188 protein-coding genes (2 of these 188 cut by a window edge) are annotated in these 230,686 nt (G+C 59.3%); 104 read left to right on the top strand and 84 right to left on the bottom strand.

Annotation, left to right across the window (positions count from 1 at the left end; genetic code table 11):
- Together RBB49_RS06015 and RBB49_RS06010 are read left to right on the top strand one after the other, a co-directional pair.
- Nucleotides 1-973, top strand: partial view of a D-alanyl-D-alanine carboxypeptidase/D-alanyl-D-alanine-endopeptidase gene (locus tag RBB49_RS06015; protein WP_306141795.1) — the 3' portion only. It extends 215 nt beyond the left edge of the window; the window shows 973 of its 1,188 coding nt (coding positions 216-1,188); its start codon lies off the left edge, out of view; the stop codon is at nt 971-973.
- Between the two features lie 227 nt (nt 974-1,200).
- Entirely contained in the window at nt 1,201-2,118 is a 918-nt protein-coding gene (locus tag RBB49_RS06010; protein ID WP_306141794.1) for a DMT family transporter, read from the top strand.
- Nucleotides 2,119-2,153: 35 nt separating this feature from the next.
- Here the strand turns inward: RBB49_RS06010 and RBB49_RS06005 are convergent, their stop codons facing one another.
- Together RBB49_RS06005 and RBB49_RS06000 are read right to left on the bottom strand one after the other, a co-directional pair.
- Nucleotides 2,154-2,966, bottom strand: a complete 813-nt coding sequence (locus RBB49_RS06005; protein ID WP_306141793.1) for a 2-keto-4-pentenoate hydratase — start codon at nt 2,964-2,966, stop codon at nt 2,154-2,156.
- A gap of 110 nt (nt 2,967-3,076) precedes the next feature.
- A complete protein-coding gene (locus tag RBB49_RS06000) occupies nt 3,077-4,273 on the bottom strand; it encodes a hydantoinase/carbamoylase family amidase (protein ID WP_306141792.1) in 1,197 nt (398 codons plus the stop codon).
- A gap of 745 nt (nt 4,274-5,018) precedes the next feature.
- Between RBB49_RS06000 and RBB49_RS05995 the strand changes: the two genes are divergently transcribed.
- The gene (locus RBB49_RS05995) at nt 5,019-6,347 is read left to right on the top strand and encodes a serine hydrolase (RefSeq protein WP_306141791.1); all 1,329 of its coding nucleotides are present in this window, start codon (nt 5,019-5,021) and stop codon (nt 6,345-6,347) included.
- A 79-nt stretch (nt 6,348-6,426) separates the two neighbouring features.
- Here RBB49_RS05995 and RBB49_RS05990 read toward each other — a convergent pair whose 3' ends face one another.
- The 8 genes from RBB49_RS05990 to RBB49_RS05955 all read right to left on the bottom strand — a co-directional run bounded on the left by RBB49_RS05990 (nt 6,427) and on the right by RBB49_RS05955 (nt 16,208).
- Nucleotides 6,427-7,128 carry a hypothetical protein gene (locus RBB49_RS05990; protein WP_306141790.1) on the bottom strand — a complete coding sequence of 234 codons (702 nt, stop codon included), beginning with the start codon at nt 7,126-7,128 and terminating at the stop codon, nt 6,427-6,429.
- Nucleotides 7,129-7,598: 470 nt separating this feature from the next.
- The gene (locus tag RBB49_RS05985) at nt 7,599-8,897 is read right to left on the bottom strand and encodes an FAD-binding oxidoreductase (protein WP_306141789.1); all 1,299 of its coding nucleotides are present in this window, start codon (nt 8,895-8,897) and stop codon (nt 7,599-7,601) included.
- Nucleotides 8,898-8,906: 9 nt separating this feature from the next.
- Nucleotides 8,907-10,529: a GMC family oxidoreductase gene (locus RBB49_RS05980; protein WP_306141788.1), complete on the bottom strand. Its 1,623-nt coding sequence runs from the start codon at nt 10,527-10,529 to the stop codon at nt 8,907-8,909.
- Between the two features lie 18 nt (nt 10,530-10,547).
- A complete protein-coding gene (locus tag RBB49_RS05975) occupies nt 10,548-11,408 on the bottom strand; it encodes an ABC transporter permease (protein ID WP_306141787.1) in 861 nt (286 codons plus the stop codon).
- Nucleotides 11,409-11,419: 11 nt separating this feature from the next.
- The gene (locus RBB49_RS05970) at nt 11,420-12,289 is read right to left on the bottom strand and encodes an ABC transporter permease (RefSeq protein ID WP_306141786.1); all 870 of its coding nucleotides are present in this window, start codon (nt 12,287-12,289) and stop codon (nt 11,420-11,422) included.
- Nucleotides 12,289-13,410 carry an ABC transporter ATP-binding protein gene (locus tag RBB49_RS05965; protein ID WP_306141785.1) on the bottom strand — a complete coding sequence of 374 codons (1,122 nt, stop codon included), beginning with the start codon at nt 13,408-13,410 and terminating at the stop codon, nt 12,289-12,291. The genes RBB49_RS05970 and RBB49_RS05965 overlap by 1 nt, the downstream gene beginning before the upstream one ends.
- Before the next feature lie 117 nt (nt 13,411-13,527).
- Nucleotides 13,528-14,604 (bottom strand): extracellular solute-binding protein, encoded by a 1,077-nt coding sequence (locus tag RBB49_RS05960; RefSeq protein WP_306141784.1) that lies wholly within the window; start codon nt 14,602-14,604, stop codon nt 13,528-13,530.
- 104 nt (nt 14,605-14,708) lie between these two features.
- On the bottom strand, nt 14,709-16,208 hold the full coding sequence (locus tag RBB49_RS05955) for a PLP-dependent aminotransferase family protein (protein WP_306141783.1): 1,500 nt from the start codon (nt 16,206-16,208) through the stop codon (nt 14,709-14,711).
- Between the two features lie 130 nt (nt 16,209-16,338).
- Here RBB49_RS05955 and RBB49_RS05950 point away from each other — a divergent pair, with 130 nt between their 5' ends.
- Together RBB49_RS05950 and RBB49_RS05945 are read left to right on the top strand one after the other, a co-directional pair.
- Complete coding sequence (locus tag RBB49_RS05950) at nt 16,339-17,445, top strand: mandelate racemase/muconate lactonizing enzyme family protein (RefSeq protein WP_306141782.1); 1,107 nt, start codon at nt 16,339-16,341, stop codon at nt 17,443-17,445.
- Between the two features lies 1 nt (nt 17,446).
- Nucleotides 17,447-18,940: an aldehyde dehydrogenase family protein gene (locus RBB49_RS05945; RefSeq protein WP_306141781.1), complete on the top strand. Its 1,494-nt coding sequence runs from the start codon at nt 17,447-17,449 to the stop codon at nt 18,938-18,940.
- A gap of 290 nt (nt 18,941-19,230) precedes the next feature.
- On the opposite strand, the gene RBB49_RS05940 is transcribed toward RBB49_RS05945, so the two are convergent.
- Nucleotides 19,231-19,698 (bottom strand): Lrp/AsnC family transcriptional regulator, encoded by a 468-nt coding sequence (locus RBB49_RS05940; RefSeq protein ID WP_306141780.1) that lies wholly within the window; start codon nt 19,696-19,698, stop codon nt 19,231-19,233.
- Between the two features lie 125 nt (nt 19,699-19,823).
- Between RBB49_RS05940 and RBB49_RS05935 the strand changes: the two genes are divergently transcribed.
- Nucleotides 19,824-22,181, top strand: coding sequence for a 1-deoxy-D-xylulose-5-phosphate synthase N-terminal domain-containing protein (locus tag RBB49_RS05935; RefSeq protein WP_306141779.1), 2,358 nt, complete (start codon nt 19,824-19,826; stop codon nt 22,179-22,181).
- Between the two features lie 72 nt (nt 22,182-22,253).
- Here the strand turns inward: RBB49_RS05935 and RBB49_RS05930 are convergent, their stop codons facing one another.
- Nucleotides 22,254-23,150, bottom strand: coding sequence for a class I SAM-dependent methyltransferase (locus RBB49_RS05930; RefSeq protein ID WP_306141778.1), 897 nt, complete (start codon nt 23,148-23,150; stop codon nt 22,254-22,256).
- An 84-nt stretch (nt 23,151-23,234) separates the two neighbouring features.
- Nucleotides 23,235-23,987, bottom strand: a complete 753-nt coding sequence (gene mddA, locus RBB49_RS05925) for a methanethiol S-methyltransferase (RefSeq protein ID WP_306141777.1) — start codon at nt 23,985-23,987, stop codon at nt 23,235-23,237.
- A gap of 177 nt (nt 23,988-24,164) precedes the next feature.
- Here mddA and RBB49_RS05920 point away from each other — a divergent pair, with 177 nt between their 5' ends.
- The gene (locus RBB49_RS05920) at nt 24,165-24,860 is read left to right on the top strand and encodes a helix-turn-helix domain-containing protein (protein ID WP_306141776.1); all 696 of its coding nucleotides are present in this window, start codon (nt 24,165-24,167) and stop codon (nt 24,858-24,860) included.
- Between the two features lie 18 nt (nt 24,861-24,878).
- Here RBB49_RS05920 and RBB49_RS05915 read toward each other — a convergent pair whose 3' ends face one another.
- Both RBB49_RS05915 and RBB49_RS05910 read right to left on the bottom strand, forming a co-directional pair.
- Nucleotides 24,879-25,919 carry an aldo/keto reductase gene (locus tag RBB49_RS05915; RefSeq protein ID WP_306141775.1) on the bottom strand — a complete coding sequence of 347 codons (1,041 nt, stop codon included), beginning with the start codon at nt 25,917-25,919 and terminating at the stop codon, nt 24,879-24,881.
- Nucleotides 25,920-25,933: 14 nt separating this feature from the next.
- Nucleotides 25,934-26,644, bottom strand: coding sequence for a GntR family transcriptional regulator (locus RBB49_RS05910; RefSeq protein ID WP_306141774.1), 711 nt, complete (start codon nt 26,642-26,644; stop codon nt 25,934-25,936).
- Nucleotides 26,645-26,756: 112 nt separating this feature from the next.
- Between RBB49_RS05910 and RBB49_RS05905 the strand changes: the two genes are divergently transcribed.
- From RBB49_RS05905 to RBB49_RS05895, 3 genes are all read left to right on the top strand, one after another.
- On the top strand, nt 26,757-28,280 hold the full coding sequence (locus tag RBB49_RS05905) for a UxaA family hydrolase (RefSeq protein WP_306141773.1): 1,524 nt from the start codon (nt 26,757-26,759) through the stop codon (nt 28,278-28,280).
- Nucleotides 28,277-29,017, top strand: a complete 741-nt coding sequence (locus RBB49_RS05900; RefSeq protein WP_306141772.1) for an SDR family oxidoreductase — start codon at nt 28,277-28,279, stop codon at nt 29,015-29,017. The genes RBB49_RS05905 and RBB49_RS05900 overlap by 4 nt, the downstream gene beginning before the upstream one ends.
- Before the next feature lie 166 nt (nt 29,018-29,183).
- Nucleotides 29,184-30,038, top strand: coding sequence for a fumarylacetoacetate hydrolase family protein (locus RBB49_RS05895; protein ID WP_306141771.1), 855 nt, complete (start codon nt 29,184-29,186; stop codon nt 30,036-30,038).
- A gap of 13 nt (nt 30,039-30,051) precedes the next feature.
- Here RBB49_RS05895 and RBB49_RS05890 read toward each other — a convergent pair whose 3' ends face one another.
- Nucleotides 30,052-32,268, bottom strand: coding sequence for a CHASE2 domain-containing protein (locus RBB49_RS05890; RefSeq protein ID WP_306141770.1), 2,217 nt, complete (start codon nt 32,266-32,268; stop codon nt 30,052-30,054).
- Nucleotides 32,269-32,319: 51 nt separating this feature from the next.
- Nucleotides 32,320-36,198, bottom strand: a complete 3,879-nt coding sequence (locus RBB49_RS05885) for a M10 family metallopeptidase C-terminal domain-containing protein (protein WP_306141769.1) — start codon at nt 36,196-36,198, stop codon at nt 32,320-32,322.
- 399 nt (nt 36,199-36,597) lie between these two features.
- Here RBB49_RS05885 and RBB49_RS05880 point away from each other — a divergent pair, with 399 nt between their 5' ends.
- Genes RBB49_RS05880 through RBB49_RS05865 form a run of 4 tightly spaced genes read left to right on the top strand, consistent with a single transcriptional unit; the run spans nt 36,598 to nt 42,283 of the window.
- A complete protein-coding gene (locus RBB49_RS05880; protein ID WP_306141768.1) occupies nt 36,598-37,992 on the top strand; it encodes a TolC family outer membrane protein in 1,395 nt (464 codons plus the stop codon).
- 10 nt (nt 37,993-38,002) lie between these two features.
- Nucleotides 38,003-40,222, top strand: a complete 2,220-nt coding sequence (locus tag RBB49_RS05875) for a type I secretion system permease/ATPase (RefSeq protein WP_306141767.1) — start codon at nt 38,003-38,005, stop codon at nt 40,220-40,222.
- Nucleotides 40,209-41,516, top strand: a complete 1,308-nt coding sequence (locus RBB49_RS05870) for an HlyD family type I secretion periplasmic adaptor subunit (RefSeq protein ID WP_306141766.1) — start codon at nt 40,209-40,211, stop codon at nt 41,514-41,516. The genes RBB49_RS05875 and RBB49_RS05870 overlap by 14 nt, the downstream gene beginning before the upstream one ends.
- A gap of 35 nt (nt 41,517-41,551) precedes the next feature.
- The gene (locus RBB49_RS05865; protein ID WP_306141765.1) at nt 41,552-42,283 is read left to right on the top strand and encodes a transglutaminase-like cysteine peptidase; all 732 of its coding nucleotides are present in this window, start codon (nt 41,552-41,554) and stop codon (nt 42,281-42,283) included.
- Between the two features lie 10 nt (nt 42,284-42,293).
- Here the strand turns inward: RBB49_RS05865 and RBB49_RS05860 are convergent, their stop codons facing one another.
- Nucleotides 42,294-43,352 (bottom strand): alpha/beta hydrolase, encoded by a 1,059-nt coding sequence (locus RBB49_RS05860; protein WP_306141764.1) that lies wholly within the window; start codon nt 43,350-43,352, stop codon nt 42,294-42,296.
- Nucleotides 43,353-43,624: 272 nt separating this feature from the next.
- Here RBB49_RS05860 and RBB49_RS05855 point away from each other — a divergent pair, with 272 nt between their 5' ends.
- Entirely contained in the window at nt 43,625-44,506 is an 882-nt protein-coding gene (locus RBB49_RS05855) for a LysR family transcriptional regulator (RefSeq protein WP_306141763.1), read from the top strand.
- 6 nt (nt 44,507-44,512) lie between these two features.
- On the opposite strand, the gene RBB49_RS05850 is transcribed toward RBB49_RS05855, so the two are convergent.
- The 5 genes from RBB49_RS05850 to RBB49_RS05830 form a co-directional block, all read right to left on the bottom strand.
- Entirely contained in the window at nt 44,513-47,569 is a 3,057-nt protein-coding gene (locus tag RBB49_RS05850) for an efflux RND transporter permease subunit (protein WP_306141762.1), read from the bottom strand.
- A complete protein-coding gene (locus RBB49_RS05845) occupies nt 47,570-48,685 on the bottom strand; it encodes an efflux RND transporter periplasmic adaptor subunit (protein ID WP_306141761.1) in 1,116 nt (371 codons plus the stop codon). It abuts the gene before it with no gap.
- A 182-nt stretch (nt 48,686-48,867) separates the two neighbouring features.
- Nucleotides 48,868-50,172 carry a TRAP transporter large permease gene (locus RBB49_RS05840; protein WP_306141760.1) on the bottom strand — a complete coding sequence of 435 codons (1,305 nt, stop codon included), beginning with the start codon at nt 50,170-50,172 and terminating at the stop codon, nt 48,868-48,870.
- A complete protein-coding gene (locus tag RBB49_RS05835) occupies nt 50,169-50,663 on the bottom strand; it encodes a TRAP transporter small permease (RefSeq protein ID WP_306141759.1) in 495 nt (164 codons plus the stop codon). The genes RBB49_RS05840 and RBB49_RS05835 overlap by 4 nt, the downstream gene beginning before the upstream one ends.
- A 3-nt stretch (nt 50,664-50,666) precedes the next feature.
- Nucleotides 50,667-51,683 (bottom strand): TRAP transporter substrate-binding protein, encoded by a 1,017-nt coding sequence (locus RBB49_RS05830; RefSeq protein ID WP_306141758.1) that lies wholly within the window; start codon nt 51,681-51,683, stop codon nt 50,667-50,669.
- Between the two features lie 115 nt (nt 51,684-51,798).
- Between RBB49_RS05830 and RBB49_RS05825 the strand changes: the two genes are divergently transcribed.
- Both RBB49_RS05825 and RBB49_RS05820 read left to right on the top strand, forming a co-directional pair.
- Nucleotides 51,799-52,248 (top strand): MarR family winged helix-turn-helix transcriptional regulator, encoded by a 450-nt coding sequence (locus tag RBB49_RS05825; protein WP_306141757.1) that lies wholly within the window; start codon nt 51,799-51,801, stop codon nt 52,246-52,248.
- Between the two features lie 22 nt (nt 52,249-52,270).
- Nucleotides 52,271-55,483 (top strand): 2Fe-2S iron-sulfur cluster-binding protein, encoded by a 3,213-nt coding sequence (locus RBB49_RS05820; protein ID WP_306141756.1) that lies wholly within the window; start codon nt 52,271-52,273, stop codon nt 55,481-55,483.
- Between the two features lie 173 nt (nt 55,484-55,656).
- Here the strand turns inward: RBB49_RS05820 and RBB49_RS05815 are convergent, their stop codons facing one another.
- Nucleotides 55,657-56,424, bottom strand: coding sequence for a PEP-CTERM sorting domain-containing protein (locus RBB49_RS05815; protein WP_306141755.1), 768 nt, complete (start codon nt 56,422-56,424; stop codon nt 55,657-55,659).
- Between the two features lie 263 nt (nt 56,425-56,687).
- Here RBB49_RS05815 and RBB49_RS05810 point away from each other — a divergent pair, with 263 nt between their 5' ends.
- The 10 genes from RBB49_RS05810 (at nt 56,688) to RBB49_RS05765 (ending at nt 67,190) form a co-directional block, all read left to right on the top strand.
- Nucleotides 56,688-57,674 carry a GlxA family transcriptional regulator gene (locus RBB49_RS05810; protein WP_306141754.1) on the top strand — a complete coding sequence of 329 codons (987 nt, stop codon included), beginning with the start codon at nt 56,688-56,690 and terminating at the stop codon, nt 57,672-57,674.
- Nucleotides 57,675-57,992: 318 nt separating this feature from the next.
- Entirely contained in the window at nt 57,993-58,460 is a 468-nt protein-coding gene (locus RBB49_RS05805; protein WP_306141753.1) for an NUDIX hydrolase, read from the top strand.
- Between the two features lie 118 nt (nt 58,461-58,578).
- Complete coding sequence (locus RBB49_RS05800; RefSeq protein WP_306141843.1) at nt 58,579-59,544, top strand: ABC transporter substrate-binding protein; 966 nt, start codon at nt 58,579-58,581, stop codon at nt 59,542-59,544.
- Nucleotides 59,545-59,550: 6 nt separating this feature from the next.
- A complete protein-coding gene (locus tag RBB49_RS05795; protein WP_306141752.1) occupies nt 59,551-61,761 on the top strand; it encodes an iron ABC transporter permease in 2,211 nt (736 codons plus the stop codon).
- On the top strand, nt 61,758-62,837 hold the full coding sequence (locus RBB49_RS05790; protein ID WP_306141751.1) for an ABC transporter ATP-binding protein: 1,080 nt from the start codon (nt 61,758-61,760) through the stop codon (nt 62,835-62,837). The genes RBB49_RS05795 and RBB49_RS05790 overlap by 4 nt, the downstream gene beginning before the upstream one ends.
- 118 nt (nt 62,838-62,955) lie before the next feature.
- Nucleotides 62,956-63,489, top strand: coding sequence for a histidine phosphatase family protein (locus RBB49_RS05785; RefSeq protein ID WP_306141750.1), 534 nt, complete (start codon nt 62,956-62,958; stop codon nt 63,487-63,489).
- A 98-nt stretch (nt 63,490-63,587) separates the two neighbouring features.
- Entirely contained in the window at nt 63,588-64,808 is a 1,221-nt protein-coding gene (locus RBB49_RS05780; RefSeq protein WP_306141749.1) for an FAD-dependent oxidoreductase, read from the top strand.
- 294 nt (nt 64,809-65,102) lie between these two features.
- On the top strand, nt 65,103-65,312 hold the full coding sequence (locus RBB49_RS05775; RefSeq protein WP_306141748.1) for a cold-shock protein: 210 nt from the start codon (nt 65,103-65,105) through the stop codon (nt 65,310-65,312).
- Nucleotides 65,313-65,418: 106 nt separating this feature from the next.
- Complete coding sequence (locus RBB49_RS05770; RefSeq protein ID WP_306141747.1) at nt 65,419-65,574, top strand: hypothetical protein; 156 nt, start codon at nt 65,419-65,421, stop codon at nt 65,572-65,574.
- Between the two features lie 182 nt (nt 65,575-65,756).
- Nucleotides 65,757-67,190: a glyceraldehyde-3-phosphate dehydrogenase gene (locus RBB49_RS05765; protein WP_306141746.1), complete on the top strand. Its 1,434-nt coding sequence runs from the start codon at nt 65,757-65,759 to the stop codon at nt 67,188-67,190.
- Nucleotides 67,191-67,369: 179 nt separating this feature from the next.
- Here the strand turns inward: RBB49_RS05765 and RBB49_RS05760 are convergent, their stop codons facing one another.
- Complete coding sequence (locus RBB49_RS05760) at nt 67,370-68,290, bottom strand: LysR family transcriptional regulator (protein ID WP_306141745.1); 921 nt, start codon at nt 68,288-68,290, stop codon at nt 67,370-67,372.
- A 111-nt stretch (nt 68,291-68,401) separates the two neighbouring features.
- Between RBB49_RS05760 and RBB49_RS05755 the strand changes: the two genes are divergently transcribed.
- The gene (locus tag RBB49_RS05755; protein ID WP_306141743.1) at nt 68,402-69,328 is read left to right on the top strand and encodes an SDR family NAD(P)-dependent oxidoreductase; all 927 of its coding nucleotides are present in this window, start codon (nt 68,402-68,404) and stop codon (nt 69,326-69,328) included.
- 34 nt (nt 69,329-69,362) lie between these two features.
- Nucleotides 69,363-69,737, top strand: coding sequence for a DUF4345 family protein (locus RBB49_RS05750; protein ID WP_306141742.1), 375 nt, complete (start codon nt 69,363-69,365; stop codon nt 69,735-69,737).
- Between the two features lie 316 nt (nt 69,738-70,053).
- Here RBB49_RS05750 and RBB49_RS05745 read toward each other — a convergent pair whose 3' ends face one another.
- The gene (locus RBB49_RS05745) at nt 70,054-70,275 is read right to left on the bottom strand and encodes a hexameric tyrosine-coordinated heme protein (RefSeq protein WP_306141741.1); all 222 of its coding nucleotides are present in this window, start codon (nt 70,273-70,275) and stop codon (nt 70,054-70,056) included.
- A gap of 62 nt (nt 70,276-70,337) precedes the next feature.
- Nucleotides 70,338-71,306, bottom strand: coding sequence for a catalase (locus tag RBB49_RS05740; protein WP_306141740.1), 969 nt, complete (start codon nt 71,304-71,306; stop codon nt 70,338-70,340).
- Nucleotides 71,307-71,384: 78 nt separating this feature from the next.
- Here RBB49_RS05740 and RBB49_RS05735 point away from each other — a divergent pair, with 78 nt between their 5' ends.
- Nucleotides 71,385-71,867, top strand: coding sequence for a MarR family winged helix-turn-helix transcriptional regulator (locus RBB49_RS05735; RefSeq protein ID WP_306141739.1), 483 nt, complete (start codon nt 71,385-71,387; stop codon nt 71,865-71,867).
- 171 nt (nt 71,868-72,038) lie between these two features.
- On the opposite strand, the gene RBB49_RS05730 is transcribed toward RBB49_RS05735, so the two are convergent.
- Nucleotides 72,039-72,923 carry a hypothetical protein gene (locus RBB49_RS05730; protein ID WP_306141738.1) on the bottom strand — a complete coding sequence of 295 codons (885 nt, stop codon included), beginning with the start codon at nt 72,921-72,923 and terminating at the stop codon, nt 72,039-72,041.
- 276 nt (nt 72,924-73,199) lie between these two features.
- Nucleotides 73,200-73,916 (bottom strand): VPLPA-CTERM sorting domain-containing protein, encoded by a 717-nt coding sequence (locus RBB49_RS05725; RefSeq protein ID WP_306141737.1) that lies wholly within the window; start codon nt 73,914-73,916, stop codon nt 73,200-73,202.
- A gap of 274 nt (nt 73,917-74,190) precedes the next feature.
- On the opposite strand from RBB49_RS05725, the gene RBB49_RS05720 reads away from it, so the two are divergent.
- The 4 genes from RBB49_RS05720 (at nt 74,191) to RBB49_RS05705 (ending at nt 78,258) form a co-directional block, all read left to right on the top strand.
- Nucleotides 74,191-74,934: a helix-turn-helix transcriptional regulator gene (locus tag RBB49_RS05720; protein WP_306141736.1), complete on the top strand. Its 744-nt coding sequence runs from the start codon at nt 74,191-74,193 to the stop codon at nt 74,932-74,934.
- Nucleotides 74,935-75,540: 606 nt separating this feature from the next.
- A complete protein-coding gene (locus tag RBB49_RS05715) occupies nt 75,541-76,194 on the top strand; it encodes a hypothetical protein (RefSeq protein WP_306141735.1) in 654 nt (217 codons plus the stop codon).
- A 13-nt stretch (nt 76,195-76,207) separates the two neighbouring features.
- Nucleotides 76,208-76,645 (top strand): DUF805 domain-containing protein, encoded by a 438-nt coding sequence (locus tag RBB49_RS05710; RefSeq protein WP_306141733.1) that lies wholly within the window; start codon nt 76,208-76,210, stop codon nt 76,643-76,645.
- A gap of 506 nt (nt 76,646-77,151) precedes the next feature.
- Nucleotides 77,152-78,258: a metal-dependent hydrolase gene (locus RBB49_RS05705; RefSeq protein ID WP_306141732.1), complete on the top strand. Its 1,107-nt coding sequence runs from the start codon at nt 77,152-77,154 to the stop codon at nt 78,256-78,258.
- Here the strand turns inward: RBB49_RS05705 and RBB49_RS05700 are convergent.
- Together RBB49_RS05700 and RBB49_RS05695 are read right to left on the bottom strand one after the other, a co-directional pair.
- Nucleotides 78,220-79,254: a zinc-dependent alcohol dehydrogenase family protein gene (locus RBB49_RS05700; protein ID WP_306141731.1), complete on the bottom strand. Its 1,035-nt coding sequence runs from the start codon at nt 79,252-79,254 to the stop codon at nt 78,220-78,222. The genes RBB49_RS05705 and RBB49_RS05700 overlap by 39 nt on opposite strands.
- 53 nt (nt 79,255-79,307) lie before the next feature.
- Complete coding sequence (locus RBB49_RS05695; RefSeq protein WP_306141730.1) at nt 79,308-80,156, bottom strand: TauD/TfdA family dioxygenase; 849 nt, start codon at nt 80,154-80,156, stop codon at nt 79,308-79,310.
- 144 nt (nt 80,157-80,300) lie between these two features.
- On the opposite strand from RBB49_RS05695, the gene RBB49_RS05690 reads away from it, so the two are divergent.
- Nucleotides 80,301-81,200, top strand: a complete 900-nt coding sequence (locus RBB49_RS05690) for a LysR family transcriptional regulator (protein WP_306141729.1) — start codon at nt 80,301-80,303, stop codon at nt 81,198-81,200.
- A gap of 1,399 nt (nt 81,201-82,599) precedes the next feature.
- On the opposite strand, the gene RBB49_RS05685 is transcribed toward RBB49_RS05690, so the two are convergent.
- The gene (locus tag RBB49_RS05685) at nt 82,600-83,493 is read right to left on the bottom strand and encodes an alpha/beta fold hydrolase (RefSeq protein WP_306141728.1); all 894 of its coding nucleotides are present in this window, start codon (nt 83,491-83,493) and stop codon (nt 82,600-82,602) included.
- Nucleotides 83,494-84,573 (bottom strand): tartrate dehydrogenase, encoded by a 1,080-nt coding sequence (locus RBB49_RS05680; RefSeq protein ID WP_306141726.1) that lies wholly within the window; start codon nt 84,571-84,573, stop codon nt 83,494-83,496. It abuts the gene before it with no gap.
- 385 nt (nt 84,574-84,958) lie between these two features.
- Here RBB49_RS05680 and RBB49_RS05675 point away from each other — a divergent pair, with 385 nt between their 5' ends.
- The gene (locus RBB49_RS05675; RefSeq protein ID WP_306141725.1) at nt 84,959-85,780 is read left to right on the top strand and encodes a spondin domain-containing protein; all 822 of its coding nucleotides are present in this window, start codon (nt 84,959-84,961) and stop codon (nt 85,778-85,780) included.
- 76 nt (nt 85,781-85,856) lie between these two features.
- Here RBB49_RS05675 and RBB49_RS05670 read toward each other — a convergent pair whose 3' ends face one another.
- Entirely contained in the window at nt 85,857-86,312 is a 456-nt protein-coding gene (locus RBB49_RS05670) for a hypothetical protein (RefSeq protein ID WP_306141724.1), read from the bottom strand.
- A gap of 104 nt (nt 86,313-86,416) precedes the next feature.
- On the opposite strand from RBB49_RS05670, the gene RBB49_RS05665 reads away from it, so the two are divergent.
- A complete protein-coding gene (locus RBB49_RS05665) occupies nt 86,417-86,845 on the top strand; it encodes a MarR family winged helix-turn-helix transcriptional regulator (protein ID WP_306141723.1) in 429 nt (142 codons plus the stop codon).
- Nucleotides 86,846-87,300: 455 nt separating this feature from the next.
- Nucleotides 87,301-89,430 carry a bifunctional diguanylate cyclase/phosphodiesterase gene (locus RBB49_RS05660; protein ID WP_306141722.1) on the top strand — a complete coding sequence of 710 codons (2,130 nt, stop codon included), beginning with the start codon at nt 87,301-87,303 and terminating at the stop codon, nt 89,428-89,430.
- Nucleotides 89,431-89,516: 86 nt separating this feature from the next.
- On the opposite strand, the gene RBB49_RS05655 is transcribed toward RBB49_RS05660, so the two are convergent.
- From RBB49_RS05655 to pdxA, 7 genes are all read right to left on the bottom strand, one after another.
- A complete protein-coding gene (locus RBB49_RS05655; RefSeq protein WP_306141721.1) occupies nt 89,517-90,449 on the bottom strand; it encodes a hypothetical protein in 933 nt (310 codons plus the stop codon).
- Nucleotides 90,450-90,809: 360 nt separating this feature from the next.
- Nucleotides 90,810-91,682 (bottom strand): sulfurtransferase, encoded by an 873-nt coding sequence (locus RBB49_RS05650; protein WP_306141720.1) that lies wholly within the window; start codon nt 91,680-91,682, stop codon nt 90,810-90,812.
- Between the two features lie 23 nt (nt 91,683-91,705).
- Nucleotides 91,706-92,365, bottom strand: coding sequence for a peroxiredoxin (locus RBB49_RS05645; RefSeq protein ID WP_306141719.1), 660 nt, complete (start codon nt 92,363-92,365; stop codon nt 91,706-91,708).
- Nucleotides 92,366-92,477: 112 nt separating this feature from the next.
- Entirely contained in the window at nt 92,478-93,689 is a 1,212-nt protein-coding gene (locus tag RBB49_RS05640; RefSeq protein WP_306141718.1) for a winged helix-turn-helix domain-containing protein, read from the bottom strand.
- Between the two features lie 175 nt (nt 93,690-93,864).
- Entirely contained in the window at nt 93,865-94,098 is a 234-nt protein-coding gene (locus RBB49_RS05635; protein ID WP_306141717.1) for a hypothetical protein, read from the bottom strand.
- A gap of 73 nt (nt 94,099-94,171) precedes the next feature.
- Nucleotides 94,172-95,230: a cupin domain-containing protein gene (locus RBB49_RS28365; RefSeq protein WP_336623396.1), complete on the bottom strand. Its 1,059-nt coding sequence runs from the start codon at nt 95,228-95,230 to the stop codon at nt 94,172-94,174.
- Nucleotides 95,230-96,231 (bottom strand): 4-hydroxythreonine-4-phosphate dehydrogenase PdxA, encoded by a 1,002-nt coding sequence (gene pdxA, locus RBB49_RS05620; protein WP_306141841.1) that lies wholly within the window; start codon nt 96,229-96,231, stop codon nt 95,230-95,232. Before pdxA ends, RBB49_RS28365 begins: the two co-directional genes overlap by 1 nt.
- A gap of 138 nt (nt 96,232-96,369) precedes the next feature.
- Here pdxA and RBB49_RS05615 point away from each other — a divergent pair, with 138 nt between their 5' ends.
- Entirely contained in the window at nt 96,370-97,251 is an 882-nt protein-coding gene (locus RBB49_RS05615; RefSeq protein ID WP_306141716.1) for a LysR family transcriptional regulator, read from the top strand.
- A gap of 20 nt (nt 97,252-97,271) precedes the next feature.
- On the opposite strand, the gene RBB49_RS05610 is transcribed toward RBB49_RS05615, so the two are convergent.
- The 5 genes from RBB49_RS05610 to RBB49_RS05590 all read right to left on the bottom strand — a co-directional run bounded on the left by RBB49_RS05610 (nt 97,272) and on the right by RBB49_RS05590 (nt 102,095).
- Nucleotides 97,272-98,360, bottom strand: coding sequence for a DUF389 domain-containing protein (locus RBB49_RS05610; RefSeq protein WP_306141715.1), 1,089 nt, complete (start codon nt 98,358-98,360; stop codon nt 97,272-97,274).
- Nucleotides 98,357-99,577, bottom strand: coding sequence for a carbohydrate porin (locus tag RBB49_RS05605; RefSeq protein ID WP_306141714.1), 1,221 nt, complete (start codon nt 99,575-99,577; stop codon nt 98,357-98,359). The genes RBB49_RS05610 and RBB49_RS05605 overlap by 4 nt, the downstream gene beginning before the upstream one ends.
- Nucleotides 99,574-100,227, bottom strand: coding sequence for a DUF3299 domain-containing protein (locus RBB49_RS05600; RefSeq protein ID WP_306141713.1), 654 nt, complete (start codon nt 100,225-100,227; stop codon nt 99,574-99,576). The genes RBB49_RS05605 and RBB49_RS05600 overlap by 4 nt, the downstream gene beginning before the upstream one ends.
- Nucleotides 100,228-100,362: 135 nt before the next feature.
- The gene (locus tag RBB49_RS05595) at nt 100,363-101,766 is read right to left on the bottom strand and encodes an amidohydrolase family protein (RefSeq protein WP_306141712.1); all 1,404 of its coding nucleotides are present in this window, start codon (nt 101,764-101,766) and stop codon (nt 100,363-100,365) included.
- Nucleotides 101,767-101,957: 191 nt separating this feature from the next.
- On the bottom strand, nt 101,958-102,095 hold the full coding sequence (locus RBB49_RS05590) for a hypothetical protein (RefSeq protein WP_306141711.1): 138 nt from the start codon (nt 102,093-102,095) through the stop codon (nt 101,958-101,960).
- 104 nt (nt 102,096-102,199) lie between these two features.
- Here RBB49_RS05590 and RBB49_RS05585 point away from each other — a divergent pair, with 104 nt between their 5' ends.
- The 4 genes from RBB49_RS05585 (at nt 102,200) to RBB49_RS05570 (ending at nt 107,529) form a co-directional block, all read left to right on the top strand.
- Complete coding sequence (locus tag RBB49_RS05585; RefSeq protein WP_306141710.1) at nt 102,200-102,586, top strand: hypothetical protein; 387 nt, start codon at nt 102,200-102,202, stop codon at nt 102,584-102,586.
- A gap of 223 nt (nt 102,587-102,809) precedes the next feature.
- On the top strand, nt 102,810-104,603 hold the full coding sequence (locus RBB49_RS05580; RefSeq protein WP_306141709.1) for an FAD-dependent oxidoreductase: 1,794 nt from the start codon (nt 102,810-102,812) through the stop codon (nt 104,601-104,603).
- Nucleotides 104,600-106,480: a 2-oxoacid:acceptor oxidoreductase subunit alpha gene (locus tag RBB49_RS05575; RefSeq protein WP_306141708.1), complete on the top strand. Its 1,881-nt coding sequence runs from the start codon at nt 104,600-104,602 to the stop codon at nt 106,478-106,480. The genes RBB49_RS05580 and RBB49_RS05575 overlap by 4 nt, the downstream gene beginning before the upstream one ends.
- Nucleotides 106,480-107,529 (top strand): 2-oxoacid:ferredoxin oxidoreductase subunit beta, encoded by a 1,050-nt coding sequence (locus RBB49_RS05570; RefSeq protein WP_306141707.1) that lies wholly within the window; start codon nt 106,480-106,482, stop codon nt 107,527-107,529. Before RBB49_RS05575 ends, RBB49_RS05570 begins: the two co-directional genes overlap by 1 nt.
- 42 nt (nt 107,530-107,571) lie before the next feature.
- Here the strand turns inward: RBB49_RS05570 and RBB49_RS05565 are convergent, their stop codons facing one another.
- On the bottom strand, nt 107,572-108,408 hold the full coding sequence (locus tag RBB49_RS05565) for a metallophosphoesterase (protein WP_306141706.1): 837 nt from the start codon (nt 108,406-108,408) through the stop codon (nt 107,572-107,574).
- Nucleotides 108,409-108,630: 222 nt separating this feature from the next.
- On the opposite strand from RBB49_RS05565, the gene RBB49_RS05560 reads away from it, so the two are divergent.
- The 10 genes from RBB49_RS05560 to RBB49_RS05515 all read left to right on the top strand — a co-directional run bounded on the left by RBB49_RS05560 (nt 108,631) and on the right by RBB49_RS05515 (nt 118,252).
- Nucleotides 108,631-109,506, top strand: coding sequence for a PaaX family transcriptional regulator C-terminal domain-containing protein (locus RBB49_RS05560; protein ID WP_306141705.1), 876 nt, complete (start codon nt 108,631-108,633; stop codon nt 109,504-109,506).
- Between the two features lie 144 nt (nt 109,507-109,650).
- Nucleotides 109,651-110,856, top strand: a complete 1,206-nt coding sequence (gene pcaF / locus RBB49_RS05555) for a 3-oxoadipyl-CoA thiolase (RefSeq protein WP_306141704.1) — start codon at nt 109,651-109,653, stop codon at nt 110,854-110,856.
- A gap of 46 nt (nt 110,857-110,902) precedes the next feature.
- Nucleotides 110,903-111,901: a 1,2-phenylacetyl-CoA epoxidase subunit PaaA gene (paaA, locus tag RBB49_RS05550; protein ID WP_306141703.1), complete on the top strand. Its 999-nt coding sequence runs from the start codon at nt 110,903-110,905 to the stop codon at nt 111,899-111,901.
- Between the two features lie 27 nt (nt 111,902-111,928).
- On the top strand, nt 111,929-112,216 hold the full coding sequence (gene paaB, locus RBB49_RS05545) for a 1,2-phenylacetyl-CoA epoxidase subunit PaaB (protein ID WP_296589966.1): 288 nt from the start codon (nt 111,929-111,931) through the stop codon (nt 112,214-112,216).
- A 47-nt stretch (nt 112,217-112,263) separates the two neighbouring features.
- Complete coding sequence (gene paaC, locus RBB49_RS05540) at nt 112,264-113,037, top strand: 1,2-phenylacetyl-CoA epoxidase subunit PaaC (protein ID WP_306141840.1); 774 nt, start codon at nt 112,264-112,266, stop codon at nt 113,035-113,037.
- Nucleotides 113,038-113,048: 11 nt separating this feature from the next.
- Complete coding sequence (gene paaD, locus RBB49_RS05535; protein ID WP_306141702.1) at nt 113,049-113,570, top strand: 1,2-phenylacetyl-CoA epoxidase subunit PaaD; 522 nt, start codon at nt 113,049-113,051, stop codon at nt 113,568-113,570.
- 22 nt (nt 113,571-113,592) lie between these two features.
- Nucleotides 113,593-114,669, top strand: coding sequence for a 1,2-phenylacetyl-CoA epoxidase subunit PaaE (gene paaE, locus RBB49_RS05530; protein ID WP_306141701.1), 1,077 nt, complete (start codon nt 113,593-113,595; stop codon nt 114,667-114,669).
- Nucleotides 114,659-115,438, top strand: coding sequence for a Phenylacetic acid catabolic protein (locus RBB49_RS05525; RefSeq protein WP_306141700.1), 780 nt, complete (start codon nt 114,659-114,661; stop codon nt 115,436-115,438). The genes paaE and RBB49_RS05525 overlap by 11 nt, the downstream gene beginning before the upstream one ends.
- Nucleotides 115,439-115,725: 287 nt before the next feature.
- The gene (gene paaZ, locus RBB49_RS05520; protein WP_306141698.1) at nt 115,726-117,789 is read left to right on the top strand and encodes a phenylacetic acid degradation bifunctional protein PaaZ; all 2,064 of its coding nucleotides are present in this window, start codon (nt 115,726-115,728) and stop codon (nt 117,787-117,789) included.
- Nucleotides 117,790-117,883: 94 nt separating this feature from the next.
- The gene (locus tag RBB49_RS05515; RefSeq protein ID WP_306141696.1) at nt 117,884-118,252 is read left to right on the top strand and encodes a VOC family protein; all 369 of its coding nucleotides are present in this window, start codon (nt 117,884-117,886) and stop codon (nt 118,250-118,252) included.
- Between the two features lie 112 nt (nt 118,253-118,364).
- Here RBB49_RS05515 and RBB49_RS05510 read toward each other — a convergent pair whose 3' ends face one another.
- Nucleotides 118,365-120,263 (bottom strand): PhoX family phosphatase, encoded by a 1,899-nt coding sequence (locus RBB49_RS05510; protein WP_306141694.1) that lies wholly within the window; start codon nt 120,261-120,263, stop codon nt 118,365-118,367.
- A 475-nt stretch (nt 120,264-120,738) separates the two neighbouring features.
- Here RBB49_RS05510 and RBB49_RS05505 point away from each other — a divergent pair, with 475 nt between their 5' ends.
- The gene (locus RBB49_RS05505) at nt 120,739-121,497 is read left to right on the top strand and encodes a helix-turn-helix domain-containing protein (RefSeq protein ID WP_306141693.1); all 759 of its coding nucleotides are present in this window, start codon (nt 120,739-120,741) and stop codon (nt 121,495-121,497) included.
- Between the two features lie 61 nt (nt 121,498-121,558).
- Here the strand turns inward: RBB49_RS05505 and RBB49_RS05500 are convergent, their stop codons facing one another.
- From RBB49_RS05500 to RBB49_RS05490, 3 genes are all read right to left on the bottom strand, one after another.
- Complete coding sequence (locus RBB49_RS05500; protein WP_306141692.1) at nt 121,559-122,065, bottom strand: nuclear transport factor 2 family protein; 507 nt, start codon at nt 122,063-122,065, stop codon at nt 121,559-121,561.
- Nucleotides 122,066-122,116: 51 nt separating this feature from the next.
- The gene (locus RBB49_RS05495) at nt 122,117-123,001 is read right to left on the bottom strand and encodes an SDR family NAD(P)-dependent oxidoreductase (protein ID WP_306141691.1); all 885 of its coding nucleotides are present in this window, start codon (nt 122,999-123,001) and stop codon (nt 122,117-122,119) included.
- 70 nt (nt 123,002-123,071) lie between these two features.
- Nucleotides 123,072-124,025 (bottom strand): alpha/beta hydrolase, encoded by a 954-nt coding sequence (locus RBB49_RS05490; RefSeq protein ID WP_306141690.1) that lies wholly within the window; start codon nt 124,023-124,025, stop codon nt 123,072-123,074.
- 239 nt (nt 124,026-124,264) lie between these two features.
- Here RBB49_RS05490 and RBB49_RS05485 point away from each other — a divergent pair, with 239 nt between their 5' ends.
- On the top strand, nt 124,265-124,822 hold the full coding sequence (locus RBB49_RS05485) for a hypothetical protein (protein WP_306141689.1): 558 nt from the start codon (nt 124,265-124,267) through the stop codon (nt 124,820-124,822).
- A 59-nt stretch (nt 124,823-124,881) separates the two neighbouring features.
- Here RBB49_RS05485 and RBB49_RS05480 read toward each other — a convergent pair whose 3' ends face one another.
- The 3 genes from RBB49_RS05480 to RBB49_RS05470 form a co-directional block, all read right to left on the bottom strand.
- Nucleotides 124,882-126,393 carry a TIGR01777 family oxidoreductase gene (locus tag RBB49_RS05480; RefSeq protein WP_306141688.1) on the bottom strand — a complete coding sequence of 504 codons (1,512 nt, stop codon included), beginning with the start codon at nt 126,391-126,393 and terminating at the stop codon, nt 124,882-124,884.
- Complete coding sequence (locus RBB49_RS05475) at nt 126,390-127,043, bottom strand: DUF4166 domain-containing protein (protein WP_306141687.1); 654 nt, start codon at nt 127,041-127,043, stop codon at nt 126,390-126,392. The genes RBB49_RS05480 and RBB49_RS05475 overlap by 4 nt, the downstream gene beginning before the upstream one ends.
- A 68-nt stretch (nt 127,044-127,111) precedes the next feature.
- A complete protein-coding gene (locus RBB49_RS05470) occupies nt 127,112-127,672 on the bottom strand; it encodes a GbsR/MarR family transcriptional regulator (protein WP_306141686.1) in 561 nt (186 codons plus the stop codon).
- A gap of 167 nt (nt 127,673-127,839) precedes the next feature.
- On the opposite strand from RBB49_RS05470, the gene RBB49_RS05465 reads away from it, so the two are divergent.
- Nucleotides 127,840-128,295, top strand: a complete 456-nt coding sequence (locus RBB49_RS05465) for a hypothetical protein (RefSeq protein ID WP_306141685.1) — start codon at nt 127,840-127,842, stop codon at nt 128,293-128,295.
- A gap of 12 nt (nt 128,296-128,307) precedes the next feature.
- Here the strand turns inward: RBB49_RS05465 and RBB49_RS05460 are convergent, their stop codons facing one another.
- Nucleotides 128,308-129,459, bottom strand: a complete 1,152-nt coding sequence (locus RBB49_RS05460; protein ID WP_306141684.1) for an adenylate/guanylate cyclase domain-containing protein — start codon at nt 129,457-129,459, stop codon at nt 128,308-128,310.
- Nucleotides 129,460-129,714: 255 nt separating this feature from the next.
- On the opposite strand from RBB49_RS05460, the gene RBB49_RS05455 reads away from it, so the two are divergent.
- From RBB49_RS05455 to RBB49_RS05440, 4 genes are all read left to right on the top strand, one after another.
- Nucleotides 129,715-130,764 (top strand): TRAP transporter substrate-binding protein, encoded by a 1,050-nt coding sequence (locus RBB49_RS05455; RefSeq protein WP_306141683.1) that lies wholly within the window; start codon nt 129,715-129,717, stop codon nt 130,762-130,764.
- Between the two features lie 119 nt (nt 130,765-130,883).
- The gene (locus RBB49_RS05450; RefSeq protein WP_306141682.1) at nt 130,884-131,699 is read left to right on the top strand and encodes a TRAP transporter small permease subunit; all 816 of its coding nucleotides are present in this window, start codon (nt 130,884-130,886) and stop codon (nt 131,697-131,699) included.
- A gap of 9 nt (nt 131,700-131,708) precedes the next feature.
- The gene (locus tag RBB49_RS05445; RefSeq protein WP_306141681.1) at nt 131,709-133,151 is read left to right on the top strand and encodes a TRAP transporter large permease subunit; all 1,443 of its coding nucleotides are present in this window, start codon (nt 131,709-131,711) and stop codon (nt 133,149-133,151) included.
- Nucleotides 133,152-133,292: 141 nt separating this feature from the next.
- On the top strand, nt 133,293-134,588 hold the full coding sequence (locus tag RBB49_RS05440; RefSeq protein WP_306141680.1) for an amidase: 1,296 nt from the start codon (nt 133,293-133,295) through the stop codon (nt 134,586-134,588).
- A gap of 86 nt (nt 134,589-134,674) precedes the next feature.
- Here the strand turns inward: RBB49_RS05440 and RBB49_RS05435 are convergent, their stop codons facing one another.
- Nucleotides 134,675-136,522 (bottom strand): dihydroxy-acid dehydratase, encoded by a 1,848-nt coding sequence (locus RBB49_RS05435; protein WP_306141679.1) that lies wholly within the window; start codon nt 136,520-136,522, stop codon nt 134,675-134,677.
- Nucleotides 136,523-136,959: 437 nt separating this feature from the next.
- Here RBB49_RS05435 and RBB49_RS05430 point away from each other — a divergent pair, with 437 nt between their 5' ends.
- Entirely contained in the window at nt 136,960-138,522 is a 1,563-nt protein-coding gene (locus RBB49_RS05430; protein ID WP_306141677.1) for a cation:proton antiporter family protein, read from the top strand.
- Between the two features lie 19 nt (nt 138,523-138,541).
- On the opposite strand, the gene RBB49_RS05425 is transcribed toward RBB49_RS05430, so the two are convergent.
- From RBB49_RS05425 to paaG, 4 genes are all read right to left on the bottom strand, one after another.
- Complete coding sequence (locus tag RBB49_RS05425; protein WP_306141676.1) at nt 138,542-139,141, bottom strand: TetR/AcrR family transcriptional regulator; 600 nt, start codon at nt 139,139-139,141, stop codon at nt 138,542-138,544.
- Between the two features lie 174 nt (nt 139,142-139,315).
- Nucleotides 139,316-140,626, bottom strand: a complete 1,311-nt coding sequence (paaK, locus tag RBB49_RS05420; RefSeq protein WP_306141675.1) for a phenylacetate--CoA ligase PaaK — start codon at nt 140,624-140,626, stop codon at nt 139,316-139,318.
- Between the two features lie 38 nt (nt 140,627-140,664).
- Entirely contained in the window at nt 140,665-141,108 is a 444-nt protein-coding gene (gene paaI / locus RBB49_RS05415; protein ID WP_306141674.1) for a hydroxyphenylacetyl-CoA thioesterase PaaI, read from the bottom strand.
- Between the two features lies 1 nt (nt 141,109).
- On the bottom strand, nt 141,110-141,904 hold the full coding sequence (gene paaG, locus RBB49_RS05410) for a 2-(1,2-epoxy-1,2-dihydrophenyl)acetyl-CoA isomerase PaaG (protein WP_306141673.1): 795 nt from the start codon (nt 141,902-141,904) through the stop codon (nt 141,110-141,112).
- A gap of 415 nt (nt 141,905-142,319) precedes the next feature.
- On the opposite strand from paaG, the gene RBB49_RS05405 reads away from it, so the two are divergent.
- Nucleotides 142,320-143,291: a helix-turn-helix domain-containing protein gene (locus RBB49_RS05405; protein ID WP_306141672.1), complete on the top strand. Its 972-nt coding sequence runs from the start codon at nt 142,320-142,322 to the stop codon at nt 143,289-143,291.
- Nucleotides 143,292-143,475: 184 nt separating this feature from the next.
- Entirely contained in the window at nt 143,476-145,452 is a 1,977-nt protein-coding gene (locus tag RBB49_RS05400; protein WP_306141671.1) for a tyramine oxidase, read from the top strand.
- Nucleotides 145,453-145,507: 55 nt separating this feature from the next.
- Here the strand turns inward: RBB49_RS05400 and RBB49_RS05395 are convergent, their stop codons facing one another.
- Nucleotides 145,508-146,092 (bottom strand): TetR/AcrR family transcriptional regulator, encoded by a 585-nt coding sequence (locus tag RBB49_RS05395; RefSeq protein WP_306141670.1) that lies wholly within the window; start codon nt 146,090-146,092, stop codon nt 145,508-145,510.
- Between the two features lie 90 nt (nt 146,093-146,182).
- Here RBB49_RS05395 and RBB49_RS05390 point away from each other — a divergent pair, with 90 nt between their 5' ends.
- On the top strand, nt 146,183-147,319 hold the full coding sequence (locus tag RBB49_RS05390) for an aromatic ring-hydroxylating dioxygenase subunit alpha (protein WP_306141669.1): 1,137 nt from the start codon (nt 146,183-146,185) through the stop codon (nt 147,317-147,319).
- Nucleotides 147,320-147,649: 330 nt separating this feature from the next.
- A complete protein-coding gene (locus tag RBB49_RS05385) occupies nt 147,650-149,128 on the top strand; it encodes a PAS domain-containing methyl-accepting chemotaxis protein (protein WP_306141668.1) in 1,479 nt (492 codons plus the stop codon).
- Between the two features lie 64 nt (nt 149,129-149,192).
- On the opposite strand, the gene RBB49_RS05380 is transcribed toward RBB49_RS05385, so the two are convergent.
- Nucleotides 149,193-150,452 (bottom strand): glycosyltransferase, encoded by a 1,260-nt coding sequence (locus tag RBB49_RS05380; protein WP_306141667.1) that lies wholly within the window; start codon nt 150,450-150,452, stop codon nt 149,193-149,195.
- A gap of 15 nt (nt 150,453-150,467) precedes the next feature.
- Nucleotides 150,468-150,956: a MarR family winged helix-turn-helix transcriptional regulator gene (locus RBB49_RS05375; RefSeq protein WP_306141666.1), complete on the bottom strand. Its 489-nt coding sequence runs from the start codon at nt 150,954-150,956 to the stop codon at nt 150,468-150,470.
- Between the two features lie 387 nt (nt 150,957-151,343).
- Here RBB49_RS05375 and RBB49_RS05370 point away from each other — a divergent pair, with 387 nt between their 5' ends.
- From RBB49_RS05370 to RBB49_RS05310, 13 genes are all read left to right on the top strand, one after another.
- Nucleotides 151,344-153,092 carry a type I secretion system permease/ATPase gene (locus RBB49_RS05370; RefSeq protein ID WP_306141665.1) on the top strand — a complete coding sequence of 583 codons (1,749 nt, stop codon included), beginning with the start codon at nt 151,344-151,346 and terminating at the stop codon, nt 153,090-153,092.
- The gene (locus tag RBB49_RS05365) at nt 153,089-154,474 is read left to right on the top strand and encodes an HlyD family type I secretion periplasmic adaptor subunit (RefSeq protein WP_306141664.1); all 1,386 of its coding nucleotides are present in this window, start codon (nt 153,089-153,091) and stop codon (nt 154,472-154,474) included. The genes RBB49_RS05370 and RBB49_RS05365 overlap by 4 nt, the downstream gene beginning before the upstream one ends.
- 484 nt (nt 154,475-154,958) lie before the next feature.
- Nucleotides 154,959-155,561, top strand: a complete 603-nt coding sequence (locus RBB49_RS05360) for a calcium-binding protein (protein WP_306141663.1) — start codon at nt 154,959-154,961, stop codon at nt 155,559-155,561.
- 93 nt (nt 155,562-155,654) lie between these two features.
- Nucleotides 155,655-157,865, top strand: a complete 2,211-nt coding sequence (locus RBB49_RS05355; protein WP_306141662.1) for a glycosyltransferase family 2 protein — start codon at nt 155,655-155,657, stop codon at nt 157,863-157,865.
- Nucleotides 157,862-158,713: a class I SAM-dependent methyltransferase gene (locus RBB49_RS05350; RefSeq protein ID WP_306141661.1), complete on the top strand. Its 852-nt coding sequence runs from the start codon at nt 157,862-157,864 to the stop codon at nt 158,711-158,713. The genes RBB49_RS05355 and RBB49_RS05350 overlap by 4 nt, the downstream gene beginning before the upstream one ends.
- Complete coding sequence (locus tag RBB49_RS05345; RefSeq protein WP_306141660.1) at nt 158,710-159,966, top strand: glycosyltransferase family 4 protein; 1,257 nt, start codon at nt 158,710-158,712, stop codon at nt 159,964-159,966. The genes RBB49_RS05350 and RBB49_RS05345 overlap by 4 nt, the downstream gene beginning before the upstream one ends.
- 10 nt (nt 159,967-159,976) lie before the next feature.
- Nucleotides 159,977-160,741: a hypothetical protein gene (locus tag RBB49_RS05340; RefSeq protein WP_306141659.1), complete on the top strand. Its 765-nt coding sequence runs from the start codon at nt 159,977-159,979 to the stop codon at nt 160,739-160,741.
- 5 nt (nt 160,742-160,746) lie between these two features.
- On the top strand, nt 160,747-163,011 hold the full coding sequence (locus RBB49_RS05335; protein WP_306141658.1) for a hypothetical protein: 2,265 nt from the start codon (nt 160,747-160,749) through the stop codon (nt 163,009-163,011).
- Nucleotides 163,008-164,360 (top strand): glycosyltransferase family 4 protein, encoded by a 1,353-nt coding sequence (locus RBB49_RS05330; protein WP_306141657.1) that lies wholly within the window; start codon nt 163,008-163,010, stop codon nt 164,358-164,360. The genes RBB49_RS05335 and RBB49_RS05330 overlap by 4 nt, the downstream gene beginning before the upstream one ends.
- Before the next feature lie 449 nt (nt 164,361-164,809).
- Nucleotides 164,810-166,339 (top strand): DUF6212 domain-containing protein, encoded by a 1,530-nt coding sequence (locus tag RBB49_RS05325; protein ID WP_306141656.1) that lies wholly within the window; start codon nt 164,810-164,812, stop codon nt 166,337-166,339.
- A gap of 4 nt (nt 166,340-166,343) precedes the next feature.
- Nucleotides 166,344-169,142, top strand: coding sequence for a glycosyltransferase (locus RBB49_RS05320; RefSeq protein ID WP_306141655.1), 2,799 nt, complete (start codon nt 166,344-166,346; stop codon nt 169,140-169,142).
- Between the two features lie 43 nt (nt 169,143-169,185).
- On the top strand, nt 169,186-170,529 hold the full coding sequence (locus RBB49_RS05315; RefSeq protein ID WP_306141654.1) for a polysaccharide pyruvyl transferase family protein: 1,344 nt from the start codon (nt 169,186-169,188) through the stop codon (nt 170,527-170,529).
- 17 nt (nt 170,530-170,546) lie between these two features.
- Nucleotides 170,547-171,350 carry a glycoside hydrolase family 16 protein gene (locus RBB49_RS05310; protein WP_306141653.1) on the top strand — a complete coding sequence of 268 codons (804 nt, stop codon included), beginning with the start codon at nt 170,547-170,549 and terminating at the stop codon, nt 171,348-171,350.
- A 130-nt stretch (nt 171,351-171,480) separates the two neighbouring features.
- On the opposite strand, the gene RBB49_RS05305 is transcribed toward RBB49_RS05310, so the two are convergent.
- The 3 genes from RBB49_RS05305 to RBB49_RS05295 all read right to left on the bottom strand — a co-directional run bounded on the left by RBB49_RS05305 (nt 171,481) and on the right by RBB49_RS05295 (nt 175,071).
- On the bottom strand, nt 171,481-172,596 hold the full coding sequence (locus tag RBB49_RS05305; protein WP_306141652.1) for a right-handed parallel beta-helix repeat-containing protein: 1,116 nt from the start codon (nt 172,594-172,596) through the stop codon (nt 171,481-171,483).
- A 166-nt stretch (nt 172,597-172,762) separates the two neighbouring features.
- Nucleotides 172,763-173,794, bottom strand: a complete 1,032-nt coding sequence (gene galE, locus RBB49_RS05300; protein WP_306141650.1) for a UDP-glucose 4-epimerase GalE — start codon at nt 173,792-173,794, stop codon at nt 172,763-172,765.
- A 371-nt stretch (nt 173,795-174,165) separates the two neighbouring features.
- The gene (locus RBB49_RS05295) at nt 174,166-175,071 is read right to left on the bottom strand and encodes a LysR family transcriptional regulator (RefSeq protein WP_306141648.1); all 906 of its coding nucleotides are present in this window, start codon (nt 175,069-175,071) and stop codon (nt 174,166-174,168) included.
- A 96-nt stretch (nt 175,072-175,167) separates the two neighbouring features.
- On the opposite strand from RBB49_RS05295, the gene RBB49_RS05290 reads away from it, so the two are divergent.
- Nucleotides 175,168-176,034: a hypothetical protein gene (locus RBB49_RS05290; protein ID WP_306141647.1), complete on the top strand. Its 867-nt coding sequence runs from the start codon at nt 175,168-175,170 to the stop codon at nt 176,032-176,034.
- 90 nt (nt 176,035-176,124) lie between these two features.
- On the opposite strand, the gene RBB49_RS05285 is transcribed toward RBB49_RS05290, so the two are convergent.
- From RBB49_RS05285 to RBB49_RS05270, 4 genes are all read right to left on the bottom strand, one after another.
- Nucleotides 176,125-176,424: a hypothetical protein gene (locus tag RBB49_RS05285; protein ID WP_306141646.1), complete on the bottom strand. Its 300-nt coding sequence runs from the start codon at nt 176,422-176,424 to the stop codon at nt 176,125-176,127.
- Between the two features lie 94 nt (nt 176,425-176,518).
- Nucleotides 176,519-176,740, bottom strand: a complete 222-nt coding sequence (locus RBB49_RS05280; protein WP_306141645.1) for a hypothetical protein — start codon at nt 176,738-176,740, stop codon at nt 176,519-176,521.
- 335 nt (nt 176,741-177,075) lie between these two features.
- Nucleotides 177,076-178,290: an HlyD family secretion protein gene (locus RBB49_RS05275; protein WP_306141644.1), complete on the bottom strand. Its 1,215-nt coding sequence runs from the start codon at nt 178,288-178,290 to the stop codon at nt 177,076-177,078.
- Nucleotides 178,287-178,679 carry a hypothetical protein gene (locus RBB49_RS05270; RefSeq protein WP_306141643.1) on the bottom strand — a complete coding sequence of 131 codons (393 nt, stop codon included), beginning with the start codon at nt 178,677-178,679 and terminating at the stop codon, nt 178,287-178,289. Before RBB49_RS05270 ends, RBB49_RS05275 begins: the two co-directional genes overlap by 4 nt.
- 194 nt (nt 178,680-178,873) lie before the next feature.
- On the opposite strand from RBB49_RS05270, the gene RBB49_RS05265 reads away from it, so the two are divergent.
- Nucleotides 178,874-179,881 carry an AraC family transcriptional regulator gene (locus RBB49_RS05265; RefSeq protein WP_306141642.1) on the top strand — a complete coding sequence of 336 codons (1,008 nt, stop codon included), beginning with the start codon at nt 178,874-178,876 and terminating at the stop codon, nt 179,879-179,881.
- Here RBB49_RS05265 and RBB49_RS05260 read toward each other — a convergent pair whose 3' ends face one another.
- Entirely contained in the window at nt 179,882-180,640 is a 759-nt protein-coding gene (locus RBB49_RS05260; RefSeq protein ID WP_306141641.1) for a hypothetical protein, read from the bottom strand.
- A gap of 35 nt (nt 180,641-180,675) precedes the next feature.
- Nucleotides 180,676-181,164 (bottom strand): RNA polymerase sigma factor, encoded by a 489-nt coding sequence (locus RBB49_RS05255; protein WP_306141640.1) that lies wholly within the window; start codon nt 181,162-181,164, stop codon nt 180,676-180,678.
- Nucleotides 181,165-181,288: 124 nt separating this feature from the next.
- Here RBB49_RS05255 and RBB49_RS05250 point away from each other — a divergent pair, with 124 nt between their 5' ends.
- Nucleotides 181,289-182,710 (top strand): S8 family serine peptidase, encoded by a 1,422-nt coding sequence (locus tag RBB49_RS05250; RefSeq protein WP_306141639.1) that lies wholly within the window; start codon nt 181,289-181,291, stop codon nt 182,708-182,710.
- A 70-nt stretch (nt 182,711-182,780) separates the two neighbouring features.
- On the opposite strand, the gene RBB49_RS05245 is transcribed toward RBB49_RS05250, so the two are convergent.
- Together RBB49_RS05245 and RBB49_RS05240 are read right to left on the bottom strand one after the other, a co-directional pair.
- Entirely contained in the window at nt 182,781-184,319 is a 1,539-nt protein-coding gene (locus tag RBB49_RS05245; RefSeq protein WP_306141638.1) for a hypothetical protein, read from the bottom strand.
- A 1-nt stretch (nt 184,320) separates the two neighbouring features.
- Nucleotides 184,321-185,376 (bottom strand): hypothetical protein, encoded by a 1,056-nt coding sequence (locus RBB49_RS05240; RefSeq protein WP_306141637.1) that lies wholly within the window; start codon nt 185,374-185,376, stop codon nt 184,321-184,323.
- 357 nt (nt 185,377-185,733) lie between these two features.
- On the opposite strand from RBB49_RS05240, the gene RBB49_RS05235 reads away from it, so the two are divergent.
- The 17 genes from RBB49_RS05235 (at nt 185,734) to RBB49_RS05155 (ending at nt 212,556) form a co-directional block, all read left to right on the top strand.
- On the top strand, nt 185,734-188,109 hold the full coding sequence (locus RBB49_RS05235) for a glycogen/starch/alpha-glucan phosphorylase (protein WP_306141636.1): 2,376 nt from the start codon (nt 185,734-185,736) through the stop codon (nt 188,107-188,109).
- An 8-nt stretch (nt 188,110-188,117) separates the two neighbouring features.
- The gene (glgB, locus tag RBB49_RS05230; protein ID WP_306141635.1) at nt 188,118-190,316 is read left to right on the top strand and encodes a 1,4-alpha-glucan branching protein GlgB; all 2,199 of its coding nucleotides are present in this window, start codon (nt 188,118-188,120) and stop codon (nt 190,314-190,316) included.
- 28 nt (nt 190,317-190,344) lie between these two features.
- Nucleotides 190,345-191,607, top strand: a complete 1,263-nt coding sequence (gene glgC, locus RBB49_RS05225; RefSeq protein ID WP_306141634.1) for a glucose-1-phosphate adenylyltransferase — start codon at nt 190,345-190,347, stop codon at nt 191,605-191,607.
- A 2-nt stretch (nt 191,608-191,609) separates the two neighbouring features.
- Nucleotides 191,610-193,064 carry a glycogen synthase GlgA gene (gene glgA, locus RBB49_RS05220; RefSeq protein ID WP_306141633.1) on the top strand — a complete coding sequence of 485 codons (1,455 nt, stop codon included), beginning with the start codon at nt 191,610-191,612 and terminating at the stop codon, nt 193,062-193,064.
- Entirely contained in the window at nt 193,061-195,160 is a 2,100-nt protein-coding gene (gene glgX, locus RBB49_RS05215; protein ID WP_306141632.1) for a glycogen debranching protein GlgX, read from the top strand. Before glgA ends, glgX begins: the two co-directional genes overlap by 4 nt.
- Nucleotides 195,157-197,163: a 4-alpha-glucanotransferase gene (gene malQ, locus RBB49_RS05210; protein WP_306141631.1), complete on the top strand. Its 2,007-nt coding sequence runs from the start codon at nt 195,157-195,159 to the stop codon at nt 197,161-197,163. Before glgX ends, malQ begins: the two co-directional genes overlap by 4 nt.
- A gap of 1 nt (nt 197,164) precedes the next feature.
- Nucleotides 197,165-198,793 (top strand): alpha-D-glucose phosphate-specific phosphoglucomutase, encoded by a 1,629-nt coding sequence (locus RBB49_RS05205; protein ID WP_306141630.1) that lies wholly within the window; start codon nt 197,165-197,167, stop codon nt 198,791-198,793.
- Nucleotides 198,794-198,989: 196 nt separating this feature from the next.
- On the top strand, nt 198,990-199,577 hold the full coding sequence (locus RBB49_RS05200; RefSeq protein WP_306141629.1) for an ANTAR domain-containing response regulator: 588 nt from the start codon (nt 198,990-198,992) through the stop codon (nt 199,575-199,577).
- Between the two features lie 61 nt (nt 199,578-199,638).
- On the top strand, nt 199,639-200,745 hold the full coding sequence (locus RBB49_RS05195; RefSeq protein WP_306141628.1) for a CmpA/NrtA family ABC transporter substrate-binding protein: 1,107 nt from the start codon (nt 199,639-199,641) through the stop codon (nt 200,743-200,745).
- Between the two features lie 387 nt (nt 200,746-201,132).
- On the top strand, nt 201,133-202,515 hold the full coding sequence (locus tag RBB49_RS05190) for a CmpA/NrtA family ABC transporter substrate-binding protein (protein ID WP_306141839.1): 1,383 nt from the start codon (nt 201,133-201,135) through the stop codon (nt 202,513-202,515).
- A gap of 78 nt (nt 202,516-202,593) precedes the next feature.
- Nucleotides 202,594-203,676: an ABC transporter permease gene (locus RBB49_RS05185; RefSeq protein ID WP_306141627.1), complete on the top strand. Its 1,083-nt coding sequence runs from the start codon at nt 202,594-202,596 to the stop codon at nt 203,674-203,676.
- A 10-nt stretch (nt 203,677-203,686) separates the two neighbouring features.
- Nucleotides 203,687-205,447 (top strand): ABC transporter ATP-binding protein, encoded by a 1,761-nt coding sequence (locus RBB49_RS05180; RefSeq protein ID WP_306141626.1) that lies wholly within the window; start codon nt 203,687-203,689, stop codon nt 205,445-205,447.
- Between the two features lie 20 nt (nt 205,448-205,467).
- Complete coding sequence (locus RBB49_RS05175) at nt 205,468-205,893, top strand: globin family protein (protein ID WP_306141625.1); 426 nt, start codon at nt 205,468-205,470, stop codon at nt 205,891-205,893.
- 4 nt (nt 205,894-205,897) lie between these two features.
- Nucleotides 205,898-208,351, top strand: coding sequence for a nitrite reductase large subunit NirB (gene nirB, locus RBB49_RS05170; protein WP_306141624.1), 2,454 nt, complete (start codon nt 205,898-205,900; stop codon nt 208,349-208,351).
- On the top strand, nt 208,348-208,692 hold the full coding sequence (gene nirD / locus RBB49_RS05165) for a nitrite reductase small subunit NirD (protein ID WP_306141623.1): 345 nt from the start codon (nt 208,348-208,350) through the stop codon (nt 208,690-208,692). The genes nirB and nirD overlap by 4 nt, the downstream gene beginning before the upstream one ends.
- A 77-nt stretch (nt 208,693-208,769) precedes the next feature.
- The gene (locus RBB49_RS05160; protein ID WP_306141622.1) at nt 208,770-211,457 is read left to right on the top strand and encodes a nitrate reductase; all 2,688 of its coding nucleotides are present in this window, start codon (nt 208,770-208,772) and stop codon (nt 211,455-211,457) included.
- Nucleotides 211,429-212,556, top strand: a complete 1,128-nt coding sequence (locus RBB49_RS05155; protein ID WP_306141621.1) for a siroheme synthase — start codon at nt 211,429-211,431, stop codon at nt 212,554-212,556. The genes RBB49_RS05160 and RBB49_RS05155 overlap by 29 nt, the downstream gene beginning before the upstream one ends.
- A 12-nt stretch (nt 212,557-212,568) precedes the next feature.
- Here RBB49_RS05155 and RBB49_RS05150 read toward each other — a convergent pair whose 3' ends face one another.
- From RBB49_RS05150 to RBB49_RS05140, 3 genes are all read right to left on the bottom strand, one after another.
- Nucleotides 212,569-213,351, bottom strand: coding sequence for a DUF3750 domain-containing protein (locus RBB49_RS05150; RefSeq protein ID WP_306141620.1), 783 nt, complete (start codon nt 213,349-213,351; stop codon nt 212,569-212,571).
- A 141-nt stretch (nt 213,352-213,492) separates the two neighbouring features.
- Nucleotides 213,493-214,227, bottom strand: a complete 735-nt coding sequence (locus RBB49_RS05145; protein WP_306141619.1) for a FadR/GntR family transcriptional regulator — start codon at nt 214,225-214,227, stop codon at nt 213,493-213,495.
- Nucleotides 214,203-214,919, bottom strand: a complete 717-nt coding sequence (locus RBB49_RS05140; protein WP_306141618.1) for a ribonuclease activity regulator RraA — start codon at nt 214,917-214,919, stop codon at nt 214,203-214,205. Before RBB49_RS05140 ends, RBB49_RS05145 begins: the two co-directional genes overlap by 25 nt.
- Nucleotides 214,920-215,668: 749 nt before the next feature.
- Between RBB49_RS05140 and RBB49_RS05135 the strand changes: the two genes are divergently transcribed.
- The 4 genes from RBB49_RS05135 (at nt 215,669) to RBB49_RS05120 (ending at nt 219,500) form a co-directional block, all read left to right on the top strand.
- Nucleotides 215,669-216,415, top strand: a complete 747-nt coding sequence (locus tag RBB49_RS05135) for an SDR family NAD(P)-dependent oxidoreductase (protein ID WP_306141617.1) — start codon at nt 215,669-215,671, stop codon at nt 216,413-216,415.
- 215 nt (nt 216,416-216,630) lie between these two features.
- Nucleotides 216,631-217,629, top strand: a complete 999-nt coding sequence (locus RBB49_RS05130) for a TRAP transporter substrate-binding protein (RefSeq protein ID WP_306141616.1) — start codon at nt 216,631-216,633, stop codon at nt 217,627-217,629.
- Nucleotides 217,630-217,687: 58 nt separating this feature from the next.
- On the top strand, nt 217,688-218,218 hold the full coding sequence (locus RBB49_RS05125) for a TRAP transporter small permease (protein WP_306141615.1): 531 nt from the start codon (nt 217,688-217,690) through the stop codon (nt 218,216-218,218).
- A gap of 1 nt (nt 218,219) precedes the next feature.
- Nucleotides 218,220-219,500, top strand: a complete 1,281-nt coding sequence (locus tag RBB49_RS05120) for a TRAP transporter large permease (protein ID WP_306141614.1) — start codon at nt 218,220-218,222, stop codon at nt 219,498-219,500.
- A gap of 333 nt (nt 219,501-219,833) precedes the next feature.
- Here RBB49_RS05120 and RBB49_RS05115 read toward each other — a convergent pair whose 3' ends face one another.
- The 7 genes from RBB49_RS05115 to RBB49_RS05085 all read right to left on the bottom strand — a co-directional run bounded on the left by RBB49_RS05115 (nt 219,834) and on the right by RBB49_RS05085 (nt 227,780).
- Nucleotides 219,834-220,829 carry an ABC transporter ATP-binding protein gene (locus RBB49_RS05115; RefSeq protein ID WP_306141613.1) on the bottom strand — a complete coding sequence of 332 codons (996 nt, stop codon included), beginning with the start codon at nt 220,827-220,829 and terminating at the stop codon, nt 219,834-219,836.
- Nucleotides 220,826-221,836 carry an ABC transporter ATP-binding protein gene (locus RBB49_RS05110; RefSeq protein ID WP_306141612.1) on the bottom strand — a complete coding sequence of 337 codons (1,011 nt, stop codon included), beginning with the start codon at nt 221,834-221,836 and terminating at the stop codon, nt 220,826-220,828. The genes RBB49_RS05115 and RBB49_RS05110 overlap by 4 nt, the downstream gene beginning before the upstream one ends.
- 4 nt (nt 221,837-221,840) lie before the next feature.
- Nucleotides 221,841-222,815 (bottom strand): ABC transporter permease, encoded by a 975-nt coding sequence (locus RBB49_RS05105; RefSeq protein WP_306141611.1) that lies wholly within the window; start codon nt 222,813-222,815, stop codon nt 221,841-221,843.
- A gap of 13 nt (nt 222,816-222,828) precedes the next feature.
- The gene (locus tag RBB49_RS05100; protein ID WP_306141610.1) at nt 222,829-223,800 is read right to left on the bottom strand and encodes an ABC transporter permease; all 972 of its coding nucleotides are present in this window, start codon (nt 223,798-223,800) and stop codon (nt 222,829-222,831) included.
- A gap of 245 nt (nt 223,801-224,045) precedes the next feature.
- Nucleotides 224,046-225,632: an ABC transporter substrate-binding protein gene (locus RBB49_RS05095; protein ID WP_306141609.1), complete on the bottom strand. Its 1,587-nt coding sequence runs from the start codon at nt 225,630-225,632 to the stop codon at nt 224,046-224,048.
- Between the two features lie 513 nt (nt 225,633-226,145).
- Entirely contained in the window at nt 226,146-226,688 is a 543-nt protein-coding gene (locus RBB49_RS05090) for an arsinothricin resistance N-acetyltransferase ArsN1 family B (protein WP_306141608.1), read from the bottom strand.
- Nucleotides 226,689-226,781: 93 nt separating this feature from the next.
- Complete coding sequence (locus RBB49_RS05085) at nt 226,782-227,780, bottom strand: LacI family DNA-binding transcriptional regulator (protein WP_306141607.1); 999 nt, start codon at nt 227,778-227,780, stop codon at nt 226,782-226,784.
- A 184-nt stretch (nt 227,781-227,964) separates the two neighbouring features.
- Here RBB49_RS05085 and RBB49_RS05080 point away from each other — a divergent pair, with 184 nt between their 5' ends.
- Together RBB49_RS05080 and RBB49_RS05075 are read left to right on the top strand one after the other, a co-directional pair.
- A complete protein-coding gene (locus RBB49_RS05080; protein WP_306141606.1) occupies nt 227,965-230,286 on the top strand; it encodes a DUF1989 domain-containing protein in 2,322 nt (773 codons plus the stop codon).
- Nucleotides 230,283-230,686: the beginning of a glycine betaine/L-proline ABC transporter ATP-binding protein gene (locus RBB49_RS05075; RefSeq protein WP_306141605.1), read on the top strand. It continues 658 nt past the right edge of the window; the window shows 404 of its 1,062 coding nt (coding positions 1-404); it begins with the start codon at nt 230,283-230,285; its stop codon lies off the right edge, out of view. The genes RBB49_RS05080 and RBB49_RS05075 overlap by 4 nt, the downstream gene beginning before the upstream one ends.

Below are 230,686 nucleotides of genomic sequence, written 5' to 3'. Positions count from 1 at the left end.
GAGTGACCACCGGTTCCAGACCCGGTTTTACCTGGACAGCGACAGGGTGCTTTATGTGCGCGGCGGCGGTGATCCCTTCCTTGTCTCCGAGGAGCTTGCGCTGCTCGCGCCTAAGCTTGTCGCAGCAACCGGCAAGGAGCCGTTCGCGGGCATGGTTCTTGACGCAAGTTACTATCCTCAAGAGCTGCGCATCCCCGGCATTGAGGACACCGGCAGGGCGTATGACGCCCTCAATTCGGCGCTTGCGGTTAACTTCAACACGATCCATGCCGTCAAAAAGGGAAAATCCGTCCGCTCCGCAGAAAAGCAAACGCCGATCACGCCCCTGGCGGTGAGCCAGTTCCTCAAACGCGGCCCAAAGGGACGCGGCCGCATCAGCCTTGCCCAGGAAGACCCTTCCGTCGGCGTGCGCTACGCCGGCGAGCTTCTTGCCGTCTTTATCGGAAAGGCCGGTGGCAGCGTTGAAGGCGAGATATCGACCGGATCCATCCCCAAGGGACTTGAGCCCGTCCACGTACACCGGCAATCCCGCACCCTGCCGGAGATCTTGACCCAGATGCTGCTGGGGTCGAACAACTATGTCGCCAACCAGATCTTCCTGGAAGTTGGCGCGCACCGTCTCGGCGGACCGGTCAGCCTTGCAAAGTCGCAAAAAGTCGCGGAGGCGATCCTTGCCGAACATGGCATCACCGAAGGCATCGACCTCAAGGAGGGCTCGGGCATCAGCACCAAGAACCGCTTCTCCACCCAGGGCCTTGCCAGAGTGCTGGCCGAGTTTGCGCCGCACGCCGAGTTGCTCCCCAGGACCAAGGCCGGATCGCGCTACAAGACAGGCACGATCCCCGGTGTGAAAGCCCTGGCGGGATATGTGAACACCAGCAAAGACGGCCTGGTGCCCTTCGTGATTTCGCTTGGCGGCAAGACGGGAAAGACCCGGTTCCGCCTGCTCAGGGCCCTTGAGCTCGGTCTTTAGGGTCTGGCGCCTTACTTCATGCACATCATCCTGAAAACAAAATCATGTCGTGCCCGGTGCGTTGATGGTATCCGGGTTCATGCTGTCGGCCCGGGCCTGTTGAAGAGGCACCGCCAGGCACACCCGAGCAACGCGGTCACCCCAAGGCCGATCGGTGCGGTCCCGGAAACCGGCGTCCTGTTCAGACCGGCAGAGTTCGGTCAGGTGCAGGACGAGAGTAGGCGACCGTGAACCCTTTCCATCCTGGAAGCTTTGCGGGGCTCGGCGCCTCCTGGAAGAGCCAGTCGCCGGTCATTCGGGGAGTGGTGATGATGTGTGCCTCGACCGTCGCCTTTGCGGTCATGCACTTTTCTGTCCGGGTTGCGTCCAGCGAGCTCCATCCCTTTCAGATCGCCTTCTTTCGCAACCTGTTCGGACTCGCCTTTCTTGTGCCCTTGCTGATCGGGCCGGGATTTGTGCAGATGCGGACAAGCCGGTTCGGCCTTCATGCGCTGCGCGGGGTCGTGAACATAGCGGCGATGTTCCTTTTCTTCACGGCATTGGCCATAACGCCGCTCGCAAAGGTCACCGCGCTCGGTTTCACGGCCCCGATCTTTACCTCGGTCCTGAGCGTCCTGATCTTCAAGGAAAAGATCCGGCTGAGAAGATGGACCGCGATCGGCCTCGGCTTCGTCGGCATGCTGATCATCCTGCGGCCGGGCCTCGCCGTCGTGGAGACCGGCGCCCTGCTGGTCATCGCCGCAGCGCTTCTGTGGTCGCTTGCACTGATCATCGTCAAGGGCCTGTCGCGCACGGAGAGCAGCGTTGCCATCGTCGCCTGGATGGGGATCTTCCTGTCGGTGTTTTCGATCGGCCCGGCCCTCTGGGTCTGGAAGGACCCGACCCTTTGGGCCTGGGGCTGGCTGCTGTTCATCGGTTTTGCCGGATCGGTTGCCCAGGTCAGTCTGAGCCAGGCCCTGAAGGAAACGGAGCCAACCGCCGTCATGCCCTTCGACTTCCTGAAGCTGATCTGGGCGGCGTTGCTGGCGTTCTGGTTCCTGGGAGAAATCCCCGACGAGATGACCTTTATCGGAGCAGCGGTGATTTTCGGCTCGGGCCTTTATGTTGCGCAGCGGGAACGGGCTGCCGCCAGGGCCGGCAAATAGCCGGGCGGCCCGCCGGGTGAACCACTTTCCGTCACCTAGATAAAGTTGATCGCTGCCCCCGGCAGATCGATGCCGTCGAGCCGGGTGGTCCAGCGACCACCAGGCATGATCGGCACGGCATCGGTCAGGGTTCCGGTGGTAACGATCTCTCCCGCGCTCAGCTGCGGCGCATCGCCGTCGGCTGCCAGAGTGTCGAGGAGATGCCCGAGCGCCGTGAGCGGACCGTCGAGCACGTCCGCGCCGCAGCCGTCAAGCCGCTTGCCGCGCGGCCCCTCAAGCACCACACGAAAGCGCGGCAACTGTTCGACAACGGATTGCGTCAGGGGCTGTCTCGGGCCGAGATAGAGCGCGCCGTGCAAGCCGAATGCGGCGGCGCAGTCAGCGTCGGAAAAGCGCCAGCCGGGGAAAGGTGAAAATACGACCTCAAACCCGTGTGACACCCAGTCGATGCATCCGGCAAGCTCGGTCTCGCTCATCCCCGCCCGGGGTGCGGATTTCAGGCTGAATACAATCTCGGGCTCAAGCCGCGGCTCGGGCAATTTCGGCAGTCTGTGCGATCCTTCGCCGATATCATGCAGGGTCGTATCCCAGACCGGCCCCCACATCGGGCCCGTGACGTCGTAGAGCGGCCAGATTGAACGGTTCGTGAACCCGATCTTGCGGCCCACCCTCCGCTCGCCCCGGGCCTCACGCAGTGCGGTGACCCTGTGGGCGATGGAATACGCCGTTTCGGCGTCAAAAGCCGGATTGCGATCGGCAAGTGACGCAACCTGGCGGCCCTTGTCATAGGCCTCAAGCAGTTCGGCGGCACAGGCCTCGATCATGGTATCTTCCATCGTAGCCGACATCCAGGTAACTCCTTCCAGCGCCCGTGCGAGACAGTCGCCGCTCTGACCGTCCTGCACAACTCCGACGCGGCCAGGCAATTGCCGCTTGGGGCTCTGGTCAGACAATCGTTTCAGTTTAGCCGGCTGACGGCGTCCGCCATCACACGCAGGCCGGTTATCAGGTCGTCCTCACGCGTGTCTTCGGCAAAATCGTGGCTGATCCCGTCTATCGAGGGAACAAACAACATCGCTGACGGCATCAACCGGGCCATGTTTGACGCGTCGTGCAAGGCACCCGACGGCATCTCGCGCCATTCACCCGGGGCCTGCGTCTCAGCTGCGGCGCTCAAGGCCGCGCGCAAGCGGGCGTCCATTGGAACCGGCTGCAGCGCCTTGATCGGCACGATTTCAGCCTGCATTTCATGGTCACCGGCGATTTCGGCAACAAGATCGCGAACAAGAGTTTCCATCCGGGCCAGCCGATCGTCATCAACATCGCGCCATTGCACGTCGAACACCACTTCACCGGGCACAATGGAGGGGGCATTGGGCCGCAGCTGTACCCGGCCAATCGTCCAGACTGTGCGGGGTGTGACAATGTTTCGAAGGCGGTCGTTTAGCGCGGCGTTGAATGCCGACAGCGCCTGGAACGCATCTTTTCGCTGGTGCATCAGCGTTGTGCCAGCGTGATTTTGCTGACCTGTCAGGGTGACTTGGAGTTGGCGCGATCCGACAATATCTGTGACAACGCCAATTGCCTCGCCCGCGTCGTGCAGCGTGCTGCCCTGTTCAATATGTAACTCAATGAAACCCAGGAACCGGTTCTGTGGCACGAATTCCCCCGCAAGATCCGCCATTGAAGACCTGGCATCGCGGAAAGAGACGCCGGTCATGTCGGTGAATGCGTCGGCCTCGGCAAGTGTTGTCATGCCTGAATAAATGCTGGATCCGGTCAGCGAGCCAAACCGCCCTTCTTCATCCTGAAAGTTCACGACTGACACCGGTGGACCACCTGCCTCTTTCGCAGCACGTGCGATCTCCAGTGCGACGATGACACCCAGGGCGCCATCCAGCCAGCCTCCCTCGGGTTGGGTATCGGAGTGAGACCCCAAGAGCATGGATGGAGCATCGGTCAGGCCAAAGACGTTGCCCGCAGGATCCACATGCGGGGACAGACCCGCCGCCTCCAACTGTTTGATCAGCCACTTTCTGGCAGCCACGTCCGGTTCGGAAAATGCCGGACGCACCACTCCCTTGCCCACTCCACTCGCACCGAAGGAACGGAGCGTGAGAAGATCTCTCAAAAACCTCTCTGGCAGAACGTTCATCTTGACCTTTCCAAACTGACATCACCCAGAATTCGCCGCCATTCCACAATTGGAATGTTCTCTTGTGATGCTGCAGCCGATTTGCTCACCTTTCAAGCCGAGTATCCAAAAGCGCGTCAAACAGCCAGAGCGCCAAACGGACCAAGGCACCCACGGTTTCGCAATCCCTGCCGCGCTCTTCTTGGAACCGTCCCGGTTGCGTTTGGCTGGCGCAGGTGGTTCGTCTCGGGGGAAATTCCGGATCGTGGGACGAAACGGTCGGCCAACGCCCTTATGCCAGTGCCCGCTTTGTTTGTCTGACAGACCCAAGCCCGCTCACCCCCTCACGGACGCATACTTGATGGACCTGTCTTGGTTATAAGCGGCAAGTCCGGTTAGCGGCCGCAAGTCGGACGTCTGACGGTATTTGGTCTGATCCGGAGAGCTGACCATCGCTGCGCGAGGCTTCAATGACCAATTCGGGCGATGAGCGGACGTTCGCCTCATCAAGCGCCAAAATCCGCAATGCGGACAAAGCCTCCTTAGATTCGTCGGTTTCTGATGACCGGCCTCCGCCCGAGACGGACCTTCATTACGAGCTTTACATCCTCCGAGATGCGTACGAAGCGGGCATTGCTCGAGGCGACTAACGCACAGTATCTGCAATCCGTCGCTTGCAACTACTAAGCTGTCCTACCCGAGACTAGTTCGCTGTCGTCTGACAGTGCCGGCCCAAGCACGAGGGGCTAGACACCAGAGCTGAAGCATGGCTGGATTGCTTAGAAATCTTATAGCTGGGCGGAGATCCCTGAAAATGAAAAGAAATGCAAACAACCTGTTAGTGACTTCCGCTATTGCTATCGCTCTTTTGGCCTTCGGTGCGGTATTTACTGCTTCTACACAACTAGCAAGCGCTGAGGCTGGTTATTTCTGGGATGAAACCGTTGAGTCTGTAGATAGAAGCCCTTGGATATTTGAAGGCACAAATGTTTTTGGCGAATTGGCACGAGTTCCACCGTCAGATTGGGTGCGTACTTTGGAAAAAGCCCCATACCCAACTGAGCTTGAGAATTTTGTTTTTTTGGCTAGCAACAATGAAGAACAGAATATCAGCAATTGGTTGCATCAAACGCATACCGATAGTTTTTTGATTTATCACGACGGCAAATTGGTTGCTGAACAGTATTTCAATGGAATGAGAGCCGACACGTCTCACCGCATTCACTCGATCACTAAGACAGTGTTGGGTATGGCAGCTGGACTAGCAGTTGAGGCAGGAAAATTAGATCCTAAAAAGTTGATCATCGAATACCTGCCTGAGTTAGAAGGTCCAGCATTCAAAAATACAACGGTTAGACATCTACTTGATATGACTGCTGCTGTTGATTGGAAAGATGCCTCTAGCGGTTACTTAGACGATGCTGGTGATCTGTTCTGTGCCTTTGGTCAGGACCTCTCAGAAAAAGTCGAAATTTGTGATACTGAGTCTGGCGTTAAAGAGTACATGATCTCCCTTAGTGATCGCGAGACTTTGGTAGAAGACGGTGAGGTATATAGTTACCGTTCAGTTCTATCTGCACTACTTGGTATGGTTATCGAGTCGGCAACTGGCGAGAGCTATTTGGATGTGCTGGCCGAATTGTGGCAGGACATCGGTGCTCAGGACCCTGCATACAGCGAACTAGGGCCCAAAAGGATTGTGCAAACCAGTGGTGGGTTGTTCACCAGCTCTCGTGACCTATTGCGATTTGGCGTAATGATGCTGGACAACGGTAAAGTTAACGACACTCAAGTTATTCCTCCAGATTGGATAGCTGACACGATTCAAGCAAATGACGATGTGATCGCAGCTTATGAGAAAAGTGCATACGCAGAGGTGTTTGAAGGCTTCCACTACCGGAATCAAGTCTGGGTGAAAGATAGAGAAAACGGTGCGTTCTACGGTATTGGTGTCTATGGGCAGCTATTATATGCGAACCAGAAAGCCAATGTGGTTATAGTGAAGCTTTCAAGCCAGCCAGATGTTCAGAACACGCCTATGTACCTAGACTCTATGGTTGCGATGAAAGGAATTGCAGAGACTTTGAGCAAATGAAATTCAAAGCGCCTTAGTCTCTAAGGCACAGCCAAATGGCACGGCTTAACCTAATGATGGGCCCAATAGTGTCCTCGGATCAGTACCGGGTTACAACGACTGCGAACGCAGCGAATACCACACCAATCAAAAGGGCCTTTGTATTCATTGACGAGCGGTTGGGCAGTTTAACCCGAAGAGACAGGGCTATAATCACGCCTCCTGTCAACCCAGTCGCGATTGAATAGATCATGCTACTTTTGTCTGCATTAAGACCGATCAATATGCCGACTGCAAGCGACGCGACAAAGTAAACGCGTAGCCACCCGGACATGTGCCCGGGGTGGGTTTTATAGAGATAAATATTCACGCCGAATAAGTGCAGCGAATAGGCCAAAGTTCCAATGACGTACAGCTCGGGCGATGTTGCTGTCGCTTGCATGACTGTAACGGCAAGCAAGCAGTTATAGGTTCCGAGGGCCGCTGTGTCCAAGCCGAGCGACAATCTGTTGTCGGCCCCCATGTCGCGGTTGGCTTCCAGCAAGTAGTAAATGAGAAAACCTAGGAGGGAATAACCGAACAGCGAGTTTTCCCATTTCCCGCTTGCGGCCAGACCGTCGGACAATTCACCGATCTTTGGCAGCAAGAAAAGGAATGCATAGCCAAGTCCGATCCCAGAAGAAAAATCAGAAAGCCAGCCTGCTAGGGCGGGGAATCTCCGGTAAAATGACACGCAGAAGACGTGAACAGTACCGATGACTGCAATCGATGTTATCGCGAGGTATGTCGACGCGTCGAACACGGCTAAGATCCAATGATCACATTACAATTTGTATGAGACACCCCTTGGGAGCAAAAGCACAACCCAAAAAGTGAAGAAGGTGTGGTAGTGGCTTTCTCAGAGAACGCTGCGACCAAATCGTTAGATTGCCCATTGTATTGAACAATCAATGGCAGCTTTGTCTGCACTTCGGGCATTGATCAACGGTGCAGAGAATTGAACTTAGGGCTCGTTACAGTCATTCGCTGCAAGCGGCACTAAGGTCCGCTCAGGGCCGGCAATGCCCGCAAAACGATTAGACACAGATGTCTGTTTTTCTTATCTAACCGCCAGAACCCGACAGTCCCTCACGGCCCCAATCCGGTCCTTCCCGGCATCGCAACACCATTCGCGCCTGATCATCTCCGATACGCTGGACCATTTGTTTCGTCGCCGTTGGACCTGTCTCTTGCCTGATTCCACTGGCCATTGTGGCCCGCAGCACCCAGGCGTCAGATGCCAAGGCGGTCCCTGAAGCGGTAGACCAGAACCGAGGGGGCCAGGAACCAGGGGTTTCCGGTATAGAGCGGGCGCGTCGGGTAGGTGATGCGCTCGAATGCCGAGGGTGCCGTTTCAAGACCGGCGGCCTTCCGGCCCATGCGCATTCCGAGATAGCTGGCCATGCCGACGCCCGATCCGCAATATCCGGCCGCGAAGTAAAGGCCATTGTCTTCTCCGCAATGGGCAAGCGTGTCGAAGGTGTATCCGACAAACCCCATCCAGGTGTGGCTGAGACGGATCGTTGCAAGGTCAGGAAAAAGTGCAGCCATGTCCCGGTGCAGCTTTGCTGCGCTCTTCAGCGGGTCGGTCTCGCTCAAGGAAACCCGTCCACCGAAGAGCACGCGTTTCCGGTCCGGGGACAGTCGGTAGTAGTAGACGAGCTTGCGCGTGTCGGAGAGCACCCGGTCTGTCGGAAACAGCCGGTCGATCAGGTCCGTCGGGATTTCCTCCGTCGCGATGACATAGGACCCGATCGGGATCACCCTGCGCTGATGCCAGGGGGACAGCGGACCTGAATACCCGTTTGTCGCCAGGATAACCTTGCCAGCCTTGCAGGTGCCTGCGGTCGTCGTGACCTTGAAACCACTGCCGTCCCTTTCCAGCGACAATGCGCGGCATCCGCCTTTGACCGCAGCGCCTGCGGCGACCACCTTGCGCAGAAGCGAGGGCAGGTACTTCGAAACGTCGATGCTGCAATGGCGGGGAAGAACCATGCCGCCATGGTAGGCATCGGTTCCAAGCTCGGACGCCAGTTCGCTCTTCGGCACCATGAAGGCATCGGTCTTCCATACGGGATGGCCGGCTTCGCAGTCGCGCGCAAGCGCCTCATAGAGGTGAGGCTTGTGCGCGCCGTGAAAGCGCCCGACCTCCCGCAATCCGAGATCAAGATCGGCATTGGCCGACAGTTCATGCATGTAGTCGAGCGATGCCTGTCCTTCCCGGCAGAGGTCCGTTGCAAGGTCGGGCCCGTACTTTTTCGACAGTGCGGAGAAGGACGGTTTGAGGCTCGTGGAAAGCTGGCCGCCATTGCGCATGGAACAGCCCCAGCCGGGCTGTTCGGCATCGAGAACGAGGGTGCCAACGCCCTCGCTCGCGGTTTGAAGCGCGGCATTGAGACCGGTGTAGCCGGCACCGACCACGAGAACGTCCACCTCGCCGGGCAACTGGATCCCGGGAAGGTCGACACGCGGGGCGATATCCTGCCAGTACGGTGTCGTCTTGTGGCCTTCGGTGAAGAGGTCTGATTGCATCTTTCCCCGCTATGCCGCCCGCGTGTCTTCCAGGATCATGTCCGACCCCTTTTCGCCGACCATGATCGTGGGTGCATTGGTGTTGCCGGAGGTGACCGTCGGAAAAATCGAGGCATCGACAATGCGCAAGCCCTCAATGCCGTAGACCTTCAGCCTGTGGTCAACCACGTTTTCGGTCTCGTCCGGACCCATGCGGCAGGTGCTGACCGGGTGGAAAACCGTGGAACAGCGATTGCGCACATCCTCAAGGATCTCCTCATCGGTCTGAACTGCGGGACCCGGACTGATTTCCTCCTCGATGATTTCCTGCAAGGCGGGGCTTTCCGAAATTCGCCGCATGAGCCTGCACCCCTCGATCATTTCGGTGAGATCATGTTTGGTGCTGAGGGAATTCGGGTGAATTTCCGGCGTGTCGAAAGGATCGCCGGAGCGCAGCGTGATGTGGCCGCGGCTTGTCGGCCGGGTCGGCTGCATGCCCAGCAGAAAGCCGGGAAACGGGTCCGGGTTCATGAGCGGACGCTTGCCTTTCGGGGCCTTGGTGTAGCTGACCGGGGAGAAGTAAAGCTGCATGTTCGGGCGCAGCGTGTCCGGGTTGCTTTTCACAAACCCGCCCGCCTGATTGACGCTGAGCGACAGCGGGCCGCGCCGTGTCAGAACGTAACGCATGCCCTGGAGCAGCTTGCCCCACCAGGGATAGAGCTGCTGGTTGAGGGTCGGGAGTTTGGAGCGGTAGAGATAGTCGTGCCCGAGGTGGTCCTGAAGGTTCCTGCCGACCGCGGGCCGGTGAAGGCGCGTGTCGATGCCCTTTGCCTGCAACTCGGCGCCGTCGCCGATTCCGGACAGCATCAGGATTTGCGGAGAATTGACCGCGCCTGCGCTGAGGATGACCTCGCGCCGTGCCTTTACGGTCAACTCGGTGCCATTGCGGCTGTAAACCGCGCCTGCGACCCGCCCGTCCTCGACGATCAGACGCGTGGTGTGGGCCCCGGTGATCACTTCCACATTCGCGCGCTTGCGGGCGGGGGCAAGGAATGCACGCGCTGTCGACATCCGGAACCCGTCCTTCGCCGTAATCTGGTAAAGCCCGACGCCTTCCTGATCGGCCCCGTTGAAATCGGCATTGCGATTGAAGCCTGCTTCAACGGCGGCGTCGAGAAAGTTCGCGCAAAGGGGATGGACATCCCGGTTCATGCTGGACACATGAAGCGGCCCGTTGCCGCCACGAAAATCGCAGGCGCCCGCGTCATTGGTTTCGGAACGCCGGAAGACGGGGAGCACATCCTCCCAGCCCCATCCGGGGTTGCCCATTGCCTTCCAGTCGTCGAAGTCGGCATGCTGGCCGCGGATATAGACCATCGCATTGATGGAGCTTGACCCGCCCAGAACCTTTCCGCGCGGCCAGTAGCCGGGGCGATTGTTGAGACCCGGATCGGGTTCCGTGTGGTACATCCAGTTGATGTGCCGGTTATAGAACGCCTTGCCGTAGCCGATCGGCATCCAGATCCAGAAATTCAGGTCGGACCCGCCCGCCTCAAGGACACAGACGGAGTATTTCCCGTCTGCCGAGAGCCGGTCGGCAACGACCGATCCGGCGGAACCGGCGCCGACAATGACAAAGTCGAATTCGCTCATCTACCTGCCCAAAATACCCTAACCGGACGACTTGTCGCGCTGAACCACGATCGACAAGAGCGCCAGCAATCCGGATCCGACCATCAGGAAGAAGGAGACCGCATTCAGCACGGGTGTGGACCCGACCTTTGCCATGCGGTCATACATGGTGATGGTGAGCGGCGCCTCCGAGCCGACGAGGAACAGCGTGGTGTTGAAGTTCTCGAAGGAGACCAGGAAGGCGACGATCCCGGCGGCGATCATTGCAGGACGCAGAAACGGCAGCGTGATCGTGCGCAGAACGCGGGCGCGGGATGCACCGAGATTGAAGGCCGCTTCTTCCATCGTGTCGTCGAATTTCTTCAGCCTAGCGGTGATGACCAGAGAGGTGATCGTGGCAATGAAGGAGAATTGCCCGAGCACGACAAGCAGAAGGCCCGGGCGCAGGAATTCAAGCTCCAGGTCGAAGCGGTCTTCGAAAAGATTGGCGGTGTCGCTTGCCAGGACCAGGATGGAGATGCCCAGGATCACGCCCGGGATCACCAGCGGCACGACCATCAGGATGTAGAAGAAATTCTTGCCCGGAAACTCGCCCCTGACAAACAGGAATGCATTTGTGGTGCCGACGAAAACGGACAGCGCGGCAACGAAGATCGCAATGACGAAGGAGTAATAGAGGCCCTGCAGCAGACGCCGGTCGTGGAACATGCCCAGTTTCGGTTCCGTGTCGCCGAAGAACCAGTCGAGCGTGAAGCCCTGCCAGGGCAGGGCAGGGAACAGGCTGTCGTTAAAGGCGAACGCGCCCGCAGAGATCAGCGGGGCCGCCAGGAAAATGAAAAAGGCGATGACGTAGAGCCGGTAACCGATGAGGAAGGGCGTGGTCTTGTTCTGCGCAAGCATGATCGTCCTCCTTAGCTCTTGGCCACGGTGTTGGCCAGCGTCTGTCCGCTCAGTTTCAGACCGAGCCAGATGACGAGTGACGTAAACAACAGGAGCAGCATGCCGAATGCGGCGCCGCCCTCCCAGTTGAAGCGGGTGATGAACTGGTTGTAGATCTGCTCGGTGAACCAGCTCGAGTTCTTGCCGCCGAGCAGGATCGGGGTCAGGTAGGACCCGGCCGTCAGCATGAAGGTCACGATGCAGCCGGCGACGATGCCCGGCATGGCGTAGGGAATGATGATCCGGCGCAGCACCGTGAAGCCGTTGCCGCCGAGGTTGTAGCCCGCCTCGATCATCGAGTTGTCCATACCGTCCAGCGTGGAGACCAACGGCACGATCATGAACAGGATCACGGTGTAGGTCAGGCCGATGATGACGGCAACGTCATTATAGAGAAACTCGACCGGGGCACCGACAAGGCCGGTCCAGAGCAGGAAATTCGAGATGACGCCCGTTTCGCGCAGGAGCAGGATCCAGCCGAAGGCACGGATCAGGTCGCTGACCCAGAGCGGAATGAGGCACAGGAGAAACAGGCCGCCGCGGGAGCGCGGACCGGCGATCTTGGCGATGTAGTAGGCGATCGGAAATCCGATCAGCAGCGCCAGTGCCGTCACCAGCAACGACATCGACCCGGTGCGCAGAAGCGTGTTCCAGTAAATCGGTTCGTTGATGAATTCCAGGTAGTTGGCGAAACTGTACTGATAGACGCGCGGGGCCACCTTCTCCTTGAGCGACAGGATCACCATGCCGATATGCGGCAGCATGATCAAAAGGATGATCCAGAGCGCAAAGGGCGCAAACAGCAAGATGAGCGACAGGCGCTTGATGTCCTTGTTCTGCATCACGCGGTCCCCTGTTCGGCGAAGCACATGGCCTGCTTCGCGGACCAGACGAGATGCACGTCCTCTCCCGGTTTCAGGTCGTTGTCGCCGGTCAGGGTCACGTCCGCCTCGACCAGCTCACCGCTTCCGGTGCGCACAAGAATGCGGCTGTTCGCACCGTTGAAAAGCAGGCTGTCGACGATGCCATCCATCCTGTTGTCGCCTGTCTCGGCCAGCTGATCGGCATCGCCAGCCCGAACCGTCCTGATGAATTCGGGGCGCACGAAGATATTGACTTTCGAACCTTCCTGAATGGCGGCTTCGCCGGCGGAGGAAAAGCTCATCGGCAGGCCCTGTTCGGTTTCCACCTTGCCACCCGTTGCGTCACTTGCCTTGACCACGCCAGACCAGCGGTTGCTGTCGCCGACAAAGCCCGCAACGAACGCGGTCTTCGGATGGTGATAAAGCTCCTGCGGCGTGCCGATCTGCTCGAATTCGCCCTGGTTCATGATGGCGACATTGTCCGACATCACCAGGGCTTCGGACTGGTCGTGCGTGATGTAAACGAACGTGGTGTTGAACTGGTGCTGCAGCAGTTTCAGTTCGATCTTCATGGCCTCGCGCAGCTTCAGGTCGAGCGCGCCGAGCGGTTCGTCGAGCAGGAGAACATCCGGGTCCAGAACCATGCAGCGGGCAATGGCAATGCGCTGTTTCTGTCCGCCGGACAGCTGATGTATTTCCCGCTCGCCGACATCGGGCAGCGCGATGCGTTCAAGGACATCCTGCACCTTGCGCTTGATATCGGCAGCGCCGACCCCGTTGCATCTGAGGCCGTAGGCGATGTTCTCGTAGACATTCATCATGGGGAACAGGGCAAGGTGCTGAAACACCATCTTGACGTTGCGCCGGTTGGGCGGGGTTCCCAGAACCGACTTGCCCTTGATCCTGATATCGCCGCCGCTGGGCTCCTCGAAGCCGGCAATCATGCGCATGAGGGTGGTCTTGCCGCAACCGGACGGACCCAGAATGGAAAAGAACGATCCGCTCGGAATGTCGAACGAGACCTCCTTGACCGCGCTGAAGGAGCCGAAATTCTTGGAGACGCCGAGGGCTTCGAGATCGTAGGGGGAAGTGTCTGTCATCAGGGCACGCCAGCTGCAAAGTCAGAAAGTAGGGGGATACCGGTTTTGCGCGATATCCCCCTTTTTGTGGAGCCTAGCTCTTTTCATTGAAGGGCAGACGGGACTGCCCCGCGATCATCAGCCGCCTGTCGCCGCCTTGATCTTTTCAAGCGTCTTGCCTTCCATGTCTTCCACTCCCGGAGGAATGTTGGCGAAGAATTTCAGGTTGTCGATGTCTTCCTTGGTGAAGGCCGCGTTGACCGCTGCCTTCTTGTCTTCCGGCAACAGGTCCTGACCACCCTGGACAGCTGCGATGGCACCGGTGCTGGCAGACATCAGCGTGACGTTTTCCGGGCGAAGCACGAAGTTGATCCACTTGTAGGCAGCATCGTCCGCCTTGGCCTTGCGCGGCAGCGCGAAGGTGTCGATCCAGGCAAGCGCGCCTTCCGCCGGCGGCACGAAAACGATGTTTTCATTCTGGTCGAACAGTTTGTAGGCCGTTGAATCCCAGGTTTCGGAACCGACGATTTCACCCGAGAGCATCATGGCGGAGAGGTCGTCGCCGCCCTTCCAGTAGGCCTTGATGTTGTCCTTGCACTCGATCAGCTTGTCCGCAACCTTGTCGAGGATGCCCTGATATTTCTCAAGGTCGGAATAGGCTGCGAACGGGTCTTCACCCATGGAGAACGCGGTGCCGAGCAGGATCGTGCGCTTCAGGCGCATGGAGGTCTTGCCCTTGTATTCCGGATTGCAGAGGTCAGCCCAGCTTTTCAGCCCGGGAGCCTTGGTCTTGTCGGCCATGAGGCCCGAGGTGCCCCACTGGTGCGGAACGGCATAGACTTCGCCCTCGATCGTGGTGTTGGCCTTCACGCCATCCAGGAGCTTTGCCTCCATCACGGACGTGTCGATCTTGGAAAGGTCGAGCGGTTTGTAGATGTCGTATTCCAGCTGGGCTGCATAGATGCGGTCATGGCTGGGCTGTGCGAGGTCGAAACCGGCACCACCGGTGGCGCGCAGCTTTGCGATCATTTCCTCGTTGTTGGAAAAGGTCACCTCGACGTCGATATCCGGATATTCCGCCTCGAACTTCTCAATCAGTTCATCCGGCGCATAGGAGCCCCAGGTCAACAGGCGAAGCGTCTCGGCCTGTGCCGATCCGGCACCGGCGAGCATGGTTGCCGCCAAAAGGCCAGCTAGAGTTGATTTGAAATGCATGACTTCCTCCATGACTGCGCACAGCAAAAAAAGCGAAAACAAAGGTTAGAAGTGGATTGGCCTGTTAAATATAGCCATTGCGGATAATTTAGCAGTCCAATTCATCAGGCAGACAGTCTTTCACAATGGCCGGTCGTGACAATTTTCTCAAGTATGTCGATGCCTTTTCGGATTTCGTCAGGGTTGGTGCTGCCAAAGCCGAGCACGAGACCGCGTTGTGAGATCGGGGCAAGCGCGTAGCGGGACAGGGGCACCGTGGTGATGCCTTCTTCGGCAGCTTTCGCCACAATCAGGTTCTCGTCAAGGGACGGGTGCACGAGTCCAACGGCGTGAAAGCCGCTTCTTGTCGGCTGAAGATCGATCTTGCCCGCCAGTCTTCGGGCTTCCTCCATCAGTGCGTCGTGACGCTCCCGGTAGAGCTGGCGCATGGTGCGGATATGGGTGGCGAACATACCCTCGTCCATGAAGTCGGCAACGATCGCCTGGGTGACGGTAGGCACACCGGCGAGCCAGGTCTGGCAGACGCGCTCAAAGCTCTCCACCAGGGGTTCGGGGACAAGGACGAAGCCAAGCCTGAGAGCGGGAAACAGGGATTTGGAAAAGGTGCCGACATAGATGACCCGCCCGTGCGTATCGATGCTCTTGAGCGTCGGCGGCGGCTGATCGCCGTAGTAGAATTCACCGTCATAGTCGTCTTCCACGATCATCGCGTCGGCATCGTTGGCCGCCTTCAAAAGCGCAAGCCGCCGGGACAGGCTCATGACATGCCCGAGCGGTTGCTGGTGCGACGGGGTGACGAAGGCGAGGCGGAAGTGCGGGGCTTTCGACAAGCCGTCTTCGATGCACAGACCATCCTCGTCGACCGTAACCGGTACAGGGGACGCGCCGATCGCGACAAAGGCATTGCGCGCACCGATCGCGCCGGGGTTTTCAAACCAGATCGGTTCGCCCGGATTGACCAGCATGCCGCCGACGAGTGAAAAGGCGCGCTGGGCGCCGTTGGTGATGAAGATCTGCTCCGGCGCGCACTTGATGCCGCGCGAGGCATTGAGCTGGCGCGCAATCGCATTCCTGAGACCCGGATATCCGGATGGTTCGCCGTAGCCTGTGACGTGGTCGCGCTCCTTGCGCCAGTGGCGCGCCGACAGTTTTGCCCATTGCGCCATGGGAAAGGCGTCCAGCGCCGGTAGGGCCGTCACAAAGGCTTCGGACCTGTGCGGCAGACGCGCACGGGGGGCAAAATCCGGGATTGCGTGCCGGGACGCATGCGACAGGCGCGGGACGACCGGAACGATGTTATCTGCCGCCGCGGTCGGTTTCGGGGCCAGCCGGGCATTCAAAGCTTCGCTGACAAACGTTCCGGACCCAACCCGCGCTTCCAGGAGGCCCTCGGAGATCAGCCGGTCGATCGCGTCGATCACCGTGGTGCGCGAGACCCCTATTTCCTGTGCCAGGGTTCGGGTCGCGGGCAATCTTTCACCCGGTGTCAGCGCGCCCGCCAGAAGCAGATCGCGCAGGGACATGTAGAGCTGGATCGAGATTTTCTTTTCCGCGGACTTGTCGATCTTGATGGATGACAGCACCGCACCGGCGTGCCGTTTCATGCTTCCCTCCCAATTGGTATGAGACTTTCAGCAAAACGGACCTTAAATCAAGTCCAATTATGCGTAGGTTAGCTCGGAGAGACCCAAGTTTTTCCCGCGGAGACCTCTGCCGCAAGAGCCTGATGCAACTATGAAAATCCAATCGATAGAAACATTTACAGACGAATTCGTCTGCTTTGTCCGGGTAACGGCGGACAGCGGAGCCGCCGGGTGGGGGCAGGTTGCGCCGTACTATGCCGATATCACCGCCGAAGTGGTGCATCGCCAGGTTGCTCCTTATGCACTGGGGGAAGATGCGTTCGACATTGCGCGCCTGATGGACATCATTCCGGACAGGGAGCACAAGTTCCCGGGCTCCTATCTGCGCCGGGCCATGGGCGGGCTCGACACCGCACTGTTCGATCTCAGAGGCAAGCTGGAAGGCAAACCGGTCTGTGAGCTTCTCGGCGGAACACCGGGCAGGGTCCGTGCCTACGGCTCGTCGATGAAGCGGGACATCACGGCGCAGGATGAGGCCGACCGTCTGAAAAAGCAGCAGGACGATTTCGGCTTCACAGCCTTCAAGTTCCGGATCGGTGCGGAATGCGGGCGCGATCAGGACGAATGGCCGGGCCGGACGGAAGAGATCGTTCCGACAATGCGCCGGGCCTTTTCCGACGAGACCGCGCTTCTTGTCGATGCCAATTCCTGCTATTCGCCGCAAAAGGCCATCGAGATCGGCCATTTCCTTCAGGACAATGGCATTTCGCATTACGAGGAGCCGTGTCCCTACTGGCATTACGACCAGACCAAGCAGGTGAGCGAGGCGCTTGAGATCGATGTGACGGGCGGGGAGCAGGATTGCTCTCTGGTCGACTGGCAGCGCATGATCGACCAGCGGGTTGTCGACATCATCCAGCCGGATGTCTGTTATCTCGGCGGTATGCTGCGCACCATGCAGGTGGCCGAGATGGCCGATCAGGCGGGCATACCGTGTACGCCGCACGCAGCCAACCTGTCGCTGGTGACCCTGTTCACCATGCATCTGCTCAGGGCAATTCCGAATGCCGGCAAGTATCTCGAGTTCTCGATCGAGCAGGAAGACTATTATCCCTGGCAGACCGACCTTTACTTTTCCTCGCCCTACACGATCACGGATGGCCACGCGACGGTGACGGATGCACCGGGATGGGGTGTGGAGATCAATCCGGAGTGGCTTGCGAAATCCACCTACAAGATCAGTTCCCGGGAGAGCTGACATGTCAAAAGCAAACGACTTGATCGCGGAGTACAGGAGCACCGGGACGCTTGGCTTGCTGCCTGCCGGGCACTTTATCGACGGGGCGTTCTCGCAGCCGGCGCATAACCGGACCATGGAGAGTTTCGATCCGGGCTCCGCCACGCCATTCGCGCGCTTCACGGCCGGAACGAAAGAGGATATCGACCAGGCCGTTGCCTCGTCGCGCCGGGCATTCGACACGGTCTGGCGCGACACAGCCCCTGTTGAACGCTCGCGCATCCTGCAGCGGGCATCCGCGCTAATCCTTGAGAACCTGGATCTGCTTGCCGTGGTGGAAACGCTGGACAGTGGCAAGGCGTTGCAAGAAGCAATGGGCGACGTTCGCGGGGCGGCGCGCGCCTTCGAATATTACGCCGGGGCCTGCGACAAGCTGCAAGGCGACAGTTTTCCGCTCGGTCCGGATTATGTCGGCTACACGATCCATGAACCGGTCGGCGTGACGGCCCATATCATTCCCTGGAACTTCCCGATCTCAACGGCCGCACGCGGGTTTGCACCTGCGCTGGCGGCCGGGTGCACCATCGTGGCAAAGCCTGCGGAACAAACGCCTTTTACCGCGTTGCTGCTGGCAGATCTCCTGTTCAAGGCCGGTTTGCCGGAAGGTGTCTGCAACGTCGTGACCGGTACGGGCGCAGAAACCGGCGCGCCGCTGACCGCGCATCCCGATGTCGATCACATCACCTTCACCGGCTCGGTTCAGACAGGCCGAACCGTGATGAAGGCGGCGGCGGAAGACATCACCCGCGTCGTCCTGGAACTCGGCGGCAAGTCTCCCGTTGTCGTCCTGGCGGATTGCGACCGGGAGCAGGCGGTTTCCGGTGTGCTCGGTGCGATCTATGAAAACGCGGGGCAGATCTGTTCTGCGGGTTCGCGGCTGGTGATCGAGAAGAGCATTCATGACGACTTCGTTGCAGAGCTTGTGGCGCGGACCAAGGCCCTGAAGCTTGGGCACGGTCTCGGCAATCCGGATGTCGGACCGGTGAATTCGTCCGAGCACCTTGGCAAGATCAACGGTTTTCTGGACCGGGCCAGGGCCGACGGGTCAGATATTGTTACCGGGGGCTCCGTTACCGAAGACCCGGCAACGGGTTGCGGCTGGTTCTTCGAGCCGACCATTGTCGATGCCGTTTCGGCAGATAATGAACTCGCCCGCGAGGAAATCTTCGGGCCGGTCCTGACAGTCCAGATTGCAGACGATGCGGACCACGCTCTGGCGCTTGCCAATGACTGCCAGTACGGCCTTGTCGCTGGGATCTATACTTCGGACTTCGCGAAGGCGCACCGGCTTGCCCGCGGGATCGATGCCGGTCAGATCTACATAAACGAGTATTTTGCCGGCGGGATCGAAGTCCCGTTCGGTGGAAACAAGAAGTCGGGCTTTGGCCGTGAGAAGGGTCTGGAAGGCCTGGTCAGCTACTGCAAGACAAAGAGCATCGCGGCAAGGATCGGCTGATCCCACATCAGCTATTCCTGCTTGCCTTGGCCGGCTTCAGGTTCCCCGGAAGCCGGCCCTTTTTCGTTCGCATGTCGCAGACTGTGATTCGAATGTGTGCGCCCTCTTTCCATCGTCTTTCCGGATCGGCGTTCGGCTCTGCCTCACTTGTCCGGAATGACGGACAGGGAGACCGCACGTCCTCATCCTGAGGAAGCGCGAAGCGCTGTCTCGAAGGATGGGTCGCTATCTTCCATAGTCCGTCGTCGCCGAATGTATGTCCGATCAACGTGCTTGCAACAGGGCCTTGCCTAAGGCGTGCGGGCGACACCCGATTTCACGCGCCGCAGCGGGATCGAACTCTCGATATTGGCAACGCCCGGAACCTTGGTGAGTTTCCCGGTCAGGAACGTCTCGAATGCCGCGAGCCCGGTCGTTGCAACGCGCAGGAGGTAGTCCCGGTTTCCGGTCATGAGCCAGCAGTCCACGACTTCCGGAAAGGTCTGGATCGCGGTTTCGAACTGGTCCAGCGTGATGTCCACCTGCTTGTCCAGCTGCACCGAGACAAAGACGGAGACTTCATATCCGAGGGCGACCTCGTCGATGAGCGCACAGTACCCTGTGACGATGCCGCCATCTTCCAGCTGACGCAGTCTGCGCGCAACCGGTGTCGGGCTGAGGCCGACGCGTTCCGACAGGTCCTGAAGGGAGATTCTGCCGTTCTGACGCAGTTCGCGCAGGATCTGGATATCGAAGGCGTCCAGGTTGGTGGATTTCACCACAGTGAGACCTTTTTTTGATGAATGACGCCAATATCTACCCAATAGACGTATGAAATAGCAAGAATCCCGTCACGCGCCGGCGATAGATTGACACAAAATCCAAACGTATCGGGAACCGGGCAATGGGCATCGAGCATCTGAAGACAATCGAACAGCGGCTGCTTTGGCTGTCGCACTGGATGATCCATCATGCGAACCACATCAGGCCGAAGGTGGACGGGATAAAGGTAGGTGGTCACCAGGCAAGTTCGGCGTCGATGGTGTCGATCATGACTGCGCTCTATTTTTCCGCGTTGAGGCCCGAGGACCGCGTTGCCGTCAAGCCGCATGCGTCGCCTGTCTTTCACGCAATCCAATACCTGATGGGCAATCAGACCCGTGAGAAAATGGAGAACTTCCGGGGTTTCGGTGGCGTACAGTCCTACCCGTCGCGCACCAAGGACATTGACGATGTCGATTTCTCCACGGGCTCGGTCGGTCTTGGCGTTGCGATCACGTCCTTTGCCTCACTGGTTCAGGACTACATCAGCGCCAAATCCTGGTCACCGGACCGCCCGGTGGGCCGGATGATCGCCCTTGTCGGTGATGCAGAACTCGATGAAGGCAATGTCTACGAGGCCCTGCAGGAAGGTTGGAAAAATGATCTCAGAAACTGCTGGTGGATCATCGACTATAACCGGCAGTCGCTTGACGGCATCGTTCGCGAAGGCCTGTTCGACAGGGTGGAAAAAACATTCGACGCCTTCGGCTGGGACGTCGTTCGCGTGAAATACGGCGCGCTGCAACGCGCCGCCTTTGCCGAGCCGGGCGGTGCGCGATTGCGCGAATGGATCGATGCCTGTTCAAACCAGGACTATTCTGCCCTGACCTTCATGGGCGGGGCCGTCTGGCGGCAACGGCTTATGGACGATCTGGGCGACCAGGGCGATGTCACCGCTTTGATCGACCGGCGCAGCGATGCGGACCTCGCCGACCTGATGGAAAATCTGGGCGGGAACTGCACGCAGACGATGGCGGAAGCGTTTGCCGCGATCGACCATGACCGTCCGACCTGCTTTCTCGCCTACACCGTCAAGGGATGGGGGACACCGATTGCGGGACACAAGGACAACCATGGCGGCCTGATGAACAAGGCCCAGATGCGGGAGTGGCAGGCGCATATGGGTGTGCCGGAGGGCGATGAATGGGAACCGTTCGCAACAGTTCAGGACATTCAGGCCCTGAAGGTTTTCCTCGCTCAGGTTCCGTTTTTTTCCAGGGGAACGCGGCGCTACTCCGATGCCCGCATCGACGTGCCCCGGATCGCGCTGCAGCCGGGCGGTGAAATCTCCACGCAGATGGCCTTCGGCAAGGTGCTGGATGATCTGTCAAAGGGGGACAGCAGGCTCGCCGAACGGATTGTCACGACCTCGCCGGATGTCACTGGAACCACCAATCTTGGACCCTGGGTCAATCGGCGGAAACTGTTCGCCCGCCATGCCATGGCCGATGCCTTCATCGAAAACCGCATTCCGTCAACAGCGAAGTGGGAATTCACGCCGGAAGGTCAGCATATCGAGCTCGGCATTGCGGAAATGAACCTGTTCCTGCTCCTGGGCGCAGCCGGGCTGTCGCATTCTCTTTTCGGACGCCGTCTTATCCCGATCGGAACCGTTTATGATCCCTTCGTCTGCCGCGGGCTCGATGCCCTCAACTATGCCTGCTATCAGGATGCCAGGTTCATGATCGTCGGTACGCCGTCCGGTGCGACCCTCGCACCAGAGGGCGGGGCGCACCAGTCCGTCGGCACGCCGCTGATCGGCATGAGTCAGGATGGGCTTGCCGCCTTCGAACCGGCCTTTGCCGACGAACTCGCCGTGATCATGGAATGGGCTTTCGACTATCTTCAGCGGGAAGGGGAAGGCGATCCGGACGAGCGGACCTGGCTGCGCGACGAGACCGGTGGCTCGGTTTACCTGCGCCTGTCGACCAATCCGATCGAGCAACCCGTCAAACGCGCCGACGAGGACTTCCGACAGGGGGCGATTGACGGAGCCTACTGGATGCGCAAACCCGGTCCGAATTGCGAGGTCGTGATCGCCTATCAGGGTGTTGCCGCCCCGCAAGCCATCAAGGCCGCGGGATTGCTTGCAGGGAACCGGCGCGATGTCGGCGTTCTGGCCGTCACCTCCGCCGACAGGCTGAACGCCGGCTGGACCGCTGCGCAGCGGGCACGGTCGCGCGGGAACGCTGCTGCCGTTTCGCATATCGAGCGGTTGATGGAGGGCCTGCCGCGCCACTGCAGACTGATCACCGTCATCGACGGTCATCCGGCAACGCTCGCCTGGCTCGGCAGCGTTGCAGGTCATCAGACGATTCCGCTCGGTGTCGAGCATTTCGGACAGACCGGCACGATCGGCGACCTCTACAGGCATTTCGGGATCGATGCGGCGTCCATCATCGAGAAGGTCAACGGCCTGACGGCGGGCCGGCGGATCTGAGTGAGTGCGGGGATGATCCGGACGGGGTCTGCGTACGCCGACCGGGCATCGCACGAAGAGCCGGTTCAGCGATCATTCCGCCGCATCCGCATGGATTACCCATGAAGAACTGTCCATCCAAAGTCCACTCCCGTCCTTGGGAACAGTTTCGAACAGGCGCTGGAGATCGGTTTCTATCTCGGTCTTCTTTGCCAGGGCTTCCGCTCCCGCCACTCTGAAAATCTCTCCGGCCGGTCCGAGCGCGAGTTGAAAGGCGATCGCTTCGTCGACGGTGCGCCCGACCAGAACCTGCGCATCGAGCCTTTCAAAGCGGATGTTCCGGAACCCGGCCGCTTCCATGATGGCGCGCGTTGCGGCTTCGTCGGCCATGGAAAACGGTCCCGGACCGCAGGACGGCGCGTTGGCGTCTGGCTGGGGCAGATGGGTCAAGAGAACCTCCCGTGCGGCAGAAAGCCAGGGATTCGCGTCGCGGTCACGCCACACGATATGCGTCATGCGGCCGCCGCGCTTCAGTGCCTGGCGCATGTTGCGCAAACCTGCCACGGGATTGGAAAAGAACATTGTCCCGAACCGTGCGAAAACGTAGTCGAATTCAGCCCTTGGGAGGAGCTTTTCGGCGTCACGGCAAGCAAAGCTGACGTTGCCGATCAGCATCTGCTCGGCGGCATGCCATGACTGGGCGACAAAGGCGGGTACACAATCGATGCCGTGGACATGTCCCCTGTCCCCTGTCCGCCCGGCCAGCGCGATGGCGGTATCGCCGAACCCGCAGCCGACGTCGAGGACACGATCCCCCTTGCAGATGGGCAGGCCGGGAATGATCGCCGCACTGTGATGGCGCAGGCCACCCACAAGGATGTGCCGGTATTTCAGAAACTTCGGAGCCATCACTTCGATCCAGAAATCCACGATTGGCGTGTTTTCGGTATCGGGTGCCACGGCAGGAGTTTTGAGGGCATGCGATGTCATTGGTTTATCCTTGGTAGGCTGGTTGCGCTTTGTCCTTGTTCAGAACCTGAGCGAAGAACTTTCGCGGATGCGGATCGATGAAGGTCAGACCGACTGCGCGCGCCGCGGCAGCGTCCGGAAGGGGTTGGGAAACAGCATCGGTACGCGCCGTTGATAGTCCCGGTAGGTCGCACCGAATTCACGCACCAAAGAGCGTTCCTCGAAATAGAGGCCGATGAAGACGTAGACCGTCATCGACACGGCGAAAAACAGGTGCCCGGCGGTCATGACCGGCGTTGCGAAGAAGACCATGATCACACCCAACTGCATGGGGTGGCGTACGAACCTGTAAAGCATCGGCGTCTTGAAAACGGGTTTTGGGTTCGGCGTGCCGTTGTTGCCCGCCCAGACCTGCCGCAAGCCGAAAAGCTCCCAGTGATCGATCAGGAAGGTGGACAGCAGCACCGTGACCAGTCCGCTAAGAAACAGGGCGTAAGCTGCCAGGGCCCAGACGCCGTCAACCGACCAGACTACGGAGGGCATCGGCTTCCAGCACAGCATGAGAAGGGACAGGAAGGCGGCGGCCTGAAGCACAAAGGTGCTGCGCTCTGCTTCAACGGAAACAAGCCTTGTCCATCGATCCTTGAACCACTGACGCGCCATCAGGCTGTGAAAGAAGCCGAAAAGGAAGACAAGCAACGCGTTGATCGCGAGTGATGCCGTGACATCGGACGGCACGCCGTCATTGATCGCCTTCGGGACCGCGATGCCGAGCAGGAAGCCGGCCATGTAAAGGAACGCGATGTTGAAGAAGATGTAACACAGGATGCCGTAGAGCATCAGTCCGGGGCGTCTCATCGAAGGTCTCCATCTGCCTGGTGCCGCAGCTGCGGCAAGTGGTTTTTGATGAGACTTCAGATACGGATCGGCAGTGTGCTGCGATACTTCCGCAGATGTAGCAACGAACTACGTATTGCGTAGTTAGAGCATCGGGCGGTAAGTGTCCTGTTCTAGACCATATGAAGGAGGCGCTGCATGAAGAAATACGGTCAGTTCTGTCCGGTGGCAAAGGCGACCGAGATACTGGGCGATCCCTGGTCGATGCTGATCGTGCGCGAACTCTTGCTCGGGTCGAGCCGGTTTTCCAGCCTGCAGCGCGGTCTGCCCCGGATTTCACCGACCATCCTGAACAAGCGCCTCAAGGAGCTGGAAGGCTCCGGTGTGATCGTGAAAAGGCCGATCAGCGGTCAGCGCGGGCATGACTACCGGTTGACGCCCGCCGGCAAGGAGCTGTCCTCCGTTGTCCAGGCACTGGCCGTATGGGGCATGCGCTGGGCCCGGGACGAAATGGATGACGATGATCTGGATGTAACTTTCCTGATGTTCGACATTCAGCGCAATCTCGTGCTTGACCAGCTGCCGGACGGCGAAACAGTCATCTGTTTCCAGTTTCCCGATCTGAAGGAATTCGGAACCTGGTGGCTGATTTGCGCCGGAGACGACGTCGATCTTTGTTACCAGGATCCCGGCAAGGATGTGAATGCTTACGTTACGTCGCGGTCACGGACCATGATGGAAGTCTGGATGGGAGACCGTCCGCTGCCCGCAGCGCTGAAGTCCGACGATATAAGTCTGGTCGGCGAAAGCGCCGTTTGCGCACGGTTCGCGAAGTGGTTTCCGCTTTCCGAAGCAGCGGCGGTCCCGCGTCCGACCGAGAGGGAACGTCTCTAGCGGGACCGCGCATTATGGCTAGCTCTCCGAGGGCAAAGGGCAATCGGGACGTATCAGCTTTTCGGCCTTCAAGTCCGACCACAGGCCAGCGGGGATCGGTGTTTCCAGAACCTCGACATTGGCTTTGACCTCCGCAGCACTTACCGCACCGGGGATGACCGTTTTGACACACGGATGGCCGAGCACGAATTGAAGTGCGGCGGCAATCAGCGGTGTATCGTGTGATTTGCAGACGGCCTCGATCCGCCGCACACGATCGAGGATCTCAGGCGGCGCTTCTGCATAGTTATACTTGGCACCCTCGACTGGGCCGGTTGCAAGTATGCCTGAATTGTAGGGTCCGCCCAAAATGATGCCGACATCGCGTTTTTCGCAGAGCGGTAGAAAGCTTTCCAGCGCTTCCTGCTCCAGAAGCGTGTAGCGGCCCGCCAGCAGGAACCCGTCGAAATCACCAAGGCCGAGCAGTTTCTCGCAGACCTGCCACTCGTTCACGCCTGCGCCGATGGCGGCAACGTCCCCGGCGTCCTTCAGTTCGCACAAGGCCCTGTAGCCGCCGCCGTCAAACAGCTCCCTGACCTTGGCGTCGCTCTGTTCCTGTGACCCTTGCGAAAAGACGCAGACATCATGCACCAGCAGAATGTCCGCGTTTGAGACGTTGATGCGCTCGCGGCTGGCTTCATAGCTGCGCATGACGCCGTCATAGGTGTAGTCGAAAACGATCCGTTTTTGCGGCACGTTGACGAAGGCCTCCGGGGTCACTTCATGTGGTTCGCAGTCGAGAAGAAGACGGCCAATTTTCGTGGAGAGCTGAACATTGTCCCGGCCGAACCTTGCCAGCGCCTCGCCGAACCGTTTCTCGGAAATTCCGAGGCCGTATTGGGGTGCCGTATCGAAATAGCGGATGCCGGCGTCGAAAGCCGCCTGAAGCGCTGCCTGCGCGTCGTCGTCAGTGACTTCGCGATAAAGATTGCCGAGCGGTGCGCCACCAAAGCCCATTTTCGTCAGCGGAACCGATCGCCGCGTGCGGCCGTTCAACAAGGTGGTATCAGTTACTTTCATGCGGAGGTCCTGTATCAGCGGGACTGGAAAAGTTCGGGGCGGGTTTTCGCCAGCGCTTCGATGCGCGGCATCAATTGTCCGAGATGGTGACGCAGGGCAGCCTGTGCGCCGTCCGGGTCCCGGTTCTGAATGGCATCGAAGATGGCCCTGTGTTCTTCCAGGGTTTCGACGGCGCGACCCGGCGTCGGCAGAAGCAGCATGCGCGCCCGCGTGACCTGAAGGGAGACCAGCCGGGCGACCGCCTTCAGTCTCGGGTATCCGGTGAACAGCATCAGGAGTTCGTGAAACGCCTCGTCTGCCTGGTAGAACCCGAGGATGTCGCCGTCTTCAATCAGCAGTGTCTGCAGGCGCATGTTCCGGTTTATCTGTGCGAACTGGTCCTCGGTCCGGTCCGATGCAACTTTCGCGACGCTCGCAAGCTCCAGCGCCTGTCTCAGGAACGATCCCTCGCGGATGTCCTCCATTGAAAAATAGGCGACGCGCGTTCCGGACTGAGGGATGACATCAACAAGGCCTTCGTTTGCAAGCCGTGCGATGGCCTCCGCCACGGGCGATCGGGAGACACCGAGTTTTTCGCAAATCGGGGCTTTGCGCAGCACTTCGCCAGGCCGGAACTGCAGTGACAGGATCGCTTCCTGCAAAGCCAGATAGACCTTCTGCGCAAGCGAGCCTTCGAATGCATTGATGTCCTGAAGCCGGTCGGCATCGATGTCGGTATTTGTCATTTTAGCCTCTTGTCGACTAACATGTTAGTTGACAAGATCTGCAAGTCAAGATAGGTCGTGAATACAAAGTTGCCTAACAAATTGAAGACCAATGGTGCGAGAGAGGCGCAGTATGATCGGCAGCGGATTCATCAAGCTCAGGTCCGACGACAATGTCGTCATCGCCTTGCAACCGCTTTCTGCAGGAACGGATATCGAGGGTGTGCCGCGTGCCCTGGCGGGCCAGATCCAGCCCGGTCACAAGATTGCCTGTGCCCCGATTGCCAAGGGTGACAACGTCTATCGCTACGGCCAGGTCATCGGCCAGGCGAAGTCGGATATTCTGCCAGGAGAACACGTGCATTCGCACAATCTCGGGATGCAGGACCACAGTCTCCAGAACCATGAATTCGCGTCGCAAAATACACCGCTGCCCGAGATCGATCACTCAAGAACATTTCTTGGATACAAACGCGCTGACGGACGCACGGGCACGCGCAACTATATCGGTATTCTCACCTCGGTGAACTGCTCGGGATCGGTGGCTCAGTTCATCGCGGAAGCTGCGGAGAAAAACGGGCTTCTCGACCGGTTTCCGAACGTGGACGGCGTGGTGCCGATCGTGCACGGGACCGGTTGCGGCATGTCGGGCGAGAACGAAGGCTATGCGGCCCTGTTCCGGACATTGTCGGGTTATGCGCAGCATCCGAATTTCGGCGGCATTCTGCTGATCGGGCTCGGTTGCGAGGTGATGCAGATTTCCGATCTTGTCGGTGGCCGTCCGATCCGGGCAGACGGTGCCTTGCGCTACATGACCATTCAACATGAAGGCGGCACCCGCAAGACCATTGAAAAGGGCCTTGAGGAACTGGAGGGCATCGCCGCTCTTGCAAATGAAGTTGCGCGAAGCCCGGCTCCTATCAGCGATATCACCGTTGGCATGCAATGTGGCGGCTCCGATGGGTATTCCGGCATCACCGCCAATCCGGCGCTCGGTTATGCCTCGGATCTGCTGGTGCGCCATGGCGGCACGACGATCCTGTCGGAAACACCCGAAATATATGGCGCCGAACATCTTTTGACCCGCAGGGCGCAATCCAGGGACATCGGCGAGAAGCTGATGCAGCGCATCCGGTGGTGGGAGGAATACACCAACCGGCATGGCGGTGAAATGGACAACAATCCAAGCCCCGGAAACAAGCGCGGTGGCCTGACCACGATCCTGGAAAAGTCGCTCGGCGCGGTTGCCAAGGGCGGAACGGCCCCGCTCTCCGGTGTCTATGAATTTGCCGAACAGGTTGACCGGAAGGGCTTCGTCTTCATGGACAGCCCCGGCTTCGACCCGTGTTCGGTGACGGGGCAGGTGGCCTCCGGGTCAAATCTCGTCGTGTTCACCACCGGCCGGGGTTCGGTCTCCGGCTACAAGCCGACGCCCTGCATCAAGCTGGCGACAAATTCGGAAATGTACCTGCGCATGTCCGGTGACATGGATCTCAACTGCGGGGACATCGTCACCGATGGTGTGACAATCGAGCAAAAGGGCGAGGAACTGTTCGAATTGCTGCTCCGCGTTGCCTCGGGTGAACACACGAAGAGCGAGGAGCTGGGCTTTGGCGGTGTCGAGTTCGTTCCCTGGCAAATTGGAGCAGTCATGTGAGGCGTCTTGAAGGGAAGAACATCCTGATCACAGCAGCGGGTCAGGGCATGGGAAGGGCAAGCGCGATCGCCTGCGCGGCGGAAGGTGCGAAAGTGATTGCAACGGACAAGAACGTTGCGCTGCTGGAAGGCCTTGAGGGGATCGAGACCCACGGTCTCGACGTGACAGACGGCACGGCGATCGACGAGTTCGTCGCCTCTCTTCCCGATCTCGACGGCCTGTTCAATGTCGCGGGCATGGTGCATCACGGCACCTTGCTGGACGTGAGCGACGAGGATTGGGAACTCGGTTTCGATCTGAATGTGACTGCCATGATGAAGCTGACGCGCGCCTGCCTGCCGGGCATGCTGCGTCAGGCGGAAAAGACCGGTTCGGTATCGATCGTCAACATGTCGTCCATGGCCAGTTCCATAAAGGGGTTTCCGTTCAGAACGCTCTACGGGGCTTCCAAAGCCGCGGTGATCGGTCTGACCAAAGGCATCGCCGCCGATTTTGTTACCAAGGGCGTTCGCTGCAACGCGCTTTGTCCGGGAACGGTCGACACACCGTCCCTACGCGGCCGAATTGCTTCTGCCCCGGATCCGGTACAGGCTGAAAAGGACTTTATCGCCAGGCAACCGATGCGCCGCCTGGCACAGGTCGAAGACATCACACCCATGGCGGTTTACCTGCTTTCCGACGAAAGCCAATTCGTGACCGGGCAGGCGCTGGCTGTCGATGGCGGCGTTACGATCTGAAAAAACGACGGCGCGTGATGCATAGCCCCTGTGCTTTCGAGTACGTACCGAATTGCGGCGATGCGGGCTTCTTGCGGCACGGTACATCCCCTATGAATGAACCGGCGCTTCCAACCGTTCGCTGCGGTTGATCGGCAGACCACTGGCAAAACGAGAGAACTGAGACATGAAACTGTTGCGTTACGGCCCGGCAGGGCAGGAAAAACCCGGATTGCTCGACGATGACGGACGCGTGCGCGACCTGTCTGCACATGTGACCGATATTTCCGGAGACGATCTCTCGCCGGAAAAGGTCGCGCAGTTGAAGGGTCTGGATGCGAGCAGCCTTCCCGTCGTTCCCGGCCAGCCGCAGGAGGACCTCAGGCTCGGACCTTGTGTCGGCAATGTCGGCAAGTTCATCTGCATCGGCCTGAACTATGCCGATCATGCTGCCGAATCCGGACTGGATGTGCCGCCGGAGCCCGTTGTTTTCGGAAAATGGACCTCCGCGATTGTCGGTCCGGACGATGATGTCGAGATCCCGCGCGGGTCGGAGAAAACGGACTGGGAAGTCGAACTCGGCGTCGTGATCGGCAAAGGCGGCAAGTACATCGAGGAAGCGGATGCGCTGCAGCATGTCGCCGGTTTCTGCGTCATCAACGATGTGTCGGAGCGCGACTTTCAACTGCACCGTGCCGGAACCTGGGACAAGGGCAAGGGCAGCGACACGTTCGGGCCGCTCGGGCCATGGCTCGTGACGCCGGACGAGGTCGGGGATTTCGACCAGCTTGCCATGTGGCTTGAAGTTGACGGCCACCGGTACCAGAACGGCTCCACTTCAACCATGGTGTACAAAGTCCCGCACCTGATCAGCTATTGCAGCCGCTTCATGAGTTTACAGCCGGGCGATGTGATCTCGACGGGAACACCTCCGGGCGTCGGCATGGGACAAAAGCCGCCGGTCTATCTGAAGGGCGGCGAGGTCATGCGCCTCGGCATTGAAAAACTTGGCACCCAGACACAGAACGTGAAAAACGCCTGATTTCATTTCAGCGTTATTTTGTCTCGGCAACATAAACGCCGTCCCAGTTTGCAGGGGGCGGCGTTTTTTTGAAATTTTCGATCCTTGCACGGAAGGTCGCAGCGAGCCTGGTCAGTTCGCCGCACTCGACTTCGGAGATTTCAAGGCACCGGGCCAGGGCAGCGTCCCAGTCCTGGTCGCGGTAGTGGCTCAGCATGTCCTCAAACGCTGCCTTTGCCTCCGAGAACGTCCGGTTCAGCGCAAGGTCGACGTCTCCCAGGAGACAGTAAATGCGTTCAGGTTCATGCTTTCCCTTGACCCTTATGAGATCGACTTCAACGAGCGCGAACAGATCGTTGACCTGTTCCGCCGTGTTGCTGCCGATCAGGATCGTGACACCGTATGTCTTGGTCTGCCCCTCAAGCCGCGAGGCGAGATTGACGGAGTCTCCCAGAACCGAATAGTCGAAGCGGAACTCTGAACCCATGTTTCCCACGACACAGTCGCCGGTGTTGATGCCGACCCCGATCGTGAGCGGGAAGAACTCTTGTCCGTCCGCCTGGGCTTCCTGCCTGCGCTCTTCGTTGAGCGCACGCATGCGTTTGACCATGACCAGGGCCGCCTCGCAGGCGTGGATTTCCTGACTGTCGTCGTCCAGCGGAGCGTTCCAGAATGCCATGATCGCATCGCCCATGTATTTGTCGATGGTCCCGCGCTTTTCCATGATGCCGTTGGACAGCGGCGTCAGAAAGCGGTTCATCAGGCTGGTCAGGCCCTGTGGGTTCTTTGCGAAACTCTCGGAAATGTTGGTGAAGTTGCGCACATCGGAAAACAGAACGGTCGTCCGGCGCCGCGCGCCGCCAAGTGTCAGGTTCTCCGGGTTTCGTGCGATCTGCTCGACATAGTCCGGGGCGAGATACTGTGAAAAAGCGGACCTGATTTCCTGCCGCTGGATTTCTTCTCTGCGGTAGTTGATGAAGACGAGCAGGAGATAAACGCTCAGGCTTGCGAAGAGCGGATATCCTGCGTCGATGAGCAGATTTTCGTTGGCAAACAGGTACCAGCTGCCGGCCGCCCAGCTTGCGGCCAGCACAAATCCGAACACCAGAACCGGCACGGCCCCGAGAATTGGAACGAGCAGGATGGTCAGCAGCGACAGGACCGTTGTGGCGACAAGTTCCGCGCCCAACGCGTAGTTCGGACGCGTCAGAAAGGACTGGCTGAGAATGTTTTCAAGGATCTGCGCATGCACTTCGACACCGGGCATTGCCGGGTTGACCGGTGTTGCCTTCAGGTCCAGCAATCCGGTTGCCGAGGTGCCGAACAGGATCAGGTGGTTCTGGATTTTGGAGACATCGAAGGTTCCGCCTGCAATGTCGGCGGCGGACACAAAACGGCCGGGGCTTGACGGCGTGTAATGAACCCAGATCCTGCCGTTCCTGTCGGTTGGAACCTCGACACCGCCAACCACGACCGAACTGATGCCGGCGTCGTCGCTCTTGACCGCGAAGGCGTTTTGACCGGTCGCGACACGCAGCAATTCCACGCTGAGGGCGGGATGAACCTTGCCTTCAACGACCACCGTCAGGGCTGCCCGCCGCACAATGCCGTCGGGATCCGGATAAATGGAAAACAACCCTTTTCCGATTGCGGCGTCCTCCAGAAGCGGAATGTTTCTCAAGAGTTTCGGGTATTCAAACATGAAGCCTGTCGGATCGGGTCCAAGCAGTGCGACCGGGGTCTGCGGCTGTTCCGGGCGGTCCGGCGTTATGAAATTGACGCCACCGGCCTGACCGACGACGACGCGCATCCCTCGCATCGCATCGCTCATGGCCTTGTCGGTGGACGGCAGGGCAGCGAGTTCCTGGAGTGCGGTGTCACTCAGTCCGCGTATTGTCTTGCCATAGTGATCAGGCGAAAGACGGTCGGGCTCGGCGAACACGACGTCGAACGCGACCGCGATCCCGCCAGCCCGCGCGATGTTGTTGAGGATGTCGGCCAGCGTTGTGCGCGCCCAGGGCCATTGTCCGAGTTCCGCCAGGCTCTGCTCGTCGATGTCGACAATTGTCACCGGAACGTCTTCATAAACGCGCGGCTTCAGGACCTGGTAGAAGTCGAAAGCCTTGAGCCGGACCAGTTCAACGATGAACGGATCGAGGAGGCGCACGCCAAGCAGAACGAGAAGCAGAACAAACGCCGACAGACGGGCGACCTCGAAAACGGAATTCAGTTTTCGGACGAACTGTTTCATCGGGTGGCAGAGTGAATTGGCAAGGACGACCCGGAGGCATCCGAGGGAAGTTCAGGAGACAAGGGTGTCCGGTGTCTGGGCACCGTCATTGGAAAAGACAAAATCAATAATTCCTCCTGCATCAACGGACTGCAGCACGGCAACATCCCGGAAATCCGAACCACTGCCGGGCCCGTCCCGATCAACGCTGACTATTGTATCCGCACCGTCCTGTTCAACGTTCACGTAGTCGCCGGCCGCGCCGGAGTTGAAGTAAGCCTCCAGCAGGGCAGACAGATCGAGCCGGTCGGTACCGCTTTCGAAGTCGGCAATGACGTCCGCAAAGTCATCATGAGACAGGACAAAGGTATCTGCGCCGTCGCCGCCGTAGAGAGTATCAAGACCTGCGCCACCATCCAGTTCATCGGCCAGATCGCTGCCGATCAGCAGGTCGTCGCCGGCCCCGCCGATCGCCTTCTCGATGACGGTTCCATAGGCAATGCCGATGTTGCCGGTCATGCCGTTGGCAGACGACAAGGCACCCGGATTGAGGTCGATGATTGCGGGCGCGTCCCAGCCGGAGAAGTCGAGAACATCCGTGCCGTCAGCGTCGTAGATCGTGAGCACAGGATTTTCTTTCCTGGAAAAGTCGTAGATCGACCCTGTTTCGGTGCCGTTGAAGCCATAAGTGCTGTCGCCGGCCCGGGTTTGCGGGTCCGTTCCATAAGCGAGCTGGATTGCGGCAATGTCTTCCAGCATGGGCGTTTGCGCGTAGATCCAGTTGCCCTGTTCGTTCCACCAGTGCGCACCAACGCGGTCAGCGGTGACCGGTGACATGATGCTTTGCAGATGGGAAACCGGTTCCGGGGCATGGTCGAGCCCGAGCGCGTGCCCGACCTCGTGCATCAACGCCTGAAATCCGAAAGTGCCTGGTCCGAAACCGTCTTGTCCGATCGCATCCGGGTTGGTGACGATCGTGCTGCCCGTCTGCGTGGCGAAGGTCGCGGCGTAAGGAGTTTCTGAAGAATGCAAGAACCGGATCGTGGCCGGAGCACCGGCTTCGGCCGGGGCCACCGTCAAACCCGAGAGGTCTGCCCAAAGGGTCAGTGCGGCAACCGCTGCAATCTGCTGAGCAGGCGTATAGGCGGACAATCCGCTTTCGGCCTGGCCGGCAGAAGGAAAGGCGTAGGTCACCGCGTTCGAAGACAGCGTTTCGCCGAAGGGCACCGCAGTTCCGGCCAGAGACGATTGAATGGCTTGAAGTTGTGGTGTCGGCGATTGATCCTCGACCGGTGTGAAATTCAAGCCGACGCCTTCCGGCCCCGTGCCCGTCCCGGTGACGATGATGGATGCGGTCGCGGTGGCGAAACCGCCGTTGCCGTCGGTGACCGTGTACTGAAAGCTGTCCGTCACCTTCTGTCCGTCAGCCAGAAAGCCGAACGCGTTGCCCGTGTCGTAAATGACCTTGCCGCCCACGATCGATACGCCGGCATCGAACAGGCTGCTTTCCGACACAGATTGCAGAATGACCGCGTCGCCGTCAGGATCAGACGTGTTGTCCAGGAACCGTTCTGCGTCGTAGACCGCGGTTCCTCCGGCAAGCAATTGCGATCCCACGATGCCGGCTGTGCCAATCGCGAGACGGGCACCGATCACGCCGCCATCCGTTTCATCGAAGCTGCCGACATTGAAGCGGAGTGCGTAGTCGCCTGATACTGTAATCGGGCCGCTCAGGGATTGCGGCTCTCCGGTCGCCCCAAACGGGAGCATTTCGGAAAACAATGGCTGTATCTCGCCTGTGTTTTGATTGATGAGTTCCGCCGTGACCACGGCCGCATCGTCATCGCTGAGCGACTGACCCGCGAAAACACGGTATTGGAGTTCCACAAGGTCACCTGCTGACGCAAAGAACGGATTGCTTTGCAGGGATGGCCCGAACGCGGTACCGATGTCAGGCCCGTCCCTGAAACTGTCGAGCAAGCCTGAAAACCTGATATCGGCAACGGAGGAGTCGCCGGGGATAAGTGTTCCGGATTGGTCTATGTCGAAGGAGAACGTGTAGTCGGATACGATCAACTCGCCGTTTGGACCTTCCTGCGGGCCGGAGATCTGTTGCCACCCAGAATAACCGCCTTCGAAACCGCTGTTTTCCGTGGCGTTCGAGACGATGTTGAAATTTTCGGCAATCGGCGCGTCATTGACGCCTGCAACCGTGATCGTGACCGTTGCCGGAATCTCCGAAACCAGGCCGGTGCTGTCCACGGCGCTGTACTGGAAGGCGATTTCCTGTGTCGCGCCGGCGGTGAGCGTATCGAATGCGCCGTTGGGATTGAACGTGAATGTTCCATCCCCGGAAACATCAAGCAGACCAAGGGACGGTTGCGACGGGCTAAACAGTGCAATCGTGTCACCTTCATCCGGGTCGTATCCAAGGAATGGTGCTGAAATGCTGCCGTTCGCCGGTACCGTAAGGGCAATATCAAAAACGATCGGTGCATCCTCGACCGGTTGAATAACGATCGGCAGATCCGCCATGACGGATTGTTCGTTGACGAGCACCGAGAGACTGAGGCCGCCGGTCTCACTGTTCGGTGTCGGGGTATAGGTTATGGTCGACAGCGCGGCGTTGATGTCGGATTCCAGCCCGGAAAAGGAGACCGTCTCATCGTTGATGCCGTCACCTTCCAGGAATGTCAGCCCGCTCACCTGCGCGAGCGTGACTGTTGATCTTGCCTCGATCGTGACGGTTCCAACGCCATCGCCGGGAATTTCGACGGTTAGCCCGCTAAAGACGAAAGGCTGATCTTCCTCTGTCGTCAGATTTGGAGGCAGGATCAGAGCAAGGCTGGTGTCCTCGGCAGGAGGCACCGAGCTGTCATCGAATGGTTGCTGGGGCCGGTTGGAGGGGGGAGGCGGATCCCGCAGCGCAGGACCGGAGCGGTCACGGTCACCGATCCCGGCCGGCCCTTCATTGCTCGGATCGTTGCTCCCGTCACCAAGTGGCGAAAGTTCCGGGTTGGACAGTTCAGGAACCGGGCCGCCATTCAATTCCGTGGCACCTGTGTCGGTGCTGCCGGGGCCGCCAGGCGCCTGAGTCCCGTCCGTTCCTGCGTCATTTGGGTTTTGCTGACCGAGTCCGGCGGCGCCATACGCGCTGTATGCCTGTTGCAACTGGCTTTCTGCGGCGGCGAATTCGGACTGCGTCCTCGGCGTGATGATCGGGACTGTCCCGGGCGCCGTGACGAGAAACGTCGAGTCCGTCGTGTTGACGGTTCCGATGAGCTGGCCCGACACCTTGTCGAAAAGCTGGTAGAAGCCGAGTTGGCCACCCGGGTCCAATGCCAGTGCAAATCGTGTTGCCCCGTCCAGCGTGCTGATGTCGACAATGGGCGTTGTCCCGCGAATGCCCATGGTTGCCGTTGGCGTTTCGATGCGCATGTCGCCGCTGGGAGCCACCTGCCCGGTGACGAACACGAAGCTGCCCTGCACCAGGTTCATCACCATGGAATTCCCGGATCCATTTGGCGAATAGACAAGCTCATCCAGGACCATGCGGGCGTCCGCCGACAGGGTGAAGAGTGTTTCGTCCAGGAACACGATTACGAGGGAAGAATTACCGGCGGTCTGGACAACATCGCCCTGAAAGACGGCATCGCCGGAAGAAAGCGCAACGCTTGTACCATCCGTCCTGAGTGCAGTGGCCGACCCCTCGGCCGACTGTACATTCCCGATCGGACTGCCCGCGCCTGCCGCCCCGGTCTGGGCGTATTGCCCCGGCGCCTGTGCGCCTGCCAGCCGGGCGACGGTATCCCCCCGCAAGAGCGCGCCTTCTACGGTTTCAAGATCCGGCAGTTGCGCTTGCGAAAAGTAATTGAGTATCGTCAGGGTTCCGTATTCATCGTGATGAATGAAAAGGTCTGGTCCTTGCCTTGCGTAATTACCATGAAACAACAGAGCTGTTTCCGAAATTACTGGCATGCCATCTGACGCGTTCAGAACCGCACTATTTACAAATTCCGTTAAGTTATTTTTGGCGCTCGGAACGTTAGCCACGACGCATGCCCACCAACAGGATTAACAAAAGCGCGAAACGGACGACAAAATATTTATCTTCTGTTTAACACTTTTTTAACAAAAAGTCTTTGCTGTGTCCAAATAAACTGCGCTATGGTTATTGGATGGGCAGGAACAATTACGAGAGCAGAGGGAAATCGATCTCATAATTCCGCAGAGTAATTCGTATGGATTGGGGAAGGTGCCTGGTTAAAATTATCAGTGCATTTTTGAATTGGTGGTATGAGTTCATTTTTGCAATCTGGAATTGTTAATGGTTTGATCTCCGTCGATTTCATGTTTCGGGGTAATGCCAGGCCCGCAGACGTCCGCATTGTGTTCCTGTCGCTGTTTCTGACAAGTCTGTTTGCGCCGGGGGCGAATGCACTGACGCTCGATGAAGCCATTGCGAGAGCCGTGACGACAAACCCTCAGGTTCTGGCCGCTGCCGCGAACCGGCGCTCTGTCGATAGCGAATATGACCAGGCGCTTGGGGCCTATTTGCCGACGGTAGATCTGGAAGCTTCTTTCGGGGCTCAATATATCGACCGCCCGAATTCTCTTGAGGTGACCGACAACCGTGAGTGGCGTAACGCGCGCGAAGCGACACTGGTTGCCAGACAGGTCTTTTTCGACGGCTTTGCGCGGGCGAACGAGATCTATCGGCAATCCGCGCGCATTGACGGATCGGCCGCCCGGGTGATGGAGCGTGCGGAGCTGATCGGGCTTGACGCCACAGAAGCCTTTCTGGACGTGTTCCGTCACCACCGTATCTTGCGCGCTGCAGATGACAATATCCGCGAACATGTGCGTTTGCTCGGCATCGTGCGCACCAAGGTCCAGGGTGGTTCGGCGACCGAGAGTGAACTCAGACAGGCAGAGGAACGGGTTGCCGCCGTTCACGCTGTCCGCGCGGATGTGTTGCGGGAACTGGGTGCGGCAAACGCGCGGTTTCAAAGTGTGATCGGTATTGCGCCGCCAACGCTGAAAGCACCGCGCCACCCAAGATCCCTGCCCAAGTCACAGGCCAGCGCGATCGCAATGGCGCGCACCAATCATCCATCACTGAAAGCCGGTTCGGCGGATGTCAATGCCGCGACAGCCGACTATGACAAGTCGCAAGCACCTTTCCTGCCGAGCCTGGGCGTTGAAGGGCTGGCGTCGGTCGGTGAGGACCTGGACGGCACACCCGGACGCAACAATGAATTTGCGGTGCGCATGACCATGTCGTGGAACCTGTTCAACGGCACAATCGACACCAACCGGCGGCGCCAGCTGAATGAAAAGGTCACCGAGAGCAAAATGCAGCTCGACCAGTTGAGACGCACAGTTGACGAGACTGTGCGCAGATCCTGGAGCGATATTGTCACCAATGATATCCGATTGAAGGCATTGCGCGACCAGACGGTTGCCGCCGAAGCGGTGATCGAGAGCTATGAGAAGGAATATGAAGCCGGGCTTCGGGATCTGCTCGATCTGCTTATCGCACAGAATTCCGCCTTCACCGCACGCGTCCAGCTGATCAGTTCGGAAACGATCTCCGTCTTTTCCCGTTACCGTCTTCTGGCTTCCACAGGCAGTCTGCTCGCCGTGGCCGGTGTGACCGCACCGGTCGAGAGCGCGGCAGGCTCGGGTGAGGTCCCCTGGTTCGTCGGTTCCAGAGGACTGATCGAACCGTTGCGCAAGTGGTGAGGCGGCTGCGGTGGATGGACGTGACAAAACGATCCACTTTGAGGTGCCCGACGCAGCGGACGATGAGCATGCGGAGGATGCGGCACCGAACGGACTTCTGGACGCGCTGATCCGGATTGCCCGTTTCCACGGCATCGTGGCCAACCCGGCTGAACTTCTGCGCGGACTTCCGGCCTCTCCGGCCGGTCTTAAGGTCGATCATATTGAGACAGCGGCACAGCGGCTCGGCCTCCATGTGCGGGTTGATCAGATGGAGGCAAGTTCCATCCCCGCCGTCACGCTTCCGGTTATCGTCCTGCGAGCACAATCGCCCGCGCTCGTCGTTGAAAAGATCAACCATCGCGAGGGAACCGCCCGGGCTTGGTCGGCGGCGTTTCCGGAAGAGGAAAGGACGATGCCGCTTGCCGGCCTTTCCGGGTCGAAGCATCCTGTCGTCGTATTTGTAAGCGTCCGGGCGGACCACGCCGGACAGACCGATCGGACCGAAACGCCGAAGGACTGGTTCTGGTCCGCCGTCCGCCGGTTCTGGCCGAGTTACACGCAAGTGGTGATTGCCGCCCTGATCGGCAATCTTCTCGGGCTTGCCAGTCCGCTTTTCATCATGAATGTCTACGACCGGGTGATCCCTAACCTTGCCATCCCGACGCTCTGGGTGCTGACGCTGGGTGTGCTCATCGCGTTCCTGTTCGATTTCATCTTCAAGATGTTGCGCATGAAGATCGTCGATCAGACCGGACGGCGTGTCGACATGGCTGTCGCGGGCCGCATGTTCGATCATTTTCTCCGGCTGAAGATGATCGCGCGGCCGGCATCAACCGGCGGCGTTGCCAACCAGGTCCGCGACCTCGATTCCGTGCGCGATGCACTGACATCGTCAACAGTGATTGCTGCGACGGATTTCCTGTTCATCGGCATATTCATCTGGGTCATGTGGCTTCTCGTCGGACCGCTGGCCTTCGTGCCCGCGCTGGCGGTGCCGATCGTCATAGCGGTCACGGGGCTGGTTCAGATGCCGCTTTCAAAGGCACTTGCGGAGAGCCAGCAGGACGCGGCACGCCGGCAATCCATCCTCGTGGAAACAGTCTCTTCGCTCGAAACGATCAAGGTCAGCGGCAGCGAGAGCTGGTTCCGGCGGGCCTGGGACCGGGCCGTCGCCGCGGCCAGCCGGTCGACCACCGCGGCGCGGTACTGGGCCAATGTTGCCTCCTCGTTCACCGGTGTTGTGTTTCAGCTTGTTTCGATCACCATAGTCGTGTGGGGCGTTTTCCTGGTCCTGGACGGTCTGATCACTGTCGGCGCGCTGATTGCCGCCAACATTCTCGCAGGCCGCGTGCTTGCGCCCCTGAACAACATTTCGCAAACGCTCTCGCGCCTGCTGCATGCGAGAAGCGCCTTGAGAAGCCTCGACGGGTTGATGAAGTCGGAAACCGAGTGCGGCTACACGGCACGTGACATCTCGGGCTTCGAAGAGAACGGCATAGCCTTTCAAAGCGTGTCGCTGCACTATCCCGGGAACACGGTTCCAGCCCTTGAAAACATCAGCTTTTCCGCTGAGCCGGGTGAGAAGATCGGTATCATCGGACGGGTCGGGTCCGGCAAGAGTTCGCTCGTGCGGATCCTTGCGGGACTCTACGAGCCCGATGCGGGAACCTATCTCCTTGGCGGCATCGACACGCGGCAGTTCTCCGCCGCCGACCTCAGGTCAATGGTAGGGCTTTGCCTGCAGGACGCGGATCTGTTCACCGGCACGCTGAAGGAGAACATCCTGATCGGGGCCCCTTATGCATCGGCAGCCGCGCTTGAGCGTGCCGTGGAGCTTGCCGGGGTCAACTTCTTCGCAGCGCGCCACCCGGAGGGTCTCGATATGCATATCGAGGAGCGGGGGCGCAGCCTTTCGGGCGGGCAAAGACAGGCAGTTGCGCTGGCGCGCTGTCTGATCCGCTCACCGCGGATCATCTGCCTGGATGAACCGACAGCCTATCTCGACATCATGTCCGAGAGACAGCTTTGCGACCGTCTGCGGCAGATCGCAGATGACGGTATCACACTCTTCATAGCGACCCATCGCGACGGGCCGCTGGACCTCGTTGACCGCATTGTCCTGCTGGACAAGGGCAAGCTCCTGATGGACGGCGAGAAGGATGTTGTTGTCGCGCGGCTGAAGGCCGGTGCAAAAGCCGGGTACAAGGCGCCGGCGAAAGGTTCGGGAGGCGGCCATGTCCCGGGTTGACGAGACCTTCGCCAACGACGTGCGCGAGGCTCTGGCGCGCCGGAACAATGCCGGTATCTGGGGGCTTCTGTTCGCGGTGCTGCTGCTGCTTGGTGCGTTCTTCGCCTGGGCTTATCTTGCCGAAATAGAAGAAGTCACAATCGGCGACGGCCGCGTCATACCCTCAAGCCAGCTGCAGGTGGTGGAATCGCTGGAAGGCGGGCTGGTTGCGGAGATCTTCGTCCAGGAAGGCGATGTCGTCGAAGCGGGCGAACCGCTGGTGCGGATCGACGATACGGATTTTGCGGCCAATCTCGGCGAGTTGCAGAAGCAGCGCAACGCGCTCTTCATCCGCGCCCGCAGGCTGGAGGCCGAAGCGCAGGGCACACGGCTCGATCTGACAGGCGGTGCATTCGACCGGCTGGCAGCCGCGCGCGAAATGGCCCTCTTCGAGGCACGCGCGACGGCACTGAAACAGGAACTTTCAGTCATCGAGCAGCAGCTTTCCCAGCGCCGTCTTGAAAAGGTCGAACTGGAAACGCGCCTCAGGAGTCTCAAGCTCTCCGCCGAACTTCTGAACGAGGAACTCCTGAGTGCACGGAACCTGTCGGCCGCCGGTGCCTATCCGAAAATGGACCTGCTTCGCCTGGAACGAGAAGCTCAGGGAGGCACCCTGGAAGTTGAACTTCTCAACGCGTCCATTCCAAGGTCGGAGGCGGCGATCACCGAAGCGTCTGCGCGACTTGAAAGCGCGGTGCTCGGGTTCAGGGCGCGGGCCCACGAAGACCTGACCCAGACGCTCAACGAGCTGACAATTCTCGACGAGACCATCAAGTCGGCACAGGACAAGGTCCGCCGCACCGTGCTCCGTGCACCGGTGCGCGGGATCATCAACAAGTTCTCCGTCGCGACCATCGGTGCCGTGGTCTCGCCGGGCGAGAACCTTTCTGAAATCGTGCCGCTGGACGACAGTCTCCTGATCGAGGCGCAGATCCGGCCGCAAGACGTTGCCTTCCTGTTTCCCGGGCAGGCGGCGCGGGTCCGTGTCACCGCCTATGACTTCACTGTCTATGGCGACCTGCCCGCCGTTGTTGAACGCATCGGCGCAGATACGATCACCAATGAAGATGGAACCACATTCTACCGGGTGATCCTCAGGACAGAACGCAACTGGCTCGGCTCGGAAAGCAATCGTTTACCAATTATCCCGGGAATGGTGGTGAGCGCATCGATCTTAACCGGGAATAAAACCGTTCTCGACTACTTGTTGAAGCCGATCATCAAGGCGCGTTCGGAAGCTCTACGGGAACGATAACGGGGCATCGGCGTGCCTGAACGGGGCAGACGTCGATGCGATACGGGTCCGGGCTCGGTAAGGGGCGCGCAGTCTTGTTTTTCTTTTGTCTGGTGTCCAGCGCCGGAGTGGTATCGGATGCACAGGCCTCCCAGTTGAAGCGTCTGGCGAATGTTACGCGGATCATCTCGGACAGCGGCGAAGACACAGGCGCGGAATCGCTGCAGGTCAGTTTTGCCTCAGGCCATTCAGCGTTCGAATTCAAGCGCCGCACCGACACGGCTCTCGCCCGGCGCTGGGGGATGTCCAGACCTCGGGTGGAGGCCGAGACGGAGTGGCTGGCTTCCTGCGCAACCGGAGCCTGCCGGGACCGGCGCGTCGAGCCGTGGTCGAAGGCGGTCGCGGTCCTCAGGTCAGCGCCTCGAAAAAACCGTCCGGCACTGGTCCAGAAACTTCTTTCCCGCCGGATCGACTATGTCGGCGACAAAGCCATCGATGACCATTGGGCCAATCCCCTTGCGACACTGCTCAGCGGGGCAGGGGACTGCGAAGACCATGCGCTTTTGAAGCGGGCAATGCTGATGGCCGCCGGCTATAGCGACGCGGAGGTCCCGCTTCTTGTTCTGGAGACGGCAAAGGGCCAGGGTCACATGACACTGCTCGTTGCTCACAAGGATCATGTGCTTGTTCTCGACAACCGTTTCCGGGCTGCGGTGCCTCTCAGCTTTCTGACAAGCGACAAGGTGGTCGCCCTTGCTTCGAGTGCTGGCTATTTTACCGCCAGGTAAAGGCGCCCGATCAGTTTCCCAGGAACAGCATGTCGGCGACACTGTCTCCGACCCTCTGAGCGAACGCCTCCCTGGTCTCGGGGAGCGACACCGGTGAAATCGCACCGGATTGAATCATCCCGATCAGCGTCGGTGAATTGGCGAAAGTCGCGTGTGAGGCACCATCCTGACCGTCATCGATTTCGGAAAGATCGAGAACCGTGATGCCGAGCTGCTGAAGAGATGCAATATCGTCGCCCTGGCCGACGCGCGCTGTACCGCCGCGCAGGTCGCGCGACAGCTTCAGCGCCTTGTCCTTGCGCGATGCAAGAACCAGAAACGGCTCGGGCTTCGGATCAATCACCGCGACTTGTGAGGCGAACACGTCTTCATCGATATCGGGCGATGCCAGGACAAGCGGGCTGATCTTTGCAAGAACGGATTTCCTGTTGGCAAGCGAAAGCTGGCGCACGGCCTCCATTGTCAGCAGGGTTCCCATGGAGTGTGCAACAACGGCCACCGACTTTGCCTCGCTTCTTGCCGCCAGTTCGATGGTTTTCTGAAGGCCGTCGCGGGCAAACTGAACACTGTCGCGATCGTAAAGGTAGGCGCTGGTCTTGCCGGCCGACGGCCACGAGTAGTGAATGCCGACCACAGGCTGGTTGAAATCGTGGATGAGCTGGGCCTGCCGATAGATCCCCGAGACATAAGACACGTTGTAACCGTGAATGAAAATCATGACGATCCGGTCTGCGGGTTTCAGGCGGCGCAATTGCGCGTTGATCAGCGCCAGTTGCGCTGCCGCAGACCCGGTCTCGCGTATGCCGGTGATTCCGAACTCGGTCGCGGGATCCGGATCGCGCGACGGGGCCTTTATCGTGCCCGGCTTCCTGTCTTCCGGCACCCAGACATCGATTTCGGCATAGGATAGTTCCGAATTGCGGCCACCGCCAAATCGGACCTTCGGGTCGTCAACCGGTTTGCGGGGCGTCACGGCGAAGATCGGAACGGTGGTTCCTTCGGCCTGCATGTCGTCGATGAGTTCAAACTGCGCGGGCGTACCGGCGCAGGCTGCCAGCAAGAATGCCACACAAAGCCCCGGAAGACGGGTCGCAATCTTTGCGAACCATGCGTACAGCTGGTCACGTTCGGTGCCAACGGCTGGATCAGGCGTCATGAGCCGGACGGGTGTTTGGGATTGGTCAAGTCGACGGCCTGCCTGTTGCTGTCTTGGGGCTTGTCGGATTTTACAAGGTGCGCCTCATGCGTAAATGTTCCCAAATGCGCATGGCATGCGCAAATTTGCGACCGTGACAGAATTTTACGCTCGATTAGATACCGTGCTCAAAAACGAAGGATGCCATGGAAAACTGGAATGAAATCCGCACGGCCTACGAGCTTCTTAGATGCGGAACCGTAAGCAGGACCGCGGATGTCCTGAACATTCACCGGGCAACGGTCATCCGCCATATTGATGCCCTTGAAGCACTTCTGGGTGAAAAGCTTTTTATCCGCAGCGCAAAGGGATACGTGGCGACGGAAGTCGGGGTGGAACTGCTGGACGTCGCGGCCCAGGCGGACGAGCGGTTCAGAAAGTTTGCAACGAGGGCCAAGTCCGGCGAGGCTGGGCTGACCGGCGACATCATCCTGACGGCAGACGGCCCGCTTCTTTTGTTTCTGTTGCCGACGATCCGGGAGTTTCAAAAGAGCCATCCACAGATCACGGTCAGGTTCATTGCCGAGCGCCGTGTTCTGCGGCTGGATTATGGTGAAGCCCATGTTGCCATCCGACTGGGCAAGGAGCCCGATGAACCGGATAATGTGGTTCAGCCCTTCAAGACAATCCAGTTCGGGCTTTATTGCAGCCAGACTTACATTGAGAACCACGGCGAGGTGGTGAAAGAAGATCTTTTTGCCGCGAACAGATGGGCGCTTGCGGACAATCAGGACTACCTTCCGGAGTTTTATTCCTGGCTTCGCGATCAGGTGCCGGAAGAAAATGTTGCCTTCGTGGGCAACGATCCGATCGGCGTGTTTCATGCCATTGAGGCAGGTGTCGGACTGGGGTTCCTGCCGCGCGAGCGAGCAGCGCGTCAGCCCCGTCTGAAACAGCTCATACGCTCGGATCCGGACTGGTGCCTGAAGCTCTGGCTCGTGACCCATGTCGACCGCCACAGAAGCGCAAAGGTCCAGACCTTTCTGGAGTACCTGAAGGAACATCCCGTCGATACCGTGGACTACTAGGCCGGTTCAGGCCGGAACAGTTTTTCCGGTCGCCGGTTTTTCGTTTCGCATGAAGAGGTAACAGACGCTTGGAACGAAGATCAGCGTCAGCGGTGAGGCAACAACAAGCCCACCGATCATGATTGTCGCCATCGGCTCGAACAACGCGCCACCGCTGATCGCCATCGGAATGAGACCGCCGACCGTTGTCAGCGACGTCAGGATAACTGGCTTCGCCCGCTGTTCGGACGCCCTCACGATAGCGTCCCGTACCGCCATCGTTTCAAGGTTGATGTCGATCTGGTTGATGAGAACGATCGCGTTGTTGATGATGATCCCCATCAGTGACATCAGACCAAGCATGGCGAAAAAGGACATCGGCCGGTCCGTCAGCATCAGGGCGAACGGCGCGCCGATCAGGATGATCGGGATGGTCATGAAGGTGATCAGGGTGCGGCGGATCGAATTGAACTGGAACACAAGCGCCAGGATCATCACACCCAGCGCATAGGGCAGGTTTCCACCCAACTGGCCATTCACGTCGGCCGTATCTTCAAGCTCACCACCGATCCTGATCGAATAGGCGGCGTCCAGATCCAGGTTGTCGAGGGCTGGCTGGATCCGCTCCAGCAACTGGTCCGCCGCCAGGCTGTCGCTCTTGGCCGAGACAATGATCTGCCGGACCTGGTTTTCGCGGCGGATTTCGGAGTATTCAAGCTGCGGTCGGAACTCGGCGACCTGGTCGATCGATATCAGTTCCCCGTTCGCGGCTATCGAGAGGTTTGCGAGATCCTCGACACTGTCGCGGTTGTTCCTCGATGCCCTCAGGACGATCGGGATCTGCTCGTCGCCTTCGCGGAATGTCGAATAGACCGTGCCGGAGAAGTAGGACGCCATCACGCCGGAAATTTCCTCCGACGTCACCCCGAATTCGCGTGCCTTGTCCTGTGCGATGTCGACGACGACCTTCAGAACCTTGTTGCCCCAGTCGGTTTCGTTCTTGACCAAGTCGGGTGCGGCGGCGAAGGCCGCCTGCACGTCCGCAGCAGCGGCCAGAAGCCTGTCGGCGTCGGGGCCGCTGATCTCCACATCGACAAGGCCCGCCTCGCCACCGCCGTTGGACAGCCGCGTCACCCGAAACCGGGCGGCCGGGAATTGCTCGATGAAGACGCGCCGCGCGCGTTCCGAGATCTCTCTGGCTTCCTCAAATGTCGATGTGTTGACAACAATGAACGCGCTTGCCGGATCGGGATCCGCGGGGTTCAGCGAGAGATAGAACCGAGGCCCGCCTTCGCCCACGAAAATCGTCGTGGAAACCACCCCGGGGTTGATCCGCTCGTCCATGAGCCAACGGTTCACGGCAAGTGCCTGGCGTTCGGTTTCCGATATGGCCACCTCATTGGGCATGTCCATGTAGATCAGAAAATCGGCACGTTCCGTCAGCGGGAACATTTCCGATTTCACCTGCGAGAATTGGCTGGCGCTGAAACCGACAGCGGCATAGGTCAGGACGATGATCGGGATGCCAAACGGCAGAAGGCGTTGCGTCAGGCCGCCGTAAAAACGCAGAAGTACGGATTTTCCCGTCTTCTCCTTCTTCTTCCGTTTCAGCAGCCGCACGCTCAGAAAGGGAAGAATGTAGAGCGCCGTCAGCCAGGAGCCGAGCAGCATCGAGGAAACAACGGCTCCGAGCGAAAAGGCGAACTCACCTTCGATGCCGTCCATCAGCAGCATCGGAATGAAGGCCGAGACCGTGGTGATGGAGGCCGCGGCAAGCGGAATGACATATTGTCCGCCCGCGTCGATTGCCGCTTCACCGGGGCTCTCGCCGTCGTTGATGCGACCTTCAATGTCTTCCACCACGACGAGACCGTTATCGACCAGAAGGCCGAGCGAAATGATGACGGCGGCAATTGAAACCTGCTCCACGTCGACACCGATCAGTCCCATGCCGGTCAGGGCGAAACCGATCGTGAAGGGCACGATGCTGGCGATCACCACGGCGGCTCTCAGTCCGAGGAACAGGAGCATGGCCAGAAAGACGACTGCAAAGGTCTGGGCAACGTTCGACAGTGCGTTCGAGACCGCCGCTGTGACGTTGGTCTCCTGGAACGTGGAAACGTTTACGGATATCCCTATCGGCTGCGTTGCCTCGAAGTCCACGAGGCGCTGCGCCAGTTCCTTGCCAAGGATCTGGATGTCGGTGGCGTCCGCCATTTCAAGGCTCAAGAGAACCGCAGGTTCGCCATTGAAGAAAACCGGCGCTTCCTTGGGGTCGGCATAGCCGCGCCTGACGTCGACAAGGTCTGCCAGGCGAACATAGCCGGAAAGCCCGCTGACCTTGGTAAGAACGCCCCGGATTTCGGCGACTGAGCTCAGGTCGCCATTGGCTTCAAGAACTATGCTGGTTCCGCCCGCATCGATTTCGCCAGCTGGCAGAATGACATTCTGTGCCTGGAGATCTTCCAGGAGCTGGTTCAGCTGAACGCCGATCGAGGCGAGTTTGCGCGTATCGAGATCGAGCCAGATGCGCTCGTCCTGTTCGCCGTAAAACGAGACCTTGGTGATGCCGGGGACGCGGTAGAGATCTTTTCTCAAATCCTCGGCAACGTCCTTCAGATAGGCCAGTTCGAAGCCGTCGCCCGTCAGTGCGACGGTGGCTATGGCAACATCTCCGTAATCGGTGTTGACGAACGGGCCGCTGGTTCCGTCCGGGAGGTCTGCGATCACGTCGTCCATCTTGTTGCGCAGATCTTCCCAGGCGCTTTCGATATCGGCACCGGAGACCGTGTCATAGAGCGTTGTGTAGAAGAGCACCTGACCGTTGGTGATGATTGTCTCGATGTCCTCGACTTCTCCGATTTCGCGGATCTTGCGTTCGATCGGAATTGCGATCAGGTCTTCGATCCGGGTCGGTGCCATGCCCTCGAAGGTCGCCTGGATCGCGGCCGTGCGGATCGTGATGGCGGGATCGGCGCGTTTGGGCAGGTTGAGATAGGAGGTCGCGCCCATGATCAGGATGAGGGTCATGACCAGGTAGGTCATGCGCGACTTTTCCAGTCCGAAGCGGGTCAGGAAATCCATTCAGTCCTCCGCTTCAAGCAGCTTGACTTTCATGCCTTCGCGCAGGAAGGAAACGCCGGCAATCGCAATACGCTCACCGGGCTGTAGTCCTTCGATGATCAGCAGCTTGTTCTCCCTGATACCGGCCATGACAACCTCGCGCCTCTGGACCGTTTCGGTGCCGGGATTGAAGACATAGACAGGCACAGGAACAATGCTGCCCGGCCCGGCATCTTCCGGTATCTGGCCTTCGTTGATTGCGGCGGTCATCGGGATCAGGAAGCCCTGTTCCGCGGGCAGGGCGAATTCAAACGAGACCTCGACGGCCATGCCGGCCCGGATCAGGTCGTGGGTGTCGCGAAGTTCAACGATCACCGGGAACGATGACACGGTGTCGGCACGCTCGCCCAGTTCATTGACCACTGCGTCAAGGACAATGGTCGGATCATCCGCCAGCCTGACCTTCGCCGGCGTTCCGACGATGAGCTGCGCGACCGTGTCGAAATTGACCGAGAATGAAACCTCGTAGCTTGTCGCATCATAGATCGACGTGATCACGGTCCCGGACGCAACGGTTGCAAAGGAATCCGCGTCGACACTGTTGATGATGCCGTCAAACGGGGCGACGATAATCGTATCGGCCAGATCCTCTTCTGCGGATCTCAGGGACTTTTGTGCCTGGACGAGCTGGGCCTGGCGGGTCTGCACGTCGGTTCGTGCGTCATCGACAGTGACCTTGGAGACGACACCGCGCTCAAACAGGGTTTCCTGCCGGCCAAGATCGTCCTCGGCCTGTTTCAGCAGCGCTTCGGCCTCGCTGACGGAGGCCTGGGCATTCTCGATCGAAACGACGAACTGGGTATCGTCGAGTTCTGCAAGCTGCTCGTTTTTCGCCACACGCTGCCCGACGGCAAGGTTGACCGTGCTGAGCTTGCCGCCGACCTCGAAGGACAGCGAAGTGATTTCGGAGGGTTCAAGGACGCCAGGGTACTTGCGTTCCGTGCTTTGCGACGTCTCCTCGATCAGCTGCGTGATCAGACCCCTGACAGGCGGTTCTTCCGGTGGGCCGCTGGCGTCCTGCGGGCTGCAAGCCACAAGAACGACTAGGGCTGTCACCGACGGCACTGAAAATCGCATAAACCGACCTCGCAAACTGGGCGTGCAACAGCGCGGTGCCGCGTGCTGCTTTGCGGCAGATTTGCATTCGGGTGTCGCGATTTGAATGCATCACGGTCGTACACCCGGTGTGCGCTGGGGCACAGGTGGCGTTTCTCGAGATGCAACGTTGCGAGCTGAAAGCACTCAGGCCCTGAAAGGCGTCAATCGAACATCGCGTTCGGGATCAGCAGGGCGATGTCCGGGAAGGCAACGATGACTGCAAGTGTCGCGATCATGGCCACCCAGAACGGCATGATCCCTGCAAAGATGGTCTCGATCGGAACGTCCGGAACCACGCTTTTGACAATGAAGACATTGACGCCGACCGGCGGGGATATCAGCCCCATCTCCAGAACAATCACCATAACGACCCCCAGCCAGATGGGATCAAAGCCGAGACCGGTCACCAGGGGAAAGACGATGGGCAGGGTGATGACCAGCAGGGAGAGGCCTTCGATGAACATGCCCAAAATGACGTAGCCGAGCAGGATCAGGAACAAGGTCCCGTAGCTGCCGAGTGCAAGGCCCGTCATGCCGTCTGCGATCGTCGCCGGCAGGTGGGACAGGGCAACGAAGGGGGCAAAAACATTCGCGCCGATGAGAATGAAAAAAGCCATTCCCGTCGTCTTCAGTGTTTCGGCGCTGATGTGATAGAGCGCAGGCAGGGTGCACTTGCGCCTCAGGATCAGCATGATGAAGGCGAAGAAGGCACCGGCGCCGGCCGCTTCGACCGGCGTGAAGAAACCGGTGTAGATACCGCCGATCGTGATCAGGATGATTATGCCGATCCCGGTGGCACGGAACAGGCTGTGAAGTTTCTCGCGCAAGCTGAAAACGGGCCCGCGGGGACCTTCCTCCGGCCGCAGGAACGTGACCAGCGCAATCGCCACCAGGAACATGGAGGTCAGCAGGAGGCCAGGCAGGACCCCCGCCATGAAAAGACGGCCGATCGACTGCTCCGTCAGGATCGCGTAGATCACAAACCCGGTCGATGGCGGAATGAGAATGCCGAGCGTGCCACCGGCTGCGATCGATCCCGTTGCGAGCCGCGCCCCGTAGTTGAACCGGCGCATTTCCGGATAGGCCACCTTGCCCATCGTGACCGCCGAGGCGATGGACGAACCCGACAGGGCGGCAAATCCCGCACAGCCCATGATCGTTGCAGCCGCGAGCCCGCCTTTCAGATGTCCGATCGTCTTGTGGGCGGCCTCGAACAGGTCGCGGCTCAATCCGGCCGTGGACGCGAGGTTTCCCATCAGGATGAAGAGCGGAATGATGGTCAGTTCGTAAACCGTGACCGTTGCGAAGACCTGTCCGCTCAGGGTAAAGGCCGCCGGGGTGAAGCCCGACAGCACGACGGTCCCGGAAAACCCGACGACAAGCAGGGCGATTGCGACCGGGGTCCCGAGAGCGAGCAGCACGAACAGCGCCAAAAACCCGAGTGCGCCGCAGATTTCAGGGCTCATTTCGCCAGTCTTTCCAGAAGGAGAACCATGGCGGAAAGACCACAGCCCAGGGCAACCGCGTAATAGGACGGTGCATAGGGAAGTTGCAGCAGCAAGGTTGTCTCACCGAAGGACGCCGCCTCAAGCGCATTGAAAAATGCCCGCCAGGCAAGATAGGCGAGCATGACGACCCCAAGCAGCGAAGAGGCCCAGTCGAGAAACACCTGCAGCTTGCCGGGGAAGTACCGCAACAGTGTGTCGATTGCGATCAGCCGGCCGGACAGCACGCACAGTGGGAAACTGACCGCAACGATGAAAGACAGGATAATCTGGGCATAGTCGTTCGCTCCGAAGATCGGGCTGTTGATCACCGAACGCAGGAAGGCATCGGCGACGGAAAGACCCATGAGCACAAACACGAGCACCGCGCCTGCAATTACAAACGGGACTTCGACCCGCTTGCGCCAGTCAGTCGAGCGCGCGCTGGTGTCCTCGGGAAGAGGGGAAGTCACGGGTTACCGGCCACCGAACGCCTTGACGATCGCATGCGCGTCGCTTCCGGACTGCTTGCCCTTTTCATCGATTACCTTGGTCAGTGACGGTGCCATCTTTTCCCTGAATTCAGCTTCGGCTTCCGGCGTGATCTCGATCAGTTCAAGACCGCTGTCGGATGCCAGTTTCAGCCCGGCCTGGCCGGCTTCGTAAAAGGCTTTGGCACCGCGCAGGCTGAGCCCGCGTCCCGTCAACTCGGTGAGCTTCTCCTTGTTCTCTGCGGAAAGACTGTCCCAGCTCGACCTGTTCATCAGGAGATAAAAGCTATCGACGGCGGAAGGAATGTTCGTGGTGACAAATTTGCCGGTTTCGTTGAGCTTGTAGGACCGGATGCCGGACGGACCGATCATGACCGCGTCGATGACGCCGGTGTTCATGGCGTTGTAGACATCGGGAACCGGCATCGACACCGGAATGCCGCCCCAGCCCTCAACGAGCGCCGCCATGACGGGATTTGGCGTTCTGATCTTCATGCCTTCCATGTCCGCCACGGTATGGACAGGCTTTTCGCGCGTGATCAGCACAGACGGATTGTTCGCCCAGAGTCCGAGAAGTTTCGCCTTCGCGAACTCGTCCTCGATCAATCCGATATTGTCCCAGAGTGCGTTGGTCGCGTCGGTGCCGTTGGCGAACAGTCCGGGAATGTGCACCAGCCCGGTCTTGGTGAATTGCGCAGGGGTATATTCCGGAATGCCGAAGACGATATCGGCAACGCCCGTGACAACCCGCTTGTATTGCTGGACCGGGCCCTTGCCGAGTTCGCCGGAAGGGTAGATCCGCATGGTGATTTCGCCGTTGGTCGCCTGGGCCATTTCCTCTGCCAGCGGTGTCATGACACCCCGGTCCATCGGATGCATGGACGGCATGAAATGCGCGATTTTCAGTTCCTCGGCCATCGCCGGATGCATGGCAAGCGCGACAGCGGCGCACGCCATCGCGGCAGACAGTTTCGTCCGCAGACCTTGAATATTCATTTTCATTGTCTCTCCCTCCCGAAACTGATATCTCAGTAATTAACCTGATTAATTATCATTGTTAATTGCATAAGAAAATATGGTGGATAGCGAGTCAACCGCTTTGTCGGCGAGGATTGGAATGGCAGAAGGGTACCGGCTGCACAACCGGATCGGATTCAAGGTAACCCGTTTGGCAAGGATCATGGAGGCGCGGCTTGAAAAACGGCTGTCCGAACACGGCATCACCCGGTTGATGTGGTGCGTCCTGTGCGGTGTCGGACTGGAGAACGTCAACACGCCGTCGACGCTTGCGGAATATATTGGCATTGCCCGCCCGGCCATTTCACGCCTTCTGAAAACCATGGAGGAACGCGGGCTTGTCGAGCGTACCTCACCCAATGACGACAAACGTTACACTGAACTGGCACTCACCGCATTGGGTCATGAAAAGCTGAAAACCTGCCACGTGATCGTACGCGATCTCAACGATCATTTTGCCGGCAAAATAGATCATGGTCTCTATGAGAATTTCATGGCGACGATCGACGCCCTGACCGAGGGGGAAAAGGTTCAACTGATGCGCCTGTGAGCGCGGGAGAGGGGCGCGAGCCATGAAGCTGTTTTCTGACAAGTCGCGTCCCGCGCATCTGGGTCCGTTTCCGCTGGAGCGTCTTGCGCGCGTCGCGGAACTGCCGGATCTGGGCACGGTCCCGAACTTCAGTCAGATGGCCTTCAAGGACGCGAACCCTGAGAATATCATCAATGCGATGAGCGAGTCCCAGGCAATGCTCGACGCGATCCGGGACGGTATCGTCAACCCGGCGCGGGCCGATGTTCCGGTGGATCCGCAGGAGCGGGCGGACCATCTGAAGGGCTTCGGCTACTTTTCCGACGCCTCCATGATCGGCGCCTGCGCCCTTTTGCCCGCAATGATGCTCGATGTCCCCTTCCGCAATCCGGATATCGACCGGCTGGCGGAGAAGCTGCGCACGACCCAGACCAAGACGCTGGCCTCAGGCATCGACATGATCATGGCGGATCTGCGCGATGCCATGAACGCCCCGCCCAAGGGGATCGGCACTCACCGGCACGCGCTGGTTTTCGTCGTCCAGACACCGCGCTCCGTCCGGCACGGGGAACCGGGTGAGGACTGGCTCACGGGTGCAGGTGCGCACCGGTCGGCGCTCAGAGCAATGGAGATTGCCGTCGTGCTTGCGCAATATATCCGGCTGCTCGGATACGACGCTCGTGCCCACGGACATTCCTCGTCTGATGTCGATCTCAACCGGCTGGCGGTCGCCGCAGGGCTCGCAACGCCCGAGAAAGAGGGGCTGAGCAACCCCTATATCGGTACCGGCTTTTCGATTGCGGCGGTCACGACGGAGTTCGAGATTGGCCACGACCGGCCACTGGTGCCGCTGGCCGACCAGCCGCGTTCGGTCACGAATGGCCTTGCCTGGCGTTTCGGTTACCGCACAGCCAAGAGCGCGCAGACGCTCGATCCCTTCCAGAACCGCCGTTTCGTCGACGGGCCGCACCCGTTCGAAAAACTGAAAAGGGTCGAGACGCCGACCACCTATTTCGATGAAGCGCGCATTGCCCGGGTGCCCAAGCGCACAGACATGTTCGCCCGTTCCCAGTTCGGCGACATGGGCAAGAAGAACCAGCAGGCGGCCACAAACGGCTATTATGCACGCAAATCCGCCCCGTCGATGGCGCAACGGCGTGCGCTTGGGGCCTTCGTGCTGCTTCAGGACGGTGAGCCGGAACCGGAGATCGCCGTTACAACCTCCGACCCGCAAAGCAACGCGGACAATCTCAAGGCCATGTCCTATTTCCTGGGCATTGATGCAGCCGGCATGTCGCGCTGTCCGGACTGGGCCTGGTATTCGCACGACGCCACCGGTGCGCCGCTCGACCCGCCGCATGACCAGGCGGTATCCATGGTGGTCGACCAGGGCTTCGAGACGATGGAGGGGGCGTCGGGAGACGACTGGATCGCCGTTTCCCAGTCGATGCGCGCCTATCTGCGCTTTGCCATTCTGGGGAGCATCGTTGCCAAGCAGATCCGCAATCTCGGCTACGCGGCGAAGGCGCACACGGTGCTGGACGGTGAAGTTCTGCAACCGCCGCTGCTGCTGCTCTCCGGTCTTGGCGAGGTCAGCCGCATCGGTGAGGTGATCCTCAACCCGTTTCTGGGCCCGCGCCTGAAATCCGGTGCTGTCACGACGACAATGCCGCTTGCCCACGACAAGCCGATTTCCTTCGGCCTGCAGGCCTTTTGCGAAGCTTGCAACAAATGCGCGCGCGAATGCCCGGCCGGGGCGATCACGGCCGGACCGAAACTGATGTTCAACGGCTACGAGATCTGGAAGTCGGACAGCCAGAAGTGCACGACCTACCGGATCACCAATGAAGGCGGCGCCATGTGCGGGCGCTGCATGAAGACCTGCCCTTGGAACCTGGAGGGGATCTTCGCCGAAGCGCCGTTCCGCTGGGCGGCGATGCATGTGCCCAAGGCCGCGCCGCTTCTGGCGAAGCTTGACGATATGGCGGGCCACGGCGAGCGCAATCCTGTCAAGAAATGGTGGTGGGATATCGAACTGGACGAAGACGGCGCCTACAGGGCTGCGAAACAGCCGGTCAACGCGCGCGGTCTGCAAAAGGACCTCGACCTGAAATACGAGGACCAGACACTGGCTGTCTATCCGGCGAACCTGGCCCCGCATCCCTGGCCGTTTCCCTTCCCGATGGACCGGGAGAAAGGCATCGAGGCCTATCAGGCACTGATCACGGCGAAGGAATACAAGGCGCGGCTTGAGCGGGGCGAAACGGACGGGCTCGCCCATGAATACACCATCTCCGGCGATGCTCCCGTCATCCGGGTGGAGATCGTCACGGCCGAGCAGATGACAGGCGGTGTCACCAAATACGAGTTCGCCGCGCTGGACGGGTCGCCGCTTCCGGAATGGCAGGCGGGTGCCCATCTCGATATCGTGGTCGCGCCGGAATTCCTGCGCCAGTATTCGCTCTCAGGCGACCCGGCTGATCGCAGCCGCTACCAGATCGCGGTCCTGCGGGAAGACGAAGGCCGGGGCGGCTCCAAGCTGCTCCACCGGATTTTCACACAGGGCCGCAAGATTTTCATTTCCAAGCCGATCAACCATTTCCCGCTCTCTGACGGGGCGACAAAAACCTACCTGATGGGCGGCGGCATCGGCGTCACGCCGATGATTGCGATGGCGCATGAACTTCATGCCAGGGGCGCGGATTTCGAGCTGCACTACTCGTGCAGCCGCAAGGCCGATGCCGGATTTCTGGACGATCTGGCAGCGTTCGGCTGGCGTGACCACGTGCGGCTCTATTTCAGCGATCAGGGAACCCGTGCCGATCTCGACGAAGTCCTTGGCGGATACAAAGATGGCAGTCATGTCTATGCCTGCGGTCCGGACCGGTACATGACCTCCGTTATGGAGGCGGCGGAGCGTGCCGGCTTCACCGAGGACGAACGCCATGTCGAATATTTCAACGTGCCGGACGTTCCCGACTACGTGAACCACCCCTTCACGCTCAAGCTTGCCCGCTCGGGCCGTGAGCTTGACATCCCGGCGGAGAAATCCGCCACGGACGTCCTCGCCGAGAATGGCATCGCTATCGACATCAAATGCTCCGACGGCATTTGCGGCGTCTGCAAATGCGGTCTCGTCTCTGGTGCGGTCGAGCATCGCGATTTCGTGCTTTCGAAGAAACAGCGCGAAGACGCAGTCATCCTGTGCCAGTCCCGCGCGGCAGAGGCTGGCGGCGTGGTGGTGGTGGATTTGTGAGACGGGCCCATGCCGTAAAGGGAAGCGGTCGTGCAACGCGGCTTGCGAGCTATCGCGCCGCGCCCGGTTTTCCACCGCCCGATTAACAGGAAATCCGGAGGTAGCCCTTAGGACAGCCAACATGAAAAAGGCGGCTCGCAAGCCGCCTTCATGGTCGAAGAATGGGGCCGAAGTCAGATCGATTTGCGCCGGCGCCAGCCGGCCAGGCCAAGAATACCCAACCCACCGGCAAGCAATGGCAAGGCTGCCGGCAACGGGACAGCTGTCGGAGGAACAACATCCTGCGTTATCCCGGCGTATCGAACCTGTGCCTGGGAAAAGTTGTAGAAACCAAATGAGCCGTCGGTAAAGTTTCCCGCGTAACTCAGTTCGGTCTGGCCATCGACTTTCACCTGGATAAGCGAAGACGTGAAAACAATATCGAAAATGTATTCCTGATTGTCGTTCCAGCCGGTGCTGCCAAGACTTGTGGCTCGTTGAACTTCGTTAATCGGTGCAACGTGGTTCCACCAGCCGCCAAAACTTCCGCCAGTTGTGCCTGTCAGGTCGCCGGTCACATGGCTCAAGGCCAATCCATCTACAGCCGGGCTCTGGTCTCCCTGTTTCCAGTCGATGAGCCAGAAATCCGCATTGGTGCTGTTGATTTCATTGTTTTGATATCCAAGCACGAAGCCAATGAAGTCATTGTCACTCGTCGTCTCGACCTTGATGCTGCCTGAAAGCGCGGTCCCTTGCGCGTTGGCCGTCGGGTCAAAGAACACGGTGGGATTGCCGTTTCTCGATTGGAGAACAGAGTCATTGTTCGTGCCCTGAACTGTCCATGTCCCAGCACCATTGTTTGGCCTGCCGTTTTCGGTCCAGCCAGAAAGGTCAACAGGCGCTGCGAAAGATGTTGCCGGCACCATGATTGCGACCGCGGCAGCCAGAAGTCGTTTCTGCATTGAATTTCACCCCTAATTGATTTGTTGCGAAAATTTGGAAGTCCGGTTCCGATGATCGGATTTGAAGGAATACCGCGTGGAAATGCACTAATTCCAAATTTCAGTTTCCAGATTTATTGAAATTACTTTCCCTGGTTTGTTTAGTGCGCAGTTTTAGGTTTGCGCAGTGATGTGAATACTGCGCATTCAAAAACACTATTGAGCATTTATTCGCCTCCGATCCCGGATAGACTAACAGTTAATAATTTGGCAAAACCGACAACATGCCCTCGTTTTCCGCCGAATCGCGCCCAATTGTTGTTCTCGTCGTGTTTCCAGACGCCAAGTTGCTGGACATCACCGGACCTATGCAGGTTTTTTCCGATGCAAAAATATGTGGAGGCGAAGACTACGAAATCGTTCTTGCGTCCGCCGAAGGCGGAACGCAACTGATGGACACGGGGGTTGCGCTGCTTACGGAACCTTTGGAACGATTGCGGGGCAGAGCACTCCATACTCTCCTGATTTCAGGCGGCTGGGGTGCGCGAGCGGCGTCGCAAGATTTGAAACTTTTGCAAGAGACCGTTCTATTGGCCGATCAAGCGGCGCGAATAGGCTCTGTCTGCACAGGCGCCTTCGTTCTCGCGGCAGGCGGTTTGCTGGATGGTCGCCGGGCCGTCACGCATTGGTATTCCTGCGACGATCTCGCCAGCCAGCATCCAAGCGTGAAGGTCGAACCCGATCGCATGTTCGTAAAGGATGGCGATGTCTGGACGTCGGCAGGCGTTACTGCGGGCATCGATATGGCTCTTGCCATGGTGGCGGAAGACTCGGGCCGGAAGGTTGCCGTTCGCCTGGCACAGACACTGGTCATGTATATGCTCCGCTCCGGAGGCCAGTCTCAGTTCAGTTCCGCGCTTCTCAGTCAGACCAATGATGCCAGCGGCCGGTTCGATGCCCTGCACACCTGGATCGGCGATAATCTCGCTCGGGATTTGCGTGTCGACCGGCTGGCTGAGCAAGTCGGCATGAGCGAACGCAATTTTACCAGGGTTTATCGGAAGACGACCGGGCGAACCCCTGCCAAAACCATTGAACTGTTTCGCGTGGCCGCTGCGCGTGACTTGCTCGAAGACACCTCACTTCCCGTCGCCACGATCGCGCACCGAACCGGGTTTGAAGATGACGAGCGTTTGCGACGCGCCATGCAACGCATTCTCGGTGTGTCACCGTCGGAATACAGAAAACGCTTCGGGATCGAAAAAGACTGACGATTGCGTGGAGGGCGAACGTCCCTTCGCGGAGCCCGCTCGACAATTGAATGCAGCCGGTCATGACGCAGGGTTTTCCTGGATCGGTTTTCGCGTACCGGAAATCGGCCAAAAACGGTCGTTTTCTGCGCCCGTCGCGGCGTCCCCGCACATGGCGGACAACCCTGAGCAGGGTGCCGATTCAGCGGTCGATTTGAATTGTGTTCCTTTCGCCTTCTAACAAAAATTACGTAAATTCCTCAATAATTTGGACAAAAATTATTGCTTTTTCATCGAGCTGGTGCTGATAATCTCCCGATAACAAGGTAATCATAATTAATGTCCACCGTTGCCGAACTTGTCATTCCGCAGACAGCTGCGCTTCCCTTGCGTTGGAATTCCGGTAAGCCCCGTGTCTTGCTGATCACGTCCCGTGAGACGCGGCGTTGGGTCATTCCCAAAGGATGGCTGATGAAAGGCAAAACGCCCTGGGAAACCGCAAGGATCGAGGCCTGCGAGGAGGCAGGCGCTCTCGGCAAGATTCGCGCAAAGCCGATCGGAAGCTACCACTACGTAAAGCTTTTGCCGCGTGGCGAGAGCTGCCGCTGCAAGGTGTTGGTGTTTCCGTTGGTTGTCGAGAAACTAAAGAAGAACTGGAAGGAACGCGACCAACGATCGCGCCAATGGTTCCCGGCCAAGAAGGCAGCGAAACTGGTGTCGGAACCCGAGCTCAGCACCTTGCTTCTCAACCTTGCGGACAGTCAGGGTGCCAATCTGATCCCCAAAAAGCTTCGGCATATTTCCTAGGGATCCAACAAAAAACGGGCCGAAACGGCCAGACAGCATTGTTCAGGGAGGAACAGATATGAAGAGAACTGCTACCGCTCTTGCAGGATCCCTCGTCGCGCTCGCGGCCAGTGTTTCCATGGCGCAGGCCGACAAACTCACGCTTTATTGCAGCGCGCAGGAAGACTGGTGCCAGTTGATGGCCCGCAGCTTCGAGGATGCGACGGGCATCGATGTCAACATGACCCGGAAATCTTCAGGTGAAACCTTTGCGCAAATTCGCGCCGAATCCTCCAATCCCAAGGGAGATGTCTGGTGGGGCGGCACAGGCGATCCGCATCTTCAGGCCGCAGAGGAAGGGCTTACGGCCGAGTATGTTTCCCCCATGCGCGACCAGTTGCACGACTGGGCGATCAGCCAGGCTGAAAGCGCTGGAAACCGCACGATCGGAATTTACTCCGGGGCGCTCGGATATGGCTATAACAGCGACCTCCTGGCAGCAAACAATCTGCCCGAGCCGGCCTGCTGGAAAGATCTCCTGAAGCCCGAATACAAAGGCCACGTTCAGATGGCCAATCCGAATTCCTCGGGCACGGCCTACACCACTCTTGCCTCGATGGTGCAGATCTTCGGCGAAGACGAAGGCTTCGATTTCATGAAGGGTTTGCACGCCAACATCAACCAGTACACCAAGTCCGGGTCCGCGCCGATCAAGGCGGCCGGCCGCGGTGAAAACACGGTCGGGATCGTGTTTATGCATGACGCGGTGAAACAGGCGGTATCCGGTTTTCCGGTGAAGGTGGTCGCGCCTTGCGAAGGCACCGGGTACGAAATCGGTTCCATGTCGATCATCGACGGCGCCCGCAACATGGACGAAGCCAAGAAGTTCTACGACTGGGCGCTGAGCACCGATGCCCAGAACCTTGCGCTTGAAGTCAATGCGTTTCAGGTTCCTTCCAACAAGGGTGCCGAGACGTCAGAGAGTGCTCCGGACATGAGCCAGATCAAGCTGATCGACTATGATTTCAAGAAGTACGGGTCCTCTGACGAACGCAAGCGTCTGTTGCAGAAGTGGGATGAAGAGGTCTCGACACTGCCGCAGTAAGTGACCTTGTCCGCGAAAAGCACCACCCCCCCGGTCCTGATCTTCTGGATCATTGCCGGGTGGGCCGGGTTCGGGCTTCTGCCCTGGTACGGCATTGAGGACGGCTTCTGGTCGTTCGAGTGGCTGGTCGACGGTTACCCGTTCGATGAGGACTACGCCCCGGCGGCATTCCTGATTGCCCAGGGAGAAAAGCTCTGGCTTGCGCCATTGCTGCTTCCCCTGGCATTGCCGTTTCTTGCCCTGAGACATGCCAAGTCGGACGCGGCCTATGCGCGGCTGCTGGTCCTGGCCGGCGCTCTCGGGTTCGCCTGGATGATCGTGCAGGGATTTTCGATCGGCATTCGCGGGTACAATTTCGAATGGATGAACGCCGCCTTCGGCTCTCTGGACGACCGCCAGTACGGAATGGGCTACGGCGCCATGATCTGCGCATCCGCATTCCTGTTTCTGCTGACCCAGGGCATCGCGGCGCGCGGTGCGGTTAATGGCGACGTGTTCGTCGTCAGCGCAATCGGCGGCGTGATCGTGATCGTCACGGCGTTTGTTTTCTTTCCGATCGCGAAAATGCTGTTCGCGGCCTTCATCACCGATGAGGGCACCTATTCGATCCTGGTCTTTTTCGACAAGTTCTTCGATGACCGTATCTGGGGATTGGGCTGCCTGGCAGGTGCGCGCTGCGGCGCTGCGTGGAACTCGCTGTTCCTGGCTGTCCTTGTAGGGCTGATCACGACCCTTCTGGGACTGGCTTTCGCGCTTGTCGTCACGCGCTCGGGGTTCCGCTACAAGCGCCTGATCCGCGCCATGACGGTTTTGCCGATCATCACGCCACCCTTCGTCATCGGCCTTGCACTCATTCTGCTGTTCGGACTTTCCGGTACGGTGACGGTGTTCATCGCGGAGTTGTTCGGTGTGCAGCCGACACGCTGGCTCTATGGTCTGCCGGGGGTCCTGATTGCGCAAACACTTGCCTTCACCCCGATCGCCTTTCTGGTTCTCATCGGCGTAGTCGAGGGTGTGTCTCCCTCAATGGAAGAAGCTGCGCAAACGCTTCGCGCCAGCCGCTGGCAGACTTTCAAAACGGTCTCGTTGCCCTTGATGCGGCCGGGGCTTGCAAATGCATTTCTGCTCGGCTTCATCGAGAGCATGGCCGATTTCGGCAATCCGCTGGTTCTGGGCGGTAACTTCGACGTTCTGTCGACCGAGATTTTCTTCGCGATTGTCGGAGCGCAATACGATCAGGGCCGCGCCGCCGTCCTGGCGATGGTGCTGCTTTTCTTCACACTGTCGGCCTTCTACGCGCAGCGCGCATGGCTCGGGAAGAAGAGCTACACGACGGTGTCCGGCAAGGGCGACGCCGGTGTTCATCCGCTGATGCCGAAAGGCCTTGCCGTTCCGGTTCTGAGCATTGCCCTGATCTGGGCGTTCTTCACTGCCGTTGTTTATGCCATGATCATTTACGGCAGCATTGTTGAACTCTGGGGTGTCAACAACAGCCTGACCTTCAAGCACTACGTAACCGCCTTCTCCGTAAGGTTCGAGGCAGAGGGCATCCGCTGGACCGGCGCCGCCTGGGACAGTTTCTGGACGACGATCACGATCGCGGCCATTGCGGCACCGCTAACGGCCGCCGTTGGCCTCGTGACAGCCTACCTGCTGACGCGGCAGAGTTTTGCGGGCAAGAACGCGTTCGAATTCGGAACCATGCTGTCCTTTGCCATTCCAGGCACGGTGATCGGCGTCAGCTACATTCTCGCCTTCAACGTGCCGCCGATCGAAATCACCGGCACCGGCATCATTCTGGTCGTCAGTTTCATCTTCAGGAACATGCCCGTGGGCGTGCGCGCCGGGATTGCCAGCATGTCGCAGATCGACAAGTCGCTCGACGAAAGCTCCCTGACACTCGGAGCCAATTCCTGGCAGACATTCAGGCGGGTGATCCTGCCGCTGTTGCGGCCGGCCATCCTGGCGGCGCTGGTCTACAGTTTCGTGCGCGCGATGACGGCGATATCGGCGGTGATCTTTCTGGTCTCCGCGGAATATGACATGGCGACCAGCTACATTATCGGCCGGGTGGAGAACAACGACTACGGTCTTGCCATTGCCTATTCCACGACGCTGATCTTCGTCATGCTGGCAGCTGTCGGACTGCTGCAGCTTCTCGTCGGCCGGGTGCAGATCGGCCGTCGCAAACACATCGAAATGAAGGAAGCGTCATGAGCGATGCACACATTCGCAGCAAAGCCGCGCCGGTCAGGTTCGATGGGGTCTCGAAGGTTTTCGGCAAGGACGTGACGGCTGTCGACAATATCGACCTGAACATCGAGGCGGGCAAGCTTGTCACGCTGCTCGGACCCTCCGGCTGCGGCAAGACCACGACGCTGCGCATGATCGCCGGCCTGGAGATGGCCAGTTCCGGGAGCATCCTGATCGGGGACACGGATGTCACCAAGCTGCCGGCGACCGATCGAGACGTGTCGATGGTGTTCCAGTCCTACGCGCTGTTTCCGCATATGAGCGTTCTGGAAAATGTCATGTACGGATTGACCTTCTCCGGTTTCGACAAGACGGCAGCGCGTGCGCGTGCACACGAAGGACTGGATCTTGTCGGGTTGAACGGTTTCGGAGCCCGTCTGCCGAGCGAGCTGTCCGGGGGTCAGCAGCAGCGCGTTGCCGTGGCAAGGGCGCTGGTGCTGGAACCGCAGGTGCTGTTGTTCGATGAGCCGCTGTCCAACCTGGATGCCAAATTGCGCCGGCAGGTACGCGAGGACATCCGGGCAATCCAGCAGGATCTCGGGCTGACCGTTGTCTACGTCACGCACGACCAGGAAGAGGCGCTTGCTGTCTCCGATCAGATTGTCGTCATGCGCAATGCATCGATTGCGCAAATCGGCACGCCGCGCGAACTCTATGACCAGCCGGTCGATGCCTTTGTTGCGGATTTCATCGGCGAGGCGAACCTGATCCCCTGTGACATTGTGGATGTCGAGGGGGACATGGCCACGGTCGACATCAGCGGCTATCGCTACACGCTGGCATCGCGTGGGCTGCCCCGGGGCGGCGCGACCATCGCCGTGCGTCCCTCCCGGCTCGTGCTCGGGGATACAGTTGGAATGCCGGCCAGGATTGCCAAGGCGACCTATGTCGGTGTGCGGATGGAATATACGCTCGAAGGGGCTTTCGGTCAGGTGTTCGCCGTTCAGGACAATGTCGACGACACGCTGGACGTCGGCACGGAACTGAGCCTGTCTTTCGCGCGATCCGGGCCGGTTCTTCTGCCCCCGGACGGGTCCTGAGACACTGCTTCCGGACATGGTCGTTTTTCATGCTCGTGAGCGCGGCGCATGATATGACCGGCCGGCCAGGCCGGCTGGACGTGCACTGCCCGGCCCACGATTTTGCAGAGGACCCCAAATGCCAATTTATTTCGTGCGACACGGCCAGTCGGAATTCAACGCTGTCTTCAGGACGGGGGACGACGACCCGATGATCTTCGATGCGCCACTGACCGATCTCGGCCGTCAACAGGCCATCGAAGCGCGTGCGGAGATCACGAAACTCGGTATTCGACACGTCATCACGTCTCCGCTGACGCGGGCGATCCAGACGGCGCAGCTCCTGTTTCCCGACGGCGTTTCGATGGAGGTAAGGGCCGGCCATCACGAATTGCTGCTTCACAGCTGCGATGTTGGCAGGCGGCCCGAGGAGTTGAGCAACGACTTTCCGCATCTGGAGTTCGGGCACCTGGCGGAGGAATGGTGGCACAGCGATGGGACCGCCGGTATCACCGTTGAGCCCGAAGATGCCTTCAAGTCCCGCATCGCAGATTTCGTCCGCCATCTCGACACCATCATGACGCGGCCGCTCCTGATCGTTGGCCATGGCAATGCGTTCAACGAAATCATCGGCCGAAAGCTCGCGAATTGCGAGGTGCACCGTTACTGTTGACGGGATCAGGGGAACGCTGCGCCGGTCCGGAAACGGGCGTTGGTTCCGGCCAAAACTCTCTCAAGCCGCGTTCGCGCAACAAGAATAATGGGCCGCACATGAAACGCAGAACTTTCCTGCAAACTGCAATCTCCGCCATGGCAGCCGGTTTCGTTCCATTGTCCGCCGCTGCGCAAGATAAACGCGCGCTCACAGGGTACCTCCGGACGAACTGGAGCCGCGATCCCTACAGTCTCGGGTCCTATTCCTATGTGGCCAGGGGCGCGCGGCGGCGCGACCACGAAGCCCTGGGTAAACCTGTCGGGAGCCGGCTCTTCTTCGCAGGCGAGGCCGCACATCCGGACTATAACAGCACGGTGCATGCGGCTTATGAGTCCGGGCTGATCGCCGCCGAAGCCGTTTACGACACCACGGATGCCGAAACGGTGGCGATTGTCGGGGCCGGTGCCAGCGGTCTTGCAGCGACGCTCTGGCTCACCGATGAAGACTATGACGTGACTGTTCTGGAAGCACGCCGCCGCACGGGAGGCAGGATCTGGACGGACCGCAGCCTCGGTATGCCGCTTGATCTCGGGGCAAGCTGGATCCACGGCACCGACGGAAATCCGCTGACGGAGCTTGCCGCTGCACAAGACCTCAGCACCCGTGCCACCGATGAAACCTATGTCATACGCGGCGGCGATGGCCGGGATATGTCCGACACCGAAGCACCGGCCTGGCTGGAAAATGTCCTGGAGGTGCAACATTCCCTGGGCGCAGATGCAAGGGATGTGAACGGTTCGGCCTATGTTGCGGATACAGATTATGACGGCGAAGAGGTCATCCTGCCCGGCGGCTATGACCGACTTTTGTACGGTATGTCCGCCGGCCTGGACCTGCGGTTCGAACATGTGGTGACACATGTCGATGTCGGCGAAGACGGCGTTCATCTGCGCGACAGCAAGGGCAGGGAGGCCGCGTTCGATGCGGTCATTCTGACGGTGCCCCTGGGTGTCCTGAAACAGGGCTCCATCGCCTTTTCTCCTCCCCTGCCGCGCTGGAAAGAAGATGCCATTGCAAGGCTCGGAATGGGCGTGCTCGACAAGGTGTATCTCCGGTATGACGACGTCTTCTGGGACGGTGATGTCACATGGATTGCAACACCGGAAAACGGCTTGCCGAAAGGTCAGTTCAATCAATGGCTGAACCTTCATCGCTATATAGGGGAGCCGGTGATCGTCGCCTTCAACGGGGCGGACCCAGCCCGCGACCTGGCGGCTCTGCCGGATGCCGAGATCGTGCAAAGGGCGCGCCGGACGCTGGAGGGCGCTTATCTTTAAGTCCTTTTGCCGGCTTCGTGGGATCCTGCGGGCCGCGCTGTCCCGCCAGACGGCGCCGCAGCATTCGTCCGCCGCCAACTTGCCGCAAGTGCAATAATGGTGCTGAAAACAGCATGGCGCCTTGCTTTGAACACCAAAAGGATTTAGGCACCGGACATCGGTCTTGATTGCTGAACTTTGTCATCGCGCGCGAAGGCGCCCTAAACGATCTTCCCACTCAATGTCGACAAAACCGCTGTGCCACGCATGACGCGTGTTGCAGGCACTTTCCCGTCCGATTGAAAGGATATCGTTTTGCCTATCGGAACAGTAAAATTCTTCAACACCAGCAAGGGCTACGGCTTCATTCAGCCGGAAGACGGAGCCAAGGACGTGTTCGTCCACATTTCCGCTGTCGAGCGCTCCGGCATGCGTTCTCTGGTCGAAGGCCAGAAGGTCAGCTTCGAGGTTGTTCAGGACAGCCGGTCCGGCAAGTCCTCCGCTGACAACCTGCAGGACGTTTGAGCCATCGCCGATGACGCGGGGCCCGGTCGAGGGCCATCAGACAAACAGGAAAGGCCGGTAAATATGCCGGCCTTTTTTGTTGCGCTCTCATTGAAGGGACCGGGCCATGCCGTCCCCGATCGAGCACTGCCGGACCGGTGAGGCGAAACGGGATGCGGCGGAAACCAGGCCCGGGACACTCAAGCGGATTTCGCTGGAGATCCAGCGGGCCGGATTTCTCCAGCAGGCCATGTCCACTGCCAACTATCTGAAATGCTGCTAATGCGGCGTTTCCCGCCCCTGCGACGCTACCTGCAACTCTTCCTGCAATTTCAATCGATTAAGCTTCGAGCGCCCACTGGACAACGGCTTTGAACAGGCGCTAGACAGCGGGCGCGGGCCGGGGTCATGACCCCGGAGACCTGCCGAAAACCTGCTGGACTTGCGCTGAGGACTTAATTCGACATGGCGACGACGGATCATCACTTCGACAACTGGAAAGAACAACAATACGCCGCAGAGCAGATGATCCCGCTGGTCGGCCACCTTTACCGCGATTACGGCATCAACATCCGGATTTTCGGGCGCCGGCTCTTGAACAATTCCGCCATCGAAATCATCAAGGCGCACCGCTATGCGCTGCAGATCACCGGGCAGGAGCTGGAAGTCTCCAAGAGCCTTGAGATCGTCAAGGCGATGCTGGAAATGGACCTTGCCGCATCGCGCGTCGATCTCGGCAAGCTGTGCCACCGTTTCATGGAAGAGGGCGGCGATGCCTCTACTTTCGTGCAGCATCAACTCGCCAGCATCAACACCGGCAGAACCTCTATCCTGCAGGAACCGCAGGACGTCGTTCTCTACGGCTTCGGCCGGATCGGCCGTCTGCTTGCGCGCATGCTGATCGAGCGTGTCGGCGCGGGCAACAAGATGCGCCTGCGTGCCATCGTCGTGCGCGGCGGCAAGGGCGAGGACCTGAAGAAACGTTCCAGCCTGTTGCGGCGGGATTCGGTCCATGGGGCTTTCAGCGGCTCGATCACCGTCGACGAAGAGCAGAACGCCATCATCGCCAACGGCAATACCATCCAGGTGATCTATGCGGGTTCGCCCGCCGAGGTGGATTACACCAAATACGGCATTCACAACGCGCTGGTGGTCGATAACACCGGCATCTGGCGTGACGAGGACGGTCTCGGCCAGCATCTGAAATGTCCGGGCGCGTCAAAGGTCATCCTGACGGCGCCGGGCAAGGGCTCGATCAAGAATGTCGTCTACGGGGTGAACCATGGCGACATCACCGAAGAAGACACCATCCTGAGCGCCGCCTCGTGCACCACGAATGCGATCACGCCGGTGCTGAAGGTGATCAATGACGCGTTCGGCATCGAGAACGGCCATGTCGAAACCATCCATGCCTTCACCAACGACCAGAACCTGATCGACAACTACCACAAGGGCGACCGCCGGGGGCGCTCCGCGCCGCTCAACATGGTGCTGACGAGCACGGGCGCGGCCAGCGCGGTGGCAAAATGCCTGCCTGAAATGAAGGGCAAGCTGACCGGCAACGCGGTCCGCGTGCCGGTCCCGAACGTCTCCATGGCGATCCTGAATTTGAACCTCGGGCGTGAGACGACCGATCAGGAAATGAACGACTACCTGCGCGGTGTCTCCGTCCAGTCTTCGTTGCAGGACCAGATCGATTACACGGCCTCCACGGAGCTTGTCTCTTCTGATCTGGTTGGATCGACCCATGCCGGTGTCGTCGACAGCCAGGCGACGATCGTCGACGGCAACCGCCTTGTTCTCTACGTCTGGTACGACAACGAGGCCGGCTACAGCACCCAGGTGATCCGCCTTATGCAGGAAGTCGCCGGCATGAAATACCCGTCCGTGCCGGAGTGAGGGTGCAATTCTGCTGGACAGATGTCCTGTTGGCCTGGCTCCGACAGGTTGCGATGTGTGTTGTTCGGGTTGGGGCGGGTTGCGGCGCGTTGCGGCTGCGGCGCCGTTGCCGATTGCGTCGCACGCAGACCGGCCTTGAGGTTGCCGTTCGGCATTCGGCGGACCACATCGAACGACCGTTACCGAAGCGCGACTGTTCCGGCAACCCAGAACTCGTTTCGCCTCGACCTCAACCTCTCGGCCAGGAAATCAACGAACAGCCGGACACGGGCTGTGTTTCGCAGGTCGCGGTGCAAAAGCAGCCAGATGCTTCTATACGGTATTGGTCTTTGAAAGGGGGCACGGATCAGGTTCGGCTGCCGATCGCCGAGATTACAAGCCAGATACGCCATCCCGAGGCCGGAGGCGGCCAAGGCGATCAGAGGTACAAGTTCCGACACGCGATGTTTCAGCGTGGCCTTCGGGTAGTAGCTTTCCTTGATCCATTGCGCCGTCGTCGCGTCCTCTGGTTCATGCCAGCCAATCAGATGCAGTCCTTCTCCTTCGTTGTCCTTGATCCGCTGCGCATAGTCTCTGGTGCAATAGGCGGCCTGAGACATCTGGACGAGTTTCCGACCCACGACATCATCGGTCACCTCACCGGCAACACGCAGGGAGACATCGGCTTCGCGCCGCGTCAAATCACGGATATCGTTGGTGAAATTCATGTTCAGAGTGATATCGGGGTAGAGATCGGCAAAGGCCGTAAAATCATCCATTAGCGACGTCATTGCCAATCCGTGCGGCAACGTGATGTACACCGTCCCGGAAGGCTGCGCATCCCGTCCGACGATCACACGCGAGGCAGCCGCCATCTCAGCCTCAACACGTTCGGCATGCGGTATGAGGTCTTCGCCGAGCTGCGTAAGCACAAGACCCTGCCTGGTACGGTCGAACAGCCGGCTTCCGACGCGGTCTTCCATCACCGACAGGCGACGTGTCAGGGTGGTGTGATTGACGCGGATGCTCTGCGCGCCGCCCCTCAAAGTACCCTTCCGCGCTACCGCCAGAAAGTACTTCAGGTCATCCCAGTTGAGGGAGTGGCTTTCTCGGATCGACATAGCCGCAATGTTTCATTTTTGAAACATCATGTCCAATTTTTCCGATCTACAGTTCGAGATCGTTCCTCTCTATCTTGAGCTCAGCGAATATGAACGCGAGGAACCTGACCCATGAAACCGATCCAATCTGTCTTGATAACCGGAGCCAATGCCGGGCTGGGCCGCGAAGCCGCCCGTCAGCTGGCGCTGCGAAACGGTATTGAAAAAATCTATCTGGCCTGCCGCAACCCGGACAAAGCCAGGGCGGCGAAATCCGCACTGGAAGCCGAAACCGGCAGGCGTGTGTTCGACACCATTTTGATGGATGTCTCCGACCCGAATTCCGTGCGCCAAGCCGTTTCGCGTCTTTCCGCACCGGTCGATGCGGTGATCCTGAATGCAGGGGGCACGGGCGGTCGAACGCCAAACAGCTTAACAGCCTCCGGCGTGACCAACATCTTTGCGTCCAACCTTCTGGGCCATGTCGTCCTTGTGGACGAGTTGCTGGAGCGTCAATTGATCACCTCCACCGTGCTCTACGCCGGATCGGAAGCTGCCCGCGGCATTCCAAAAATGGGCGTAGCCAAGCCCGACATGCGCTCATCTTCCACGGATGAATACGTGGCCATTGCCGATGGGTCCAAGTTTGGGCCGAATGCAGACCCGCTCGATGTCTACGGCACCATCAAGCTGACCGGTGCAATGTGGATGGGGTCCATGGCGCGCCAACACACGCATATCCGATTCGTTACAATGAGCCCCGGGGGCACCACCGGCACGAACGGGATGGACGACCTCCCGTTCCTGAAGAAAGTCTTTTTCAAATATGTTGGCGGAACGCTGATGCCGATCTTCGGGATGATGCACGACGTCCAGACCGGGGCCAAACGCTACGTTGATGGCTTGCTCAACGAGAAGTTTGAAAGCGGCCACTTCTACGCCAGCCGTGAAGGATCGCCAACCGGTCCAGTCATCGACCAGGTCGAAATTGACAGCGCTTTCGCCAATCCGGACTTCCAGGACAATGCCAACCTGGCCGTGCACCGCTTCGTGGCCTGATCCAAAACCAAACCCAAATCCAAGGAGAGCTCTCGTGGACCTCACCCTTCGCATCCTCGTCGGCCTTGCCACCGTCATGCTTCTCGGCCTCGGCACCATGTCGATGTTCGCCCCGCGCCGGATGGTGAACAACTTCGCCATCGAACCCATTGGGGCGGCTGGCCTCAGCACCATCCGCTCTGTCATCGGCGGGCTCTTTATCGCGAGCGTTGCAATGCTGGCCTTCGGCCTTTTCAACGGTCAAACAAGTGCTTTTGTCGCGGTGGCGTTACTGCTCGGCGTCGTTGCCTTCGGCCGGATTGTCGGCCTTGTGCTTGACGGGTTCGAAAAGGCCGTCATCCCGCCGCTGCTGGTTGAACTTGTGATCATCACCATACTGGTTGCCGCGTATCTCCGGCTCACGAACTAAAAAACTGAGAGCTGCTTTTGGGGTGCGGGAGACTTTGGTTCTCCGGCACCCCCTTCAATCCAGCAACGCTGCTGGCACCGGCTCGGTACCGCCGTTGTCCGCAACTCTGCCATCCATAATCCAAGCAACGACCGGAACCAGGGCGGCAACGCCCACAAGGGCAACGACGCAGCCAGCGCCGTTGCAAAATGCCGGCCCAAAATGAAAGGCAAGCTGACCGGCACTGCGGGCCGCGCGTCGGTTCCCAATGTGCCCTTGGCGATGCCTCAGTGGGGCGTCCAGGGCGAATGTCCGCAACCGGCCCTCGACGGGCAGCTCAACGCCAGAAATCGTTTGCCTGCGCGACCGTTTGGAAATTTGTTGCCACGACATGTGATACCGATGTCAGGCTATCGGCGCTGTTGGCATAGTCTGGACGCATTCGGGCGCGTGCCTCGTCGTCCGGTTGCGTCAGTTTCACCGCCATGCGTGAAAGCTTGATCGCCAACTCGTAGCCTTCTTCGGGTGTGTTTGTCTTCAGGGTTGGTAGCCACGACATGATTCGGTCCTTTTCTCAGTTGTTGCAAGTCCCCATCGGCGCGGGGAACTCTGGTTTCGAGGTTACTTCTCACCCAATCGCACACCCACACCGTGGGCGTAGATCGCTGAGCGGGCCGCGAGGACAGGATCATCGGACAGCTCGAAACCGTCACTGAGGACGGTCGGGTCAAAGTTCATTGCGTCGCATTCACCATCCGCCTCGCTGGCCGTTGACATCACGGTCAAACGTGCGGCCGTTATTTTCTTGTGTTCACCGGTCCATTGAATGGCAGCATTGTCGGGATCGTCGCCCGGATTGGCTATGGTCACAACCATGTCCCAGGAGACATTGCCTGCAGCAAGATTGGCATTCATGTTTTCCATCAGGAAATCTTCGCTTTCGGGGACAACAAAGTCCTTGGCGGTCGTTGGCACCATCGACCAGCGAATTGCCGTTCGTTCGCCATTGCCATTCACCAGATAGAACGCGTTCACGCTATTGAATGTCGTTCCTTCGTAAGGACGGTTCACCTTTTCACGATCGTGTTTGTGGTGTTTCAGGTAGGCAGCGAGTTCGGGGCGTTCGGCTGCAAGGGCCTTGACAGCGTCCGCACCTCTGGGAAGGGTCCGAACCAGATCGATGAAATCGGCGGGGTTGGAGGCCGGAAAGAAGTCTTCCGTGTTCAAGCCCATGACATGATAGTCGCCATCGGGAGTTGTGATATCGAAAGCCAGGCCCCGGTCACTGAACTTGTTGTCCGGTGTCTGGTTGTTGCCTCCCTTGTGTGACACGCGTCCATTTACCTTGGATGTCGCTTTGAAGATCGGGCTGGACGTGTAAGCGAGAATGGCCGGGTCTACCGGACTGAACTGACCGACGAAGCAGAAACCCTTGGTGTGATTTCGACGTTTTCCCGGTGTAATGCCGAAGGTGCTTTCGAACACTGCGAAATCCTCCTCGGCGGAATTGTAATTGTAATTGTGGCTGTCGGCTGCCGCGACCATTGGGGTGGCCGCTAAGGCTGCCAAAAAGGCAAAGGTCCTGAGCATCTTCCTCTCCAAATAGTTAGAAATCTAACTTTTAGATATCTAACTATCTTCAGTAAGACTGTCAAATGGTATATTTGGTTGACCACCGACCTCGTGCATTCCAGGGAACCGTTCGAAGTGCCAAAAGACGACAAGTATGACATTCCAGCCAATCTGGTGCTCGATCAGCAGCTTTGTTTTGCGGTTCACGCTGCTTCGAACAGAATAAGCGATCTTTACCGTCCGCTTCTGGCCGAGCACGGCTTGACCTATGCGCAGTACACGACGCTTATGGCTCTGGCGGAAGAAGACGGGGTTTCCATCACGCATCTGGCCACGCGCCTCGGGGTCGCCAAAGCCACAATGACGCCGCTCCTGCGCAAGTTGGAAGAGAAGGCACTGATCACGCGCAAGATGGACGATGAAAGCGAACGCCAGAAGTCCATCAGGATTACCGAAGCGGGGCGCGAGTTGTTAAGCCAGAGTTGCCATGCGACCGAAATCGTGTTCGCGACAACCGGTTTGACTGAGAAACAGGCGAACGACCTGATCGCCTTGTGCAAGAAGGTATCCACAATCTGAAGAAACGCGGACACAGGACTGCGCGGCCCTCTGGCACCAAGCAGGTCTGGGCCACACACTGGTGTACGGCAGAAGTGGCCGCATTGCTGGCACATGGAACACGCGCGGCGAAGACTGTCGGAGATCACGCCCTTTCGCACAGAAATAAGAAGACCCCGGCGGGGGCAGAAATCAGTTCAATCCGTTCAAGTAACCTGACGCAGAACCGCTTCCAGACATGGAGAAAAAGACGTCGTTTTCGCGCTCAGCGCTGTTTGACTTCTGCCGGATCCTGTTCCGCAGAGCCTCCGCTGTGATGGAAACCCCAACTTCGAGATTTGAATGGTGTTCACCAAGGCTTGGATCAATCAGGCCATGCTGGTAGCGGTCGACAAGCGCTTCAGGCAGATCAACCAGCCAGAAATTTTCATCGGAATGGAAGGACAGAAGGATCGAATAGGGGGCAATCCCGTGTTCTTTGATCATCGCCTCGATCAGAACCACGCGGTCGTCAGAGGACAGGCCCAACGCCTCGCGAATGACCTTGGGTGCTGCGGTAAATCTGTAGGCGGGTGGCGCCCTGCGCGGCAGTCGAAAGAACAGGGGCGGCTTTTCAAGCAGGCTTGGGCAGAGAGCACCGATCTTCTCGATGAAGACCTTTCCGACGCCGAAATCATCGCCATGAAAGGCAATCATGTGTTCAACCGATTTGTAAGCAATGTGCTCGTGCCCGGCGAATTCGGCGGAATTCACATCACCGATCCAAACGTCGTTCTGGTAATCGACATCCAAAAGCGTGAATTCGCATCCGGTGATCCCGATGCTGAAATTCCACTGGTGCTCAAAAAGACGATCCACGTCTGCCGGATTGCGCATCAGGATCTTGATCCCGATAACGCCGAACGGCGCTTCGCGCGAGATCATCTTCTGAACGGCACCGTCCTGAATATCAAAGACAGTGGAGGTGTTCCACAGGTCGATGAGATGAGACTGGAATTCTGCGCCGATCGTATTAATCAGTCTTTCAACGCGGCCCTTGCTTGGTGACACATCAGTCTCCGGTCTCTGTTTGGTCACTCGTTCTTCCACACCAATATATGTCATCTGCGCAGTGTCGGTAACTCCCCGCCTTTCAAAAAAAGGCGTCCCGATAGAGGTTGACACGAGAGGCTTTGACAGCCCGACACATCGGACCTTCATGCGATCCGCAATGAACGCCTGTTGCGTGCGCAATGCGTGAACTCAATCCGTCTGCGGAGAATGACGGCTTTTGATTTGAATTGCATCCGAGCCATAAAAAAAGCTCGCTTACCAGGCGAGCTTTGTATTTTGCGGAGCAAGTATTTTTTGAGACTAAGACGTCTTTCTGCGGCGGCGCATTATTGCCAGTCCACCGACACCGGCGAGCAGCATTGGAAGAGCTGCGGGAAGCGGCACAGCGGTTGTCGGAACAGCGACCCCATTGAGCGTGACTTGATCAAAAGTTCCACCCGGATTGGCGCCGATGGTCGCGAACGCGCCGGTCTTGAAGGCCGTTGCTGTCGTTATGAGAGATAGAAAAGTGCTGCCGTCATCTGCTGTGAAAAACACGTTGAAATCCATGTTGCCAGCGGGATCGATAGCCGAAAGTTCGGGGAAGGGATCGCTGCCAAGGCTTTGAAGCGGGGACCAGGCAAGCATCTCCAGCGGAAAGAACCCGTTGAAACCGGAAAGGTTAAAGTATTGAATCGAATTGTCGTTTCCTCCACTCACTCCAGTGAAGACAAGATCGCGTATCCGATAGGAAAAGATGAGCGTATTGAGCGAATCCGATCGAGAGACACGGCTTTGCAGATTGCCTTCCGCTTTCGCTTCTGTCGATGGACCAACAAGGCCGCCGGAAATACTGAACGGGATCAGCTGATCATAGATGACCGTGCCCGGTAAGTCCGTTGTCGTGACATCAGTGACAGGCGCCAGCGAAAACGGGCCGGTTGTGAAGTTTGGGTCAGGAGTAATTGAAACAGCCTGTGCCGAGGACACGGCTGCAATCAAGAAACTCGCGGTAAAAATGGATTTAAGTATCGACACGGTGAATATCCTTCATCACATTACGTCAAGGGAACCCGAGATTGGTGAACGTCTGCTGCATGTAAAAAGCACTTTCGATAGGCGGAGTTTTGGTAAGAAAAGGCCTTTTGCGGCCTGCGTACGCACTCCTTAACCTTATATTAATGCGGGATTTTTTGATGTGCGCCTGCCAAATGGCAGGGTCATTCAGATATTATTTGACATAAAACATGCGCGTAGGCGGGATCGCCATCGGGCGGGTTTTTTTGAGGGGGGCCACAGCGGTCAAATATCAATGCTTAAACTTGAAATGCTTTACAATTGTGCCCGCGACAATCTTGAAGGTGAGCCGAAGGACTGGGCAGGCTTCACAGACGGTTTTCACAAGCTCATGGAAGCGGAATTTGCATTATACGTGGTCGCAAACGACGAGAATGGCTGGGTTGAAGACACTCTCACATTACTGGCGACCAACAAGCCAGACATCGTAGAAGCCTATATGAACGGTGGTTTTCATCGGCAAAACCAGATCAAGGAAGCTGAGCTTCAATCCTTGGAACCTTCCCGGCGGACAGACATGCTGTCAGACGAGGAATTTCTGAATATCGCGACGGTGAATGATTTTTACGTCAAGCATGGCCTGTTTTTCATGATGATCGTACCTGCAATCTTGCAAGATGGCCGTTTTGCCAGTCTCATGGTTTGGCGGGATCGTGATGAGAACGACTTTGATGACATGGAAAAGATGCGTCTTGGGCTTTTCATGCGCTACCTCATCAAGGTAATCGCACCACAGAATCTTCTTCATGAGGAAGCAAGCAGTGAAATGATGCTGTTCGGCAAGACCTACGGTCTTACCAATGCCGAGATCGATGTTCTTTCCTACCTGCTTGAAGGCTATTCATTGCGTAAAATCGCTTCGGAGACTGATCGGTCCTACGGCACGGTGCGCTGGCACATCCGCAACATTCTGGAAAAATGCCAGGTTCCGGATCAAAAGAACCTCGTCCGGCAGTTTTATGCACTCGTTAAGTCCTAGTTGCCTTCGAAGACCGCCGGCTTCAATGAAACGCGCTTTGATTGGAAGTCTCATAAATCAAGGGACCGCTTCCAATGCGGGGCAGTCGTCGGCCAGGACTTCGATTTTGGACGCTTTCTCCCAATCGCGGCTATTTCCCTTGTCGTAGCGAAAGTCGGTTTTTGGGATAAGGCCGAATTTCGGCAAACACCATGTTTGCACGACCGGCCGAAAACCGCCGTTGGCGCAGGCGCGGCAAACGGCCGTGATATCTCACATCCCGGTCAATTGCCTCTGCCGGCTTGAAGGCCTGCTTGTAGCGTTAGGGCCTAATGAAGCGAGCGACCGAAACGAGGGCTCAAAGCGAAAGACCGTTCCAGTTGGCCTGCTGACACTGGCGAACTCGATTTTCCTTGCGACGATCGTGCGCGTGACCATCACCACCGCACCTCTCAGCCAGAACCCACTCCACACCCAACTAAGGATTTCCATAACTATCCGCATCGCAGCCACTGTGATTTGTTTCATCTGTCCGGCCTCCGACCGGCATCGGATTTCCAAACTCCATATTTTCCCGCCGCCGGTTCTTTGCGGCTTTCAGACTTTTCAAAAAACGGAGCAAGTGCCGTGTTCAAGAACATCAGGTTTCCTTTTCTTCTTGTGCTGGCGATCGCGCTGGCGGGGTGCAACGGGGACGAAGCGGGGAGCGGGCAGGGTGAGGCCGTCAAGGGCCTGACAATCGTGCCGGTGTTCGGGACGGAGCGCACTGATGTCAGCGCCGATGTCGAATGGAATTTCAGCAAGGTCGGCAAGGTGGAGAGCGTCGACAAGGGCGCGGACGGGTCGATCTTCTGGATCAACTGGGCCGAGCGGTTCGATCCGCTTGGTGTTGACGGCGTCTATCCGCTCAGCGACGGCGAGATCGGTGTCGAGCTCACCTTCAAGGGACATGATCACCGCGAAATCATCGAGCTGCCCGCCGCCGAAAACGGCAACCAGCGGCTTGAACTGGAGATCAGCGGGCAGGGGCGCCTGGTTCTGGAAGCCGAAGGGCTGGCGGACGATGCGCTGATGGAACTCGGCTTTCACGGCAAGGGCGGTGGCGCCGGCGGCAGCGAGATCGGCCGGACCGGCTGGCGCAACCAGAAAGGTGCCAATTACGTGACGCCGGGCATCTACGACGTAACGCTGAAGAACGAGGAGACCGGCGAGACCCACACGCGGTCCGTGACCATCGGCGAGGGCCAGTCGAGCACGCTCAGTTTCAGCTTCAGCCAGTAACGGGACGCGCGGCATGAACCTCCTGTTCGGGACGGAGGGAAAGATCGGGCGCGGCCGGTTCTGGATCGGCTTCCTGATCCTGTTCGTGGCCGGCGTTCTGTTGTCGCTGGCCGTGACGGGTCTCGTGCTTGCGTTCGGACAACTCGGCCATTGGATCGGGTTCGCTCTCCTGCTGCTCTTTTTGTACCCGGCCCTGGTTCTCTCCCTGAAACGGCTGCGCGACCGTGGCCGCGCGCATATCAGCGCATGGCTGGTTGCCTATTTCGCACCGGGCACACTGGCGAATTTTGCGCAGACGGCCGGCATCGGCTTCACCTTTGAGGAGATCGGCGGGATCATCGTTTCAAGCCCGGCCGCGCTCGGCGGCGCGCTCATGGTTTTCGGCCTTGTTGCCTTTGCCGTGGCAATTGTCGATCTGGGTCTTCTGAAGGGCAAGCCATCAGACGCGTGATGGGGATCGCATCCGCTCGTATCTTGTTTCGCCGATGTTTTTCAAACTCCAACCACGCTGGATACCGGGTCCCGGTCTTGCCAGAGCATCGGGCGATAAGTGCGCGCCGAACCGGGGTGGCAAATCGGTGGAACATTTGCCTTTGCCGACCAGGGGACAAGAGGGATTGCAGCTTTGCCATTTTGACAAACATGAAGGCTCACGCGCGGGATCGGGCAGGTTGCGCGCAACTGCCTCGTGATTCCCGGTTCAAGTACCGGCCTTCCCGGCGACAACCAAGGGGCACTTTCTGGATGGGACGCCGGGTTTTGAACCTGACGGCTATTATTTGATTTTTCGGAATAGTGTTTCCGTTTCTTTTTAGATTATCCATTGGAAATGACATACTATCTGACGGTCCTGGCAGTCTCCAACGCCCGAGACCTTACAATGACAGGTGATCCGCCCTTCCAGCGGATCAAAATGTTTCCGCCAATCAGATCAAGCGCCCGGAGCGGACAAAGAGCATGGACTCGCTGACACAGTTTACCCTCGGCGCAGCAATTTCAGCCGCCTGTCTCGGATCGAAAATGGGGCCCCGAAAAGCCGTTCTGGTCGGGGGACTGGTTGCGACGTTGCCCGACCTCGATGTCCTGATCCCTTTCGAGACACGGATCGATCAATATGTCTATCACCGGGGCTGGTCGCATTCTTTCTTCATTCATGTCATTGCGACGCCGGTCATCGGTGAGGTGCTGCTGCGGTGTTTCAAATCCCTCAAGGACCACCGCAAGCTTGTCTGGGCAACCGTCTTCCTGTGTCTGACAACCCATGCGCTTCTCGATTCCATGAATGCCTATGGCGCGCGGATATTCTGGCCCTTCCATCCCGATCCCGTCGGGACAGGCTCGGTTTTCATCATTGATCCGCTGTTCACGGTGCCTTTGGCAATCGCGGTCGTGTGGGCGGTCGCCAGTGCCAGATGGTCGAGCGGCTTGCGGAATTTGCTTGTCGGATCACTTGTCTTCAGCGCCGGTTATCTGGTGTGGGGGCTGGCTGTTCAGAACCACATTCATGATCGCGGCAAGGCCATTTTCGCCGCGAAGGGCCTGGACGTCAAAAACGTGAAGACCGTGGTCACACCTTTCAACACGCTGTTGTGGCGGGTGATCGGCCAGGCGGAGGGTCAGTATCACAATCTCTATCTATCGCTGTTCGACAAGGACGAAGACGCTGTTGTCTATACCCACGCCTTTGACGCTGCGCTCGTCGCGTGCGTTGCCGATGATCCGGAATACCAGAAGATGATCTGGTTCAGCGACGGCTTCGTCAGGACCGATCTCGTTGACGGAAGGATCGTCGCCTCGGACTATCGCCTGGGTCTGTCCCCAACCTACATCTTCCGGTTTGCAATTGCGGACTACGCAAATGGCGCATCCTCGAAGATATCACCGGAACCGATCCTGCCCGCCATTGCCGATGCAGGCACCGAGTTTGGCTGGCTGGGAACACGCATGTCAGGGCAACCCATGATCCGGGCGTCCGAGCAGGCGCTTGTGGACGAACGTCACGTGACCGGTGCGCCGCAGGGCGCGTCACCGCAGAAAATCGGTGATCACTGCCGTGCCCGGTGACGTCGGGCCGTTCATGGCGCGCAGTTCGGTGCTGGCGGCGGAGAGGGGGACCTCCCGCGCGACGATCGGCTGGATGTCGACGGCGCCTCGTTCGATCATGTCGAGGAGGCGCGGGTACTTCCAGGATGGCATGCCGCGGGTGCCGTAAAAAGCGAGCTGTTTGGTGTAGATGGCGCGCATGTTCACCTCCATCCGGCCGTCACCCGAGGGCATGCCCACCTGAACGTGGCGGCCGAGTATGGCAAGGCATTCGACCGAGGCGTTGGTGGTCGCCTCGATCCCGAGCGCTTCTATGGAAACCTGTGCGCCTCCGCCCGTGATCTCCCTGATCTTCTCCGCGACATCGCCTTCGCAAGCATTCACCGTGGCATCCGCACCGTGCTGCCGTGCGTAGTCCAGTTTCTCGTCGACGATATCGACGACGACAATGCGGGCGCCGAGCATCTTGGCCAGGAGCAGCACGGAAAGACCAATGCCGCCGGTACCGTGAACGGCGACCCATTCTCCGGCGGTGACGGCAGCCCTGTCGGTCAGCGCGTGCCACGCCGTCGTGACGCGGCAGCCGAGACCGGCGGCCAGCGCCGGCGACAGCCACTCTGGCAGGCGGACAAGGTTGTGGTCGAACGGCACGGCAACAAACTCCGCATAGGCACCCGGGGTGCCAAAGCCTGGTACGATTTGATCCGGGCAGGTGTTGGAAACGCCCGTCTGGCACGCGGGGCATCGACCGCAGCTCAGGATGAACGGCGCGATCAGCCTGTCACCAACCTTGTATTGCGCGTTCGGGCCGGCCTCGACGACCGTGCCGCAGTATTCGTGGCCGAGGATCGAGCCGCTGACCACCTTCGGGTGTTCGCCGGTCCAGCCATGATAGTCGGAGCGGCACACACCGCAGGCGGCGACCTCCAGCACCACGCCGTTCTCCGGACAGACCGGATCGGCGACCGTCTCGATGGAGAGATCCTCGTTGAACGTCCGAACGACCGCCGCGCGCATTCCGTACTCCTTCTCCCGGTCCGGTGCCAGCACCTGAACAACGGTCTGACCGGTCAGACCGGCCGTTCACCCTTGACCGTGACGCGCCGGCCCTTTCGCTCCTCCGGCCAATAGTCCCAGATGGCGCGGTGCATGCAACAGCGGTTGTCCCAGAACGCCATGTCGTTGAGCGACCAGCGGAAGCGGATCTGGTAGTTGATGTGTTCCGCATGCTCAAAGAGCATCTTCAGGATCGCGTCGCTTTCGTGGTCCGACAGTCCCATGATCCTTGTTGTGAAGGTCCTGTTCACAAACAGCGACTTGCGCCCCGTCTCGGGATGAGTACGGACGATCGGGTGCACAGCCTCGGGACAATCGATGTCCGCGTCCTTGCGGCCCCGGTCGCTGTAGCGCCCCTTGTAGATATGTTCGGAACTGTGCAGCGCGGACAGTCCGCCGAGCATCTGCTTCACCGGTTCGGACAGATCGTCATAGGCCGCGTACATGTCGCTGAACATGGTGTCGCCGCCGCAGGACGGCAGGATGTTGATCTGCAGCATTGTGCCGAGCGGGGGCGTCTCGTCGCAGGAAACGTCGGAATGCCAGAACTCCCCGTTCGCCACTTTTGAATCCTTGGTGGCGTGGATCTCGAAAATCTCCGGATAGCCTTCCATGGTCGGTGCGGCCGGGTGCGCGTGCAGCGGGCCGAAACGCTTGCCGAAGGCAATATGCTGTGCCGGCGGAATTTCCTTCTGTTCCCTGAAGAACAGGACCTGGTAGCGGAAGAAGGCATCGCGGATTTCATCGAACTGGTCATCCGGCACGGGTTCGCTCAAGTCAACACCATAGATCTCCGCGCCAAGGTTTGGCGCAAAAGGCTTTGCTGTGATCAGTTGATAATCGTTTGTTCTTGGAGCGACCATGAGGAGCCTCTTCGGTATCCGGCTTGTTTGCGACTGGCCGCAACCATAATGATAAAAGTAAATTGATAAAAACGAGTTTTTCTTTATCAAAGCACAAGGTTTTCTTAATAATGAGATTGACCCATCCAACCAGGGAGATCCTTCATGAGCATTCGTGCCTTGCGCACGCTCCTGTCGATCCATCGGCATGGCAGCTTTCGGGCTGCGGCTGAGGCTGAAAACCTGACGCCGTCCGCTGTCAGCCTGCAGATGCGTACTCTTGAAGAGACGTGGGATCTGGCCTTGTTCGAACGCTCGCAAAGAAGCCCGAAACTCAACGAGACGGGTCTCGCACTGGTGGGTGAAGCCGAAGCCGTCATAGCTGCCTATGACAGCCTTGCCGACCGGGTGTCGCCGAAAGACGAGATCTCCGGCGAGCTCATACTCGGCGCGGTGCCGACAACGCTCACCGGGCTGGTGCCGCTCGCTCTGTCGGAGCTGAAGAAACGGCACCCGGGCATTCGGGTCCGGATTGTCCCGGGTCTGTCGAACCATCTGCTGTCACAGATCGACCGTGGTCAGATCCACGCGGCCGTGATCTCGCGTCCCGACATGCTCTCCAGATCCATGCGCTTCGCACGGCTTGCCGAGGAAGTGCTGGTTCTTCTGGTCTCGCAGAACACGGAAGACCTGCCTCCGGCGGAACTGCTGCGGTCCCGCCCGTTCATCCGCTTTAACAGGGACGCGGTCGTGGGAAGGCAGATCGAGACCTGGCTGCAGACCAATGACATCTTGGTGCACGACACGATGGAGCTGGAGGGACTGGAAGCGATTTCAAGCATGGTCGCGGCAGAGCTGGGCATTTCCATCGTGCCGCAGCGCTGTATCCGGGAACGTGGCCACCTGCCGCTCAAGACCCTGGCCCTTGGTGATGACAGCCCGAGCCGGGTGCTTGGACTGGCGAGCCGTGAAGACTCGCCCAGGACAAGCCTGGTCAGCGCTGCCGAAGCTGCACTTCTGGAAGCCGTCTCGATTGGCGAGTTCACGATCACTCCGCCGCGGTGACGTTGATCTGGATTTGCCGGAAGCCCGATGCGGCTTTGCGGTCACTCAGGCACGGCTCCAAAGGCGCCAGCTCTCTTTTTCCTTATCCTGAGCTGCGGAGCAAAGCGAAGCGTCGAAGGATGCTGCAGGTGGATTGAAGACCGGTATTGGTGTCGCAGCAATCGACCCGCCCGCAGGGACCGTCTTTGCAATTCCTCCGAATAAGAGCGCCGGTTTTGGTGATCTCCAAGAACCTCACCGACGTCATCCCGGCCAAGCGCAGCGCGAGCCGGGACCGGGGGGCTGCGTCTCTCCGATCAGCACGCAACGCTGCGGCTTACCGATCCCGGATCTCACGCTGTTCGTCCGGGATGACGACGGTAAAGCAAGGCAAATGCTGTGGCGTTGCTTCCGGCATTGACGGCCTTCCTTCGAGACGCACTTCCGCGTTCCTCAGGATGAGGCTCTTGGATTGACAACCGGTCCAAATGCCGATGCAGTTCCCTCTCCCGTGGGGAGAGGTCGGCCTGAAAGGCCGGGTGAGGGAACAAAACTGTCAGCAATCCTCAGACGTTTGCCTCCTCACCCTGACCCTCTCCCGGCGGGCGAGGGAAACCGGAGGCTGCCTCCCGACTGCGCCGGTCCTGAGGATTTGGACCAGGTATCCGTGCCGTCCCGGACGCGATCCGGGACCTGAGCAGCGCTATGCAGCAGGCCCCGGCTCAGGGCCGGGGCGGCGAACGAAGGTGCCCGCTGGATCGCCATGCCCTTCCTTCGCAATGAAGGATTTGCGTCAGCGCATGACCAGCCACGAGCTGAGTTACCTCGCGTGCCGGGACTGTCTTTGCAATTTCTCCGAATAAGAGCGCCGGTTTTGGTGATCTCCAAGAACCTCACCGCCGTCATCCCGGCCAAGCGCAGCGCGAGCCGGGACCGGGGGGCTGCGTCTCTCCGATCAGCACGCAACGCTGCGGCTCACCGATCCCGGATCTCACGCCGCTCGTCCGGGATGACGACGGGAAAGCAAGGCAAATGCTGTGGCGTTGCAACCGGCATTGACGCCTTCCTTCGAGACGCGCTTCCGCGCTCCTCAGGATGAGGCTCTTGGATTGACAACCGGTCCAACTGCCGAGGCAGTTCCCTCTCCCGTGGGGAGAGGTCGGCCTGAAAGGCCGGGTGAGGGAAAAGGCGCTGATATTTCTTTGAAAAATCTATCCCCTCACCCTGGTAATCTCCATTGGGAGTGGGTAAATCCCGGCAAGCCTGCGCTGCGTAAACATGCTTTGAGGTTCAGCTTTGCGTCGCGCCTCAGGATGAGATTGTTTCTGCCATCGTCTGGCAGTGTCAGTGTGAATGCGGGCAGCGGCCTGGCCAGGGTGTCTTCCCGCCCTTTCGCTGCGCGTCGGCCCGGACGGCAAATCTATGGACTGGAGAAGAATTCCATCAGTCGTGCCGTCAACCCGTCGGGCGCTTCTTCCGGGATCGCATGGCCGCAGGGAAGCGAGCAGCCGGTCACCCCGGTCGCCTTTTCCTTCCAGGTCGCCAGGACGTCGTAAAGATCACCAACAACGCTGTTCGCACCCCATATCGCCAGCAAGGGGGCGGTGATGCGCCGGTGTTCGTCGTCGGTGTCGTGTTCAAGATCGATCCCCGCCGAGGCGCGGTAGTCCTCACAGATCGCGTGGATCGTCGCAGGGTTCTTGTATGTTCTGAGATATTCGGCGATCGCCTCTTCGCCAACGGCCCCATCGGTCCTGACCTGGCCCGCAATATGCCGCCTCAGGAAATACTCCGGATCGGCACCGATCATTTTCTCCGGAAAGTCGAAGGGCTGGATCAGGAAGAACCACCAGAAGTATCGGGTCGCGAACTCCTGGTCGGTTTGCGCGTACATCGTGCGTGTCGGGGCAATGTCGAGAACGGCCAGGCGCTCCACCACGTCCGGAAAATCGAGGGCCAACCGGTGCGCGACGCGGCCCCCGCGATCGTGGCCGACGACGGAAAACCGGTGGTGGCCCAGTTCCGCCATCAGCGCGATCTGGTCCCCGGCCATCACCCGCTTGGAATAGGGCCGGTGCTCCGCGTCGCTCTCCGGCTTGCCGCTGTCGCCATATCCGCGCAGGTCCGGTGCGATCACGCTGTATCCCGCCTCGACCAGTTTGGGCGCGACCTTGCGCCAGACAATGTGTGTCTGCGGATGGCCGTGAAGCAGCAGGACAGGCGGTCCCTCACCGGCAAAGGCATAGTTGATCTCGACGTCCGGCAGGACCGCCTTTTTCACCGTGAACCCTTGCAAGAACGGGGAGGAGGACATCTACGAGGATTCCAGCACCGCATCGGCGATCGCGGTTCCGCAGGTCATCGTGTCCGCCGATCCGCCGAGATCAGGCGTTCTGAGCGCCTGTTCGGACAGCACCCGTTCGATTGCTGCGACGATCGCCCGAGCCGCTTCTGTCGCGCCAAGATGTTCGAGCATCATGGCCGCCGCCCAGATCTGGCCGACCGGGTTGGCGATGCCTTTCCCGGCAATGTCCGGCGCAGACCCATGGACCGGTTCAAAGAGTGAGGGGTGCTTGCCTTCCGGGTTGATGTTGCCCGAGGGCGCTATGCCGATCGTGCCCGTGCAAGCGGGGCCGAGGTCGGAGAGGATATCGCCGAAGAGGTTCGAGGCGACAACGACATCGAACCAGTCCGGATGGAGCACGAACTGGGCCGTCAGGATGTCGATGTGATACTTGTCCACCTTGACATCGGGATAGTGTTTCGCCATTTCGGCGACCCGCTCGTCCCAATAGGGCATGGTGATCGAAATGCCGTTCGACTTGGTCGCCGACGTCAGTTGCCCGCCACGCTGCATGGCAAGGTCGAAGGCATATTTCAGGATCCGGTCGACGCCGGTGCGGCTCATCACGGTTTCCTGCATGACGATCTCGCGCTCTGTGCCGGGAAACATCTTGCCGCCGATCGAGGAATATTCACCCTCGGTGTTCTCGCGCACGATCATCATGTCGATGTCGCCGGGCTTGCGATTGGCGAGCGGGAGCGGCACACCGGGCATCGCACGGGCCGGGCGCAGGCTCACATACTGATCAAACTCCCGCCGGAACTGGATGAGCGAGCCCCAGAGCGAAATGTGGTCGGGGACAATCTCCGGCCATCCGACCGCTCCGAAAAAGAGTGCATCGCTCGTCCCCAGCCGGTCCTTCCAGTCGGGTGGCATCATCTCGCCATGCTTCACGTAGTAATCGGCGGAGGCGAAGTCATGTCCGGTGAACTCGAAACCGAGATCGAAGCGTTTTTGCGCAGCGGTGAGGACACGCAGGCCTTCGGGAACGGTTTCCTTGCCAATACCGTCGCCGGGGATGACAGCGATGTTCCAACTGTTTTGCGCCATGACCATGTCTTTCAGATCGTTTGATTGCAGCTCAACGTCGCACTGCGGGAGAACCATGTGCAAGGAAAAACCGGTGGCCGGGTCCCGGGATTGCGCGCGCTGCAAAATGTGGATCGGGCTATCTGACCCACGATCCGTCCATATCCCGCCACAAGGTTCGCAATGTTTCTCCGGAGCCCTGGTTCACGCCTTCTTGGCAACAAATCAAATTTCAGCGATTGATGGGAAATTTAGTAGCAATCACAATAGCTTGAGTAAATTCGAGTCTCGCGCGAATGTGTGCGTGTCGTGTGGCGAAGTGAGATGCAGAAATGTCCGGTTGCGGTCATGGTCGGCCTGCATCCAATCACGGGTGCCTTTCAATCGGGTTGACCAGGAGGGCAACATGAAGACTTTAAAAACGCTGCTTGGGGCAAGCGTGATGGGCCTGCTCATGGCAGGCACGGCGCAGGCCGCCACAATTGATATAACGTTTAACAATTCCAACGGGTTCGGATTTCTGGTGACGCCTGTCTATACGGGCATTCACTCCGGTAATTTTGACGCTTTTGACTCCGGGTCGGCAGCAAGTGCCGGTATCGAGCAGGTTGCGGAAGTTCCGGTTCCGCCCAATCCGCCCAATCAGATTGCGCCAGAGCGTCTTGCCGCCGATCCCGGTTCCCAGGGCGGCTTCATCTTCGGTCCCGGCGGGCCGATTCAGGATGGAGAATCCGGCACATTGACCATCGATGTCGCCGACCCGGCGACGAATCAATACGCAACCTTCCTGTCTATGTTCGTGCCGTCGAACGATACGTTCTTCGGTAACGACAATCCGCTCGCCTACCAGATCTTCGATGCCGCGGGCAATGTCATCGAACAGACCATCGAGATCACGGGAAGTTCCATCTGGGATGCGGGAACCGAAGTGAACCAGTTGCTGGGTGCAGCCTTTCCGGGTCAGGACATCCAGGACGGGGCTGATGAAGGCGGCGTGATTCAGCGTCTTCTCGATATCGACGACGGTCTGGGCGGCAATGGCTTCAACGCGCTCGAAGCCCTGTTCGGGGTCGCGAATGCGGGTCAGATCACTTCCGACACCGTTCTGTTCACGATCGATATTGAAGCGTCAGCGACACCTGTACCGCTGCCTGCCGGCGGTGCCTTGCTGCTTGGCGGCCTTGGTGTCATGGGTGTGGTTGCGCGCCGCCGCGCCAAGAAAGCCTGACAACACTCTTCATCCGGGCGCGGCCTTGTGCCCGGATGGTCCCCTGGAACGCGTATCTGCTTGCGTATCCGATGTCTCACGCCGCCTGATCGTGTTGCGGTCGCAGACCGGTGGCATATGCCCACAGGCTGAGAACAACGGCTGCGGTGGATATGATCGTCATGACCGTGCCCGGGACGAAGTGTACGAAGCCGCCCAGGTCCATGAAGACGAAGTAGCCGACATCGGTAACCCATCCGACAATGCCGGTCATGAAGATCGCCGTGACCGAACCACGCCAGACAAAGACCCCGCCAACCACTGTAAACGCTCCAATCCACAGCAGGTTGAAGCCGTGCTGGTTTATGAGTGCGCCGACCGCTGCATGGTAATCGTTCGCCAGCGCCGAGGGGGGGACCGCATCGGCAATGCCGGCGACGGCGGCGGATGTCTCCTGCCCGATTGTCATTATGCCGGCGAACATGTGGACCAGTCCCCAGATAATCCAGAGGATTGCCGCGGCCTTGAGCGCATGGCTATGATTGCCAGTCATTGTAACTCTCCTGTCCCGAGTCGGTTTCATTCCGGTTTGGAACTGTATTAGTGGACTTTATCCACTATTATGAATTAGTGGATAAAGTCAACAAATCTGTGGCGATGCAAAATACCGAACTGGCACTTCTGATCGACCGCTTCATGCGGAAAATCCACTTCGGCCTCCAGGCCAAGGCGCACGCGTTCGACAGGGAACGGGTCGGTCCGGGGGGCGGCATCGTGCTTCTGACGCTTGCGGACATGGGGTGCCCGGGCCTGAACGAGCTGACCCGGCGCGTTGCGCGCGACAAGTCACAGATGACGCGAACGATCCGCTCTCTGGAGTCGAAAGGCCTGGTGGCGCGCAAGCCATCGCCGGCCGATGCCCGTGTAAGCCTGGTTCACCTTACAGGTGAAGGGGAGAGAGTGGTCGGCGAACTCCGGCAGGCGGTCGCTGAAACGATCAGTGAAATTCTTGCTCCGATTTCGAAACAGGACGAAGAGGTGCTGCGACGGTTGCTGGAACAGGCGTTGTTGGAAGATGTCACCTGACGGTTTCGATGTCGGTGCTCAGGCCTCCAGGAAGTCGTGGAATTACCGGTTTCAAGCAATCTGACCAAAACGACGTAGCGAAATATGCGGCGAATTTATCAATTTGTGCTTTGTCAATAATACTTATTGAATTTCCATGAAGTAAAATCATAGCGTGTAACAAATTAGATTCTGAAAAATAACATTATTTTTACGTGATGAAAATATAATGCTTGAATGAGCTGATGATGATTTTGTAGATGTTTCGAATTTCTTTAGGGAAGTTTGGCTTTGAACAGATCAGGAAACGGTTCGAAACGGGTTGGCGGCCCTGCGAAGGCCGTGCCGGGGAGGGATTTGAGCGGGTGAAACCGCGAAGCCGATGGAGCCTGGGGGCGACTACTCCAAACGCCAGTTTGATGCCGGGTCTTCGAAGGCGAGACCTTTGGTGCAGCAGCGCTCAGTGTGGATGAGACATGAAGAGCTACAGGAATTCCGTTGGGCTTGGATATTTCGCAATCGCGCTCGGATTCGTGCTTGTCGCCTTTGTCGGTCCCTACCTCACGTCGAACCTGTTCACCAGATCCCTCAAGGCTGCCTCCGAGCTGACCGCCTTGCAATGGGCGAGCTACCTGACAAGTTCGACACCGGAACTGGAAGTCATCCTGGGCGGGGGACAAGCCTCAGCTCACAGCTATCACATGCTGGACGTCAGGAAATCCGGCGGAGACGGCGTATTCCGAACCCAGCTTTACAGCAAGAATCTGGAGTTGCTTTACGATTCAACGCAAGGGGCAACATATTCAGGAACGGACAAGGCGACTGGTGAAACCGGCGCCGATCACACCCACGCGCATCACGCACATGCCCATCATCAGCATGGCGAAGGCGCAGATAAGCCGGTGTCCGAGACCGGGACGCCGCGTCATGCCCATGCCTCCGGCAGTGAAGAAGATCCAAGGCAGGCCAATACTGCCGGCGCTCCGCTGACTCAGGCTCAGGTCGCGCCAATCGTGAGCGGGGACACGGATATCGTCCTGATGCTGGAGACGGGCGACACGTCCCAGGTCGTGCAGCATCACTCCAAGGCCGTCGTCCCGATCGAGCTTGACGACAACCTTCAGGGTTTTCTCTACCTCGAGATCGACCACACCGCCCAGTTCCAGCAGCTTGAAAAATCGCTGGACCGCATGATGTACGTCTTGCTGACATTTGCGCTGGCAGCTCTTGTCCTGCCTTCGGCCGTCATCATCCACACTTTGAAGAAGGAAAAAGACCACGTTTCCTCAACGCTCGGTCATGTCCGCACACATGATGCACTGACCGGGCTGTTGAACCGCGAGTCTTTCGGCACCGAGGTGGCGATGCTCATCAAGTCGGGGGCGACCGTCTCGGTGCTGTTCGTCGATCTCGACAAGTTCAAGAACATCAACGATCTCCTTGGCCATGAAGTTGGCGATGACCTGCTTGTCGCCGTTTCCGAGCGGCTGAGCGAAATCGCAGGTCCGGGCGGGTTTGTATGCCGGTATGGCGGCGACGAGTTTCTTGTTGCCATTCGCAACTTCAGCGAAAAACGCGTCCAGCGGCTGGGCGACAGGATCGTCGACGGCTTGTCGCGACCGTTTCAGGTGTCCGGCCACGACCTGAACATCGGCGCCTGCGTCGGCTACGCGATTTCCGGCAGGGACGGCCGCAGCCTTGAAGAGCTTGTCCGGAGTGCGGATATGGCCATGTATGTCGCCAAGAACCGGGGCAGGCGCCTTGCCGTCGGGTTTTGTCCTTCGATGCGAGAGACCCGCCGCGAAAGGCTGAAGCTCGAGGAGGAACTGCGCTATGCGCTCGCGCGCAAGGACAGGTTCGAGCTGCACTATCAGCCCATCTATCAGACAGTTGACCGCTTGCTTGTGGGATTTGAAGCGCTCTTGCGCCTGCGCTCCCGAAACAGGCGTTTCCTCTCGCCCGACGTCTTCGTTCCGATCGCCGAAGAGATGGGCATGATGGAGGAGATCGGAGAGTGGGTCTTGAAGGAAGCCTGTTCGGAAGCAGCGAACTGGCCACCGCACCTCATCGTTTCGGTGAACCTCTCGACTGTTCAGTTCGCCAGCGGACGTCTTCAGGCCATCGTTGCGGAGGCGCTGGAACGCGCCGGTCTGACCACGGAAGGTCTGCAACTGGAGGTGACCGAAAGCGTTCTGGTCGATACTCCGGAAAGCGTGCTTGCCCAGTTGCGTGACTTGCACAATGCCGGGGTCAGACTGTCTCTGGACGATTTCGGAACCGGTTTCTCGAGTTTGAACTATCTCTGGCGTTTCCCCTTCGACAATCTGAAAATCGACCGCTCTTTCGTCAGCGAAGCCGAGCAGAAAACCCGGAAGTCACAGGCCATCTTGAACTCGATTGTCAGCCTGAGCGCCACACTGGGCATCACGACAACTGCGGAAGGCGTCGAAACGGACGAACAGATTGCAGTGATCGAAGAGCTGAATTGCGATTTCGTGCAGGGCTTTCTGCTGAGCCATCCTCTTGCGCGCGACGATGTACAGGCATTCATCGCAGAGCACGCGGAGGCTTCCTTGCCGATGGCTGCATCGAAAACCGTGGCGTAAAATTGCTTGCAGGTGACCGGGCCTGCAATGCCTTGGGCAGCAGCTGTTGATCGGTCCGCCCTGCTACTCTTCCTTTTTCAAAGCCCTCACAAAACGCTGCGGAAGACGAACCAGTTGAAGGCGACGTAGGCAAGCGGGAAAACGAAACGGCATACAATATCGAGGATCTTGGCACTCTCCCGGAACTGGATCGTGTTCAGGTATGTCGTTGTGAGCGAGACCAGCAGGGCCAGAAAGACGAATATGGTCGCGCCGCCGATGAAGAAGTCCATGAGCGTGAAATATCCGAGCGGCGGCAACATGTTGGTTGCCGCGAAGATGAACGCGATGATCGTCAGCATGGACGTCGCCGACAGGCCTATCTGCGGACCGTATTGTGCCGGATCGATCCAGAACACGCTCCACGACATGAAGACGATGAGCGAGATCGGGAGAATGATCTTCCAGACATAAAACGCGCGGATGCGTTCGGCGTCGATGGTCAGGATCAGTTTCGTGCGTGCCTCGTCAAAGGCCTCGGCAATAAAGCCGTTGTCGATCCGAGCCGCCACGCCCTTGATGCGCCAGTCGGAAATGTTGAGAACGTCATAAATGCCGACGAACTCCTCGTCGAGTTCGATAACAGCGCCCTGTGGCGCGTAATCCAGCAAAATGAAGCTCAGGTCGATCGACTGAAAATCGAAGGGGAAATCGCGCAACGCGTGATAGCTGGCAAGGGTGCCTGAAATGCGTTGCAGGTAGGTCACCGCACCACCTGCGCCGATCGTCACCGTTTCGGGCCACCGTTCGAAAAGGCGCCCGGAATTCAGCAGAACCAACTCGGGAAACCAGACGGACCCGACCTGAAGCTTGCAGCCTTCAAGGCCTGCAAGCCGGTTGTCCTGCCAGGTTCGGCGAATGGCCAGATCGATCGTTATGGTCTGGTCGACATCGTTGATCTCGCGAATGTCGATGACGCGGACACCCGTCGTTATGACGGTCGGTACGTCCTCCGGGTCAGGCCTGACATGTGTGCGCATGTCCGGGACGGTGCATGTGTGGTGGTCTGAAACGGGCCCGGTTTCCGTCTGGGTTTGGGAGTGTGCGCTTGACGCAAGAACAAGTAAAAAGAGCAGAGCAAAAAAGCGCATCATCGATTCGACCAAAAGCTTCCGGGTAGTATTGCCGCTCCGGTGGCGAAATGAAGAAAAATTATTGCTTATACCGGTGACTGCATCATACGAAAAAAAGCTATTGGTACAATCTTGAAAATGCCTGTTCCGGTGAATGGTTTGCCGAAAACTGGTTCTTGATTGGAGTTCCTGGAAGGTTTTACTCAGTTGCACAGCAACAAGGCGCAAGCATAGCGCGGGCCAGACGAGGCCCGCGCCCATGATGTGTCACCCGGTCGCCTTCGGCAGGTCCGGGTCGCTGCCCCACTCGGCCCAGGAGCGGTGATAGACCTGAACCCTCGGAAATCCGAGAAGGCGAAGCGCCACGTAGCTGTGGGACGATGCCAGGCCGGTCTGGCAATGCATGATGATCTTGCGATCTTCGCTTACGCCGAATTCCGCAAAGTGGGCTCTCAGATCAGGTGCCGCCAGGAACCGTGCGTTCCGGTCCAGATTGCCGGCCCAGGGGATGTTCACCGCCCATGGGATATGCCCCTTGGAATAGAGCTTTTCCGGGCGCACATCGATCAGGACGCTTTCCGGCTCCAAGTGCTGTTCGAGAACATCCTCCGCCGTTGCCATGCGCCGCGGACTGGGAGCCGATGCGAAGATCGTTGCCGGATTGGTCGCCGTTTCAGTCGACAGCGCGAGACCTGTCTCGCGCCATGCCTTGAGACCACCGTTGAGCACGGCGACATTGCGGTGACCCAGATACTCGAGCAGCCACAGCATGCGCGCGGCGTGGAACCCGCCACGGTCATCGTAAAAGACCACGCGTTTTGCGGCTGTGATGCCAAGTCCGCCCAGAAGCCGCTCGATCTCGCTGACCTGCTTGAGGGCGCCGGTGACCGGACTGTGGCCGGAAGCGACCGCGTCGGGATCCAGTTGCACGGCACCCGGGATATGCCCGCCGGCATATTCCTCGGCCTTGCGAACGTCGACCAGCACAAGACCGCTCCGATCCGCCAATTCCTGCGGCGCAGCCAGAAGATCCGGATTCACATAGCCGTGTGTTGCCGCAAGTCCGGTACCGGTCAAGGTCAAGAATGGCGTCGAGAGGCCAAGAAGGCCGAAGCCGCGACGGGTCAATTGAATGGACATGTCTTTCGTTCTCCGCATCTGTCTCAGGACGGCATTCCAACCAGTCTCAGGTAGGGCACAGGGCTTTCCCAACCGCCCGGAAACCGTTGCCTGGCGGTCTCGTCGCTCACCGAAGGAACGATCACGACGTCCTCGCCCGAGATCCAGTTGGCGGGCGTGGCAAGCTGGTGCCTTGCGGTCAGTTGCAGACTGTCGATCACACGCAGCACCTCGTCGAAATTCCGGCCTGTCGTCATCGGATAGGAGACCGTCAGCTTGATCTTCTTGTCCGGTCCGATAATGAAGAGGGTCCGTGCGGTGGCATTGTCCATGGCGGTGCGGGAGGCGCTGTCGCCTGTCGCATCTTCCGGCAGCATCCCGAACAGCTTCGCGATACGAAGATCCGGGTCGCCGATCATCGGAAAGTTCGGGCTCTGACCGGTCGCGGCGAGGATGTCGCCGGCCCAACGCATGTGTTCGGCAACCGGATCGACAGACAGACCGATGAGTTTCACGCCGCGGCGGTCGAACTCGTCCTTGACCTTTGCGACCGAGCCAATCTCGGTTGTGCAAACCGGGGTGAAGTCTTTCGGGTGGGAAAACAGCACGCACCAGCTGTCGCCGAGCCAGTCGTGAAACTGGATCATGCCCTCGGTCGTGTGGGCCTTGAAATCCGGTGCAATTGAATTGATGGAAAGTGGCATCTTGCAATCCTCTTCTGGATAACACGCCGTCGTGGCGCGCTCTGAGCCGCTTTCCTACCTCCTGTCTTGAGTGCGATCCTGAACGAGTTCTGAAAGAAACCTGAAAGCCGGCTCACGCCGCAGCCAGGGACTGCCGCATGCGCCGGAACCGCCTGTCATGTGTCAGCGTGGCAAGGCCAGGGTCGGCATCAAGCCAGAACACATCCCTCCAGCCATGGTCGAACAGCTCCTCCAGCAACAGGATCGCCCTGTCGGTTTCGCCGATCAGGGCCATGGCCGAGGCGTGATAGATCGCCTGACTGCTGCCGCGCACATTGATGTCTTCCATCGAGGCAAAGGCCGCCTGCCGTTCTCCGAGCAACGCCATCAGGACAGCCGCGGCGGTCAGCGCGCGCGGATCCGTCGGATCTTCCTCTATGCGCGCGCGCGCCCGCTTCAAGGCGCGTTCGGCGTTGCGGCGGGACCGCGATGGATCGGAGGACGACGACAGCTGAGCAGCGATCAGATAGCCCTTGATATTGTGGGGCTCCAGATCTCCCACCTGTTCAAAATAGGACAATGCGGCACGCCACTTGCCGCGCGACATGAGATACCAGGCCGCGTTGTGGAGGATCAGAGGGTCGCGGGCGTTTCTGGAAAGAGCGAATGCATGTCCTCTTTCGGCGGCAGTCCAGCTGCCGAACAAGGCGTGCACATATCCCAAGGCCGACTGCGCGAGCGGCGAGGACCGATCAAGCGAAACCGCAAGCTCGGCCTCCGAACAGGCTGCGTGCAGAATATGCCTTCCTTCCGGCCAATAGGTATGGGCTCTTGCAAGCGCGATCGCGCGTTCGGCGCGAACGGAAGCGCAGTCAGGTGCAATCTCGACCGCTTCGGCGGTCAGGTGCTCGGCGCGTTCAAGAGATCCTTCGCCGCATCGAACCATCTCGCTCCGGGCTTCAAGGCAAAGCGCATGTGCTTCCAGGTTGAAGTCGCGATCCCGCTCCGGGCCCTGGCCGGCCGACACCGCCGGGACCCCGCTCTCGACCGGACGCATCACGGGTGCCGTCAGCCGGTAGCCGGTCCGTGCGATTGTCTCGATGAGGCCGCGGTTGCGGAGTTTCCGGCGCAACTCCGAAATCACCTGCGAAAGGCTCTCGTCACTAACGGTAACTGTCGGCCAGACAAGGTCCAGGAGGTCCCCGCGCTGCAAGACCCGGCCCTCGGCTTCGGCCAGGACAAGCAAAAGTCTGAGCGCGCGGGGCGACAGGGCCGCAACGACGTCTTCCCTTGTTGCTTGGCGCGTATCGCTGTCGATGCGCCAGCCGTCGATAATGATTTTCATGTGCGCAAACCAGGAGAAAAAAATTCCGCGGAGACTAAACGCGACCTGGAATGGTTTCCACGCTGAATTTGCAATCGCACGTGAATGTGAACGTTCGTGTGTCCGGCCTTACTCAGCCTGGACTGGCGTGCTACCCGTACCCGGGTGCACGCTGCGCTGACTGTGTGGCTTCCGCTTAGTGCAGGCTAAGCAGCACTTCGATGTCACGCTGGCTGAGCGGGGCAAGCAACGCCTTTTCCTCGGCGGTGAGCTTGGCATCGTCGTCGACATATTGCCTGATCTGAAGCGCGATCTGGCTTGTCGGCTGATAATAGAGATCGCCGCCCAGCCGGCTGAGTTCGACAACGAGCCGCTGCACCAGTTCCTTGCGCTTTTCGGCATCCAGATCGTGACGTTTTTCCTGCAGCATCAGTCCGCCATTCCGTAAGTCATCCGTGACCGTCATGGACAGAACTAGTGCAGTTGGCGGCGGAGTCCATCACCTAGACCGTCGCAAGGTTTTCCGTGCGACGCTCGTCCTGCGCCGTACCGGTGTTGACGGTCGTGGCGGGTTCAAGAAGGATCACCTCGCATGTCTCCGTCAGGGCGACCGGGCAATGTTCGACACCGTGGGGTACCACGATGAACTCACCCTCCTGGATGATCTCTTCCCGGTCGCGGAAGCGCATCAGAAGCCGTCCGCGGTGCACCAGGAACAGCTCGTCTTCTGTCTCGTGGAAGTGCCAGGTGAAGTCGCCCTCGAACTTGGCGAGTTTGATCAGCATGTTGTTGATCTGCCCTGCAATCCGGGGAGACCAGTGATCATCAAAGGTGCTGAAAGCACGGTCGAGGTTTTTCTTCGCAAACGGGGAAAGATGACCGTTCAGTTCGGCAACATCGCGAATGATTGCCGAAAGCTGGGCTTCAAGGCCTTCGCCGTCACTCGGGTAGTCGCCATCCAGGGCAGCCGTGCCTATCGTGAAGCCGGCGGCCCCGGCTTCCTTCACCGAGGCGATCCGTTCCGGATCTGCAATCGAACCGGCAACGATCACCGGCTTTTGTGCGGCTTCGCAGACGGCAGCAATCAGCCCGGATATATCGTCCAGGGGGGAGCGGTAGGCCAGCAGATCCAGCCCATGGACACCGTCGCGGGCCGCCATGACCCGGGCGCTCTCCACGATCTCCTCCTGGCTGCCTTCCAGAACGCTTGGGTGCCCGACAATCTCGCCGGGGAACGGGTAATACTCGATGGGGGTGCCGTTCACGATCGGCAGGACATCGTCCACCCGCGTGCCGCCGAGCAGGATGTCGACGCCGATCTCCACGGCAGCCTTGGCCGAGGCCATTTCGCTGTCGCGATCGAGGCTGACCACTTCCAGGTAAGACGTTGCACCTTTGGCCTTGATCGCGGAGTTGAGCGCCTTCAGATCCTCAATCGGCAAACCGACATCCTTGAAGCCGATATGGCGTACGCCCAGGGACAGGGCCGTTTCCAGATGCTGCGCTGCTTCCGGCACGGTGCGGTCGTTTCGGGTAAGCATGAAGATGAATCGCAGACCCATCAGGCGGCCTCCTCTTTGTGTTGACGCGTTGCGGCCAGCCGGCGCGCATAGTGAATGGCAGTCGCAAGGCTTCCGGCGTCCGCGACGCCCTTCCCGGCAATGTCGAACGCAGTTCCATGATCAGGCGAGGTGCGCACGAAGGGCAAGCCCAGCGTTACGTTAACCCCCTTTTCCACGCCGAGATACTTCACCGGTATGAGGCCCTGATCGTGGTATTGGGCGACCACGATATCAAATGCACCGTTGCGGGCGGCCATGAAGACGGTGTCGCCGGGCCAGGGTCCCGATGCGTCGATGCCTTCTTCCCGTGCAGCCTTGATCGCTGGGGCGATGATGTCGATCTCCTCGCGTCCGAAACGTCCGCCTTCGCCCGCATGAGGATTAAGTCCGGCGACGGCAACGCGCGGTTCGGCGATGCCAACATCCCGGCAGGCCTCGTGCGCCAGTCTTATCGCCGTCATCTGCGACGGAAAATCGGCCCGTTCGATGGCACGACGAAGGCTCATGTGGACCGTGACCAGAACGGTCCGGATGTCGTCATTGGCCAGCATCATTGCGACGGGTCCGGCAGCCGCGCGTTCAGCGAGGATTTCCGTGTGTCCGGGATAGTCGAAACCTGCCGCGGCAAGAGCCTCCTTGTGGATGGGCGCCGTGACAAGGCCGGAAGCCCTGCCGGATCCTGCAAGTCTGATCCCTTCCGCGATCGCCTTGAAGGCGGCGCGCCCGCTTGCCGGCGAGATTTCACCCGTCGGAAAAGTCTGGTCGGGCGATGTGCGCAGCACGTCAATGCTCCCGGGGGCCGGTGCTGCGCTTTCAATTGCGCCGGTGTCGCGGACGCTCAGATTGACGCCAAGCGCATTTATGGTGCCTTGAATGACGGCCGGGCATCCGGTGACGACGCAGCAGTCCGCGTCCCCGTTCGCAAACGCCTTGACGATGATTTCCGGACCGATGCCGGACGGATCTCCCATTGAGATGACAAGCGGTAATTGGCTTTTGATCACGCCGTGCGCTCCTTGAGGCGGGGACTGGCGCCGCAGTCAGCTGCGGGTGTTCAGTTTCGTAAGACTAGAATTGGCGTTGCGCCGGGAGATGACAAGCAATGGTTTCTAACCGGAATTGGTGATAAATTATCACCAATGAAGCGATCCGATCTGCCTTATCTCGATGATCTGCGTGCCTTTGAGGCGACGGCACGCAAGGGCTCCGTGCGCGCTGCTGCGAACGAACTCGCATTGACGCACGCGGCGGTGAGCCGACGGCTCTCGCGGTTGTCGGAAGCAATCGGTGTGCAACTGTTTCGCAAGGCTGGGCGGGGCCTGGTGCTGACACCGGCGGGGGAGAGCCTGCGCGATGCCTGCCGGCGCAGCTTTGATGATTTGCTGCGGACGATCACACTGATACGAAACTCCGAAAACAACAGGGATCGCGCCGTTGTTCTTTCCTGTGAACGCTCCGTTGCCATGCGCTGGCTGATCCCGCGTCTGAGCCGTTTTGAAGACACCCACCCGGATGTGACCGTGCATCTCTCGGTTGGCGGGGGACCAATAGACGGGCAGGGCGGCGGTGCGTTTCTCGCGCTTCGCCGACTTGATTTTGCCCTCGACGACAGATGGGTCGTTCAACCGTTGTTTCCAGAACGGGTGGGGCCGGTCATGATCAAGGACATGCGCGCAAGTTTCGAAATCGGGGATTATGTTGCCCTAGTCACCAAAACCCGTCCGGAGGCATGGGACCAGTGGCTCGCGTCCCATGCGGATGCGCCACGACCGCGGGAGCGTCGCGCTATGGACCATCATTTCCTGATGGTTGAGGCGGCATGCGCCGGTCTCGGCGTTGGCCTGTCTCCTCTGGTCGTGGCGACCGACGATGTCGACGGCAACCGTCTTGTGGCCCCGTTCGGCTTTTCTTCCGACGGGTCGGGCTATGGCCTCGTGCACCGTGCCGGCGTGGCATTGTCGACGGATGCACAGCTGCTGGCGGACTGGATCCGGTCCGAAGGCAAGGCTCTCGTCAGCTGATCAGACTGAAGCCAGGTCAATCACTGTTCATCGCCACGCGCGGTAAACCGATGAATGTCGACAGCCTCGATGTCCACCTGGATGACGACCTCCTGCTTGATGTCGCGCGAGAGTTGGGCAACGAACCGGTCGAGACCGGCCTGCGCGCTGTCGAGTTCCGCACGGTCCGCCGTCATGACAACGGAAACCAGGACCCGACCGTGCCGGTAGTCGACACTGACGGAATGGATGCGGCCAACCTTGTGGTCTTCATTCATGGCCCTGTCGAGATCGAGGTTCTTGTTGACGATCCTGAGGAGCCGGTTCTTCACATAGATTTCGTAAAGTGCGGTCTGCAGAGGCGGCATGAGGGCGTAACTCCCGACCATCATCACCATCAGCGTGGCGAGACCCTTTTTCCAATCGCCATAATTCTGAACGATGAAGACGAGGCCCGCGACGATGACGATGCCGACAAAGTTGGTCAGAAAAAGCAGGAAACCGCCGGCGGCGATATCCAGACCGCCGTTGCTGAGCCCCAGGTCTTCCATACCGATCCCGAGCGCCGAACTCGCCTTGTCGCCAAGGGCAAGGCCGATCCCGGTCACCGCCAGCGGTGGAACAAGGGCGACGGCAATTGCGACACCGGCAATCGAATCGGCAATGCGTGGCCGTGTCTGCGCATAGGCTCCGGCACACCCGGCGGCAAGCGCGACAACAAGGTCGAGCATCGACGGACTGGTGCGCGCCAGGATTTCCGGACCGACGACACGTGCGCCAACCATCAGAACCCCGCAATAGCCGACTGCTACAACGCAGCAGGACCCCAGAACCGCCGTCACCAGCGCGCGCGCGACAAGTCTTATGTCGAAGGTCGCGATCCCGAAGGCGGTGCTCATGATCGGGGACATCAGCGGAGCCACGATCATCGCCCCGATGACCGTCGCCGTGCTGTTGGCGATCAGGCCGAGGGTCGCCAGTACGGCGCTCAGCGACAGCATGAGGAAAAACGGCACGGTTGCCCGGGATGTCCGGTCCATGCGGTCAGCGAGATCTTCCTTGCTGGTCAGCTCACCATGCAGCTTGCTTTCGAAAAACCGCGATCGAACGGTGCTCCACACGCGTTTCATAGAGCGATCCGCCCGCGCAGACCGAATATGGCCAGGCTGTCCTTTTCCGGGTTCAAGGCCGGGTTCGCGATCAACTGGACGCTCGGTGTGATCGCCAGGTTCGGCGAGAGGGTGAGACGATAGAAGACTTCCGCCGTGTACTGATCGTCATCAAACGCGTCGCCCGGATCGGACCAGTTCAGGCCGATGCCGACGAGATCCGTCTGGCGGGTGTAAAGCCCGAGACCCGCTGACACCGTTGCCTTGTAGAGTGCCGCTTCACCCTGGGAAAAGCCGGTGCGCAGGAACGGCATCCAGCGATTGTCGAAGAACCAGGACGCAGACCCGGCAACGCCCCAGTCGTCCTTGCGCGAACCATTGTCAGCGCCGTCGCTCTGCCAGAAGGTCAGGTGGATGTTGTCGAAATAGATCCTGTCCTGACTGCTCATGTAGCCGATTTCGAAACTCTTGAACGTGTCACCCGTCTTAAAGACATCGAAGTTCGGTTCGGCGGGATTGCCGTTGGCATCGGCGATGCTGGCGATTGCGTAGATGTTTTCGTGCAGGCGGACACCGCCGGCGACGGCAATGCCCGGATTGGGTGCGTTGATCGTCGGGTTGGTGTTGAAGGCGAGGTTCTGGAAGGCGGTGTATGGACTGACAAGACCGTAGACGTCGACAAAATCCGTCACGTCGATCTGACCGATCTGAAGTGTCCAGACGCGATTTTCCGCGCGTTGCGTCCAGAACAGGTTCGTGAGGGCCAGCTGGATGTCATTGAAAGCGGTTCCGGTAATCGACTGGGCGTCGCTGTCGAAACCGAAGAACTGGGGCGCAACGGTGGTATAGGCGGTTCTGTGCTCCAGCTTGGCTGTGAGGCCGCCGGTCTCGAAGGCCTGCCAGGTGCCGTAGATCCTGGCAATGCCACCCGCCGCATGACCCTGGCCGACATCTGCGTTCGACCATTGCCCAAGGCTGAGATAGTCGATCTTGAAGTCGATATTCGCGTTTTCTCTAAGAGAGCCCTTGAAGGCAAACCACGCGGGCAGGTTGGCCTGCAGGAAACGGGATCGGAACTCAGGATCCGTCAATCCGTCGCCATCGGTCAGATCCGCGCGAACGGAACTCGGTCCGCCGAGACCCGGCGCCTCGGCTTCTGCCGCCGAAGCTGGTCCGACCAATGTGGCGCCGGCGACGAGCCAAACTGCCAGACCCGGTTTCCAGGAGAAAAACGTCATGGACGGTCCGCCTTCGTGACCTTGGCCGCCGATGGCGACGGCGGCCGCAGGGGCCATCTCTTTTCGGCTTTGCGGGGTGCGAGTGCTTCCACGCTGGCGACATCGATCGTGAACGTGGACACCATTTTCACCGGTCCGTCCACGACGCGCATGACGCGATGTGAGGGGGCAATTTCGAGCCGGCCGCTGACCTTCACCGGTTCATAAATGAACTGCGGGTACCAGGCCTCTTCGAACACCAGCCTCAGAAGCTGGTTGGGCGGCGGTGGCGGCACATGGCTGCACATGCCGCGCTCGGGAACGAGATAGGCCGTGAAGCGGCCGTCGGCGTCCGGCGGCGCCGGGATCACGAAGCCCGACAGCGTTGCCTGCGAGCCGTCAAGGTCCGCGTTGCCGGCGGTCGCAGCGCGTTCGCGCCGTTCGGCGACGACCCAGCGCTGCGAGATGAGCCAGTCCGGCTCGATACCGGCCCTTTCCAACACCCCGACCGCCTCCGCGAGGCTTTGTTGCAATGTGGCGCGCAGGTTAGCGGCAAGGTCCGGTGTTTCCAGTTCATCGCGCAGGCGCACGACGGCCAAAAGCGCATCCAGCTGCGCACGGCTCAGGTCGCGGTAGGGATCTTCGTAAGTCTGGGCAGAACGATCGGGCAAGTCGCTCCAGGAGACTTCCGAGGCATCCGCGGAGCCCGTTTGATGGCACGCAAACAGAAAGGCTGCGAATATTCCCGCACGGCCACACATCTTCCCTGATCGAAACGCAAGAAAAGTCATCTTTCCGGCCCCGGATCAGTTCAGCGTGTTCTTGAAGATCTCGCCGTCCTTCATGATCAGGCGGATCGTTTCAGGGCTTTCCGGGCGCGGGTCGGCACCAAACCATTGGTCGCCGGTTCCAACGACGGAAAAATCCTCCAGCGGGTTGCCGTCGATCAGCAGGATGTCGGCATACGCCCCTTCCTCGATCACGCCAAGCTTGCCCTCAAGGTAGGGGTTCATGAAATCGCCTGAAAGGGCAACGATCTCGCCACCGGTCGAGGTCAGAGTGACCATCGAGGTATAGGCGCCGAAGAAATCGTTGTTGAGATGTTTCTCGTAGGCGATCTGAATGTTGCAGGCCTCGACGGAACCGACGCAATCGGTCTGGAAACCCCGCTTTACCGGACACTTTCTCATGTTGTCGATGTAGCCTGCGAAGGTTGCCGACGCCGATTTCGCCTTGGCGAGGCTCGATGGCACGCTGGCGACTGCCGGGATGTCCAGCAATCCCGGATCGAATGCCGTCAGGTTTGTCGTTATGAAAGCCCCTTTTTCGTTCATGATCTCGGCGATTTCGCAGTCGAACGAGAACCCGTGTTCGATTGACTTCACACCCGCTTCGAGCGCGTTCAGGATGGCTTCCTTGCGATAGGAGTGTGCCATTACGTAGCTGCCATACTCGTTCGCGACCTGGACGGCGGCCTCGATCTCCGCCTTTGAACCGGCGAGCAACTGCCAGGGGTCGAATGCGGATACGACACCGCCGGACTGCATGTATTTGAGCTGTGTGGCACCCATGCGGAAATTGTTGCGCCCGTATTTTTGAACATCGGCGACGCTATCGACTTCCTGCGCCATGTTGAGACGGCTGAAATTGGTTTCAGACCCTGGTGGCGCGGTAAAATTCGCAAAGTCGGCGTGGCCGCCGCGGGTACCGAGAAAGGCTGCCGAGGGATAGTATCGCGGTCCCGGGATCTTGCTGGCATCGATGGCGCGGCGCAGGCCGCCATTGCCACCGCCGGCGTCCCTCACAGTGGTAAAGCCCTGCATTAGATACATCTCGGCCATCCGCGTTCCGTGAATGCCGAAGTCTTCCCAGGTGGTATTGGATTCCATCAGTGGCAGGCTCGGCCCCATGAGCATCAGATGGGCATGGGTCTCGATGAAACCGGGTGTCAGCGTGCGCCCGCCGCCGTCTATGACCTCGGCATCCGGCGCGTCGATCGTGCCGGTGGAAACCGTCTTGATCAGGTTGCCTTCCACGAGCACGCTCGCGTTTTCAATGCGCTGCTCGTTCACGCCGTCAAAGACGTGGACATTGGTGAACAGGGTTTGCTTTGGTTCGGACGTTTCCTGGGCGATTCCGGCACTGATCAGAACGCCCGCCAAACCTGCATGCGCAAAGAAAAAACCCACTGCCTTGTTAAATCTATGCATTCGACTCTGTCCCACGTTGTTTTGTTTTTACCCGACCCGCTCAAATAGGATCGTGGGTTTTCGTTCAAGTCGATTTATTGCAGACAATTTATGATCTGCTGTCAAATAAGAAGTAAAATGTTACAAAATTACTATGTTTTTCTGACAATGGAAGATTTAATTACTATTCCTGTTTCAGGAAGTCCCTTCGACTACGTTGTCCCGACGAAGGTTTCGTGCGGACGCAGGCCGTCGGAACGGGAGAAAAGGAAATCCTCCTGTTTCCGGCGGATACCTGCTGCATCCGGGTTGATCGCCCCGGGCAACGTGTTCGGCAAAGATGCCGTCATTGTCGAGGATTTCGATACATACGAGATCGGAGGTCACGCCGGATTGCAGGTCCGTGATCGCTCAGCGTCTTTGCGCGCCAGGGGATCTGATGCAAGCTGGTGGAATGAAAACCCGTCTGCTGCGCCACCTTCTTCTCCTGATCGTTCTCTTCACTGGTCCGGCCAATGCCGATGATCACGAGCAGTTCCTCGGCATCTGGGGAACGGCAGACCAATGTGCGCGTGCACCGATCAAACCCGGCGGAACGGTGCTGGCCGCGCCGTTCGAGATCGGCCGGCTCTGGCTGAAGCAGGGACAGCTCTGGTGCAAGCTCGACTGGGGCCCGGTCGAGATCGGGGATGATGGAGCCTTTACCGCTGCAACGGCACAGTGCGGCGAAGACAGTGTGCGCGGGTATTTCATCGGGTTAAGGCTGGCCGGTGACGAGCTGACGCTGCGCTGGGACTTTCCGCATCAAAATGGTCCGCTCAGGCGTTGCCCGGCGTTCTGACGCTGGATTTGGCCACCGGGGCGGACCACGTTTCCGAGGAATTGTAACGGGCTGGATTTCGGTGTCCGACGCCGCTGTTTTCAGGCCTTTGGATGCTCTCCGGCAAGTATTCGAAAGTCAAATAGCATCCGGGACCGGATCATGTACTCTTTACATAGGTGATCGCGGCGCGCTTTAATTTGTAACAGCCAGTTGTCTTGGACCTATGGGAGGGGAAAAGGACGTGCGAGCTACCGATACGACGAACCCGGAATATTTTCACAAGGTCGTCGACTGCCAGTATGCCTGCCCGGCGCACACGCCGGTGCCAGCCTATATTCGTCTGATCGCGCAGCAGCGCTATACGGACGCCTACCTGATCAACTGGGAAAGCAATGTGTTTCCAGGCGTGCTCGGGCGCACCTGCGACCGTCCGTGCGAACCGGCCTGCAGGCGCGGACGCGTTGAAGAGGAACCTGTTGCGATCTGCCGGTTGAAACGCGTCGCCGCCGACTTCAAGGACGAGGTGGCGGAGATGCTGCCGAAGGCGGGACCGCCCAACGGCAAGAAGGTCGCCCTGATTGGGGCCGGTCCGGCATCGCTGACAGTCGCCCGCGATCTTGCCCCGCTCGGCTACGAATTGCACCTTTACGACGAACAGACCAAGGGCGGCGGTTTCATGCGCAGCCAGATCCCCTCGTTCCGTCTGCCGGAAAGCGTCCTGGACGAGGAGATCGGCTACATTCTCGATATGGGCATCACCACGGTGTTCAACACCTATGTCGACAGCATGGCCGACATGCTGACCAAGGGCTATGACGCAGTCTTCGTCGGCTCCGGTGCGCCCAAGGGACGGGACCTGCCGAAGCTTCCGGGCCGCAAGGAAGCCGATGCGAATATTCACATCGGCATCAACTGGCTCGCCAGCGTCGCCTTCGAACACATCAAGGAGATCGGCAAGCGCGTGATCGTGCTTGGCGGTGGCAACACCGCCATGGATTGCTGCCGCACATCGCGCCGCCTCGGCGGCGAGGATGTGAAAGTGATTGTCCGCAGCCCGTTCGAGGACATGAAGGCGTCTCCCTGGGAAAAGGAAGATGCCATGCACGAGGGCATCCCCATCATCGACAACCATGTGCCGCGTGAGTTCGTGGTCGAGGACGGCAAGCTCGTCGGCATGACCTTCGAAAAGGTCAAGGCGGTCTATCACCGGGACGGCCGCCGCGAACTGGTGCCCACCGGCGAAGAGCCGGAGTTCTTTCCCTGCGACGACGTGCTTGTTGCCATCGGCCAGGAGAACGCCTTTCCGTGGATTGAAAAGGAAACGGGCATCCGCTTCACCAGCTGGGGCACGCCGATCATCAATGATGACGAGACGTTCCAGTCCACCCGCAAGGAAGTCTTTTTCGGTGGCGACTCCGCCTTCGGGCCGTCGAACATCATCACCGCCGTCGCCCATGGCCACAAGGCGGCCGTCTCCATCGATCTCTACTGTCAGGGCAAGGACCTGTCCAAGCGGCCACCGCCGGATGTCACCCTGGTGGGGCAGAAAATGGGTATCCACGAATGGAGCTACGATTCCATTCCGATCACCGACGAGCGCAAGATCGTTCCGCTGGAGGACCTCAAGAAATCCCTGAGCGACCGCATGGTCGAGGTGGAGCTGGGGTTCGATCCCGAAACAGCCTTCATCGAGGCGGAGCGCTGCCTGAACTGTGACGCCCAGACCGTGTTTACCGATTCCAATTGCATCGAGTGTGATGCCTGCGCGGATATCTGCCCGACCAGTTGCATCACCTTCACGCAGAACGCACCCGAGAAAGAGCTTCGTGGCAAGCTCATTGTCCCGGCGGAAAACCCGGAGCAGGATCTTTATGTCTCCGGCAAGCTGCCGACAGGGCGGGTCATGGTCAAGGACGAGGATGTCTGCCTGCATTGCGGCCTGTGTGCCGAACGGTGTCCGACCGCCGCATGGGACATGCAGATGTTCTTCTACAATGTTTCAAAGGCGACGCCCAACCTGGTGGATGTGAAATGAAGCAGCTCGAGGGCGTCAATGATTTCGTGGTCAAGTTCGCCAATGTGAACGGGACCGGGTCCGCATCGGCGAACCATCTCTTTGCCAAGGCGATCTTCCGGATGGGCGTGCCGGTCAGTCCGCGCAACATCTTTCCATCGAATATCCAGGGGCTGCCGACCTGGTATGAAGTGCGGGTCAGTGCCAAGGGCTATCTCGGCCGGCGCGGTGGCGTGGACCTGATGCTGTGCGTCAACCCGCAAACCATGGAAGATGATATCGCCAGCGTCGGACCCGGAGGCTACTTCGTCTACGATTCCACCCGGCCGCTGGCACCGCATCTGAAGCGCGACGACATCAGCACCTTCGGTATTCCGCTGACGGAGATGTGCATGCGCGAGTTCAAGGTTGCGCGCTTGCAGCAGCTGCTGAAGAACGTGGTCTACGTGGGCGCGCTCGCTGCCTTGCTCGATATCGACTTTTCGATCTTGAAAGACCTTCTCAGCGATCAGTTCAAGGGCAAGGAAAAGCTGATTTCGCCCAACGTGCATGCGCTCGAAATGGGGTACCAGTACGCCAAGGAGAACTTTACCTGCCCCTTGCCGATCCGGCTGGACCCGAGCGTCATCGATGCGCCGCATATCCGGGAAAGCCAGCATATTCTGATGAACGGCAACACGGCTGCAGCGCTCGGAGCCATCTATGGCGGTGCAACCGTCGCGGCGTGGTACCCGATCACGCCGTCGACATCCGTCGTCGACGCCTTTTCCAAATACGCGGAACGGATGCGGATCGATGCCGGGACCGGTAAACGGAACTTCGCGATCCTGCAGGCCGAGGACGAACTCGCCGCCATGGGCATTGTCGTCGGGGCCAGTTGGAACGGTGCCCGTGCCTTTACGGCGACGTCCGGGCCGGGCCTCTCGCTGATGAGCGAATTCCTGGGTCTGGCCTATTTCGCCGAAGTGCCGGTCGTGCTGATCGACGTTCAGCGATCCGGGCCCTCCACGGGTATGCCGACCCGCAGCCAGCAGTCGGACATCCTGGCGGCGGCCTATGCCAGCCACGGCGATACCAAGCATGTCCTGCTTTTTCCGGCGACGCCGCGGGAATGTTTCGACATGACCGTGCAGGCCTTCGATCTCGCCGAGCAGTTGCAGACCCCGGTGATCATGATGTCGGATCTTGATCTGGGCATGAATGACTGGATGTCGCCGCCGCTTGAATGGGACGACGACTACGAGATGAACCGGGGCAAGGTGCTCGACAAGAACGCGCTGGACGAAGCGGAGACGTGGGGGCGTTACGTCGATGTGGACGGCGACGGGATCTGCTACCGCACGCTGCCCGGAACCCATCCGGACAAAGGCGCTTTCTTCACCCGGGGCTCGTCAAAAAACGACATGGCGGTCTACTCCGAGAAGGGTGACGACTATGTTGAGAATGTCGACCGGCTCCTGCGCAAGTTCGAAACCGCGAAGTCCTATGTGCCGGTTCCCAAGGTGCATGACCCGATCCCGGTCAAGAAGCCGAAAACCAAGCAGAAACTGGGGGCGCTGTTTTTCGGCACCTCCGCGTCGCCCTCCTATGAAGCGGTCGAGATTCTCGCCGAGGAAGGCTACCCGATCGATGTCATGCGCATCCGGGCCTTCCCCTTTCACGAAAGCCTCGACGCCTTCGTGCATGAGCATGACGTCGTGTTCGTGATCGAACAGAACCGTGACGGGCAAATGCGTCAGCTGATCATGAATGAATGCCACATCGCGCCGGACAAGCTGACTTCGGTCCTGAATTATTCCGGCACACCGATCACCGCACGAACCATCGCCCGGCAGATCCGGCGGGCGCTCAATGCCACCAGCGCCGATGTCGTCAAGCTGCATCCGGAGACTGCCTGATGTCCTACTACAAGCCAAAGTTCCAGCATCCGAAGCTGCCGAAGAATTCGCTCGGCTACACGGTTGCCGACTATGACGGATCGATTTCGACGCTCTGCGCGGGATGCGGGCACGACAGTATTTCCGCGGCGATCCGCAACGCCTGTTTCCTGTCTTCGATCCCGCCGCACCGCATTGCCAAGCTGTCGGGAATCGGCTGTTCCTCGAAGATGCCGACCTATTTCCTGGGCCGGAGCCACGGCTTCAATTCCGTCCACGGGCGAATGCCGTCCGTTGCCACCGGGGCAAGCGTTGCCAATCGGGATCTGATCTATCTGGGTGTCTCCGGTGACGGCGACACCGCCTCCATCGGCATGGGGCAGTTCGTTCACCTGATCCGGCGCAACGTCAACATGACCTATATCGTCGCGAATAACGGCTGCTACGGGCTGACCAAGGGTCAGGACAGCGCGACCGCCGATCTCGGATCGGTCGGCAAATACGGGACGCAGAACCCGTTCGAGGGCATCGACCTGGCAAGCCTTGCGGTCCTGCAGGGGGCAAGTTTCGTTGCCCGCAGTTTCTCAGGTGACAAGGAGCAGCTGGAACCGCTGATCCGGGCCGCCATGGCGCACAGGGGGTTTGCCTTTATCGATGTCGTGTCGCCCTGCGTGACCTTCGCCAACAATGTCGGCTCAACGAAGAGTTATGCGGCCACGCGCGATAATCTGGAGGCCATGCCCGTCGATTTCGTGCCGATGCGCGAGGAGATCCGGACGCAATACAAGGAAGGGTCGAGCCAGACAGTGACGCTGCATGACGGGTCGATCATTCATCTGCACAAGGCCAGCAAGGATCACAAGGCCGACAGCCGCGAAGACGCTCTGATGGCGTTGCAGGCCGCGGACCGCACGGGCAAGGTGCTGACCGGGCTGCTCTATCTCGATCCGACGTCACAGGATCTCAATCATACGCTGGAGCTTGCGAGCCAGCCGCTGAACAGCATGGGCAAGGACGAACTCTGCCCGGGCAGCCGCGTTTTGAAGAGCATCAACGAGGGCCTGCGGTAGCGGAGCTCGATCTGGCCGGTTTAATTGCAAGCACGGACGTGATCAGATGTTGTCTTCCGACAACCAGCCGTCTGCCTCGGTTTTCACCCACGTCGCTTTGCGCTCATCGAGAAAGTCCATGGAATGGATGACGGTGCTGCGCGCGTCCAGAAACGCGACATTGTAGTTCTGCGCCATGCCGCCATAGCCGACCCTGTCCTTGTTGCCGGAAAAGTCGGGCCAGTTCGGGTGGCTGGTCGAGCGTGGGGCGGAAAGCGGGATACCGCAGACTGATCCGGACAGGCTGAAGTGGCAATGGCCGAAGAAGATATGCCGGATGACGCTTTTGTAGTCCTCGAGAATATCCTGAAAGGCGTCCACCTGAACAATTCCGATCTGGTCCGCGTTGGCAACGTGAACGGTCATCGGATTGTGATGCAGGAAGATGTAGGCGCCTGAGTTCTGCCGGACCACATCGTCGAGCGCGGCACGCAGCCAGGCCTGCCGTTTGGCGCAGTAGTGACCCGCATGGGTGCCGGGTTCGTTTGTGTCGAGAAACAGGAAGTGCCCGCGCGGTGTTTCCTCGACCCACTGGACAAAGCCGTTTTCATCGACCGGCGTCTGCGGAAATGCGCCGAGAAACGTTTCCCTGTCGTCGTGATTGCCGATCATAAGGCGCGGGTTCATCGAAACCAGGTCGGTTTCCTGCAAGAGCGCGCTCAGAAATGCGTAATTCGCGTTTGTGCCGTGATGCGCAAGATCGCCCGAAATGACGACCATGTCCGCATCGGAGCAGTGTTCCAGTACGTGTTCGACGCAGGCCCGGAAGTTGTCTGCGGGGATGGATCCCATGATGGGATCATCCTGAATGTGGGTGTCCGAGATGTGAACGATCTTCAAGGCTGTGGCTCCGCTCAACGTGTGACTGACGACTGATTTCGCAGTTTGAAGGCAAAGTCAATCGGGAGTGAGTCGGCGAAGGAACACCTGGTCTCAGGCGCATAAAGCGCGTTGAAGCGGGTCGTGCCGTTCGCGTTTGCGGGGCAAATTCAAACATTACAAAATTTTCAATCCTGGTCAGTTTTCGTGCTATGAATTCCCGATCGTGTTCGAGAGATACTTATGACCGCAAAACAGATCGATCAACTCCTGACGCCCCAGCAGAGTGGACACATCCCACGTGCCCCCGCCTTCATCGTCACGCTCTATGGCGATGCGATCGAACCGAGGGGAGGGACGCTGTGGATGGGTGACCTTGTCAACTGTTGTGCGGGGCAGGGGATCAGCGAAAGCCTTGTCAGGACCGCTGTTTCAAGGCTTGTCGCGGCGGGCAAACTGGTCGGTGAACGGATCGGACGCCGAAGTTTCTACAGGCTGACCGATCAGGCGCAGGCGGAATTCAGATCTGCGTCCAAGGTGCTTTACACGCCGCCGCCCGCGGCGCGCGGCTGGCTGCTCGCCTTGAAGACGCGCGGAGAACTTCCGGACGGTTGGGCCTTATTGGGAAACGGCGTCGCGCTCGCACCCAACCGCACGGATATTGCGCGGCCAACCGGTGCTCTCGTATCCGGTGAGGCGATCGGTGAACGCAATGACTGGCCGGGTCTTGCCGCTGATCTGTGGGACCTGGACGTTGTCGGCGAGAGGTATCGGACGTTTCTGGCGCGTTTTGATGCCGCAGAGGAGATGCTTCGAGACCGGAGCCTGCACGACCTGGACGGCAAGACCGCCCTGGCCTTGCGGTTGCAGCTTATTCATCACTATCGGCTGGCGGCGCTCAAAGACCCGCGACTGCCACGCGAAGCCTGGCCCGACAATTGGCCCGCGCTTGAGGCGCGGCGGCTTTTCGTGCGCATCTATCTTGCACTGGCCTCGGCTGCCGACGGGTTCATCGGGAGGTCATTCAGCGATTCCTTCGGTTTGCTGCCATCCTCCACGGAAGTGACAGACCTGCGTCTGGACAGGCTGAGGCGCGAGGCCGTCTCGTTAACGGGCTGAACCGGCCATAAGCTCCGTCATTCAGGATCAAAGGATCACACTTTAATTTGAAATGGGGTTTTAAGTGTGATGTTTTGATGCTATAACGCTGACCGTTCGGTCGATGAATTTGGGTCGACCGCAAGTTTGCTGCGGGAGAGAGTAATGCCGGAAGCCTTTGTCTGCGATGCAGTCCGTACCCCGATCGGGCGTTATGGCGGTGCCCTGGCATCGGTGCGCGCAGACGATCTGGCTGCGATTCCCCTTGCGGCCTTGAAGGACCGCAATCCACAGGTGGACTGGGACACGGTCGACGACGTCATCCTGGGATGCGCCAATCAGGCGGGCGAAGACAACCGGAATGTTGCGCGCATGGCCGTGCTTCTGTCAGGTCTGCCCGTCTCCGTTCCGGGCGCCACGGTCAACCGGCTGTGCGGGTCCGGCATGGACGCAATCGGGCTGGCCGCCCGCACGATCCGTGCAGGCGATGCAGGCCTGATGCTTGCCGGCGGTGTGGAGAGCATGAGCCGCGCGCCGTTTGTCGTCGCCAAGGCGGGGACGGCCTACTCACGCAATGCGGAAATGTATGACACGACGATCGGCTGGCGCTTCAAGAACAAGCGGCTTGAAAAGGCGTTCGGCACGCATTCCATGCCCGAAACGGCCGACAATGTTGCCGAGGACTACGCAATTTCAAGGGCCGATCAGGATCGGTTCGCGGCTGAAAGCCAGCGCCGCTGGGACGCCGCGCAACAGGCGGGTGTGTTCAGGGACGAAATCGTTCCTGTCACGATCCCGCAGCGCAAGGGTGAGCCGATCATCGTTGACACGGACGAGCATCCGCGCCCGGGAACCAGCGCGGAAGCCCTGGCAAAACTGCGCGGTGTCAACGGGCCGTATCTGACCGTGACTGCAGGAAATGCATCCGGCGTCAACGACGGCGCTGCAGGCGTGATTGTCGCGTCCGAAGCGGCAGCGCGCGCGAACGGACTTGTTCCCAAAGCTCGGGTTGTCGCGATGGCAGCCGCTGGCGTGCCGCCCCGGATCATGGGGATCGGGCCCGGCCCGGCCACCCGAAAGGTGCTCGATATTGCGGGTCTCACCCTCGAGCAGATGGATGTGATCGAACTCAACGAGGCGTTCGCGTCGCAATCGCTGGCTGTCTTGAGGGAGCTTGGACTGCCGGATGATGCTGCACATGTGAATGCAAATGGCGGTGCGATTGCGCTTGGCCATCCGCTGGGCATGTCCGGGGCACGGCTGGTGCTGCATGCGGCCTATCAGTTGCAGCGCACGGGCGGCACCTACGCGCTCTGCACAATGTGTGTCGGTGTCGGGCAGGGCATCGCACTGGTGCTGGAGCGGGTGTAGGATTGAATTGCACAGGGCCTGAACAGGTGTTTTTGGAGGAAATGCGATGTATGCGCAGCTCGTGAAATCAGAAGGTCTCAAGTCGCGTGAAGACATGTCGCCGGAAGAGCGTGACTTCCAGGACCGGGTCGACAACGGCGAGAAAATCGAGCCGAAGGACTGGATGCCGGAAGGCTATCGCAAGACCCTGATCCGCCAGATCGGTCAGCACGCCCACTCGGAGATCGTCGGTCAACTGCCGGAAGGCAACTGGATCACCCGTGCACCGACCCTTGAACGCAAGGCGATCCTGCTTGCGAAGGTGCAGGATGAGGCCGGGCACGGTCTTTATCTTTACTCCGCCGCAGAGACTCTCGGCGTTTCGCGGGACGAACTGCTGGAAAAGCTGCATTCGGGCAAGATGAAATACAGCTCGATCTTCAACTATCCGACCCTGAACTGGGCAGATATCGGCGCGGTTGGCTGGCTTGTCGACGGGGCGGCGATCATGAACCAGGTGCCGCTGCAGCGGACATCCTTCGGACCCTACAGCCGGGCCATGATCCGCATCTGCAAGGAAGAGAGTTTTCATCAGCGCCAGGGTTACGCGATCATGATGAAAATGGCTGCCGGCACGCCCGAGCAGAAGGACATGGCGCAGGACGCGCTGAACCGGTTCTGGTTTCCCTCGCTGATGATGTTCGGTCCGTCCGACAAGGACTCCGTTCATTCCGCGCAATCCATGGCCTGGAAGATCAAGATGAACACCAATGACGAACTGCGCCAGAAGTTCGTCAACGAAACCGTGCCGCAGGCCGACTATCTCGGCCTGAAGGTGCCGGACGATAAGCTGGCATGGAACGAAGACAAGCAAGGCTACGATTTCTCAGAGCCGGACTGGTCGGAGTTCTTCGAAGTCATCAAGGGCAATGGTCCGTGCAATCGCGAGCGCCTCAACGCCCGGGTCAAGGCCTGGGACGACGGCGCCTGGTTCCGCGAGGGACTGAATGCCTACGCGGATAAGGCCGCTGACCGCCGCAAGGCGGCGGCTGTCGCAGCGGAATAATCGAGACGAGAAGAGGGAGGGACTGCCATGTCCAAGAAAGAATGGCCTCTCTGGGAAGTGTTCATCAGGGGGCAGCATGGTCTGAACCACCGGCACGTCGGCAGCCTGCATGCACCGGATGCCGAAATGGCGATCAACCACGCCCGCGATGTCTATACGCGCCGCCGCGAGGGGGTCTCGATCTGGGTGGTTCCGTCCAAGGACATCACCGCGTCGAGCCCCTCGGAAAAGGGACCGCTGTTTGACCCAGCGGAAAGCAAGACCTACCGCCATCCGACATTCTTCGACATTCCCGATGAAGTGGGGAAAATGTGATGTCGGGGGCGCAAACAACCGACGCGGAGCTGAAGGCAGACCCGTTCATGAACGATGATGCCATCCGGGCTGCGTTTTTTGAATGGCTTTGCCGCATGGGTGACAATGCGCTCATTCTGGGTCACCGGACATCGGAATGGTGCGGCCACGGACCTGTTCTGGAAGAAGACATCGCGCTTGCCAACACGGCGCTCGACCTGATCGGGCATACCCAGATGTGGCTCGGGCTTGCGGGTGAAGTGGAAGGAAAAGGCCGCGATGCGGACGACCTTGCCTACCTGCGCGATGCCATGAAGTTCCACAATCTGTTGCTGGTGGAACTGCCGAAGGGCGACATGGCGGTGACGATCATGCGCGAGTTCCTGTTCGATGCCTATCATCACCTGCTGCTCAAATGGCTAGCTGAACACTCGACAAGTCCGCGCGTTGCCGAGATCGCGGCCAAGGCGCTAAAGGAAGTCAGCTATCATCTCGATCGTGCATCGGACATCGTTGTGCGGCTCGGCGACGGAACCGAAGAAAGCCATCGCCGCATGCAGGAAGCGCTCGAGCTGCTGTGGCCATATACCGGCGAAATGTTCGCCGGTGACAATGTCGACGCGGCATTGAGCGGCGCCGGCATCGCGCCGGAACTCACCGGGCTACAGGGCCTTTGGGATGAAGATGTCCGCTCCATCCTGGACGAGGCGACACTCAAGACACCCGAACCCGGCGGTTACGCACATCTGGGTGGCAAGCAGGGACGGCATACGGAACATCTTGGTTTCATCCTTGCCGAAATGCAGTTCCTCCAGCGTGCCTATCCGGGCGCAAGCTGGTGAGGCACGCGGCCATGTCGACAACGCTCCTTCCCAAAACCGACGAGATCTGGACCTGGCTCGCCGAGGTTCCAGATCCGGAGATACCCGTCGTTTCGGTGACGGAACTCGGCATCATTCGTGATGTCAGATACGAGGGTGACCGTCTGGTCGTTGCCGTCACACCGACCTATTCGGGATGCCCGGCGACGGCGGTGATCGATCTGATGATCGAAGAAAAGCTTCGAGAAAAGGGCGTTGAGAACCTGCGGCTGGAACGGCGGCTTTCCCCGCCGTGGACAACGGACTGGGTGACGCAGGAGGCGCGGGAGAAACTCAAAACCTTCGGGATTGCGCCACCTGTCGACGGAACCGCAAGCGACGGACTGCGTTCACGTGCGGCGCGGATGTCGGGTGCGAGCGGACCGGATGTTGCCTGCCCGCGCTGCGGCAGCATGGACACGGAACGGGTCAGTCAATACGGCTCGACACCATGCAAGGCCGCGTGGCGCTGCCGCGCGTGCCTGGAACCGTTCGACTATTTCAAATGTATCTAGAGCCAGGAAAAGGGCAGCACCAATGGCACGATTCCATTCGCTCGAAGTGACCGACATTCGCCGCGACACGCGCGATGCCGTTGTGGTCACGCTCAAACCGGACGCGCCTGATGCGGAGGCGTTCAGCTTCATCCAGGGTCAGTACCTGACCTTTCGCCGCGACTTCGACGGCGAGGAGCTGCGCCGGTCCTATTCGATCTGTGCCGGGCTCGACGAGGGTTGCCTGAAAGTCGGCATCAAGCGCGTCGATGGCGGCGCGTTTTCAACCTGGGCGAACGAGGAACTGAAGGTGGGCGACCGCCTTGATGCAATGGAGCCGATGGGACGGTTCCATACCGAACTGGAGCCAACAGCCGCGAAAGGCTATCTCGGCTTTGCCGGCGGATCGGGCATCACGCCTGTCCTATCCATCATCAAGACCGTTCTGGCGCGCGAGCCGGAAAGCACGTTCACGCTGATCTATGCCAACAGGCAGACCAGTTCGATCATGTTCCGCGAGGAACTGGAGGATCTGAAGAACCAGTATCTCGGGCGCTTGTCGCTGATCCATGTCCTGGAGACGGAAACACAGGAGATTGATCTCTTTACCGGGCGGATCGATGCAGAAAAAATGGATCTGCTGTTCAAGCTCTGGATTGATGCAGAAGAGGTCGACACGGCCTTCATCTGCGGCCCGGAGCCGATGATGCTGACGATTGCGGAGAGCCTGCGCAAGCACGGCCTGACAGACGAGCAGATCCGGTTCGAACTCTTTGCCTCTTCGCAGCCGGGACGGGCAAAGGCAAGAACGGCATCGAAAGCAGCAGCTGCTGCTGCGGGCACCTGTGAACTGTCGGTCACGCTCGACGGCACGACGCGCAATTTCCAGATGGAAAAGGATGGAACATCCGTGCTGGAGGCAGCGGTCGCCAATTCGATGGACGCCCCGTTTTCCTGCAAGGCCGGGGTCTGTTCCACGTGCCGCGCCAGGGTGCTGGAAGGTGAAGTGGAAATGGAAGTGAACCATGCGCTCGAAGACTACGAGGTCCGTGCAGGTTACGTCCTTTCCTGCCAGTGCATTCCCGTCTCCGACAAGGTGGTGATCAGCTATGACGAATGAGGCTATGCTTCCCGAGGACGAGGCGATGACGCTGTCCGACTATCTGGACAAGGGCGGCAAGCTGACCTCGCCGGAAAATGTGCCGCCGCGCTACCGGGGCGAGTTGCTGCGCTTGATGTCGTCCTTTGTCGACAGCGAACTTGCCGGGTCCGCCGGTTTCGCCGATGCGATCAACTGGGCGCCCGGTTTGAAAGAGCGCATTGCAGCGTGCCGGATCACGCTGGAAAAGGTCGACCATGCCGAGCGGATTCTCGACCTTATGGGTGATTTTGGAACCGACAAGGCCCTCTACAACAAGGCGCATTCCTGGTCGGCGCGCCAGGATCGGGACGCGCAGATCGACCCGAAACGGCAGGGCGGAGACATGCGCCTTTCCGTTTTCCACTATCCGCTTCAAGGCTGGACCGATGCCGTGGTCATGAATTTCCTCATGGGCCTTGCGACGGTGCACCAGCTTCAGGAACAGGTGCAGACATCCTACCAGCCGCTCAGTGAAGAGTTCCGGGCCATCCTTCCGAAGGAAAAACGGCACATGGAACTGGGGCTTGAGGGGCTTGCGCAGGTTTCGGACACACCTGCTTCGCGGGACGAAGCGATGGCCTCGATTGCCTACTGGATGCCGAAAGTTGCGGAGACATTCGGCCCGGCGCAGTCGGCCCGTTTTGACCGGCTGAGGAAACTGGGTCTTCGGCACACCGACAACGAAACACTGCGGCGCGCGTGGACAGCAGATGCCGAAACACGTCTGGCCAAGCTCGGACTTGCCTGACCATTCTAGGTGATGGACCCATAAATGAGACTGAAATGGCATACGAAATGGCGAAATCCAGTCAGGAAGGGTGTGCGGAGCGGGCTTCCTGCCCGGTCAAGCACGCTGACGCCACGGGGTAAAGCCATTTCCATGTCCTTCGGATTTGACCGGCTTGCGCCTCCTCCGCGTCGCGAAAGGCTTGAAAATGAAGCACATTTCCTGCGCTTCCGCTCCTTGAGGCGAAGCAAGCCGCCTCAAACCATTTCGGCCTCATTTATGAGTCCATCACCTAGAAAGGACGATCCATGACCGGGACGGGAACGGCCGCACGCCGATTGAAAAGCTATGTCGAAGGCGCATGGCGCACGGGAGAAGGTGACGGCGTGCCGGTCCTGAATGCGGCGACGGGTGAAATCCACGCTTTCATCGGGACCGCGGGGCTCGATTTCAGGGCGGCGCTTGAATGGGCGCGCGCGGTCGGAGGTCCGGCGCTGCGGGCCATGACCATCCATGAGCGCGCCTTGATGCTCAAGGCGGTTGGCCTGAAACTCATGGAGCAGAAGGAAGAGTTCTACCTGGAAAACTTCGCAACCGGCGCAACCCGAACCGATGGCTGGATCGATATCGAGGGCGGGATCGGCACGTTGCTGACTTTCGCATCCAAGGCGCGCCGGGAATTGCCGAACACGAAGGTTCTGACCGAGGGTCCTGTTGAACCTCTGTCGCGTGACGGTTCCTTTTCCGCGCAGCACATTCTGACGCCGCTGCAAGGCGTCGCCGTTCATATCAACGCGTTCAACTTTCCCGTATGGGGCATGCTTGAAAAGATCGCGCCAACGCTGATCGCGGGTATGCCGTGCGTGGTGAAACCGGCCTCTCAGACCGCCTATCTGACCGAACTGGTGGTGCGCCGTATCCTCGAAACGGGCATTTTGCCCGACGGCGCGCTTCAGATCGTGACCGGATCGGCGGGCGATTTGCTCGATCACGTCAACGAGCAGGATGTTGTCACGTTTACGGGGTCCGCCTCCACAGGGCAGAAGCTGAAATCCGGGGCTGCGATCCTGCAGCACTCCGTACGCTTCACCATGGAGGCCGACAGCCTCAATGCATCGATCCTCGGCGCGGATGCGGGACCGGACACGGACGAGTTCAATCTCTTCATCAAGGAAGTTTCGCGTGAAATGACGGTCAAGGCCGGGCAGAAATGCACCGCGATCCGGCGCATCATCGTGCCGCAAAGATATGAAGACGCGGTCGTCGAGGCACTGACGGCACGGCTTGCGGCAACGCCGATCGGACTGCCCGACAATGAAAACACCCGGATGGGTGCCCTCGTCTCGCTCAAGGACCGCGAGGATGTGAAAGCCAAGGTCGGCGTCCTGGCGAAAGAAGCTGAGATTGTCTCCGGTTCGCTTGAAGGTGTCGCGCTTTCCTCCGGAGATGCAGAAAAAGGGGCCTTCCTCTCGCCGATCCTTCTGCGCTGCGCCGACCCTTGCGGAGCGGACGCGGTTCATTCGGTCGAGGCCTTCGGCCCCGTGGCCACGGTCATGGCTTACTCGGACAATGACGAAGCTGTCGCATTGTCGCAAAAGGGACGCGGGTCTCTTGTCTCGTCCCTCTTTACGGATGACAGCACGGTTGCCCGGGAGATCGTGACGGGTCTTGCACCTTTCCATGGACGCGTTCTGATCGGCAACCGGCGTTCGGCGAAGAGTTCGACGGGACATGGATCGCCACTGGCTCCGCTGGTGCACGGCGGCCCGGGCCGTGCGGGAGGCGGCGAGGAAATGGGCGGCATGCGCGGCGTGAAGCACTTCATGCAGCGCAGCGCGATCCAGGGAACGCCAGAACTCCTGTCTGCCGTCACCGGTCAATGGACTGAAGGGGCCGATGCGCATAGCGACATCCATCCGTTCCGCAAGTCCCTGGCCGAGCTAAGGATCGGCGATCAGATCGTCACGAAGGCGCGTGAGGTCACACGCGAAGATGTCGAGCACTTTGCAGAGTTTACCGGTGACACGTTCTATGCCCATATGGACAGCGAGGCTGCCAAGGCAAACCCGTTCTTCGATGACCGCGTCGCCCACGGATATCTGATTGCCTCCTTTGCCGCCGGGCTGTTCGTCGATCCGGAGCCCGGCCCGGTGCTGGCGAACTACGGCGTCGACAACCTGCGCTTCCTGACCCCGGTCTATTTCGGTGACAGCCTCAAGGTCCGTCTGACCTGCAAGGAGATCAACCCGCGCGAAAATGCCGAGCACGGTGAAGTGCGCTGGGACTGCCAGGTGACCAACCAGAATGACGAGGTCGTTGCGCAATATGACGTCCTGACAATGGTTGCCAAGGAGTGGCCCGCCGCCGCCTAAGGCGGTTTCGTATTGGTCCCGAACGTCCGATCCAAAATGGTAAGCCTGTGCTAGGCTGCCGGGCGCGAAGCGGGACAAATGCGGGGAATACAGGTTGATCGCTCACACACATCTGCATGTCAGCGACTATGAGAAGTCAAAGGCCTTCTATCTGAAGGTGCTCTCGACGCTCGGCTACTCGATTTCCATGGAAGTTGGCGACGCTGCCGGTTTTTTCGACGGGAAGAACACCGATCTCTGGGTGGTGAATGATCCGGTTGTGCCAACCCATATCGCCTTTGAAGCAAAAAGCCGGGAGGAGGTGCACGCCTTTTACGATGTGGCGCTGCAGGAGGGGGCGACCGACAATGGCGGTCCCGGCTATCGTCCGCATTACTGGCCCGGGTATTACGCAGCGTTCGTTCTTGATCCTGACGGCCACAATATCGAAGCCGTCTGGTACGATCACAGCAAGGTTGCCTGATCCAGGACGACCGCGCACGCGCGGCGGTCTGTGTGCCTCTTCTGATTTGAAGGACGCCAAAAAAACGGCCGGTCAGGGACCGGCCGTTCTCGTTTCCTTGTGGATATGCTGTTTAGCCGACGAGGCCGCCGTCTTCGCGGGTCACCGCGATGATTGCGGAGCGCGGAACGCTGTCACCACCCCCCGGCCAATGGCTGTTGCCACGCTCACCCGGGTGCTGGATGCCGACAAACATGGTCCGTCGATCCGGGCTCCAGATCAGGCCGGTGATCTCACACTCGTTGGGACCGACCATGAACCGGCGGATCTCGCCAGTGACCGGGTCACCCGCAAGCATCTGGTTGTTGCCGTGACCGGCAAAATCGCCTTCGTTCTTGTAGTTGCCGTCCGTCTGGATCCACAACAGACCGTTGGCATCGAAGGCCAGTCCATCCGGCGAGTTGAACATGTTGTCGGCGTTGACGTTCGAAGATCCGGCATAAGCGTCGGAATGTACCGTCGGGTTGCCGGCGAGCACGTAAAGGTCCCAGGTGAAACCGGGTGCCGTGTGGTCGCCGCCGTCCGGACGCCAGCGAACAATCTGACCGTAATTGTTCTTGTCACGCGGATTCGGTCCGTTTGCCGCGGTGTCGTCACCCCCGGCATTGGGCTTCACGCCACGGTTCTTGTTGTTGGTCAGGCAGCAGTAGACTTCCGGTGCCTTGGGATTGGCCGCAACCCATTCCGGGCGGTCCATCGTGGTCGCGCCGACAGCCGATGCAGCCTGGCGGGTATGAATGTGGATCTCGGCCTGATCCATGCCGGTGGTTTCCGGGGTGAGGGCAACCCAGGCACCGGTGCCGTTGTCGCTGAACTTGGCGACATAGAGCACGCCGTCGCTCAAAAGATCATCGGTCGGTGCGCCCGGAGCATAGGCACCGTTGGAAACGTAACGGTAGACAAATTCGCCGCGCTCATCGTCACCCATGTAAACCACCACGCGGCCGTCATTGTTGATAACGGTTTCGGCGTTTTCATGCTTGAAGCGGCCGAGCGCGGTGCGTTTCTTCGGTGCCGAGGCGGGATCTGTCGGATCGATCTCAACCACGTAGCCGGCACGGTTCGGCTCGTTCGGATGCTTGGCGACATCGAAACGCTCGTCGATTTCGGCCCAGCCGTAGCCCCAGTCGGTGGTGTTGACGCCGTAGCGTTTCATGGCCGGGGTGATCGACTTCGGATTGTCGTCCTTGACGTCTTCACTGGAGGAAAAATACCCGTTGAAGTTTTCCTCGCAGGCAAGATAGGTGCCCCAGGGTGTGGCGCCATTGCCGCAGTTGTTCCAGGTGCCGAGCGTCTTTGTGCCGGTAGGATCGGCATCGGTCTTCATCAGGTCGTGTCCGGCTGCCGGACCGGTCAGTTCCATTTCGGTATTCGGCGTGATGCGGCGGTTATAGGGGCTGTCCTTGACCATCTGCCACTTGCCGTCGATGAAGGCGATTTCGACCACGGAAACGCCGTGCGCCATCATGCCTTTTGCGATTTCATCTGCGCCGACAAGACGGCCGTCCTCGGCTTTTGTGGAGATGATTGAGCGGTTGGTGTATTCGTTGTTCACGACAAGCAAAAGCTTGCCGTCATGTGCGAACACGTCCATGCCGTCCGTGTTGTCACCGAATGCGCGCTCCTGGCTCGCGGCGGTGCCGCGGGTCGCCTGGTCGAATTCGGGCGCGTCGGACCATAGCGGGTCGCCCCACTGGATCATGACGTCGACCTTGTACCCCTCCGGCACGGTCACGGTATCGGCTGTGGATGTGCCGATCTGGTCGAACGCGAAACGGCCGGATGCCGCCTCGGCTGAACTCATGCTGCCGCCGAGGGCCGCAAAGCTGCCGAACGCCATGACGCCGCCAAGAAAACCACGGCGGCTAAGGGCAGATTCGACGATCCGGTCGAAGTCACACTCTTCCGGGCGCGGGTTTACCATCTCGTCGAATTCGTCGAAGGTAAGCGTGTGATTCTCGTTATCTTTCATGACTTTATCCTACTGGCTCGTAAAAAACTAGCTGGCTCGTGCAATGTCACAACACCGTTCTCAGACCCCGTCTAAAGCGCACATGCTGTTCCGAAATATCGGTCCAACATGACCCCGCGCCCGTCCGGCTGCAGCAACGTATCACAGAGGTGATAGGGTCTTACGTGTCTTTTTTTTAACTTTAATGACGCCGCCGGAATTTCAACATTGGTTTTTATTTTTCCGGCTAAGTTAATCACCTTTCGGCGCAAGATGCCAGATTTAGCCAAAGGGCAGCCGATTGTTGCACCCTTTCAAATAGTTCATATGAAATCACGGTACCTGCGGGGAGATTGTTCGCGTTCCGGCTGTTGTCTGGGTTGTGGCATTCGTCGGATTTCGAGCAGTTCAACCGTGGAGAAGCAGATATTGGCCGGTGGCGATTTCAGCGGGAATGGCCATTTGAATTTGGTTAAAAAGCACCTAGAATCCTGGCATGCCTGATGTCGTTTCGGAAAAGTCGTTTTTGCCGGCTGGGGGCGGAGCCTATTCGCTTCCATCGCTGACGCTCGGCATCTTCCTGAACGACCAACCCTCGCACCGCATCTCGCACGGCTCGGACAGCGCACTACACTCCCCCCTGAAAAAGCATCAGGGCTGGCTTCTGCCGGCGGGAAGCGAGGGTGTGTGCGAATATGATGACGATCTTGAGTTTGTCACCGTCTCGTTAGGCGAAAGGTTGCTCGATGAATTCGGTGTCTCAGCGTCAGAGGATTTTCAGGCGATTATCGGCGATATCGACCCGGTGTTATTGAGTCTCTCACTCAACGCTCTGACCTCGGGGGAAGGCGGAAGCCTCTATCGCGAAACCATGTCCCGGGCTCTGGCGGCGCAGGTGGTTCAGCTGATCAAACCGGAGCCTGCTTCGCATGCCGGAATTGAAGACAGGCGGCTGCGCAGGGTTCTTGATTACATCCACGACAATCTAGCCGAAGATCTGACGCTCGCCGCGATGGCAGATCTTGCCGCGATGAGCGGGACGCATTTTTCAAAGGCCTTCAAGAAGGAAATTGGCGTTTCGCCGCTGCAATATGTCATCGGAGCCCGGCTCGATCTGGCATCGGTGCTATTGCAGACCACCCGCTTCAGCGTCTCCGAAATCGCCTGGCGGGTCGGATACCAGGACGTGAGCCGCTTCTCGCAACACTTCAAACGCAAGTTCGGCATGACGCCGGCGTCCTACCGCCAGCGATAGGGAACAATCCGGAGATATTGATGTTTGCCGCCTGCTCAGGCAGGCGGCAACGACAGATATGTCATCTTGCGCTCGCGGCACGCTCACCTGCGGTGGCGACGAGGCCGCGGTCCCCTGTCTCCCACAAAGCGGTCATGGTCAGGGAGGTCACAAGCCAGCGGTCGCCGCTGTTGGCAAGTTCATATGTGTAACGTCCGCCGAGGGTCCAAAGATCCTCTCCGATCCGGTGGGTTGCAATGAAATCCGCCTCCGCGATCACGCTGTTCCCGTCCATCGACGCGATCGCATGATTGGTGACCATGTGATGCGTGCTGTCGAACCCGGGCAGGAACCCGGACCAGCCCGCCACCAGTTCGTCTGCCGGCTGGGTGACGGGATCGCCGCCCCACAAGCTGGTATAGTCGCTGGTGACCGTGTCCGCGAAGGCGCCGCGGACGCGCTCCCAGTCATGCCTGTCAGCACCGGCGGCAATGTCGGTAATGGAGCGGCTGATTTCCGTCTGATCTGCCATCGCGGTTCCTCCAAGCAGGGTTGTCGCAGCGAGCGCTGCCATGAGCGTGTGTTTCATGGTGTGTTCCTTTGAAATCCGGTTTCCAGGTGGCGTGCCGTGAGCACGCCGTCAGGCGAGTTGTCCGCCCGTCGCATCGATGTCCATACCGTTGAAGGCTGTTGCCGAATCCGATGCCAGAAACAGGACACCTGCCGCCATTTCATGGGGGTCCATGATGCGGGGCGTGACAAAGAATCCGGCCATGCCTTCGTAGGTCAGCCCCTGATAGTCGAAGCTTTCCTTCAGCATCGGCGTGTCCACCGCGAGCGGCGAAATCGATGCGACACGGATGTTGTCCGCGGCCAGTTTGGCACCCGCGCGTGTCAGCCCGAGGACCGCGTGTTTGGACGCGTTGTAGTGCGCGGTGTTGGGAAAGCCGCGATGAGCGGCGACCGAAGCCATGTTGATGATGACACCACCACCCTGGGCCTTCATGACCGGAATCGCATATTTCATTCCGTAGAAGACACCAAACGTGTTGGTGCGCATCATGTCGTCGAAGTTTTCGATGTCTATGTCTTCGATCAGGTTCGGCGTCATGAAGATGCCGGCGTTGTTGAACAGGACGTCCAGTCGTCCGTAAGTGTCAGTCGCGGATTTGATGAAACGCTGGACCTGATCCGGTTCGCGCACATCGGTCTGGACCCAGGTGACGTCGCCGCCCGCATTGCGGATATCGGCTTCGACCTGCCGGCCGAGCTCGTCGCGGCGCGCGCCGAACACCACTTGTGCACCTTCCATGGCAAAAGCGCGCACCGTCGCCTCACCGATACCGGAGTTACCACCGGTGACGGCAACAACCTTGCCGTTGAAACGGCCATCGGCGTTGACTTCCGCCGGAGTTGCCGCCGGTTTCATGCTGTTGGCAAGGGCAACGGAAGAGGCGAGGGTCGCCGCGGTCGCCATGCCTCCTGTCAGGATTGCACGGCGCGAAGTATTGGTCTCATTGGACATGGTTTCTCCTTCAATGATTGAAGTCTTTCAGGGGAGGGCTCAAGAGCCGGAGATGCCTGGAGGCGGTCGCTCAGCCATCACTGTTCGCAGCCGCGTTGAAGTGAGCGGCCACGAATGCCGTTGCGCGGCTTATGATGTCGGGCGTGTCGTAAAACGCGAACTGATCGACGTCGTCGAACCACTCAACGGATCGTTCGCCTCTGAAACCATCAAGGAAGCGGTGCACGCCTTCCGGTATCGCGGCAGCCTCGGAATGAACGAGCGCAAGTGGCTTGTCGAGGCGATCGGGATTGTCCGCGGGATTATAGGTCAGCCAGCCTTCCCAGCCGGCGTTGTTCCACTTGTTGTCATATTGCGGGATGGCGCCGCGCGCAGGTTCAAAATAGTAGCCGCCGATCGGCATCAGCACTCCGTCGGCACCTTCCGGGCCAGCAGCGGGAATGATCTGTCCGCCCGCAGCTTCGGCGGCACGTGACACAGAAATCAGCGCTGCAACACCCTCGGCGCCGCCATAGACGGTTTCGACGAGTCCCCGGTTCTGGAGCCAGGGGGCGATCAGCGCCACCCGCTCGACAAGCGGATTGCCCGCAACGGCGTCGATCATGTAGCCGGCGGATGCGCAGATGCCGAGGCCGAAGAGCTGCGTGGCGTCCACTTCCGGACGTGTTGCGGCAAATTCGAACGCCTTATGAATGTCGCTGGTTTTCGCCTTCGGACTTTCCACGTAACGCACACCGCCCGGCAGGTCGCCGGACTTGCCCCAGCCGCGAAAATCGAAGGTGAAGGCGGCAAAGCCGTGCCCAACCAGCGCGCGTGCGTAGTTTGCGGGCATCTGTTCTTCAACGGCAGTCCACGCACCCGTTACGACCACGGTTGGAAGCGGTGCGCCGTCATGACCTTCTGGCAGATAAAGGGTGCCGGTGAGGCGAGACCCTGTGTTTTCAAACGTTAAGGAGCGGGTATTGGCCTTCGTGCCACTTCCCGGAGCCAGTGCGTTTGGCGATGGGCTGTCTGATGTCGGCATTGGTAAACTCCATCTTCGACCAACAGGTTCGTGATGGAGTGAAAATGGCCGCTCTTGCATGGTTTGGCAGGCGCGATTCCTGTCAAAGACCATGCGAATTCTGTGTTTCGGCGACAAAGGGGAGGGCGATTTCCGCGTGCACGCCTGTGCTAAAGTGCACTGGCCCGGGAGGCCGCGCATCATTAGGCTGAGTGAGTGACTATACGGCCAAGGCTGTTCAACCGCTGAAAGGGGCCTCAATGAACGGACTGCGTTTCTTCTGGCTGGTGGCGGCGAGCGTGTCTTGCGCGGCGGGCGCACACGCTTTTTCCCTTGATGGTGAGAAGACGGTTAGCCTGGTGGACCAGCAGGGTGACCTGCATCCCGTTGCAGACGTGGTCTTTAGCCCTGAGGAAAATGGCAGCACTTACGAGATCGAGTGGCGGGACGATGCCTTTGCCGACCATTTTCTGTCCATGCGTCCGTTCAAATGCCTGGAGGGGGCGGACAAGCACTGGTGCCGGGTTCCGTACCCTTACGAAATCAGGCGCATGGTCTCCGATGACGACCTGACCGACCTCGAATATGATCTTCTCTTCGTCTGGAAAGGGTCCTCCGAATACGGCATCAATCTGTGGAATGGCGTCTACTACAAGCTTGAGAGCCAAGACGGCAGGCTGACCGGAACCTTGCACGAAATGGACATGGACAAGCTGGGAGTGCCTCCCGAGGCCGGCAATCTCAGACCCATTCGCGGTGCTGATCTTGAGGAAGGATACCCTGAAAGCCACTGGCTTCCGGGCCTTGTGATCGAGTGACGGGACCGGGGCAGTCCATCCGGCTGTCCCGATCCGTTTTTGTCGGCAGGGATGTCCAATCAGGGCTCTACGACTGCCGCTCCTGTTCCTTGCACCTTGCCAGGCACCTTGCCGGGCGTATTCGCCCTGCCTCCGGTGATCTTCCGCAGCATCGGCGCAATCTCGGAGTGATGAAACTCAAAGCCATGGTCGATGAGTTTCTTCGGAATGACACGCTGGCTGACAAGCATGGTTTCGCGTGCCATGTCGCCAAGTGCCCATCTCAGTGCCCACGCGGGAACGCTCAGGATCGCAGGCCTGTTCAGGGCCTTGCCGAGTGCGCGCGTGAATTCGTCGTTGCGGACCGGGCACGGAGCGGTGGCATTGAGCGGCCCGTTCAGAGCAGTGTCCGCAATTGCAAGCGCGATGACACGGATGAGGTCATCCTGCTCGATCCAGGACATCCATTGGCGTCCATCGCCCAGTCTTGCGCCGCCGCCGAATTCAAACGGCGTCAGCAGCTGTGCCAGCATGCCGCCGTCAACACCCAGCACGAGACCCATGCGCAGCCTGACGACCCGCACATTCATCCTTTCGATTTTTGTGGCTGCCTGCTCCCAGCGCGCGCAGACCTCCTGGGTAAAGGCCGCCGCCGGTTCTGATTTTTCCGTAACCACCTCGTCGCCGCGCGGGCCATACCAGCCGATGGCCGATCCGCTGATCAGGCAGTCCGGTTTGTGATCAAGGCGTGCAACCAGAGCCTCCAGTGCCTCGGTTGTTCCGACGCGCGAGCGGATGATCCGCGCCCGTTTCTTCGCGGTCCAAAAACCATTTGCAATCGGATCACCTGCCAGGTTCACCAGCGTATCAAAGCGTTCGTGGTTCCCGATCTGATCCAGGTTTGAGATCACGCGTACCGGATGACGAAGGCTGTCCGCCTTTCTTGGATCACGTGTCAGCACGGTCACGTAGTGGCCCGCCGAAACGAGGGCCTCGACCAGGCGTGATCCGACAAATCCGGTGCCGCCTGTCACGAGAATATGCCGATGGGGCGGCAACACCGATACAAGATCCGCCGGATTTCCCCGCGACAGCCGCTCGCTGCGTGCTGCGGCAAGGAGATCGCGCGCGGCGAACACGGCGACACCGAATGCAGCGAGGCTTGCCATCACGCTCCACCAGCCGTAGCTCACGAGGATGACCGCTGTCGGCTGTTGTATCCACTGCCACAGGACCGGCGTGAGAAGGGTCAGGATCGCGCCGTAGTTCAAGGTCAGCAGCGTGTGATTGATGCGCTCGGTCCAGGGCAGCTTGCGGGAGAGATCCTCTTCAACAAAATCCCAGAGCGTGATCAACACCTCAATCAGGAGAAGCAGCGCCAGCGCCGCCGCGAATATGCCGTGAGGCTCGGCCCAGGCAAAGGTGATGAAGATAACCCCGTAGAAGAAATTCCGTACGCCGTGCAGCCTCAGCTCAAGTTTCTGCGAGGCCCGCCAGGCAAGGCGTTCGGTCAGCTCATGATGAAACAGCGTGTCGAACAGACCCATGGCAATCTGTATGGAAATCAGCGTCCAGAGAAAGGGATCGGTCATGGTTGAACCTCCATGTCGTGAAACAGCGCGTCCTGGTGGACGAGCTCGCCGAAAAACCGGCTTTCGAGAGTTAGGGAGAACAGGAACCGGGCATCGCCGAGGTCCCGGTGGGTGATGGTGAGGGCTCCGGGGCTGCACCAGCCGGGCAGCCGCAACCGCCAGGACCCGAACTGGAGGAAATAGTGGTCGCTCCTGAAACTCAGTCCGCCGTCTTCAACGCCCACGCGCAGCGCCATGCCAATCCCCGAGCCGATGTATTCCTCAATGCCTGTGGGTCCGGAGAAACGCTTGGAACTGTGAATAACCTGCGGGAAGCCGGAGGCGCGGCCGTATTGCCGGACCCAGAACTGGCCGTCCCCCGCACAGTCTTCGGTCACGGTGACGACTGCGGGCTGGTTCAGGGATGTGCTGTCATAGGGAAGCGGTGCGCCGACCAGCCTTGCCAGGTGCGAAAGAACATAACCGGCGATGTTGCGGCGCATGGCGACGACGACACCCTGATAGACAACGCTTGAGCCGCCTTTCATGCGTTTTCCGAAACGGCTGCGAACGGGCTGAGGCAGGGCCTGCCACGCAGCTTCGCCAAGCAGTTGGCGAAAGCGGTGATCGGGGACAGCGGAGCCTGGGTGTGCGGTAATCTGGTCCAGCATTTCCACTTCTTCCTGTTTGATTTGTTATTTCTGTAAAAAGAGAAATTGTTGAGCAAAAAAAATTCGAGCTACTTTGCCTGCTTGCCACCGATCTTCAGGAGCGAGAGCACCTTGTTGCCCATCTTCATCAGGGCGGCGAGATTTGATTTTGGAACACTGAGCATCTGACCCGACCATTTGTCCGCCGTGGCGAGAAACTCCTGCATGGCGTGCATGCGCGCGAGAACTTCAGGATCAAGACCGGTTTCCGATTGCGCCTGTGTCACGCACATGTCGATTGCCCGGATCGCAGGGTCGATTTCCCGTTCCTTGCGGCCCCTGGCGATAAGCAATGCCATCTCCCAGACATCGGTCTCGGCGACGAAATGTTCACGCCGGTCGCCTGCCACCGGCACGCGCTGGATCAGCTTCCAGCCGACAAGCTCCTTCAGGGAATTGGACACGTTCGAGCGCGCGATCCCAAGTTCCTCGGAGATCTGCTCCGCGTTGAGCGGACTTGTGCTGAGATACAAGAGCGCATGGATCTGGGCCACGGACCTGTTCACACCCCACTGGCCGCCCATGTCCCCCCAATAGAGGATGAACTGCGATCTCGAAGAGGCTTTATCTTTGTCGGTAATTTCTGTCATGACAGAAACATCTGTCAAATGTGAGCGAGAGTCAAGTGCCGAATGTGGCCGTGACAGGTCTGCCGGCGGGTGACTGGGTTTGTGGCGTTTGATCCTTGCGTGGTTGACCTTGCGAACGCAATGGAACAAAATAAGAACACATTACATCTCCAGAGCGGGGTTTTCACATGCATCTCGACGGCTACAAGGCGAAATCGGGCACCTTCGTTCCGGTCTGGACCCTGGAGATACAGACCTTGCCGGCGGATACCGACCGCATTCTCGACGAAGTGCTGAAGGTTCATCCGCTGAGCTTTGGCCGGTATCAGCGCAATGCGAGCATCTCGGCTGTTGGAAAGGAAACCGCGCAGCCGGAACCGGGCTCGACGACAACCACGCATGTGGAAGGTTTCGAGGCCGGAACCACGGAGACCTATCCGATGGTTGAACTTAAGATTTCCATTGAACGGGATCCGGGCGTTCTTGAAAAGGTAATGGACGCGATCCTGAACGTCCATCACTACGAAGAACCGGTGATCTTCCTGCGCGAAGACTGGGCCAGCAGAGCCGCCTACGACCCGCAAAGCGACAACCCGAACCGGTGGTGGAACAACGGGCGCGGCTTGCCGGAGAGGATCGACTGACTTGGCTGCAGGTCAGTCAGGCTCAGGCGCGAATATCTCCACCGGATCCGTGACGCCCTTGAGCGTGTGCTGTCCCATCGGGCGCCATTGGCCTTTCGATCTTGCGACAAAGTCCGAAGATGCCAGCATGGTTTCCCCGAGCACACCACACAGGCCTTCAATGCGGCTGGCGATATTCACCGACGATCCGATGACCGTGAAATCGAGCCGGGTTCCGCCGCCGATGTTTCCGTAGAACACAGATCCGGGATGCAGGCCGACGCCGAACATGTAGTCCTTCCCGGATTGTCCATATCCGGTCACACTCAGAGCTGCCGCCTCGGCCCTTTCGACAGCTGCGCCGACGTCATCGCGGTGCGGAAAAACCGCCAGCAGGGCGTCTCCGATGAATTTGAGGACTTCGCCGGAATGGGCCTCGATCGCGTCCGTCAGCGTTCCGAAATAGTCGTTCAGAAGCTTCAGCAGATCATCCTCGCTGCGCGATTGTGCAAGCGAGGTAAAGCCGCGCAGATCGGAGAACCAGATCACCGCATCAATGGTGCTGCCGTCGCCACGGGCGATTTCTCCATCGAGAACGCGGAGCCCGGCCCGCGTTCCGACATATGTTTCCATAAGGGTTTTTGCCGTGTTGCGCGCAATGAAACCTTCGAACACGAGCGTCAACGCAGGCAGCGTTGCGTCGATCAAGGCCCGGTCCGTCTCGCCGAAGCCGTTGGGCGACCGCGTTGCCAGCGTCAGCACCTTGAAAGTGCCGTCGGCAAATTGCAGGGGCAGGGCTTCGTACTGGCGATAGCCCTCTGCCCAGAGATCCTCACCGATCGGGTAACGGCTCCTGTCGCCGGGCAGATCAAGCCGGAGAGACGTGGGTTCTCCATGGGTGTAGATCTTTTGGATCGGGCTTGCCTTCAGCATTTCCATCTGGTCCGGCGTATAGACGAACCAACGTTGTTCCGGGCCGGTCTTGTTGTCCCAGAAAACATAGGATGATTTCGCGATCGGATGCAGGATCGGGGCACCGAGCGTTGACCTGTCGACCTGGATGCCGGCCTCGCGCAATTTCAGGCTGTAGCCGTTCAGGAGCGCTGCAGGTGCTTCCAGACGCGGGGCCTCGATCATCAGCCAGCGGATGATCGCATCACCCGATATCGTTGCGTCACTGCTCATGGCTCAATCTGATCGCACCGTTGAAACCCGCGAGGATCTGTCTCTTCAGGACAGTAAAACCGTTTTCCGTTTTGTGCGCAAAAATGTCGCTGAAAATCTGTTTTTACGGAGAGGAAAAAGACTTAGGCCGTCGGATTTTCGCTTTATACGAAAGCCGGGGATTAACACTTTTGGCTGACTGCGCTAAGTAAGTTGCGTACGTTTCTTTTTCCAAAGGACCGGTCAAGGTCCACAAAAAAACCCAGGGGGAAACATATGACGATCCGTACTTTCGCCATTGCTGCGGCGACCAGCCTCGCATTGACGGCGCCGGCTGCAGCCCAGGAAGCCTTTGAAATGACCTCGGCCTTCGGCAAGAACCTGCCGATCCTCGGCACCGCCGCCGTGGGCTTTACCGAAAAGATCAATTCCATCTCGAATGACGTCGAATTCGAGCACTTCGATCCGGGCGAGCTGGTTCCGGCTCTTGAAGCGCTTGACGCCGTTTCCAGCGGTTCGGTTGACGCTGCCTACACCACATCAGGGTATTGGCAGGGTAAAATCCCGGCTGCTTCCCTGTTTGCTGCGGTTCCGTTCGGACCGGAAGCCGGTGAATTCCTCGCGTGGATGCTCTATGGCGACGGCGCGGAGCTGTTCCAGCGCATGTATGACGAGAACGGCTACAACGTTCACGTCATCCCCTGCGGCATCATCGCTCCGGAAACTTCCGGCTGGTTCAAGAACGAGATCAACGGCCTTGAGGACCTGGAAGGTCTGAACATGCGTTTCTTCGGTCTCGGTGCTGAAGTGATGCAGAAACTTGGCGTGTCCACGTCGCTGCTCGCTGGTGGCGACATCTTCCCGGCGCTGGAGCGCGGTGCGATCGATGCGACCGAATTCTCCATGCCGCGGATCGATGCGCGTCTCGGGTTCCACAACATCGCGAAGTACAACTACTTCCCGGGCTGGCACCAGCCGGCAACGATGTTCGAACTCCTGATCAACAAGGACCGCTGGGACGATCTCGACGAAGTTGCTCAGAACCAGATCGAGATCGCCTGCATGGCGAACATCACTGACAACTTCGCGGAAGGTGAAGCCACCAACTTTGACGCGATGCAGGAAAACGTCGAGAAGAACGGTGTGACCATCAAGCAATGGTCCCCGGAAATGCTTGACGCTTTCGAGACTGCGTGGGTCGAAGTTGCCGCTGAACTGGCCGCTGAAGATGCGTTCTTCAAGGAAGTCTGGGACAATCTCCAGGAGTTCCGCGCCGGCTACAAGGTCTGGAACGACAACATTTACCTGCCGCGTCCGCGCAACTAAGCGGGCTCTACTGATCCGTCCGGACTCCCGGACGACACAATGCATACCGGGGCGTCATCGCCCCGGTATTCTGCTGGATGTGGAGGCGTCCGGCACATCGCAGGCAAGGCGGGGAGCATATGGACAAGCCTGAAGAAGTCATTTCAGCCGATGGCAGTGTCGCGATCACGGATCCGGGCGCTGTCGGGGCCGAGGAACAAAATCGCGGCGACCGGTTCGTCGTTTTCATTTCCAATATCTTTGCATGGCTTTTCCCGTTCCTGATGATCGCCATCTGCGCCCAGGTGCTTCTGCGCGGGGCTGGCATGAACCAGGCCTGGCTCGATGATTTCCAGTGGTGGCTCTACGGGTCGGCGGTCCTGGTCGGCATTGCCTATGCCGTGACCACGAACAGCCACGTGCGCGTTGACATTCTTTACGACGGCTTCTCCAGAGAGAAGAAGCTCAGGACGGACATCGTCGCCCTGACCTGGCTATTCCTGCCTTTCATCATCCTGAGCTGGGACGTCACGCTGCACTACACGCTTTCGTCCATCAAGGCTGACGAGGGATCCGACAGTCCCAATGGACTGCACAACCTCTGGATCCTCAAGACACTGATGAACCTGTCTTTCATCCTGATGGCGATTGCGGCCTGGTCGATCTATGTGCGCCTGCTGTCCAAACTGACAAGGCCTGTCCTCTGGAAGCAGCTGCTCTATGCCTTTCCCTCGACAATGTTCGCGGTGAACCTTGCGACCTACTACGCGCTCTGGTGGATCGTGTGGATCATCAGTCCGCCGGACGCAACGGCGCGGGATATCGGCCGGCACGTGATTTTCGACGAAGTCGAGGTCGGCAACTACGACATCAAATACACGATCATGATTACGCTGGTCCTGACCTTCGTGGTGATTGGTGCAGCCAGGCTTTTCAGCCGCAACAAGACGGCGTGAGACAGATAGATGCTTGAATTCATTGGCCAGTTTCTCACGCTGAACGAAATCGCCGTGATGGTGATGTTCATCACCTTCATCTGGATGCTGTTTCGCGGCATTCCCGTTGCCATGGCGCTTGTCGGGGTCAGCCTCGTCTTCGTGCTGCTTGCCGAGTTTCTGCTTGACCCCAACCGTTCGTTTTTCCGCGACATCATCGAATTCGACAGGACCGGGATAAGCTATCAGCGCATGCAGGCGCTGTCCGGCCGGCTCTTCGGCGGGATCGTGAAGAACCCGGTTCTCGTCGCCTTGCCCATGTTCATCTTCATGGGGTTGATGCTCGATCAGTCGGGCGTCGCACAGCGCATGATGCATTCCATGCAGAAGCTGTTCGGGTCACTGCGCGGCGGCCTCTCCCTGACCGTCATGCTGATCGGCATCATCCTGGCGGCGTCCACAGGCGTCATCGGCGCATCGGTTACGCTGCTGGGCGTCATGGCGCTGCCGGCGATGATGAAGCAGGACTATTCCAAACCCATCGCGACGGGAACGATTGCCTCTGCCGGGACACTAGGAATCCTCATTCCTCCCTCGATCATGCTTGTGATCATGTCCGATCAGCTGGCCATCAGCCTTGGCGATCTCTTCATGGGGGCGCTGTTCCCCGGCCTGATTCTCGGAGCGCTCTACATTGTCTTCATTGTCATCTATGGGCTGATCAATCCCAAGGCGATGCCTGCACCTGAAAAGCCAGAAAAAGTGCATTGGGAGGACGTCAAGGAAGTTCTCCTCGCGGTCGTGCCGCCGATGTTCCTGATCCTGCTTGTGCTGGGGTCGATCTTTGCCGGTGTTGCGACACCGACCGAAGCCTCCGGTCTCGGTGCGATGGGAGCGACGCTGCTGGCACTGGCGAACCGCAGGCTGAGCTGGAAGGTGGTCAAGGATGTGAGCCGGTCGACGCTGAACACGTCCGGCTACATCGTCGGGATTTTCCTCGCCGCCAACTTCTTCGCCTTCGTGCTGCGGCGCTACGGCGGTGACGAGATCGTTCAGCACCTCGTTCTGTCGGTGTTCGAAGACCCTTACATGACGGTCGGCTTCATCCTGCTGATCGTGTTCCTCCTGGGCTTCCTGCTCGACTGGATCGAGATCACGATCATCATCATGCCGCTGATGCTGCCGATCATCGTCGGCCTCGACCTTGCCGTTCCTGGCTTCGATCAGGTTCGCGACCCGTCGGTCGTCTGGTTCGCGATCCTGGTGGCGGTGACGCTGCAGACCTCGTTTCTGACGCCACCCGTCGGGTTCGCGCTGTTCTACCTGAAGGGTGTCTGTCCGCCGGGCGTGACGCTTGGACACATCTACAGGGGCGTGGTGCCTTTCGTGATCCTGCAGTTGATCGGCCTGATGATCGTGTTCTATTTCCCGGCGCTCACGACCTGGTTGCCATCGGTTGCCTACGGCAATTAGCGAGGCCTGAGGAGAGCGATCACTCGGGCTGAAACCGTTTGCCGCGCGCGCTCTGCGCGCGGGCCGGCGGAAAGATCCCGGTACAATAATGTCGCAGGCAGACCCGGCGCCATGTGGGTATGCCGGAACGCGGAGGCGTCCATGAGTGAAATCGAAGCCTTGCTCACGTTGAGTGCGGTCAATCTGCGCGACCGGCTTGCCGATGGCAGCTTGTCCGCCGTTGACCTGACGAAGGCCTGTGTCGCGCGGATCGAGGCGCGCGAGGATGAGGTCAGGGCCTGGGCCTGGTTCGATGCCGGTGCGGTTCTGGCGGAAGCGGAGCGCCTGGATGCGGTCCGAGCAAGCGGCGCGCCGCTCGGTAAGCTTCACGGTCTGCCGGTCGGCATCAAGGACGTGATCGACACGGCAGGTATCGCGAGTGAGAACGGCTGTCCCGTCGATGCCGGGCGTGTGCCGGAAGACGATGCGGAGGTCGTGAAACGGCTCAAGCAGGCCGGGGCCATCATGTTCGGCAAGACGGTCACGACCGAACTTGCCTTTCTGCACCCGAACAAGACGCGGAATCCCAGGAACCTGGAGCACACGCCGGGCGGGTCGTCATCAGGCTCGGCAGCGGCGGTGGCGGACGCGATGGTGCCGCTCGCCATCGGCACGCAGACCGGCGGTTCCGTGGTGCGCCCGGCCTCCTTCTGCGGCATTGTCGGGTTCAAACCCAGCTTCAATGCGATCCCGCGAAAGGGCGCGCTGCTTCAGTCGCATTCGCTGGACACGCTCGGTGTGTTTGCAAATGACCCGGCAGGGGCCGCGCTCCTTGCCGATGTTTTGACGGATGACGCAGCCGACGGGCAAGACCCTGCTGCCTCACCCGTATTCGGTTTCGTGACGCCTCCCGGCTGGGACCGCGCGGACCCTGCGCTTCACGCAGCATTTGACCGTTTGCGCGCGGCGCTGGGAGACAGGGTCATCGACCTGTCGCTACCGGACGTGTTCGACGATGCGGTGCGCCTGCGTGCCGTGATCAATACGGTGGAGATGGGACATTACTTCAAGAGCTACCTGGAGCAGGGTGCCGACAGGCTCGGTCCACCGACGCGGGCAGCGATCGAGAAGGGGTTGACGCTGTCGGCGGTCGACTACCTCGCCGCCAAGTCTTTTCAGGACGAAATGGACGACCTGCTCGCACCGCTGTTCCAACGCTGCGATGCGATCCTGTGCCCGGCAGCGCCGGGGCCGGCACCGGCCGGATTGGGTTCGACGGGAGATTCGATCTTCAACGGGCTCTGGACGATGGCCGGCACGCCCGCCATCACCCTTCCGCTGCTTGCAACGCCTGAAGGCCTGCCCATGGGGGCTCAGCTGGTTGCGGCAAGGGGCGAGGACAAGGCGCTTGTCTCGGTCGCGCAGTGGCTTTGGGACTGGAGCAAGCAGACAATTTGATGAAGGCGGCGCATTGCGCCGCCTCCTAAGACGTTGACGGTCAGCCGCCGCTCCGGAATCATTCCTTTGCGCGGTGACGTTTGAGCTTACCGATGGCGGTTGCGCGGCACAAAGCCGGTATCTTCCGCAGGCCGCTTGTCGCGGACCCAGACCTCGCGGTTCGGATGCAGGCCGCCGCCGCGAACCGCCGGAACAGCGGTGTGGCGCGCCCGGTGAAGAAGCCTGGTGTCGGCAATCCCGCAACCGGGATGAATGCCGCCGTTATCCGCGACTTCCTTCTCCCAAACCGCCTTCCGCGCTGCGAGCGTCGCCGGATCTTCCAGCGCCGTGCAATTCACCGTATTCGAATTGAGGTCGACGATGATCTCGTCGCCGGTCTCGACAAACGCGATAGGCCCGCCAAGAGCCGCCTCTGGGCCGACATGACCAATGACCAGACCGACCGAGCCGCCGGAGAAGCGCGCGTCGGTCATCAGCGCGACGACGATGCCGCGTTCCCGGCAGAGCGTCGTGATGCGGGAGGTCGGATCAAGCATTTCCGGCATGCCCGGTCCACCGCTCGGACCGTCGTAACGCACGATGACCATGTCCTGGTCCTGAAAGCTGTCCGGTGCCTCGTCGAGTGCCTTGATCAGGCCGGCCTCGCCCTCGAATACCCGGGCCCGGCCCTTGAAGAGATTGTTTTCCAGGCCGCCCTCAACACCGGCGAGCTTCAGGATTGCCGAGAAGTCCGGTGACAGGTTGCCGCCGAGCATCCTGAGACCGCCCGTCGGTTTGAAGGGTTCTGCCACCGTGTGGATGACGTCGCCATCGGGCGCTGCCGCATCGAGGTCGGCCACCTGTTCGGCCAGGGTGCGTCCGGTACAGGTCATCATGTCGCCGTTCAGGAGGCCGGCATCGAGAAGTTCCTTTACGATGACCTGCACACCGCCGACCCGATCGATGTCGAGCATGGAATATCTGCCATAGGGGCGGGCATTGGTCAGGACCGGTACGACATCACGGGAGAGGTGATTGAACTCCTCCGGTGTCATCACGTCCCGCCAGAAGTGCTCGTAACCGGCTGCGCGTGCGATTTCCGGAACGTGCAGGACCACGTTGGTCGACCCGCCAATGGCCATGGCCACGATCACTGCATTGCGAATGGAATCGCGCTTGACGATATCGCGCGGCTTCAAGCCCTTTTCCATCATGGAGGCAAGATAGGCCACAAGCTGCTGCGGGAATTCCTCCAGGCGGCGCGGGTCGTCAGACGGTGGCGCCACCATGTGCAGCGGCTGAAGGCCGACCACGCCGATAAAGGTCTGCATGGTGTTGTAGGTGAACATGCCGCCGCAGCTTCCGATGCCCGGGCAGGCGTGGCAGGCAATGCGGTGGCGAACCGCTGCATCCTGGTGGCCGGCGACCTGGTAGGCGCTGACGATGTCCAGCATCTCACCGGTTTCCGGATCCCTGCCCGGCCTGATGGTGCCGTCGGACATGATGATTGCCGGTTCGTTGTGTTCCAGAACCGCTGCCATGGTCCCGACCGGGGGCTTGTCACAGGCAACCACGGCAATCGTTCCGGCCAGTCCCGACGCTTCCAGGTGTTCGCACAGGCCGTCATTGGTGACTTCGCGGCCGATGAGCGAGTAGCGCATTTCGCGCGTGCCGTTGCGGATGCCATCCGAGGTGGCAATCGTGAACTCCGGCTGCACCAGCCGGTACTTCAGCTGGCCGTCTGCGTTGCCGATGCGTGATTTCAGGTGCTCGTGAATGGCGTCGACCTTGCTGGCAACGCCCAGGTAGCACTGGCTGTCGCCCTTGGTTCCGACGACGCCAACGGAAGGCTCGTGGATAAGCTCTGGATCGGTGCCAAGTTCATTGGCGATCCCGATCGTTTGTGCGGACCGGCCGGGGTGGCGGTCAATCAGGACAATTCTGGATTTCGTCATGTGTCACTTCTTGTTCTGCTGCGCCCGCCCCGCGCGTTTCTTGGTCTTTGTCCCGATCCCTGGAAAGCTGCGGGGTGGTTAAGCTTGTAATCGACATGTGCGCAATTTCAACCGGCGAATCGGCGATTCCAGTACGGTTTGGACGAATGGCGCCGGTTCATTGACGACGACGGTGGGGCCAATCCCTGCACCGGTGCCCTTTCATTGGAGAGAATGCGCCGGCGGCATGGTGCCATGCCAAACCGGCAGAAAAGGGTTCTCCTGACGCCGGTTCCCGGTGGAATACCGGCTGCATTCGGCAAAAATCATTGAACCTGCACGCGGATTTCTGTTGGGATGAGAGCCTCAGGAAAAAAGACAAGCGAGTCATGCGTCCCAGACAGGTTTCCAGAAGTTGCTGACATGCCGCAGGGCACAAAAGAGTGGGTGAGACCGGAATGCACTTTGAAGTCTTTGCTATCGGAACCGCCTTCGTTTTCGGGCTCATGGTACGGCAAGTCGGTCTGCCGCCCCTTGTCGGGTTCCTTGCCGCCGGTTTCTTCATCAATTTCATCGGGCCGGGCTTTGGCATGCCTGTCGAAACGGGGCCAATTCTTGACTATGTCGCAGAGCTCGGGGTTCTGATCCTGCTCTTCACCATCGGGCTGAAGCTGAAACTGCGTCAGATTACCGAGCCGCAGGTTATTGGTGGCGCGCTTATCCATTTCGCTGTCTCGATTGCCCTGTTCACACCCATTGTCCGGCTGCTCTTCACCTCTGACTGGTTGAGCGCGATGCTCATCGGCATTGCGCTTGCCTTTTCGTCCACGGTGCTGTCGGCAAAGATACTGGAAGCCAAACGCGAACTTGGCACGTTCCACGGCAGGACGGCCATCGGCATCCTGATCGTTCAGGACATCATCGCGCTCGTTGTTCTTGCAATCTTTGCCGGAAAACTCCCCGGTCCGTGGGCGCTGTTGATCTTCGCCACACCCTTGCTCAGGCCGCTGCTGTTCCGTTTGCTGGACCTTGCCGGACATGATGAAGTCCTGTTGCTGACCGGCATGATGCTCAGTCTTGTTGTCGGCGGGGTCGGCTTCGAGCTGATTGGCCTCAAAGGCGAGATCGGCGCGCTGGTCATGGGGCTCCTGCTGTCGGGTCACCCGCGCGCCGGGGAGTTGTCAAACTCTCTGTGGGCGCTCAAGGAGGTCTTCTTGATCGGCTTCTTTCTCTCGATCGGCATGTCCGGTTTGCCTGACTGGAACGCGCTCGCCTTTGCGCTTGTGCTGGGTCTTCTGCTGCCGCTGAAAGGCGTTCTGTTTTTCTTCATCCTGCTTGCGTTCAAGCTCAGGGCGCGCACGTCTTTCGTGACCGCCCTGTCATTGATGGCCTATAGCGAATTCGGTCTGATCGTGGCAGCCGGCATTCCCGCTGCGGAAGAATATCTCGTGCCATTGGCCATTGCGGTGTCGATGTCGTTTCTCATCGCAGCGCCGCTCAACCGGTTTGCACATTCGATCTTCGAGCGTTTCGAGACCCAACTTCAACGCTTCGAGTTGCCGACCCGGCACCCGGACGAACAACCGACAAATCTCGGAGACGCGGATGTCATGGTTTTCGGAATGGGCCGAACCGGAACTGCAGCCTACGCCGCTTTGGTCGACAAGGGGCATCGCCCCGTCGGGCTGGATGCGGACATGTACAAGGTCGAGGGGCATGCCGAGGCCGGCCGTAACGTGATTTTCGCCGATGCGGAAGACAGCAACTTCTGGCACGGTGTTGACCTGCGGGGGATTTCTGCCGCCGTCCTGGCAATGGACGATCTCGAAGCCAAGCTGATCGCGGCCCGCATGCTCAGGGCCAGCGGTTTTACCGGTACCATCGTCAGTCACGCGCTGCACGCGGATCACGTTGAGCAGATTTCCGAGGCAGGTGCCGATCAGACTTATCTCACAATGCAGGAGGCAGGTGAAAGCCTTGCAACGCACGCCATCGAGCCTGCCGTGGCGCGTGAGGCTTAGGAAACCGGAGCCAAGCGCTTTACCGAACCTTCTTGATGCCTTCCAGGATCAGGGTGGTGGCAACGTTGGCATAGTCCTCGCGGGAGATCGGGCCGCCTTCCTTGAACCACATGTAGACCCAGTTCATCATGCCGAAGAGGGACATGGTAACCGGCATCAGAAGCGGACGGTCGGGATTTGCAAGGTCCGGGTGAATGTCCTTCAGAACGCTTGAAAAGTGCCGGACGATGCGGCGCTCGATGGCGACGATTTCGGCCTTCTGTTCGTCGGAGAGCGCCGGGCCGGCATTCAACTGAACCTTGTGCTGATCATCGGCACCCCGGTAGCTGTCGAGTACAGTCAGGACCAGTTTCCGCAATCTCTTGTCGGAAGGCAGGGACGGGTCGTCGGCTTCTTCCAGCTCGGCATCCAGAATGGCCAGATGTGACTGAATGATTGCGAAGATCAAAGCGCCCTTGGACGGATAATAGTGATAGAGCAGTGACTTGGAGACGCCCGCCTCCTGGGCGATCTGGGACATGGATGCCTTTTCCATGCCCTGGGTCGCAAACACATTGGCTGCGGTCAGAAGCAAACCGTGCTGCTTTTCTTCAAAATCACTGGCGCGGGTTCTGGCCATGCGTTCCGGGCTCCGTATCGATCAAAAGGGCTTAAGTGTCCGCGCGTCGTTTAGTTCTTAGCCCGACTGGCCTGGATTGACCAGCCGGTCCGTCAATTAACGGTGGACCGGCTTGCGGGGACGCGGGCCTGGCCTCGTGGGTCCCTCACGGTTTACCGGTGCCGACACCGATGTTTATTCCTTCGGACGGTTGTCGACCACGCGCTGCGCCTTGCCCTGCGAACGGGCAACGCCGTGGGGTTCATGGATCTGTACCTTCGAGGAGACGCCGATTGTCGATTTGACATGGTGGGCCAGTTCCTTTGCCGAGGCGTCCCGTGCTTCGCTGCTGCTGCGCGCAGGGGTCGCCTCGGCGTGAATGATCATTGCATCCATGCGCCCCTCGCGGATCAGCTCGATCTGGAAGTGTGCGGTCAGGCCTTCGCATTTCAGGATCTGTTCCTCGACCTGGGTCGGGAACACATTAACGCCGCGCAGAATGATCATGTCGTCGCTGCGCCCGGTGATCTTTTCGATCCGGCGCATGGAGCGGGCAGTGCCGGGAAGGATGCGGGTGAGGTCGCGCGTGCGGTAGCGTACCATCGGCAGGCCTTCCTTGGTCAGCGTGGTGAAAACGAGTTCGCCGGTCTCCCCGTCCGGCAGGACTTCCTCGCTGACGGGATCGATGATTTCCGGATAGAAATGGTCTTCCCAGACATGCAGGCCGTCCTTGGTCTCCACGCATTCCTGCGCAACGCCCGGGCCCATGATCTCCGACAAGCCGTAAATGTCGACGGCGTGCATGTCGAACGCCTCTTCTATTTCCGCGCGCATCGCGTTCGTCCAAGGCTCCGCCCCGAAGATGCCGACCTTGAGCGAAGACTGGCGCGGGTCGAGGCCGAGCCGCCGGTATTCGTCGAGGATCGACAGCATGTAGGACGGGGTCACGGTGATCACGTCCGGCCGGAAGTCCTCGATCAGCGTGACCTGGCGTTCCGTCATGCCACCGGAAATCGGTACCACCGTGCAGCCGAGCTTTTCGGCGCCGTAATGGGCTCCAAGGCCGCCGGTGAACAGGCCATAACCATAGGCGTTGTGGAGAATGTCGCCCTTGCGTCCGCCGGCGGCGCGGATCGAGCGCGCGACGAGGTCTGCCCAGTTTGAGATGTCGTTTGCCGTGTAGCCGACCACCGTGGGCTTGCCGGTCGTGCCCGAGGAGCCGTGAATGCGCACCAGTTCCTCCCGCGGTGTTGCGAACATGCCAAACGGGTAAGTGTCGCGCAGGTCCTGCTTGACCGTGAACGGGAACTTGGCAAGGTCGCCGAGCGTTTTGAAATCGTCCGGATGGACGCCGTTCCTGTCGAATTGCTGCCTGAAAAACGGCGAGTTCCGGTAGGCGTGATCCAGGGTCCAGGCCAGGCGTTTTTGCTGCAGGGCTGCAATCTCGTCGCGGCTGGCGATCTCGATCGGGTCGAGACTGTCACGGTCAGGGGTGAGATCGATCATCGAGGGTCCTCCCGGGTCGCTGAGTGCGCCGTTTCTGGTTATTCGTCCAAGAATGTGCGGTCTATGGTGCGGGAATGGCCGCGGAATTCCGCGATCACCGTGCCGTCCTCGCGCGTGAGACTGATATCGTAGATGCCGGACCGGCCCTGTCTTGAAACCTCGCGCGCACGCGCCGTCAGGACATCTGCGAGCGCTCCCGGTTTGACATAGGTAATCGAGCAGTGCTGCGCGACCGTGACCTGGTTATAGGTGTTGCAGGCAAAGGCGAATGCACTGTCGGCCAGTGTGAACAGATAACCGCCATGCATGTTTCCATGGCCATTGGTCATCGCCTTCGTCACTATCATGCGCATGTCCGCTTCGCCCGGGGCGATGCGCACCAGTTCCATTCCAAGTGCCTGCGAGGCATTGTCGTCTTCCCACATGATCCGGGCGCAGGCTTCGGCCAGTTCCTGGGCGGTCATTTCGGTAGCGGCTTTCATGCTAGCGGCCCTTGAAAACGGCCGGGCGCTTCTCCAGGAACGCCGTCACGCCTTCGGCGTAATCATCGGTAAAGCCGGCCGTTTGCTGGCAATCCCTTTCCATGTCGAGATGGGTGTCCAGATCCTGTGTCGGTGCCGCCTGGATCAGCCGCTTCGTCAGTCCCAGACCGATCGTCGGGCCGCCGGCGAGCCGGGTCGCGATCGCACGCGCCTCGTCCTGCAAGGATGCGTCGTCGACAGCTTTCCAGATGAGGCCCCAGCTTTCCGCCTGTTCGGCCATAAGGGGTTCGGCAAGGAGGGCGAGCGCCTTGGCGCGGGGCTCCCCCAGAATGCGCGCCAGGGACCAGCTGCCGCCGGCATCGGGAATAAGGCCGATCTTGGAAAAGGCCTGAATGAATTTGGCCGATCGCGCCGCCAGAACGATGTCGCAGGCAAACGCGATGTTTGCGCCCGCACCGGCGGCAACACCGTTGACCGCACACACGATGGGCTTTTCCAGCGACCTCATCAGGCGCAGCGTTGGATTGTAGTAAGTGTCCAGCGTGTGGCCGAGGTCGGGCTTCGTATCGCTCTTGCGCGGATCGCGGTCGCCAAGGTCCTGGCCGGCACAAAAACCACGGCCGGCCCCGGTCAGGAGAACCGCGCGCACTGCATCGTCCTTCGTTGCCTGTTCGAAGGCGGCGCGAAGGGCAAGGTGCATGTCCTCGTTGAACGCGTTCAGCTTGTCCGGACGGTTCAGCGTTACATTGAGGACACCGTTCTCAAGGGTCGAGACAACGGTTTGGCTTTGCGTCATTTTCCACTCCCTGGACCTCTCGCTCCCCGGGTCCGCAAATCCTTTATTGCATAAACCGTCCGGTCGATCAATTATAGTGTTGCCTGATTTTTGGTCCGGAACGGGTCGTGTGGAACCCTGTCCAACCGGATTGTTCGTCATGGTGCCCCCTTGAACCGGGCGCCGCAAGCGGTTTGACCGGACAGACGTCTTCCGGGGGAGGGAATATTGAACAAGTTGCCGGGAAACGTTCTGCCGCCGAGGCGGGCAACAGGCTCCGCACATCCGGGTTCGAATTGGGTCGCTGGTTGTGTTTTGCCGGATATCCCGTCTTCCCTTTACCCGTATGCATCGCTCAGTCTAGTCTTGAGGCACACCCAGTGTAGCTCCGGTAGTGTAGCCCCGGCCCACCATCTGCTGCGAACAGGTCGATCGAATGACACCTGACAACATGGAACTTGCCATCACCCCGCTGGCGCCGACGCGCGCCCGTTCGCAGCCTGTCGAGGAACTGACCGGTCACATCCGCAATATCTGCGGTGATTTCGAAATCGAACCGCCTGACCCTTGTAGCGGGCACGTCAATGGTGACGTTTCCATCATGAGCGTGTCGCGGTTCGAAACGGCGATCGTCTCCCTGAATGCGAAAAGGGTTCTCAGGGACAAGCGCATGATCAAGAGGGACCCGGGCGAACATCTTTTTCTCGTGATCCAGGACAAGGGGAACTGCTGGATCCACCAGAACGACACGTCGGTTCATCTGGCACCGGGCGACATGTATCTGGTCGACAGCGCGCATTCCTCGGAGTTTGTCTATAACGGGGTCGATGCGCGGCAGGTATCGATCCATCTTCCAAGGTCGGAGATGCTGCACCGGTTCGGCGCGATCTGCACCGGCGGTATTGCCATTGACCGTTCAGACCCCCTGTTCGTTGCAATGCGCGCCGTCCTGACCAAGATCTTTTCAGACGATGCAAGCGTCGCGCCGCATCATGGGGAAGCCTTTCTCAGTATTCTGGGCGCTTACTTCCGCAGTGTCGAGCACCAGGAAGCCCTCCAGGACCGGACATCCAAGGGTGTCTTGTCGCGCGCCCTGTCGCTGATCGACCGGCACGCGATGGACCCAGATTTCGGCCCGCAGCAACTGGCCGAACTCCTCCAGGTTTCACCGCGCACGCTGCAAAGGCAGTTCGGTGCGCTCGGCGAACCGGTCGGCAAGCGATTGCTCGCGGTTCGTCTCGAAACGGCGCGGGCTCGTCTCAACGCAAAGTGCGAAGGTGCGGGACGAAATACGATTGCAGACGTGGCCTACGAGAGCGGGTTCAACGATCTTTCCCATTTTTACCGGACATTCCGCGACAGGTTTGGAATGCCGCCGGGAGACCTCAGGAAAAAAGTGTCGCTCTGAACCAAAGCCTTTGGCGTCCTCGCCCAAGACTGTTCCGCCTTCTTGGGTATCGTACTCGTGAGGGAGCCGGTCTAGGAAAGCACGCACAGGATCGCGAACCGGGAGGACGCTTTGTGATCAAGGACGGCTGTGCTGTTTCTGCTGTTCCGGTTCCGGGCTCTAGAAAAGAAACCGGAGAGGGTTCATGAAAATCAGACAGATCCTGGCCACAAGTGCAGTTCTGGCCGGCATGGCCACGAGCGCACTGGCGCATCCACTGGACGGGCTGACGGCTGAAGAGTATCAAAAGATCAGCCAGATCCTGAAAGACAGTGGAACCGTTACGGACGAAACCCTGTTTCCATTGATCGAACTGAAGGAACCGCCGAAGGCGGATGTTCTGGCGTGGACCGAAGGTGATGCGCTCGACCGCAAGGCCATGGTTCAGTTCACAACGGCGGACGGGTTCAGTGAAGCCGTCGTCAATATCACGCAGGGCACTGTGGAGAGCAACGCGGCGATCCCGGATAGCGGACAGCCGATGATCCTGTTTGCCGAATTCATGACGGCGCTGGAAGGCGGCCTGTCGCATCCGGACATGATTGCCGGTCTGGAAGCCCGCGGGCTGACGCCCGATGATGCGTTCTGCCTTCCGCTGACAGCCGGAAACTTCTTCACGCCGGAATTTGAGAATTCGCGTCTGATGAAGATCCCCTGCTACCAGAACCCGACCGGTTCGAATTTCTATGCCAAACCCATCGAGGGCCTGTTCACGCTTTTCGACGTCGGCAAGAAGGAAGTCATCGAGGTCGTCGATACCGGCGTTGTGCCGATACCCCAGGATCCATGGGGATACACGGAAGAGGAAATTGCCGAACGTGCACCGCTTCGTCCCGAGACCAACCGGGTGCTGCTGAAGCAGGAAGGCGGCCCGAATTACAAGATCGACGGCAGCCATGTGGAATGGGACATCTGGCGCTTCAACTACCGCGTGGACAAACGGCCGGGGCTGGTCATTTCCAATCTCGATGCAAACGACCAGGGCACCTGGCGGTCGGTGATCTACCAGATGCATCTGTCCGAGGTGTTTGTGCCTTACATGGATCCGACCGAGGGCTGGTACTGGCGGACCTACATGGACAGCGGGGAATACGGGTTCGGCCTGTTCCTGACCCCCTTGCGAGCCGGCATCGACTGCCCGGACTATGCGACCTTCCTGCCCGCGCTGATCACGGATGACAGCGGTGCTCCGCTGGAGATACCGGACGCGATCTGCATTTTCGAACGCAACATCGGCGATCCGGCGTGGCGTCATTTCGAGATCTTCGCGCAAGGACCCGATCAGTTCACACCGGCCGAAGGGCGTCCTGAAACCGAACTTGTCGTGCGCACTGCATCGGAGGTGGGCAACTACGATTACCTGATCGACTACCGGCTGAAACAGGACGGGCAGATCTTCATCAAGATCGGGGCGACCGGTCTCGACGCGGTCAAAGGTGTTGCCTCCACGTCGATGAATGATGCCACCGCCGCGGAAGACACGAAATACGGAACGCTGATCGCACCGAACCTGGTGGCCGCCAATCACGATCACTATTTCAACTTCCGCATCGATTTCGACATCGATCAGCCGGTCAATCACATGGGCACGATGGAGATCGTTCCGGCGGAACTCGACCCAGACCATCCGCGCAAATCGATGTGGACCTGGAAGCACGAGATGCCGGACAGCGAACTGGACGCGCGTTATCGCTTCAGTGCCTCAAAGCCGAAGCATGTGCATATCACCAATCCGGCCCGGGAAGGGTATCTGGGCCAGACGCCGGGATGGATGATCCATCACGGGTCGATCGCCTACGGTCCGTTCGATTTCGAAAACGATCCTCCGTTCAAGCGCAACGCCTATATCGAGTATTCGTCCTGGACCACGGTGCATGATCCGGATCAGCGGTATGCGGGTGGAAAATACGCCATGCAGAGCGACGGATCCGATACGCTCGCGGAATGGGTCAAGGCGGACAGGCCGCTGATGGGCCAGGATGTGGTGTCCTGGTTCACGGCAGGCTTCCATCACATCCCGCGCATGGAGGACTGGCCGGTCATGTCGACGGAATGGAAAACCGTTCACATCATGCCGTTCAATTTCTTCGCACATAACCCGGCAATGACGCTTCGGAAGTAACACATCGGCCGGGGTGCCCGCGCCCCGGCGCCACTCCGGGGGAGGATGCGCCCGCTTACAGGCGTAGAAGCAAAGTGGACAGGAAAACGTCCTTTGTCTCCTCCAGTTTGCTCTTTCCCCAGATGGCTTCCAGCGTGGGCTCGGAAATCGCGAAATAGCTGACCGCACCGATCAACTGGTACGCGGCGGCTGTGCGTTCCGCTTCGGAACGGTAACGCCATTTGGGCAGGTCGGTCAGAAGATCGACACTCTTGTCCAGAAACGTTTTCAGATACCACTTCCTGCTGGTTTCGACGCGGTCCAGATTGTCGAGCAGTTCCCTCGCGATCAACCGGCCGTCATTCGGTGCGTCCCGCGCGTGGTCCATCAGTTTTTCCAGAAAGAAGCGCAGCTTTTTCTCCGCACCCTGATCCAGCGCCGTCACGTCTTCGATGATCGCGTCGAAACGGCCGGAAACATCCGCCAGAACCGCGCCGTAAAGCGCCTCCTTTGTCTTGAAATGATAGAGGATCGATTGCTTGGTCAGACCCAATTCATCCGCGACATCGGCGAGGGAGGCTCCGTAAAAGCCGCGTTCGGAGAACAGCTGCAAAGCCGTGTCTATGAACTTCTTTTTTGGAGAATCGATTTGCCCGGTCATGACGCAATCATAGCACCTGATTGACTACTTACCAGTCGTAAAGTAAAACTTACCAATTGGTAAGGCAACTTTTGATGCAAAGAGAGAACGATGGATCGCGAGTTGGAAAAGGCGCTTTTGCAGGAACTTGCGGGCTTGAAGGAGAACGGACTGTTCTTTCTTGACGATGCTGTTCAATCGTCTCCGGTGACGCGTTACCTGTCCGAAGAGCGGTTCGACCGCGAGAGGGACAGGATCTTCCGCTCGCTTCCGATTATTGCAGCGCATGCCGGTGAGTTGCCTGAAAACGGAAGTTTCCTGACGTTACGCGCCGGCGGACTTCCCGTCCTGCTCACGCGGGACAGGGACGGGGCTGTCAATGCGTTCGTGAATGTATGCCGTCACCGTGGCGCTCGTCTTGTTGACGAGGAAAAGGGCTGCAAACACAGCTTCAGCTGTCCTTATCATGCATGGACCTGGAACAGTTCAGGGCAGCTGCGCGGGGTTCCGCATGAGAAGCCGGGTTTTCCGGATCTGGACCGGGACGCCTTTGCCCTGCGACGTCTGCCGGCAGTAGAGCGTCTCGGTCTGGTCTGGATAATCGCCGACCCGGACACAGCATCGGATTTCGACGGGTTTCTTGATCCGATTGCAGGCGATCTCATCTGGGCGGGCCTGGATACGCTCGGGATTGCCGCGCGTGATGCATTCACGTTGTCGGCGAATTGGAAACTGTTGGTGGAGGGCGGACTGGAAGCCTATCATTTCAAGGTCGCGCACAAGGAGACGATCGGTCCGCACTTCGTGGACAATCTCTCCAGCTACCAGATGCTTGGATCTCACATCCGATCCATCCTGCCGCGCACGTCGATAGCGTCCTTGCGGACCAATGACATTCCCGGCCGGCGCATTCGTGACCACGCCAATGTTCTCTACAGCGTATTCCCTGCGAACGAGTTCCTGCTCATGCAGGACCATGTTGCCTGGGTGAAATTGCATCCGCTTTCTACCGGGCGAACCGAGGTTGAAATCGTGACGCTTGCGCCAGCGCCGGACATCACGGAGAGCAAGGCGGCGCACTGGCATCGCAATCACGAGATCACGAAACGTACACTGGCAGAGGACTTTGCCGTTAATGAAGCTGTTCAGTCGGGGCTGGAGAGCGGTGCCAACGCGGTCTTGACGTTCGGGCGCTACGAAGGCGCGCTTCACCGATTCCATGAAGAGGTCGAAAAATTCCTGGTTTGAGGCACTGAAACTGGGTTCGGACCAAAAATCTGAAACATTTTTTGCCGATTTTTCCGGCTTTTCTGGAGCCTATTCACGCTCAACCAAAGCTTGCGCCGTTTTGCATTTCAGACGCCCTGGCGCGTCCTGACAAGCAATTACTGACACTTTTACTGAGAGGTGAGGCGAAGAATAATTACGGTATAATACTTATGGTTGAAACGTCAATTCTTGTCATTCAAGTCAAAAACCCAATTCTACGCGTCTAAAAGTGTTTTGGATCAATATTTTTTTTACTTGCGAGTGCGTAACTCAGCGTTAATGAAAACTTTGAGTCCGAAGGGACACGCCATGACGCTTTTTTTCAGGAACTCCGCGAAGGCAACAATCGAGGCCTTCAGCCGATCGCAGGCGATGATTGAATTCACGCCCGACGGACATATCCTGAATGCCAATCCGAACTTCCTTGGGGCGATGGGCTACACGCTCGATGAGATCAAGGGGCAGCATCACCGGATGTTCGTCGATCCGGACTATGGCAACAGCGTCGAGTACAACGAGTTCTGGCAGGAACTGGCTGCCGGGGAATTCAAGGCAGAAGAGTTTCTCCGGTTCGACAAGGCCGGAAACGAGGTCTGGATCCAGGCCTCCTACAATCCGGTCGTGAACGCAGCCGGCAAGGTGGTCAAGGTCGTCAAGATCGCGTCGGACATCACCGCGCAGAAATTGCGCAGCGCCGATTTCGAGGGCCAGGTCGATGCACTCAATCGTTCGCAGGCGGTGATCCATTTCGAACTCGACGGCACCATTGTGGATGCCAACGAGAACTTCCTCGGGGCCATGGGTTATTCGATCGACGAGATTCGCGGCCAGCATCACAGGATGTTCGTGGAGCCGGATTACGGTCAAAGCGACGCTTACCGCCGGTTCTGGGAGGAGCTTGCAGAGGGACAGTTCAAGGCTGACGAGTTCAAGCGCGTTGCGAAGGGCGGTCGCGAAATCTGGATCCAGGCTACCTACAACCCGATCATGGATGCCTCGGGCCGTCCGTTCAAGGTGGTGAAATTCGCATCGGATATCACCGAACAGGTGCTGGAGCGTCAGCGCCGCAGGTCGGTGCAACAGCAGATCGACGCAGATCTCACGGAAATGTCGCAGTCCATTTCAGAGACGGCACACCAGGCGGGCGAATCGGCTTCTGCAGCCGAGCAGACCTCCTCGAGTGTGCAAACCGTTGCCGCAGCTTCGGAGGAACTTGTTGCCTCCATTCAGGAAATCAGCCGGCAGGTTCAGGTCGCTCTGGAGGTTTCCGGCAACGCGCAGGGTGAGGCCGAGCGATCCAGCGAGATCATGTCGGGTCTGTCCGAAGATGCAAAAACCATCGGGTCTGTCATCGAGCTCATCGATGGAATTGCCGACCAGACCAATCTGCTGGCGCTCAACGCGACCATTGAAGCGGCGCGCGCAGGTGAAGCAGGCAAGGGATTTGCGGTTGTTGCCTCCGAGGTGAAAAGTCTCGCCTCCCAGACGAGCAAGGCGACCGAGGAGATTTCCACGCAGGTCAATTCCGTCCAGGAGACAACCGAGCGGGCGGTCGAAGCCATTGAATCCATCATGGGCGTGATCAAGAACATCGCCGAGATTGCCACGAGTATCTCGACCGCGGTCGAAGAGCAGACGGCGGTGACCAACGACATCTCCTCCAACATGCAAGCCGCGGCACAGGGGGTCGAACTGGTGACGTCCAACCTCCAGACGATTTCGTCCTCCGCCACGCAGCTGGAAGGATCGACAAACACCGTACGGGAAGCCTCCCAGTCGCTGATGTGACCGTGGCGGCATATCCTGGGCCTATTGTTTGACGGGGCCTTTGCCCGCGTGGCTTCAGCCCGCGTCAGGCATTGAGCGGGATCGCCGGGTCTTCACTGGCTGTTCGCGTCCTGTCGTAGCTGGACCTTACCTCGCTCAGGAAGCGGTGTAGCCTGGTACAGCAGTCATTGAGATCGTAGCGTGCGACAATTGTACGCCTTGCTTCCGCGCGCAACGGGCGGAAGGTGTCGGGAGATGTCAGAGCCTCCCCGATCCGGTCGGCGAACCCTTCGATATCGAAAAAGTCCACCAGCCGTCCATTGATGCCGTCGTTGACCACTTCGCGTACGGGCGGCGTTGCGGATGCAATGACCGGTGCGCCGCACGACATGGCTTCCAGAAACGACCAGGAAAGCACGAAGGGGTAAGTCAGGTAGACATGGGCCGCCGATACCTGAAACAGTCGCACGAGATCGCGGTGGGGAATTTGGCCCAGAAAGTGGACCTTGCCAGGTGAGAGCCCGGTTTCGTCGAGCAACTTCTTGCGCCAGTTTTCGTCACCCTGCGGTCCGCTTCCGTAGCTGACGCCGTCTCCTCCCGCGATAACGAAGCGCGCCTCGGGATTGCGTTTTCCGGCCATGGCTGCGGCGCGCATGAATTGGGGGAAGCCGCGATAGGGTTCAAGGTCGCGCGCCGCGAACGTGACGACCGGATCGCCTGCACTCAGGAGCGTGCCGTCAGGCAGACGGAACGAGGCGAGCGGATCGGGCCGGGCGCGGGAAGTGTCAATGCCTTCATGCTGGGCAACGATCTTGTTCCGGTACGCGGCGGGATATCTGCTTTTTTGCCAGAGTGTCGGACTGATGCCGTGGTCCATCTGGTCCAGTGTTGCCAGCTGAACAGCGTTGCGCAGCCGCATCGTCTGTTTCCGTTCCAGGCTGATCTCGTCGGACGGTGCAAACCCGGCATCCCCGCCCCGGGGCTGGAAATAGTATTCACAGAACCCGATAACGGGTGTCTCGGGAAGCGCGTCCTTCACGAACATCATGCCTCCCCAGGCGATATGTCCGACGACGAGATCCGGGGCTCTGCCGTGCTGCGCAAGACGGCTCAGGATATCGGCAACACGCCGCCCCGCCTCGATATAGGGAATGGTTGAAGCTTTTCCGGCCCGTGTATCAGGACCTGCCGCGCCCCCGTTGCCATACCGCAGCACGCGCAGCCCGGGAACGGGCCTGTCTGCGCTTTCGCAGACCAGCGTGACCGTCCATCCGTCAAGGATGAGGCGCCGGGCAATGTGAACGAATTGCCCGGGGCCATGCCGGTGCACAAAAACAACATGCATTGACGGCGCCTCTGGTCAGAACCCGTTCACGCCCATGCGGCCATTGCGCTGTTGCAGATCGGTCGCCCAGATGACTTCCAACTTCCGCAGCAGCGCAAAGGTTTCCTCCAGAGCCATCCTGTCGCGTTCGTTGCGCACGATCTGCGCCTGGTTCACTTCGTCTGCCGACTTTATGGCCTGGCAGAGCGACTTGCCTTTGTCCGTCAACCTGATCCTGGCCGAACGCCTGTCCCTTGCGGACGCGGTGCGGTCGACGTAACCCGACTGAACCAGCTGCTTCAGGCTGTAGGAGGCATTGGACCCAAGGTAGTGCCCCCTGTCCATCAAGTCGCGAACCGACAGATCGTCGTCGCCGATGGTGAAGAGAAGCATCGCGTGAGACGGCGATATGTCATCCGCCCCGATGCGGATCAGATCGACACGAAGCCGATCCAGGTAACGCCGGTACATTCTCTCGATTACGCGAACTAGTTCGAAGTGGTTTGCGTGAGAGTACGGGTTCATTTCGGCCCTCATGTCCGACTCCGCTACTGTGTATGTATTCTCTTCCACCTTTGGTTTGGGGATGTTTATCCGGCCATTTATCTGTTGTGGTGCATCAGTGAATATTTTGTGCATACGCCCCTAACTCCCACCAAATTTCGAACTAAATTCGAAATAATTCCATTTCCAAGTTGCTCCTTGTCTTCGCGGTGGTTTGTTATTTTTATTTATAATTTTATCTTTTGCATGAGAATCAATTGCGTGCCACAATTAAATCCCAAATTTCTCTCAAGTTAGTCTACAACCTTTCATCGTTTATAGGGAAAAGATGTGTCGATTTCTAGGCAAATACTGAATTTTTTCGCACGTGCGAACTCGTCTTTGGGTTGAATGTTTGGAGAATGGTGAATGGTTGAGCAGGTGAAACCATCGGCAAACGACCCGTCCTTGCTGGTTCGGGAAGCTCGGAAAACCTTTGCAACTGGATTATTCGCAGCAGCTGTTTTGAGCGGCTTCATCACCCTCCTGCAGCTTACCGCGCCGCTGTTCATGCTGCAGGTTCACGACCGGGTTCTGAACAGCCAGAGCCTCGACACGCTTGGAATGCTCGTCATTATTGCAGCCGGCGCGCTGGCGCTCTACGGGGTTCTGGAGTTTATCCGAAGCCAGATTTTTCAGGTCATGGGAACCGAATTGGTCCGACGCCTGAACCACACTGCGATCGAAGCGGGCGTGAAATCTTCATTGGAAAAGGGGGGAAGTCTTGCCTCAGAGGTGCTGCGCGACCTGAGTGATCTCAGGAGTTTCATAACAAGCAATGCGATCAGCGCCCCGCTCGAAGCGCTCTGGGTGCCCATGTTCCTGGCGGTGCTGTTCATCCTGCATCCGCTTTACGGCCTTCTGGCCATCATTTCGGCTTTCGTGCTGATTGGTCTCAATCTCATTTCCGACATGGCGACACGGTCACTGCTGAAAGAAGCCAACTCGGCCAATGTCGAAAACGTTTCGAAAATGGGTTCCACCCTTCGTCATGCAGAGACAATCGAGGCGATGGGCCTGATGCCGGCGCTCGCGCGCCGCTGGCAGAAGAAGCAACTGCATGCGAGCGAACTGATGGCCTATGGCAGCAGACGCGGCAAGGCGATCCACGCGCTGACCCGCAGCCTGCGCATGGGGATGCAGATCGGCGTGCTGGCACTTGGCGCCGATCTGGTCATCAAGGGTGAGGTCACGGCTGGCACCATGATTGCGGCCAGTATCATCACCGGGCGTCTCTTGATGCCCTTCGACAACATGACCGAGCATTGGCGGCAGTGGGTCTTTGCGTTTACCGCCTGGGGCCGGGTTCGCGACATACTTGAGAATCATGCGTCCATCCGTCAGACGATCGCAACGCCGCCCAGTCAGGGTCCGCTCAAGGTCGACAAACTGGTCTTCGTCGCACCGAACACTCCTGTCCCGGTGATCAAGGGCATCTCGTTCACGCTTGAACCCGGTGATGTCCTCGGTGTGGTCGGACCGTCCGCGGCCGGCAAGTCAACCCTGGCCCGCCTTCTGGTCGGGGCCTTGCAGCCAACGACCGGCGGCGTGTTTCTCGACGGGCACAATGTGTATCTTTGGGAACGGGCGTCGTTTGGTGCGATGATCGGCTATCTGCCGCAATCCGTGTCCCTTCTGGACGGAACCGTGCGCGAGAACATTTCGCGCATGTATGATGCGGACCCGCAAATGGTGATTGATGCGGCGCGGTCCGCGGGCGTTCATGAAATGATCGGCCGAATGCCACTTGGCTACGACACGCCAGTCGGCGACAACAAATTCACCTTGTCAGGTGGCCAGAAGCAGCGGGTCGCTTTGGCGAGAGCCCTGTTCGGCCAGCCCCGGCTTCTCGTACTGGATGAACCCAACGCGAATCTCGATACCGAAGGCGAGGTGGCGCTTTTGCGGGCAATTTCGAGCGCCAAGGAAAATGGCGCGATCGTCGTCGTGATTGCGCACCGCCCGGCCATCATGGAAGCCGCGGACAAGATCCTCGTTCTCGAGGATGGCAGGATCAGCCAGTTCGGTGACAGAACGGAGGTTGTGAGCAATATCTCACGACGGCTGCCTGCCCCGAAACCGACGCCTGCCCTTCCGCCGAATGGAGAGGTCGCATGAGTACAGACCCGGACAACCAGGTTGCCAAGCCGGCCCAGCAGGCGCTTGACAGCGAAAAGAAACCCTTCTGGCAGCCCGCCGACAATCTCGAAGCCGAAAAGCCTTCAAGCCTTCGTGGTCCGCTGATCGCCTCGTCGATTGCGGTCGTGATCGGTTTCGGCGGCTTCCTCTTGTGGGGCTTCACGGCGGACCTCGACAGTGCGGCGGTGGCAACCGGCAAGGTCGTCGTCGACAGCCAGCGGAAGACGATCACGCATCTTGAAGGCGGCATATTGCGCAGGCTTCTCGTTCAGGAAGGTGATTTCGTCAAGCAGGGCCAGCCTCTGGTGGAACTGGACGACACGCGCGCACGCGCAGAGCTTGCCCAGTTGCGGGCCAAAAGGATCAGCCTGATGGCGACACTCGCGCGGCTGCGGGCGGAAAGGGATCTGAAGGACCAGATCGAGATGCCGCCGGAATTGACAAAAAGTGATGCCATCGCCGTTGCGGACGTGATGGCGGCGGAGCAGCGCTTTTTTGAAAAACGGCGCAAGGTCTATGAAGGCAAGGTCGCGTTTCAGCAGAAGGAGATCGAGCAGTTCGAGGCCCAGATCGAGGCCACCGAAGCTCAAATCGAGGCGAACACCAACCGGCAGGCCCTGCTCAAGGAAAGGGTCGAAGCCCTTACCTTGCTTGAGAAAAAGGGGTTTACCTCCAAAGCGATCCTGAGCGACGAGCAACTCGAACTCAGCGAACTGATCGGTGACGGCGGCCAATTTGCGGCGGACAAGGCGAAGTTGGAGAAAGCGCGGCAAGGCGCGGAAGTCGCGCTTTTGCAAGCGGAACAGGAATTGCAGAGCGAAATCGCCAGCGAGATCCTGACGGCGCAGCTGGAACTCAACACCACGACTGAGCAGATCATATCGTCAAAGGACATTCTCGACCGGCTGGTCGTCTACGCGCCTCAAAGCGGGATCGTCTACGATATCGAAATGCGCACGCCGGGCAGCGTTGTCGAGCCCAGCAAGGCGATCATGGATATCGTCCCGCAGGACGAAAAGATGCTCGTTGAGGTGCGCATGAACCTGAAGGACATCGATCATGTGCGCGTCGGTTCGCAGGCCCGAATCAGGCTTACGGCATACGACAGGCGGAACGTTCGCCCCCTGGAAGGAGCGGTTTCGTTCGTGGCCGCCGACCAGAGCGTCGATCAGCAGACGCAGGAAGCGTTCTACGTGGTTCGTGCGGAGGTCGATCAGACGGAGCTGGCCAACAATCCGGTCGTTGCGCTTTATCCGGGGATGCCTGCGGAAGTGCTGATTGTGCGCCGGGCGCGCAAGGCGATCGAATATCTCGTCGAACCGATTTCCGACAGCTGGAACCGCGCTTTCCGCGAAGACTGACACCTGCAATCCCTGTAAATTTTATTGACACCGGCAGCTCATTGTTGAGCTGCCGTTCATTTGTGCGTTGCAGCATAGATTTGCAGCATGAGTAGTGGCTTTCAGACTTTTTTCTTTAGTTCTACTAACCCTCGCGTGTATGCGGGTTTAGTTCGAAAATTTATTTTTTCTGATTTAAGTAATTGAAAAAAAACAAAAAAATAGTTTCAGATCGTAACTTGTGCCGCGAAAAGCGAAAAACAAATTCGAAAATCGATGTAATTCATCTGAATTAGTCTGGTAAAATTGGTGTATCCTTCGCGTAATATCATATAAAATACTCTGTATTCTAAATATTGCCTTACTTTTTTCACTATTCATCCCTTTGCACACAGTTATAAATGTGTATTGTAACTTCGCACCGCAAGAAAACGGGGTTTGTGCGGTGCGGGGTGCCGCGGTTTCCGGGGCGTTGTTTAAGTGAGGTAAACTTCAGGAGTAAGCTATGGCCACAATTGAAGGCAGTGCTTTCCAGGATTTCCTACAGGGTACAAGTGCCCAGGATTTCATTTTCGGGCTGGGCGAAGCGGATGTTGTCGTGGGCAATGAAGGCGACGACTTTCTGTTCGGTGGCAAAGGCGGCGATCTGATCGCCGGCGGTGATGGTGCCGACAAGATTTTCGGCGAAGGCGGCAACGACGTCATTCTTGGCGGCGCTGACGCGGACACCATTTTCGGTGGTTCGGGATCCGACTATATCGAAGGCGGCGATGGTGGCGACATCATCCTCGGCGGCGAAGGAACCGATATCATTGACGGTGGTGCCGGCAACGATCTGATGTTCGGTGGTGGAAACCACGATGTGTTTGTTTTCTCCGGTGGCGGTGGCAACGACATCATCATGGACTTCCAGGTTGGCGATCTCGTTCAGATTTCTGCAAACATCAACAACACCGGTATTGGGTCTGCGGCGGATGTCGCGGATCGCGCGACGCAGGTCGGCAACAATACCGTCATCGATCTGGGCAACGGCGATACCGTGACGCTCAACAACATCGATGCAGATGACCTGAAGGACAATCCGGAAGGCTTCATCGTCGTTTCATAACGTGACTGCCCCGGGTGTCCGGTTCGCCGGGCGCCCGGGGCTGTCGTCATCCGCCGGCCGGATCGGCGTAGCGTTGCGTATTGAAGTTAAAAGATGCTCGAAACTCTCGGCACATACGCGGAATCGTCTTTTGATGCCCCGCAGTTTCTGCAGTTGACGCCTGAAGTATATCTGGTCGCCTGGGATCCCGCCCATGCGGTCAACGCGCCGCCGCAGCTCGAGGAGGCGTCAGGCAAGACGTTCTCATCCCTTGCAAGTGTCCGTCTGGCATTGCTTGACGGACGTTCCAGGATTGTCTGGGCGCTCGGTGTCAAGGAACCGTCGCCTTTGAAACTCAAGCTGACTGCCGGCGCGGTCGGTTCGGGGGCCGACCTGACATTCGACCCCGAAAAGGGTGCAAATGCCGCGGACCCGTTCGCACTGACCAGCGGGCTTTCCCAGAATGCGTGTGCGGTACTCGTCACAACGATCCTGAACACGTGGTCCGGAATGTTCCGGCTGTCGCGTTCCAGAAGCTTTCTGGGATTTGCGAAAAAGCTGCTTCATTCCGTGAACGATACGCCGCCGGTTGCGGACTGTGTTGCGTGTGTCGGGGATACCAGAATTATCGAAACCCTTCTGAACAGCGAATGCGCCGAAGTCTCTTCCGCGGTGCTGATCGGTGACGACGGTATCAGGAGGCTTGACCCTGAGCCATTCAACGCGCCTTACAACAGCGGCAAGAACCGGCTTTTCGTCGGCACGGTATCGAGCACGAAAGCGCCAACGAAAAGTTTCCTTGTGCTGTCCGGGCCCTGGGGGCTGGCGATAAGGCGCATGGAAGCAGGCGGCGAACCGCGTTCGCTCAGCTCATGGTGGGCGGCCAACACCCGCAAGCTGCCGGAGTTGCGCGATCATCTCATCACCAGGTTTGGCGGAAAGACCCCGGAAACACGGGCGGCGGTGCGCGACCTGCAGCTGGCGGAACCGATGCCTGCCAGACGGCATGGCGCACTCGGAGAAACGGCGGCCTTTTGTGCCGTTGAAACGGCTCTGACGGTGGAAAGCGGTGTGCTTGCCGGCGGCTGGATGCGCGATCCGGGCAGATCCTACGCCGGTCTCGATCTCCTGGTTCCCGGCGTTGAGCCGCAATCCTTGAACTTGCATACATTTGACGGCGTGCTGCCGGAATCCCAGGGTGGATATGCGATCCGGAAGTTTGTCGCCTTTGCACCGGCGGGTGCGAAGTTGAAGCACCATATTCAGCCGCGGTTCGAGCTCAGACTGGCATCCGGCGAACGGGCACCCCTGGTTCCCCCGCCCCAGCCGGGAGATGCGGTGGACAGCAGGGCGAGCGCGCTTGGCATCGTGCCGCCGAGACATGCGACCGATGACGTGATCGCAAATTGTCTCGCACAGCCGTTCGCCGAATTGCAGGAGCGTTTCAGGAACCAGATCGGGTGCCCAAGCGAAATCACGATCGGCGCACAGCTCAATGCGCCGACCGTTTCCATCGTGATTCCCCTTTACAAGGTCTATGACTTCATCAAGCCGCAGCTGGCCGCGTTCGCCGCCGACAGATGGCTGGCTGAAAACGCGGAAATCATCTTCGTGCTCGATTCCCCGGAACAGGCGACGCATGTCGAAGACCTGATGATCGGCTTTCACCTCCTTTACGGTCTGCCGCTCCGGCTCGTCGTGATGGAGCAGAATGGCGGCTACGCGCTTGCCTGCAATGCCGGTGCAGAGCGTGCGCAGGGCCGGTATCTCGCCATGATAAATTCCGATGTCGTTCCGACCGAGAGCGGCTGGCTCGAACAGCTCTGTGCCTGCCTGATGATGGATGAACAGGTCGGTGCGGTCGGCGCGAAGCTGCTTTATGCGGACAACGCGATCCAGCATGCTGGCCTTAAGTTCATCCACGACGAGAAGAAGCGCTGGTTCAACCACCACTACTTCAAGGGCTTTCCGCGAAACTACGCCCAGGCCAGCCTGTCGCGGGAAGTTCCGGGCGTCACAGGTGCGTGTCTGGTCATGTCACGGTCGGATTTCGAGCAGGCCGGTGGGTACACGACCGATTTCATGATCGGAGACTACGAAGACAGCGATCTCTGTCTCAAGCTGCGGGCCAGCAACAAGAAGATCTATTACTTGGGTGATGTCGAACTTTATCACTTCGAGCGAATTTCAATAAAGAAAAACGGCGATTACACGCGGGGAGTTGCGTCTCAATACAATCGATGGCTTCAGCAACTCAGATGGGAACAAGAGATCATGGATGTAATGTCGTCAATCGGGGCACGGGACGGGGTGCTGACCGGATGAATTCACCTGTTGTCATTGCGGATCATATCCGCTTGAAATCGGCGCCGCTCAGCGGCGGCAGCCTGGCGCTTCTTCAAAAGACGATCGAACGGAACCGCTTTCTGCCCGTTCCGCCGCAGGAGGAGAATTTTGTCGGCGACGGTGACTATCTGGCGATAGGAACCGAATTCCTGGGACATTTCATCGAGCTCGGTGGATTGCAGGAGCATGAGCGTGTTCTCGATATCGGATGCGGAATTGGCCGAATGGCCGTGCCGTTGACCCAGTATCTTGATCCTGAAAAGGGAATGTATACGGGCCTTGATCCGGCACCAGCCGGTATCCAGTGGAGTGCGCAGCATGTCGGCGCCGTTTATCCCAACTTCCGCTTCATGCATCTGGATATCGCGAATGATCTTTACAATCCCAACGGCCGGATCCGCGGCAAGAGCCTGTTGCTTCCGTTCGAGAACAATTCGTTCGATTTCGCGATCATGACCTCTGTCGTCACCCATTTGCCGGCCGAAGAAATCGAACCTTATTTTCGCGAAATCTCTCGGCTGCTTGAGCCGGGCGGCAGATTGTTTCTGTCTGCCTTCGTCATGGAGCCGGAAAGCCAGCGTGGCGCGGCTGAATTGACACCCAGGATCAGGTTTCATCGCACGCCGGAAGGACCGTCCTGGCACGCGGACGCAAATGCCCCGCTTGCCGCCGTCGCTTTTGATGACGGGTTTCTGGATACCACCCTGCAGACAGCAGGCTTCGACATCGCGTTGAAGAAGCTCGGTCACTGGCGCGGGCAGACCGGAAGCCAGCATTATCAGGACTTCTTCGTCGCGGTTAAGTCCACGCGGAGGCAGGGCGCATGAGGGTTCTGGTTTTCGCGCACAATCACCCCGACCTTCATCCTGGCGGTACGGAGACGGTTGCGCTCGAACTTTCCAGGGCCTACCGGGAGGCGGGACATCAATCGCTCTTTGTCGGGGCGACCAATCAGTTGCATCGCGAGCCGCACCCGGGCACCAGCTTTCAGGCGATCAGCGACAGCGGCGACGAACTCCTGATGTGGGCGGGGCACTTCGACCGCTTCAACATGAGCCAGATCGACCTCAGGGCGTTCGTACCCGACATGACGGCGCTGCTGGAGAGTTTCCGGCCCGACGTTATTCATATCCACCATCTGATCCTGTTTGGCGTTGAATTGCCGGTGCTCATCCGCCGTGTCCTGCCTGACGTTCGCATCGTCATGACACTGCACGACTATTACGCGATCTGTGCGAATGACGGCGTGCTCATGCAAAGCCCGGATGAACCTTGTGCAGCGCTTGGGCCCGGCGGCCTTTGCCGCTGCATCGAAGCGGCAAAGCCGAACGATATGCGGTTGCGCGAGCGCTTCATCAAGACGCATCTTCAGGCTGTCGACCAGTTTGTGTCACCAAGTGCGTTCCTGCGGGATGTCTACATCCGCTGGGGATTGCCGGCCGACAAGATATCGGTCATCCGGAACGGCCGTCCGGAGACTGCCCCGGCCGAAAGCAGGGCCGGGGATGAAGATCCGAAACGTGTCTTCGGATTTTTCGGCAACATGACGCCATGGAAAGGGATCGAAGTCCTGCTTCAGGCCGCGAAACTGCTGATCGAGCGCGATGTCGAGTTTGAACTGCGCGTGCATGGCGGCTCTCCCTTTCAAAGTACAGACTTCGTCGAGCGGATCGAAACGCTCTTTGAAGACACCGCGCCGCATGTTGTGCGCCTCGGTCCCTACAAGCCGCATGACGTTGCAGAACTCATTGCGCCGGTCGATTGGGTGATCGTGCCTTCGCTCTGGTGGGAAAACGCACCGCTGGTGATCGCCGAAGCGCAGCAGCACAAAAGACCGGTGATCACGACCGGGGCCGGGGGAATGGCGGAGGCTGTTCGAAACGGCGTGGACGGACTGCATGTGCGCCGGAACGATCCGTCCGGACTGGCGGCGGTGATGGAGAAAGCCGCCGGGGATCCGCAAAAGTACCGCGAACTGGCGGAGAACACACAACAGCCGCCTACCGTTTCCAGGGTCGCTGAACAGTACCTCCAGCTGTTTGAAGACCAGAGCCGGTTCGCAGACGACCCCGCAGCCTGACGAGAGCACCATGACCGCAGCGAAACTGGAACAAAAAGCCGAAACCGCGGACGAGGACAAGGGCGAGGTTCCGAAGATCCAGGGCCGCGTCGATGCGTTTGAAGACGGGCGGCTTCTGGGTTGGGCATGGGATGCCGCCAATCCGGAGGACCGCATGACGATCCACGTTCTTCACGACGGCGATCGCGTGATGAGCAAGCTGGCGGATACCAAGCGCATCGATCTGCAGCGCAACGGGATCGGCGATGGTGCCTACGCCTTCGATCTGCAATTGCCCCAGGCGGCTGCATCGGCGCCCGAGGGATTGTCCGTGATCGCTGAATCCCCGCGGGACGGGGTGCAGATCCAGCTACCGCGCCCGAGCGCCGAAGAACGCGCCGCAGAAGCGGCCATTGCGCTTCCGCTCTCGATCGTCATGAAGAAGCTGGACAGGGTCATTGCCATCCAGGGGCAGAGCGCGCTCGGACAGCGGGATGCAACGGAGCTTCTGAAACAGACGACCAGCCGGATCGATACGCTTGCATCGACGGAAGGCGAGCTTGGCGAAGCGCTGGCGATCCTGAAAAGCGGGCAGGGCGATCTCGCGCAACGCGTCAAGGAACTTGAGGTGTTTCTCCTGCGCTTCGACAGCACTCTGAAAGGATTCGACGACCGGTTGACGGCTCTTGGCGACCGCAGCCGGAACGGCCTCAAGATTCACATGCTGCTGCTTGCTATCCTTCTCGGGTTTGTCGGCGGCATGGTCTTTGCGGCCGCCGGCGGTTTGTGGAGCTGATCGCGATGGAGCCGGTTGTCACGCTTGAAGGCGCAAAGAGGCTCTCAGATACGTCTGTCGAGCACAGGAAGCTGACGGGTGAGCCGGGCGACTGGCCCGATGCCGCCCTGCCGGCCGATGGCCGCAGCGTTCTGTGCACGGCAGTGGACCGCGACACGATCCTTCTGGCCGGTGTCGGCGAGAAATTCGCGCGCAACCTCCAGGCCGTGCTCAACGAAGATCCGAAAACCACGGTTCCCTGCACAATTGTGTCGCTGTCTGCGAAAACCAACAGGGACGGCGCGCAAGCGCCGTTCGTCGCGATCCTGTCTCTCGATGCCGTTGCCGTGCCGAAGCTTGACCGGGTATCGATCCGCAGCAAGGGGCACTCTCACCCTTATGCGATCAAGTACGGACCGGTCGCGTTCGACATTTTTGTCGGCCTGGTCAGCGAGGCCGTGTCGCAAAAGGAGGCAAGTGTTGTCGAAACGCTGATCGACGCGCTGATCGCCGCAAATTCGGAAGTGAAGAACCAGACCGTCGCGGCAAAACTTGTCATGCATGTTGCGCGCAGGGACGGGTATGTCGAAATGCTCGGACAATTCGACGAAGGCGATTTTTACATTCAGGGCTGGTCGAAGGAACCGCCTCTCGGCCGCAACCGGGTGTTTGTCTTCGATGGGGCGCTGCGTGTCGCCGATCTGGCCAGTTGTCTATTCGAGCGTAAGGATACCGGCGGCAAGGCCCCCGGATTTGCCGGCATTCTGGACAAGGTGGATGGCGTCCGCGCCCCGGCGATCCGGAGCCTGTTTTTTCGCGGTCGCAGCGGATGGACAAAGGTCGACGTTCACGAAAGAGGCACGGTCTCCCCGGCTCGGGCACTGCCGGGTCACCTGAGAGCACTTTTGCCGCGTCTGAATGCATCCGGCGGCGCCCGCGAAAAGCTCGAAAGAGCCTCTCAGCGGTTCGGTGGGCGGGAAACGGTGAGCGAACTGGATGTCCCCGTGCGGATCGGTGTCGATTTTTGCGCGGCGACCAATTGCGGTAGCGTTCTGATTTCCGGCTGGCTGCTGAACCCGGAAGATCATGCCGAGGCCGTTTATCTGCGTGCCGGTGAGCGCTCGTCGAGGCTGGACAGAACGTGGACCACGCAGAACAGACCGGACGTGACGGCCACCTTTGAAGACCTGTCGCCCTTTCTGGGCGAGACAACAGGCCGTGACCGGCACGGTTTTCTGGCCTTTGTTCCAGACATTGGCGGCCAGTTGGACGACAAACCCTATCTCGAGGTCGTTCTCAGGGACGGCCGGTCTGCCTATGCGCCCATTGCCCTCGGGCGCACGTCACTGCGAAGCGCACTCCGCCGTCTTGTCGCCGGGCTTGATCCGACGATTGCTTCGGCGACCGACATTATCGAGCGGCAGTTTCTTCCCCTGCTTGGAGCGGTTTCGCTCTGCGAACCGACGGTGGAGGAGGTCACGGACATGGGTCCGATGCCGGAAACGCCCTCCACGTCGATCGTGATCGGGTCCGACGGGTCGATTGACAAGCTGAGAACACTTCTTCCTGTGCTTGCGCTTGATCCGTTTCTGAAGGGAACCCCGATTGTCATCTGCGCAGCCGCGACAGCGATCGATGAACAGTTTCAGGAGATTGCACGTCTTGGGTCGTTCTACGGTCTGGCGCTCAGGATCGTACGAGCAGGCAAGGTTGAAGACGCGCTGGATGCGATCCAGGCCGGAATGCATGCGGCGCCATCGGACACCGTCGTGTGTCTCGGTTCAGGCGTGGTGCCTCTCGTTCCCGGATGGCTGGACACGCTGGTGGCGGAGTACCGGAAGCATGAAGAGGGCTGCCTGGTGACACCAACCGTGCTTTACGAAGACGATACGATCCGCTGGGCCGGAACCTGGATCGATCGGGACGGCGAGGCATGTGTTCTGAAACAGCACTATGTCGGGTATCCGCGGCGGACGCTCATGGGAGCCGAGGCCAGCGAAGTCGTCGCGGCAACGTTCGACTGCTGCGTGGTGTCAAAAACCGCATTTCTCGCGTCCGGAGGTTTTGCGCGCAATTACCTCGGGACCGACGAGAAGGGGCTGGACGCTACCTTGAAGCTGAGGATCGCCGGTGTGAAATCCTTCTGGGTGCCGGAGGTGGAGATGGTTCATCCGGAGGACGGGCAGGGAAGCGAACGCCTCTGGCACAAACTTGTCGGTCAGCACGACCGGGAACAGTTCGCCCATTTGTGGAGCGGGCGGCTTGGTGCATTGAAGGAGGGTTTGCAATGACCGGCACACCTCCGGCGACGCAAGATGCGGATGCCGATGACACCCTGCGGGTTCTTGTGATTTCCCATGGCCATCCGGAGCTGTCGCTCGGCGGTGCGGAGGTAGCTTCCTACAATCTTCATCTCGGTCTGAAATCCGCGGCGGGATCGCAGTCATTCTTTCTGGCAAGGGTCGGCGATGACTATCCCAGGCATGGTCGGTCAGCGCTGATGGGTGTCGCGGACGCGGAAGACGAACTGCTTTACCATGCGGACGAGTACGATCACTTCCTGGTCTCGAACCGCAACACCGGCGATCTTCAGAGCGATCTGCGCCGTTTCGTTCGTTCCCTGAACCCGGATGTAGTTCATTTCCATCATTTCATCGGTCTCGGTCTGGAAGCCCTTCATGTGGTGCGGAGCGCGCTACCGAATGCAACCATCATCGTCACGTTGCACGAATTCCTGGCGATCTGCCATCATCATGGCCAGATGGTGAAGACGGGAACGCACGCCTTGTGCCGGTCGTCGTCTCCGATTGCCTGCCATGGCTGCTTTCCCGATGTTTCGCCCGGAGAATTCCTGCGACGGAAACAGTTTATCCAGTCGATGTTCAGTCTCGCCGACGGTTTTGTAACCCCAAGCAGGTTTCTTGCGGAACGGTATGAACAATGGGGGCTCCCGGGGGACAGGATTTCGGTGATCGAAAACGGTCTGAACGTTCCGGAAAGAGCCGAGCCCCGACGCCTCACAGACGACACCGACAGACGTTCCCGCTTCGCATTCTTCGGTCAGATGACACCCTACAAGGGGGTCGATATCTTGCTGGACGCGGTTCAGCGGATACCGGACAGCATCTGGAAAGACGATGCGACTCTGACGATTTTCGGCGGCAACCTGGAAAGGCAGCCGGAGGCGTTCCGCGAAAAGATTGCCGGCCTGATCGAAAAGACCGGTGACCGTGTCCGGTTTGCCGGCGCTTACCAGAACAGGGACATGCCGTCGCTCATACGCCAGGCGGACTGGGTTCTTCTGCCTTCGGTCTGGTGGGAGAATTCACCCGTCATCATTCAGGAAGCGTTTCATCACGGGCGGCCTCTGATCTGCAGCGGCATTGGCGGGATGGCCGAGAAGGTGAAGGACGGTGTCGACGGATTGCATTTCCTTGCAGGCAGTCCGGAAGACCTTGCGGACAAGATGAGCGAGGCCCTGCAGAACAAGGAGCTGTGGAATTCACTTCGCGCCGGAATCATGGAACCGAATTCGTACCGGGATTGCGCCGGGGATCATCTGACCTTCTACCGGTCCCTCATTGCCGCCCGCCATGCAGGAACGCGCGTGATGCCGGGCACCCTGCAGCAAAGCGCATAGGATGCACCGCCGATTGAACGGATCTTTATCCGAAGCCGGTCAAGCGATCGCCTTCAGCCTCATTGCGGGTTCAGTTCGGAGCCGTGTGTTTTCCTGCTTTGTGCAGGTTGATTTTTTGCATTGCACAAAATTCAACCTGATACGAGGGCGAGTAGTCGAGCAGTTGCAAATTCACACCTGTCGTTGAGTTTATGGTTGCAATTTACCGCGAATTTCGTGATTTTATTTTGAAATTAAAATTATATTTCAAATAATACTCAGGTTATTTATGTTGTAAATTCGATAGAAATTTCTTAAATCTAATTAAATACATAAAAAATCAATAATTTTACTATGCTGCGCCGCATTATTGTCACAAACTGACGCAAATTTCTGTTAGTGTACTTGATGTTCGAGTGTGGGCTTTTTTGCAAAAAAATGCCCGTAGCGTGTGAAATTTGGGGGCTCTTATGACAGTCGTGGCCACGCAAGAGGCATTTCCAGTTGAGAAACCGGCAATCGAGGAAAGGCTCCTCAAGGATCTGACCCTTATGGTCGTTGGCGTCGGGCGGCAAGAGTTGCCAAGCGCTCTTTTGGGTGCAGTGCAAACTGTCTGGTTCGAGGGTGTTGCAGACGGACAGGTCCTGTTTTCAGACCAGAGTGGAGCCGTTTTTCAGGTCGTCGAAGCGCCTACAATGGCGTTTGCCGTTCTTGCGGAACCGGGCACTTCGGCTGATGTCGACACTCTTTTCAAATGGCTTCAAAGACACGGCGTCGTTCAGCTTCCATCCGTCGTCGGCTGGAGCCGTGGGCAGGAAAACGAGGCGATTTCGTCGATCCTGGCTCTGGTCGCGGAACACGTGAAATCGGCCGCCAGACGGCTGGTGCTCTCCAACAGGGAGCTCAGGACTCTCCGGAGCATGAATGACGACCTGCAGAACAGGTTCGCCGCGATCGAATCCTTCCTGAACAGGAACGGCCTGCAACCGCTCGATCTCGTGTTCAGTAACGAACCGGCCGAGAATCCGCTCAATGCCAACGTGCTTGCAAGCGCGTCGCAGGACGGCATCAGCCAGATCCTGCCCGTACCGAGTTCGGGGGTCAGCGGTGTTTCGGTCCACGTGGACCAGCTTGGCATGCGCCAGGACCTCAAGCTTCGTGCGCAACTGGTCACGCTGGAAGACCTGCGCATCGTCGACAGCTGGCAGATTTCCAGCGGTGACCTGGCCAGCGGATGGAACATCTTCGGTCTGTCCAAGTCAACGGCCGGGCTGAATCGCACGCTGGAGTTCCGGCTTCAGATCGAGGAAGCGGATGAAGACACGCCGCGCCTGTCACTCGGAAGCCTGCAACCGATCGAAATGTTCCAGGTGCGGGATGCCTCCAATGGCATGCCGGTCCTGAAGAACAGCCTGGCGCTGCAGGTCTGGGGTGGCATCCCGGGCGTTTCCATGCCGGCGTCGGCCAACTACATCCCCGCCCAGTCCCAGCAAGTGTCGCAGGGAGAAGGGTTCCGGGACATGCCGATTGCGCCGGGTATTCTGGAACATGCCAGCCTTGCGAATTCCGATGAAGTCGAATTCGATTTCGAAGCGATCATGCCGCTGCCCGCGGAACGGGCGATCGGCTGTCATCCGCCCGCCGAGGGCATGACGATCGGCGAACTTCCTGCGGCGTGTCCACCGCAGATCATCCGCATGTCGGCCAAGGCCTTCATCGACAACAGCCGGGCTGCCGACATCGATTTTGCGATCGCCGTTGCGGGCAGTCTCGACGCTGCGCGTGCCCTCTTCCGGGAAGAAAGAGAGCAAACGGTCGGCGAGGCCTATTCCGGCTGGAACACCGTTTCCTTCGGTGAAAGCGCGCATTTGAGCGCCTTTGCCAGCGAACAGGTCGGTGCCTGGCAGAATGTGTATTTCGCGACACGGATGAGCGAGCAGGGCAGCAACGATTTCGCATGGGCGAAATTCACCAATTTCCGCGCAGTCGTGAGCGGATGATCGGATGCTGCGTCAAACGGTAAAAGAACAGGATCATCCGAATGTGCGTTACGCACAGTTCGGTGGCTCCGACAAGCCTTCGGCAACCATCGCCATTCTCATTCCGGTCTACAAGCATTCCGTTCTTCTGACGGAAGCGGTGGATTCGGCACTCTGCCAGGAAGCACCGTTCAACATCGCGGTGGTAATCGTCGATGACGGCTGTCCCTATCCAGAAACGTCCCAGGTCGGGCAGGCCTACGCGCTTGCAAATGACAATGTCTACTATCTGAGGAAGCCGAATGGCGGTCTGAGTTCGGCGCGCAACTACGGCATCGATTTTGCCCTTCGCACCTTCAGTGATCTGGAGGCAGTCTACTTTCTGGATGCAGACAATCGCATCACCCCGACTGCGATGCGGGTTCTTCTGGACTATATGCGGGCAAACAAGGGCATCGACTGGATCTATCCGAATATCGACAAGTTCGGGATCGAGTGGAACGGCAATTATACCGCCCAGTATTCCCGCCTGCTGCATGTCGTGTTCGACAATATCTGCGAAGCCGGCAGCCTGGTCTCAAAGAACCTTCTCGACGCCGGTGTGCGCTTCGACGAAACCATGAAGTCGGGCTTCGAAGACTGGGAGTTCTGGCTCCAGGCGATTTCGCTTGGCTTCAAGGGCGCCAACCATCCGTTCTTCGGTTTTGAGTACCGTCAGCGGGCCGAAAGCATGCTGCGCGATTCCAACAGGACGCGGGAAAGCATTCTCGGATACATCAGAACCAAACACAAAAAGCTGTTTTCCGCCGATACGCTCTTGCGCTGGGAGCATGAGGAAACACCCCGTTTTGTTGCCTTCGGAACCGATTCTTTTCTTGTCGATCTGTTCACGGATCCGGTGGTTGCCCACGAAAGACGGGGCTTTGAGGAATTCGTCAAGATGTTCTGGGCCGCACGCACGGAACCCGAAACATTCGGCGTTCCGCCCTTCTGGCTCTGGATGTCTCCCGCGCACCGCGATGCCCTCAACAGTTTCGGTCTGTTGCACAACGTCCTGTGGCTCGGCGAACGCCTGTCGCAGTCGCACAACTTTGTCGCCATCCGGTTCGAAAGTGACAAGGACAGGCTCGGGGTCGAGGTCGCAACCCTCGGGGAGGGCAGGGACCTGACGAAACGGCCTCTCGGCTGGATGTGTTCGCTGGGTATTGTTCAGCAGTGCGTGGAGGACAAGTCGGACGATTGGGTGCGCACGCTCAGAAAAACCCAGCCGTCGCCAAAGATCGCCGAGATCGTCGTCAGGGGTCCGTTCTCCGCGGAAGATATTCAGGGCACGGCCCTGTCGGCCACGAACTCTCTCCTGGCAACACTCGGAGCGCTGCGCGATTCCGGGTACAGGAACGGCCCGAACGAGCGGTGGATCTGGAGATCTGCCTATTTCCCGGACAGGAGCAGGTATCACGAGTTGTTGCGGCACTCACTCGGCGCTGCTCCCCTGATGCCGAGACTGGCCAACGAGGACGGGCCGGTGCGCGTCGGCCTGTTGCTGCCGATCGCCACTTTCGGCGGCGTTGAGAAAGTTGCCTATGCGGCCGCGCATGTCCTGAAAAAGGCCGGGTGCGAAGTACATCTGTTCGTGTTCGGAGATCCGGTCTACCACCGGATCCCGGACAATGACGGGCTCTTTGACAGCATCAACTTTCTGGCCGACGACTACCCGCTGTGGGGCGGTCCGAACATGTTCTCCGGGCATGACATCCTGATGGGGCATGACGAGAATGCCAAGGCCCGGGAAATCATCGGTTTCCTGTCCGGCCTGGATGTCGTCGTCAACAATCAGCTGGCACCCGCCAATGCCGTCTTCGGCGAATTGAGGCGGCGCGGCGTCAAGATCGTCAATTATGTGCATGTGCTCGATTCATCGGAGATGGGACGTGCGGCGGGCCATCCCTATCTGGCGCTTGCCTACGAGCATATCTACGACAGCGTCCTGACCTGTTCGCGCGACATGGCCGAGTGGCTGCACGGCATGGGCGTGCCGAGTGCAAAACTGCTGCATATACCCAATGCCGCCGGCTATCCGCTTTCGAGCGAGCAGGTGGCGCGGTTGACGGCGGCAAGAAGTCAGCCTCACGAAGGCCCGCTCAAGGCGCTTTTTCTGGGGCGTCTCGACCGGCAGAAAGGCATTGAGCGCATCTTTGCAGCCGCACGCACGCTCAAAAGACGCGGCATTGCCATCGACTGGCGGATTGTCGGCTCCGACGTCATGGACAGTGGTGCCGGCGGTTCCTGGAAGCAACGGTTTGCAGATGTCGGCATCCGCATCGAGCCGCCCGTTTACGACAGCCGCCTTCTCAGCAAGCTGCTTGCCTGGGCGGACGTCTTCGTTCTCCCGTCCCGCTGGGAAGGCGCGCCGCTGACCATCATCGAGGCACAGCGTCTCGGCTGTGTTCCAATCGCCACCAATGTGGGGGCCGTGTCGGAACTTATCGATCACAAGAAGGACGGGATCCTGTTGCGGTCGACCGACGATGGCGTCGTGACGCATGACCTGACACTTGCACTCGAAGCGATTGCCAAGTCGCCGCAAGTTTTGACCGGGCTTTCGGCGCGTGCCGCGCAGCGGGCATCCGAGCGGAACTGGGACAAGAGCCTGCAGCCATTTCTGCGGCAGCTGCACACCTGGTTCCCTGAGCGTTTCCAAAGCATACGACGAACCAAGGTCGCCTTGCCGCAGTCCGAGAATTCAAAAGAAACACCGGAGGTCCGGAAAGACGGTGACAATGCCGTCTGGCAGGACCCAATCCGTCAATCCTCCGCGCAATAACTGAAGGGCGCATTTGGCCCGAACACTGGAAGGTGCAGATCGCATGAAAAAGCTCTTCGTTTTAAATGGCGGCGCCGCCGTCAAGCCAGGTAACAAATCGGCATTTCTGAAAATTGATGATCCGCTGTCCGCGTTTGCGCGCGGCGGCATCAACACGGGCGATGTTCTTGTCTATGATGCCATGCTCAAGGCGCTTGCCTACGACCAGATCAAGAACCTTCAGTTTGCCCACGCGGGCGACGAGAAACTCTGGCCGAAAGAGGAGTACGACGCGACCGTTATCCGGGGCTCTAACTACCTCACCGAAACCGTCGACATCGGCAATGTCGTCCCGTTGCTGAAGAAACTGAAAGGTCCGATCGTGCCGATCGGCGTCGGTGCCCAGGCGGCGAAATACAAGAAGCTCCAGCTGCCGAAAGGCAGTGTCGAGGCCTGGAAGATCATCGCTGACAAGTGCGAAACAATCGGCGTGCGCGGTGTTTACAGCGCAGAGGTGTTCAATGACATCGGCATCAAGAACATCAGGATCATCGGCTGTCCGAGTTTCTACCGGAACCTGCGTCCGTCCATCGAAATCAAACCGATCGACCCGGCCAATGCGCGCGTCGGACTGACGCTTAACAGGTACCTTTCGGCGGATTATGCATCGAATGCGACCAAGACGAACCGGATGCAGCGTGCCCTGATCCAGGCGGTTGCCAAGCGGTCCGAAAACCGTCTCTACTCCCAGGGCGAGCGCGAGGAAACGCTTGCCATCTTCGAGCAGGGCGAAGCCAAGCAGAAGCACATCCGCTCCATTCTGGAAAAGTACAGCCTTCAGGGCGACACGGATGTGGAGACGCTCGTCAGCGATCGCATGCAGGCCTTTTTCGACGTCGATGCATGGGCTGAAGATGCAAAGAAGAATGTCGACGTTCTGGTCGGCTTCCGGCTGCATGGCAACGTGATCGGACTTCACCAGGGCATCCCGGCGGTGTTCTTCACCTATGATTCCCGCATCCGCGAACTCTCGACCTTGTTTGCCATCCCCTCGGTTGAGGTCGAGGACTATATGCCGATCAATCTGGAGAACATCTTCGAGAAGGCGGATTTCTCAAAAGTGCAGCATGTCTACCGGCTGAACTATGCCGAGTATCATCGCTTCCTGACCGAGAATGGCCTGAACCACGTGCTGGTGAAACCGGTTGCGGCTCCGCCGAAAAAGGCGCTCGAAAAACCCAATCTGGTGCAAACGGATCAGAACCTGGGCGAAGTTACGGAGTGGTTCCAGGACGAAGTCGGCTACATGACGGGAGAAATCCAGACCTTGCGCGACAGGGCCTGGAAGCTGGAACTCGCACTGCGCGAGGTTCGGACCCCGGAACCCAAGGCGAAACTGGCAAGCTGACGCCAAGGATGGCCCACGTGCGGGAACTTCATTTACCGGAACGCCGCCGCTTTCTGAAAGCGGTGGCAGGGGGCGTAGCGGCGCTGTCCGTCCCGGCAATGCCACGCCGGGCGGCCGCGTTCTCCAACGGCCGGTTGCCTGCGCCGCTGGCGCGCACCGAGGGCAACTGGCAACTGACGTTCGAGGATGAGTTCGACGATCCGGTCGCGTTTCAATCCACCTGGGAATCGCTGAAACGCGGCGGCCACAAGCATCTGACCATGCGCTATCCGCGCAACGCGCTGGTCGAAGATGGCGAGCTCGATCTGGAGCTGGGTCATCAGAACGATCCGAAACGACCGTTCACAGGCGGATACATACGGACCCGCTCCTTCCGCCAGACCTATGGCTATTTCGAATGTGAAATGCGCATCGCAAGCGAACCGGGGGTCAACAATGCATTCTGGATGGTGTCAGACAGATCACAGCAAGGCGACACGCAGTTCGAGCTGGACATAGCCGAGGTCAAGTATCCCAATATCGTTCAGGTTTCGGCCAGGCGCTGGAAGCCGGAAAAGATCGTTCTCGCGGCCACCTACCGGACCGATGCACAACTGGACCGGTCCTTCCATCGCTATGCGATGCTCTGGACGGAAAACGAGTTCCGTTTCTTTGTCGATGACGTCGATGTCTTCGATGTTGAAAACAGGTTCGCCCATACGCCGGCGATGCTGCTTTTCAGCAATGCAGTGGCTCCGTTTGCGGGCAAGCACGATGGCGATGTCGAAGGCGCGGCAACGACGATCGAAAACGTGCGCGTCTACCGGGACTTCAGTGCCTAGAATATTCCGGCCAAATGATCCAAATTGATCGGAAAAAACCCAGCGGCTCGGGGGTAAGGTGTAGACGCACTCCAAAATGTGTTGCGCAGCGGCATGACGTTCACCGCTTTGAGCCAGGGCGAATGAACAATCAATTCGCCGTGCCGTTGCCACCGTGCGAGTTACTCAGAACACGATTTCCGGACAGCGCGACGCCTGGATGATCCCGGTTGAAAGGTGAACCTTCACTGCCGAGCCAGGGTTGCGTTATGTTGCGTTCAACAGAGCTGTTTTCGGCAGGTCTGCCGTCTTTATGCGCCATTACGGTGATCGACGGGGCTCCCGGCTTTCCCGGCCGGAAATCCGTCACGAAATTGTCTGAAACGTTGACGTTTCGCGCACCCATTACCGTGATGCCGTGCCAGTGATCGACATTGATCGTATTGCCCTTTATGACCCAGTCCTCATAAACGCCGTCGAACAGTCCGATGCCCTGCAATTGGCAGGTGAGGCGATGGTCGCCGTTGACAATTCTGTTCCGTTCGACACGCACGTTGCGAACAATGCCTTTTCCCGGACGTCCCTGACTATCCAATGACCAGGACTGGAAACCGTCGTCGTGGTTGTCGTCAATGGCGACGCAGGTATCGATGGTGTTCTCTATGTACCTGGAATTGTCGCCGATGCCGCGAATGCCGTCTCCACCAAAAGTCTCGATGGTGTTTCTTTCAATCCTGGCTCCGTCTGCGAAGGCGGAAACAGCGTGGCGTACATTGAAGACGTAGCTATCGGTCAAGGAGATATCCTGCCCGGACAGGAAGATGCCATTACGGGCATTTCTGCGCCATTGCGGCGCTGACCAGGCATCAGAGTTGACCGCAGACGCGACGATCAGGCGGGACAGGTGGATGCCTGTCCCGTCTTGCACGCTCACCAGGAATTCGCCCAGGGGAACCAGTGTTTTCGGAATGATGGAGAGCTTTCGGATTTGGATGCCGGAACTGGATTCGATCACCAATTGATCCAGATTCGCCGCACCATCACCGCCGGCGGTAATCGTCACCGGATTTTCAAACACAAGCCCGCTCATGATGATCTTGCCGTGATTGCCGGGTGCCAATATCAGCCGGTCGCCGCCTTTCAGGCTGCCAGAATCAAGAAGCGTCTGGAAACTTCCCGGTGTTGCCGGAACCTGGTATTCGGTTGCAAATACGTTGCTGAAGCCGGAAATGAACAGCGTCAGCGCAATCATCAAAATCTGTCGCACAAATGCCTCGTTCTTGCATCCGGGTGCCGGATCGCGTCCGGGCCGCGCGTGCGCCGGACAGGAAAAGACGTCTGCCAAAACGTCAGTCCGGGAGCAGCCGGCTGCAGCATGGCACGTCATATGGCACTTTGGCCAGAACGGGTGTCGGCCTGCAATGCGATTTGTATCAGTCCGCTGATGTCTCGTATCCGCGCGGGTTCTTGCAAACCCAGTTCCACGTGTCGCGGCACATGGCGTCAAGATCGCGGTCCGCTTTCCAGTCCAGCACTTTTTCGGCAAGCTCGGTATTTGCATAACACTCCGCGACGTCGCCATCGCGGCGGGGCGCGAATGCATACCGGATTTCCTTGTTCGACGCGCGTTCGAATGCGCGCACCATCTCAAGAACGCTGTAGCCGTTGCCGGTTCCAAGGTTCACCGCGAAACAGTTCGACGGTGCGGAGCCGCTGGCCAGTACCTCGTGCGCACGCAAATGTCCTTCGACGAGATCGGTGACGTGTATGTAGTCGCGTATGCCGGTTCCGTCGCGCGTGTCGTAATCGTTGCCGAAAACGGACAGTTGCTCGCGGCGGCCGTCTGCGACCTGGGTTATGAACGGCATGAGATTGTTCGGAACACCAAGCGGGTTTTCGCCGATCTGGCCGCTGAGATGCGCACCGACTGGATTGAAATAGCGGAGGATCCCGAACCGCCAGGCCGGATCGCTGGCGGCAACATCGCCCAGCATTTCCTCAATCATGAGTTTGGTGCGGCCATACGGGTTCACGGCACTTGTCGGGTGATCTTCTGTCAGGGGCAGAAATTGTGGCTCCCCGTAAACCGTTGCCGATGAAGAGAATATCATCTGTTTCACGCCGGTATTCGCCATCGCCGAAAGCAGCCTGTGCGTGCCGACCACATTGTTCTCGTAATACGCGAGCGGCATCTTGGTCGACTCTCCGACGGCTTTGAGCCCGGCAAAGTGAACAACGGCGCTACACTTGTGTTTCACAAGTATTTCTTCGAGTTTACTCTGATCGCGAATATCGGCAATCTCACAGGGGACCTTCTGGCCGGTGATCGCCTCGATCCGTTGCAGGCTGACATCGCTCGAATTGGATAAATTATCAATTACGACAATATCGTAACCGGCCTCGAGGAACGCGACACCGCAGTGTGAACCGATATAGCCGGCGCCGCCGGTGATGAGTACTGTCATATGACCCCCGTAATGTCACTGAATCAGTTGTATACCGTAGAACCGGTGAAAGTTTTATAAAATCGCCCCTTTGTCTAAAATATGACGCATAAATATTTAAATGCCTCAATTTTATACTTAATTTTGCCGCATAATGCTGCAGTTTTGATTTCGGTAGTTCATGAAGTGCCTTTCACTTTGTTCTCATGGGCGCAAAAGCCAATGAGCCTGACTGCTGCCCGGTTCAGAAAATGCGCTCAAGCTCATTCCGCTGAAAGTGCGGCAGCACTGGTACCCGACACTGCTCGTGGTCAGAGGTTGAACATATGGAAAACAAGCGGTCACTGGTTTTCGAACTGCCATTGCCTTGCCGTCGTTGTGTGTCGGTGCCTTCACCCTTCAAGCGGCACTTCCGGCAAGGGGATGAGTGCATTCCCAATGACGTCGATTGCCTCTTGGGGGGCCGTGCGCGTGTGAATGATAAACCAGTCGAACCGGATCTGGTCCGATCCGAACTCGGCAACGTCAATCTCTGACGCATGAGCGGAGGCTGCGACGCACGCACTGGGCAGAATGGACGCCCCCATGCCCTGGGAAACCATCTGGCAGATCAGTTCGGTCGATTCAATCTTGACCGCCTTGCCGGGGAAGGATTTGCCGCGTTCGAAAAACAGATCGTATTCCCAGCCGGGTTCCGGCCTCAAGCCGTAAGTCAGAAAGGTCTTTCCAGCAAAATGCTGGGGTGCCATCGTTTCACCGGCGCGTGGGCCGCTGCGTTTCGGAAAAACGGCGACCAGCCTGTCCCTAGCGGCGAACCGGCGCGGGATGTCAGGGTTGGCCGGCGCGCCGGGCAGAAACGCAAGATCGGCACGGCCTCCGGCAATGGCCGAAATCATTTGCTCGTTCGCCACCTTTGCCAGTTGCACCGAGATCCCCGGCAAGGCCGCCTGACAGGCACGGATCAGGCGCATCGACAACCCCGGGTGGTCGAAATGGCCGAGGGCAAGGGTCAGTTGCCTCGTGTTACGCTTGCCTTGCCAGATCGCATCGCTCTCTGCCTGCCGCAGCAGTGGCAGCGATGATTGTCCCGCCTTTGCAACTGTCTGACCCGCGTCTGTCAATTCCAGGCTGCGTCCGTTCTTGCGTGCCAACGCGACACCGAGGCGCCTCTCCGCTTCGCGCAGCCTTTGCGTTGCCGCCGACTGGGTGATCCCCAATGAGGCTGCCGCCGCAGAGAGTGTCTCCTGGTCCTTCAGCGCGCAGATGAGGGACCAGTGCGCAATATCGAGCAATTGCATAAGCAGTCCTAATGTATATTTCTTGAAAACCCATTTTACGTGCGGGTTTTGAAGTGTCATCCATTTATTGATCTGTTTTTTAAGTGAGCTGCACAAATGAAGCATGACAACGAGACAGCGGCGCTTGCCGCTTTGGCCTGCGTCGATCTGGATGCGTGGCCGATCCATGAACCTGAGGGGGCAGATTACGCACGCAAGGTCGCCGGTGTGCGCAAGTCCCTGCAGGACGTCGGCTGCGCGCGCATCGACGGCTTTGTCCGGCCGGACTACCGGCAAGCGTTTCATGAGGAAGTCAATGAAGTCGCGCCGAGCGCTCACTTTTCGACCTCTTCCATAAATCCCTATTTCACGCCCGACGATCCGGATCTGCCTGCCAGCCATCCGCGCCGCCGTTACGCGGAAAACACCAACGGTTTCGTTGCCATGGACCGGTTTGAGCAAAACGGCCTGAGCCTGTCGCTCTATCGCAACCCGGCATTTCAGCGGTTCATCGCGGACTGTCTTGAAGAAGAAACGCTGTTCACATTCGACGACCCGCTTGCCGGAGTGGTTGTCAATGTCATGAAGGAAGGCCAGCAGCTTGCCTGGCATTACGACACCAACGAGTTCATTGTCAGCCTCCTGACCAGAAAGCCGCATGAGGGCGGTGCCTTTGAGTATGTGCCGGACCTCCGGCAACCGGGCGATGAGTGTTATGACGAGGTGGAAAAAGTGCTGGACGGTCACTCGGAGCGTGTGCGCAGCCTGTCCCTTGAACTGGGTGACCTTCAGATTTTCAAGGGCCGTTTTTCCCTGCATCGCGTTGTCAAGGGACTGGGTGAGCGCCACACCGTGATCTTCGGCTATGCAAAGGAACCCGGTTTTATCGGGCGTGTCGAGAGAACCCGGAAAGTCCACAATCGTGTTACCCAGGCCCATATCGATGCGGAGAAGCGCGCACGCAACGACGGGCTTGCAGACTGAGAGTTTACGTTTGCTGTCCCTCAAAACGACTGCTGCCGGAAACGGTTTCCCGATTCCGGCAGATCAGTCGACCATGTGGATCTGTGTGGGTTACGGATTGACCACGACGTAGACCGTCGTTCCGTCCTGCGTGACGGCCTGGTAATAGACACCGCCGCAATTGTAGTAGGCGTTGTACGGGGTGCAGCCGGAGATGTTGTGACGGCGGTTGACCCGGCGGGATGTTCTGCGGGCCGTCCGGCGGGCCGCGTTCTGCGAGGCGGTCTGCGCGCTCGCTTCACCGACCTTGAGCGAGAGGGAGCCGGTGGAGTGCGGGGTCGGAAGATCCACGTTGCCGACGTAACCGATGGAGAAGGCTGCGGCTGCGAGTGTGAGTGCTTTGGCGTTCATTTCAATTTTCCTGTGATCTGGGTGCCGCGCCATTGTTTCTTTCCGGGCCGCGGCAGGTTGATATCTGGTTCTTGTTGCTTTGACGGATGCGAAATCAGTTGTTGTTTTCGTAGGCGTCTTCAGCCGCCTCGTGGCGGCGGTTCACGCGTCTTGAGGTGCGCCTGGATGTCCGGCGGGCCGCATTCTGCGAGGCGGTCTGCGCGTTGGCTTCGCTCATTTGCAAAGTGACCGGTCCACCTGTGGCGAGGGAGGACATGTTGACTTCGCTGACGTAACCGATCGAAAAGGCGATCGCTGCGAGGGTGAGTGCTCTCATTTTCATATTCCTGCTCCTTGGCTGTTCAACCGCCCCCCAAAAGGGCAGTTCGTTTGTTGACAAGCCGAATATGGTTGAAAGAACAGGGTGCTTCTTTAGGCGTCTGGCCATGTGTTTATTCGTTCTGGCCAAAGTGCACACCGATGCCCGGACAAGCATTTTCTGTGCGAGAACAGTGTTTCCCCCAAAGGTCAAAAAGTTAACTTTTCCAATTGGTTGAGATACGTTTTTGGTCCGTGATTTGTCTGTCGAATGGATGCCGCAAACGCAAACGAACAAAGGCTCCCGGCGGATGCCGGGAGCCTTTGTTCGACTTTGAGACGGTTGAACGGGGATCAGTGGCCCGAGCCGGCAAGGCCGATGCCGGATGCCAGGCCGAGCCAGGCCCTGATACGCAAACCGACTGCCTTGATGATGCCGAGGGCTTCGATCACGTGTGCCGTAACGGTGCCTTCGAGCGGACCTTCCAGATGCGTGGTGTATGTCTGCACGAGGCAGCCGCTGCCCGGGACAAGAAGCTCCTGGTGCTCCGGGTGGACGAGATCGAGGTGCGCCACAATCTGTCCGCGCTTGACCCGTTCCGCCGGTTCCATCAAGCGGTTGGCCGGGGCCATCTGGCCGGAGGCAATCGGTTCCTGGATGCGGGTGATGCGGGCCGGCAGGACCGTGTTGGTCATTGCGATGTTGAAGTTGCTTTCGCAGGCGATTTCCGCGGCCATGCCTTCGTAGAGCTCGGTGCGGGAAACCTGCGAGAAGCCGGCAACGATCCGTCCCTTTTGCTTGGGGGTGCGGTCCGGGACGATCATCATGGCGGGGCTGATGGCGGCCTGGGCGGCACGCGCACCGACACTCAGGGTCAGCTGCTCCACGGTCCCGTCGACATAGCTGTGCACGCGGGTCTTTTCCAGATCCACCACGGCCTGCTTCAGGGAGGCCCTTTCGGTTTCAAGCTGTGCTGGCAGGATGTTGCTCGCCTGAATTTTCGCCGTTGCGAGTTTGCTTTCAGCGGCATCGACTTCCGCCTTGCGGGTATCGCGTTGAGAACGGGCGCGCTCCATCTGGCTGTGCTGATAGGCTGCGGAGCTGCGGGCCTGGAGTTCCTGGTGGTCGGCCAGGGTCAGCTCGGCCTGTTCCAATGCGGCCTTTGCTGCAGCGAGCGAAGCCCCGGCGGTTGCCACATCCATGTGCGCTGCGACGATGGCTGCTTCCACTTCTTCGACCTTGCGTTGGCTGAATTCCACTTTCGCGAGCTCGGAGCTGTTCTCAATGGAAAAGAGCGGATCGCCGATCTTCACGTGATCGCCACCCTTGACGAAGACTTCGGTTATCGTTCCGCCTGTCTCGGCAACGACCGGAACCGTGCGGTAGGGGACCAGACCCGTATAGGATTTGGGGTAGTAGTAGAAGACCGCAAAAAAGACGATCAGGGCGAGAACGAACCACAGGAACAGGGCCCGGTGGACGTTGTAGAGCGTGACCGGCATGCCGCGCCAGCGAAGATACATGACCCGCAAGACGAACGGGAATGAGGTTACGAGGATCTCGATCATTTTGCTGTCTCCCTGACGGCTGTTTCTTCTTCAGGACGCAACCAAAGCATGACGTCACGTGCGATCGCGGTCAGGATGAGGGCTGCGGGAAGCAGGATGCTGAAATGATCGAGCGCCGGCATGATCTCGTAGGCGAGGGCGACCGTCAGCATGGTCGGGATGGTTGTGCGCAGCGGCGTGCCCTTGGCGCGATGCTCCGCGTAGTGATCGAACTGCGAATAAAGGTGTATCAGCAGGAAGATTGCGAGCAGGAAGACGATCAGTCCAACCCAGGTATAGGTGTCGGTTTCTCCCGGCGGCACCCACCATCTCGGTTCGCCGTTTGCGGCAGCGGCTGATGTTGTCATTGTGCCGAGAGCAAGAAGCGCCGGCAATACGAGCTTTTTCACGATTTGTGTCCTTTGCTTTTTCGGTAAAAAGCCACCCCCCAAGGGCAGCATGTTCCGTTGACATGGCTCAGATGGTGAAAAGTCGTGGGCCGATCTTTTGAGCTCTGGCCACGTGTTTCCTTTTTCTGGACAATCGGGCAGCATCGACGGGCCGGACAGGCAGCAAGGACAAACGGGAAGGGCGTTTCGGTACCATGCCGAAGTTAAGTGCATACCGGCTCAAACACGTGGCTCGGGTCTACGCGCAGGAGCCGGGCGTTCCGAGGCCGTTCGAGGATCTTCTGACCGATCTCGGGATCGATCCGGAAATCCTGAGCGACCCGGAAGCGAGGATCGAGCTTTCGGCCGAAGCAGCTGTCGTGACCCTCGCGTGCGAAGCGCTTGGCGATCAGACCTTTGCGGCACGGACCGGACTTGCGACGCCGGGTGCAAAAACGCTGCTGGCCTATCTGGCGAATGCGAGCGCGACGGTCGGGCAGGTGCTCGAATTTGCGCAAAAATACTATGCGCTGGAAGACCCGCACCTGACATTCAAGCTGGTTGCTGCCAATACGGGGCCGATTGTTGCGCTTGAAACCGCGGTGCTTTCCGGACATCAGGCCCCGCGCCACCGTGAGCTTCTGGTGTTCGGCATGTACAAGAGGGTCACCCAGATCGCCGGTCCGGACTTCGGTCCTCTGAAGATTTATCTGGACAGCAACGACGCTGCCCATTGCAGCAAGTTATCGGGATATGTCGACTGCGAGGTGGTTCACGGCCAGTCCATGAGCGGGGTGCAATTGCCCGCCGGTGGCCTGCAGTATCCGATCCCGACATTCGATTCCGCCCTGCTCGATCACCTGCGTGCACACGGAGATGCGCGGTTGGAGCAGATGCCGAAGGAAAACGCCAGCCTTTCGGAAAAGGTCGTCGCGCTGGTGCGCCAGCAGTTGCCCGGACATTTGCCGAGCGGAGACGAGGTCGCCGAGCAGCTTTTCATGACGCGCCGCACGCTCACGCGCCGCCTGGGGGCGGAAGGCACAAGCTACAAGGCGCTTGCCGAAGCCGCGAGGTGCGACCTTGCCAAGAGCCTCCTGAAAGGCCAGAGCAGCATTGCGCAAGTAGCCTTTCTGCTCGACTTCTCCGATCAGGCAGCTTTCTCGGTCGCATTCAAGCGTTGGACCGGGACAACACCTGCTCAGTTCAAACGCGCAAGCATGTGATCAGTCCAGCGTCTCGAGCCGCTGCATTTCCATTGCCGGCTCCAGCGGATCACCGAAGCCGGATGTGCCCAACCAGGTTTCGAGTGCATCCAGCGAAGAGGCCGGGGCAAAGGTTGCGGTCTGATCGTGGCTGGCTGCGATCGCGATCTTCGGACGCCACGTGTCGTTCACGCGGCAGGCGACGGAGACGATGGAAGAGCCATTTTCCGCCTCGTAGTCGAACTCCCGGCAGAGCGTGTCATCCGCATCGACAAAAGACGCGATGACGTTCAGCGTTGCGCCGGATCCCAGTACCGAGCTGGTCCCTGACGCCGCACTGGACAGGGCAACGGCAATTTCCGGGTCTGCCAGAGCGACCAGCCCGAAGGGCGGATTCGTTTCCGGTACCCCGAATGGCCCGAGTGCCGCGCCGGCCGCGACCCCGATTGCGAGGGTGATGGATGCCGCGAGCGCCGCCGGCCATTGGCTCTCCCAGCTTCTGGGCGCGAACGGCACGACGTTGTCCTGCTCCGGTGGATCCGACCGTGCGGCATCCGCTTCCAGCATGGTCGATATCTTGTCTGCCAGGCCATCGGGAACCGGCGGCAATTCGGCGGCTGCCGCCTTGAGTTGCCGCGCGGTTTCGGTGAAGAGGCTGATTTTCTTCTGCAGGGCCGGGTCCGCAAGCGCTGCCTGTTCCACTTTCCGCGCCTCAGCGTCCGGCAACTGGCCGTCCGCATAGGCCATGAGGATTTCGTCGGTCATTTTCGTTTCATCCATCATTGTTCTCGTCCTGTGCGGAAACGTTGTGAAACTCAATTTATTCCGGTTTTCGATGCGATCGCCGTGCGTGCTCGCGACAGGCGGCTCATGATCGTGCCCTTGGGAATGTTCAAGACTTCAGCGGCCTCGGCGTAACTCAGCTCCTCGAAGCAGACAAGAACGACCACTTCGCGCTGTTCGAGCGGGAGCTGTTGTACCGCGGCAAGGACATTGGCGACCATCAGCCGGGTTTCGCCCTGGTGGCTGTCTACGCCGCCGAGATCCGGTGCATCGTGTATGTCCAGTTCCTGTCCGCGTACCTTCTGTTTCCGGGTCATGTCGATCCAGGCGTTCCTGAGGATGCGGAACAGCCAGAATTCGATGCGCGAGGCCGGGTCAAAGCTCTTTCGCGCAACCAGCGCCCGTTCGACCGTAATCTGAACAAGATCGTCGGCCACGTGTGCCGAGCGGCAAAGCGAAAGCGCAAATCGTCTCAGGTTGGGCAATTTCTCAGTCAGGGCAGTATGAAAACTATCCGGCATTCCGCGACCTTCTCGGAAATCAGGCACCCGATGGAATTTTCGGGCGGCTCAAACGTAATTGTAACGAATACGATTGACGCACCGGTTTATTCCCGAAAAAAGTGCGTGCTTGAAAGGACCTGACATGATCCGCCTGATCGCCTTTGGTTTTGCCCTTCTTCTGGTTTTGCCTTCGACTGTTCAATGGTCTCCGGACGGCCTGCATTTCCCGGCTGCCTATGCCGATGATGATGATGGCGACAGCGACAGTGACTCTGACAGCGACAATGACAGCGACGATGACGACAATGACAGCGATGAGGGAGGCGGACAAGGCGCGGGCAGCGGCGGGCAGGGACGATCGGGGTCAAGTGCCGTTGGTCCGACCGGTTCCGGCGCCGGCCGCATCTTCGCGCCCATCAGGCGTTTGTTCGGTGAGCGGGAGCCACAGCCAAGTGCGCCGCGCCGCCCGGCCGCACCGCCTGTTCTCTTCGTTGCCGGAGAAATCATTGTCCTGAACATCACTTCCACGGATCTGCAAAGTCTTCTCGACCAGGGATACCGCGTGTTGGAACAGCGTTCGGCTGCCGGCGGACAAACCTACTATCGCCTTGCTGTTCCCGACGGTCTTGCTTTGCCTGATGCACGTGATGCCGTTCGGTCTCTGCCATCGGGCCAGAACACTGACTTCAACCATTATTACCGGCCCGAGCGAGGCGCCAGCGCGTGCGAGGGCGAGACCTGCCCCGCTTTCGAGCTGGTTGGCTGGCCTGGAACTTCCCCGCAATCGGATCTTGCCTGCCCGAGCGCAGGAGCGATAGGCATCATCGATACCGGCATTAACGACAGGCACCCGGTATTCAGTGGTTCGGACATGACGGTTCTGCGTCTGGCGGACGAAACGCTTCCCGCTTCGAAGGCCAGCCACGGAACCGCTGTCGCGGCCCTGCTGGTCGGACAGCCGGAGACGCGCGTGCGCGGGCTTTTGCCCAATGCGCGGCTGGTTGCCGTCGATGCCTTTCACCGGGCCGGGCGCGATGAACGCGCCGACGCCTTCACGCTTGTCGAGGCACTCTATGCGCTGTCTGCTGAAGAGGTGACGGTCATCAATCTCAGCCTGACAGGGCCGGAGAACAGCGTGGTCAGAGCCGCGATCCGGGACCTCTCCGATGGCGCGGGCATCGTGTTCGCTGCTGCCGCGGGCAATGGCGGTCCTGCCGCAGCACCGGTTTATCCTGCCGCCTATGATGAGGTTCTCGCGGTCACGGCCGTGGATCGCAACAAACGTGTCTACAGGCGGGCCAATCGGGGTGATTACATCGATCTCGCCGCCCCTGGTGTGAACGTGTGGACAGCGGCGTCGATCAAGGGTGCCAAGTGGCGGACGGGAACATCGTTCGCAGTGCCCTTCGTTTCAGGCGCTGCCGCGATTGTGCGGGCAAAGCATCCTGAAAAAACCCCGGCAGAGATTTATGACATCTTGCGCGGTGCCGCATCTGACCTGGGTAAGCCCGGCCACGACCCCGTTTATGGCCACGGTCTGCTGCAGGTGGAAGGTTTATGCTGACAGGACCGGAAGAGGGCCTGTCGCTGGCCGCAGTCTTTTGACATTTTGCGATCCGTGCTCCTGACGGTGGTCAGGATGAGGCGATCCTCTGCCTCTGCGCCAACAGGACCAGTGTCGTGCCGCGCTGTCCCGCCTGTTCCTTCAAGTACTCAAGCAAGTCTCTTTCGCCGAGCAGACCGTCGTCGCGGACCACGAGAAGGCGCGGCCGTCTGAGCAAGGCACGTGCAAGTCGGATGCGGATCTGCTCCCTGTCAGTGGAAATGCGCGCAGCGGCTGCGGTCCTGTCCGGGACGAGCCCCGGAAGTTTGCCGAGTGTTTCCTTTTGCTCCGTTCCGGCCTTTGTCCGGGATCCAAAAAGAACCGCTGGAGCAGCCTGCCGATAGACCGGAATGCCATTGCTGGGCGAGACAAGTGTCACGTTGCGCCAGAGCGCCTTGCGGTCAATGTCGGCAAACGTGTGGCTGGCAAGCCGAATATTCCTTTGAGCTTCTCGCAGCGTCAGGCCGCACAGGCATAGGGCCAGGTATTGCAGGTCCTGCGGTTCGTCCAGGCTCAGCCATTCGCAGGCGCCAGGCGCGATCCTGGTCGACAACAGTTTTCCGGAGGGGAGCCGCAGGTCGGAAATTTCGATCGCCTGGGACCAATCCGGCTGCGTGTTCGTGCCGGACCCCAGGGGCGCAAGCGGATCGGTGCTGAAAACCCGGCTGAGTTTCTCGCGCGCAACCCTGTTGGCTTCATAATACTCAAGCCCTGCTGCGCCGGCTTCGAGCTGGGCTGCCAGGAAGGCGAAAATCAGGAGGAACTGCGCAATTGCACCCGGTTCGACACTGCCGGACAGGGCATAAGCTGCGACGGCGGCCGGAAAGGTGGCCCGGCTTGCCGCTTTCATGGTTGCGGACCAGGTTGCGCGGCCAACGAGCAACGAGCAGACTTCTTCGCTTCTTCTTGAGAGCCTGTTGAGAACAGGCGCCAGTTTTCCGTGCAGCAGGAGAGGGAGACGCTCGGGCAGGGTTTTGCCGAGCAGCACAGCGATTGCACCCCGTTTTTGGCGGGACTCCCGGATGCTTTTGCGCAGGCCGGGCAGCGCCAGACCCGTCCCCAGAGCCCAGACCAGCAGGCATACGGACATTGGGATCACGTAGGCGGGGCTGGCCATTCCAATCCACGCGGCAAGCGTGATCAGGGTCGCACTCAGGGTCACGAGCGCGAGCAATCCCCTTGAAAGCCACAGTTTCACGGCCCCAAGGTCGTTCACAAGCCTGGTCAGAGACAATCCAGTTGATGGCGATTTGCCGTCGAATGGAAAAAGCAGGACGTGGCGTGCATAGGCCAATCGCACATCGTGCACATAAGAGAGTGCGAACCGTTCTGCTCCACGGTTCAGAAGAACGAATGCGCCGAGCGTGACGATGCCGGAAAGGCAGAGCACGGGCAATACGGGGAAGCTGTGGATGTGAGGCTGACCGGTCAGCAGAGCCGCAGAGCCGGCCGACAAGATGATCGCGCCCGTTGTCTGCGCGAAGCCTGTAAGGACAAGCCAGGCGCAGACAAGGCCGCGCCGGGCATTCCAGACAGGTGGAAGGCCCGGCAAGGGGGGCCGATGGCTCATGTCACTGCGCCACCGCGAGCCGGCCCGAGAGTGTCTGCTCCATGATACCGGAGACAGTGGTCGGGTTCTGAAGGTCAGCGAGTGAGAATGCGGGCACATCGACATTCATGACGATTTCGCGAACCGCCAGCGGTGACTGCATGACCGCACCGGAAACCCCGAGAACCCGGTAGTCAAGTTGCTGCAGGCTGTTCACACCCGCGACAGCGCCGAGCGCATCACCGGATGCAAAGACGACACCGTCAAACAGCGAATGCATGAGAGGGCTGGACGCGATCTGGCGGGTTTCATCCTGAAACAGTCCGTCGGCGATCTCGACGACCGCGACATCGCAATGAGACCTGTGAAGGGTCCGCAGCAGGTTGCGGGTAGTGGCAACGATCTTGTCGAGTGGTGTGCCGAAGGTTGTTGCAAGTCCGCCATCGGTGAAGTCGAGGACCTCGGCCGCGCCGGAATCGTGCATCAGCCAGGGGTCGCCGCCGGCGGCGGTGCCGGTAATTTTCAACGCACCGACCTTGTAGCCGCTCTTTGCAAAACCCCTGACCAGCGAGGCGGCGGTTGCCGTCTTGCCTGCATTCATCGATGTGCCGAAAACGCCAAGCACCGTGGAGGGCATGGAACATGCGATTGTCGGCAGCGCATAGTCTGCAAGGTTGAGGGCCCGGCCGTCGCCCCTGCACAGAATGCCGACCGGTTCCACGGATGTCGGCCCGGACAACCTGTCGTGCCACGAGGTTGCCTGTGCTGCTATGCCGCCGGCGGCAACCATGTGGCAGGGGGCCAGTGTTTCAGGCACATAGGCCTCGTATTGGTCCGGCGCATATCTGTTGCCGAATGCAAGCAGCACCTCGTCGCCGGGATGAAGCGTTGCCTTCCGGCCATTGGGAAGCTCGATCCGCTTGTGCGAGCCGAGCGTCTGGACGCGTGCCAGGACGATGTCGCCCGGTTTCGGCGTCGCGGCCTTTGTTGCAAGGTGGCTGTAGTCGGAAAAATTCACGCGGCGCACCGCGTAGGATTTCTTGGCGGCGGTCAGTCGGGCGGGAGCAATCGGTTCCATATCTGTCTCTCTCAACGTTTGCTGCGACCGCGACGCTGCGGTCATGTGAGAAACGGGCCCGCATCGGAAAAATTCCAGAGAACGCGATTTTTTTGAAAGGGATAAATCCAGGCACGCCGCGCTCGCTGTTGCACAGGGCCGGAAAACGTGCTTGAGCGATGGCACTGATCTGTTGCCCGTGATCGTTCAAGGCCGGGGATCCGGAACAGGCGAATTTGCGGTGATTGGCACCGAGTTGTGGTATCGAGGTCCAACGGAAGCGCCTATGGGCTTCGAAGATGAAAAAGACGTCCGGACACCGGAAGCCGTTCTGGATCGAACGCCCTTCCAATCTCCGGTAAGGAAAGTGAGACAAAGTTGACGAAGACGATTGCCTCTGAAGATCTGCAATTCAACATTTTGCGCCATCTGAAGAAGTCGCTCGGCAAGGACACGGCAAATGCGACCCTTTATGACTGGCGCACCTCCCTGTCTCTGGCCTTGCGTGATCTCGTCGTCGATCCCTGGTTTCAGTCCACCCGGAAAACCTACGAGGCCGCCGGCAAAAGGGTCTACTACCTCTCCATGGAGTTCCTGATTGGCCGTCTTCTTGAAGACGTGGCGGTCAATCTCGGGGCTGAGAGCGCTTCGCGTGCAGCCCTTGAAAGTCTCGGGCTCGACTATGACGAGGTGGTCCACGACGAGCCGGATGCCGCGCTGGGCAATGGCGGACTGGGACGGCTTGCCGCCTGCTTTCTCGACAGTCTTTCGACACTTGGAATTCCGGCCTACGGCTACGGTATCCGGTACGAACACGGCCTTTTCGAACAGCATTTCGAGAACGGGCGTCAGATCGAAGTGGCCGAGGGCTGGCTGTCTCAACGCCACACATGGGAATTCGAGCGTCCGGAGGTCAATTATCCGGTTGGTTTCGGCGGTCATGTCAACGGAACCTGGGAGCCCGCCGAGACGGTTATAGCCAATGCCTATGACACGCCGATCCTTGGCTGGAAAGCGCGTTGGGCCAACACGTTGCGGCTGTGGTCGGCCAAACCGACCGTTCTGTTCGATCTGGGCAGTTTCAACCGTGGCGATCTGGTGGGTGCGGTTGTTCCGGAAGCCCTGGCGCGGGCGATTTCGAGAGTGCTTTATCCCGATGACACGACGGAAGCAGGCAAGGAACTCCGGCTGAAGCAGGAGTATTTTTTCACCTCCGCCTCGCTGCAGGACATTGTCCGGCGCTTCAAGTCGGAAGGGTTCGATATCGAAACCCTGCCGGATCATGTCGCCATCCAGCTCAACGATACACACCCGGCCATTGCCGGTCCCGAGCTGGTCCGGCTGCTGGTGGACGAGAATGGCGTTGAAATGAAAACGGCCATCGATATTGCGAAGGCCTGCCTTGCCTATACCAACCACACCTTGCTGCCCGAAGCGCTCGAACGGTGGGATCTCGGCCTGTTTGCGCGCACGCTGCCGCGTCACCTGCATATCATCGAGATTATCGAGGAAGAGCATCTGGCAGCGACCGGCAGCCATGTCCGGATCATCGAGGATCACTCGGTCAAGATGGGCGAGCTTGCCTTCGTGATGGCACATCGGGTCAACGGCGTGTCGGCGCTGCACTCGGAGCTGGTGAAAAAAACCGTGTTTCACGATCTGAACCAGACCTATCCGGACCGGATCATCAACCAGACGAACGGTGTCACGCCGCGGCGCTGGCTCTATAGCTGCAACCCGCCGCTGCGTTCTCTGATCAGCGAGACGATCGGAGAGGGGTGGGTCGACGATCTGGAACAGCTGAGCCGGCTTGAACCGCACTGCGCGGACAGCGGCTTCCTGGATGCGTTCATGGCTGCAAAGCGGGCAAACAAGGAGCGGCTCGCCTGCTGGTTCTCTGACAAGACCGATCTGCAGATCGACCCGTCCGCCATGTTCGACGTGCAGATCAAACGTATCCACGAATACAAACGCCAGTTCATGAACATTCTGGAGACCATTGCGCACTGGAATGAAATCAGGGACAACCCGAACGGTGAATGGACACCAAGGCTGAAGATTTTCGGCGGCAAGGCTGCCCCGGGATATGTGGTCGCGAAGGAGATCATTCACCTGATCAACGACGTTGCCAAGGTGATCAATGCCGATCCCGTTACCCAGGACAGGCTGAAAGTCGTCTATCCGCCGAACTACAACGTTTCCATGGCGGAAATCCTGATACCTGCTGCCGACCTTTCGGAACAGATTTCCACGGCTGGAAAGGAAGCGTCCGGCACCGGCAACATGAAGTTCGCGCTCAATGGTGCCCTGACGATCGGCACGCTCGACGGTGCGAATGTGGAAATCCGAGAGCGGGTCGGTGCAGAGAATTTCTTCCTGTTCGGCCTGACGGCGGAGGAGGTGGTCGAGCGCCGGAACCAGCACGACTACTCGCGTGCGGCCATTGCCGCAAGCCCGCGCCTGACGCGGGTGCTCAACCAGATCGCCGACGGGCTGTTTTCACCCGGCGATCCGGGACGCTATCATGGCCTTGTACGTCTGTTACACGAGCATGACTATTTTCTCGTGACCTGTGATTTCGATGACTACTTCGACACCCAAAGGCAGGTCGACAGCGCTTTTGTCGATCATGCGCGCTGGGCGCGGATGGCGGCGCTGAACACGGCCCGCTCGGGATGGTTCTCGTCAGACCGGACCATCAGGGGCTATGCTGAAGATATCTGGAATAGTTCGTCCCTTCTGGACAGATCGTGAGGTAGGACATGAACGCGGCCGGTCATCGCCCGTTTCAGCAGATCAGCGAAGGCAGCTTTGACGACCCCTTCTCGGTTCTGGGACTGCACGAGGCCGGCGGCAAGCAGAGCCTGACGGTTTATCACCCGGACGCGGACGAAGTCGAGGCGATCGATCCGAAGACCGGCGCGCGCATTGCCGTGCTTGCTCCCCACGAAGCGGCCGGGATCTTTCATGCGGTCACCGACAGGGCTGACCGATTTGCCTACCGTCTGCGCTTCAAACGCGGCGGGGATACCTGGGATGCCGATGATGCCTACCGGTTCGGTTCGGTCCTTGGAGAACTCGACGAATACCTGATCGGTGAAGGGTCTCATCTGCGTCTCTGGGAGAAACTGGGTGCCCATGTGATGGAGCATGAGGGAAGCCGCGGCACGCATTTTGCCGTCTGGGCTCCCAATGCCCGTCGTGTGTCGCTTGTCGGGAACTTCAATTCCTGGGACGGGCGCCGGAACGTCATGCGCAGATGCGGCGGCACGGGCGTGTGGGAAATCTTCATGCCGGATCTTGATGATGGCTCCGTCTACAAATTCGAACTGACGGATGCCGGCGGCACTCTTCTTCCCGAAAAGGCCGACCCGTTCGGCTTCGGCGCGGAGCATCCGCCGAAGACGGCATCGGTTGTGCGCAACCTTGACCGCTACACCTGGAACGACGATGGCTGGATGTCGACACGCGGGGAGAAGCAGAAGATCGACCGGCCGATCTCGATCTATGAGGTGCATCTGGGGTCGTGGCGGCGCATTCCGGAGGACGGCAACCGGCCTCTCTCCTATCTTGAACACGCCCGCGAGCTTGTTGCCTACGCAAAGGACATGGGCTTCACGCATATCGAACTCTTGCCGGTGTCGGAGCATCCCTTTGACGGGTCGTGGGGCTACCAGCCGATCGGCCTGTTCGCGCCGACGATCCGCTACGGAACGCTTGACGAATTCCGCGCCTTTGTCGATGCGTGCCACGGCGCCGATCTTGGTCTGATCATCGACTGGGTGCCCGGGCACTTTCCCGAAGACGAACACGGTCTTGGACGGTTCGACGGCACGCCGCTCTATGAGCATGCCGATCCCAAGGAAGGCTGGCATCCCGACTGGCGGACCTACATCTACAATTACGGCCGCACGGAAGTTCAGAACTTCCTGATCGCCAACGCGCTCTACTGGATGCGCGAACACCATGTCGACGGCCTCAGGGTCGATGCGGTGGCCTCGATGCTCTACCGGGATTACTCCCGCAACGAGGGCGAATGGGTTCCCAATGCATTCGGCGGACGCGAGAACCTCGAGGCGATCGACTTTCTCAAGCGCGCCAACTCGCTCGTCTATGCCGACATGGATGGCGTCATGACAATTGCGGAGGAAAGCACCGCCTTTCCAGGTGTCAGCGCGCCCGTGGATGCCGGCGGTCTGGGGTTCGGCTTCAAGTGGAACATGGGCTGGATGAACGACACGCTCTCCTACATGCGGGAGGACCCCGTTCATCGCAAATACCACCACAACAAGATCGAGTTCGGGCTGCACTACGCCTTTTCGGAAAACTTCGTTCTGCCGCTCAGTCACGACGAAGTGGTGCATGGCAAGGGATCGATCCTCGACAGAATGCCCGGCGAGGGGCCGGACAAGTTTGCAAATCTCAGAGCCTATTATGGTTTCATGTGGGGGCACCCCGGCAAGAAGCTGCTCTTCATGGGCTCGGAATTCGGGCAGGGCTGGGAGTGGAACCACAACGAAAGTCTCGGCTGGCACCTGCTTGAAAACGACATGCACAAGGGTGTTCAGAACCTGGTGCGCGATCTGAATCGGCTCTATGCACAAACGCCCGCGCTCTATGAACTCGACAGCAAGGCCGAAGGGTTCGAGTGGATGGAATCGAACGCCGATGACTCCGTCTTTGCCTGGATAAGGCGCGGCAAGCCCGGCACACCGCCCGTGCTCGTGGTCAGCAACTTCACCCCGGTGATGCGCAGCGGCCGCCGGATCGGCGTTCCACAACGGGGAAAGTGGGTTGAACGCGTCAACACGGATGCAGCGGCCTATAGCGGAAGCGGGGCCGGCAACCTGGGAGGCGTATCCGCGGATGAAGTTGCCTGGTCCGGACAACCATTTTCGCTTTGCCTTACGCTTCCGCCTTTATGTACTCTGATCTTCGAATGTGAAGCACCGGAAAGCTGACCGGGCTGGCAAAAGGGGAGGAAGTGGGATGTCGATGCAGGATCAACGCAGTCTCGCGCGGCAGGCGATGGCATTTGTCCTTGCAGGTGGACGGGGCAGCCGCCTGAAGGAACTGACCGACCGGCGCGCGAAACCGGCCGTCTTTTTCGGCGGGAAAACGCGGATCATCGACTTTGCTCTTTCCAACTCCATCAATTCCGGCATCCGGCGCATCAGCGTCGCCACGCAGTACAAGGCGCACAGCCTCATTCGTCATCTGCATCGCGGCTGGGGATTCTTCCGGCCGGAGCGCAACGAGTCGATGGATATTTTGCCGGCGTCCCAAAGGGTCAACGAGGAGAGCTGGTATCTGGGAACAGCGGACGCCGTCTACCAGAACATCGACATCATCGAAAGTTACGCGCCCAAATACATGATCGTGCTTGCCGGGGATCACATCTACAAGCAGGACTACTCCAAGATGCTGGAACAGCATGTGAATTCCGGGGCGGAAGTCACGGTAGGCTGTATCGAGGCAACCCTGGAAGAGGCCAAGGGCTTCGGCGTCATGGCTGTCGACGAAAACGACCTGATCACCGATTTTGTCGAAAAACCCGCCGATCCGCCATCAATGCCGGGCAATCCGGATCTGGCGCTGTGCAGCATGGGCATCTACGTTTTCGAGACGAAGTTCCTGTTCGAAATCCTGCGGGAGGATGCGGCGGATCCAAGTTCGAGCCACGATTTCGGCAAGGATATCATTCCGAAACTGGTCAAGAACGGCAAAGCCTTTGCCCATCCCTTCAGCCGCTCCTGCGTGCAAAGCGGTCTTGAAAAGGAACCGTACTGGCGGGACGTCGGCACAATCGATGCGTTCTGGCAGGCCAATATCGATCTGACCGATTTCACGCCCAGCCTCGACATTTACGATACCGAATGGCCGATCTGGACGTATCAGGAGCTGAACCCTCCGGCGAAATTCATTCACAACGAGGAAGGGCGGCGCGGCCAGGCCATTTCCTCCATGGTATCCGGCGGCTGCATCATTTCCGGCTCCAGCCTGTTGCGATGCCTGATGTTCACGGGCGTGCGCTGCAATTCCTATTCGCGCCTGGAAGGTGTCGTGGCGATGCCGCATGTCGATATCGGCCGGAACGCGCGGCTGACAAATGTCGTCATTGACAGGGGCGTCCAGATCCCGCAGGACCTCGTCGTCGGCGAAGACCCGGAAATGGATGCCAAGCGGTTTCGCCGGACGGAAAACGGTATCTGCCTGATCACTCAGCAGATGATTGACAAACTCGAGGCCTGAACATGAACGTCCTCCTTGTTGCTTCCGAATGCGCGCCATTCGTAAAAACCGGAGGACTGGCCGATGTGGTCGGGGCGTTGCCGAAGGCACTGGAACCGCATGGTATCGAGAGCCGCATCATCCTGCCGCTTTACCCGGCGTTGAAAGATCTCGCCGGTGAGGCGCGTTTCGAGCTGGATCTGGGCGTTCTTCATGGCAGCCCCGCGCGGCTCGTTTGCGTCGAGGCGGAAGGGATCTCGCTCATCCTGCTGGATGCGCCTGATCTCTTCGATCGGGGCGCGGGCATTTATCTCGATGAGAGAGGGGCGGACTGGTCCGACAACGCGCAGCGCTTTGCCGCGCTGTGCGAGGCCGCCGTTCATGTTGTCCTCAACGGCATCGACGGCTGGCGGCCCGATATCCTGCACGCCCATGACTGGCAGGCGGGTCTGGCCCCCTGGTACCTGCGCCAGCAGGGTTCCGATATTCCATGCGTGCTGACCATTCACAACATCGCGTTTCAAGGACTGTTTCCTTCCGCGCTGATGAATGAACTCGATCTCGACGCGGACGGTTTCTCACCGGATGGCTACGAGTATTACGGCCAGATCAGTTATCTGAAGGCTGGCGTTGTCGCCTCTCGGCGGATCACGACCGTCAGCCCGACCTATGCGCGCGAACTGATGTCGCCGGAATTCGGCATGGGGTTCGAAGGATTGCTGCAGGCGCGCAGGGCCGACCTTGCCGGTATCCTCAACGGGATCGACCTTGAGGTCTGGGACCCGGAGACCGACCCGACAATCGCCGAGACCTACACGGCGCGCGCGCTCAAGCGGAAGACGGTCAACCGGACCGCGCTTGAAAAGCGGTTCAGCCTTTCCTCGAACCCGGAAGCGCCCCTCTTCTGCGTCATCAGCCGCCTGACGGAACAGAAGGGCTTGGACCTTCTTCTGGATGCCCTGCCGACCCTGGTTGGCCGAGGGGGACGGCTGGCGCTCCTTGGCAGTGGTGACGGCCAGTTGGAAGATGCCTTTCGAAAAGCGGCGGTCGCGCATGCGGGCAGCGTCGGCGCAATCATCGGCTATGACGAAAAGCTCTCTCATCTGATGCAGGCGGGGGCGGATGCGATCCTGATCCCGTCGCGTTTCGAACCTTGCGGCCTCACGCAGCTTTACGGACTGCGCTACGGGACCCTTCCGGTCGTCTCCCGCACCGGCGGGCTCGCAGATACGGTGATTGACGCCAACGATGCCGCCATCAAGACGGGATGCGCGACCGGGTTCCAATTCGCGCCCGTGACCGCGAGCGCACTCTCAGATGCCATCGACCGTGCCTGTTCTCTGTTTGCGGACCGCAAGCGCTGGGCTGCAGTCATGCGCAACGCCATGCGCCATCCGGTCGGCTGGGACAGCTCGGCCGCCGACTATCAGGCACTGTTTCAGTCCCTTTTTGACAGCCGCAGCGAGGGTGCTGAATGAGCACAAGGATGCTGCCGGGTTCGCCAAACCGGCTCGGTGCCCGTTTTGACGGCGAAGGCACGAATTTTTCGCTCTTTTCGGCGAATGCACAGAAAGTGGAGCTGTGTCTCTTCTCCGATGATGGCTTGAGAGAAACGCAGCGGATCACACTGCCGGAGCGCAGTGGCCCGGTCTGGCATGGTTATCTGCCGGGCCTGCATCCCGGCGCCCTCTACGGGTATCGGGTGCACGGGCCGTATGCTCCCGAGCATGGACACCGGTTCAATCCGAACAAGCTGCTTCTGGACCCCTATACACGGGAACTGAGGGGCGCGTTCCGCCAACATGAAGCCCTGCTTGGTTTCGACGCTTCCGACCCGGCAGGCGATCTTTCCTTCAGTTCGCTCGACAGCGCCGCCTATGTTCCGAAGGCGGTGGTGAGCGCGGCCGAAGTGCTTGTGCCCGAGACGGAACGGCCTCACTGCCGGGCGGACGAGATGCTGATCTACGAAGCGCACGTGAAGGGGCTGACGAAGCAACTTGCGGACGTGTCGGAAGAGCTGCGCGGAACCTATGAGGGCCTTGCATCGGATGCGGTGATCGAGCATCTGCAGAAACTGGGCGTCACCTCCATCGAGCTTCTTCCCGTTCATGCATTTGTCGACGATGCCTTCCTGGCAAGGAAGGGCCTGCGGAACTACTGGGGCTACAACACGATCGGGTTTTTCGTGCCCGAACCGCGCTATCACGGGCCGGCAGGACGGGCCGGGTTCCGGGCCATGGTGCAACGCTTCCACGCTGCGGGCATCGAGGTGATCCTGGATGTTGTCTACAATCACACCGCCGAAGGAGACCACAGGGGACCGACACTCAGTTTCCGCGGGATCGACAATGCGTCTTACTACCGGCTGATACAGGGGCAGTCCCGCTACTACGTGAATGACACGGGAACCGGCAACACCGTCAATGCCTCTCATCCCTTTGTGCTGAGGATGATCCTTGACAGTCTGCGTTACTGGGTCGAGGTCATGGGGGTCGACGGCTTCCGCTTTGACCTGGCAACGACTCTTGGCCGGGAGGCGCATGGCTTCGACCCGAATGGCGGATTTTTCGATGCTCTGCGGCAGGACCCGATCCTTTCAGATGTCCATCTCATAGCGGAGCCGTGGGACATTGGACCGGGTGGGTATCAGCTCGGCCATTTCCCGCCTGAATTCGGTGAGTGGAACGACCGCTTCCGCGACACCAGCCGGCGTTACTGGCGTGGTGACGATCACAGCACGCAGGAACTGGCAGGCTGCGTTCTTGGCTCGGCAAGCCAGTTCGACCGTGACAGCCGCCGGGCGTCGTCTTCCGTCAATCTGATCACGGCGCATGACGGTTTCACGCTGGCCGATGTGACGCGCTATGCGCAACGCCATAACCTTGCCAACGGCGAAGATGGCAGGGATGGCCACAACGCCAATTTCAGTGACAATTTCGGCGTTGAGGGCGATAGCGACGATCCCCTGATCAGGGCAAACAGATCGCGCCGGCAACGCAATCTGCTGGCAACGCTGTTCCTGTCGCAAGGCACGCCCATGCTGCTTGCAGGAGACGAGATCGGCAACAGCCAGAACGGCAACAACAATGCCTACTGCCAGGACAACCCGATTGGCTGGATCGACTGGGAAAGCCGGGACGACGGGCTTGCCGATTTCGTTGCAGGGCTTGCAGCGCTGCGCAAGGACCATTCCAGCCTGAGGCAATCCCGGTTCCTGCACGGCGCGACGCGGGAGCTTGACAGAAAACCCGATGTCGAATGGCTCGACTTCAACTGCAGGCCGCTGGATTGGCGGGATCCGGGACTGTCGTCTTTCGCCCTCGTCCTCAGAGGATCGGGCGAATGCCCACGAGACGCCCAGGTCCACGACACTCTGTTGCTCTTGTTCAACCGGGACAATGACGACCTCGAGGCGCGCATTCCGGATTGTCCCGATGGCTTCTTCTGGCGGCTCGAACTCGACACCGCGGTCGAAGACGCCTTTCCACAATCCGATGCAGGGCCGGACACTGTTTTTGTTCAGGGACAATCGGTCGTGGTCCTCGCCCTGATTGCATTGAGCGAACGCCCATGAGCGGGTCAGCACTACATGAACTGGCACAGCTCTGCGGGGTGCTACCGGCGTTTCATGACCTTCAGGGCAATGAGCACCGGACCAGCGACGACACCCGGCGCGCAATGCTCCGGGCGATGCGTATTGAAGCTGGAACCGAGAGCGACGCGGAACACGCCCTGGAACTCCTGAAATCGGAGCAGGCCGCCCATATCGTGTCGCCCGAGTTTGTCGTGACGGCGGGACATGGGGTGCTCATTCCGGTCCGGAAGGCCTGTGACTGGTCACTTTGCACGGAAGACGGACAGGTGATCGTGCAAGGTTTTGCCGAGCATCATGTTGACCTGCCTGCCCTGGAGGTCGGTGTTTACCAACTGACGGTCACATCCGGCGAGCACAGGCAAACGGCCCTTGTTCCAGCCGTTCCCCGGCAGACACCTTCGCTTGCGTCGCGCTTTGGCCGCGAACGCGCCTGGGGCGTGACCGCCGCACTCTACGGTCTGAAGTCGGAACGCAATCTCGGTTTGGGCGACTATGCCGATCTGGCGAACCTTGCCCGAACACTCGGTGAAAAGGGAGCCGGTTTTCTCGGCATCAACCCGATCCATGACTGGGGCTGGTCGACAACCGATATCGCCAGTCCCTATTCGCCATCGCACCGCGGATTTCTGAACACGCTGCATATCGCAGCTGACGCTATTCCCGGTCTTGCAGACAACCCGAACGCGGCGATACTGGTGGGCCGGGTGCGCGACACGGTCGATCGGGGCGCGCGTTCGGTCGACTATCAGCAGTTCCGGGCGCGGTTGCAGCCTTTGTTGAGAGATCTTTTCGCCCTGTTCACGCAGGACGCGGACGAGGGCTCCCGGGCGCGATTCCGGGATTTCGTTCAGGCGGGCGGAGATGATCTGCATCTCTTCGCCACTTACGAAACGCTGGCCGTCACGCATGGCGAGACCTGGCAGCTCTGGCCCGATGCGATCAGGAACCCGAAAACGGGCACACAGTCGACCGCCGATCCGAGGGAGATCGATTTTCACATGTGGCTGCAATGGGTTGCCAATGTGCAGCTGGAGCGCATTTCAAGTGCGCATGCCATGCCTTTGGGGCTCTACCTCGACCTCGCGGTGGGCGCGCGCCGCGACGGGGCCGAGGCGTGGATGGGGCAGGACAGCCTGGCGGCCGGTGTTTCGCTTGGCGCACCTCCGGACCATCTCAGTCCCGAAGGTCAGAACTGGCAACTGGCCGCGTTCGCGCCCTCGCTGAGCGCAAAGACGCACCACCACAATTTGCGCAGTGTGCTTCGGCAGTCAATGCGATCGGCAGGTATCATCCGCATCGATCACGTGCTCGGTCTGAACCGGAGTTTCTGGATCCCTGACGATGGCAGTCCCGGAGCCTATATTCAGCAGCCTTTCGAGACATTGCTCGCGCTGGTCGGGATCGAGGCCCACTACGCGGACTGCCTTGTGGTCGGCGAGGATCTCGGGCTGGTTCCGGACGGATTCCGCGATGCGCTGAGCGCGCGCGGCTTATACAGTTACTCCGTTCTGCAATACGAGAAAGAAGCCGACGGGTCTTTCCGCGATCCGGCGCATTTGCGCCCGCACAGTCTGGCGTGTTTCGCAACGCATGATACGCCGACCCTTTATGGCTATTGTGCGGGACGGGACATCGACTGGTGGCAAAGGCTTGGCTGGGTGGATGCAGGTGGTGCCGGACAGTTGCGGGAAGAGCGCCGATCTTCAGTCGCGGCCCTTGTACCGGACGGAGCGGAACCTGGCACCGCCATACATAACCGGCTGGCGCACGCGCCCGTTGCCATGGCGTCGGTTCAGCTCGACGACATACTCAAGGAAGAAGAGGCGCAGAATTTGCCGGGGACGATCGACGAACATTCCAACTGGCGTCGCATCTACGATGCATCACTGGAAACGCTCGGCGCGGTTCCAGAACTCAACGACACGGCGGGGCTCATGCAGGCTGCCGGACGCGCGAACATTTATCCGGACGGAGACGACTGACATGGATATCAAAGTGGTTGCAACAAATCCGATTGACGGACAAAAGCCCGGAACGTCCGGTTTGCGCAAGAAGACCCGTGTCTTCATGGAACCGCACTATCTTGAAAACTTCGTTCAGTCCGTGTTCGAGGCGATCGGCGGTGCGGCGGGCAAGACATTCGTGGTCGGCGGCGATGGCCGCTATTTCAATGCCGAAGCGATCCAGACAATCCTGCGCATGGCGGCGGCGAACGGAGCGGAAAGGGTCATAGCAGGGCGGGGCGGGCTCCTGTCGACGCCGGCCGCATCCCATCTAATCCGCAAAAATGGGACCGATGGCGGACTGATCCTGTCCGCGAGCCATAATCCGGGTGGGATCGACGAGGATTTTGGCCTCAAGTTCAATATTCCGAACGGCGGACCGGCGCCGGAGGGGGTGACCGAAGCCATCTTTGAGGCGACGAAAACGATCTCCCAATACGTGACGGTTGAGACGCCGGATGCAGACCTTGAACGCATCGGGAACCAGAAGATCGGCGGAATGATCCTCACAATTGTCGATCCAGTGGCGGATTACAAAGCCCTCATGAAAGAGCTTTTCGACTTCGAGGCAATCCGCGCGCTTATTGCATCCGGTTTCCGGGTTCGATTCGATGCGATGCATGCGATTACCGGTCCTTACGCAAAGGCGATCCTGGAAGGGGCTTTGGGCGCTCCGGAAGGAAGCGCGATCAATGCGGTGCCTTCGGTCGACTTCGGTGGCGGGCACCCGGATCCGAACCCGGCCTGGGCCAAGGAACTGATGGCCGAACTGATGAGCGACGACGGGCCGGATTTCGGGGCTGCTTCGGACGGTGACGGCGACCGGAACATGATCCTCGGCCGGAATTTCTACGTCTCGCCCTCGGACAGTCTTGCCGTCCTGACGGCGAACGCGCATCTGGCACCCGGATATGCAAAGGGCATTGCCGGTGTCGCCCGTTCGATGCCAACCAGCGCTGCTGCCGACAGGGTTGCCGCGGACCTGGGCATCGAGTGTTTTGAAACGCCGACCGGCTGGAAGTTCTTCGGCAACCTGCTGGATGCCGGACGGGCGACGATCTGCGGCGAGGAGAGCTTCGGAACAGGCTCCAACCACGTACGCGAGAAGGACGGTCTCTGGGCCGTTCTGTTGTGGCTGAACATCCTGGCGTCCAGGAAGTGTTCCGTTGCCGAACTGGTACAGGATCATTGGAAGAAATATGGCCGGAACTATTACTCCCGGCACGATTTCGAGGCCTTGCCGAAGGATGCTGCGACCGCATTGATGGACCGCGTGACCGGTCAACTGAGTTCCCTTGCCGGTCAGACGGTTGCGGGACTGACTGTCGAGGCGGCCGACAGTTTTGCCTATGAAGACCCGATTGACGGGTCGAAAAGCAGCAATCAGGGACTGCGCATCCGCTTCACCAATGGCGCGCGTGCGGTCTTCAGGCTATCGGGGACCGGAACCGAAGGGGCGACCTTGCGGCTCTACATAGAACAGCTGGAGACAGATCCGGGTAAACTGGACCAGGACGTTCAGACGGCGCTTGCGCCGGTGATTGCGGCAGCGCACGAAATTTCAGGGATTTCACAACTGAACCGGTCCGGTCCGGATGTGATTACCTGACGGTGCTGTTTCGGGGCTTTGGGGTGAGGATCAATCCTCCCTTGAGCCTTTTTTCAATACTAATCGCGTGTTTCCGTTGATTTTCCGCTCTCCCGACAACGGGGAGCGGTTGCTGTCATGTTGACAGCGATTATGAATTTCTATTGCACTGCAACAAAATTATTGCACAAAAAATAGCTCTGCGCATAATGCGGGCATGAGTAGCGGAATTTCGATCCTCGTCATCGATGACAACAAGATCAGGGCGTCCATCATCGAAGAGGGGCTGCGCGATGCCGGACATGATGAGGTTCTTCTCGTTCACAACATGGACGGGCTTGTCCGCCAGATCTCTGAAATCAATCCTGATGTGATCGTTATCGATCTGGAAAACCCCAATCGCGATCAGCTGGAGCACATGTTCCAGGTTTCACGCGCGGTCAGACGGCCGGTTGCCATGTTCGTGGACAAGGCCGACAGCCAGTCGATCGAAGCGGCTGTGGACGCGGGCGTATCCGCCTATGTGGTCGACGGTCTCAAACGCGAGCGCGTCAAGCCTATTCTCGATATGGCCGTCAGCCGCTTCAACGCGTTCTCCAAACTCTCCAAGGAGCTGGAGGATGCGCGCACGGAGCTGGCAGACCGGAAAACCATCGACCGTGCGAAAGGTATCCTGATGAAATCGAAAGGGCTGTCCGAACAGGCGGCTTACGATCTTTTACGGCGGACCGCGATGAACCAGAGCCGGAAGATCATCGATGTGGCCCAAAGCCTCGTCATCGCCAGCGGCTTGCTGGGAGACTGAACATGACAAAACACAATTCTTGCCGGGGAGAGGCGGCCAAGTCGGAAATCGGAGGAACGTCGTGGGGCAGCTGACACCCGTATTTGCAGGCTTCATTCCACTTCTGGACAGCGCGGTTCTTGTCGCCGCCAAGGAGATCGGGTTCGCCGAGGAAGAAGGGATCGCGCTGAAGCTGGTGCGCGAAACTTCCTGGGCCAATATCCGCGACCGGGTTGCCGTCGGACATTTCGACGTGGCGCACATGCTCGCGCCGATGCCGATTGCCGCAAGTCTGAACCTGACCAGCCTCGCGGTTCCCATGCTCGCCCCCATGATCCTGGGGCTTGGCGGCAATGCAATCACCGTTTCGACCGCGCTCTGGCAGGTCATGTCGGAATTGGGGGCAGACCGGAACGGCGATCCGGCCTCGACCGGGAAAGCCTTGGCAAAAGCGGTTGCCCGGCGTGGTGAAAATGCCGGAACTCCTTTGCGGTTCGGAGTGGTTCATCCTTTTTCCGGTCACGCCTACGAATTGCGCTACTGGCTCGCCGCTGCGGGTATCGATCCCGACAAGGATGTCGAAATCACGGTTCTGCCGCCACAATTGATGGCCGACGCGCTCGCGGCAGGGCAATTGGACGGTTACTGCGTCGGGGAGCCGTGGAACACGGCTGCCGTTGTTGCGGGGACAGGCCGGATCGTCACCTACAAGCAGGCCATCTGGCCGGACAGCCCTGAAAAGGTTCTCGGCGTGACGCGAAAATGGGCGCACTCGAGCCCGGAAACGCTGGCCGCGCTGATGCGCGCCATGTCGTGCGCAGCCGACTGGTGCGCCGACCCGGCGAATTCCGAACAATTGACCAGCTTGCTTGCCGGGCCTGATTACCTTGCCTGTGTGCCGGATCTCTGCCGGCCGGCCTTGAGCGGCAATGTGCGCTTCGGCGCGACAACATCAGTCGCGCGTCCCGACTTCCTTAAGTTTTCCGGAGGATTGGCAGCAGCTCCGTCCCCCGCGCACGGAAAATGGTTCTACGATCAGATGGTCAGGTGGGGCCAGGCCGACTATTCCGCCGAGGGCGAGGCTGACGTCCGCACCATTTTCTCGCCGGCACTCTACCGGGACGCCCTGCAGATTGAGGTTTTGCCGCCGGAAAAATCGATCCGGCTTTTTGACAGTGTGCCGGCATGACAGGTGCTTGGGCTGAGCGTCCGGCGCGTGTGCTTTCAAGTGTGTGCGCTGCACAAAAAACTGTCACTTGCCTCAAGTCGCAGCCAACAATTCGTGCATCCGGTGCCGTGCTGCAATTTTGGGCGCATGTCTAAGGATATAAAAAATAAAAAGAAATGGTGTTTCTGCTGAGTTGGCACGCTTCGTGCTTTCTACATCTCGTGGCCGACGCTGGCCTAAATCATATCGCGTCCATTGACGGACGCCCAGGCAAAGCCGCCGTTCTGGTCTGCACCTCTCCTCCCTTTCGCAGACCAAGACGGCGGCTTTTTCAATTTGAGCTGGCGTCCTCAAAAGGGCGCTGAAGACAAGAGGGAACAGGACGTGACGAACACAAAGAAATTCCAGATGACCCGCCGGCTGGCGTTGGGGGCCCTGATGGCCGCAACAGCCTTCGTGCCGGCCTCGTCCGCATTTGCGGAAATGCTGGATGTCGAGAAGGACGAACTGACCTTCGGCTTCATCAAGCTCACCGATATGGCACCGCTGGCAGTCGCCTACGAGCTTGGCTATTTCGAAGAAGAAGGCCTCTTCGTCACGCTCGAGCCGCAAGCCAACTGGAAAGTGCTTCTGGACCGCGTCATCACCGGCGAACTGGACGGCGCTCACATGCTTGCCGGTCAGCCGCTTGCAGCAACGATCGGCTTCGGCACCAAGGCGCACATCGTCACGCCGTTCTCCATGGACCTCAACGGCAACGGCATCACCGTTTCCAACGAGATCTGGGAAATGATGAAGCCGCATATCGAAATGCAGCCCGACGGCAAGCCTGTTCACCCGATCAAGGCATCAGCCCTGAAACCGGTCGTCGACCAGTTCATCGACGAAGGCAAGCCGTTCAACATGGGCATGGTCTTCCCGGTCTCGACCCATAACTACGAGCTGCGCTACTGGCTGGCTTCCGGAGACATTCACCCGGGCTTTTATTCCAAAACCGATATTTCAGGTCAGATCCAGGGCGAGGCCCTGCTGTCCGTAACGCCGCCGCCGCAGATGCCGGCGACGCTCGAAGCCGGAACGATCTACGGCTATTGCGTTGGTGAGCCGTGGAACCAGCAGGCGGTCTTCAAGGGGATCGGCGTACCGGTCATCACGGACTACCAGATCTGGAAGAACAACCCGGAGAAGGTGTTCGGCCTGACCAAGGAATTCACCGAAGAGAACCCGAACACCACCCTCGCCATCACCAAGGCCCTGATCCGTGCGGCCAAGTGGCTCGATGAGAACGACAATGCGAACCGCATGGAAGCTGTGGAGATGCTGGCTCGGTCCGAATATGTCGGTGCCGATGCCGAGGTCATCGCGAACTCCATGACCGGAACGTTCGAGTTCGAAAAAGGCGACAAGCGCGAGATCCCGGACTTCAACGTGTTCTACCGCTACTACGCGACCTACCCGTACTACTCCGACGCGGTCTGGTACCTGACGCAAATGCGCCGCTGGGGACAGATCCCGGAGCACAAGCCGGACAGCTGGTATGACGAAGTCGCCAAGTCCGTCTATCTGCCGGAAACCTACCTGAAGGCTGCACGCTTGCTGGTCGAGGAAGGTCATGTGGCGGAAGAGGACTTCCCGTGGGAGTCCGATGGCTACCGTGCACCGACCCCGGCTGCCGACATCATCGACGGCATTCCCTATGACGGCAAACAGCCGAACGCCTATATCGACAGCCTGCCGATCGGCCTGAAAGGCAAGCAGATCGTTGACGGCAGCGAAGTCGTCGGCGGCTAAGCCGGACCCAGGAAGCAGCGGGCGTTCGTCCGCTGCTTCGCTTCTGAAATTCCAATTCAAGAACAATGGACGCACCCCATGGCCAATGCCGACACCGCCGGATCTCCGGATCTCGCCCGGGCCGCCCGGAAAGAAAAACTCTTCACCTGGATCAACAAGACCGGCGGCTGGCTGGATGCGCTCGGGTTCTCCTGGCTCGTGCCGCTGATGAAAATCGCGGCGGGCGACAGCCCCAAGGAGCAGCTGGGTGAACTGAAACGCGTGCTTCTGATCCCGCTCCTCGGCATCGCGGCGTTCCTGGTGCTGTGGGGTGCGCTCGCGCCGCAAGTGCAGACATCGCTCGGCGCGGTTCCAGGTCCTGCAGCGGTCTGGAGCCAGGCAATCAACCTGTGGGACGACCATGTGCGCGAACGCGAGAAGGCGGCCGCATTCTATGAGCGGCAGGATACGCGCAACGCAAAATTCGAGGCGGAAGGCAAGACCGACAAGATCAAGTGGCGGAACTACACCGGCAAGCCGACCTATATCGACCAGATCGGCACGTCGCTCAAAACCGTTGGCCTGGGTTTCCTGATCGCGACGATCATCGCTGTGCCGCTTGGGATCGCCTCCGGTCTATCCAGATCCTTCAATGGCGCGATCAATCCGCTGATCCAGATTTTCAAACCGGTGTCGCCGCTGGCGTGGCTGCCGATCGTCACGATGATCGTGTCGGCCACCTATGCCAATCCCTATGACTGGCTGTCCAAGTCCCTCCTGATTTCGGCCGTGACCGTGACCCTCTGTTCCATGTGGCCGACGTTGATCAACACAGCACTCGGTGTGGCCTCGGTGGACAAGGATCTGATGAATGTCGGACGTGTCCTGCAACTGCCGACCTGGAAGACCGTCACCAAGCTCGTGCTGCCGTCGTCCCTGCCGCTGATCTTCACAGGGCTGCGCCTGTCCCTGGGTGTGGGCTGGATGGTTCTGATCGCCGCGGAGATGCTTGCGCAGAACCCGGGCCTCGGCAAGTTCGTCTGGGACGAGTTCCAGAACGGATCTTCCCAGTCGCTCGCCAAGATCATGGTGGCGGTTCTGACCATCGGTCTCATCGGTTTCATGCTCGACCGTCTTATGTTCGCCCTGCAGCGCGCATTCACGTTCAGCGCCAACCGCTAAGGAGACAGGTATGTCCTTTCTGGAAATATCCGGTGTCTCCAAGTCCTACGGCGAAGGTGCGAACCGTACGGACGTCCTGGACGACATCAACCTGAAGGTGGAAGAGGGCGAGTTCATTGCCATTGTCGGGTTTTCCGGCACCGGCAAGACCACGCTCATTTCCCTGCTCGCCGGCCTGATCGAGCCCGATCAGGGCGGGGTGATCTTCAAGGGAAAAGAGATCGACGGACCGAGCCCGGACCGGGGCGTGGTGTTCCAGTCCTACTCCCTGATGCCATGGCTATCGGTGACAGGTAACGTGGCGCTGGCCGTCGACACGGTCTTCAGGAGGAAGTCCGCCAAGGAGCGCAAGGCCATCTGCGACAAGTATATCGAGATGGTCGGGCTCGCCCATGCAAGGGACCGCAAGCCGGCGGAACTCTCCGGCGGAATGCGCCAGCGGGTGGCCGTTGCACGGGCGCTCGCCATGCAGCCCGAACTCCTGTTGCTCGACGAACCGCTGTCGGCGCTCGACGCCCTGACACGTTCCAAACTGCAGGACGAGTTCGCGGCGATCTGCGAGCAGGAAAAGAAGACGATTGTCCTGATTACCAACGACGTCGACGAGGCCATTCTGCTCGCCGACCGGATCATCCCGCTGAAGCCCGGTGCAAAGGCAACGCTCGGTCCGGAATTCGCGGTGCCGTTCAAGCGTCCGCGGGATCGCGGTGAACTCAATCATGATGACGATTTCATCAAATTGAGAGCGGATATCACCGAGTATCTGATGGCCGTCGGCGCGGAGCGCGGAGCGGATATGGAACGCGACATCGTTCTGCCGAACATCGTGCCGATCACGCAGCGGATGCCCAAGGACGACAAGCTGCCGTCCGCTTACGAGCGCGCCGCCGAAAGCGTGAAGGACAATCGTTTCCTCGAGTTTTCGCAGCTCAAGAAGGTTTATCCGACGCCCAAGGGGCCGCTCACCGTCGTCGACGGTTTCGACCTGAAAATGAACAAGGGCGAATTCATAACGCTGATTGGCCATTCCGGCTGCGGCAAGTCGACGGTGCTCTCCATGGTCGCGGGGCTCAACCCGATCACGGAAGGCGCAATCATCCTTGACGGAACGCATATCACCCAGGCCGGACCGGACCGCGCAGTTGTGTTCCAGGCGCCAAGCCTGATGCCCTGGCTGACCGCCTACGAGAATGTCGCGCTTGGCGTCGACAAGGTCTATCCCGACGCGTCCAAGTCCGAAAAGCGGGATGTTATCGAATACTACCTGTCGAAGGTGGGTCTTGCCGATGCCATGCAGAAGGCAGCGGCGGATCTTTCGAACGGCATGAAACAGCGTGTCGGTATTGCGCGCGCCTTCGCGTTGTCGCCGAAGCTCCTGCTTCTGGACGAACCCTTCGGGATGCTCGACAGTCTGACCCGCTGGGAGCTTCAGGACGTCCTGATGGATGTTTGGAAGCGGACGCAGGTGACAGCCATCTGCGTCACCCATGACGTCGATGAGGCGATCCTTCTCGCGGACCGGGTCGTGATGATGTCGAACGGGCCGAACGCGCGGATCGGCAACATCATGGATGTCGACCTGCCGCGCCCGCGTTCGCGCAAGGAGCTGCTCGCTCACCCGGACTACTACGCCTATCGCGAAGAGTTGCTGGACTTCCTGGAAGCCTATGAAGGCGGTGCAGACCCCAGCGAAGAGCAACTCAAGTCCATCCAGGAAAAGCGTGCTGCGCGCATGGCCCGCCAGAAGGCGGCCGTCGAAGCGGCCGAGTGAACGCAGGAGTGAAACCAGACATGACGCCAGATCAGATCCAGCTCGTGCAGGCCTCGTTCGCAAAGGTCGTTCCGATATCCGACAAGGCAGCCGAGCTTTTCTACGGCAGGCTTTTCGAGATTGCCCCTGAAATCAAGCCGCTCTTCACGTCCGATATCGAGCAGCAGGGTCGCAAGCTGATGACCACGCTTGGCGTGGTCGTGAACGGGCTCTCGGACTTCGATGCGGTCTTGCCGGCCGCAAAGACACTTGCGGTCAGGCACGTGGACTACGGAGTAACGCCCTCCCATTACCCACCTGTTGGTGCGGCTCTGATCTGGACCCTTGAACAGGGTCTCGGAGACGACTTTGACGATGCAACCAGAACCGCATGGAGCACAGCCTATGCCGTGCTCTCGAACGTGATGATCGAAGCTGCCTATTCAAATGTGGAGGCCGCGGAGTAGACCGATGGAAAAGAAGAAACTTGTCGTCATCGGAAACGGGATGGCGCCGGGACGGATGCTGGAATACCTGTTTGAAAAGGACAGGGACGCTTACGACGTCACCATTTTCAATGCCGAGCCGAGGGTGAACTACAACCGGCTCATGCTGTCTCCGGTACTCTCCGGTGAAAAAGCCTATGAGGACATCATCACCCATGGTGATGACTGGTACGGCGAAAACGGGGTCACCCTGCACAAGTCGGCAAAGGTTTCGGAGATCGACCGGACCGCGAAAACGGTGACTGCCGAAAACGGTGTCAGCGCACACTACGACAAACTGGTGATCGCGACGGGATCGAACCCGTTCATCATCCCTCTTCCGGGCAAGGACCTTGACGGTGTCCTGACATACCGCGATCTGGACGACGTGGAGAAGATGCTGGAAGCCGCCAAAGGTGGCGGACGGGCCGTCGTGATCGGCGGCGGCCTTCTTGGTCTGGAAGCAGCCGCCGGTCTGAAGATGCAGGGCATGGATGTAACGGTGCTGCACCTGATGCCCACCCTTATGGAGCGCCAGCTTGACCCGGCTGCCGGTTTTCTTCTTGAAGAGGAATTCAAGCGCCGTGGCATCGAGGTCCGCACAAAGGCCAACAGCCATGAAATCCTCGATGACGGCTCGGGACGGGTGAAAGGCATCCGGCTGGACGACGGCACCGAAATCGACGCGTCGATCATCGTTATGGCGGTGGGCATCCGTCCGTCTTCCGATCTTGCCAAATCCGTCTCGCTCGATGTCGGGCGTGGTGTTCAGGTCGGCGACGACATGCGCACCAATGACCCTGATATCTATGCGCTCGGGGAGTGTGTTGAACATCGCGGCATGTGCTACGGACTGGTCGCCCCGCTCTACGAAATGGCGGAAGTCATCGCGGACAACCTACTGGGCGGCACAGCGGAATACACCGGGTCCGTGACCGCGACCAAGTTGAAGGTGACAGGTGTCGATCTTTATTCCGCTGGCGATTTCGCCGAAGGCGAGGATCGTGAGGAAATCGTCCTTCGCGATGCGGCCGCCGGGGTCTACAAGCGACTTGTGCTGAAGGACAACAGGATCATCGGTGCGGTTCTTTACGGGGAAACCGCCGATGGTCCCTGGTTCTTCGATCTCCTGAAAAAACAGTCGGATGTCTCCGAAATGCGCGAGACACTGATCTTCGGCCAGGCGTATCAGGGGGGTGCCCCCCTGGACCCTACGGCGGCCGTTGCAGCCTTGCCGGATGATGCGGAAATCTGCGGCTGCAACGGCGTATGCAAGGGCAAGATTGTCAACGCGATCACCGAGAAGGGACTGACATCGCTCGATGATGTCAGGGCGCATACAAAGGCGTCCGCATCCTGCGGAACCTGCACAGGGCTTGTCGAGCAACTGATGCAGGTGACGCTCGGCGATGCCTACAATCCGGCTGCGGTGACACCCATGTGCGGCTGCACGCATCTGGGTCACAGCGAAGTGCGCCGGCTTATCAAATCCAAGCAGTTGAAGACCATTCCCGCGGTCATGCAGGAGCTGGAATGGACGTCCTCGGGCGGGTGCGCGAAATGCCGTCCGGCGCTGAACTATTACCTCGTCAGCGACTGGCCGGACGAATATGCCGACGATTACCAGTCGCGGTTCATCAACGAGCGTGTTCACGCCAACATCCAGAAGGACGGAACCTATTCCGTCGTCCCGCGCATGTGGGGCGGCATGACGTCCTCCAAGGAATTGCGGGCGATTGCCGATGTTGTCGACAAGTTCAACATCCCGGCGGTCAAGTGCACGGGTGGTCAGCGTATCGACATGCTCGGCATCAAGAAGGAAGACCTTCCGGCCGTCTGGGCGGATCTCGGCAAGGCCGGCTTCGTCTCCGGCCAGGCCTATGCAAAGGGTCTGCGGACGGTGAAGACATGCGTCGGGTCAGACTGGTGCCGGTTCGGAACCCAGGATTCCACTGGTCTCGGCATCAAGATCGAGAAGTTCATGTGGGGGTCCTGGACACCGGCCAAGCTCAAGCTCGCCGTCTCCGGCTGTCCGCGGAACTGCGCGGAAGCCACCTGCAAGGACATCGGCATCATCTGTGTCGACAGTGGCTACGAGATCCATTTCGCCGGTGCGGCGGGCCTCGATATCAAGGGCACCGAGGTGCTGGGTCTCGTCCGGACTGAAGAAGAGGCGCTCGAGCACGTCGTTGCACTCACGCAGATGTACCGCGAGCAGGGACATTACCTGGAGCGGATCTACAAGTGGGCGAAGCGGATCGGCTACGACGAGATCCGCAGCCAGATCATGGACGATGAAGACAAGAGGAAGGCCTTCTTCGACCGCTTCGTCTTCAGCCAGAAATTTGCACAGGTTGATCCGTGGTCCGAGCGTGTATCCGGCAAGGACAAGCATGAATTCAAGCCCATGGCGATCCTGCAGGCGGAGGCAGCCGAATGAACGCGGAAACGAGAAACTGGGTGGCGATCGGAGATCTGGCCGACATTCCGCGGGAAGGCGCACGCGTAGTCAAGACCGATCGCGGCTGCATTGCCGTGTTCCGAACCGTCGATGACGAGGTCTTCGCCCTGGATGACCGCTGTCCGCACAAGGGCGGGCCCCTCAGTCAGGGCATCGTGCACGGGTCTTCCGTCACATGCCCGCTGCACAACTGGGTCTTCGATCTGGCGACCGGCCTCGCGCGCGGTGCTGACGAGGGCTCCGTTCCGGTGACGGCGGCGCGCGTGGAAAACGGCAAGGTGTTGCTTGCCGCCGACGATCTGGCCCGCCGGGCCGGATGAAGGAAAGACCGGAAGATGGCGCTTGAGCAAAAAAACGAGACGTCCGGGTCTGGAGAGGAAACAACAAGGAGGGCAGGGTGACCGCTTTCACAAACACTAAAACGGTCAAGACCACCTGCCCCTATTGCGGTGTCGGCTGCGGCGTTCTCGCGACGCCCCGGCCGGACGGATCGGTCGACATCAAGGGCGATCCGGAACATCCGGCGAATTTCGGGCGGCTTTGTTCCAAGGGGTCGTCCCTCGGCGAGACGCTGTCCCTGGACGACAGGATCCTTCATCCGCAAATTGGCGGGAAACAGGCCGACTGGCCGGCGGCGCTCGACCTTGTCGCCGAAACGTTTTCGAAAGCGATCCGCGATCACGGCCCCGACAGCGTTGCCTTCTATGTCTCGGGCCAGATCCTCACAGAGGACTACTACGTCGCCAACAAGCTGATGAAGGGCTTCATCGGCTCGGCGAATATCGACACGAACTCGCGCCTCTGCATGGCGTCTTCGGTTGCCGGGCACAGGCGTGCTTTCGGCTCCGACACCGTGCCGGGAACCTACGAGGATCTGGAAAGTTGCGATCTGCTGGTTCTGGTCGGGTCCAACCTGGCCTGGTGTCATCCGGTGCTGTTTCAACGGGTCGAGGCGGCGAAGGCCGAAAACCCGCACATGCGCGTGGTCGTGGTTGATCCGCGCGAAACCGCGACCTGCGCCATCGCCGACCTGCATCTCGCCCTGAAACCGGACACGGATGTTGCTTTGTTCAACGGTCTGCTGGCCTTTCTCGCCGACACCGATGCGCTTGACCGGTCCTATATCGAAATGCACACGAACGGTTTCGAAGCCGCACTTGCGGCAGCAGGGCCCTGCGAAATCAACCGGATTGCCGACGAAACGGGGCTGACCCCGCATGATCTGGCAACGTTCTACACCATGGTGGCCCGCACGCCGAAAACGGTCACCGTCTACAGCCAGGGCGTCAACCAGTCGGTCAACGGGACGGACAAGGTCAACGCGATCATCAACACGCATCTGGCAACCGGGCGTATCGGGTGCCCCGGCATGGGGCCATTCTCGGCAACCGGCCAGCCCAACGCCATGGGCGGGCGCGAAGTTGGCGGGCTTGCCAACATGCTGGCGGCTCACATGGCCATCGAGAATCCGGACCACCGCGCGATTGTGCAGTCCTTCTGGAACAGCCCGGTGATTGCGGAAAGACAGGGGCTGAAAGCCGTTGACATGTTCGAGGCGGTCGGGGACGGCCGGATCAAGGCGATCTGGATCATGTCGACCAACCCGGTGGACAGTTTGCCGGACGCGGATGGCGTCGCGTCCGCACTTGAAGCGTGTCCTTTCGTCGTCGTTTCAGATGTCTCGCATGCCGTCGACACCGTCGCTTATGCAGACGTTCTTTTGCCCGCTGCCGCCTGGGGCGAGAAGGACGGCACGGTCACGAATTCAGAGCGCAGAGTTTCCAGGCAGACACCCTTTCAGTTGCCCCCGGGCGATGCCAGGCCCGATTGGTGGCAGATTTGCGAAGTCGCGCGCCGGATGGGCATCAAGCATGCATTCGACTATGACGGCCCATCAGCGATCTTCCGCGAACATGCCGGGCTGTCGGGTTACCGGAATGAAGGTGCGCGCGATTTCGATATCAGCGCCTATAGTGATCTTTCCAGGTCCGAATTCGATACGATGCAGCCGTTTCAATGGCCGCAAAAAGAGGGTGAAGGCAGAAAGACAACGCGTTTCTTTGCAGCAGGCGGGTTTTACACCGCCGACCGCAAGGCCTCTTTTGTTGCGGTCACGCAGACCGTGCCGGCGGTCCTTGGAAGACGCTATCCCTTCGTTCTAAACACCGGCAGGATCCGCGACCAGTGGCACACGATGACGCGCACGGGTAAAACGCCGCGGCTTTCGTCCCATATCGCAGAACCATTCGCTGAACTGCATCCGGAGGACGCGGCGGCGACCGGCATCGCGGCGGCGGATCTTGTTGAAGTGAAGAGCCCGCATGGGTCGGCAATTGTCCGGGCCCAGGTGAGTGAGCGCGCGCGCAAGGGGTCGGTTTTCGTTCCCATGCACTGGACCGACCAGTTCGCGTCGAAGGGGCGGGTCGACGCGGTTGTCGGCTCCGAAGTCGATCCGGTCTCCGGTCAGCCTGGTTCGAAATTCACCCCGGTTTCCCTGCAAAAACTCAGCTGCGATTGGTACGGGTTTGCCGTCTTGCGCGAAAAGCCTGCTGATCTCCAGACATGCTATTGGGCACTCGCACCGGCTCATGGCGGATGGCGTCTCGAACTTGCGGGAAAGTCAGAGGATGACATCACCGGTCTCGTGCAGTCACTTATCGGCAAAGACGCAGAATTGCTGAGTTTCGAAGACGCAAGCCTCGGGCTTCAACGCGTTGCCGGCTGGGTCGGCGACACGCTTGCCGGTGTCTTTTTCTTCGGGCCGGAACCTGTTTCCGTATCGCGGCAATGGGCCTGCGAACTTTTGGCGGCACCGGCAACCACACGCGAAGACCGCCTCGCTGTTCTTGCCGGACGCCCACCCGCCGACATGCCCGACAAGGGCGCCATCGTCTGCTCCTGCTTTCAGGTGGGCTGCCATGAAATCGCCGCCGCCGCTGAACAAGGCGCCACGACCGTCAAGGCCGTCGGCGCGTGTCTGAAGGCCGGAACCAATTGCGGATCCTGCCGTTCGGAAATCCAGTCAATTCTTGATCAAAGCTTCAAGGAGACCTCTGATGAGGCCCAGATTGCACGCGCCGGCTAAAACCTCCAGACGCCGCCGGTCGGCACGCGTGGAAGCGCTCGCGAGCTTGCCGCTGTTCTTCCCGCTCAAGGGGCGCAAGGTCGTCCTTGCAGGCGGAACTGATGGCGCTGCCTGGAAGGCAGAACTTCTCGCAGCCGCCGGGGCCGAGGTGCATGTCTTTGCAGACAGCCTTGATGAAGTGTTTGCCACGCTCTTGTCCGCGGGCAGCGTCAAGGGCAGCTTTGTGCATCACCAACGGGTCTGGAGTGCGGATTGCTTTGAAGGCGCTGCGCTGGCTATCGGCGACGCGGTCAGCGATGGTGAGGCGCAGGCGTTTTATTGCGCAGCCCGGGCGGCGGGGGTTCCGGTCAATGTGATCGACAGGCCTGCCTTTTGCGAATTTCAGTTCGGCTCGATCGTCAATCGGTCTTCGGTGGTGATCGGAATCTCGACCAATGGCGTCGCGCCCATCCTCGGACAAGCCATTCGGCGCCGCGTCGAAACGCTTTTGCCAATCAGCCTGCGTGACTGGGCTGCGCTTGCCGGGCGCGTGCGGGCAAGCGTTCTGGCGACCCTCTCAGCAGGTTCTGAACGCCGCAGGTTCTGGGAAGGCTTCACCGATCTGGCCTTTTCGTCGCGCTGCGTTCCGGACACCGAGGATGCGCGCGTGATTGACGTATTGCTGGACGAGGCCGGGGCGGCTTCTCCCGGTCGTGTGACGATCGTCGGAGCCGGGCCGGGAGACGCGGAACATCTCACGCTCAAGGCCATGAGGACGTTGCAATCCGCCGATGTCATCCTGTTCGACGATCAGGTGGATGACACTGTCCTGGAGCTGGCCCGCCGCGAGGCCAAGCGCATGCTGGTCGGGCGCAAGGGCGATCCCGACAGCGCTGACAAGGATATCCGGGATCGCATGGTGTTGCTTGCACGCCAGGGCAAGCATGTCGTGCGCCTGAAATCCGGTGACCCCGTCTCCTGTGAAGACACGCGCGCGGACCTGAAACGACTGGGTGATGCGGGCATCCCGGCGAACCTTGTGCCCGGCGTTTCCGCCACGCCGAAACGTGCCACGGACACGCAGGACAGTCCGGTGCGACCGCGTTCGATGACCGGCTGACGCTGATGAATTTCAGAGGGAAGGCCTGGTTTGACTGGTAAAGTCCAGCGCGCCGAATGCAGGGATCGAGATCCGTGCGGCGGCCGGATTGATCCCGGCGACGAGCCCCAGAAAGTTGAGTTCCAGCCCGGCATTTCCGCCGATCACAAATCCGAAATAGCCTCCGGCCGTGGCGAAGAAGGCTCCATCATCCCGGTGACCTATCCATCTGCCGTCTGCGGGAAAATCGCGTCCGACCGCAGTGCTGGGTGTCGCCGCAGCGAGGGCAGGGACCTGCTGCAGAACGGTCTCCACGAAGGTATTCGAATTCGGACCCGGCCAGATCGTGTAGTCGCCGCGCTCGCGCCAGCGATATCCTTCGATGGCGCTCTCCACCATTGGCAGGAGTTCTTCGGCTCTGGCTCCGACCAGACGATAGTTGATGACGGGTTTGTTGGAGTACCAGTGCCCGTCGGCGTCATAGGCATTCTTCCTGACGGGCGTGCCCCATCCGACAACATCGTAGCGGTCATACCGCTCTGCGCCCCTGGGCTTGAGTACCAGCCAGGAGTGCGTCGCAAACGCGCCCTTCATGCCTCCCGTGCGGGCGGTCAGAACGTAGATTTCCGCCTGGTTCACCGGTGGCTTTTCCGGAAGGATACCCGCACTTGCCCAACTCGCGTAGCGCCAGCCCTGCGGGCGGTCCTTCAGGCTCCAGACGCCAAGGTGCAGCAGCGCGGGGAGGATGAATACGGCAAACAGGAAAACAAGGGTTCTTCTGGCAAATCGCAGCGTCAGACTTGCAGCTTTCGACATTGCAGACCCTTCACGTTGCAAGTGCTTCGCAGACCGTTTCGTTCTTCCTCACTGGGATGACCGTTCCTTCGGCTACCCTTACGACAGGGAAATGTAACACAATGAATGTGTGAACTTTTTGGCAACGGGGAAGGGGGACGTTCACCCACCTTCAAAAATGCGTTTGCGGGCGTTTTCGACGTGATCGCGCATTGCCTGCCGTGCCGCTTCCCGGTCGCGCGCCTCGATCGCGTTGAAGATGTCGTAGTGTTCGGACTGGACCAGCTTCATCCGGTCCTGCGGTTTTGTCAGCGACAGGTTCCGGGTCAGGTTCATGCCGGTCAGGATGTTGGATTTCATGGAGGAGCGTGCGGCAACGAAGTACTTGTTGTCAGCGGCGTTGCAGACGGCGACATGGAAGATTTCGTCCGCTGCCACGCCGAGTTCGCCTTCCGCGATGCAGCGGTCCAGCTCGGTCAGAGAGTCCTGCAATTCCTTGAGGTCGGCATCCGTCCGCCGTTCGGCGGCAAGATAGGCGGCTTCGCCCTCAACCGCGGCCCGGAATTCGAACGTGCGCTGGATGTCGGCGATGGAGCCAACCGGCGCAAAGTCGAGTACGGCCCCTTCCGGCCGCCGCTTGACGTAGGAACCGGAGCCCTGGCGCGAGACGACCACGTCGTCTTCCCGCAACTGTTTCAGCGCCTGGCGCAGGATCGGCCGCGAAACGCCAAACTCGTCGGACAGAACCTGTTCGGTCGGCAGTTTGCCGCCAACGGGAATGTCGCCGTCCATGATCTTGGCGAGAATGCTTTCATAGACCTTGTCGGAGAGCGTTCGATCGCGGACCTGCCGGTCCGGCGCCGCGCTTTCCCTTATCTGCCGTTTTCCTGTCGCCACGATCTAAACCTGTCCAGTGTGGACGGATCGGTCGGGGGATAGAGCCCGAATGTCGATGCGCCCTGTTTGACCATTTCCATGACGAAGTCCTCGAAGACTGTCATTTCGGTGGCCTCGTCCGCTACCTCATTTGCCATATGTTGAGGCACGCAAACAACACCTTCGTTGTCGCCGACAATGATGTCGCCCGGGAAAACCGATACACCGCCGCACGCAATCGGATCATTCACTGCAACGGCGTGGTGTTTTGTCAGGTTTGTCGGCGCGCTCGGCCGGGCGTGATACCCGGGCATTTCCAATTGCGCGATCTCTGGCGTGTCCCGGAACCCCCCGTCGGTGACGATCCCCCGGCAGCCGCGCGCCTGCAGGCGGGTTGCGAGAATACACCCGGCAGAGGCCGCGGACGCATCGCCACGGGAATCGATCATGAAAACGGCCCCGTCGGGACACTCTTCAACTCCCTTGCGCTGCGCATTGGCCGGATCGGCGAACGATTCCAGATGGTCCAGGTCTTCGCGCGCGGGTATGTATCGCAGCGTATAAGCGATCCCGACCATGTTCGGTCCCGGACGCAGGCGATGGATGCCTTGTAGAAAGATGTTGCGCAGGCCCCGCTTGAACATCACCGTGGTGAGCGTCGCCGTGCTGACATTCATGAACTTCGTTTTCGTCTGATCGTTCAGACCCGTCATCCGGTTCTCCCCGCGCTCCAGTGCCTTTTGGCATGTGTTCCTGTCCGAGATGATTAAGCCCGCAACGAAAACTTGTCAATTATTTGTAAAACATACTTTTGCGATTTGTCGCTGTGAACGGGTGTTCAAATCTTTCTCCCATATAAGCAACTGAAGCATATCCTTTTTTTCAACAGGCCGCAGAATTCAACACAAGCGAGTGTCCAATCGACTCTCTCTTGAGGGCGGCGATTTCGTGGCTTTCAAGCCGAATTCAAACTCAAAGTTTTGCTTATTCGAATTATTTGTAAAAATTTGTGTTGATTTGTTCCAGTTGTTTAAGATACCGATTGCAGTTGTTGAGGAACCCGGTTTAAGGCGTGGGTTCAGGCGTTCAAGGTACACGTGGAATGGACGAACGGAAACCAAGGCCAGCCTCGAAAAACACGCAAAATCGGTCGATTTGGGATTTTCCGGCTTTTGGCCACTCGTGTGGCTGAGGCCGGACTTCCTTCATTCGAAGGGAAAATTGATCTGATTTGTAAACAGGCCATGTTTTCTTGCGGCAAATGGAGGCTTGTCCGTGTTGCAGCAGCACTCTTGGTTTGTTGCCGGATGGCGGACAAGGCACACGCGGCAACGCACACGCGTTCCTTGAGCGCGCCGGCGCATTTCCCAATTCTGCGCGGCTTGCCCGAACGACTGAGGTCGCAGGCGGTCGAGCAGTCTTTAACCGATAAAATTCAATGACGCGACAGGAGCGAACGAAGATGAATCTAAGCGGAAAAACAGCAATCGTCACGGGTGGTGGGCGCGATATCGGACGGGCTTGCGTTCTCGCTCTTGCCGAGGCCGGCGCAAATGTTGCCATCAACTACCACAGCAGCGGCAGTGGCGCAGACAGCGCGGTTGACGAGATCACCGCGCGGGGAGGGAAGGCATTTGCGCTTCAAGGCGATATGACTAAGCCCGCTGAGGTGCAGGCGCTTGTTGATAAAACCATTAATGAATTCGGTGGGTTAGATATTGTCATGCCGATTACAGGCGGTTTGATCGCCCGTAAAACCGTGCCTGAAATCACGGCTGAGCACTGGCAGAATGTCTTTGATCTCAACGTTTCGTCCGCCTTTCTGCTGGTGCAGGCCTGCGTGCCGCACATGAAGCCGGGCGGGGCGATCGTGACGATGGCGTCGCAGGCCGCGCGGGATGGCGGCGGACCCGGTGCGCTTGCCTATGCCGCGGCAAAAGGTGCCGTCCTGACCATGACCCGTGGCCTTGCCAAGGAACTTGCCCCCGATATTCGGGTCAATTCTCTCTGTCCAGGCATGATCGACACCGACTTCCACAACGTGTTCACGAAGCCGGATGTCCGCAAACACGTGGCTGGTGTCACGCCGTTGAAGCGTGAGGGCACCTCGGAAGAAGTCGCCAATCTCGCTGTCTTCCTGGCGTCCGATCAGGCGGCGTTCATGACCGGTGCCTGCGTCGATATCAATGGCGGATTGCTGTTCTCCTGACGGTGTCTTTGGACCCGCAGACCCCGCCTCCGGACAATCCGGGGCGGGGTTGCTGCCGCGAGTCTCGAGCAGGGCTTACAAATCTCGATTTCTATTTTTCCTATTAATTACAGCTAGTTAAGAGAAGAAAATCCGAAAATTTGTTTAATTGATTTTTATACTTGTAAAAATTTGTAAAATAAATATCGTGATGCCAGATCAACAGGGAGGTACCAATGATCCGTTTCAAGTCAATCAAAGCAGGTCTCATGCGCGGCTCCGTTCTGGCCGCCGCCATTGCCGTCACCGCCGTGACCGCAGAAGCGCGTGACCTTCGCGGATGGAACATCCACGTGGAAGACTATCCCGTGTCGCACGGCATGGAAGAGTTCATGAAGGAAGTCAGCGAGAAGACCGGCGGCGAGCTTACCGGCAAGGTCTATCACAGCGGTGTTCTGGGCTCGCAGCCTGACGCAATCGAGCAGACGCGCCTCGGCGTCATCGATTTCGGCGTCTTCAGCCTCGGGCCGATGGGGCAGGTCGTGCCGGAAGCAAACGTCGTTTCGCTGCCCTTCATCTTCAAGAGCATCCCGCAGATGTACGAACTGATGGACGGTGAAGCCGGTGCCGCGCTGAGCAAGGGGCTGGAAGCCAAGGGGCTGGTCGCGCTTGGGTTCTATGACGCCGGTGCACGTTCCTTCTACACGTCCGTCAAGGCGATTAACGAGCCTGCCGATGTCGGCGGCATGAAGATCCGCGTCATGAACAACGACCTGTTCGTCGGAATGGTCGACTCGCTTGGCGGCAACGCCACGCCGATGGCATTTGCCGAAGTCTATCAGGCGATCAAGACCGGTGTCGTGGACGGGGCGGAAAACAATCCGCCGAGCTACGAGTCCACCAACCACTTCGAGGTCGCGCAGTACTACTCGTTGACGCAGCACCTGATCATTCCCGAGTGCCTGTGCATGAGCAAGAAGACCTTCGACAGCCTCACGCCGGAACAGCAGGCGATCGTGAAGGAAGCCGGCCGCAACAGCACGGAACTGCAACGCAAGCTCTGGCAGGAGCGTGAAGCAGCCAGCATGGCCAAGGTTGCCGAGGGCGGCGTGACCGTGAACGAGATCGCTGACAAGGCCGCTTTCCAGGAAGCAATGGCCCCGGTCTACGATCAGTTCCTGTCGCAGAACCCGGAGCTGAGCGAACTCGTCGAAATCTTCAAGAACGCCAACTGACAATGCTGTGCACTGCGGGCCGCGCCATGTGCGGTCCGCAAACTTCCGGGGGGAAACAATGCCGCAGGTCGATACAATTCTGGCGCGGCTGGAGCTGTCTCTGGTCTGGTTGAAGCGCCTCTGCGTGCTTGTGGGTTCGCTCGCACTTGTGGTCCTTGTGGCCACTTTCGGCTGGCTGGTGTTCGGGCGTTACGTGTTGAACGAAACGCCCACATGGGTCGAGCAGCTCGCTCTGGTCCTGATCTGCTACATCACTTTTCTCGGGGCCGCCGTCGGAATTCACGAACAGTCACATCTCGGCGTCACGCTGGTGCGGGACGCCCTGCCACCGAAAGCGCGTCAGCTGCTTCTGCTGATGACGGATCTCTGCCTGGCAATATTCGGCGGGGTCATGCTGGTGGCAAGCCTTGAGCTCTTCCAGTTCGGATGGTCGACGCTGCTGCCGATGCTCAACATCCCGGAAAGCATTCGAACCGCTTCCGCCGTCGCCTGCGGCGGACTGATGGTCATCTTTGCAGGCGCAAGGTTCATTTTGCGGGGGCGCTCGGTCCTCCGTGGCGAGATCTATGAAAACGAAAAGGTAAACTGAGATGGGTCTTGCAATTCTGCTGGGCGTTTTCGGCGTCAGCGTTCTACTGGGCGTCCCCGTCGCCTTTGCAATGGGCATCTCCGCAGCTGCTGCCTTCTGGTACGAGGGATTTCCGCTGCTGATCACGTTTCAGCGCACAATTTCGGGCATTACGCCATTTTCGCTTCTCGCGATTCCCTTCTTCGTATTCGCCGGGGAACTGATGCTGCATGGCGGGATTGCCGTCCGTCTCGTGCGCTTTGCATCTTCGCTGGTCGGTCACGTCCGCGGCGGCCTTGCCTCGGTCAACATCTTCTCAAGCATGCTCTTTGGCGGAATCTCCGGATCGGCCATTGCCGACATTTCCGCCCTGGGATCGCTGCTGATCCCGGTGATGAAGGAAAAGGGCTACCGGCCGGACTACGCAGTCAACGTGACGGTGACATCCTCCATCGCGGGGATCGTCATTCCGCCCAGCCACAACATGATCATCTTCGTGGTGGCAGCCGGCGGCGGCATCTCGATTTCCAAACTGTTTCTGGCGGGCGTCATTCCCGGAATTCTGATGTGCCTGTGCCTCGCGGTTGCGGCCTATTTCGTGGCCCTGAAGCACAATTACGGGTCCGAGCCCTTTCCCGGCTGGAGCGTGGTCGTTCAAACGGCTGTCGGTGCGATCCCCGGGCTGATCACGGCCGTGATCATTGTGGGTGGTGTCCTGTCAGGCGTGTTCACCGTGACGGAGTCCGGTGCTTTCGGAGCGATCTATGCCCTGGTGCTGACAGCTGTGGCCTACCGGACGCTCGGCTGGAACGAGTTCGTTGTCTCCGTCACCTCGGCCCTGCGGACGACGGCCATGGTGATGATCCTGATCGGGTTCGCCAGTTCGTTCGCCTATCTTCTGGCGCTCTATCAGGTGCCCACCAAACTCAGCGATTTCCTGCTCGGCATCTCGGAACAGAAGATCGTCATCCTGCTGATGATAAATCTGATGCTGCTCGCGCTCGGCATGATTATGGACATGGCCGCACTGATCCTGATCTGTACGCCGATCTTTCTCCCCATCGCGCGCGAACTCGGAATGGACCCCGTACAGTTCGGCATCATGCTCCTGGTCAATCTGGGTCTCGGCCTGTGTACGCCGCCGGTCGGAACCTGTCTCTTTGTCGGGTGCGCGGTCGGCAAGATCAGGATAGAGGAAGCGCTCAAGTCGATCTGGCCCTTCTATCTCGCCCTGCTGGCCGCGCTGCTTCTGGTTACCTATGTCCCGGCAATTTCCATGTTCCTGCCTTCGCTGTTCGAATAGGCATGGGCAGTGATCAGGCGTTTTGACCATATGCCTGATCACTGATCTTTGGGCACTGAGAGGCGCGTCTTTCGTTCGTGTTCGCGCCGGTGACCAGATGGTTCCGGCGCTGGTCGTCATTCAGCTCGGCAGATGTCCTTGTCTTGCACCCGTCCTTCGAGGCTTCGCTTTAAAGCGTGTCTCAGAAAGGGGAAGAGCTGCAAGAAACTTCGGTGCTCATTCGTTCCAACCTCGTTGGTCGACCCTTGTGGCGGGAAACACCGCGGCGGGGGAACCGTCTCGCCAGCGCGAAAAAGGCCGCGGGCAAATGATCCAAAGCGGTTAGGAAAAGCCCTAGTCGGCGCACAGGTGGCAGGCGACCCTTGCCTTTTCCGTGCCGAATTCCCTGACTTCCGGCCGGTCCCGGCGGCAGATTTCTTCCGTCAGCGTGCACCTTGGATGGAAACTGCAGCCGCTCGGCTTGTTGATCGGGTCCGGGATCTCGCCCTTGACGATCTCGGCGGTGCGGCCGAACGCGTCGATATGCGGAGCCGCGTCCATGAGCATGCGCGTATAGGGGTGACGGGGCTTGTCAAAAAGCGTGTCCCTGTCGGCCACCTCGACGAGCCGCCCGAGATAAAGAACGCCGATTTCGTCCGCCATGTAGCGGATGACAGAGAGATCGTGGCTGATGAACAGGTAGGTGAGACCAAGTTCGCGCTGCAGGGATTTCATCAGGTTCAGCACCTGGCTCTGGACAGAGACATCAAGTGCCGATGTCGGTTCGTCGCACACAATGAATTCCGGATTGGAGGCGAGGGCGCGGGCGATCGCAATACGCTGACGCTGGCCGCCGGAAAACTCGTGCGGAAACTTTTCACCATCCGACTTTGCGAGGCCGACCTGATCGAGCAGTTCCGCGACACGTCCGTCCACTTCCGATGCGGGCAGCAGGTCGAAGGCACGGATCGGTTCGCCGATGATATGCCGCACGCGCCAGCGCGGGTTCAGCGATGCATATGGGCTCTGGAAGATCATCTGGATGCGCCGGCGCATCGCCATTTTCTTCTTTTCGCTGGAGATGGCGAAAAAGTCTTCGCCGTCGATCAGGACCTGGCCGCTTGTCGGCTTCTGCAGACCGACGATCATGCGTCCGATGGTCGATTTTCCCGACCCGCTCTCGCCCACGAGCGCGAAGGTTTTGCCTTTGGGGATGTCGATGTCGACCATGTCGACAGCCGTTAGATATTGCTTGGCTTCAAGCGCGAGCATCCTGTTGAGCCAGGGTTTGGACACGTCAAAAACCGCGCCAAGCTGCCGCGCGCTGATCAAGGGTGTTTCACCGGTCATTCGGAGACTCCGGAAATCTCTTTTGTTTCTGGATTGACGGCCGGGTCATAGAGCCAGCAGGCGACCTCGCTGCCATCGACCGGCTCAAGGATCGGAATGTCCTTGAAGCACACGGAGAAGGCTTTTTCGCACCGGGGATTGAAGGCGCAGCCCTTCGGGATCGCGCGCAGGTTCGGCATCGATCCGGGGATCTGGCTGAGCGCGTGCATGGTGCCTGTCGTCGAGGGAGTGGAGGCCATCAGCCCCTTGGTATAGGGGTGCGACGGGGTGCTCAACACATTGCGCGTCGGGCCGATTTCGGCAATCCGTCCGGCATAGAGAACCGCGACACGATCCGTCGATTCCGCAATGACGCCCATGTCGTGAGTGATCAGGATGACGGCCGTGCCGCGCTCCCGGCAGAGCTTTTTGAGCAAGGCCATGATTTGCGCCTGGACCGACACATCGAGCGCGGTGGTCGGTTCGTCGGCGATGATCAGTTCCGGCTCTGCTGCAAGCGCAAGGGAAATGACGACGCGCTGGCGCATGCCTCCGGAGAACTGGTGCGGATAGGCGTCGATGCGCGTCGCGGCCGCCGGTATTCCAACTTCCTCAAGCAGTGCGATGGCACGATCGCGGGCTTCGCCCGATGACACCGGAAGATGCGTGCGGATCGTCTGGATCAGCTGTTGTCCAACGGTCATGAGCGGGTTGAGACTTGTCAGCGGATCCTGAAACACCATCGCGATGCGTTTGCCGCGGATCCGGCGCAGGCGGTCTTCGGGAAGATTGTCGATGCGTTCGCCGTCGAGCGCGATTTCACCGCCGCTGATGCGTCCAGGGCGGTCGATCAGGCCGATGATCGCCGATCCGCACATGGATTTACCTGCGCCGGACTCACCGACAAGGCCGAGAATTTCGCCGGCGCGGACTTCAAACCCGACCCGGTCCACGGGGCGGAGCATTCCGCTTCGGGTCGGAAACTCGACAATGAGATCTGAAACTTTGAGAAGGGGAGTATCGGACACAGGTCTATCGCAGTTTTGGGTTCAGGATGTCACGCAGCCAGTCGCCGAAGAGGTTGACGGACAGAGCCAGTGCCAGAAGGGTGAGCGAGGGAAACAGCAGGATCCACCATTCGCCGGACAGGATGTACTGACGGCCAACATTGATCAGCGTGCCGAGGGACGGTTCTGTCTTGGGTGCGCCCACGCCAAGGAAACTCAGCGTCGCTTCCGCGATGATCGCAAGCGCAAGACTGATCGTGGCGATCACGAGTATCGGGCCGGTCACGTTCGGCAGAATGTGACGGAGCATGATGCTCCAGCGGGTTAGTCCGATCAGATTGCCGGCCTGCACATATTCCTTCTGGCGCTCGACCATGGTCGCGCCGCGCACGGTCCGTGCAAACTGGACCCATTCAGACAGCCCGATGGAGATGATAAGCACCCAGATCGCCATCTCGTCTCTGAGATCCGGGGGGATCAGGCCCTTGCCGATCCCGTAGAGCAGCATGGCGACCATGATGGACGGGAACGTCATCTGGATGTCGGCAATGCGCATGATGATGCCGTCCAGCCAACCGCCGGCATAGCCCGACAGGAGACCGAGAACCACGCCGAGGGTCATCGCGAAAAGGACGGCGACAACCCCGACGAACAGGGAAATGCGCAGGCCGAACAGGATGGTCGACAATACGTCACGGCCCTGGTCGTCGGTGCCCAGGAGAAAATAGTCGCCGGTGAACTCGTTCGCCGACATCGGCTTGGTGAAACCGTTCATCAGGTTGAGACTGGCCGGGTCGAAGGGCGTATAGGGCGAGATCAGCGGGGAAAGCACCGCACCCAGCACGAGCAGCAAGAAGGTCAGCGACGAGATGATGATGACCGGTGAGGATTTGTAGGAATGCCAAATGTCGGAGTTCATCCAGCGCTGCCACGTGGATGTGGTCACCGCTTCCTTGAATTCGGGCCGAGCCGAGGCTCCTTTTGGGGTCTGAATGTCCATGAGCGTCTTGTCCTCAGTTCTTGCTCACGCTCAGGCGCGGATCGATCGTGAAGTAGAGCAGATCGACGATCAGGTTGATGGTCACGAAGATCACGGCGACGAGAAGCAGGTAGGCCGACATGACCGGAATGTCGACGAAGCTTACGGCGTTGATGAACAGGAGCCCGACACCGGGCCACTGGAACACGCTTTCGGTGATGATCGCGAAGGCGACGATCGATCCGAATTGCAGGCCGGTCACCGTGATGACGGGAACGAGCGTGTTCTTCATGGCGTGGCCGAAATTGACTGTTTTCTGGCTGAGCCCGCGGGCCCGGGCAAAGCGGATATAGTCCGTTCTCAAGACCTCGAGCATTTCCGATCGCACGAGACGCATGATCAAGGTCATCTGGTAAAGCCCGAGCGTGACTGCGGGCAGGATCATCGACTTGAAGCCGTTCCAGGTCAGGATGGCCAAATCAACGCCAAACAGACTTCGTGTTTCGCCGCGCCCGAATGCGGGAAGCCAGCCGAGATTGACCGCAAACAGCCAGATCAGGAAAACGCCGATCAGGAATGTCGGCAGGGACACGCCGACAAGGGACGCCGTCATGATGAAATGGGCCGCAATTCCGTCCCGCCGGATCGCCGTGTAGACACCCAGCACAAATCCGAGGGATATGGCGATCACGCCGGACAGGAGCGCAAGTTCAAGCGTTGCCGGCAGCCGGTCGAGGATGAGCTCTCCAACCGGAAGTCCCGCGCGGTAAGACACGCCGAAGTCTCCGGAAAGCGCACGCTCCAAAAAACGGAAATACTGGACGATTATCGGATCGTTCAAGCCGAGCCGCTCTTCCAGTTCGGCCTTGTCGGCCAGGGTCGCTTCCTGCCCCAGCATGTTCTCGACCGGGTCGCCCATGAACTTGAACATGGCGAAAGAAATGAAACCAACTGCCATCAGGACAAGCAAGGCCTGTCCCAGGCGTCGTATGATGAAAGCAAGCATTTTCTAAACGCCAATCACAACCCGGTGCGTCCGCGGCTTCAGCCTTCAGGTCCTGTCCTGACGGTTCTCGCTCCGTCCGGAGAACCCTGCGGTTCTTGCACTTTCTGCCTCAAGCAGCGGCACTGCCCCTCGTCGCGGATCATCTGGCCGGCATGCGCCCTTGTACCGGAGCCCGCGCAGTTTTAATCAAAACAGCCACCGTGCCCGCTGCCAAGGCAGCAGGCACGGTGGCCTGTGTTCAAGACTTACTTCTTGAAGGTCAGGAACTTGAAGTGCGGCTGGTCTTCCGGCTGCACCGGGAAGTCAACGTTGTCCTTCATGCCCCAGTTCAGAACCTGGTTATGGATGGGCAGGTAGAGGGTTTCCGCCTTCGCCGTATCCCAGATTTCGCCGATCGTGGCGTTGCGTACTTCCGCATCCGTTTCCGAGGCCAGGCTTTTGATCTTGGCATCGATGTCGGCATTGGAGAAACCGGTTCCGTTCCACGAACCGTACTTGTCGTCGGTCGTGTGGACCAGGAAGTTGAAGATGTACTCCGAGTCAAAGGTCGGAACACCCCAGCCGAGCATGTAGAAGTCGGTTTCCCTGTTCGTGATCAGCGGGAAGTGCTGCGCTTTCGGCTTGGCGTCAAGGTTCACCTTGATACCGATCTGGCCGAGCATGCCGACGGCGGCCTGACAGATCGCCTCATCATTGATGTAGCGGTCGTTCGGGCAATTCAGCGTCAGCCCGAAACCATCGCCGTAGCCGGCTTCTTCCATAAGGGCCTTTGCCTTGGCGACGTCGTATTCCGGATAGGCGTCGAGCGCCTCGGTCCAGCCGTTAACGAACGGAGGCATGATCACGCCGGTCGGTGCGGACTGTTCGCGCATCACGACCTTCTTGATGGCGTCGCGGTTGATGGCAATGTTCATCGCCTCGCGGACACGCTTGTCGGCGAGCGGGTTCTTACCGTCGACGGTGTCGCTTGTCAGGTCATCGGCGCCGAGATTCATGCCGAAGAAGATCGTCCGGTTCTGCGGCGCCGTGTTCAGCTTGAGGCCATCGGTTTCACCAACGCGGGCCAGGTCCTGCACAGGGACGTCCTGAATGAGATCAACCTCACCGGACAGGAGTGCGGCGACGCGGGTCGCGCCTTCCTGGATAGGCGTGTAGATGATTTCGGTGACTTCCATCGGGAATTCACCCTTGCCCCAGTAGTTTTCGTTCTGTTTCAGGACCGTCTTGGAGTCCTGCTTGCGGCTGTCCAGAACGAACGCTCCCGTGCCGTTGACGGAGCGCACACACGGATTGTCGCCGCCATTGGCAATATCCTGCGGTGCTTCGCAACCGTTTTCGAGCGTCCAGTCCGCATCCATGATGAAGAGGTTGGTCAGGTTGTTCGGCAGCAGCGGGTTCGGACCAGTGGTCTCGATCTGAACCGTGAGGTCGTCAACCTTGCGCACGTCTTTGACGGACGCCAGCAGCTCTTTCATCGCGGATGTCGGCATCATCGCACGCTTGAGCGAGAAGACGACATCATCGGCGGTGAAGTCCTGACCGCCATGGAACTTGACGCCTTCGCGCAGCTTGAATTCCCAGACGTTCGGGTCTTCGGTCGGTTCCCAGCTGGTCGCGAGTGCCGGGATGATCTTTGCTTCCATGTCCCGTTGCAGGAGCGGCTCGTACATCTGGTGCGCAAGGGCGTGGGTCGGACCTTCGTTCTGGGCATGCGGATCAAGCGTCAGCGAGTCGCCTGCGCGCGCCCAGCGAAGTGTTTCTGCATTTGCAGCGCTGAGGCCGGCGCAAAGCGCCAGGCTTGCAGCGGTCAGCTTCAAGAATGTTTTTGTCATAATGTTCCCCTTTGTTTGAACCGGGGCCGGTTGTCCGGCGCGATCTTATTGCGATCCCCAGCTAGCTCTTAAGGACGTTTGCGCAGCCGCACCTGCTGGAGTGAAGCAGAATGCAACCCAAGCTGCGCTATCCTGACCGGTAACAGACCGCTCCGGCCTAACGGAGTCAAGGGGTATCTGGAAAACGCTCTGCGGTTGCGGAAAGGTGTCGTAACGGCAGGAAAACAGGTGCCTTGGCGCGGATTGATCTGCGGTCGATCGGTTTGGGTTTCAGGTGACTTCGCGTTCACAACGGCGTTCAACGGTTGAACGGCAATTCCCGATGTCTCGAAATGTATCCGAAATTGCGCGCAATCGCGCCTTTCCGGCCAGCGGGTTTTCAGAAAAAAACTGGTGATTTTGCTTTTACTTTAGGAAGTTAGTGGCCAACGGAGTTGTCCTGACTGTATCCGATTGAAGACGGGCTCCCGGGTCACTCGATGTGCGGTCGCAATCATCACAGACATGTTTACGTCAGATGCTGCCGAGGTCGGGAAACGGGATCGGATCCTCAGGCGGGGTTGCCGGTTCCTGCAGGACGAGATGCCACCAGCCGACGTCGCACCACCGACCGTTCTTGAAACCGACGCCGCGATAGACGCCGACCGGACGGAAACCCATGGCTTCATGAATGCCGACGCTGGCTTCGTTCGGGAGTGTTATGCCGGCATAGGCGGCGGTAAATCCCTGCCGAACGAGGATGTCGAACAGAGCCTTGTAAAGACGGCGCCCGATGCCACGGCGCTGCGCGCGCGGAGCCAGGTAAATGGTCACGTCACAGGACCATTGATAGGCCGCGCGCTGCCGGTGTTTCCCGGCATAGGCATATCCGAGAATCTCCCCGTCTTCCTCAAAAACCAGCCACGGGAATGCCTCCAAAGTTGTCGCAGTCCGGCGGGCCATTTCCTCAGCCGTCGGGCAATCCGTCTCGAAGGAAATGAAGGTATCCCTGACATAGGGCGCATAGATTTCAGCGAGGGTTTCGCCGTCGGCTGGAGTTGCGGTGCGAATACTCATTTCAGGAAAGTCTCGAAATTCCGGAGGGCGTTTCAGATACGTGTGCGGATTAATGTGCCGGCTGCGTGGATGAATGCAACCAGACTTTATGCATCACACCTCCAGAACGGAACCCCTTTCTATGATCTGCCCGTCGAGCAGGGTCGATTGAAGCCCCGTGTTCGTATCCAGCAGATCCATGAGCTGGAGCGCAACCGAGCGTCCCATTTTCCGGGCAGGCAGATTTGTGGTCGTCAGCGGAGGCACGATTTCGGTCGACCAGTCCAGATTGTCGAAGCCCATCACCGATATGTCCCCGGGGATGGAAAGGCCCGCGGCGGCAAGACCGAAATAGGCACCGAGTGCCAACACGTCACTCAGGCACAGGATCGCGGTGACGTCCGTGTCCTGTTCCAGAAGTTTCTGAACGGCCTGTTTGCCACCGGAGGCGTCGAGGCTGGTCTCCATGAAGGAGACGGTCATCGTGTCGTCGCAGGCCTTGCGTGCGCCTGCCACGCGTGCCGAGATCCTGTCGCTCGACCCTGCGGGGCCGTGGACGACGGCAATCTTCGAGTGTCCCTTCGACTTCAGATAGGTCAACGCCGCGCGGGCGAGCCCGGCATTGTCGTAGCCGATCATGGGTGTGGAAAGCGCAGGGTCCCAAATGGACGTGAACACGTATGGGATGTTTCTGCCCTCAAGCAGCTCGTAAAGCTCCTGGCTATGCTGCGCGCCGCTTAGAATGAACGCTTCGGATCCCATCCCGAGGAGCTTGCGGGCCTCCTTGACTTCCATCTCCTCGTCACCGTTGGAAATCGCAAGAACAAGCGAATACTGCCTTTCCGACAGTGTCTGTTCGATCGCCGATATGAACTTTGCGTAAATCGAATATTCGATGTTCGGAATGATGGTGGCGATCGTTTTGGTCTTGTTCGTCGAAAGCGAGCGGGCCGCTGCATTCGGAAAGTAGTTCAGTTTTTTGCACGCAGCCTCAACGCGTTGGCGGGTTTCCTCGGTGACCTTCGCAGATCCGTTCATCACCCTGGAAATGGTGGCGATCGAAAGCCCCGTTTCCCGCGCAACATCCCGTATCTTGCCGATTCTTTTTTCCAAGCGCAGTTCCACCCCGTCACGTGATGAAAAGTTAGCCTTGACAATAACTCGTTTCAAGTTGTTTGATGTAACCGGTTTCATTGAGATCTGCAGGGGCGAAAGCCTCTTTTTGATTGGCTGCAATGAAACCGGTTACATCGCTTTAGCCACTACCGGTCGACTTCGAGGGAGCAGGTCGCAGGGAATGAGAGCCGAGACCGACTACAGCGCGATCCGTCAGGTTTACCGGGGCCTGAAAGAGCCGGTGTTTTTCCAGCTTCAGGTTGACTGGGGTGGTGTCGGGACCGTCGATGTTCCGGCAGGCGCCCTGATCTCGGTGACCAACGTGGACGGCGGCGGACGGCTTCTGCTGACGGCGCGCGGTGCCGAAGACAGGCACTTCACCACACGGCCCCTCGATGTGCCCGAGCCTGACAGCGCCCGGGAATATCCGGGTTTGTTCGACCGTGACATGCTGGAGACGCTCGCCGCCGCGCGGGGCAGCAGTCTCGACCTTGCCAGATACCATTCGATTTTCGACGGCAACTCGTTGCCCGGCGACCAGTTTGTCACCAGAGCGCTGGAGGATACGAACCTCTACGTCATTGCGCCCATGGATTGTGACTATGTCGCCGGTGGCGGCGGTTCCAGTTTCACGGTCAGGGTCAAACCGCCGGAAGGTCGTTCGCGGGACAGCTGGCTGCCATCGCCGCTCGGCAAGGTTCGTGACGAGTGGCGCGTCGGGAGGGGAACCGCGAAGGCCTATGAGGTCAAGAAGGGCCAGTTCATCCAGATTATCGATGTCGAGGGCCAGCAGTGTTCCGACTTCATGGCCATGTGCAGCAGAAACCTTGAGGCCGGGCGCGAGCGTTACATCGATTCAACCGTGTCGCGCACGAAGACACACAGCGCCTATCCGCTGCCTGGCCTTTTCGACAAATTCTACGACCAGGACATCAATCCGCTGTTGTCTGTGCGCCAGGACACCGTCGGCAGGCACGACACATTCGCGCTTGCCTGCACGGCCAACGGTTATGAAGAGCGCGGGTTTCCCGGGCACCTGAACTGTTCTGACAATATCAGCGCTGCCTTCTCCCCCTTCGGGATCGGCAAGCGTGCAGCCTGGCCGGCGATCAACTTTTTCTTCAACTCCTGGATCAACTGGTCGGAGCACGGTCTCGTCAGTGACGAGGCCTGGTCGCGGCCGGGCGACTACGTGGCGATGCAGGCTTTGACGGATCTTGTCTGCGTTTCAACCGCCTGTCCGGATGATATCGATCCGATCAACGGCTGGAACCCGACGGATGTTCACGTCAGGATTTACGAGGAGGATACCTCGATTTCACACTCGGTATCGTGGCGCTCGCAGCCCGAGGACAGCGGGAAACTCACCCGCCAATCCGCCTTTCATCCGCGCACATCGGCACTGACCAGCCGCTTTGTCGCGTCACGGGACCTTTGGGTGCCCGCGCGTTTCGACGGCACCGGTGCGGTCGAAGAGTACTGGGCCTGCAAGAACGCTGCGTCACTTCAGGACATGTCGGGCCTTTACAAGTTCGACATTGTCGGTCCGGATGCGGAGGCTTTGCTGCAGGCCTGCCTGACCCGCGACGTGTCAAGGCTGTCCCTGCATCGCGGCTTCTATGCTCTTGTCTGCGACGAACGCGGCAGTGTTCTGGACGACGGGACACTGTTCCGGATCGAGCAGACGGCATTCCGGTGGTGCTGCGGGTCCGAGAATTCGGCCCTGCATCTGCGCGAGCAGGCAGAAGCGCTGTCGCTCAACGCAAGGGTGCTGTCGCCGGGCAACAGACTGGTCAACCTTGCAATCCAGGGGCCGAAGTCCCGGAACATCCTGCGCGATCTGGTGGTGACGCAAGCCACACGTCCGGCGCTTGAGGCGCTGAAGTGGTTCGGTTTCACCATCGGACGTCTTGGCGAGGCAAATGGTCCGTCGGTGATGGTGAGCCGGTCCGGTTTCACCGGAGAGCTTGGTTACGAAATCTTTTGCGACCAGAACGATGCCCTGACGGTCTGGGACCTCGTGGTGCAGGCAGGTGCTCCGCACGGCCTCGTGCCGATGGGCGCCGAAGCGCTGGCCATGCTGCGGATCGAGGCCGGTCTTATGGTTGCCGGAGCAGAGTTCGGACCGGACAGCGACGCGTTTGAATCCGGCCTCGGCTTCGCCGTCGATTTCAAGAAGAAGGATTTCATCGGCCGCACCGCACTTGAGCGCAATGCAGCAGCTCCGCGCCGCAAGCTGGTCGGGTTGACGTTCCAGGGAAGTGAAGCGCCGCACCACGGCGACGGGCTCTTTGCCGGCCGGGAACAGGTCGGCGTTGTTACAAGCGGAACCTATTCGCCGGAACTGGGCCATGCGATCGCCATGGCGCGCATCGCCGTTGAAAACGCCGGAACCGGCGACCTTCTCGAAGCAGGCAAACTGGACGGGCACATGAAGCGGTTGCCTTGCACCGTCGTTGACCTGCCGTTCCTCGATCCGAAACGTGAAAAGGCGCGCGCGTGAGCAAGTCAGCAAAAGAAGGCGTGGTCGTCACGCAGAATGTCTGGAAAATCTTCGGCCCGCGCGCCCAGGAGGCGATGGAAGCCGTCAGGCGCGAAAACCTGTCAAAGGCCGAGGTGCTGGAGCGATATCAGGCGGTCGTCGGCGTCAGGGACGTGTCCATTTCGGTGGGCGAGGGCGAGATCTTCTGCATCATGGGGCTTTCCGGGTCGGGAAAGTCGACGCTGGTGCGCCACATTAACCGGCTGATCGAACCCACGGGCGGCGATATTCTGATCAACGGGGTCAATGTCGGCGATCTCAATGCGGAAGAACTGCGTATCATGCGCGCGGACAAGATCGGCATGGTGTTCCAGAACATGGCGCTGCTGCCGCACCGGTCGGTGCGCGACAACATTGCCTT

The organism is Roseibium sp. MMSF_3412 (assembly GCF_030733265.1).
GTDB lineage: Bacteria > Pseudomonadota > Alphaproteobacteria > Rhizobiales > Stappiaceae > Roseibium.
Note: the sequence above shows the minus strand (reverse complement) of the source record. Positions and strands in the feature narration are given on the sequence as shown.

What these genes read in the sequence shown, in the direction of transcription:
- RBB49_RS06005 (WP_306141793.1), bottom strand. Translation starts at nt 2,966, where the DNA reads ATGTCGGCTACGATGGAAGATACCATGATCGAGGCCTGTGCCGCCGAA.
- RBB49_RS06000 (WP_306141792.1), bottom strand. Translation starts at nt 4,273, where the DNA reads ATGAACGTTCTGCCAGAGAGGTTTTTGAGAGATCTTCTCACGCTCCGT.
- RBB49_RS05995 (WP_306141791.1), top strand. Translation starts at nt 5,019, where the DNA reads ATGGCTGGATTGCTTAGAAATCTTATAGCTGGGCGGAGATCCCTGAAA.
- RBB49_RS05985 (WP_306141789.1), bottom strand. Translation starts at nt 8,897, where the DNA reads ATGCAATCAGACCTCTTCACCGAAGGCCACAAGACGACACCGTACTGG.
- RBB49_RS05980 (WP_306141788.1), bottom strand. Translation starts at nt 10,529, where the DNA reads ATGAGCGAATTCGACTTTGTCATTGTCGGCGCCGGTTCCGCCGGATCG.
- RBB49_RS05975 (WP_306141787.1), bottom strand. Translation starts at nt 11,408, where the DNA reads ATGCTTGCGCAGAACAAGACCACGCCCTTCCTCATCGGTTACCGGCTC.
- RBB49_RS05970 (WP_306141786.1), bottom strand. Translation starts at nt 12,289, where the DNA reads ATGCAGAACAAGGACATCAAGCGCCTGTCGCTCATCTTGCTGTTTGCG.
- RBB49_RS05965 (WP_306141785.1), bottom strand. Translation starts at nt 13,410, where the DNA reads ATGACAGACACTTCCCCCTACGATCTCGAAGCCCTCGGCGTCTCCAAG.
- RBB49_RS05960 (WP_306141784.1), bottom strand. Translation starts at nt 14,604, where the DNA reads ATGCATTTCAAATCAACTCTAGCTGGCCTTTTGGCGGCAACCATGCTC.
- RBB49_RS05955 (WP_306141783.1), bottom strand. Translation starts at nt 16,208, where the DNA reads ATGAAACGGCACGCCGGTGCGGTGCTGTCATCCATCAAGATCGACAAG.
- RBB49_RS05950 (WP_306141782.1), top strand. Translation starts at nt 16,339, where the DNA reads ATGAAAATCCAATCGATAGAAACATTTACAGACGAATTCGTCTGCTTT.
- RBB49_RS05945 (WP_306141781.1), top strand. Translation starts at nt 17,447, where the DNA reads ATGTCAAAAGCAAACGACTTGATCGCGGAGTACAGGAGCACCGGGACG.
- RBB49_RS05935 (WP_306141779.1), top strand. Translation starts at nt 19,824, where the DNA reads ATGGGCATCGAGCATCTGAAGACAATCGAACAGCGGCTGCTTTGGCTG.
- RBB49_RS05930 (WP_306141778.1), bottom strand. Translation starts at nt 23,150, where the DNA reads ATGACATCGCATGCCCTCAAAACTCCTGCCGTGGCACCCGATACCGAA.
- mddA (WP_306141777.1), bottom strand. Translation starts at nt 23,987, where the DNA reads ATGAGACGCCCCGGACTGATGCTCTACGGCATCCTGTGTTACATCTTC.
- RBB49_RS05920 (WP_306141776.1), top strand. Translation starts at nt 24,165, where the DNA reads ATGAAGAAATACGGTCAGTTCTGTCCGGTGGCAAAGGCGACCGAGATA.
- RBB49_RS05915 (WP_306141775.1), bottom strand. Translation starts at nt 25,919, where the DNA reads ATGAAAGTAACTGATACCACCTTGTTGAACGGCCGCACGCGGCGATCG.
- RBB49_RS05910 (WP_306141774.1), bottom strand. Translation starts at nt 26,644, where the DNA reads ATGACAAATACCGACATCGATGCCGACCGGCTTCAGGACATCAATGCA.
- RBB49_RS05905 (WP_306141773.1), top strand. Translation starts at nt 26,757, where the DNA reads ATGATCGGCAGCGGATTCATCAAGCTCAGGTCCGACGACAATGTCGTC.
- RBB49_RS05895 (WP_306141771.1), top strand. Translation starts at nt 29,184, where the DNA reads ATGAAACTGTTGCGTTACGGCCCGGCAGGGCAGGAAAAACCCGGATTG.
- RBB49_RS05890 (WP_306141770.1), bottom strand. Translation starts at nt 32,268, where the DNA reads ATGAAACAGTTCGTCCGAAAACTGAATTCCGTTTTCGAGGTCGCCCGT.
- RBB49_RS05880 (WP_306141768.1), top strand. Translation starts at nt 36,598, where the DNA reads ATGTTTCGGGGTAATGCCAGGCCCGCAGACGTCCGCATTGTGTTCCTG.
- RBB49_RS05870 (WP_306141766.1), top strand. Translation starts at nt 40,209, where the DNA reads ATGTCCCGGGTTGACGAGACCTTCGCCAACGACGTGCGCGAGGCTCTG.
- RBB49_RS05865 (WP_306141765.1), top strand. Translation starts at nt 41,552, where the DNA reads ATGCGATACGGGTCCGGGCTCGGTAAGGGGCGCGCAGTCTTGTTTTTC.
- RBB49_RS05855 (WP_306141763.1), top strand. Translation starts at nt 43,625, where the DNA reads ATGGAAAACTGGAATGAAATCCGCACGGCCTACGAGCTTCTTAGATGC.
- RBB49_RS05850 (WP_306141762.1), bottom strand. Translation starts at nt 47,569, where the DNA reads ATGGATTTCCTGACCCGCTTCGGACTGGAAAAGTCGCGCATGACCTAC.
- RBB49_RS05845 (WP_306141761.1), bottom strand. Translation starts at nt 48,685, where the DNA reads ATGCGATTTTCAGTGCCGTCGGTGACAGCCCTAGTCGTTCTTGTGGCT.
- RBB49_RS05840 (WP_306141760.1), bottom strand. Translation starts at nt 50,172, where the DNA reads ATGAGCCCTGAAATCTGCGGCGCACTCGGGTTTTTGGCGCTGTTCGTG.
- RBB49_RS05830 (WP_306141758.1), bottom strand. Translation starts at nt 51,683, where the DNA reads ATGAAAATGAATATTCAAGGTCTGCGGACGAAACTGTCTGCCGCGATG.
- RBB49_RS05825 (WP_306141757.1), top strand. Translation starts at nt 51,799, where the DNA reads ATGGCAGAAGGGTACCGGCTGCACAACCGGATCGGATTCAAGGTAACC.
- RBB49_RS05820 (WP_306141756.1), top strand. Translation starts at nt 52,271, where the DNA reads ATGAAGCTGTTTTCTGACAAGTCGCGTCCCGCGCATCTGGGTCCGTTT.
- RBB49_RS05815 (WP_306141755.1), bottom strand. Translation starts at nt 56,424, where the DNA reads ATGCAGAAACGACTTCTGGCTGCCGCGGTCGCAATCATGGTGCCGGCA.
- RBB49_RS05810 (WP_306141754.1), top strand. Translation starts at nt 56,688, where the DNA reads ATGCCCTCGTTTTCCGCCGAATCGCGCCCAATTGTTGTTCTCGTCGTG.
- RBB49_RS05805 (WP_306141753.1), top strand. Translation starts at nt 57,993, where the DNA reads ATGTCCACCGTTGCCGAACTTGTCATTCCGCAGACAGCTGCGCTTCCC.
- RBB49_RS05800 (WP_306141843.1), top strand. Translation starts at nt 58,579, where the DNA reads ATGGCGCAGGCCGACAAACTCACGCTTTATTGCAGCGCGCAGGAAGAC.
- RBB49_RS05790 (WP_306141751.1), top strand. Translation starts at nt 61,758, where the DNA reads ATGAGCGATGCACACATTCGCAGCAAAGCCGCGCCGGTCAGGTTCGAT.
- RBB49_RS05785 (WP_306141750.1), top strand. Translation starts at nt 62,956, where the DNA reads ATGCCAATTTATTTCGTGCGACACGGCCAGTCGGAATTCAACGCTGTC.
- RBB49_RS05780 (WP_306141749.1), top strand. Translation starts at nt 63,588, where the DNA reads ATGAAACGCAGAACTTTCCTGCAAACTGCAATCTCCGCCATGGCAGCC.
- RBB49_RS05770 (WP_306141747.1), top strand. Translation starts at nt 65,419, where the DNA reads ATGCCGTCCCCGATCGAGCACTGCCGGACCGGTGAGGCGAAACGGGAT.
- RBB49_RS05765 (WP_306141746.1), top strand. Translation starts at nt 65,757, where the DNA reads ATGGCGACGACGGATCATCACTTCGACAACTGGAAAGAACAACAATAC.
- RBB49_RS05760 (WP_306141745.1), bottom strand. Translation starts at nt 68,290, where the DNA reads ATGTCGATCCGAGAAAGCCACTCCCTCAACTGGGATGACCTGAAGTAC.
- RBB49_RS05755 (WP_306141743.1), top strand. Translation starts at nt 68,402, where the DNA reads ATGAAACCGATCCAATCTGTCTTGATAACCGGAGCCAATGCCGGGCTG.
- RBB49_RS05745 (WP_306141741.1), bottom strand. Translation starts at nt 70,275, where the DNA reads ATGTCGTGGCTACCAACCCTGAAGACAAACACACCCGAAGAAGGCTAC.
- RBB49_RS05740 (WP_306141740.1), bottom strand. Translation starts at nt 71,306, where the DNA reads ATGCTCAGGACCTTTGCCTTTTTGGCAGCCTTAGCGGCCACCCCAATG.
- RBB49_RS05720 (WP_306141736.1), top strand. Translation starts at nt 74,191, where the DNA reads ATGCTTAAACTTGAAATGCTTTACAATTGTGCCCGCGACAATCTTGAA.
- RBB49_RS05710 (WP_306141733.1), top strand. Translation starts at nt 76,208, where the DNA reads ATGAACCTCCTGTTCGGGACGGAGGGAAAGATCGGGCGCGGCCGGTTC.
- RBB49_RS05705 (WP_306141732.1), top strand. Translation starts at nt 77,152, where the DNA reads ATGGACTCGCTGACACAGTTTACCCTCGGCGCAGCAATTTCAGCCGCC.
- RBB49_RS05700 (WP_306141731.1), bottom strand. Translation starts at nt 79,254, where the DNA reads ATGCGCGCGGCGGTCGTTCGGACGTTCAACGAGGATCTCTCCATCGAG.
- RBB49_RS05695 (WP_306141730.1), bottom strand. Translation starts at nt 80,156, where the DNA reads ATGGTCGCTCCAAGAACAAACGATTATCAACTGATCACAGCAAAGCCT.
- RBB49_RS05690 (WP_306141729.1), top strand. Translation starts at nt 80,301, where the DNA reads ATGAGCATTCGTGCCTTGCGCACGCTCCTGTCGATCCATCGGCATGGC.
- RBB49_RS05685 (WP_306141728.1), bottom strand. Translation starts at nt 83,493, where the DNA reads ATGTCCTCCTCCCCGTTCTTGCAAGGGTTCACGGTGAAAAAGGCGGTC.
- RBB49_RS05680 (WP_306141726.1), bottom strand. Translation starts at nt 84,573, where the DNA reads ATGGCGCAAAACAGTTGGAACATCGCTGTCATCCCCGGCGACGGTATT.
- RBB49_RS05675 (WP_306141725.1), top strand. Translation starts at nt 84,959, where the DNA reads ATGAAGACTTTAAAAACGCTGCTTGGGGCAAGCGTGATGGGCCTGCTC.
- RBB49_RS05670 (WP_306141724.1), bottom strand. Translation starts at nt 86,312, where the DNA reads ATGACTGGCAATCATAGCCATGCGCTCAAGGCCGCGGCAATCCTCTGG.
- RBB49_RS05665 (WP_306141723.1), top strand. Translation starts at nt 86,417, where the DNA reads ATGCAAAATACCGAACTGGCACTTCTGATCGACCGCTTCATGCGGAAA.
- RBB49_RS05660 (WP_306141722.1), top strand. Translation starts at nt 87,301, where the DNA reads ATGAAGAGCTACAGGAATTCCGTTGGGCTTGGATATTTCGCAATCGCG.
- RBB49_RS05655 (WP_306141721.1), bottom strand. Translation starts at nt 90,449, where the DNA reads ATGCGCACACATGTCAGGCCTGACCCGGAGGACGTACCGACCGTCATA.
- RBB49_RS05650 (WP_306141720.1), bottom strand. Translation starts at nt 91,682, where the DNA reads ATGTCCATTCAATTGACCCGTCGCGGCTTCGGCCTTCTTGGCCTCTCG.
- RBB49_RS05645 (WP_306141719.1), bottom strand. Translation starts at nt 92,365, where the DNA reads ATGCCACTTTCCATCAATTCAATTGCACCGGATTTCAAGGCCCACACG.
- RBB49_RS05640 (WP_306141718.1), bottom strand. Translation starts at nt 93,689, where the DNA reads ATGAAAATCATTATCGACGGCTGGCGCATCGACAGCGATACGCGCCAA.
- RBB49_RS05635 (WP_306141717.1), bottom strand. Translation starts at nt 94,098, where the DNA reads ATGCTGCAGGAAAAACGTCACGATCTGGATGCCGAAAAGCGCAAGGAA.
- RBB49_RS28365 (WP_336623396.1), bottom strand. Translation starts at nt 95,230, where the DNA reads ATGGGTCTGCGATTCATCTTCATGCTTACCCGAAACGACCGCACCGTG.
- RBB49_RS05615 (WP_306141716.1), top strand. Translation starts at nt 96,370, where the DNA reads ATGAAGCGATCCGATCTGCCTTATCTCGATGATCTGCGTGCCTTTGAG.
- RBB49_RS05610 (WP_306141715.1), bottom strand. Translation starts at nt 98,360, where the DNA reads ATGAAACGCGTGTGGAGCACCGTTCGATCGCGGTTTTTCGAAAGCAAG.
- RBB49_RS05605 (WP_306141714.1), bottom strand. Translation starts at nt 99,577, where the DNA reads ATGACGTTTTTCTCCTGGAAACCGGGTCTGGCAGTTTGGCTCGTCGCC.
- RBB49_RS05595 (WP_306141712.1), bottom strand. Translation starts at nt 101,766, where the DNA reads ATGCATAGATTTAACAAGGCAGTGGGTTTTTTCTTTGCGCATGCAGGT.
- RBB49_RS05590 (WP_306141711.1), bottom strand. Translation starts at nt 102,095, where the DNA reads ATGACGGCATCTTTGCCGAACACGTTGCCCGGGGCGATCAACCCGGAT.
- RBB49_RS05585 (WP_306141710.1), top strand. Translation starts at nt 102,200, where the DNA reads ATGAAAACCCGTCTGCTGCGCCACCTTCTTCTCCTGATCGTTCTCTTC.
- RBB49_RS05575 (WP_306141708.1), top strand. Translation starts at nt 104,600, where the DNA reads ATGAAGCAGCTCGAGGGCGTCAATGATTTCGTGGTCAAGTTCGCCAAT.
- RBB49_RS05570 (WP_306141707.1), top strand. Translation starts at nt 106,480, where the DNA reads ATGTCCTACTACAAGCCAAAGTTCCAGCATCCGAAGCTGCCGAAGAAT.
- RBB49_RS05560 (WP_306141705.1), top strand. Translation starts at nt 108,631, where the DNA reads ATGACCGCAAAACAGATCGATCAACTCCTGACGCCCCAGCAGAGTGGA.
- pcaF (WP_306141704.1), top strand. Translation starts at nt 109,651, where the DNA reads ATGCCGGAAGCCTTTGTCTGCGATGCAGTCCGTACCCCGATCGGGCGT.
- paaA (WP_306141703.1), top strand. Translation starts at nt 110,903, where the DNA reads ATGTATGCGCAGCTCGTGAAATCAGAAGGTCTCAAGTCGCGTGAAGAC.
- paaB (WP_296589966.1), top strand. Translation starts at nt 111,929, where the DNA reads ATGTCCAAGAAAGAATGGCCTCTCTGGGAAGTGTTCATCAGGGGGCAG.
- paaC (WP_306141840.1), top strand. Translation starts at nt 112,264, where the DNA reads ATGAACGATGATGCCATCCGGGCTGCGTTTTTTGAATGGCTTTGCCGC.
- paaD (WP_306141702.1), top strand. Translation starts at nt 113,049, where the DNA reads ATGTCGACAACGCTCCTTCCCAAAACCGACGAGATCTGGACCTGGCTC.
- paaE (WP_306141701.1), top strand. Translation starts at nt 113,593, where the DNA reads ATGGCACGATTCCATTCGCTCGAAGTGACCGACATTCGCCGCGACACG.
- RBB49_RS05525 (WP_306141700.1), top strand. Translation starts at nt 114,659, where the DNA reads ATGACGAATGAGGCTATGCTTCCCGAGGACGAGGCGATGACGCTGTCC.
- paaZ (WP_306141698.1), top strand. Translation starts at nt 115,726, where the DNA reads ATGACCGGGACGGGAACGGCCGCACGCCGATTGAAAAGCTATGTCGAA.
- RBB49_RS05510 (WP_306141694.1), bottom strand. Translation starts at nt 120,263, where the DNA reads ATGAAAGATAACGAGAATCACACGCTTACCTTCGACGAATTCGACGAG.
- RBB49_RS05505 (WP_306141693.1), top strand. Translation starts at nt 120,739, where the DNA reads ATGCCTGATGTCGTTTCGGAAAAGTCGTTTTTGCCGGCTGGGGGCGGA.
- RBB49_RS05500 (WP_306141692.1), bottom strand. Translation starts at nt 122,065, where the DNA reads ATGAAACACACGCTCATGGCAGCGCTCGCTGCGACAACCCTGCTTGGA.
- RBB49_RS05495 (WP_306141691.1), bottom strand. Translation starts at nt 123,001, where the DNA reads ATGTCCAATGAGACCAATACTTCGCGCCGTGCAATCCTGACAGGAGGC.
- RBB49_RS05490 (WP_306141690.1), bottom strand. Translation starts at nt 124,025, where the DNA reads ATGCCGACATCAGACAGCCCATCGCCAAACGCACTGGCTCCGGGAAGT.
- RBB49_RS05485 (WP_306141689.1), top strand. Translation starts at nt 124,265, where the DNA reads ATGAACGGACTGCGTTTCTTCTGGCTGGTGGCGGCGAGCGTGTCTTGC.
- RBB49_RS05480 (WP_306141688.1), bottom strand. Translation starts at nt 126,393, where the DNA reads ATGACCGATCCCTTTCTCTGGACGCTGATTTCCATACAGATTGCCATG.
- RBB49_RS05475 (WP_306141687.1), bottom strand. Translation starts at nt 127,043, where the DNA reads ATGCTGGACCAGATTACCGCACACCCAGGCTCCGCTGTCCCCGATCAC.
- RBB49_RS05470 (WP_306141686.1), bottom strand. Translation starts at nt 127,672, where the DNA reads ATGACAGAAATTACCGACAAAGATAAAGCCTCTTCGAGATCGCAGTTC.
- RBB49_RS05465 (WP_306141685.1), top strand. Translation starts at nt 127,840, where the DNA reads ATGCATCTCGACGGCTACAAGGCGAAATCGGGCACCTTCGTTCCGGTC.
- RBB49_RS05460 (WP_306141684.1), bottom strand. Translation starts at nt 129,459, where the DNA reads ATGAGCAGTGACGCAACGATATCGGGTGATGCGATCATCCGCTGGCTG.
- RBB49_RS05455 (WP_306141683.1), top strand. Translation starts at nt 129,715, where the DNA reads ATGACGATCCGTACTTTCGCCATTGCTGCGGCGACCAGCCTCGCATTG.
- RBB49_RS05450 (WP_306141682.1), top strand. Translation starts at nt 130,884, where the DNA reads ATGGACAAGCCTGAAGAAGTCATTTCAGCCGATGGCAGTGTCGCGATC.
- RBB49_RS05445 (WP_306141681.1), top strand. Translation starts at nt 131,709, where the DNA reads ATGCTTGAATTCATTGGCCAGTTTCTCACGCTGAACGAAATCGCCGTG.
- RBB49_RS05440 (WP_306141680.1), top strand. Translation starts at nt 133,293, where the DNA reads ATGAGTGAAATCGAAGCCTTGCTCACGTTGAGTGCGGTCAATCTGCGC.
- RBB49_RS05435 (WP_306141679.1), bottom strand. Translation starts at nt 136,522, where the DNA reads ATGACGAAATCCAGAATTGTCCTGATTGACCGCCACCCCGGCCGGTCC.
- RBB49_RS05430 (WP_306141677.1), top strand. Translation starts at nt 136,960, where the DNA reads ATGCACTTTGAAGTCTTTGCTATCGGAACCGCCTTCGTTTTCGGGCTC.
- RBB49_RS05425 (WP_306141676.1), bottom strand. Translation starts at nt 139,141, where the DNA reads ATGGCCAGAACCCGCGCCAGTGATTTTGAAGAAAAGCAGCACGGTTTG.
- paaK (WP_306141675.1), bottom strand. Translation starts at nt 140,626, where the DNA reads ATGATCGATCTCACCCCTGACCGTGACAGTCTCGACCCGATCGAGATC.
- paaI (WP_306141674.1), bottom strand. Translation starts at nt 141,108, where the DNA reads ATGAAAGCCGCTACCGAAATGACCGCCCAGGAACTGGCCGAAGCCTGC.
- paaG (WP_306141673.1), bottom strand. Translation starts at nt 141,904, where the DNA reads ATGACGCAAAGCCAAACCGTTGTCTCGACCCTTGAGAACGGTGTCCTC.
- RBB49_RS05405 (WP_306141672.1), top strand. Translation starts at nt 142,320, where the DNA reads ATGACACCTGACAACATGGAACTTGCCATCACCCCGCTGGCGCCGACG.
- RBB49_RS05400 (WP_306141671.1), top strand. Translation starts at nt 143,476, where the DNA reads ATGAAAATCAGACAGATCCTGGCCACAAGTGCAGTTCTGGCCGGCATG.
- RBB49_RS05395 (WP_306141670.1), bottom strand. Translation starts at nt 146,092, where the DNA reads ATGACCGGGCAAATCGATTCTCCAAAAAAGAAGTTCATAGACACGGCT.
- RBB49_RS05390 (WP_306141669.1), top strand. Translation starts at nt 146,183, where the DNA reads ATGGATCGCGAGTTGGAAAAGGCGCTTTTGCAGGAACTTGCGGGCTTG.
- RBB49_RS05385 (WP_306141668.1), top strand. Translation starts at nt 147,650, where the DNA reads ATGACGCTTTTTTTCAGGAACTCCGCGAAGGCAACAATCGAGGCCTTC.
- RBB49_RS05380 (WP_306141667.1), bottom strand. Translation starts at nt 150,452, where the DNA reads ATGCATGTTGTTTTTGTGCACCGGCATGGCCCCGGGCAATTCGTTCAC.
- RBB49_RS05375 (WP_306141666.1), bottom strand. Translation starts at nt 150,956, where the DNA reads ATGAACCCGTACTCTCACGCAAACCACTTCGAACTAGTTCGCGTAATC.
- RBB49_RS05370 (WP_306141665.1), top strand. Translation starts at nt 151,344, where the DNA reads ATGGTTGAGCAGGTGAAACCATCGGCAAACGACCCGTCCTTGCTGGTT.
- RBB49_RS05365 (WP_306141664.1), top strand. Translation starts at nt 153,089, where the DNA reads ATGAGTACAGACCCGGACAACCAGGTTGCCAAGCCGGCCCAGCAGGCG.
- RBB49_RS05360 (WP_306141663.1), top strand. Translation starts at nt 154,959, where the DNA reads ATGGCCACAATTGAAGGCAGTGCTTTCCAGGATTTCCTACAGGGTACA.
- RBB49_RS05355 (WP_306141662.1), top strand. Translation starts at nt 155,655, where the DNA reads ATGCTCGAAACTCTCGGCACATACGCGGAATCGTCTTTTGATGCCCCG.
- RBB49_RS05350 (WP_306141661.1), top strand. Translation starts at nt 157,862, where the DNA reads ATGAATTCACCTGTTGTCATTGCGGATCATATCCGCTTGAAATCGGCG.
- RBB49_RS05345 (WP_306141660.1), top strand. Translation starts at nt 158,710, where the DNA reads ATGAGGGTTCTGGTTTTCGCGCACAATCACCCCGACCTTCATCCTGGC.
- RBB49_RS05340 (WP_306141659.1), top strand. Translation starts at nt 159,977, where the DNA reads ATGACCGCAGCGAAACTGGAACAAAAAGCCGAAACCGCGGACGAGGAC.
- RBB49_RS05335 (WP_306141658.1), top strand. Translation starts at nt 160,747, where the DNA reads ATGGAGCCGGTTGTCACGCTTGAAGGCGCAAAGAGGCTCTCAGATACG.
- RBB49_RS05330 (WP_306141657.1), top strand. Translation starts at nt 163,008, where the DNA reads ATGACCGGCACACCTCCGGCGACGCAAGATGCGGATGCCGATGACACC.
- RBB49_RS05325 (WP_306141656.1), top strand. Translation starts at nt 164,810, where the DNA reads ATGACAGTCGTGGCCACGCAAGAGGCATTTCCAGTTGAGAAACCGGCA.
- RBB49_RS05320 (WP_306141655.1), top strand. Translation starts at nt 166,344, where the DNA reads ATGCTGCGTCAAACGGTAAAAGAACAGGATCATCCGAATGTGCGTTAC.
- RBB49_RS05315 (WP_306141654.1), top strand. Translation starts at nt 169,186, where the DNA reads ATGAAAAAGCTCTTCGTTTTAAATGGCGGCGCCGCCGTCAAGCCAGGT.
- galE (WP_306141650.1), bottom strand. Translation starts at nt 173,794, where the DNA reads ATGACAGTACTCATCACCGGCGGCGCCGGCTATATCGGTTCACACTGC.
- RBB49_RS05295 (WP_306141648.1), bottom strand. Translation starts at nt 175,071, where the DNA reads ATGCAATTGCTCGATATTGCGCACTGGTCCCTCATCTGCGCGCTGAAG.
- RBB49_RS05290 (WP_306141647.1), top strand. Translation starts at nt 175,168, where the DNA reads ATGAAGCATGACAACGAGACAGCGGCGCTTGCCGCTTTGGCCTGCGTC.
- RBB49_RS05285 (WP_306141646.1), bottom strand. Translation starts at nt 176,424, where the DNA reads ATGAACGCCAAAGCACTCACACTCGCAGCCGCAGCCTTCTCCATCGGT.
- RBB49_RS05280 (WP_306141645.1), bottom strand. Translation starts at nt 176,740, where the DNA reads ATGAGAGCACTCACCCTCGCAGCGATCGCCTTTTCGATCGGTTACGTC.
- RBB49_RS05275 (WP_306141644.1), bottom strand. Translation starts at nt 178,290, where the DNA reads ATGATCGAGATCCTCGTAACCTCATTCCCGTTCGTCTTGCGGGTCATG.
- RBB49_RS05265 (WP_306141642.1), top strand. Translation starts at nt 178,874, where the DNA reads ATGCCGAAGTTAAGTGCATACCGGCTCAAACACGTGGCTCGGGTCTAC.
- RBB49_RS05260 (WP_306141641.1), bottom strand. Translation starts at nt 180,640, where the DNA reads ATGGATGAAACGAAAATGACCGACGAAATCCTCATGGCCTATGCGGAC.
- RBB49_RS05255 (WP_306141640.1), bottom strand. Translation starts at nt 181,164, where the DNA reads ATGCCGGATAGTTTTCATACTGCCCTGACTGAGAAATTGCCCAACCTG.
- RBB49_RS05250 (WP_306141639.1), top strand. Translation starts at nt 181,289, where the DNA reads ATGATCCGCCTGATCGCCTTTGGTTTTGCCCTTCTTCTGGTTTTGCCT.
- RBB49_RS05245 (WP_306141638.1), bottom strand. Translation starts at nt 184,319, where the DNA reads ATGAGCCATCGGCCCCCCTTGCCGGGCCTTCCACCTGTCTGGAATGCC.
- RBB49_RS05240 (WP_306141637.1), bottom strand. Translation starts at nt 185,376, where the DNA reads ATGGAACCGATTGCTCCCGCCCGACTGACCGCCGCCAAGAAATCCTAC.
- glgB (WP_306141635.1), top strand. Translation starts at nt 188,118, where the DNA reads ATGAACGCGGCCGGTCATCGCCCGTTTCAGCAGATCAGCGAAGGCAGC.
- glgC (WP_306141634.1), top strand. Translation starts at nt 190,345, where the DNA reads ATGTCGATGCAGGATCAACGCAGTCTCGCGCGGCAGGCGATGGCATTT.
- glgA (WP_306141633.1), top strand. Translation starts at nt 191,610, where the DNA reads ATGAACGTCCTCCTTGTTGCTTCCGAATGCGCGCCATTCGTAAAAACC.
- glgX (WP_306141632.1), top strand. Translation starts at nt 193,061, where the DNA reads ATGAGCACAAGGATGCTGCCGGGTTCGCCAAACCGGCTCGGTGCCCGT.
- malQ (WP_306141631.1), top strand. Translation starts at nt 195,157, where the DNA reads ATGAGCGGGTCAGCACTACATGAACTGGCACAGCTCTGCGGGGTGCTA.
- RBB49_RS05205 (WP_306141630.1), top strand. Translation starts at nt 197,165, where the DNA reads ATGGATATCAAAGTGGTTGCAACAAATCCGATTGACGGACAAAAGCCC.
- RBB49_RS05200 (WP_306141629.1), top strand. Translation starts at nt 198,990, where the DNA reads ATGAGTAGCGGAATTTCGATCCTCGTCATCGATGACAACAAGATCAGG.
- RBB49_RS05190 (WP_306141839.1), top strand. Translation starts at nt 201,133, where the DNA reads ATGACCCGCCGGCTGGCGTTGGGGGCCCTGATGGCCGCAACAGCCTTC.
- RBB49_RS05185 (WP_306141627.1), top strand. Translation starts at nt 202,594, where the DNA reads ATGGCCAATGCCGACACCGCCGGATCTCCGGATCTCGCCCGGGCCGCC.
- RBB49_RS05180 (WP_306141626.1), top strand. Translation starts at nt 203,687, where the DNA reads ATGTCCTTTCTGGAAATATCCGGTGTCTCCAAGTCCTACGGCGAAGGT.
- RBB49_RS05175 (WP_306141625.1), top strand. Translation starts at nt 205,468, where the DNA reads ATGACGCCAGATCAGATCCAGCTCGTGCAGGCCTCGTTCGCAAAGGTC.
- nirB (WP_306141624.1), top strand. Translation starts at nt 205,898, where the DNA reads ATGGAAAAGAAGAAACTTGTCGTCATCGGAAACGGGATGGCGCCGGGA.
- nirD (WP_306141623.1), top strand. Translation starts at nt 208,348, where the DNA reads ATGAACGCGGAAACGAGAAACTGGGTGGCGATCGGAGATCTGGCCGAC.
- RBB49_RS05155 (WP_306141621.1), top strand. Translation starts at nt 211,429, where the DNA reads ATGAGGCCCAGATTGCACGCGCCGGCTAAAACCTCCAGACGCCGCCGG.
- RBB49_RS05150 (WP_306141620.1), bottom strand. Translation starts at nt 213,351, where the DNA reads ATGTCGAAAGCTGCAAGTCTGACGCTGCGATTTGCCAGAAGAACCCTT.
- RBB49_RS05140 (WP_306141618.1), bottom strand. Translation starts at nt 214,919, where the DNA reads ATGACGGGTCTGAACGATCAGACGAAAACGAAGTTCATGAATGTCAGC.
- RBB49_RS05135 (WP_306141617.1), top strand. Translation starts at nt 215,669, where the DNA reads ATGAATCTAAGCGGAAAAACAGCAATCGTCACGGGTGGTGGGCGCGAT.
- RBB49_RS05130 (WP_306141616.1), top strand. Translation starts at nt 216,631, where the DNA reads ATGATCCGTTTCAAGTCAATCAAAGCAGGTCTCATGCGCGGCTCCGTT.
- RBB49_RS05125 (WP_306141615.1), top strand. Translation starts at nt 217,688, where the DNA reads ATGCCGCAGGTCGATACAATTCTGGCGCGGCTGGAGCTGTCTCTGGTC.
- RBB49_RS05120 (WP_306141614.1), top strand. Translation starts at nt 218,220, where the DNA reads ATGGGTCTTGCAATTCTGCTGGGCGTTTTCGGCGTCAGCGTTCTACTG.
- RBB49_RS05115 (WP_306141613.1), bottom strand. Translation starts at nt 220,829, where the DNA reads ATGACCGGTGAAACACCCTTGATCAGCGCGCGGCAGCTTGGCGCGGTT.
- RBB49_RS05105 (WP_306141611.1), bottom strand. Translation starts at nt 222,815, where the DNA reads ATGGACATTCAGACCCCAAAAGGAGCCTCGGCTCGGCCCGAATTCAAG.
- RBB49_RS05100 (WP_306141610.1), bottom strand. Translation starts at nt 223,800, where the DNA reads ATGCTTGCTTTCATCATACGACGCCTGGGACAGGCCTTGCTTGTCCTG.
- RBB49_RS05095 (WP_306141609.1), bottom strand. Translation starts at nt 225,632, where the DNA reads ATGACAAAAACATTCTTGAAGCTGACCGCTGCAAGCCTGGCGCTTTGC.
- RBB49_RS05090 (WP_306141608.1), bottom strand. Translation starts at nt 226,688, where the DNA reads ATGAGTATTCGCACCGCAACTCCAGCCGACGGCGAAACCCTCGCTGAA.
- RBB49_RS05080 (WP_306141606.1), top strand. Translation starts at nt 227,965, where the DNA reads ATGAGAGCCGAGACCGACTACAGCGCGATCCGTCAGGTTTACCGGGGC.